The following is a 228,388-nucleotide window of genomic DNA, read 5'->3' on the forward strand; positions in this document are numbered from 1 at the left end:
CAGCTACGCGCTGAACATGATCGACACGCCCGGGCACGTCGACTTCACCTACGAGGTCTCCCGTTCACTTGCGGCCTGTGAAGGCGCAGTGCTGCTCGTGGACGCGGCCCAGGGCATCGAGGCACAGACCCTCGCCAACCTGTACCTGGCGATGGAAAACAACCTCACGATCATCCCGGTCCTGAACAAGATCGACCTGCCTGCCGCCCAGCCGGAGAAGTACGCGGCCGAGCTGGCCAGCCTCATCGGCGGCGACCCGGACGACGTCCTGCGCGTCTCCGGCAAGACCGGCGCGGGCGTCGAGGTCCTGCTGGACAAGATCGTCAACGACCTGCCCGCCCCGGTGGGCGACCCCAACGCCCCCGCACGCGCCATGATCTTCGACTCGGTCTACGACACGTACCGCGGCGTCGTGACGTACGTCCGCGTCGTTGACGGCATGCTGCACCCGCGCGAACGCATCCAGATGATGTCCACCCGCGCCACCCACGAACTCCTCGAAATCGGCGTCAGCGCCCCGGAGCCAACCCCCTCCAAGGGCCTCGGCGTCGGCGAGGTCGGCTACCTCATCACCGGCGTCAAGGACGTCCGCCAGTCCAAGGTGGGCGACACTGTCACCAACCTGGCCAAGCCGGCCACGGAGTCGCTCAGCGGCTACGCGGATGCCAAGCCCATGGTTTTCTCCGGCCTGTACCCCCTGGACGGTACCGACTATCCGGTGCTGCGCGACGCGCTGGAGAAGCTGATGCTCAACGATGCCGCGCTCGTGTACGAGCCGGAAACCTCGGCGGCACTCGGCTTCGGCTTCCGTGTGGGCTTTTTGGGGCTGCTGCACCTGGAAATCACCCGTGAGCGCCTGGAACGCGAATACAACCTGGACCTGATCTCCACCGCGCCCAACGTGGAATACGAGGTAACGCTGGAGGACAAGAAGGTCGTCCACGTCACGAACCCCAGCGAATACCCCACGGGCAAGGTCGCCGAAGTCCGCGAGCCCATGGTGTCGGCCACCATCCTCGCCCCGAGCGAGTTCGTCGGCGCCATCATGGAGCTGTGCCAGACCCGCCGCGGCGTGCTCGGCGGCATGGACTACCTCTCCGAGGACCGGGTGGAAATCCGGTACCGCCTGCCGCTGGCCGAAATCGTCTTCGACTTCTTCGACATCCTCAAGTCCAAGACCCGCGGCTACGGATCACTGGACTGGAAGGCCGACGGCGACCAGGTTTCCGATCTGGTCAAGGTCGACATCATGCTCCAGGGCGAGCAGGTGGACGCCTTCTCCGCCATCACACACCGTGACAAGGCGTACGCCTACGGTGTGATGATGACGGGCAAGCTCCGCGAACTGATCCCGCGGCAGCAGTTCGAGGTGCCCATCCAGGCCGCCATCGGCTCGCGGATCATCGCCCGTGAAAGCATCCGTGCCATCCGCAAGGACGTGCTCGCCAAGTGCTACGGCGGTGACATCACCCGTAAGCGCAAGCTGCTCGAAAAGCAGAAGGAAGGCAAGAAGCGCATGAAGATGGTGGGCCGCGTCGAGGTCCCGCAGGAAGCCTTCATCGCAGCCCTCACCACGGACGAGTCCAAGGACAAGGCCAAGAAGTAGCGGTGCCGGCGATGACTGTCCCAACCCGGCTTGGCGGGCCCCATGCCTAGCGCCCTTCCACTGGGCGACCCTGCGCCGCCGGACGGGCTGCTGCCCGCCCAGGCGGTCGAGGGTGCGGCAGCGCGGGCCTTCGAGCTCTACGTGCACATTCCGTTCTGCGCGGTGCGGTGCGGCTACTGCGATTTCAACACCTATACCGCGACCGAGCTCGGCGGAGGGGCCTCGCAGGACGCCTACGCCAGCACGGCCATCGCCGAGGTTGACTTCGCCGTCCGGGCCCTGGCCGAGAGCGGCCTGCCGCCGCGTCCGCTGGGCACGGTCTTCTTCGGCGGCGGAACGCCCACGCTGCTGCCCGCCGAGGACCTGGCGCGCATTCTGACCGCCGCCATCGCCGCGTGGGGCCTCGCGCCCGGCGCCGAGGTCACCACCGAGGCCAACCCTGACTCTGTCACGCCAGAATCCCTGCAGCTGCTCGCCGACGCCGGGTTCACCCGTGTCTCGTTCGGCATGCAGTCGGCTGTCCCGCACGTGCTGAAGGTTCTGGACCGGACCCACACCCCCAGCCGCGTGCCGCAGGTGGTGCAGTGGGCCCGGGACGCAGGCCTGGCGGTCAGCCTGGACCTGATCTACGGAACGCCCGGGGAATCGCTCGAGGACTGGCGCTACTCGCTGGAGACGGCGTTGTCCTACGGCCCGGACCACATCAGCGCCTACGCACTGATCGTGGAGGAAGGCACGAAGCTCGCCGCCCAGATCCGCCGCGGCCAGGTGCCGGAGATCGACGACGACGACCACGCCGCCAAATACGAACTCGCCGACCAGCTCATCTCGGCCGCCGGGCTCGGCTGGTACGAGGTCAGCAACTGGGCCCGCACCTCGGCGCAGGCCTGCCGCCACAACCTCGCCTACTGGCGCGGTGATGACTGGTGGGGGATCGGCCCCGGGGCACACTCCCATGTGGGCGGCGTCCGCTGGTGGAACGTCAAGCACCCGACGGCCTACGCAAGCCGGCTCGGGGCGGGGCTTTCACCCGCCGCCGGCCGGGAAATCCTCGATTCCGAGACCCGCAACGTCGAGCGCATCATGCTCGAGGCGCGGCTGAACACCGGGCTCGAGATCGGCAGCCTGGGCGGCGCGGGGGATACCGGCAGGCACGCCGTGGCCGGGCTGATCGCCGACGGCCTGGTCGAACCGGCGGCAGCCTTCAAGGGCCGGCTGGTGCTCACCCTCAAGGGCAGGCTGCTCGCCGATGCCGTGGTCCGGCGGATCCTGCCGGACTGAGCTGGCGCCCGGCCGGACTGAGCTGGCTATTTAATCCAGCGCAGGTTGAAGTCGTAGCGGTGCGGCTGGCCGCGGTTGACGTGGATGCCCGCGGCGACCGAGAAGCAGGTGACCGCTATCCAGATCAGCGTCGCGAGGACCGCGAAGATGTTTCCCACCACCGGTACGAAGACCAGCAGGTTCGCGACCACGGCGGCGATCGTCGGCGGCAGCGTGAAGTTGAGGGCTTCCTTGGACTCCTGCGCGGTGAAGGGGCCGCGGTCCTTGAAGATCAGGTAGATGAGCAGCGAAGGCACGCAGCCGAGGATGCCGCCGAAGTGCGCCAGCGTGGCCCACTGCCGGTCCTCGCTGGCCGTCAGGGGCAGCGCATTGGCGGGAACGCCATGGTACGGGGGCTGGCCATGGCCGGCCTGGTTGCCCGTGTGTTCGCGTGCGTCATCTGCCACGGTTCTCGTCCTTCGGATTGCTGTGATGCGTTGTTACCTGGAGGTTCGGGGGCCACGCAGGATGCGCACCGCCGTTCCCAGAATACTTGCTTGGATGCCGAATCGAGGATCGGACCTCAGGGAGCCGTGAGGAAATCGATGACCTCTTCCACGCGTCCCAGCAGGGACGCCTCCAGATCCGCGTAGCTCCGGACGGCCCCGAGGAGCTTCTGCCAGCCCAGGCCGATATCCTCCTTGGTGCTGTGCGGCCAGCCGAAGGCCGTCAGGATGCCGGTCTTCCAATCCGTTCCGCGGGGAATCACCGGCCATTGCTCGATGCCCAGGACAGCGGGGCGGATGGCCTGCCAGACGTCCACGTACGGGTGGCCGACGATCAGGACGTTCCCGGCCGCGCCGGGGGACGCCATCACGGCGTCGGCAATCCTGGATTCCTTGGAATCCGGGACCAGATGGTCCACCAGGACGCCGAGGCGACGTCCTGGTCCGGGGCGGAAGGCCGCGACGGCGGCGGAGAGGTCATCGATCCCGTGCAACGGCTCGACGACGATGCCTTCCACCCTGAGGTCGTCTCCCCAGACCTTTTCCACCAGTTCGGCGTCGTGCTTGCCCTCCACCCAGATGCGGCTGGCCTTGGCCACCTGCGCGCGCTGGCCCGCGACGCGGACCGAGCCGGACGCAGTGCGGCCGGCTCCGGCCGTGCCCTGCGCCGGCCGGGGAGCGGGAGGCATCAGCCGGACCGGCTGGCCCTCCAGCAGGAATCCGAAGCCGAGCCGGAAGGACCGGGACTTGCCCCGGCGGTCCTCCAGAGCCACCACGTGCATGCCGCCCGACTTTTCAACCCGGGTCACGGCACCCACCCAGCCGGACTGCACGTCCTCAAGCACCATGCCGCGTTCCACCGGCACTTCGGGCAGCTGGGCCTTGGCGGGGGCGGACAGGTCCTGCGGTCCCCAGTTCTGGTACGACATCTGTTACACACTGCTTTGCGTTTGGAGGAACACGGCGGGCTGTGCCCGAGAACACCCGCCCCGGGACAACGCCGGGGCGAATCCAATGCTAACAACGCGGTGACTCATATTAGACTGGTTAGCACTTAGGCATGTCGAGTGCTAACCAGCAGTGCTGACCAGCAGTGCTGACCATGGGCGGCACCGCATGCGGGAGAGCCGATAGGAGGTGGAGCGTGAGCGAACCACGCAAACTGGAAGTATTGCGCGCCATCGTGGAGGACTATGTCCATTCCCGTGAACCCGTCGGCTCCAAAGCCCTCGTGGAACGGCACCACCTTGGCGTGTCCAGCGCCACCATCCGCAACGATATGGCGGCCCTGGAAGACGAAGGCCTGATCACTGCCCCGCACACCAGTGCCGGCAGGATTCCCACGGACAAGGGCTACCGGCTCTTCGTGGACCAGATTTCCGCCGTCAAGCCCCTCTCGCCGGCGGAACGCCGGGCCATCCAGGCGCTGCTCGAAGGTTCCGATGACCTCGACGACGTACTGGACCGGACCGTGCGGCTCCTGTCGCAGCTGACCAACCAGGTCGCCGTCGTGCAGTACCCGCATCTGAGCCGCGCCCGGGTGCGGCACATCGAATTCGTCCTGCTCGCACCACGCAAGGTACTGGTGGTCCTGATTGCGGACACCGGCAAGGTGGAGCAGCGGGTCATCGACGTCGGCCAGGACCTTCCGGACGACGCCGTAGCGGAGCTGCGCAGCTGGTTCCTGGCAGGCCTGTCCGGAACCCCGCTGACCGAGCTCCCGCAGTCGCTGCAGTCCGTGATCGCCGGCTGCCCGCCGGCACGCCGCACGGCCGCGCAGGCGCTGGCGAGGGGCCTCGAGGCCCTGGCCACGAGCAGCCGCGAAGAGCGCATGGTCATGGCCGGCACGGCCAACCTCGCACGCTCCAACGTCGACTTCCCGCTGAGCATCGGCCCTGTGCTGGAAGCGCTCGAAGAGCAGGTGGTCATGCTCCGCCTCCTCAGTGACATGGCGGCGGACCCGCGCGGCGTGACCGTCAGCATCGGCCGGGAGAACCCCTACGACGGCCTCGCCGAGGCGTCCGTGGTGGCCACCGGCTACGGCCCGGACGCCACCGCGAAGGTCGGCGTGCTGGGTCCGACCCGGATGGACTATCCGACCACCATGGCCGCCGTCCGCGCGGTGGCCCGCTACCTATCGAGGATCCTCGGGCCCTGACCGTCCACGCAGCAAGCCAACGCACCGCTGTTGACCGGACTTCTTTGCCCCAACAGGCAGTGCCCCACCGGCAGTACAAAAAGGAAGAGATACGAACTTTGAGCAGCCACTACGACGTTCTTGGAGTCTCCCGCGAAGCAACCGGGGAAGAGATCAAGAAGGCTTACCGCAAGCTTGCCCGGACGTTGCACCCGGACGTGAACCCCGGCAGCGACGCTTCGGAGCGCTTCAAGGCCGTCACCCACGCATACGAGGTGCTCTCCGACCCGCAGAAGCGGCGGGTCTACGACACCACGGGTAACGAGAACGGCACCGACAACGGCTTCGGCGGCGGCAGCTACGCGGGCCAGGGCTTCGCGTTCCAGGACATCTTCGACACGTTCTTCGGCGCCGGCGGCCAGGCCGGTCCGGCTTCACGCGTGCGCCGCGGGCAGGACGCGCTGATCAGCGTCCGGATCGACCTCCGCGACGCCGTGTTCGGCGTCAACAAGAAACTCGAAGTGGACACCGCGGTCACGTGCCCCACGTGTGCAGGCTCCTGCTGCCAGCCGGGCTCACACCCGGAGCGCTGCGACATCTGCGGCGGCAGCGGCCAGGTCCAGCGGGCCGTCCGGTCCATCCTGGGCCAGGTCATGACCACGGCGCCCTGCGGCAGCTGCGAAGGCTTCGGCACCGTGATCAAGGATCCCTGCAACGAGTGCTCCGGCCAGGGCCGGATCCGCAGCCGCCGGACCCTGACCGTCAAGGTTCCCGCCGGCGTCGCCACCGGCACCCGCATCCAGCTCTCGGGCCAGGGCGAGGCGGGCCCGGCGGGCGGTCCCGCCGGCGATCTGTACGTGGAGATCAGGGTCAACACCGACGCCACCTACATGCGCGACGGCGACGACCTGCACGCCAGCCTGAACATCCCGATGACCGCCGCGGCGCTCGGCACCGAACTGAGCCTCGAGACCTTCGACGGCCCGCAGGAGATCGACGTCAAGGCCGGCACCCAGTCGGGCGAGGTCATCACCCTGCGCGGGCTCGGTGTCACGCATCTGCGCGGTTACGGCCGCGGGGATCTTAAGGTCCACCTGCAGGTGGAAACTCCGGCCAAGCTCGACGCCGCCCAGGAGGACCTGCTCCGGCAGCTGGCGAAACTGCGCGGCGAGCAGTTCAGCGAAGGCAAGCTGGCTGCCAGCGGCGGGGTCTTCGCCAAGCTCCGGGACCGTCTCGGTAACCTGTAGCGGTGAGTAACCCGGTCTTCTTCACCGCCCCGGGAACCCTGGACCAGCAGGCCCCCGGTTCCATGTTCGTCCTGGACGGCCCCGAGGCCCGCCATGCAGTGACGGTCAAGCGGCTTGCCGCGGGCGAGATGGTTGATATCGCCGACGGGGCGGGCAAGCGGCTGACCGGTTCAGTGACCGCCGTGGCCCCCGGTGAGCTGACCGTGGAGTGCGCACAGCTGAGCGTTGAACCGCGGCCGGACATCCGGCTGGTCCTGGTGCAGGCCCTTGCGAAGGGCGACCGGGACGAACTGGCCGCCGAGACCGTCACGGAGCTGGGTATCGACGCCGTCGTCCCCTGGCAGGCGGAACGCTCGATCGTCCGCTGGAAGGCCGAACGGGCGGCAAAGGCCCATGCCAAGTGGCAGTCCGTGGTTGCGGCGGCGGCCAAGCAGGCCCGCCGCGCTTGGATTCCGGAAGTGCGTCCCGCCGTCGACGGCGCCGGGTTGCAGGCGGCCGTCGCCGCGGCAGATCTCGCCGTCATCCTGCACGAGGACGCCGTGCGCCCGCTCCGGCAGGTGCTCGAATCCTGGCATGCGACGGCCTGGGCCGAGCCGCCTGCGGAACCAACGGGCCGGGAGGTGCTGCTGATCGTCGGCCCGGAGGGCGGCATCAGCCCCCGCGAAGTGACGAGGCTGTGCGACGCTGGGGCAGTGACCGCCCTCCTCGGGCATCATGTGCTGCGCTCATCCACCGCCGGGCCGGCCGCGACCGTGCTGGCCAGCGATATCCTGGGACGCTGGTAATTCAATCCATTGCTCCCCACCGGCCCAAACCCAATCCAGTGCTCCCCACCGGCCTCCTCGCCTCGCAAGCTCGGCCAGGGAACCCTGCCGGCGTGGGCCCAAACGGCCCTTTTGAGCGTTCAAAAGGGCCGTTACGGAGCAATCGATGCTGGTGGCGGGGGCGGGCTACTTGACCGTGAAGCCGCGGGTGTCGACGTTGAGTTCCTCTGAGGGGTCGTCATCCTTGACCTGGGACACCCTGACCTCGTAGTTCCCCGGACCGAGGTTTACCTGGAGGCTGAAGAATCCGGATTGCGGCGCATCGGCTGACGCGGTTGCGGTCCCGTTCTGGTAGCTGGTCTTGACGGTCCCGTCGATCCGCAGGATCTCCCAGCGGAGCTTTCCGCCGGGGACAATGCTCCGGCCGCTGATCTTGACCGCACCGTCATCGAGGGAGGCAGCTTCCTGGGGGTCCACGATCCACACCGGGGCCACCATGCCGGAGCTGCGGGAGGTCGGGGCACCAAGGCGGACATGGTTGAACGCGACGTAGTCGGTGTGGCCGTCAACGAGGACCACCACCTGCACCTGCTGCCCGGCGTCGATCAGCCCCGCGCTGGCACCGGCTGCCGTTGCGGTATAGACAAGCTGCTGGATTGCGCGTTCTGCCATCGCCGCGTCCACGTTGCTGTTGAAGGCGTCATCCGAAAGGTCCACCGTGATGACGTTCTTGCCCGAGATAGACGTTGCGAGCTTTTTGGGATTCTGCCAGGGCGTGAAAAAGTCCGGATCGAGCGGCTTCTCGGACATCATGACGTGGAGGGCGCGGGTGACCGGGTTGTCCTGTTCCGGAACGTCGCGGAACTCGCGGTAGAGGAACATGTTTTCGTTGCTCCGGCCGATCCAGTACACGGGAGCCTTGTTTGAGGCCTGAGTGGTTTCCAGGGGAGCGCTCGTGGTCGGGGCGCCCGGTGTGGCCGTGCCGGCCTGGAGCTGCGAGGCGGTGTTCGAGCTGGTGATGCCGGGCTGCGGCGCCGCAACGCAGCCGGAAAGGACCAGCGCCGCAGGCAGCATCACCAGCAGCGCGCCGGGACGCATGCGCCCGCCTGCCGGCTTCGAACTGGTTCCACGCTGCTTGATGGCTGATTCCTTTCCTGCTCCGTAACTAACGACCAGCCCCCGCCATGGTCAGCCGTCCCGCCGGGAAATCGTCCCGCCGGGTGGCCGATTCCCAGCATGGCATATGGTCCGCATGCTGCACCGGGGTTTGGGCCTGCCCGGCGGAACTGCAACGGGAACGATATGAGGCCGATACGAAGTTGATACCTTGTGACGGAAACTGAAGGCGGCCGCAGACCGGTGGAGACGTCCGTCAGGGGCTTCGGCCGCGTCGTGCGGGCCTGTGCTGGCGTAAGATGGAAGGACCCCCGAAAACCGGGACCGCAAGGCGAGGACCGCCGTCGGTCCCGGACCGGGGGGACACGTTATTTTCCGACTGAAGGGGACCAGAGGCCTGCGGGCCACCACCATGACTGAAGCAGCGAACGGTAAGGCCCGGATCAGCGCCGGAGCGCGCACCGCAGGCGAATTCCCACACTCCCTCCCAGGTTTGCGGACGGAGGTGGTCCTGTTCGACAACTCCGACCAGATGGTCCAGTCCCTCGGCAGTCATGACGAAGCCCTGCGCTATATCGAGTCCCAGTTCCCGGCCGTGGACTTCCACGCCCGCGGCAACGAGCTGTCCATCAGCGGGCCGGCCGCCGATGTTCCCCGGATCATGCGGCTGCTGAACGAAGTGCGCGGGCTCGTTTCGCGCGGCACGGTCATCACGCCCGCCGTGCTGCAGCAGCTCGTGTCCCTGCTCCGCAGCCAGTCCCAGTCGCTGCAGAACCCGGTGGACGTCCTCACGTACAACATCCTCTCCAGCCGCGGGAAGACCATCCGCCCGAAGACGCTGAACCAGAAGAACTACGTTGACGCGATCGACGCCAACACCGTGATCTTCGGAATCGGCCCGGCGGGTACCGGCAAGACGTACCTGGCCATGGCCAAGGCTGTGCAGGCGCTGCAACAGAAAGAGGTCAACCGCATCATCCTGACCCGTCCCGCTGTCGAAGCGGGGGAGCGGCTCGGCTTCCTGCCCGGCACCCTCAGCGACAAGATCGACCCCTACCTGCGCCCGCTCTATGACGCCCTGCACGACATGATGGACCCCGAGTCCATCCCGCGCCTGATGGCTGCCGGCACCATCGAAGTGGCGCCCCTGGCCTACATGCGCGGCCGGACCCTCAACGACGCTTTCATCATCCTGGACGAGGCCCAGAACACCACGCCCGAACAGATGAAGATGTTCCTCACCCGGCTTGGCTTCGGCTCGAAGATGGTCGTCACCGGTGACATCACCCAGGTTGACCTGCCGTTCGGCACACGGTCGGGCCTGCGGATCGTCGAAGAGATCCTGCAGGGGATCGAGGATGTCAACTTCACCGTCCTGGACGCGTCCGACGTCGTCCGCCACCGCCTGGTGGGTGACATCGTCAACGCCTACAGCATCTGGGACGAGGTCCAGCGGCGCCGGGTCAAGCAGCCTGTTGCCCGGGACAAGCAGCCGGCCGCCCGGGACAATCGGGGAGCGAGCGCGTGAGCATCGAAGTCAACAACGAATCCGGCGTGGCCGTCGACGAATCCGAGCTGGTCGCGCTCTCAAGGTTCATCTTCGAACGCCTCTTCATCCACCCGCAGGCCGAGCTGTCCATCCTGCTGGTGGACGAACCCGCCATGGAAAAGCTGCACATCGAGCTGATGGATGAACCCGGTTCCACCGACGTGCTCTCCGTCCCCATGGACGAACTCACTCCCGGCACCCCGGACAAGCCCACACCGCAGGGCATGCTGGGCGATATCGCGATCTGCCCCCAGGTGGCCGAGGTGCAGGCGAGGAACGCGGGGCACTCCACGCAGGACGAGATGCTGCTGCTCACCACGCACGGCATTCTCCACCTGCTCGGATTCGACCACGCTGAACCGGAGGAAAAGGAAGAGATGTTCGGGCTCCAGCGCGAACTGCTCTCCGCCTTCACCGGCAAGGACGCCCCCGCCGAGACGATTCAGTGACCCCACTGATCCTCGCCGGCATGGCGTTGGTGTTCCTCAGTTTCGCGGCGCTGCTCACGGCCGCCGAGTCCGCCTTCAACTACCTGCCCCGGCACGAGGCCGAAACGGCCATACTGCAGAGCCGCGGCACCGCGCTCAAACGCATCATGGGGCAGCCCGTGGCGCACATGCGCGCCCTCAGGTTCTGGCGGATCTGGTTTGAAATGGCATCGGCCGTCGCGGTGACCGTGCTGCTGCACAGCCTGCTGGACAACGTCTGGCTCGCCGGCCTCGCCGCTACCGGCATCATGGCCCTGATCGGCTTCGTGATTGTGGGCGTGTCCCCGCGCCAGCTCGGGCGGGTCCACTCCGCGGCCCTGGTCCGCTACACCGCCCCGCTGATCCGTGGCCTGTGCGGCGTCCTCGGCCCCATACCGGGATGGCTGGTGACGCTGGGCAGCGCCGTGCGCCCCCGGTGCGCCGGCGGATAACGAGGCGTTCTTCAGCGAAGAGGAATTCCGTGAGCTTGTGGACCGCGCCACGGAGTCCGATGTCATCGAGGACAACGAGGCGGAACTGATCCAGTCGGTCTTCGACTTCGGCGACACCCTGGTCCGCTCCGTCATGGTGCCGCGGACGGACATCGTCTTCATCGACTCCGGGTCCAGCCTGCACAGTGCGATGTCCCTGTTCCTGCGCTCCGGGTATTCCCGGATCCCCGTCACGGGCGAGAACACGGACCACATCCTCGGCATCGTCTACCTCAAGGACGTGGCCGCGGTCGTTCACAACCTGGGCAGCGCCGAGGTGCCTCCGGTCGTCGACGACCTGGCCCGTGAGGCCCGCTACGTGCCCGACTCCAAGCCGGTCAGCGAGCTGCTGCGCGAACTGCAGAAGGAATCCACGCACGTCGCGATCGTGATTGACGAGTATGGCGGAACCGCCGGACTGGTCACCCTCGAAGACCTGATCGAGGAGATCGTCGGCGAGATCGTGGACGAGTACGACACCGAAAGCGCCGAAGCAGTGGGCCTCGGAGACGGCACCTACCGGGTGAGCGCGCGCATGAGCATCGATGACCTCGGCGAGCTTTTCGACCTCGAGCTCGACGACGACGAGGTGGACACCGTGGGCGGCCTGCTCGCCAAGGCGCTCGGCCGGGTGCCGATCGTGGGCAGCACCGTCGAGGTCCACGGCCTTGCGCTCCGCGCGGACCGGCTGGAGGGACGGCGGAACCGGGTAAGCCACATCATTGCCTCTGCCGTTCCGAAGGAAGAAACTGACCTTAATGACCTCCTCGACGAGGCCGCACCAATCCAACAGGGAGTACCACGTGAGCAAGCAGAATAAGTCCGACGGCGAAGCAGCCTACGGCGGCTACCGCGCGGGGTTCTCGGTGCTGGTCGGGCGCCCCAACGCCGGCAAATCCACCCTCACGAACGCCCTCGTCGGCAAGAAGGTGGCGATCACCTCGGCGAAGCCGCAGACGACGCGGCACACCATCCGCGGCATCGTGCACCGGGACGACGCGCAGCTGATCCTGGTGGACACCCCGGGCCTGCACCGGCCGCGCACCCTGCTCGGCAAGCGCCTGAACGAACTTGTCGCGGACACCCTGGCCGAGGTGGACGCGATCGGCTTCTGCCTGCCGGCCAACGAGAAGATCGGCCCCGGAGACAAGTTCATCGCCGCGCAGCTGGCCGCCATCGGCAACAAGCCGGTCATCGCCATCGTGACGAAGGCGGACACCGTGGACCGCCAGGCCCTCACCGAGCAGCTCCTGGCCGTCGCGGCCCTGGGACGGGAAGTCCTGGGCGATGAGGGCTGGAAGGACATCGTGCCCGTCTCCGCGACTGACGGTTTCCAGGTCACCACGGTGGCAGATGTCCTGATCAGCCACATGCCTTCGTCCCCGCCGCTGTATCCGGACGGCCACCTCACGGACGAACCGGAAGCCGTGATGATCGCCCGAACTCATCCGCGAAGCCGCCCTCGAAGGCGTCCGCGACGAACTGCCGCACTCCCTGGCCGTCGTCGTCGACGAGATCGTCCCGCGCGAAGGGCGGCCCGAGGACCGGCCGTTCCTCGACGTCCGCGTCAACCTGTATGTCGAACGCCCGTCCCAGAAGGCGATCATCATCGGCAAGGGCGGTGCACGGCTGCGTGAAGTCGGGACCACCGCGCGCAAGGGCATCGAGGCGCTCCTCGGCGCGCGCATCTACCTTGACCTGCACGTCAAGGTGGCCAAGGACTGGCAGCGTGATCCCAAGCAGCTGGTGAAACTCGGGTTCTGAGCCGGACCCGGACGGGGCGGCCCCGGCCCCCCGCCACTCCCATGGCAGCGGCCATCGGGGAATTCCCAGATACGGAAACTAAAATAGGCTGACTCCCGTTCGTGAAGGAAGGCTCCTCCAGTGGCTCCACCCCGCCCAGACCGTGACGACGGCGCCTCACCGCCGGCCCGGTCAGCTGCCGCTGCCCGGCACTCGGATGACCCCGACGTCGGCCCGGCCAGACACCTGGGCGTCCACCATCGGCTGCCGGCCTGGCTGAAAATCGGCACGGCGGTGGTTTCGGTCCTGCTGGTCGGGGTGCTGGCGTTCGGCGCCTACTGGGTGGTCCGGCTGCAGGGCAACATCAGCAAGGCGTCCCTCGGGGCGGGCAGCAGCACCGAGGGCGCCGCCAACGAATCCCACGACAGGATGCAGATCCTGATCCTCGGCTCGGACACGCGTGACGGCAAGAACTCGCAGTACGGGACGTCGGATGACTCCACCGGCTACGGGCATTCGGATGTCCTGATGCTGATGGACATTTCGGCCGACAACAAACGCGTCAACGTCGTCAGTTTCCCCCGGGACCTGCTGGTCAACGTCCCCAAATGCAGGGACCAGAAGACCAAGACCGAGTACCCGGCGCAGAAGGACGTCATGATCAACGAGGCCATGTCCGAGGCCGGCATCGGCTGCGCGGTCGACACGATCAACAAGCTCACCGGCCTGAAGATCGACCACTTCATGATGGCCGACTTCAACGCCGTCAAGGAGCTATCCAACGCCGTGGGCGGCGTTGAGGTGTGCATCAGCGACGCGGTGTTCGACCCCGATTCCCAGCTCCGGCTGCCCAAGGGCACGTCCACCGTGCAGGGCGAGCAGGCGCTGGCGTTCCTGCGGACCCGGCACGCCTTCGCCGACGGCGGCGACCTCGGCCGGATCAAGGCCCAGCAGGGCTTCCTCTCCGCACTGACGCGCAAGATCAAGGACGACGGCACCCTGGGCAACCCCGCGAAGATGCTCCAGATCGCCGACGTCATCACAAAGAACCTCACGGTCGACGACGGCCTGGCCTCGATCCCGACCCTCCTGACCGTGGCCAACCGGCTCAAGAACATCGACGTCGGCAAGGTCGCCTTTGTGGCGGTTCCGACCGGTCCGGCCGACAGCGACGTCAACCGGCTCCAGCTGGCCGAGCCTGCAGCGTCCCAGCTGTTCGCCGCCATGCGCAAGGACCTTGACCTCACCGACCCGACGGCAACCCCCGCAGCCTCCGCCGCTCCTGGTCCCGATGAGGCTGGCGCCGGTGCCGTCCCGACGCCCAGCGAGACGGCCGCGGCCTACGAGAAGGCCGAGCAGCCCGTCGCCGTGGCCAACGGTTCCGGCGTGCCGGCCCGGTCTGCCGAGATCATGCAGTCGCTCCTCGCCGGCGGGTTCAGCCAGCTGTCCAAGTTCACCGCTCCGCCGGTCGCCACCACGGCCGTCTACTACGGTGCCGGGTACGCCGACGCGGCCAGGGACATTGCTGCCCTGCTGTCGGTTCCCGCCACGCAGGTGCTGCCGGCGGCCGGTGTCACGGGCGTCCAGGTCTACCTGGGGAGCGACTTTGCCAGCGGCACCCCCACCGGGAACGCCACGGTTGCCCTGCCGCCGGACATCGTCAACCAGACGGCCGGGGACACGGTGTGCCAGCAGGCCAACCCGGAGCTGATCACGCGCTGACGAAGCCCTGGCCAGGGACTGATCGTTCCTGATCAGTCCCTGGCCCGTTTCCGCCGGCCTGCAGGCATCGCTCGGGGTCCGCTACCAGATGCTGACGCGCTCCGCCGGCGGCATCCACATGCCGTCCTGCTCGGTCACCCCGAACCCCTCGTGGAACGCCTCAAGGTTCTTGGCGATCTGGTTGGTGCGGAACTCGTTGGGCGAGTGCGGGTCCGTGGCCAGGCGCCGGATGGCTTCCTCGGTCCGCATGACCTGCCGCCAGCCGGCCGCCCAGGACGCGAAAAACCGCTGGACGCCGGTGAACCCGTCCAGCACCGGCGGCTCCTGCCCGCCGAGGCTGATCAGGTACGCCTTGTACGCGATGGTCAGGCCGCCCAGGTCACCGATGTTCTCGCCCAGCGTCAGCTTGCCGTTGACATGGTGCCCCGGGGCGGCGCTGGGGGAGAGCGCCTCGAACTGGTCCACCAGCTTCTTGGTCAGTGCCTCGAACGCCGTACGGTCATCCTCGGTCCACCAGTTCCGCAGCAGTCCGCTGCCGTCGTGCTGGGAGCCCTGGTCGTCGAAGCCGTGGCCGATCTCGTGCCCGATCACCGCGCCGATCCCGCCGTAATTGACCGCGTCGTCGGCGTCGGCGGTGAAGAACGGCGGCTGGAGGATGGCTGCCGGGAACACAATCTCGTTGAGCAGCGGGTGGTAGTAGGCGTTGACGGTCTGCGGAGTCATCAGCCATTTCTCGCGGTCCACCGGCTTGCCCACCTCATCGAGGTGCCGGTCGACGTCGGCGCTGTGGGCCCGCTCGACGTTGCCGAGCAGGTCGGCCGGATCGATCTGCACAGCGGAATAGTCGATCCACTTGTCCGGGTAGCCGATCTTGGCGCGGAACGCGTCGAGCTTTTTGAGCGCCTCCTGCTTGGTTTCCTCGCCCATCCAGCCCAGCCCGGAGATGGAGTCCCGGTACGCCTCGATGAGGTTCGAGACCAGCGACTGCATGCGTGCCTTGTGGGATTCGGGGAAGTGCCGGGCCACGTAGATCTGGCCGACGGCCTCGCCCAGGGCAGCCTCGACGACGGCGACGCCGCGCTTCCAGCGGTCCTTGTTGCGGGGCGTGCCGCTGAGCGTGGTGCCGTAGAAGGCGAAGTTGGCGTCCACAAACTCGGCCGACAGGTAGGGCGCGGCTGCACTGAGCACACGCATGGCAAGCCACTCCTGCCAGCTGGCCAGCGGCACCGTTTCCAGCAGGGAAGCCGCTCCGGTGAAGAACTCGGGCGTGCTCACGACGAGTTCGGCACGCTTGTCCGCAGCGATCCCGGCCGCCTCGAACCAGTCACCGAACAGCGGGAAGAGACCGGCGGCCTCCTCGGCCGACTTGAGGTTGTACGTCTTCTGCGGGTCCCGCAGGGTGACGTTGTCCCAGTGGTGGGAAGCGAGGGAGGTTTCCAGGTCCACCACGCGGCCTGCGGCGGCTTCCGGATCCGCGACGGCCGCGAGCTCGAACATGGTCTTCACATGCGCCCGGTAGGCGTCGACCATCGGGGCGAACTTCTCTTCCCGGTAGTAGGACTCGTCCGGCAGGCCCAGTCCGCCCTGCCCGGTGTAGAGCAGGATCCGGTCCGGGTTTCCGGCGTCCGGCGCGGGATAGATGTAGAACAGGCCGCCGACGTCGGCGCGGAACAGCCGACCGGCCAGCGCCACCAGTTCGGCGACGGACGCCGCGGCAAACACGTCCGCAAGCCGGGACCGCACCGGCTCCAGGCCCTTGGCCTCCACCGCGGCCTCGTCCATGAAGCTGCTGTAGAGCCCGCCGATTTTCCGCTCGATGCCGGTGGCTTCCCCGCCCCGGGCTGCCGCGTCCTCGATGATCGCCCGGACTGCGAGTTCCGAACCGTCCCGGAGCGCCGTGAACGTCCCCTCCAGCGGACGGTCGTCCGGGATCTCGGTGCTCTTGAGCCAGGCGCCATTCACGTGCTGGTACAAGTCGTCCTGCGGCCGCGTGCTGGCGTCTATAGTGGACAGGTCTATCCCGGAAAGTGGCACGGATGCTCCTCGAAACAGGCAGGCCCGGCACGGCACTGGCACCGGCATGGGGTCTGCATGATGGACGTTAGGACGTTTGGCTCCTTCATCTTACGCACCCGTGTTACTGTGAAAAGGTGCGCGCAGAACTGCTTCTTCTTAGCTGCCGCGGCGAGGCTTCAGACGCTATCTAGCGCAAAGGCCCACCCTCGCTGCGGAGTTTGTGTTGCCCGGCCACCCTTTCACCAGGAACCACAGAAAAGGCCCCGATAGTAATGCAAAATGCACAGAAGCCCTCAGGAATGCCCGTCCACCGTTACGTCCCCTTCCAGGACCTGATCACGGTTGAACTGCCGGACCGCACCTGGCCTGACAAGGTCATCACGAAGGCCCCGCGCTGGTGCGCGGTCGACCTCCGTGACGGGAACCAGGCGCTGATCGATCCGATGAGCCCGGCCCGCAAGATGAAGATGTTTGACCTGCTGGTGCGCATGGGCTACAAGGAAATCGAGGTCGGGTTCCCGTCCGCCTCGCAGACCGACTTCGACTTCGTCCGCCAGCTGATCGAGGGCAACCACATTCCCGACGACGTCACCATCCAGGTGCTGACGCAGGCCCGCGAGCACCTGATCGAGCGGACCTACGAGTCGCTGGTCGGGGCCAAGCGGGCAATTGTGCACCTCTACAACTCGACATCGGTCCTGCAGCGCAGGGTCGTCTTCAACCAGGACGAGGACGGCATCCTGGACATCGCCCTGCAGGGCGCGCGGCTGTGCAAGAAGTACGAGGAGACCCTCGTGGACACGCACATCACTTACGAGTACTCGCCGGAATCCTTTACCGGAACCGAGCTGGAGTACGCGGTCCGGGTCTGCAACGCCATCGCGGATGTCTTTGAGGCCTCGGCGGACAGCCAGGTCATCATCAACCTGCCCGCCACGGTGGAAATGGCCACCCCCAACGTCTACGCCGACTCCATCGAGTGGATGAGCCGGCACCTGCACCCCCGCGAGGGCATCATCTTGTCCCTGCACCCGCACAACGACCGCGGCACCGGCGTGGCGGCCGCCGAGCTCGGCTACCTGGCCGGCGCGGACCGGATCGAGGGGTGCCTCTTCGGCAACGGCGAGCGGACCGGGAACGTGGACCTGGTGACCCTGGGCCTGAACATGTTCGTCCAGGGCGTCGACCCGATGATCGATTTCTCCAACATCGACGAGATCCGTCGCACCGTGGAGTACTGCAACCAGCTGCCCGTGGCCGAGCGGTCACCCTACGGCGGCGACCTCGTCTTCACGGCATTTTCCGGTTCGCACCAGGACGCCATCAAGAAGGGCCTGGAAGCGATCGAGAAGGACGCCGCGGCCGCCGGCCGGGACGTCGCCGACCACGTTTGGCAGGTTCCGTACCTGCCGGTGGATCCGAAGGACCTGGGCCGCAGCTACGAGGCTGTCATCCGGGTCAACTCCCAGTCCGGCAAGGGCGGCGTCGCCTACCTGCTGAAGAACGAGCACAACCTGGACCTGCCGCGCCGTGCGCAGATCGAGTTCTCCGGCGTCATCCAGAAGCACACCGACACGGCCGGCGGCGAAGTCAGCGGCGCCCAGCTGTGGCAGGTCTTCCAGGACGAGTACCTGCCCTCCACAGCGGCCGACACCCAGTGGGGACGCTATGCGCTCGGCGCCATCAGCACTGAGACGGACGAGGGCGGGGCAATGACCCTGACCGCTTCACTGAAGGTCGACGGCACCCAGTTCCGCCGCACCGGCACGGGCAACGGTCCGATCGCCGCACTGCTGAGCATCCTGCGCGAGGACGGCGTCGACGTGCGGGTGCTGGACTACACCGAGCACGCCCTGTCCGAGGGTGGCAACGCCCTCGCTGCGGCCTACGTCGAGTGCGCTGTGGGCGAGCGGGTGCTGTGGGGCGTCGGGATCGACGCCAACACCAGCACGGCATCCCTCAAGGCGGTCATCTCGGCCGTGAACCGGGCCGTGCGGGACGCCCGCGCCTAGCCGGACTGGGTGCCGTTCCGCTGCCCCTGTTCGCCTGCGCCGCCGGATCTGTCCGGCGGCGCAGTGCGTGTCCGGCCTATGACTGCCGACGCCGGCCCGTGCCGAAGGCCCTGGTCCGGGAAGACCGTGTTTACCGAAAGGCAGTGCGAAGATTAACCGTGGCCCAACTATCTTCCTTTGCAGCTCGCTCCTACCGTGATGACGGCGTCGTGCTGCGCACCCACAAGCTCGGGGAAGCGGACCGCATCATCACCCTGCTGACCAAGCACCACGGCCAGGTGCGTGCCGTGGCCAAGGGGGTCCGCCGCACCAGCAGCCGCTTCGGGGCCCGGCTCGAGCCGTTCATGGTGGCGGACCTGCAGCTGGTCTCGGGGCGGACGCTCGACGTCGTGATCCAGGCCGTCGCCAAGGGCGCCTATGGAAGCAGCATTGCCGCAGACTACGGCGCCTACACGGTTGCCGCGGCGATGACGGAGACCGCGGAAAAGCTTACCGACGTCGACAACGAGGCGGGAACCGCCCAGTACAACCTGCTGGTGGGTGCGCTGGCCTCCCTGAGCCGCCGCGACCATACCCCGGAACTGATCCTCGATTCATACCTGCTCCGCGCCCTTTCCACCGGCGGCTGGGCCCCGAGCTTCACTGTCTGCGCGCGCTGCGGCGCGCCGGGGCCACATAGCGCATTCGCGGCGCCTCTCGGCGGCATGGTCTGTGCCGACTGCCGGCCTCCTGGTTCCCCTGCGCCCGCGGCCGAGACTGTGGTGCTGCTTGGCGCCCTGCTGACCGGGGACTGGGCCACGGCGGACGCCTCCCAGCCCGTTCACCGCCGCGAGTCCGCCGGACTGGTGGCCAGCTACCTGCAATGGCATCTGGAACGTGCGCTTAAATCCCTCAAACATGTGGAGCGAACTTAACGGTGTTGGGCAAGAATGCGGGAAAGAACCCGGCGAAGAAGAATGCACCGGCGCGGCAGCGGACCGCTCCGGTGGTGAAGCCGTATGGGCACCCCTCCGGCGCCGTGCCGCCCGCCATTCCGGCGGAGCTGATCCCGCGTCACGTCGCCATCGTGATGGACGGCAACGGCCGCTGGGCGAACCAGCGGGGGCTCCCGCGGATTGAAGGCCACAAGGCGGGGGAGCCCGCCCTGCTGGATGTGATGGCGGGGGCGATCGAGCTGGGGATCGAACACGTCAGCGTGTACGCCTTCTCCACCGAAAACTGGCGCCGGTCACCGGAGGAAGTCCGCTTCCTGATGGGGTTCAACAAGGACGTGCTGCGCCGGCAGCGCGACCAGCTGGACGAATGGGGCGTCCGGATCCGGTGGTCCGGCCGGCGCCCGCGGCTCTGGGGCTCCGTCATCCGGGAGCTGGAAGAGGCCGAGGACTACACCCGGGGGAACAGCACCTGCACGTTGAACATGTGTGTCAACTACGGCGGCCGGGCCGAGATCGCCGACGCCGTGTCCGCGATCGCGGAAGAGGTGGCCGCCGGACGCCTCCGGCCCGGGGCCATCACGGAGAAGACCATCCAGAAGTACCTTGATGAGCCCGACCTGCCGGACGTGGACCTGTTCCTGCGGAGCTCCGGTGAGCAGCGGTTGTCCAACTTCATGCTCTGGCAGTCGGCGTACGCGGAATTCGTCTTCCTTGACACGCTCTGGCCTGACGTGGACCGGCGCACCCTGTGGGACGCGGTGGAGATCTATGCCAAACGGGACCGCCGCTACGGCGGTGCCATCGACGCTGCCGTCCCGGTCACGGGCGGCGCGTCGAGCACGTAGGCCCGGACCCACCGCGCCAGCCGGGCGTAGGCGTCTTGACGCACCTTCGGCGCAGACAGGAAGACGTCGTGCAGTGCGCCGTCGATCCTTTCCAGCGTGACGCTGCGGCCAAGGCCCAGGGACCGGAGGGCGATCGTGTTTACATCGAGCACGGCATCCGTGCTCCGCATGGATTCCTTCCAGACCATCCCGTTGGCGCTGGCTCCCGAGATCAGCACGAGGACGGGGATGTCGAGGTTCAGGCCCCGCGCCACCCGGGCCTGCCCGGCGAGGACTGCGCTGAGCCATCCCGCGCGGACGGGGAAGGCCTGCGGCGGCCGGAACGCATCGTCCAGGGTCCACTCGCCCTCGGCCGAGCTGCTGATGCTGCGCCAGTAGAACCCCCGCTCGGGAAGCCGGATCACGGACTCCGGCCGCAGCCACGCGAGCGGGCCAAGCAGGGTGCGCGTCGCGCGCCGCACGGCAGGGCTGCCGTGCATTTCCAGCCAGGGGCTGTTCAGGATCAGCTGCGATGCGACGCCGGGGTGCCGGCTCGCCCAAAGCGCGGCAACCAGGCCGCCGGTGGAGTGTCCCATCAGCGTGACAGCCGGCGGCGCCGTGCCGCCGGGCGCAAGCGAGCCAATGATGCCGAACGCCCCGGTGATCTCGGCGTCGTAGTCCGCCAGGTCGGCGACATAGCCGCCAGGGGTTTCCGGCCGGAGGCTCCGTCCGTGATTGTGCAGGTCCAGGGCGAAGAACTGGAATCCACTGCCGGTCCAGAACTCCGCCAGCTCCTTGTTGAAGAAGTAGTCGCTCCAGCCGTGAAGGAACAGGACGGCCCGCGACTGGGCCGGCCCCGCCGGGAGCGGTGCGGCAGCCTCGGGACCGGTCCGCAGCCGGACCTCCGGCCCGGTGCCTCCGGCCCGGGGCGGAACGTGCCGCACCAGGGTGGCGGTGCGTGCGACGCCGTCCGCACCCGCGGCCTGGAAGGTGCAGGCTTCGAAGCCGGCACCGAGCATGTCGCTCTCCCACTGCGCTGGGACCGGGGCAGTGCCCGGGGCCGCGCCGGGAGCCGGAACGGCGCTGTCGCTGGTCATGGCTTCATGCTAGCGCCGGGTTTGGTCTGGGCCACAAGAACCGGAAAACTAGACCCATGCGCGTATATCCCACATTCTTCCGGCTGGCCTTCTCATGGATGGACGCCGAACGCGCCCACAAGATCGGGTTCCAGGCCATCCGCCTGGTGCATACCTGCGGCGCCGGGCGGGTGCTGCAGAAGTTCACCGCGCCGGCAGCCTCCCTCCAGACCCAGGCTTTCGGCCTGACCTTTCCCTCCCCGTTCGGGCTGGCAGCCGGCTTCGACAAGGAAGGGCACGGCATCGAGGCCCTCACGGAGCTCGGCTTCGGCCACGTGGAGGTCGGCACCATCACGGGCCAGGCGCAGCCGGGCAACCCCGCTCCCAGGCTCTTCCGCCTGATTGAGGACCGGGCCGTGATCAACCGGATGGGCTTCAACAACGACGGCGCCGCAGCGGTGGCGCCCCGCCTGAAGTCCGCCCGGGCCGCGCTGCAGCGCCGGCACCCGGGGGTCCGGCCGGTCATCGGGGTCAATATCGGCAAGAGCAAGGTGGTGGAGCTCGAGGACGCGGTGGAAGACTACCTCGTGAGCGCCCGCAGCCTGGCTCCCGCCGCTGATTACCTTGTCGTCAACGTCAGTTCGCCGAACACCCCGGGCCTGCGGCTGCTGCAGGACGTGCAGACGCTCCGCCCGCTGTTGACCGCGGTGGGGGAGGAAGCGGACAAGGCAGCCGGCCGCCACGTGCCGCTCCTCGTGAAGATCGCTCCGGACCTCAGTGACGAGGACATCGACGACGTCGCCCGGCTTGCACTTGACCTGGGCCTGGACGGCATCATCGCGACGAACACGACCATTGGCCGCACGGGTCTGGCGTCCGGTCCGGACAAGGTCGAGGCGTGCGGTGCCGGCGGACTTTCCGGGGCGCCGCTGAAGCAGCGTTCCCTTGAGGTGTTGTCCCGGCTGAAGGCCGCAACCGGGGGTGCGCTGGCGCTCGTATCCGTTGGCGGCGTTGAAACGGCGCAGGATGTCCAGCAGCGGCTCGACGCCGGGGCCACCCTGGTGCAGGGCTACACGGCCTTCCTCTACGAAGGCCCTTTCTGGGCTGCGCACATCAACCGGCTGCTGGCAAAGCACCCCTCCCGGCGGTAGCTGTACTGCCAGACGTCATACCCGCGGGTTCCGGGCACAAAAGAGGCCCGGGCAGTTGAGGAACTGCCGGGGCCTCTTGGAAACGAAAACTTAGGAGGGGAACTCGCCGCGCTTGACCTGCGGCTTCGGCATGCGCAGGCGGCGGAACTGCAGGGACCGCATGGAGCCGTACCAGACAGTGCCGCGCTCGGCCTCGCCGAACTTGGCGGCAAGGCGTGTCTTGAGCTTCCGGGACAGGATGAAGGCGTCCACGAACACCGCCAGGAACATCACCCAGAAGGCGCCGAGGACATAGATCATCAGGTCGCTGGAGGCGGGCACCAGGAGCGACACGACCACGAAGACCAACGCGCCGAACATGAGGTACTCGCCGAGGTTGAACCGGGCGTCCACGTAATTGCGGGCGAAGCGCTTCTGCGGGCCCTTGTCGCGAAGCGGCAGGAACCGCTCATCCCCGGTATCCATGGCCTGGCGCATCTTCAGCCGCTGGTCCTGGATGGCGACGCGCTCGGCGGCCTTGGAGGCCTTGCGGTCCTCGGGCACGAGCGGCCGCTTGCGTGCGGCCACCTGCGCACTGCGCTTGGGCGTGGGCGCTCCCTTGCCCGAGGCGGCGTCCCGGGCCGAAGCCGCGGCCGCCTGCTGGTCAACTATTTCCTGCGCCGTGGGCGCTTCCTTTTTTCGTCCAAACACCCATATAGAATACCCCGCGGCCGCCGGCCCGGGTCCCAGTCCGGGCGCCAGCGCGCGGCCCGCCCTGGGGTCCACCCCGGAGCCCCTCACCGAGCCCGTCACCGACCCCTCACCGAGCCTTTCGGCGGCGACCGGAGCGCTATTTGTGGTGGTCAGCGGCGCGGGTAGTGTTTCCGCCATGACTTCTTTTCCTGCCGCCAACGCCCACAGCGCTTCCGGACACGTTGAAATTCCCGAGGCCGACGCCCTGCGCCAGGCCGTCGCCGAATCCTTCGATGCCACCATCACCCAGTTGAAGGACCTCGTGGCCATTCCGGGTATCGCCTGGCCCAGCTTCGATCCGGCCCCGCTGGACGCCAGCGCCGAGGCGGTGGCCGGTCTCGTCCGGGCAAGCGGTTTCGACGACGTCCGGATCCTGCGCTGCGACAAGGAGGACGGCACGCCCGGCGGCCCCGCCGTCGTCGCCCGCCGGCCGGCCGCCGCGGGAAAGCCGACCGTCCTCCTGTACGCGCATCACGACGTGCAGCCGGCCGGAGATCCGGCGCTGTGGGAAACAGAGCCGTTCACCGCCGTCGAACGCGATGGCCGGCTCTACGGCCGCGGAGCCGCCGACGACAAGGCGGGGATCATGGCCCACATCGCGGCCTACTCCGCGGCGGTCCGGGTGCTGGGGGAGGACCTCGGCCTGGGCGTGACGTTCTTTTTTGAGGGGGAGGAAGAAGCTGGTTCCCCGACGTTCCGGTCTTTCCTCGAAAGGCATAAGGACCTCCTGCGCGCCGACGTGATCGTGGTGGCGGACTCCAGCAACTGGAAGGTCGGCGTCCCGGCGCTCACTACGAGCCTGCGCGGGCTTGTGGACGGCACCATCGAGGTCCAGGTCCTGGAACACGCCGTGCATTCCGGCATGTTCGGCGGCCCGGTGCTGGACGCCCCCACCCTGCTTGCCCGCCTGATCGCAACACTGCACGACGCCGACGGCGCCGTCGCCATCCCCGGTCTGGTCAGCCGCGACAACGTGACGGTGGACCTTACTGAAGCGGAATACCGTGCCGACGCTTCCGTGCTCGACGGCGTGAAGCTCGCCGGAACCGGAAGCATCGCCTCCCGGATGTGGACAAAGCCCGCCCTGTCCATCATCGGCTTCGATGCCCCCGCGGTTGACGTCGCCTCCAACACCCTGCTCCCGCGGGCGCGCGCCAAATTCAGCCTGCGGCTCGCGCCCGGCCAGGATCCCGCCGAAGCCATGGAAGCGGTGCGCAGGCACGTCGAGGCGAACGCGCCCTTCGGCGCCCGCGTCGTGTTCACGCCGGGGGAGAGCGGCAGTTCCTTCCTGACGGACACCTCCTCCAAAGCGGCAAAGGTGGCCCTGTGGGCCCTGGGCGAGGCCTGGGGCGTCCCGGCAGTGGAAACGGGAATCGGCGGCTCCATTCCCTTCATCGCCGACCTGACCGAGCTCTACCCGGACGTCCAGATCCTCGTCACCGGTGTGGAAGACCCCGATTCCCGCGCGCACAGCGCCAACGAATCCCTCCACCTGGAGGACTTCCGGAATGCCATCACGGCCGAAGCCTTCATGCTGGCACGGCTCAACGCGGAAGGACTGGCGTGACCGGACCGCAATATCCGCCGTCGGGGGAACATCCAGCGGGTCCGCAGGGTTACGACAGGAGTTAGAGCTACACGTCCGACCGACGTAGCATGTAGCTATAGCCCATACCGTTCAAGTAGGGGCGGGCACCGCGTACGTGGAGCCGCCACCACCGTCGTCAGAAGGTAGGCCATGAGCACTACAACCAATGAAAACAGCGCCGACACCACCGTTATTGCCGGCGAGGAGCTGCCCACGCACGAGGTCAACCTGACCGACGTCGCCGCCGGCAAGGTCCGCAGCCTGCTGGAGCAGGAAGGCCGCACCGACCTGCGCCTGCGCGTGGCCGTGCAGCCGGGCGGTTGCTCCGGCCTTATCTACCAGCTCTACTTCGACGAGCGGCTCCTCGAGGGAGATGCCGTCCGCGATTACGACGGCGTTGAAGTTGTCGTCGACAAGATGAGCGTCCCGTACCTCAGTGGTGCCAGCATCGACTTTGAGGACACCATCGCAAAGCAGGGCTTCACCATCGACAATCCCAACGCCGGCGGCTCCTGCGCCTGCGGTGATTCCTTCCACTAGGGCCGGCCGTTCGGCCGGCCTTAGTGCCGCCCGAAACGGACACGGGCCGGGCCGGAAAAAACGCTTCCGAGCCACGGTGCGGACATGTGGGCGAAAACTCCTGCGGAGCGGTAAGCTCTACAACGAGTAGTAAAACTTTTCGTGTGCCCGGAACGCCAGTGGTGACCCGGGCGACAGCAACAAGTAGGAAGGGCCGTCTGTGAGTTCGCAGAACCGAACCGGCAGCCGACGCAAAAAGATCTCTACGATCACTGGCTTGGCACTAGCCGGCGCGTTGGCTTTGACTGGATGTTCACCAGAGGTACAGAAGGGGTGGATGCCCACCGAACGTGGGACCACCAGTAACACTGACCGCATCATGGACCTCTGGGTCAACTCATGGATTGCCGCGCTGGTAGTGGGCATCATTACCTGGGGTCTGATGATCTGGTGCATCGTCGCTTACCGGCGGCGCAAGGGCACCGTGGGCTTCCCCCGCCAGAACAGCTTCAACCTGCCGCTGGAGGTCTTCTACCTGACGATCCCGCTGTTCATGGTCCTGGTGTTCTTCTACTTCACCGACCGTGACCAGCAGGCAATCGACAACCGCAGCCAGCCTGCCGATGTCGTTGTCGACGTCCGTGGCAAGCAGTGGGCCTGGGACTTCAACTACAAGAAGGGCGACGTCGTCACCGGAGACGTCCACGAAGCCGGGGTCCAGGCGCACCTGACCGGTCAGGAAGTGGACAAGGAAAAGCTGCCCACGCTGTACCTGCCCGTCAACAAGTCGGTTGACCTCGAGCTCAACGCCCGCGACGTCATCCATTCCTTCTGGGTTCCCGCCTTCCTCCAGAAGCGCGACATGATCCCGGGCAAGGTCAACTACATCAGGTTCACCCCCACCAAGGAGGGGACCTACGACGGCAAGTGCGCCGAACTCTGCGGCGAATACCACTCCGAAATGCTGTTCCGCGTGAAGGTTGTCTCCGAGTCAGAGTTCAAGGCTCACTTGGAGCAGCTGCGTCAGGACGGCAACTCCGGCCTGCTCGGCGAAGAGTACGACCGACTCCCGGCCAAGACCGAAAACAAGTAAGGGAAGCGACGTGGCAACCACCTACAGTCAGCCCTCCGGGATCCTCACGGCTCCCGTAGTACCCAAGTCCAAGGGGCGCATCGTCGTCAACTGGATCACCTCGACCGACCACAAGACCATCGGGTACATGTACCTGATCGCGTCCTTCGTGTTCTTCTGCTTCGGCGGTGTGATGGCGCTGCTGATCCGCGCCGAGCTGTTCGAGCCCGGTATGCAGATCCTGCAGACCAAAGAGCAGTACAACCAGCTGTTCACCATGCACGGCACCGTCATGCTGCTGATGTTCGCCACCCCGCTGTTCGCGGGCTTCGCCAACGTCATCATGCCACTCCAGATCGGCGCGCCCGACGTCGCCTTCCCCCGGCTGAACGCGCTGGCCTTCTGGTTCTTCCTCTTTGGCTCGACGATCGCCGTCTCCGGCTTCATCACCCCGCAGGGTGCAGCGTCGTTCGGCTGGTTCGCCTACGCGCCGCTGTCGAACACCACGTTCAGCCCGGGCGTGGGCGGTGACCTCTGGGTTTTCGGCCTGGCGCTTTCCGGCTTCGGCACCATCCTGGGTGCGGTCAACTTCATTACCACGATCATCTGCATGCGCGCCCCGGGCATGACCATGTGGCGCATGCCGATCTTCACCTGGAACATCCTGGTCACCGCGATCCTGGTCCTGATGGCGTTCCCGCCGCTGGCTGCGGCCCTGTTCGCCCTTGGCGCGGACCGCCGCTTCGGCGCGCACATCTTCGATCCGGAAAACGGCGGTGCCGTGCTCTGGCAGCACCTGTTCTGGTTCTTCGGCCACCCCGAGGTCTACATCATCGCGCTGCCGTTCTTCGGCATTGTCTCGGAGATCTTCCCGGTGTTCAGCCGCAAGCCCATCTTCGGCTACAAGGGTCTGGTCTACGCGACGATTTCGATTGCCGCACTGTCCGTGACCGTGTGGGCGCACCACATGTACGTCACCGGTGCCGCGCTGCTGCCGTTCTTCTCCTTCATGACCATGCTGATTGCTGTTCCGACCGGCGTGAAGTTCTTCAACTGGATCGGCACCATGTGGCGGGGCTCCCTCACCTTTGAGACCCCCATGCTCTGGAGCATCGGCTTCCTGGCTACCTTCCTCTTCGGCGGCCTGACCGGCATCATCCTGGCTTCCCCGCCGCTGGACTTCCACGTCTCCGACACCTACTTCGTGGTGGCACACTTCCACTACGTGGTCTTCGGCACCGTGGTGTTCGCAATGTTCGCCGGCTTCTACTTCTGGTGGCCGAAGTGGACCGGGACCATGCTGAACGAGCGCCTGGGCAAGGTCCATTTCTGGATGCTCTTCCTGGGCTTCCACGGCACGTTCCTTATCCAGCACTGGCTCGGCGTCATCGGTATGCCCCGCCGCTACGCGGACTACATGCCGCAGGACAACTTCACGTGGATGAACCAGTTCTCCACGTACGCGTCCTTCCTGCTGGGTGCCTCGCTGATCCCGTTCTTCTGGAACGTCTACATCACGTGGCGGGCTGGCGAAAAGGTAACGGTTGATGACCCGTGGGGCTTCGGTGGCTCGCTGGAGTGGGCAACTTCCTGCCCGCCGCCGCGGCACAACTTCACCTCGTTGCCGCGGATCCGTTCCGAGCGTCCCGCGCTGGACCTGCACCACCCTGAGCTCTCCCAGTCCTACACCATTGAGTCTCCTGCCCCTGCTGCAGCGACCCTTGGTAACGCCGACCAGAAGGACGCCTCGCTGTGAAGATCGAATCAAGGATTTTTGGACTCGGAGTTTTCTTCTTCGTCCCGGTCGCCCTGGTCTACGGGTTCCTGACCCACTGGAGCGAGTGGGTCGGTGTCCTGGGCATCCTGCTGGTCGGAGGCCTCGCCGGCATGATCGGCGCGTACCTCGGCTTCACCGGCAAGCGCGTCGGGCTTCGGCCCGAGGACCGCAGCGACGCTGAGATCCACGAAGGCGCCGGCGAGCAGGGGCACTTCAGCCCCTGGAGCTGGTGGCCCCTGGTCCTGGGCTTCTCCTGCGCCGCGGGATTCCTCGGCCTGGCCGTGGGGTTCTGGATTGTCTACATCGCAGCCGGCCTGGCGGTCGTTGCCCTGGTTGGCTGGGTGTATGAATACAGCCGCGGTGACCACGCGCACTAGCCGCAGGTAAGCACTAAGCAAAAAATAAAAGACGGCGGGCCCCACCAGAAGGTGGGGCCCGCCGTCGTATGTCTGTCGCTGCTGGCCGTACGTTCGCCTCTCTGCTGGAAAGCGCGAGCAAAGCCGTTGCGGGGGCTTCAGCCGGGCTGTGCGGTCTCCAGGAGGAGGCGCAGGTTCTCCAGTGCCCCCTCGGCCTCCAGGACGCTGTACGGGGCGGGGATCGCGTCCGCTGCGACGGCCAGTTCCACCTCGCAGCCGCAGGCGAAGTCCTCGGTCATCACCTCAAGCAGCGACCGGGCGTCGACTCCGGGTTTGCCGTCCTTGCTGATGGTGACCGGGAGCCCTGTTTCGGTCACTGCGCGCACAAACGCTGCCGCCGGCCGGGCGTGCAGGCCGACGGTGGCGTGGACAATTGCCTTGCGTACTGGCAACGGGAACTCCTTAGCTGATTCCGGCGTGTGCTTCAAGCCTAGCCGGGGTTTGAGCAGCACACGAAACGACAGGGTGCTGGTCTAGACCTCCGCCGCGGTGGCTTAACCTTGAGGTATGAACCAATGCGGCAGGCAGTACCATGGCGTCCTCTGACGCGTCCCGGATGGCCGGAGACATCGACCGGCAGAGCGGCACACCCATCTATGTCCAGCTGCGGGAAATCATCCGGGCACACATCGTCAAGGCGTGTCCTCCGGGGTCGGCGCTGCCATCGGAGCGGGACCTTGCCATCCGCTTCGGACTGGCCCGCATGACGGTCCGCCAGGCCATCGACGCACTGGTCGGTGAGGAGGTCATCGAGCGCGTCGTGGGCCTGGGAACCTTCGTCCGCAAACCGAAGCTTGACCTCCAGGTGAAACTGACGTCCTACAGCGAGGAGATGCAGCGGCGCGGCATGGTTCCGGCGGCGAAAGTCCTCAGCTTCGAGCAGATCGGGGCCAGCGCCTTCCTCGCCCGGGAGCTGCAGCTGGAGGAGGGCACACCGCTGGTGCGGTTCCGTCGCCTGCTGCTGGCCGATAACGAGCCGATGAGCGTGGATGAGAACTTCATCCCGGCACACCGGGTTCCCGGCCTGCTGGACGAGGAGCCGCCGACGTCGCTCTACAACGTCCTGAGTGAGCGCTTCGGGCTCGTGATGGAGTGGGGCGAGGACATGATAGAGGCCACCGCGGCGTCGCCGTCCACCGCCAGGCTGCTCAACGTTGAAGTAGGTTCCCCGCTGTTGAAAATCCAGCGCCATGCTTTTGTGGCCCGGGCCATGGTGGACTACTCCGTGTCTTACTACCGGGCTGACCGCTACAAGCTCTGGGTGCCGCTGCAACGCCCCGGTGTCCGGCCGACGCGCAATTACGCGTCGGGCTACCGCCAGTAAGGACAGAAGCGGTACAAGAAAGGCCCGGTCCAAGCGGACCGGGCCTTTCTGGTGTTGCGATGGTGCTAGTGGCTGAGGGTCTTCTGCGACTCGGTCGCTTCGATTGCCTCATGGACGCCGTGGTGGCCGTGGGCCGCCTCGAGCTCGGCGGGGGAGGCCGGAGCAACCCGGTCCTCGAAGAACCACCGGGAGAGCGCCGCGCGGCGCTTCTCCTTGCCGTCGACCACGCCGTTGGCGTTGGGCTGCGCGGGGAGCGGGGTGGGCGACTCGAACCCGACCAGCTTGTACCGCTTGTATTCGTCCAGCGGGGCGTGAACCTCAATGAACTCACCGTGCGGCAGCCGGACAATACGTCCCGTCTCGCGGCCGTGAAGGGCGATCTCACGGTCCTTCCGCTGCAGTGCCAGGGCGACGCGCTTGGTCACAACGAAGGCGATGACCGGTCCTAGGAAGAACAGCGCACGCAGCCAGTAGGTGACATCGTTCAGCGCCACGTTGAAGTGCGTCGCAATGAGGTCGGAGCTGGCAGCGGCCCAAAGGACGGAGTAGAACACGAAGCCTGCCACGCCGATAGCCGTACGGGTCGGCGCGTTGCGGGGCCGGTCCAGCACGTGGTGCTCGCGGTCGTCCTTGGTGATCCAGCGTTCGATCCACGGGTAGGTGAAAAGAACCGTGAACACGATTCCCGCCGGAACCAGGGCCGGCAGGAGCACGTTGAAGGTGAATACGTGGCCGAACCAGACCTGCTCTACGTGCCAGTTGCCGAGAGTGCCCGGCATCAGGCGCAGCGCACCGTCCACCCAGCCGATGTACCAGTCAGGCTGTGTGCCTGCGGAGACCGGGGAGGGGTCGTAGGGGCCGTAGTTCCAGATCGGGTTGATGGTGAAGAACGCCGCCATGATGGCAATGACACCGAACACGATGAAGAAGAAGCCGCCGGCCTTGGCCGCGTAGACCGGGCCCAGGGGGTAGCCGACGACGTTGCCGTCGTTGCGTCCGGGGCCGGGGTATTGGGTGTGCTTGTGGACGACCACCATGAAGAGGTGGATCACGATCATCAGGAGGATCAGGGCCGGAACCAGCAGGATGTGCAGCGTGTACAAGCGGCCGATGATCATCGAGCCGGGGAACTCCCCGCCGAAGAGGAAGAACGAAATGTACGTGCCCACCACGGGAATCGACTTGATGACGCCGTCGATGATGCGCAGGCCGTTGCCGGAGAGAAGGTCATCGGGAAGCGAGTAACCGGTGAAGCCGGCAGCCAGCGAGAGGATGAGCAGAACGCCGCCGACAACCCAGTTCATTTCACGCGGCTTGCGGAAGGCACCGGTGAAGAATACGCGCAGCATGTGCACCGCCACCGATGCGCAGAACAGCAGCGCGGACCAGTGGTGGACCTGGCGCATGAACAGGCCGCCGCGGATGTCGAAGGAGATGTTCAGCGAGGAGCTGTACGCTACGGACATCTCGACGTTCTTCAGCGGAACGTAGGAACCGGCGTAGTGCGTTTCGGCCATCGACGGGTCGAAGAAGAACGTCAGGAACGTTCCGGAAAGCAGCAGGATCACGAACGTGTACAGCGCCACTTCACCGAACATGAACGACCAGTGGTCGGGGAAGACCTTGCGTCCGAATTCGCGGAGCATGGCGGACCCGCCGACACGCTGGTCGACGAAGTCGGTGATACGGCCGGCCTTGGTCGTGGGGACGAAGGTGGTGGTATTAGCTGTTGTTGTTGCGCTCATGCTCATCACGCTCCCAATAGCTAGGTCCTACAGGTTCATGGAAGTCGCTGGTGGCGACGAGGTAGCCCTCGGAGTCAACTGCGATGGGCAGCTGGGGGAGCGGCCGGCTGGCCGGGCCGAAGATAACCTTGCATTCCTGGGTCAGGTCGAAGGTTGACTGGTGGCACGGGCACAACAGGTGGTGGGTCTGCTGCTCGTAAAGGGCAACAGGGCAACCAACGTGGGTGCAGATCTTGGAGTACGCGACGATGCCGTTGTAACCCCAGTCCTCGCGGCCCGCGGAGGGCTTGAGGGACTCCGGGTTCAGGCGCATGAGCAGGACGACGGCCTTGGCCTTTTCGTTCAGCTTGCCTTCGTGCAGCTCGTTGAGGCCTTCCGGAATGACGTGGAAGGCGGATCCGATCGTGACATCTGCGGCCTTGATCGGGGTGCCCTCGGGGTCGCGGGTAAGCCGCTTGAGCTTGCCGCCCTCCGGTGCCCACATGGTGTGCGCCAGCTTGTCGTCGGGACGGGGACCGAGGTCACCGAACACAGCCAGAGCCGGCAGGGGAGCCAGGGCGACCGCGCCGAGCAGGGTGTTGCGGATCAGCGGGCGCCGCTTGATGCCGGTTTCCTCGACGATGTCGTCGACAATCCGCACAGCAGCCTGGCGGTCGTCCTCGGCACGGATGGCGTGACGCTCCTCCGAAACCTCGTGGTCCGGCATGAGGGCTTTGGCCCAGTGCACGATGCCGGTGCCGATGCCCAGCATGGCAAAGGCGGTGCCGATGCCCAGCAGGGTGTTCTGCAGCCGGATGGTGGCAATTGTGGTGTCATTGCCCAGATCGATGGCGAAATACGCCACCAGGAATATCAGGGTGCCGACAACGGAGGCCCCGAAAAGTAGGGCTACCTGCCGTTCTGCTCGCTTTGCGGCCCTCGGGTCCGTGTCAGCCAGGCGCAAACGATGCGGGGGAATTCCAGGATCCTGGAACTTCTCCACCTCATTCTGACCAGCCGTAGCTACGGTGCCCGAGTGGATCGGACTGCCGTCACTATGGTTGCCCATAATTCGCCTCATCCCTCTCTCGTCCCGGCGTGTGCCGGGTTAGCTTTCAATTCATACTGCTGAAGTGCCAGCAGAAACTTTCTTACAGGTGCAGCGGATGTGGTTAGGACGTCCGCGAGGTCAGCCAGATGGTGAAGGCGATGATGACGCCCAGGCCGGCGATCCAGACGAAAAGTCCTTCGGATACCGGGCCCAGGGCACCAAGGTCGGCGCCGCCCGGGGAGCCGTTGGCTTCAATCTGCTTCAGGAAGGTGATGATGTCGCGCTTACCTTCCGGGGAGATGTTCGCGTCGTTGAAGACGGGCATGTTCTGCGGGCCGGTGACCATGGCCTCGTAGATGTGCTCGCCGGAGACTCCCGCCAGGGCCGGGGCGAACTTACCCCGGGTGAGTGCACCGCCGGCAGCGGCGGCGTTGTGGCACATGGCGCAGTTGGTGCGGAAGAGCTCTCCACCCTTGGCGGAGTCGCCCTGCTCATCGAGGACTCCGGCTTCGGGGATGGCCGGGCCGGGGCCGAGGCTGGCAACGTAGGCGGCCAGCTGGCGGGTCTGCTCTTCGTTGAACTGGACAGGCTTCTTGTAGGCCTGGGGACCGTTCATCTGCATGGGCATGCGGCCGGTGCCAACCTGGAAGTCAACTGCTGCGGCGCCCACGCCGACCAGGGAGGGTCCGGACGGCGATCCGCTCGCACCCATGCCGTGGCAGGTGGCGCAGTTGGCCTCGAAGAGCTTTCCGCCTTCTTCAACGTCATTGGCGGTGAAGGTGGTGGTGGCCTTGGCCTGGTTGACAGTGGTAGCAACGGCGTACAGCCCACCCGTGACCAAGAGGCCCATCAGTAGCAGCGCTATTGCTGCCAGCGGGTGACGTCGCTTCTGCGAGAGTGCCTTCACGTAGTGGTTCCTTTATTCGATCCTGCGTTGGCTCGGGGGAGCCGCTTCTAGAAATTCTGTCTCTTGTAGAAAAAGAGTCAAATTGCGGCTACTTCAGGACGTAGATGACCAGGAAGAGGCCGATCCACACGACGTCCACGAAGTGCCAGTAGTACGAGGTAACGATCGCGGAGGTTGCTTCGAAGTGGCCGAACTTCTTTGCTGCGAAGGAGCGGCCGATGATGAGCAGGAAGGCAACAAGGCCGCCGATGACGTGCAGGCCGTGGAAGCCCGTGGTGATGTAGAACGCTGAACCGTAGGCATTCGACGAGAGGGAGACGTGCTCGGACACGAGCATGGCGTATTCCGTCGACTGGCCGGCCACGAAGAAGGCACCCATGATGAAGGTCAGGGTGAACCATCCGTTCATTCCCCAGCGGGTGAAGCTGAGTCGGCCGCCACTTCGGCGCGGCTGGAGCCGCTCGGCGGCGAAGACGCCCATCTGGCAAGTGAAGGAACTTGCCACGAGGACGATCGTGTTTACGAGCGCAAAGGGGAAGTTGAGCTTGGCTGTCTCTTCCGCCCACATCTGTCCGGACGTCGAACGGAGAGTGAAGTACATGGCGAAGAGACCGGCGAAGAACATCAACTCACTGGACAGCCAGACCACGGTTCCAACGGAAACCATATTCGGGCGATTCAGCGTCGGGTGCGCCGGGGTACTGGGGGCATGGGTCGCAGATGTCACATAGACATTATGTCTATAAAAGTCCGTCCTGCCCAACGCAAACCGCGTTTTCGGAGGACTTTTTCTACAAAGCCGCGAATTCGCGCGGAAAAGTTCCGGTACCCGTTCACATTGGTCATAGCGGCACGCACCTCGGTAGCATCGGGAGGTGACTTCTCAGGCATCTGCCCAGCCCGCCGGCAACACCTGGCCGCGGCTCATCGGCGCGCTCATCGACGGTACGGATCTCACAACCGGAAGCACCCAGTGGGCGATGAATACGATCATGTCCGGAGAGGCATCGCCGGCACAGGTGGCGGGATTCCTCGTTGCCCTGCGGTCCAAGGGTGAGACTGTGGACGAGCTCGCGGGGCTGGTGGAGGCCATGATCTCCAACGCCAGCCCGATAGGCATCTCCGGCGAGAAGCTGGACATCGTCGGCACCGGCGGGGACCAGCAGAACACAGTGAACATCTCCACCATGGCGGCCCTGATCGCCGCCGGCGCTGGCGCCAAGGTGGTCAAGCATGGCAACCGCGCCGCGTCCTCGGCGTCAGGCTCGGCCGATGTCCTGGAGGCCCTTGGCGTCCGGTTGGACCTTCCCATTCCGCGGGTCGCGCTGAATGCCGACGAGGCCGGCATCACCTTCTGCTTCGCCCAGGTGTTCCACCCTTCCATGCGGCACGCCGCCGTCGCCCGCCGGGAACTCGGAGTGCCGACGGCATTCAACTTCCTGGGCCCGATGATCAACCCCGCCCACGTCCAGGCCTCGGCCGTCGGCGTCGCCAACGAACGGATGGCGCCCCTGGTGGCGGGCGTCCTGGCCAAGCGCGGGAGCCGCGGGCTCGTCTTCCGCGGCAGCGACGGGCTGGATGAATTGACTACCACCGGACCCTCCCGTGTCTGGGAGATCCGGAACGGCGCGGTGACGGAGGAAACACTGGACCCGCGCGACCTCGGGATCCGCCGGGCAACCCTCGAAGAGTTGCGCGGCGGGGACGCGGCGGCCAATGCCGCCGTCGTCCGTGCGGTCCTCTCGGGCGCTCCGGGAGCCGCCCGCGACGCCGCCCTGGTCAACGCCGCTGCGGGACTGGTGGCGTTCGACCTCGACGCGGTGGGCACCCTGGCGGACCGGATGGCTTCGGCCCTGAAGCGGGCGGCGGAATCAATTGATTCCGGGGCGGCTGCCGAAGTACTGGAGCGCTGGGTGGCACTCTCACACAGCTAGGCCCGCCGGGCCCGGCAGCAGCGTCCGCCCGCTACCAGTTCTAGCCGGTTGCTGCTTATCGGCTGCTGCGCCCAGCCGGCTACTGTTCGAACCCGAGTGCGAAGGCCGCGTCGAGGTCGTGCTGGGAGTAGGCGCGGAACGCGATCTGGGTGGTGGTGTGCACCACTCCGGGAACCTTGGAGAGCTTGTCCGCGATGGCGTCCGCGAGGTCCTCGTGCTTCGCCACCCTGGCGATGGCGATCAGATCCCATTCCCCGGTCACGGAGTAGACCTCGCTGATGCCCGGGATGGCGGAGATTTCTTCAGCGGTTTCGGGGATGCGGGAAGCGTCTGTCTTGATCAGGACGAAAGCGGTCACCACGTCTGAGCCTTTCCGGAGCTGTTGCGCCGTTGCCGGCCGATTAATGGCCCGCCGGAGCGACGCCATTTTCCTGCAAGCCTAATACATCAGGCCTGCCGGCGGCGTGTGCGGAACCGGTCCACCGCCAAGGCCAGGAGCCGGTATCCAAGCAGGAAAACGGCCAGCGCCAGCAGCGCCACGATGACGAAGGGCAGAACCACGGTCTGCCCGGTGGCCGCCCGCAGCAGCATGCCGACGGCCACCGTTCCCAGCCAGACGCCGACGCCGGCCGGCCACAGGGCGAGAGGAGCGCGCCAGGCGCGCAGAACCAGCCAGCTTGCGGCGGCACCGGCGAGGAAAGGCCAGGCAGTGGCCAGGACCCCGGTGACGTCTTCAGCGCGCTGGTGCGCATCCCGTCCGATGGCGGCAAAAACAAGGATGAAGACGACGTCGGCCGCGGCGGCCAGCGCGGCGGACCGACTGAACCCGGCGTCGCGGACTGGATGACTGGCTGGATTACCGGAAACTCCGGGCGTGGATGACGTCATGGTTCAAGCCTAGCCCCGCAGCCCGGCCGGTTCCGCCGGCCTTTCCGGCGCTGAACCGGGGATGACGTCCGTTGTCCGCCCGCCGCCGCCGGACTAGGCTCTGGCTCAACCCGCATCGCGGCCGGTGTCCGCCCGGCCGCACGGGCAGAACGGGAAGAGTACCCAGTGAACGAAAAAGTCACGACCTGCCTGTGGTTCGACAACCAGGCCGAGGAAGCCGCCGAGCACTACGTTTCCCTCTTCGAGGACGGCAAGGTCCTGGACGTGGCCCGCTACGGCGAAGGCGGTCCCGGGCCCGCAGGCCAGGCGATCACCGTCCGCTTCGAGATCGGAGGCCGGACGTTCACGGCGCTGAACGGAGGACCGGCCTTCACCTTCAACGAAGCGGTCTCCTTCGTTGTGGATTGCGGCTCCCAGGAAGAGGTTGACCGGTATTGGGCGGCGCTGAGCCAGGGCGGCGCCGAGGGGCAGTGCGGCTGGCTCAAGGACAGGTACGGCGTCTCGTGGCAGGTGGTCCCGTCCGTGCTGGGCCGGCTGATCGGCGGGCCGGACCCGTTGGCCAGCCAGCGCGCGATGCAGGCCATGCTCGGGATGCAGAAGCTGGACATCGCGGAGCTGCAAAGGGCCTACGACGGCGGCTGAACCGCGGGGAGGGCCGCCGGAACGGGACTACCGCCACGGAGATTGGCTTGCATCTTGCTGTCGGCTCCCCGCAGGGTGTCAAATCCTTAAGACAGGCCGTTCCGCCGCCCGGAGCGCACCATGAACACGACGCCAGGAGGCACTCATGCCGGCAAAGGATGCAAAGGCGCCGGCAAAGAACGCCGGCCGTGGTGCCGACCTCCGGCGTGCAGACACCACCGAAGGCCCTCCGCCGGACCGGCCGGAACAAATCCGGAACATAGCCCTCGTCGGCCACTCGGGGGCAGGGAAGACGATGCTCAGCGAGGCGCTGCTCGCCGCGACCGGCGCTATCTCACGGATGGGGTCGATCGCAGAGGGCACCACCGTGAGCGATTCGGAACCGGCGGCGATCCACCAGCAGCGATCCGTCGCCCTCTCAGTGGTTCCTCTCGGCGTCGACGGCGTCAAGGTGAACCTGCTCGACACCCCAGGATACGGAGAGTTTGTCGGTGAACTGCGGGCCGGCCTGCGGGCTGCTGACGGGGCGCTGTTTGTTGTGTCAGCGGTTGACGATATCGACGCCGCCACCAGCGCTCTCTGGGCAGAGTGCGAGAGCGCCCGCATGCCCAGGGCGGTTGTGATCAGCCGTCTGGACCACCCCCGGGCGGATTTCGAGGCCGCCCTGGCCAGGTGCCGGCGTGCTTTCGGAGACGCCGTGATGCCCCTGTACGTGCCGCTCGGCTCAGGCACCGCAGCGGCGGGCCTGCTGGGGCTCCTCTCCGGAACCGTGTCTGAGCCTGTGCTGGACAACCCGGTGCCCGTGTTCCGGACGGCCGACGACGCCGAACGCGCCGCCTCGGAGACGGCGCGCAGCGCGCTTATTGAAGGGATCATCGCCGAGAGCGAAGACGAGACGCTGATGGACCGGTACCTTGCGGGGGAGGACATCGCCCTGGACATCCTGATCCAGGACCTGGAGACCGCGGTGGCCCGGGCGTCCTTCCACCCTGTACTGCCGACCTCCGCGGAAACCGGCCTGGGCGTGGCGGAACTGCTCGAGACGGTGACGCGGGCGTTCCCGTCCCCGGCCGAACGCCAACTGCCGCCCGTGACGGATCTTGCCGGTGCCCCGGCCGGCCTGCTCGGCTGCGACCCCGAGGGACCCCTGGCCGGTGAGGTGGTGCGCACCACGATCGACCCCTTCCTTGGCAGAGTGTGCCTGGTGCGAATTTTCTCCGGCACCCTGCGGGAGGATACGGCCGTCCACGTCAGCGGCCACGGCCTTGCCGACCGGGGCCATGAGGACCACGACAGTGACGAGCGGGTTGCGCACCTTTACTCACCGATGGGTTCGAGCCTGCGGCCGGTCCCGTACAGCGTTGCGGGAGATATCTGTGCCCTCACTAAGCTGGGCACCGCCGAAACGGGGGACACCGTCTCGTCCAAGGAACTGCCCCTCCTGGTCCAGCCGTGGGAGATGCCCGAACCGCTGCTGCCCGTTGCCATTGAAGCGGCCTCTCACGGTGACGAGGACGTCCTCGCCAGGAGCCTGGGAAAGGTCGCGGCGGGTGACCCCACGCTCCGGGTTGAACGGAATTCCGAGACGCACCAGCTGATTCTGTGGTGCATGGGCGAGGCCCACGCGGAGGTGGTCCTCGGCCGGCTGAGGGACCAGGGCGTAAACCTCCACACGGTTGATGTGGTGACTCCGTTGCGGGAGACCTTCGCGGCAGCAGCGTCCGGTCACGGCCGGTACGTGAAACAGTCCGGCGGCCACGGCCAGTACGCCGTCTGCGACATCGAAGTTGAGCCGCTGGAGCGGGGCACCGGCTTTCAGTTCATCGACAAAACGGTCGGAGGGGTGATCCCGGGGCCTTTCATCGCTTCGGTGGAAAAGGGGGTACGGACCCAAATGCAGAAAGGTGTTGCCGCCGGCTTCCCCGTCGTCGATATCCGGGTGACGTTGCTCGGAGGCAAGGCGCATAGTGTGGACTCTTCTGACGCGGCCTTCCAGGCGGCTGGCGCACTGGCCCTGCGGGAGGCCGCCGCGACCACCCGGATCCAGTTGCTGGAACCCGTCTCGGAGGTGACTATCAGCGTGCCGGAGGAGCACGTCGGCGCGGTGATGAGCGGCCTGTCGTCCCGGCGCGCGCGACTGACGGGGACGACGTCGACGGGCGGAGATATCACCGAAATCGCTGCAGAGGTTCCGGATCAGGAACTGTTGCGCTACTCGATTGATTTGCGCGCACTGACTTCCGGGAGCGGGCGGTTCAGCAGGACCTACCTGCGGCACGAGCCGGTGCCGGCGAGCGCTGCCCGCCCGGCCGCGAAGGCTTGAACCTGAACTGTTCCGGGTCGCAGGCAGGGTTATTGGCCGTCTCTTCCGGTACGCGGGTACATGGTGGCACGATGCCATTATGAGCGAAAAGAAAGACGCGCCGCCAAAGCACCAGGAGCAGGGGAGTTACGGCGGTTCACCAACTACGGAGCAGATGCGTTCCGTCGGTCAGCGCCGGCGGGACGCTGAAGAAAAGCTCGAGCATCACCTGGAGGAGGTCCGCCATAAGGAGGACTCCCGGACCGCCGACGCCGCAGAAGACGACGCCCCGGAAGGCCCCGCCAAAGAAGCGGTGGACAGCGCCGACGTTGCTGCGATCCAGAACGATGACCGGCTTACTGCAGCCGACCGTGTCGACCTGATCGCCAACCAAGTCGTCGCGGGCGACGAAGACAGCGGGCCGGGGGCCTAAACCGGCCTGTCGGACGTTCGGGGTTCCCGGTCCAGGGGGTCGATTCCGGCGCGAAGACCCGCCCATTGGGGACACACGTCAGCGACCCAACGATTCACGTGGGCGAGCGCGCTGCGCCGGGTGCCCTCGGAGCGGTTCCACACCACCTCGTGACCGCCGGGAGAGTGCCCCCCGCGCGAGGCTGCCATGATGCGCTGGACGACGTAAAAGGTCTGTGCGAAAACGAACTCGTGCGCGCCGCGCTCCACGGCCGCCAGCCATTCCGCGGCGACCTGGATGACTTGCGTCCGCGTCGGGCCGAAGATCTCCTGGACGACGTTCCAGCTGCCTTCCGTACGGGCCCTGTCCGGTAGCCCGCCAAGACTGAGATCAACAGCAGCTTGCTCGCCGCCGGCGTCGCGCCACACGATGGCTACCTCCAGCGAGTCGTCCCCTCCGGCGGGAGTGAAATGCATATAGGCGTTCACCTCGTGGAAGTGCCTGGGAATTGCCAGGCCCTGGGCTGGTTCCAGCCGCAGCCCTGATATCGCTCCCGGCAGTTCGGACCCGAGGCCTAGGACTTCTTTGATGTCTCCTTCCCAGGCTCCGATCCTGCCTGCCGCCCCGGCAATACGGTTCAGTTCCAGGAGAGACTCTGCATACGGGATACCCCTGCTCTTGTCGGCGGCCCTGCGCCCCGCTGCGGCGGTCCAGATGAGGTACAGCGCCTGGATGGATTCATTGACCAGTTCGCGGGTCGTATCGCTGCGAAGTTGGGGAAATTCCACGTATCCCAGGAGCGAGGCTGCGTCGTCGGCCAACAGCGGAGCCTGCGCTCGGTTGACACTGACCCATCGCCGCGGGCCGTTTTCGAGGTCTTCGGGGCTGCCGGGTTCCTCGGAGCGATCGTCTTCGAATCCATACCGGAGTCCTACGGCGAGGTCACCGGCTTCAGCATCGAGGACATGCCCGGACACCGCGAGCGGGATCGGGGCCCACGAATGACCGGCCCGGATCTCGATGCGTTCCAGACCGCCTCCCCTGCAGAGGTGTGCGAAGCGGTCGTCATCCGCAACTCCGGAGAACACTAGGCCCTCCCGGGGGGAGAGCAGGAATCAGTGGCTGGAATAAACGGATGGCTGCCGTGCATGGGAACTACCTCCTGGAAAGGCGCCGAGACGAGGGCGCTGCCAGGGTCCGGGGCAACAATGCCATGTTAGGCGCACACGCCTGTCCTTGAGAAGAACCACGTTGCCTTGCCGGTGGCCACCGGCGGCGGCCGGCCTGCCCCCACCCGTCAAAGGGCTGGGGACTCATCCGCGGCCCCTGAGCCGGATGGTGCGGGCCTGGTGAATGGCGGCCAGGGCAATGGCACTGGCGGTGAGGCGGAGGGCATGGACTCTGTACCACCGCCTCAACAGAGGTTTGCGGCGCATCTCGCTGAGCGGTTGCGGGCTGAAGAACAGGACCGGGTTAATGGAGCGGAGCAGATAGGCGGTAGCGGCAGCACCCGTCGTGGAGGCGGCGGCAGCCACTAGCAGCAAGATGCGGCGCACAATCTACCGCCGGGCTCAATACCGGGCTATGCCTTTCACCAAGGGCAATTGACTGGAATACGGCTGACTCGAATACGGCCGGAAGCCCCTATGCCTTGCTGACGGGAGGTGGCAACATCCTTCCCATCAGCTGGAACCTGGAGGATGGCGCTGGTAGTCCAGCGGACCTCATCGGGGAACAAAGCACCGCAAACGAAGGGAGATTGCCATGACAGCCGTACGCGAGATCATGACGGGCAACGCCGAATGTGTCCGTGCCAATGAGACGCTCGAGCAGGCCGCGCGGAAGATGAAGGAACTCGACGTCGGCTCGTTGCCGATCTGCGGCGAGGACAACCGCCTCAAGGGCATGCTGACGGACCGGGACATCGTCATCAAATGCCTCGCTGAAGGCGGCGACCCCCGGACCGCCACCGCGGGCGACTTCGGTCAGGGAAAGCCCGTGACCATCGGTGCGGATGACACCGTTGAAGAGGCGATCAGGACGATGCAGGACCACAAGGTGCGCAGGCTGCCCGTCATAGACGGCCACGACCTGGTCGGGATGCTCAGCCAGGCGGACATCGCCCGGAACTACCCCGAGGAGCGCGTCGGGGAGCTTGTCGAATTCATCTCATTCTGACTCCACCGCCACGCAAGGAAGGTGCTGCCGGCCAGTGCCTTCCTTCCGTTTAACCAGTGACTTCCTTCCGTGTAACCAGTGCCTTCCTTCCGTGTAACGCGGCAGTAAACGGGGGCACATCAGGCCTGTCGGAGAATTGGGCCAGTGTCTATTCTGACTGTAATGACCGCTGCGACACACGGTCTACAGGCCGCCGGCACATCCCGGGAAGCCTTCCCGCGCCGGGGCCGTCTCAATGAGGAGGCGTCGATGTCGAGTCCTGATGTGCCAACGCGTGGTCCGGCGAGATCCGGACCGTACATCATCACCGGAATCCTGTTGGCCATCGCCGTCGTGGTTCCGTTGTTTGTGCCCGCGTATTCGGTCGACGAGCCCCGCCTGGCCGGTATGCCCTTCTTTTACTGGTACCAGATGGCGTGGATACCCATCACGTCGGCCCTGGTGGGGATCTCGTACTGGCTTGTCAGCAAGGAGGACCGGCGGCGGCGTTCCCTCCGTGCGCGGGGTTTCGAGCACGGAGGAGGACCGGTGAGCGGGGCCACCATGCCCCTGGCCGTTCCGGACCGGCCCATCAGCGGCATTGCACTCGCGATTGTGATCATTCTCTTCGTCCTGGTGGCGGCCCTGGGGTTCTTTGCCGCGCGGTGGCGCCGGGAAGAGGCCACCGGGCTGCACAGCCTGGATGAATGGGGCCTCGGGGGCCGCGGTTTCGGAACCTGGGTAACCTGGTTCCTGCTTGGCGGCGACCTCTATACGGCCTATACCTTTGTGGCGGTACCGGCGGCCATGTGGGCCACCGGAGCGGTGAGCGGTTTCTTCGCTGTGCCGTACACCATCGTTCTGTATCCGATCGTGTTCCTCCTGATGAGCCGGTTATGGTCCGTCTCGCACCGGCACGGGTTCGTTACGCCGGCTGACTTCGTCGGTGGCCGCTATGGCAGCAGGGCCCTGTCCCTCGCCGTCGCGGTCACCGGCATCGTGGCGACCATGCCTTACATCGCACTGCAGCTGGTGGGCATAAAGGCCGTGCTTACGGTGCTGGGCCTGGGCAGCGCAGAGAACGTGCTTCTCACGGACCTGCCGCTGATTATCGCTTTCGTAGTCCTGGCCGCCTACACCTACACGTCCGGACTGCGGGCTCCGGCCCTGATCGCCGTGGTGAAGGACCTGCTGATCTATCTCGCGGTCATCGTCGCCGTGATCTACCTGCCGATCAAGTTCGGGGGCTGGGGCACGATTTTCGACGCCGCAGAGGCAAAACTGGCTGCGGCCAACCCGGCTACCGGGAAGCCTGCCGGAGTCTTCATTCCCGGGGCGGGCAGTTACTCCGCCTACTGGACGCTGGCCCTCGGGTCCGCCTTGGCGCTGTTCATGTACCCGCACTCCATCACCGGTGTCCTGGCGACCAAGAGCAGGAACACGATCCGCAAGAATGCCGCGGTGCTGCCGCTGTACTCATTGATGCTGGGGTTCCTCGCGCTGCTCGGATACGCGGCCATCTACGCCGGTACCAAACCCATCGACCTGAACGGCGCGGTCAACCCGCAGCTGGTGGTGCCGCAGCTGTTCCTGGACCATTTTCCGGCGTGGTTTGCCGGTATCGCCCTCGCTGCCATCGCTATCGGTGCCCTGGTCCCCGCCGCGATCATGTCGATCGCCGCGGCGAACCTGTTCACCCGCAACATCTACCGCGATTTGATCCGGCCCGACGCCGAACCCCGGCAGGAAGCCAAGGTCTCAAAGATCGCATCCCTGGTGGTGAAATTCGGTGCACTTGTTTTCGTCATAGCCATGGACCAGTCAGCAGCGATCAACATGCAGCTCCTCGGCGGCATCTGGATACTGCAGACCTTCCCGGCGATCGTGGCGGGGCTCTACACCCGGTGGTTCCACCGGTGGGCCCTTTTCGGGGGTTGGGCTGTCGGAATCATCTATGGCACTGTCGCGGCCTACAACGTGGTTAATCCCGTCACGAAGGCCAACTTCGGCGGCTCCATCGCCGCCATCCCCGGCACCGATATCCAGGTCTACATCGCCGTTGTGGCGTTTGCGATAAACCTCCTCGTGGCCGCAGTCCTGTCACTGGTCTTCCGCGCCATGAAGCTCCCGCAGGGGAAGGACATCACGCGCAGCTCGGATTACGGCGCGGATGAGAACGATCCGAAGGTAGCCCAGATCCAGCGCGATTACCCACTTGCCGAGCCAAAGCGGTCAGGTGACGCTTAGCATCTCTGCTTCTGTCCGGCCCACACCGCACCCCATCTCAAGAAAGGCTGGCCAACGGCGTCCCTTACATTGCCCGCCCATGGGAAGAACAATGTAGCCATGATGTTCACTCATGATGACCCGATTCTCGTCCTGGACGAAGAGCAGTCCTGGAAGCTTCTGGAAAACACCCAGCATGGCCGCCTGGTCCTTACTGCAGCCGGAGAAACCGACATCTTTCCGATCAATTACCGCGCCCGCAACGGCGTCGTAATCCTGCGCACAGCGCCGGGCACCAAACTCGCGGAGCTCACCGTCAATGCGAACGTCCTCTTCGAAGCCGACGGTATCACCAGCGAGGAAGCTTGGAGTGTGGTGCTTAAGGGCACGGCGCGAGTACTGACAGGGAGCCAGGAAATCGCCGATGCGGAGGCTCTGGACCTGAAGTCGTGGGTACCCACTCCCAAGGACTTCTTTGTCGAAATCCGGCCCTCGCGCCTCCGCGGCCGGCACTTCAACTTTGGCGAGCAGCCGGAACGGTTCTGAGTGGCGCCATCATATTCTGGTCGGCGCCTTTACTGGTAGTCCGCCAGCCACAGGTCCGGTCCGAAGACTTCGTACTGGATGTCCTTGGGCGGAACGCCGCGCGCGATGAGGGCCGTGCGGACGGACTGCATAAACACGACGGGCCCGCAGAGATAGTATTCGGCGTCGTCGGGGAGCTCCAGGTCCCGGACGTCCATGAAGCCCGTGCGTGCGTCAGGGCTGCCGTCTGCTGCGCCCTCCGCGTCCGGCCCGGACAGGAGCCAGGTGACCATGGAGCCGTCCGCCAGTTTCTCCAGGTCCTCTGATACCTGCTGCCGCAGCGCGAACGACTCGGCGGAGTCGTTGGCGTGGAGGAACAGCACTTTACGCCGAGCACCGGCTTTCGCCAGATGGGAGAGCATGCCCGCCATAGGCGTAATGCCGATCCCGGCGCTGGCGAGCACCACCGGACGGTCGCTGTATTCCAGCACCACATCGCCAAACGGCGCGGACAGAACCACCTCGTCGCCGACGTCCACGGAGTCGTGGATGAGGTTGGACATCTCGCCGTCGGGCGCCCCGCCAGTCCGGACGCGTTTGACGGCGAACTGCCGGTGCAGTCCGTCGTCGGCTTTGGTGAGGCTGTACTGGCGGGGCTGGTGGACGCCGTCGGGCATCTGCATTTTCACGGTCACGTACTGGCCAGGCAGTGAGGGCTTGACGTCCCGTTCATCCGTGCGTTCGACGACGAGAGTGATGACGTCCTCCGTCTCCTGGATTTTCCGGGCCACCCGCCAGGTCCGCCAGATGGTTTCGGGGCTCAACCGGACCGCGCTGTACAGGCCGCGCTCCTTGTTGATCAGCATGTTGGCCATGAGCCAGTACACCTCGTCCCAGGCTGCGGCGACTTGAGCCGTGACTGCCCCGCCGAGTACGTCCACAATCGCCCACATCAGGTTGTCGTGGACCACCTGGTACTGGTCCGGGTGCAGGCCCAGGGATGCATGCTTGTGGGCGATCCTGGACAGCAGATGGTCCGGAAGGTGGGTGGGGTCGTTAACCAGGAACCCGGCGAAGGCTGCTATCGACCCGGCAAGGGCCTGCTGCTGCCGCCCGTCGGCCTGGTTTCCGCGGTTGAACAGCCCGTCCAGCAGTTCCGGGTGTCCTTCGAACATGTGGGCGTAAAAGCGCGACGCTATTTCCTGGATATTCTCGCCGACCACCGGGAGGGTGGCCTTGATGACAGGGAGGGACGTATCTGACAGCATCTCCTGGCTCCTCCGGCACGGGCTCGACGGCGGTTGGGTGGCGGTTGCTTCAACGTAGCACCGGGGGCGCCCGGGGGAACAGGGGCTCCCCGTCCCTCGTCCCGGGCTAACCAGTCCCGTGCTCTCAAGCAGGGGCCGGCGTACGATGGCCTAAGGCCCGCAGCCCGGTGCGTTGGCGTCGCCGGTGACGGGTGTCCCTGTTCGGCGGAGGAGCAGTGCCCATGCATTTCGCTTTTGTTTGCCTGCCCGCCTCAGGCCATGTGAATCCGACGTTGCCTGTGGTTTCCGAGCTTGTCCGGCGCGGCCACCGTGTCACGTACGCAACATCGTCGAAGTATGCGAAAGCTGTTGAGTCTGCCGGAGCGGCCTTCTTCGAGAGCGGCGAGGACTTGGCCGCGCAGTTTCCCCGGATGGGCAAGCCAGCAGAAGATGGCCGGGCGGCGCCGCCGGCGGCGGGGATGTTGGCGGGAGTGCCGTCCGGGATGTTGGCGGGCCTGCTGGAGCGGCTTCTGGAGAGGGCGAGGGAGGAATTTCCCGCGCTGTTGGCCCGACTCGCCGATGACCGGCCGGACGCGTTGTGCTACGACGCGATGACTCTCGCCGGAAAGATGGCGGCGATGAAGCTGGCCCTGCCCGATATCGCGTTGCTGCCGACCTATGCCACCAATGACCATTTCTCCATGCGGGAGTTGATGCCGGCCCGTGCCCCGGCGGACACGATGGGCGCCTGGCAACAAGCCCGCCGGCTGATCCATGATTTCGCCGCCGAACAGGGCTTGAGCCAGTTCACCTTCATGGATGGCCCGCCAGCATCCTTGAATATCTGTTTCATTCCAAGGGACTTCCAGCCCGCGGGAGACACCTTTGACGCGCGCTTCCGTTTCGTGGGACCGAGCCTGGGCGAAAGAGCCGACGCGGAGGCGTGGCAGCCGGGCAGCCGGAACACGCCGCTGGTATACGTCTCGCTGGGCACCACGCCCCTGAATGACCGCCCGGATTTCTTCCGGATGTGCCTGGAGGCGTTCGCGGCGACCTCGTGGCAGGTTGCCATGGCCATCGGCGAGCGCGTGGAACCGTCCGGGCTGGGGGACATCCCGGACAATGTGGAAGTCCGCGCCTTCTTTCCACAGCTGGATGTCCTGCGCCATGCCGACGTGTTTCTCTCGCACACGGGCATGAATTCCACAATGGAGGCTCTGTTCTTCGGAGTGCCTTTGGTCGCTTTTCCCCTGCAGCCCGAACAGGAAGCCAATGCACGCCGCTTCGAGGACCTGGGACTGGGACGCCGTCTTCCCGCGGAATCGCTCTCGCCGGCTCTGATCCGCACCATCGTCACTGACGTCAGCGACAACCAGGAGATCCGGCGCAACGTAGGGGTCATGAGCCAGCGCGTCCGCGCATCGGGAGGATCCACGGCAGCCGCCGACGCGATCGAAACCTACGTTGGTGTCATTCCATCCCGGCCCGCGGTGCCTGGTTCAGGGAACTCCACCAGGTAGCTGGGGGAGTGACGGTGAAGCGCCTGCCCGTAATGGAGGTGGGGACGATGCGGACAAAGTGGTCCTTGTGGCCGGACTGCCACGGGAAGAGGAGGAGCCCGACGGTGTCGAGCACGTCCTCTGCGGACCTGATCGTCTCCGCTTGTCCTTTCACGACAACGCTCCATGCGACGCCAGTGTCCGCGTTGACGCCGTCGGCCTCCAAAGCCACGGGCGCTTCGGCAAGGGCCAGGTCAAGCTTGGTCCCCTCGCCCGAGCGGAAGACTATCGTTCCGTGGTCGACCACGTAGTTGAGCGGGAAAATGTCCGGGTGGTCCTCCGCCCAAACGGCCAGCCGCCCCACGGAAACTTTGCGCAATTGCTCCCAGCATTGCTCGGAGCTAAGGACCTCGATGTCAGGGGTGGACGGGTGGTTCATCACGTTTCCGAGGATACGCACAACGGCATTGAATTGACAGGGTTTCGGCGGCCCCCGCCGCCGGCCGGGGCAGCGGTACCCTGAGTCATGAAAGAGCAAAAAGCCACGTGGCATACCCGGCACAAGTCGTCCCTGTCCAGGGGAGACCGGGCGGCCGACTACGTGCGCAACGGTATGGGCAGCTGGCCTTTCGTGGGCGGCTTCATCCTCCTCATGATCGTGTGGGCGGCAGTTAACAGCTTCGTGCTCACTGGCCGCGCGTGGGATCCGTACCCTTACATTCTGCTGAACCTGTTTCTGTCGATGATTGCCGGGCTGCAGGGGGCCATCCTCCTGATTGCCGCAAAGCGCCAAGACGCTATCGCGTCGGCCATGGCCCAGCACGACTACGACACGGACCGGGAAGCGAAAGACGAGATTGAACGGCTCATAAAGATCAATGAACAGCAGCTGGCAATCCTCTGCGAACTCCAGTCGCAGTCCGGCAGCAACAACAAGCCGTAGCAAAGGCCGGGCCACCGTGGGGACGCCGCTATGGCCGGGGATAAGCACCCCCGGGTACTGGCCGCTCACCCGGTGATTTCCCCGGCTCCAGCAGGTATGGTGGCTGTCCATGGACACTGCTGCGCCCTCAACGGGGAATCTGAGCTATGACGCTTGCTGGGAACTGCTGGCGGCCGGGATCGTGGGGCGCCTCGCCGTTATTGTCGACGGCCGCCCTGAAATATTTCCCCTGAACTATGTCCTGGACCGGCGGAGCATTGTTTTCCGGTCGTCCGGTGGCACCAAGCTTTGGGGCGCGCAAGCCGCAAGGGCCGCCGCTTTGGAGATCGACGGCTATGACCCCCAGCTGCAGGAGGCATGGAGCGTTGTAGTCACGGGTGACACGGAGGTCATCAGCAGACAGGAGGAGAAGGATGCGGTGGACGCGCTCGGCCTGGAGCCCTGGCAACCCGGAGAGAAGTCGCACTACATCCGCCTGGCACCCCAGGTCCTGACCGGACGCCAGTTCAAAGTCAGTCGACCGGACCTCTGGAACACGCGCCTGAGCGATGCCCGGCGCTCAACGTTCGAGTAGCAGAGCCCCGCTGTTCAGGGGATGATCTTTTCCCCGCGGTACCGGTCGAACAGCCGGATGAAGCAGTCTTCCGTGCGCCGGTAGCCGTCAAAGCCGGCCAGGCGGCTCTTGCTCATGTCCGCGAGGACCTCGATGTTGCGTCCCAGGTCGGCGTCCGTGTGCCACCATGACGCCACACGCGCCAGGTCGGCCTCGGCAAGACCGCGAGCGGCCGCAATTGTGGACCATTCGTGGCCCATCCCGCCCATCTGTTCCTCGAGCGGCCTTGGCGAGCCCACGAAGCCTTCGGCTTTAACTCCGAAATAGGCTGCCAGCTTTGGCCACATCCAGCGCCATCTGAAGACGTCCCCGTTGACCACGTTGTAGGCCTGGTTGCCGGCTTCTTCGGTGGTTGCGGCCCAGAGCATGTGCTCGGCCAAGAGGTCACTGTCGGTCATGTCCGTGATGCCGTTCCACTGCATTTCGGAGCCGGGAAAGACGAAGGGCCTCCCGAGCTCCTTGCACAGGGTTGCCTGCGCCGCCAACGTCAGGCCCATGTTCATCGCGTTACCGACGGCATGGCCGATCACCGTGTGCGCACGGTGCACGGACCACCGGTACCCCTGCCGTTCTGCGGCGGCCCACAGCTCGTCTTCCTGCGCGTAGTAGAAGTTCGGCGCCGGCAGCCGGGGCTCGTCCTCCCGGAAGGGCGTGTCCGGAACGGGGCCGGCCCCGTACGACTCGAACGGACCCAGGTAGTGCTTCAGTCCGGTCATCAGTGCTACGTGTTCGACGGGCGCATGATCCAGGGCGCCGAGAAGGTTCCGGAGCATTTCGACGTTGACCCGGATGTTCTCTTGTTCGGTGTCCTGCCTGGCCCACGCGGTGAAGAAAACATGGGTTGGTTTTTCGTCTCGGAGGGCAAGGGAGAGGCTGTCCGGCGACAACAGATCGGCAGCGATGTGCCGTGCGGGCGAGCCGGGGGACGGTTTCCGGGACAGCGCCAGTACTGTCCAGGTACCGTCTGCGGCCAGCAGGTCGACGATGGCCGAACCTGCGATGCCACTTGCGCCGACAACCAGCGCCGTTTTGGGTGTGTGGGCGCCCGAGCGGACTGCGGGGGAGGTCATAACTACCTGGCTTTCTTAGAAGCGGTTGCACGCCGCGGCACGAGTTGAGCATGGCCTTGTCCACGGACAGCGAGGTGCTCCGGTGTCGAGTCTAGGCCCAACGGGCCGATCTAGTGACCGCCACCCGCGAGGTATTCGGCGGCATTGTACTGAATCCGGAGCTCCCGGATCCTGTCGCCGTCGAACACAAAGAACTCGGAAAACCGGACGGTCGCGTCGGGCAGCTTCGCGTCGTAGAGCACCGCTGCGGCGTCGGACGTGACGACCGCCTGGAGAACCGTGATGTCGTGGACCGCTTCTATGAAGCCGCGGACCCCGTGGGCGAAGCGGTCGCCGCCGGCGATTCTGCCGGCGATCGGTCCCTCGAACACGAAATCTTCGCTCAACAGCGGCAGGAGAGTACGTCCGTCCTCGTACCGGTCCGCGCCCGCGCTGAGGACCTCGTAGTAGCGGCGGAGCGTCGGAGATTTTTCGAGGGTGGCCCCTGTGAGCATGATGCCTCCTGCAGCACGAACAGCAGTGTGAGAACACTTGCAAGGTTCAATTCGGCATTCCCGAATGTCAAGTGCGGCGGTGAGGAAAGACCCTGCCCGGGCTAGGACAACCGGGCCACATTTCGCCGCAGCGGCCGGCGGGCGGAGCCGTCCGAGAACAGGTCGGGGGAGGACGCCTGGATCCGCTTAACGTCGTCGAACACGCCGCGGAGGTGGAGCCGCAGGGAACTGTCGGCGTCGGCGAGGTTCTTTGATTCGAGTGCGTCCACGACGGCGGTGTGCTGGGCAATCAGGGTGGAAACCGGGCGGGTGTCGATCAGGCTCAGCCGCCGGGCCCGGTCCAGGTGCGCCTTGGCCGAATTCACGGCTGTCCAGGCCGACTCGTGCCCGGCCAGGCGCAGCAGCTCCCGGTGGAATTCCTCATCAAGCCGGAAGAACTCCTCGATGTTGCCCTCGGCCTCGGCGCTGCGCTGGCTGGCCAGGATCTCGCGGAGGCCGGCCATCCCTGCCGCGTCAGCGGTGAAATCGGTGAGCGAGGCGCACTCTATGGCTTCCCGGACGAACTGGGCCTGGGCCACCCGCCCCAGATCCACCAGCGAGACGAACGAACCGATCTGCGGGAAGACCTGCACCAGGCCTTCCTCCCGCAGAAGAATCAGGCTTTCCCGCACCGGGGTGCGGCTGACACCCATCTCCTGGGCAAGTTCATTTTCCGACAATGGCTGACCCGGAGGGAGCTCTAGCGAAATGATCCTGCGCCGCAGCGTTTCTAGAGTCTGATCGCGAACGGACAGCCGCGGAAACTGCCCTTTATCGCCTTTGTTGCCTGCCATGGAACCATTCTAGCGACCGTTGACAAACTAGAATGGTAGTGCTTGTATGGTAGCTAGAGCCGCGGAAACAGCCGGCCTTGCCCCCTCTTCCTGTCCCTTGGGAAGGTAGAGGCCGGGCTGGCTGCAAATTCAACTCCGGCCCACCATCTGAAGGACCTCCAGTGAAGATCACCGACGCACGGGTAGTGGTTTCGTCGCCAGGACGGAATTACGTCACGCTCGTAATCGAAACCGAAGACGGCATCACCGGCATCGGCGACGCCACCCTGAACGGGCGCGAGTTGGCCGTCGCCTCCTATCTGGCCGACCACCTGTGCCCCCTGCTGATCGGCCGCGACGCCCGCCGCATCGAGGACGCGTGGCAGTACTTCTACAAGGGCGCCTACTGGCGCCGCGGACCGGTGACCATGACGGCGATCGCGGCGATCGACGTCGCGCTCTGGGACATCAAGGGCAAGGCCGCCGGCATGCCCGTTTACGAACTCCTGGGCGGAGCGGCCCGCGAGGGCGTCATGGTCTACGGCCACGCCAGCGGTTCTTCCCTGGACGACCTGAGCGCGGACTTCCAGCACCACCTGGACCTCGGCTACAAGGCCATCCGTGCCCAGGCCGCCGTTCCGGGGCTGGACAAGACCTACGGCATCGCGCCCGTGGACGGGAAGCTTTACGAACCGGCCAGCAGCAACGTCCCGCAGGAAGACACCTGGGAAACCACCGCCTACCTGGACTTCGCCCCGAAGATGATGGCGCACGTGCGGGAGCAGTTCGGCTACGGCGTCCATGTGCTGCATGACGTGCACCACCGGCTGACGCCGATCGAGGCAGGCCGCCTGGGCGCGTCGCTGGAGCAGTACCGGCCGTTCTGGATCGAGGACCCGACGCCGGCCGAGGACCAGTCCGCGTTCCGGCTGATCCGCCAGCACACTACGACGCCGGTCGCGGTGGGGGAGGTGTTCAACTCTATCTGGGACTGCCAGCAGCTGATCACCGAGCGCCTGATCGACTACATCCGCACGTCGGTCTCGCATGCCGGCGGCATCACGCACCTGCGCAGGATCTTCTCCCTCGCGGACCTTTACGGCGTGCGCTCCGGCTCCCACGGCGCGGGCGATCTCTCACCCGTCTCCTTCGCGGCCGCGCTGCATGTGGACATGAGCATCCCCAACTTCGGCATCCAGGAGTACATGGGACACCGCGACCCGGCCAACGAGGTCTTCGAAACTTCCTACTCCTTCACCGACGGCTACATGCATCCCGGAGATGCGCCCGGACTCGGTGTGCAGTTCAATGAAGAGGCAGCCGCCGCCTACCCGTTCGACGCCAAATACCTGCCCGTCAACCGGCGGCTCGACGGATCGGTGCACGACTGGTGAACGACGCGACGCACAAGCCAACGGGAGCTCACGCGGCCCTGCCCGCCACCCGCTCTGCGGCGACCGTTGTTCCTGCCCTGCTGGGGTTCCGGCGCATTTTCGGCCAGGACCTGGAGCAGCACGAGGGGTTCAAGAACTTGCTCCTCAACTGGTACGGCATCATTGAAACCGACGGGCTGGACGGCCTGAGAAAAGAGATCAACCATGGCTGACGCATCGGACGTCCTGCGCATTTCACCGGTCATCCCGGTGGTCACCATCGACGACCCCCAGGACGCCGTTCCGCTCGCGAGGGCCCTGGCCGACGGCGGCGTAAAAATCATCGAGCTCACGCTCCGGACCGACTCCGCGCTGACGTCCCTGAAGCTCATTGCGGAGGAGGTGCCGGACATCCTGGTGGGGGCCGGAACCATCCTCACGCCGGGACAGGCCGATGCCGCTGTGTCGGCCGGCGCAAAGTTCCTGGTCAGTCCCGGGGTAACGCCGGGCCTGCTGTCCCACGTGCTCACGCTTGACGTTCCGGTACTCCCGGGTGTGGCAACCGTGGGGGAGGTCATGGCGGTTCTGGAGAGCGGCCTGGACACCATGAAATTCTTCCCCGCGGGGCCCGCCGGCGGGCCAGCCTACCTGGCCGCCATCGGCGCGCCCATCCCGCACGTCCGGTTCTGCCCCACAGGCGGGATCAGCCTGGCAACTGCCCCGGACTACCTGAAGCTTCCGAACGTGTCCTGCGTGGGCGGCAGCTGGCTGACTCCGGCAGCGGCCGTCGCGGCCAAGGATTGGGACACGGTCACCAGCCTGGCCCGCGAGGCCGCCACGCTCAGCAACTAGGGCGCATGGGGCGGGTTCCGGCAAGTTCGCGCTAAAAAGCTATTCAGCGCCAGATGGACGTGAAACGCGTCAGCAGGACGATCATCACGATGACCGCGATCGTGAAGAGGATAGTCCGGGTCCAAAGCGAAATTCCCTTGCGGTCAGGGGTCAAGCCGCTTGCGCAGGAGGCAGAACTCATTGCCCTCTGGGTCGGCCAGAACGTGCCATTGCTCCTCGCCGGACTGTCCGACGTCGGCGGGCCGGGCGCCGAGGTCGAGCAACCGTTCCAGCTCGGCGTCCTGGTCCCGGTCGACGGGGTTGACGTCGATGTGCAGGGGGAGCTTGCCGGTCCGAGGGTCGCTGCTGGGGCTCAGGATGATGGTCGGCTGCAGGCCACCGAACCCGGCGTCGGGCGGCCCGATCTCGATCGCACCATCCTCCCGGCCAAGCTCAACGTAGCCGAGGACCTCGCTCCAGAAGAGCGCGAGCCGTTCGGGGTCGGCGCAGTCGAGGACCAGTTCACTGATGCGGCATGACATGGGACTCAGTGTACGGATACGTGCGGTTCGGATGCAGCCATGCCGGACCGGCGCCTGACGGCATCCTGCGGAGACGACGTGCTGAGTCTTAGGCGCCGGGTGCGGCGTCCGGGCCGGGCTGGAGCAAGTGGCGGTACGTATAGAGGTCGCGGAGCAGGGCGATCTCGGCGAGATGATGGATCATCTCGCGGTTGATGTGCAGGACCAGTGCCGCCATGGGGGCGTCGGCGTACGGTCCTTCGGCTGGCCCGCACGGCGCCGCCAAACCGGCGTCGCCGAGGCTCTTCACACCGTGGATCCACCGTGCATAATGCTCATCCAGCCGGGCCAGTGCCTCGGCTGCCGTCGCCGGATATTCGAAGTTCTGGTAGTCAACTGCAGGGCCGCCGAAGTGCGAGGCGGTGCGCGCACCGAGCACACCGACCAAAATGTGGCCCAAGCGCCAGGCAATGGTAGTCAGCGGAGCCGGAACCGGCTCCGGGTAGCTGAAATCAATGGTGAAATCCCCGGCACCCGGCGCGGTAGGGGAGGTTGAGGCGTCCTTGCGGCGGACATTCCAGCCCGGAACCGGTTCCCAGAAGTACTCGTAGTCAGTCAGCCCGTTCAGGCGCGGGCGGGCCTGGTTGCTGAAATGCCAGTCCAGTTGTTCCGCCAACTCGTGGTTCCAGTGAACATCCGGCATAGCGAACCTCCTTGGGCGTCCAGCCGCGAGTGGCGGGGCGGATTACAGCAAAGTACCGCGAACATTCCGCTGCCGAAAGACCCCGACCACGCCCGGCAGGCTCCGGCCGGCGAAGGTGAAGCGGGGGAATGCGTGGGGTACGTGCGTTCAGTCATGCAGGGTGGGCCGGTAGGTGAGCTCTTGGACGTGGCCGTCGAGCGTCCGGCTCTCGATCAGCTCGAGGTCGAAGTCGGCTGCACCCCGGAAGATTGGGTCCACTCCGGTCTGACCGGTGATGACAGGGAAGAGCGTCACCTGGACGCTGTCGACCAGACCGGCGGCCATCAGCGCCCGGTTCATCGATAGGCTGCCGTGTGAACGCAACGGCACCTCGGACTCCTCCTTGAGACGGGCGACGACGTCGACCGCGTCGCCGCTCACAACTGTCGCTTCCGGCCAGTCGAGCGGTCCTTCCAGCGTGGTCGACACCACCGTTGCCGGCAGGTTCCTCATCAGCGTGACCCATGGGTCACGGACCTCGGATTCCGCGGTGCTCGAGGACAGCATTTCCGCGAATATCCGATACGTGTTGGCCCCGAACACCATCCGCTGTTCCTCGCTGTACAGGGCGAGGCGGCGCTCGAGCAGTTCTGGGCCTTGCTTGCCCCAGTAGCCGCCCCAGTTGCCGCGGTGGGAGCCGAAACCGTCAAGGCTGGAAAAGACGTCGAAGGTGTAAGTGGCGGTCATCGTGTGCTCCTCGAGTGCGGTCCGTCGAACGGGGGATACAGAGCGGGATCACGGGGAAACCTAGAACGCCGAGCTTCGGCTGTCAACGGTCGCATCACTTAAGCGATTCCTTCCCGGTGTCCACTGATACTTGGGTTGACGCGCCAAGGTCCTTGACATCGCAAAGTAGCATGGCGGCAGGTTTGGGCCAACGATTGGATCTGTCGAGCGGTCAGGGAGAGCAGCATGAAGCCGTCAGTGCATGTTTTCGACGTCAACGAGACGTTGTCGGACATGTCCACCATGGGACAACGGTTCGTTGAAGTCGGGGCACCGGAACATCTGGCCAAGCTGTGGTTCGCGACCCTGTTGCGCGATGGATTCGCGCTTGCGGCCGCCGGTGACAACGTTCCTTTCGCTGCCATCGGCGCTGAGGCGTTGCCCGGCCTGTTCACCGGTACCGAACTGAACCGGGACCTCGAGGCGGCAGTGGAACACATCATGAAGGGTTTTTCCGCGCTCGAGTTGCACCCTGATGTCGTCGATGGCGTGAAGGCCCTGCACGCCGCCGGATACCGGCTCGCTACTCTAACAAACGGCTCCACGGAGGTGGCCGAAAAGCTGTTCGACGACGCAGGCATCCGCGACAGCTTCGAGCTACTGCTGTCGGTTGAAGACGCCCGGGCGTGGAAGCCGGGTAAAGCCTCCTATGAGTACGCCGCCGCTGCCCTGGGGACGTCCCCTGAGCAGATGCTGCTGGCCGCTGTCCATCCTTGGGATATTCACGGGGCATCCCGCGCCGGCTTGGCCACGGCGTGGATCAATCGCAGGGGCGCGCCGTACCCGAACTATTTCCAAGCGCCGGATCACATTGTCTCCGTCCTGCCCGAACTGGTCTCGGCATTGGATGGAAGAACCTGACGGTCGGCACGACCGTCAGGTTGGTCTGCGGAAGCGTACCGGAGCCGGCCTTGTCCCTGGCGGAAACCCGGTGCTTGCCACGGATGTTTAGGGCAGACTGGTGGCGTGAGCCAAATCCGGTGGGTGCTGCACGTCGATCTCGACCAGTTCATAGCGGCGGTTGAAGTGCTCCGGCGGCCGGAGCTTGCCGGCAGGCCGATCATTGTCGGCGGTCGCGGCGACCCCACGGAACGAGCTGTGGTGTCGACCGCATCCTATGAAGCAAGGGCCTTCGGCGTGGGTTCGGGAATGCCTTTACGCATTGCGGCCCGAAAGGTGCCAGACGCTGTAATCCTGCCCGTCGACCAGGAGGCTTACCTCGCGGCCTCTGAAACCGTCATGGCTACCCTGCGCGAGCAGCCCGGCGCCACCGTGCAGGTGCTGGGTTGGGACGAGGCCTTTGTCGGCACTGAAACGGAGAACCCTGAAGCCTACGCCCGGCACGTGCAGGCCGCTGTCCTGGAGCGAACGCAACTGCACTGCAGCGTTGGCATCGGTGACACTCTGGTCCGAGCCAAGGTCGCCACCGGTTTCGGCAAGCCGGCCGGCGTCTTCCGTCTCACTTCCGGGAACTGGCTCGACGTCATGGGCAGCCGGCCCACCAAGGACCTGTGGGGGGTCGGGACCAAAGTGTCGGGGCGGTTGGCCAAACTGGGCATCAACACAGTCGCCGAGCTGGCCGCGTCCGACCCCCAAGACCTGGTCCCGGAGTTCGGCCCGAGGATGGGTCCTTGGTATGCGGAGCTCGGACGGGGGGACGGCGCCAGCGTTGTGGATGACACGCCCTGGGTTGCCCGCGGGCATAGCCGGGAGACCACCTTCCAGCGCGACCTGACCGAGCCGGCCCAGGTGGAGGACGCGGTGAGGGACCTGACAGCGCGTGTCCTTGAGGATGTTGTGGCCGAAGGACGGCCGGTGGTCGGCCTGACCCTCAAGGTCCGATACGCGCCATTCTTCACCAAGACCCACGCGCGGAAGATTCCCGAGACATTCGACCGGAATTACATCCTCGCGCGCGCCTTGGACCTCGCCGCCGGAATCGAAGCGGACCGTCCAATCCGGCTCCTGGGCCTGCGGGCCGAAATGGCAATGCCGGACGACGCTCGAAAGGGCCATACCCCCACGCGCGGCGGTTGGTGACCGCGCCGCATCACACCCAGGACGATGACGACGATGGCGAGCGCGCCCGCACACCAGAGGACCACCTGGTTCGCAAGGGCGGTCAGCACCAGGCGGTAACGCATATTGAGGACATGCGGGGGCGGCTCCGCAACCGTGTCGGCGGCCGGTGGGATCATGACCCTATGACGGCTCCAACGGTGGAAGCGGCGACCAATGATCTGATGGATCGGGCCTGGAACGTTGTCTATGACCTGCTCGCGGAGCGCGGGTTGTTCCGTGACGGGCTGGACGTCGAGGAGTACACCGGGATCCATTCCTGGGTGGACGGCCTCATCCGGTACACAGTGGTCCACTCCCGATCCGTAGCGGTGCTTTTCCAGGACACCTGCCCGGTGGACGCGGTGGTGTTCCACCACGACCTGCTCGGCGCGGACGACCCGAAAAGCTACTTTTCCTTCCCTTAGCCCCTTAGTCCCTCCGCCCGACGACCATGGCGGGCGGCTGCGCTGGGTTCTTCGCAGCTGCGACGCCCGGCAACATCGCCGAACCACTTGTGCCACGCTGATGCGACCCAACTGGCAATTCCCGCTCCTGGACATCAAGAACCGGTGAGGCCGTGTTGAAAGTAGTGCCCTAGGGACGATTCCACATGGTCGGGCGAGGGCAACTTGAGGGGATCTTTAGTCTTTCCAGAACAAAAACGATCGTTTTGGTTGACACGGTTGGGGGAGGAGATGCCAAATAGTCACTCCCGGGGAGACGGCACTAGAACAAGTTGGATGGAGAGATGAACGCACCGGCATTTGAGGAAGTTCGTCAACGAACCTATGACGTACTGGCAAAAGTTCAGGAAAAGTTGCGGTCCGACTGGCTCTACGATGACCAAGGGCCGAGCCATGAGCAGGTTGAGGCTCTGGACGAGGCGCGCAAACACGTAGCTGCGGCGAGGGCTGCCCTGCGCAAAGCTGCCCCGGTGCCGGGCTCCGTCGTACCTTAACAGGTGGACCATACCGAGCTTCGCTGGGCGGCGTTGAGGCGGAGGAGGTCGGAGCTGACGTTCCGGGCGGGGCGGGGAACGTAGCTGACCGTCGACCCGGTCAACGGCGTCGTTTCACGGGCAGGCCGCCCCGCGCGGCATCGTTGCGATGAGCGGGCCTCCGGTGGCCCATGAGGCGGAATCCTCCTGAATTCGGACGCCGTGTGAGGAGCCGGGCCACAGGGGATCGAAGCCCACGAAATTCGCCGACAGTTCCAGGACCACGCTGAGACGTCTCGCTGATCTGCCTCTTATACGGGCGAACCGCTTTCCCGTCCCGGTCATAGGTCGTTTGCTCCTCTTGGAGGGCAGCCGTCGTGTACCGGCAGTAAAGGGTGGGGGTAGGTGGCTGCGTCGACGGCGTCCAACACCTCCAATGCCGTCAGGTGTGCCGCCACTGCGACGTCTTTAATCGCCTTGCCGTGGGTGATTGCTGCGGCGACCGCAGAGTGCAGGCGGGTGACGCCTTGACCGTCGGTTCTAGAAGATTCGAGCAGTGCGGCGGCCTCTTCCACGGCGAGGATTTCGTTGTCGTTCACCACAGTCCTCCAGTCGCGTCGGGTCGTTTCCGGCAACCGGTCCGGGAGGGCGCCAGGGCTCAGTGTCTGCCCTCGGAGCGTGAGCTGGTATTGGGCCAGTGCTGTTTCCGGCTGCCCTGGGTGGGCCGCGAGGAGGCGGCGGAGCGCATCTCTGGTCCCGGCGTGGTGCGGGTCAGTCTCTGACAGCATGGCCTCGATGATGTCAGCGGCCTGTCGACCTATTCCCGCGACGTCCTCGTCCGGGGAGATCGCGGGCTCCGCGGTTGCCGGCGGTCCACACCGACTCGCCGGTCGACGAATTAGCCATAACCTCAACTTTGCGTCCAAAATGCCGTGGGCTCAAACATCGATCCTGCTGACTACCGGGATTTTTCGTCCCAAGAACCCTGGCCCGGGATTGTTCGTGTGTGTGCGGAAGTTGCCACCGGCGAACGTTGCCAAAGCAGCTACTTTACATAATGTCGATTATCGGCGCTTTAGAACAAGCCCTGGAAGGGGCTGGAGTCCCGTCCGGCTGGGCCTTCGCCCACGCGACTCGGCCCGGTCCTCCGTCAGGCCAATCATTGTCTTTAGCGTCGGCCTCACTGAGAATGAACCATGACGGTCTACCTGAGGTCCCTGGAAACTGCTGTTCCGCCAACTGTCCTGATCCAAACCGAGGCGCGCGACGTCTTTGCCGCCCAGCCCGGGCTCACGCGTCTCGGCTCGCGCCTGGTCAGCACGTGCTTCGACTCGGCCGCCATTGACACCCGGTACACGGCCGTCGAGGAACTCACCACGGCCAGCCGTTCGGACAACCCGCGGTTCTTCGACCCGGCCACCGGCCTGCTGCTGAGCCCCAGCACCAAAGTCCGGAATGACATCTTCGCCACCGAGGCCACCAAGCTCTTCATCGAGGCTGCCCGGAAAGCCCTCGACGCCTGCTCAGGAATCGATCTACTTGACATAACTCATCTCGTGACCGTCTCCTGTACCGGATTCTACAATCCCGGCCCGGACTACAAGATCGTCCGAGCCTTGGGACTGAACCCTGCCGTCCAGCGCTATCATCTCGGCTTCATGGGCTGCTACGCCGCATTCCCCGCGCTGCGGGCGGCGAAGTCCTTCTGCGAGGCGGACCCGGACGCCGTCGTGCTGGTGGTCTGCGCCGAGCTCTGCTCCCTGCACGTGCGGACCTCGAACGATCCTGACACCATCATGGGCTCGGCCCTGTTCGCGGACGGTGCCGCAGCGGCCGTCATCAGTGCCCGGGACATCCCGAACGAACCGGCGCTCCTGCAGCTGGACCACTTCGAAACGGTCCTGACCCCGGTCGGCGAGGAGTCGATGGCCTGGAACATCGGCGACCAGGGCTTCGAGATGGTCCTTGGCAACTACGTCCCGCACATCATCGATGACCACATCATCGGCGCCCTGGAACCGCTGCTGTCCCGGGAGGCTTCCCTGCTCGGACTCCCCTACCGCGACATCCGGCACTGGGCCATCCATCCCGGCGGCCGCAGCATCCTGGACAAGGTCCAGTCCAGGCTCGAGCTCAGCGACGAGCAGCTGGTGCCGGCCCGCGAAACCCTCCGGAACTTCGGCAACATGAGCAGCGCTACGGTCCTGTTCGTGATCAAGCACATCCTGGATCTTCCGCCGGAGGACGGCGACGGGTGGATCTGTTCCATGGCGTTCGGACCCGGCCTGACGGTGGAAACGGCGCTCTTCACGAAGCTCAGTGACACTCCCGCCGCGGCAACCGCCCCGGCACTCCGGAGCGCCGCCGCCCAGCCGGAAACCGCGTTGGCCTGATGGCTGGAACGTGAAGCTCCTGCCCGAACGCGCGGCCGGCGCCGTCGAGCAGATGGACCTGCCCGGTTGCGACCCTGCCCGGCTGGACCGCACCTACGCGCAGTTTGCGCTGGTCAACAGGGTTGTTGCCGGCTGGCGCGGCATCTACCTCCGTCATCTCAGGCCCCGGCTCCGGGCCGGTCCGGCCACCCTCCTCGACGTCGGTTGCGGCGGCGGGGACGTGTCGGTGTTGCTGGCCCGGTGGGCAGCCCGCGATGGGCTGCGGCTTGAGATCACGGCCATAGATCCGGACCCCCGGGCCAGCCGGTTCGCCGCGGACCACCACGCGTCCGCGGGCGTGATGTTCCGGCAGGCGACCTCATCCGCTCTGGTCAGGGAGGGCCGCAGCTACGACTTCGTTGTGTCCAACCACGTCCTCCACCACCTCGCTGCGGACGAGTTCCCGGCGTTCCTGGCCGACTCGGCAGCGCTCTGCCACGGACGCGTGATCCACAGTGACCTGCGGCGCAGCGCGGTGGCCTATGCACTCTTCTTCGCGGGCTCCTGGCCGATGACCGGTTCCTTTATCCGGCAGGACGGGCTGACCTCCATCCGGCGGAGCTACACTACGGCGGAGTTGCGCGACGCCGCTCCCCCGGGCTGGACGGTGGCACGCAGCGCTCCCTTCCGCAACCTGCTGATCCTCTCCAAGGGTGCCGGAGTTGCCTGAGGTCCTGATCATCGGCGGCGGCCCGGTCGGCCTGTTCATGGCCACGTTGCTGCTGCAGGATGGCGTGCGGGTGCGGGTCCTCGAACAGCGGTCCGCGCCCGATCCGCACTCCAGGGCGATCGGCATCCACCCGCCTGCGCTGGATGTATTGCAGCAGGTCGGCGTTGCCGAGGACCTCGTTGCCGAAGGGGTCCGGATCCGCCGCGGGATCGCCGTCGACGGCGGACGGCAGCTCGCCGAAATGAACTTTGACGGCGTCTCGGCGACCTTTCCCTTCGTCCTGGCCCTTCCCCAGTGCCGGACCGAGGCGGCCCTGGAACGCCGCGTCCGGGAACTCGATCCCGGGGCACTGCTTCGCCGTGTCCGGCTCACCGGACTGCACGACGACGGCGCCCGGGTCACGGTGACCGGCGCTTCACCTGCCGGGCAGGTGCGGTATTCGGCGGCACTCGTGATCGCCGCCGACGGCGTCCGGTCCGCCGTGCGGGCGCTGCAGGGGACGGCCGTGAAGGCGAAGGACTATTCCGACAGCTACCTGATGGGCGACTTCGCCGACGCCACCTGCCTCGGTACGGATGCGGCGCTCTTCCTGGCGCCGGCGGGGATCGTCGAGTCGTTCCCGCTGCCCGGCGGGCTGCGCCGCTGGGTGGTCCGGCTCGACAGGACAGACGCGCAACGGACGGCCGCGCAGCCCAACCGTGACCAGGTCCGGTGGCTGGTGGAGCGCATCCGGGAGCGCACCGGAACCTACGTCGACGGCGGCAGCAACAGCATGCTCAGCAGCTTCGGTGTGCGGTCCCGGCTGGCACGCCGGATGGTCACCGGACGGACGGTCCTGATCGGCGACGCCGCCCATGAAATCAGTCCCATTGGAGGGCAGGGCATGAACCTGGGCTGGCTCGACGGCGTCGCGCTGGCCCCGCTCGTGCTCGCCGCCGTGCGCGGTGCGGACGTCGAAGCCGAGCTGCAACGGTTCGAACGCACCCGTATGGCGGCGGCCGTGAGGGCAACGCGGCAGGCGGAAATCAACATGGCGCTGGGCCGGCCCCTCGGCAGGACGCTGCTCGGCATCAGAAACCACGCCATCGCCCGGGCCGCTGCCGTGCCTGCCGTGAACGCGTTTGTGGCCCGCCGTTTCACCATGCAGTAAGCCGGGCCGCTCCACCGTGCGGGCCGGTCCCGGTACCAAGCCCTGTCCCGGTCTTAGACTGGGGCATGGTCCGCCTCTCCATGAAGCCGCGCCGCTCCCGGATGCCCCGGCGCAACGTGTGGGCGGCTGCGGCCGTGACGGGCCTGCTTGCGCTCGTGCCGGCGTGCAGCGCAGGCGGCGGGCCGGCGCCCGGGACGCCGTCTGGAACTGCATCCGGAACAGCCTTGGAGGAAGCGCAACCGGACGTCCGGGTCACCGCTCAGGTCAACCAGCTCCGCGACAACTACAGCAAGCAGATCGTCTCGATCGAGCTCACCAATACCTCCGATACCGTACTGACCGTGGTAGGTGCGCGCCTCGAAAGTGCTCTGTTTACAGACGGGATCAGCTGGCAGCCCTCCCCGGGCGGGATCGAGCTTCCACCGGGCCAGACCAAGAGCCTCCCGGCGCAATTGCCTGCCCCGGTCTGTGAAGCCGCCGGGCGGGGCGCAGCAGCGCCCACCGTCGCCGTTCGGATTGCGCCGGCCTCAAGCCCGGCATCTTCCCCGGATTCCGCCGCCCCGGAGAGTTCCGTTAAGGCGTCGGACCCCTACGGAGTCCTCGCGCGGAACAACACCGAAATGTGCCTCTCGCAGGCGGCATACGCAGTGGCAAGATTCCGGCTGGATCCCGGTTTGGAGGTCGCACCGGACGGACGCACCGCCGTCGTGCGTCTCCTCATCACACCACGGGAAAGCGGGACGGGCAGTGATGCCGGTTCCCTGACGGTGGTCAGGATCGACGGCACAACGCTCCTGGCAGAGGATGCAGCGGACCCCTGGCCCCACGACGTCCCGGTGCGTGCCGGCGGCGAAAGCCGCGAATTCCGGCTCGGGATCCGGCCCGCGCGTTGTGATCCGCATGCCGTCGCGGAGGACAAGGTGGGGACGCTCCTGCCGCTCCGGGTGACGGTCGCGGGGCGCGATGGAGTCTTGAAAGTCGACGCGGGACCGGTGCTCCGGGGCCGGATTTATGACTTTGTGACCGCGGCCTGCACACACCAGTAGGCTGTTTGCATGTCAGCAGAGGCCAAAGCCACGGACTACAGTGCCGCCCGTATCCAGGAAACCGTCGAGCAGATCCTCACCGCGGGGGTGCTGCCGGCAATCGTGCAGGCGGGCCACCCGGTCCTGCGGCAGGTGGCCGCGCCCTTCGACGGCCAGCTCGACGCGGCCGAACTGGGGCAGCTGATCGACCTCCTGCGCAGCGTCATGCACAAAGCGCCGGGCGTGGGCCTTGCCGCCCCGCAGGTCGGCATCCCGCTGCAGATTGCTGTCCTTGAGGACGAGTTCGAGGTGGACCCGGTCGTCGCCGCCACCCGCGGCAGGGAGCCGCTGCCGTTCTTCGCGGTGCTCAACCCCTCCTACCGTCCGCTCGGGTCCCTGACCGCCGCGTTCTATGAGGGTTGCCTCTCCGTGAACGGGCTGCAGGCTGCCGTGTCCCGGCCTGCGTCCGTCCGGCTCGACTTCACGGCCCCGGACGGAAGCCGTCAAGAGCTGGACTTCAGCGGCTGGCAGGCACGGATTGTCCAGCATGAAACCGACCACCTGCACGGCATCCTGTACCTGGACCGGGCCGAACTCCGCTCCCTCACCACCAACGCCGAATACGCCGCCCGCTGGGCGCAGCCGGACATCAGCCTCGCGCGCCAGGAACTCGGCTTCCTGCCGGACCCGCAGACGCCCTGGGGCGAGTCGTCCTGACGGGCGCCGGGCCGGGGGCCGCGATGGGGCACGCCGTGGCGTCCGCGGCCTAGGATGGACACCATGCTTTCCGCGTCCCTCGCTTCCCTGCTGTGCCCGGTTTGCCGAGCCGGCTTCGTGCCGGGCGGGGACCGGACCCTGGTGTGCCGTGCGGGGCACAGTTTCGATGCGGCCAGGCAGGGGTACTTCAATTTCCTGGTCGGAAAGGGAACGGTCTTCGAAGCAGACGCCGCCGATATGGTGGCGGCCCGGTTTGAATTCCTCTCCGCGGGGCACTACCGGCCGCTGGCCGAGGCCGTGGCTGAGTTCGCCGCCCCGGCACTGGCCGCACGGCAAAACGCCGGCACCCCGGCCGTAGCCACGGTGCTCGACGCCGGCACCGGGACAGGGCACTATCTCAGGTGCCTGCTGGACCGGGCGGCTCAGGAAGGAACACTGCCTGACGGAAAGCCGATCGCGGCGATCGGACTGGATATTTCAAAGTTCGCGCTCCGCCGCGCGGCCAAGCTGAACCCCGAGGCGGTGAACCTGGTCAGTGACGTCTGGCAGCCGCTACCCGTCGCCGACCAAGCGGTCGACGTCGTCACGGTGGTCTTCGCGCCGAGGAATGCGGCGGAGTTTGCCCGGGTGCTCCGGCCCGGCGGCCGCCTCGTGGTTGTCACACCCCGGCCCGGGCACCTCGCCGAGGTGGCCGGCCAAACCGGCATGCTGGGGATTGAACCGGCGAAAGACGAGCGGCTGGCGGCCTCCCTCGAGGCTCATTTCTCCGCGGTCGGCGGCCGCGACCTCGACCTGGGCCTGGCCCTCACCCCCGCCGAGGTAGCTAGGCTTGCGCTGATGGGTCCGGCCGGCCACCATCTTGACCGGGGCGCCCTCGACGCGCTGGCTGCTGCCCTTCCCCCGCTGACTGCCGTCTCCGCCTGCTTCCGGATCAGCCTCTTCGAACCGCGCTCCTGACATTGTTCTGCCTGGAGCCGCCACGTAACGACTTGGCCACGTTGCCGAACTAGTGTCCGCGGCCCGCCGTTGTCCGCCCCCTTCGGCTTAGGATGGAAGCACAGTTACGGAGGGCCTGCGCAGACAGGCCCCCGGGGCGAAGGGGGAACGGATGTTCGACTGGCTGGCCGAAAACTGGTGGGCGTTGTGGCTCACGGGCTTCCTGGCATTCGCCGTGGTGGAGATGATCACACTCGACCTCTTCTTCATCATGCTCGGCGGCGGCGCCCTGGCCGGACTGCTCGCCGACTTCGCCGGAGCGGACCTCTGGCTCCAGATCGTCGCCTTCTGCGTCGTTTCCCTTCTCATGATCGGCTTCGTGCGGCCCGTCGCCCTCAAGCATCTGAACCGCGGCCCGGCAGAGCAGCGCAGCAACATCGAACGCCTGATCGGCGAGACCGCCCTGGTCATGGAACCGGTCACCCGCAGCGGCGGCCTGGTCAAGATCGGCGGTGACGTCTGGAGCGCGCGCTCGGAAGCGGGAGTTCTCGCCCCGGGCCAGCACGCCGTCGTCAGCGCCATCGAGGGTGCCACCGCCGTCGTGGCCCCGCAGCCGGAAACGGCCAGCCCGTAGGCGCCCCCGAAAAGGTGGCCGGACTCCGGAAAAAGACTTCCCGTCGCCAAGACGGCGGCGGGACCCACGCGGCAGAGATCCCGCCGCCGTCATAGCAGGACCACATAATTGGGGAAAAGGTGAGGTATGGATATCGCAGTCGCTATTGTGCTGCTAGTACTCGTTGCGTTCGTAATAATCGTGCTGGTGCGCTCCGTGCGGATTGTCCCGCAGGCGCGGGCCGGCGTCGTCGAACGGCTCGGCAAGTACCAACGCACCCTCAACCCCGGCCTCACCATCCTGGTCCCCTTCGTGGACCGGCTGCTGCCGCTGCTGGACCTGCGCGAACAGGTGGTCTCTTTCCCGCCGCAGCCGGTGATCACGGAAGACAACCTGGTGGTCTCGATCGACACTGTGGTCTACTTCCAGGTCACGGACGCCCGCGCCGCGACGTATGAAATCGCCAACTACATCCAGGCCGTCGAGCAGCTCACGACGACGACGCTCCGCAACGTCGTCGGCGGGCTGAACCTCGAAGAGGCCCTCACCTCCCGTGACCAGATCAACGGCCAGCTGCGCGGAGTGCTTGATGAAGCCACCGGCCGCTGGGGCATCCGCGTCTCCCGGGTGGAGCTCAAGGCGATTGACCCGCCCCACTCGATCCAGGATTCGATGGAAAAGCAGATGCGCGCCGAGCGTGACCGCCGGGCTGCCATCCTGACGGCGGAAGGCACCAAGCAGTCTGCCATCCTGACGGCCGAAGGCCAGCGCCAGTCCTCCATCCTGAAGGCTGAAGGTGACGCGAAGGCGGCGATCCTGCGCGCCGACGGTGAGGCACAGGCGATCCAGAAGGTGTTCGACGCCATCCACAAGGGGAACCCGGACAATAAGCTCCTGGCATACCAGTACCTGCAGACGCTCCCGAAAATCGCCGAGGGGTCGTCCAACAAGCTCTGGATCATCCCAAGCGAGGTGGGCGAGGCCCTGAAGGGAATCGGCAACGCCCTAGGTGGAGCGGTTTCAGGCCAGGCCTCTGACGGACTGTTCGGCCCGGATTCCAACGGCCGTGAGCCCGCCACCGCCGCGCCGGCGGCAGGTGCTGTGGGTACGGAAGCCGTCGCCCCTTCCGCCGGTCCCACTCCCCCGGCCCGTCCGCCGAGCTAGGCGCACCAGCCATCTATCCGGTATAGTTGTGTATTTGTCCGAAGGGTTCGGCCCGTCGGAACAATTACGCTTCGCAAAGCGTTGAATCCAATGACGATTCAACCGGTCTTGGCCAGTGGCGCACCACTGGGAGCAACGCAATGCACACAGTAGTCCGGCACGGCCTGACCGCCACCGGATCACGCAGGGCACGGCCCTGTGAACCGAATAGAGGGAGAAAAGATGAGCGATCGCAGCCTGCGGGGTATGCGCCTTGGCGCACAGAGCATGGAGACCGAATCCGGCGTCGAACCGGCTCCGCGTCAGCGGGTTGAGTACCGCTGCGAGGACGGCGAGCAGGTTTTCGTGACCTTCTCCTCCGAAGCGGAGATCCCCCCGGTCTGGGTATCGAAGACGGGCAAGGAAGCCTTGCTGGTCGATGGCGAACGTCCCGTCAACAGCAACGAGAAGGCCGTCCGCACGCACTGGGACATGCTGCTGGAACGCCGGTCCCTTCCCGAACTTGAGCAGATCCTCGAAGACCGTCTCACGATCCTGCGTGAACGCCGCGGCGAACGCCGCTCGGCTTAGGCGCGCGCCAGCCGCACGGCTGGCGCCCCACGGCGGAGGCCGCAAGGCTCAAGCCGTAATTTAAAAGGGCCGGGCCCGCTCCGTCGTTATTGACGGAGCGGGCCCGGCCCTTTGCTTGTCTTAGAGCGCCTTCTTGCCGGTCAGTTTGTTCCAGCGGGCCTTCAAGCCCCACCGGGTAACGTTCACCATGGCCTCGACCACGATGTTTCCGCTCATCTTTGACGCGCCGAGTTCCCGCTCCACAAAAGTAATGGGACGTTCCACGATGGTGAGCCCGAGTTTGGCCACCCGCCAGGCCAGGTCCACCTGGAAGCCGTAACCCACCGAGTCAACGGTGTCGAGGTTGAGTTTCTCCAGGGTCGCACGGCGGAACGCACGGAAGCCCCCGGTCACATCCTTGATCTTGACGCCCAGCATGATCCGGGCATAGGTGCTGCCGACGCGGGAGATCGCCTGGCGGTAGAGCGGCCAGTTGACGACGCTGCCGCCGGGAACCCAGCGTGAACCCATGGCGAGGTCGGCACCCTGCTCCACCGCCTCCAGAAGCTGGGGAAGCTGCTCGGGCTTGTGCGAACCGTCGGCGTCCATTTCCACGAGGACGTCATAGCCCTTCTCCAGGCCCCATTTGAAGCCCGCGATGTAAGCCGCGCCGAGGCCCGCCTTGCCTGCGCGGTGCAGGACGTGGACCTGGTCGTCCTCGGCGGCGATCCGGTCAGCCAGCCCGCCCGTGCCGTCGGGGCTGTTGTCGTCGACAACCAGGACGTCGGAAGCCGGCACAGCGGTGCGCAGACGCCCGAGAGTCTTGGGCAACGATTCGAGCTCGTTGTAGGTCGGGATGATCGTGAGCACACGCACAGCGAGGCCTTTCCTTGGAGGGAGCGGTCAGAACGCCGGGGCAATCGATAGCGGACACCAGGCGCAACTTCCCATTATAGGGAGTCGCGGGGCGCGCTGTGGCCTCCCCCTTCCCAGGGCAGGTCCACCCGCTTCGGGCCAGTTCCGGAAGCCCGCGAAGTGTGCCACCGGAACCGTTTTCTGCTGCGAGGTGGACCCGCCCCCTGGGATCACCCATGGCCGCAGCCAGCGCACCGCATCACGCTGCGGCGCTGGTCTAAGCCGGGGGACATCCGGAGGCTGCATGCTGCGCCACCCTCCGTTGAGCGTCAATGCTACGGACGCCCCAACATCTGTCAACCGGACCGTGACCTGCCTTTTCATTCATCGTCGCAGGCCAGCGCCGTCCGGCTGAGGTCAATGTTTCGGGCCGTTTCCGCCGTGTGTCGTGCCACCGTCCCAGGGCCGTGGCTGGGCCCTGGCAGCAGCCCAAGGCCCGGGGCCCGGGCCCCGCGTCAGGCCCCCAGGGCGCCGCTCGAGAACAGCTCGCGCCCGTCGCGGACGGTGAGCAGGCACTCCGGGTCTGAGCCGGTGTCCAGGGCCGGCAGCAGCGGCGTGCGGGCCCGGGGATCGGTGCTCCAGGACTGCAAGCGGCCGTCCGCGACCTGGACCATGAGTTCCTCGGTGTCCCACACGGCGAAGCTTGCCGGAGCCCCGGGGACCAACTGTCCCGCCATCGGATTGCGGTAGCGGGCGGCCCGCCACCCGGCCCGGGTGTGGCCCAGGAATGCTGCGCGGGCGGAAATCTGCTCCGCGGGATTGCTGTGCTCCAGGCAGGCACGGACGCTGGACCAGGGCCGCAGCGGGGTCACCGGGCTGTCGCTGCCGAAGCAGATCGGCACTCCGGCTGCGTAGAAGGAGCCGAACGGGTTCATCCCGAGTTGCCGTGACCCCAGGCGCTGCCCGTACAGCTTGCCCTCACCGCCCCAGGCCGAATCAAAAGCCGGTTGGGCACTCACCGTCACGGAGTACTTGGCCAGCCGGGCGATGGCGTCCGCGTCGGCGAGTTCCACATGCTCGAAGCGGTGGCCCGCGGCACGGACCCGCTGCTCCCCCACTTCAGCGGCGGCGCGGTCCAGGGCGTCCAGCGCCGCGTCCAGCCCGGCGTCGCCGATCACGTGGAAGCCGGCCTGGATGCCCAGCAGCGAGCACGCCGCCAGGTGCGCCGCCGCCTGGTCCACCGAGAGGTACAGGCTGCCGCGCTCCCCCGGGGCGTCGCTGTAGTCGGCGCGGAGCGCCGCCGTGCGCGATCCGATGGAGCCGTCGATGTTGAGGTCTCCCGCCAGGCCCAGCACCGACACCCCGAGGCCGTCGAGGATGGTCCGCGCGTGGTCCTCCGATGTGGCAAGCTCGCCCCAGTAGGGCAGGACCTCGGGAACGGCGGGAACGTCGAGGCTCGGGCTGTTCCAAGCGACGGCGAGCTGCAGATCCTCGGTGTTGCCGATATGCGGTGCGGCCATCTCGGCCACGGCCACGTACCCGCTCGCGGCAGCCGCGGACAGTGCCTGCTGCTGGTAGCCGCGGCGGGCGGCGGCAGGCAGGCGCCGCGCCGCCAGCCGGGCGGCCGTGTGCGCGGCGCGCTTGACCTGGCTGCCCTGGCCGTCCTGCGAGAGTCCGTCCAGCCCCTCCAGGCCGGCCGCGGCCACGAGGGCGGGGGAAACGAGTGCGGAGTGCACGTCGACGCGCGAGAGGTAGACCTTGCGCCCTCCTGCAGCCCGTTCCAGTTCCGCTGCCGACGGCAGGGCGGGGTTGGACCACTTGGACTCATCCCAGCCGTGGCCCAGGACGGTACCGTCCGCGGTGGAGCGCGCGACGGCGTCGAGCAGCTCCTGCGCGGAGCTGACGCCGCCGAGCTGCAGCGAGTCCAGCGCGATCCCTGTTTCGGTCAGGTGGATGTGTGAGTCAACGAAGCCGGGGGCGAGAAGGGCGCCGCCCAGGTCCACGACGTCCATGGACGCGTCGGCGATGGACGTGGCGGCCTGTTCGGAGCCCACCCACGCCACGGTGTCGCCGTCGACCAGCATTGCCGTGGCAAAGGGGTCGGCGGCCGTGTAGACGGAACCGTTGCGGTACAGCGTCACCTTGCGTGTTGCCGGGGACGGTGCGGGGGCGGCCGGAGAGTCGGTCATGGTGCGGAAGCTCCTTGGGGCTTGACGTGGGGCTTGACGGCGGCGCGCGCCGGCCGTGTTCGAACAAATGTCGTGGACTTAGGACGTGGCCAGGCGAGCGGGCTGCCGCCAGCCGGGACTAGGCCACCGAGGAATACGCGACGACGCCGCGCTTGACCAGCTTGATCGCATCCCCGCACAACCGGGCGACCCTGGGATCCAGGTCCGGAATTTTGGCCAGCTGGTCCAACAGGTCGATAACCTGCTTGACCCACCGGACGAAGTCCCCCGCGGCGAGGTCCGTGCCGCTGAGGACGTCCTGGAGGTGCCGGCCCTTGGCCCACTTGAAGATCGGCCACACCAGGCCCAGCTCAGGCTCCCCGGTCAGGGGCAGCTTGTTGGCTTCCTCCACGTCTTCAAGGGCCGACCACTCCCGCACTACGGTATCGACGGCGGACTCCAGCGAGACGCTCGGCATCTTGGGGCGCAAGCCGCGGTCCTCCCGCTTGGCCTGGTACACCAGGATGCTCGCCAGCGCCGCCACTTCGGCGGCGTCCAAGTCGCCGAAGGCACCCATCCGCAGGGATTGGGAAATCAGAAGGTCCTTTTCCCCGTAGATCCGGCGCAGCCGCTGCCCGTCCCGGCTGATGGTGAGCGTCCCGGAATCGGAGGTTTCGAGATAGCCGTAGCCGGCCAGCACACCGCACACCCGGTCGAAGGTCTTGGCGATGGTGTTGGTGCGGCCCTGGATCTGGCGGACAAGACCGTCCGTCTCCTGCCGGAGCTTCCACCACCGTTCGGACCAGCGCTGGTGGTCTTCGCGTTCGCTGCAGCCATGGCACGGGTGGGCCCGCAATTCACGGCGCAGCTCGGCGATCCGCTTTTCCTGGTTCGGCAGGGCCGCGGCCCGGCCGAAGTCGTCATTCCGGCTGGGCGGCGCCGGCGGCCGGTTCTCGCGGAGCGCGTTCCGGACCGACGACGCCAGGTCACGGCGGGACTTGGGCACCTTCGCGTTGAACGACTTCGGGATCCGGATCCGGGTTATCGGCGCAACGGGCCCTTCGACGTCCTGGATGCCGATCCGCCGCAGCTGGTTGTCCATCGTCATGATGGCCGGCCGGGGTTCGCGGGAATGGTGGTCGGAACTGAGCACGACCGCCAGCCCGGGCGCCCTGCCGCTGGGCACGTCCACTACGTCGCCGGGCAGCAGCCGGCTCAGGGAATCCTCCGTGAGCGATTTCTTCGCGCGGGATCCGGTTCGGGACGCGTTTTTTTCGGCGTCGGACAGCGCCCGCAGCAGCCGGGAGTATTCCGTGAAGTCGCCCAGGTGGCAGTTCATCGCCTTGCTGAAGCCGGCCAGGGATTCTTCCCTGCTCCTGACCTGCTTGGCCAGGCCGACGACGGACCGGTCAGCCTGGAACTGGGCAAAGGACGATTCCAGGATCTCGCGGGCGCGTACCCGGCCGAACTGGGCCAGCAGGTTGATGGACATGTTGTAGGTCGGCCGGAAGCTGGAATTGAGCGGATAGGTCCGGCGTGAGGCGAGGCCGGCGACGGCGGCCGGATCGGTTCCCGGCTGCCACAGCACGACGGCGTGGCCCTCGACGTCGATCCCGCGCCGGCCGGCCCGGCCGGTCAGCTGGGTATACTCCCCCGCCGTGATGTTGACGTGCGCCTCTCCGTTGAATTTGTCCAGTTTTTCGAGGACGACGCAGCGGGCGGGCATGTTGACGCCGAGCGCCAGCGTTTCGGTAGCGAAGACCGCCTTGACCAGGCCGTCGGCGAAGAGCTTTTCCACGACCTCCTTGAAGGTGGGCAGCATGCCCGCGTGGTGCGCCGCGAGGCCCCGCAACAAACCGTCGCGCCAGCTCCAGAACCCGAGGACGTCGAGGTCATCGGAGGGGATGTCCTGGGCGGCTTCGTCGACGCGGCTGGCGATGACGCGCTGCTCCTGCTCGGTGGTCAGCCACAGCCCTGCGGAGACGCACTGGGCCACCGCTGCGTCGCACCCGGCACGGGAGAAGATGAAGGTGATGGCGGGCAGCAGGTCCTGACGGTCCAGGCTGGCAATCACCTGCGGGCGGGTCGCCTTGCGGACCGGGCTGCGCGGAGCTCCCCGCGGCGCATCGTCGCGCTCGTGCTGCTGGCGCCGCTGATTGCGCCCGCCGTGGCCGAAGCGGCCGCGGAAGTTCATCTGGCTTTCCGCCCGCGCCATGGACAGGAGCGCAGGATTCACCTCGTACCCCAGGCGGGCGCCGGGCGCGAAGGCTCCCGTCGCGGCCGGGGCGTCCGCCTCCCCGGCGGGGGCGATTTCATCGAACCTCGTATCCCCGGCGAAGAGATCCACGATCTTCTTGCCCACCATGACGTGCTGCCAGAGGGGCACCGGGCGGTGCTCGGAGACGATCACGTCGGTCTGTCCGCGCACGGTGTCCAGCCAGGCGCCGAATTCTTCAGCGTTGGAGACAGTGGCGCTCAGCGAGGCCACCTGGACCTCGCTGGGCAGGTGGATGATGACCTCTTCCCAGACGGCGCCGCGGAAACGGTCCGCGAGGTAGTGGACCTCATCCATGACGACAAAGCCGAGGTCGAAGAGGGTGTCGGAGTCGGCGTAAAGCATGTTGCGGAGCACTTCGGTGGTCATCACCACCACGGGGGCGTCACCGTTAATGCTGGTGTCACCGGTCAGCAGGCCTACTTGCGAGGCGCCGTACTTCTCGGCGAGCTCGGAGTATTTCTGGTTGCTGAGGGCTTTGATCGGCGTGGTGTAGAACGCTTTGAGGCCTCGCTGCAGCGCCAGGTAGATGGCGAACTCCCCGACGATCGTCTTACCCGCACCCGTGGGCGCAGCGACGAGGACGCCGCGGCCGGCCTGCAGCGAGAGGCACGCCTCACGCTGGAAGTCATCCAGTTCGAATTCCAGCGACCGAATGAACCCGCCCAGATAGGTTTTGGCTTCTGCGGCCCGTTCGGCGCTGGCTCGGTAGCGGTCGGCCGGCGATTCAGGCCCGGGTAGTGAGGACATGCTTCCAGCCTAGTGCGCGAACGGCTACAGATTCTCCAGCTCCGAGCTCGGAGTTGCCTGGTCCGCTGTGGCTTCTGTCTCCGCATCCCGCTTGACAGCGCGCCGGTCCCGGCGGCGGTCATTGATCAGGCAGAGGCCGATGGCCGTGAAAAAGAGGACCAGCATGGGCCCGGCGAGGTAGAACATGCTCATCGCATCGGCCCCGGGAGCTGCCATCGCGGCGAACAGGCAGACGAGGAATACCGTGATGCGCCAGCTCTTGACCAGCTGCTGGCCCTTGACCAGGCCGGCGAGATTCAGGCCGACAAGGACCACCGGCAGGAGGAAGGCAATGCCGAAGGCGAGCAGCAGGCGGAGCACGAATGACAGGTAGACCTGGGCGCTGATGAAGTTCGATCCCCCCGACGGGGTGAAGTCGGTCAGCACGCGGACCGCGTTCGGCAGCACCAGCCAGGCCAGCAGCACGCCGCCGACAAAAAGCGGCACCGCGGCGGCGACAAAGGACAAGGCCAGCCGGCGTTCCTTTTTGTGCAGCCCGGGCACGATGAAAGCCCACAGCTGGTACAGCCATACAGGGCTGGCAACGATGAGCCCAAGGAAAACGGACACCTGGATCATCAGGTCGAAGGAGCTTGCCACGCCGTCGAAGTTCAGCGTGGCCTGCCTGCCCTGATGCTCGTTCAGGTCGCGGATCGGCTTGATCAGCGCCGCGAGCATCGGCTGGTAGACGAGGAAGCCGACGACTGTTCCCAGCACGACGGCGATCGCTGACTTGAAGAGCCGGTTCCGCAGCTCTTTCAGGTGGTCAAGGAGGGCCATCCGCCCTTCGGGATTAGACCGGCGGCCCATGGATACTGCCATGGGGAATTACGCGCGGTTGGGAGGCGGGACGTCGGTTCCTTCGCCCGGTCGGCCCTGGGTGCCAGGAGTCCGCGGGTGGTTCACGACCCGGCCCTCGACGGGGTCGGTTTCCGGCGTGGCGTCGGTTTTGCCGTCCTTTTTCATTTCACGGACCTCCGACTTGAAGATACGCATCGACTGGCCGAGGCTGCGGGCCATGCCGGGGAGCTTAGGAGCTGCGAAAAGCACCAGTGCCAGAACGATGATGATGATGAGATGCCAGCCTTCAAGCCTCATGACAAGAGGTCCTTTCGTTTAAACACAATCTTAGGTCTAACTGAATTCGATGTCGTGCAGCCGCTGGGGCTGGCCGCGGTCCGCCTTACGCTGGACGCGGCGCAGCCGGCGGGCCTCCCTGCGGGCCGCCTTAGCCGCCTCGTAGTCGTGCCGGACCCGGGCGGGCGGAGCGTAAACGGCGGACCCTGAGGCCAGAGCTGTCGGAGTTGCCGGAGTGCCGGGCTCGGCGGGCGCTGGAACCGGAGTGGCGGACGGCAAGTGGCCGAACCGGTCCCCCGCTTCGCCAAGTTCCTTCACCGTCGTCATGAACTTCCGGTACAAACGGACGCCGAGAACGACGAAGAACAACAGGGACAGCGCGACGAGCGCTATCCAGATTACAATCCAGGACCACCAAGGCATGCTGACCAGTCTAGCCGGGGCGCCCGCTAGTCTTCGTACTGGCCCCGGGCAGCCTCAACCCAGTCCCGCGCCGCGTCGGCGAGGTCCGCCGGCTCCAGGACCCGGACCGCGCCGCCGTGCTGTGCCGCGAACATCGGAAGCCAGCCCGGATTGCCGAAGCGGATTTCCGCGAGCAGCCCGCCCCCTGGCAGGGCCGCGGTGCGTTCCGCGTAGTAGTCATCGGCTAGCCCGATGCCCCGGGGGGCCAGTTCGACGACGACGACAGTGTCGTCGTCGTTCGGGGTGAACAGTTTCACGGGCTGGCTCTCGCCGGGAGCGGCCGTCGCCGACACCGGGTGGCCGGTGGGATGCAGCTCCTCAATCCGGTCCAGGCGGAAGTTGCGCAGGCCCTGCGCCGAGTGGCAGTAGGCCTCGAGGTACCAGGTGCTGTCCAGTGAATAAAGCCGCAGCGGGTCCACGTCGCGCTCCGAGACAGCGTCCCTCTGCGGGGAGAAATAGCGCAGGCGCAGCTGCGCGCCGTCGCGGATGGCTTCGCGGGCCACGTCAAGCGTCCGCGAGTCTTTCGGCCCGACCTCCGGGCCGGACAGGGAGGCTGCCTTCAGCCCCTCCTCCCCCGCGGCTGCCAGCAGCTTGAGCGTGACCGACTCCAGGGCGCCGCCGGCTGCGAGCTCGGGAAGGCCGTTGAGCGTTTCCAGGCCGGTCAGCAGGGCGCAGGCCTCCTCCACGGTGAAGCGCACGGGGCGGTTAAGGTCCAGGTCCTGGGTGATGAAGACGTGGTCATCGTCCCACTGGATGTCCAGCAGGTCATCCGGGTACCCCTCGGGAAGGCCCGAGCAGATCAGGATCCGGAGGTCGTCCTCGAGTTCCTTGCGGGTTATACCGAACCGTGCCGCGACCTCGCTGATGTGCAGGCCCTGGTTGTGGACCAGGAATGGGACCAGCTGGAGCATCCGTTTGAGCTGGTCCTCGGAAGTCCGTTTGTGCCGGCGTTTGGCCGGACCGGCCTCCGGAAAGGCGATCACCGGGGCTGGGGAGGACGCGAAGTCCGCCGCTGCGGCCAGCCGGCGCCGCACGGCCGTCACGAGCTCGGGCGGGGCCACAACCTTGACCCGCGGGCCGTAGGAGGCGAGTTCCTCCCCGAGGGTCTCGGCGTCACGGAACGGGACCGCCAGGCGGTCCCGGCCGGGTGCCGGTTCTCCACCGGGCTGCGCGGCAGGTTCTGCGCCGGGCTGGACCGGCCGGGCCCGCTTACGCAGCCCCAGCAGCCGGTCCGCCTCTACGTCAACCACTGCGGTCCGCAGGGGCAGCTCGGCCAGTTCTGCGAGCTCGGCGCGGACGTTGAAGCGGGCAGGCGGCGTGAATGTTTCCTTTTCGAGCACGGTCACGGCGGAGGTCAGGCGGGAAAGCCGGAAGAACCGGCGTTCCCCGCGCGTCTGGTCACGGCCGACGAGGTACCACTGGCCGAAGCGGCTGCCGAGGCCCCAGGGCTCGACGCGACGCTCCTCCTCCTTGCCGGTGCTGCTGGCGAGGTAGGAAAAGCTGACCGGGGTGCTGGGCGTGCATGGCGGTGACGAGGTCCTCAAACGCCTGTCCTGCCGGGCGGATGCGCGGCTGGACGCCGGCGGGAAGCTCGGCGTCGGACAGCCCGCCGGCAGCCTGGAGCTTGCGTACCGCGTCCAGCGCTGCGGAGCCGAGGGCGGCGTGTTCCCAGAGCTGCGCCGCCAGGATCAGGACCGTGCACTCTTCCGGGGTCAGGCTGACGTCCGGCAGTCGGTTGGAGTCCTTGCCGATCCGGTACCGCGTGGTGGCCGGGTCATCGGAGCCCCAGCCCTTGTCCGTCAGCGTCTCCACCTCGAAGCCGAACTGCCGCAGCTCCGTCTTGTCGCGCTCGAACATCCGGCCGAAGGAGACGTCGCTGCTCACCGAGTCGTGATACACCTTTTCCCGCAGCTCGCTGCGGCGCAGGCCGTACTTCGTGTTCAACAGCGCGATGAGCAGGTTCAGGAGGCGTTCAGTACGTGAGGCGGACACCTCGCTAGGGTACTTGCCCCGGGAAGAATGACAAAAGCGCGGCAACAGCCGGAAATGCTTTCCGGTTGTTGCCGCGCTTTACGTCGTGCGGGTGGGGACTAGCGGACGGCGACCAGGTCGACGACGAAGATCAGCGCCTCGTTCGGTCCGATCGCTCCGCCGGCGCCTCGGGAGCCGTAAGCGAGTTCGGAGGGGATTTCGAGTCGGCGGCGGCCGCCGACCTTCATGCCCAGCAGGCCCTGGTCCCAGCCCTGGATGACCTGGCCGACGCCGACGCGGAAGTCCAGCGGAGCGCCGCGGCCCCAGGAGGCGTCAAATTCTTCACCGGTGGACCAGGCCACACCGACGTAGTGGGTGGAGACGGTGTCGCCGGTCTTTGCTTCGGCGCCGTCACCCTCGATCAGGTCCGTGATGACCAGTTCTGTGGGAACGTCGCCTTCGGGGAAGTCGATTTCCGGCTTCTGGCGGTCGAGGTCGCGCTGTCCAAATGACATGGATGCTCCTTCTTGTGTGGCTTGGGGTGGGGTAAAGGTTACTTGACGCCGAGGATGTCGACGACGAAGACGAGGTCGCCCTTGGCGTCGCCCTGGCCTTCCTCACCGTAGGCGAGGTCCTTGGGGATGACCAGGAGGACGCGTGAGCCGACAGTCTTGCCGGTCAGGCCCTGGGTCCAGCCCTTGATGACGCCGGTGAGGGGGAACGTGGCCTTCTCGCCGCGGTCGAAGCTGGAATCGAAGACCTTGCCTTCGGTCAGCGTGGCACCGACGTAGTTGACGGTGAGGGTGTCGGACTCCTTGACCTCGGGCCCGGTGCCCTTGATCAGGTCCTGGGAGACGAGGGCAGTCGGCGCCGCAACGCCGGCAACGGAGATCTGGGGGATGCCCTTGTCGTTTTCCGTCACGGTCGGCAGGCCAGCCGGCGGCGTGACGGTTTCGCCGTCGGGCTTGTCCAGTACCTTCGGGGCTTCCTTGGCGGAGAGCACCTTGACGATGAGGAGCTGGCTGGGCTTCGCTTCGCTGCCTTCAGCGGCCGCCTGGCCGGGAACGGCCAGAGCCAGGTGGGAGCCGACCTTGGCGCCGACGAACGCGTTGTAGATGACGGCGCTGCTGGTCTTCAGTTCGTCGTTCAGTTCAAGCGGCTCAGGATCACCGGCAAAGGTGTCCTCCAGGGTGGTGCCGTCGGTGCCGTTCAGGGCGAGGATGGAGATTTCAGCGACCTGGTTGGCCTTGACCCGCTCGCCGCTGCCTTCCGTAATCACCTTGACCGTGGGTTCCGCGACGTCCAGGGGCTTGGTGAATTCCACACCCGGCGCCTCTTTTTCGCCCTTCTCGGTCAGCTTGACCGAGTCAAGCTTGGCGGTCTCGCCTGCGGACTGGCTGGTGGGCTCCGGCGCGGGCGCCTGCCCGCCGCCGCAAGCGGTCAGCAGCAGCAGTCCGGGGAGGAGAATTGCTAATATTCGGCGCACATTAAAACTTTCGTAGAGGCAGTGTGGGCACATTGCCGCGTCGTTTCCACGGCAAAAGAAGCGGTGGCCAGCAAACGGCCTCATTCAGAATAACGCGGAAAGCTGGGTGTCAGCCCATAGAGTCCAGGAGGGCGTCCACCCGTTCGTCGACGCTGCGGAACGGGTCCTTGCACAAAATGGTCTGGTGCGCACGGTCGTTGAGCTTCAGGTGTACCCAGTCCACGGTGTAGTCGCGGCCAAGTTCCTGGGCCCGACGGACGAAGTCGCCGCGCAGCTTGGCCCGGGTGGTCTGCGGCGGGGCGTCCACGGCGTCCTTGACGGCGGTGTCGTCCACGAGCCGCCGGACGCCGCCGCGGGCCTGCAGCAGGTAGAACAGCCCGCGGGTCCGCGAAATGTCGTGGTAGGTCAGGTCCAGCTGCGCGATCCGGGGGGCGTCCAGGCCCAGCCCGTGCCGCTCGCGGTAGCCATCCATCAGCTTTTTCTTGATCGCCCAGTCCACTTCGGTATCGATCGTGCTGGTGTTGCCGCTCTCAATGGCGTCAAGGGTCCGTTCCCACAGGTCCAGGATCATCGGAACGTGCGGATTGTGGGCGCCGTGTTCGGCCACGAACGCCGTGACCTTGCCCAGGTATTCCCGCTGGATCTCGAGGGCCGTGAGCTGCCGGCCGTTGGCGAGCCGGACGAGGGCGCGGCCGGACAGGTCGTGGGATATTTCGCGGATGCTGCGGATGGGGTTTTCCATCCGCATATCACGCATGATCACCCCGGCCTCGATCATCCGCAGGATCAGGTCCACGGTCCCGATCTTCAGCAGCGCCGTTGTCTCGGACATGTTCGAGTCACCCACGATGACGTGCAGCCGGCGGTAGAACTCGGCGTCGGCGTGCGGTTCGTCCCGGGTGTTGATGATGGGCCGGGACCGCGTGGTGGCCGAGGAGACACCCTCCCAGATGTGGTCTGCCCGCTGTGAGAATGCGAAGGTGGCGCCATGCGGGGTCTTGAGGATTTTGCCGGCGCCGGCAATGAGCTGGCGTGTGACCAGGAACGGGATCAGGATTTCCGCCAGCCGGGAGAACTCCCCCCGGCGCGGGATGAGATAGTTCTCGTGGCTCCCGTAGGAGTTCCCGGCCGAGTCGGTGTTGTTCTTGAACAGGTACACAGTGCCGTTGAAACCCTCGGCCGCCAGCCGCTCCTGCGCCTCGTCCACCAGGTCGTCGAGGATCAGTTCGCCGGCCCGGTCGTGCGCAATCAGCTGGGCCAGGTCGTCGCACTCGGCCGTGGCGTACTCCGGATGGGAGCCGACGTCGAGGTACAGGCGCGAGCCGTTGGTCAGGAAAACGTTGGAGGACCTCCCCCAGCTGACCACTTTGCGGAACAGGTAGCGGGCCACCTCCTCGGGGGCCAACGGACGGGATTCCGGGCTTGAATACGAAATCCCGAACTCGGTTTCGATGCCGAAAATTCGCTTGTCCATCTCAGTCCTCCTCAGCAAGCAATGCCACGATGTCGGCGTCCTCCAGCCGGCGGAACGCCCGGCGGGTGCCGCGCGAAGCCTCCGAACCGCGGTCCAGGACGGCAACCTCCACGGCCGACGCTGCCAGGGTGGTGGTTTCCTTGTCGGCCACGAGTCCCGCCTGCGCGAGGCGGATGGCGGCAGCAAAATCCAGCTCGCCCCGCCAGCCTGCCTCGACGGCCTCGGTCACCTTGTCCGCCTGGCCGCCCATCACGATGAATCCCTTTTCGTCGGCGATGGACCCGTCAAAGGTCAGCCGGTACAGGTGGTCCTCTTCCTGGCTGGAGCCGACCTCCGCCACGACAAGCTCGACTTCGAACGGCTTCTGTTCTGCCGTGAAGACGGCGCCGAGGCTCTGGGCATACACGCTGGCCAATCCCCGGGCTGTGACGTCCTCACGGTCGTACGAGTAGCCGCGGACATCCGCGTACCGCACCCCCGCCTGGCGGAGGCTCTCGAACTCGTTGTACTTGCCCACCGCCGCGAAGGCGATCTTGTCGTAGATCTCGCCGATCTTGTGCAGCGACGGCGAGGGATTTTCCGCCACAAGCGCGATCCCGTCCCGGCAGCTGACGACAACCACCGACCGGCCCCGGGAGATGCCCTTCCGTGCGAAGTCCGCACGGTCCTTCATCAGCTGCTCAGGCGAAACGTAGAACTGCTGGGTCATCTCAGGCCTCCCGCTGGGCGACGGCCCGGGATTCGATGATCGCGCCGGCGATGGCGGCGAGTTCGCCGTCGGGCACCCGGACGGCACCGGACCGGCTGACCGTATAGACGACAGGCCAGAGGCGCCGGACCGGGTCCGGGCCGCCGGTGGCGGTGTCGTCGTCGGCCGCGTCATAAAGCGCTTCGACGGCGACGGCGACGGCTTCCTCCTCCGGAAGGTTCGGCCGCCACAACTTCTTCAGCGCGCCGCGGGCGAACATCGAGCCGGATCCCACGGCGTGGTGCTCCTGCTCCTCGTAGCGTCCGCCTGTGACGTCGTAGGAAAAGAGCCGTCCGACGCCGGCCGGCCGGTCGAAGCCGGCGAAGAGCGGAACCACGGCGAGCCCCTGCATCGCCATCGGCAGGTTGGCGCGGATCATCGCACCGAGCCGGTTGGCTTTGCCTTCAAGGCTCAGGAGCGTCCCTTCAATTTTTTCGTAGTGCTCAAGCTCCACCTGGAACAGCCGCGTGATGTCGAGGGCTATTCCGGCCGTCCCGGCGATGCCGAGCACCGAGTACTGGTCTGCCGGGAAAACCTTCTCGATGTGGCGGCTGGCGATCACGTTGCCCATCGTGGCACGCCGGTCACCGGCCATCAGCACGCCTCCCGCGTAGCTGAGCGCAACGATCGTGGTCCCGTGCGGAACCTGCAGCGGCGCTGCGGTGTTCGCGGCCGCTGCGGGCAGGTGTTCGACGGAGCGCAGGCCGAAAGGCAGCAACCCGGGACGTTCGCGTTGGAGATGCTCGGTGAAGGAGGACGTCGCGCTGGCTGCTACCTGGTTGGCTGTTGTTTCCTGCACTCGTGCACTCCCTCAACGTGGTGGATCAACGACTTCCCTAGCCCGGTACCGCCCTGTCCGGCGGCCGGACGCGGTCCTATTGGCCGCCCTTTTGGACGAAGGCGCGGACGAACTCCTCGGCGTTGGATTCAAGCACGCCGTCGATCTCATCGAGAAGATCATCCACACCCTGCGTGGCGGCTGATGCCTGGCCCTCCGCGGGCGCCGGCGGGGCCGCGGGAACGTCCTCGTCGACCTCGGTGGTCCGCGACTGCGGCTTCTGCTGCTCCTGGCCTGCCATTGTTTTCTCCTTCTGTCCGTCCCCGATTTTCGTAAGGGACATCCTGTAGCAATACTGCCACGCCGGAGGCGTCGGCGGGGGCCTTTGTTCCTAGGAACCGGGGCTGAGTCCGAGGAGCTCGGCAAGGAACGATCCGGCCTCCCGATGCCGGGCGAACAGGCCTCCGGTGAGCGCCTCCGTTCCCCGCAGCGGCTCCCTCGTGGGCACCCGCTGGAGCCGGCCGCGGCCGGGAACATCGAAGATCACCGAGTCCCAGCTCGCCCCGACGACGTCGGAGCCGAACCGGCTGACGCAGCGTCCCCGGAAGTAGGCCCGGGTGTCCGACGGCGGCTCGGTCACGGCCCGCTGGATGGCGCTGTCCTCGACGATCCGCTTCATCCGGTCGCGGGCCAGCAGCCGGTAATAGAGTCCCTTTTCGGGCCGGATATCCGCCCACTGCAGGTCCACGAGCGCAAGCCGGGGGCTGTCCCAGTCCAGCCCGTCACGGTCCCGGTAGCCCTCCAGCAGGGAGAGCTTGGCGAGCCACTCCACGGAGGAAGCTGCGGCGGTCCGGTCGCTGCCCAGCTCGGTCAGGGTTGCGGCCCAGCGCTCCAGCACGGCGTGGGTATGCCCGTCTCCGTCAACGGCGTCGGCAACACCGGTGTCCTGGGCGTGCTTTGCGGCTGCCTCGTAATAGATCCACTGCAGGTCCAGGGCCGTGATCCGGCGGCCGTCGAGCAGCCGCAGGGTCGCCGTGAGGGACGTGTCGTGGCTGACCGCCTGGAGTGCAGCGACCGGTTCGTGGACTTCCACGCGCGGGGCCAGTCCGGCCTCGATCAGGCTCAGGACCATCGCGGTCGTGCCGAACTTGAGGTAGTTGGACGGCTGGCTCAGGTTGGCGTCGCCGATGATGACGTGGAGCCGGCGGTACTTGTCTGCGGTGGCGTGGGGTTCATCGCGGGTGTTGATGATGGGCCGCCGGATGGTGGTCTCCAGGCCCACCTCGGTTTCGAAGAAGTCGGCCCGCTGGCTGATCTGGAAGCCCTGCCGGGAGCTGTCCTGCCCCCGGCCGACCCTGCCGGAGCCACAGATGATCTGGCGGGTGATGAAGAAGGGCGTCAGGCCCCGAACGATGTCGCCAAAGGGTACGTTGCGGGGCATGAGGTAGTTCTCATGCGAGCCGTAGGACACGGATTTGTTGTCCGTGTTGTTTTTATAGAGGTTGATGGGCGGCAGTTCCGGATCGCCGGCGAGCCGGCGCACGGCGGCGAGAGCCACGAGGTCGCCGGCGGCATCCCAGGCGACCGCGTCGCGCGGATTCGTGACTTCGGGGCTGGAGTACTCGGGGTGGGCGTGGTCCACGTAGAGCCGGGCGCCGTTTCCGAGCACCATGTTCATCAGCAGCGTTCCGGATGCGTCCTCGCCGTCGTGATCCAGCTCGGCCCTCCCGTAGGCCAGGGCAACGGCCTCGGCATCCAGGACCGGCGGCTGGTCGGTCAGCTGCTCGGGGTCCGCTGCTGCGCGTTCCAGGGTCCAGCCCCGGGCGTCGTGCAGCGGCTCCTCATCGGTGTAGTCCCAGCGGGTTTCAGCGCCGCCCGCGGCACGCTGCCGCGTCACCTGGGCGTAGGCCTGGATGACACGCGCGGACATCATCGTGGCGTTGGCGCCGGGAGCGGAGGGCGCGTGGATGCCGTATTCCGTCTCCGAGCCCATCACCCTCATGGCGCCGCCGGCGGGCAGGCCCCCGGAGACCTCGGCCGGACGGCCGCCAGCAGCTGCCGTCATAGGTACTGACCTGTGCTGGGCATCGTCTCGATCGACTTGCCGGGCTCCTGTCCCGCCTTGCCCTGGACGATGGTGCGGATGTACGTGATGCGCTCGCCCTTCTTGCCCGAGATCCGTGCCCAGTCATCCGGGTTGGTGGTGTTCGGCATGTCCTCGTGCTCCCGGAACTCCTCGACGACGGCGCGGAGGAGGTGGTCGATGCGGATGCCCTTCTGGCCGACGGTCAGCAGGTCCTTGATCGCGTACTTCTTGGCCCGGTCCACCACGTTCTGCACCACGGCGCCGGAGTTGAAGTCCTTGAAGTACAGCATCTCGGTGTCGCCGTTGGCGTACGTCACCTCAAGGTATTCGTTGGACTTGTCGGTGGAGTACATGGCCTCGACCGTCCGCTGGACCATGGCGTCCACGGTGGCCTGGACATCGCCGTCGTGTTCGGCGAGGTCGGACTGGTGGAACGGGAGGTCGGCGGTGATGTACTTGTTGAAGATGTCCGCCGCGGCCTCGGCGTCGGGGCGCTGGATCTTCACTTTGACGTCCAGCCGGCCCGGCCGGAGGATGGCCGGATCAATCATGTCCTCCCGGTTGGACGCGCCGATCACGATCACGTTGTCCAGCCGCTCCACGCCGTCGATCTCGCTCAGGAGCTGCGGGACGATCGTGGTTTCGACGTCGGAGGAGATGCCGGTGCCGCGGGTGCGGAACAGCGAGTCCATCTCGTCGAAGAACACCACCACCGGGCTGCCCTCGGACGCCTTTTCCCGGGCGCGGGCGAAGATCAGCCGGATGTGCCGCTCGGTCTCGCCGACGTACTTGTCCAGCAGTTCCGGGCCCTTGATGTTCAGGAAGTAGCTCTTCATATCGGTCTTGCCGGTGCGTTCGGCCGCCCGGGCCGCCAGGGAGTTGGCGACCGCCTTGGCGATCAGCGTCTTTCCGCAGCCCGGAGGCCCGTACAGCAGGATGCCCTTCGGCGCCTTCAGCCCGTGCTCACGGTAGAGGTCCGGATGCAGGAACGGCAGTTCGACTGCGTCGCGGATCTGCTCGATCTGCGGTCCCAGGCCGCCGATGTCCTGATAGGTGATGTCCGGAACCTCTTCCAGGACCAGGTTCTCCACTTCCGAGCGCGGGATCTTCTCCAGCCCGTAACCCGTCCGGGTATCGATGGAGAGTGCGTCGCCGACCCGGAGGTTCTGGGCCATCAGGGCGCCCGACAGCCGGATGACACGTTCCTCGTCCGCGCGGCCCACTACGAGGGCGCGGTCCGAGCCCAGCATCTCCTTGAGCGTGACGAGGTCACCGGCACGCTCATAGCCCAGGCCCGCCACCACAAGCAGCGCCTCGTTGAGCAGCACTTCCTGGCCGACCGCGAGCTGGTTCATGTTGACCAGCGGGCTGATTCCCACCCGCATCTTGCGGCCGGCGTTGAAGATGTCCACGGATTCCTCGGTGGCCGCCTGCCCGCTGTTACCGGCCGTCGGCAGCCGCTTCGGGTTCAGCTGCAGCACGGTTCCGAAGCTGTACGGCGGCTGGCCCTCTTGGTCCAGGGCGTTCTTCAGGCGCATGATCTCGGCCTTGGCGGCCTCCAGTGTCGCCACGAGTTTCGCGTTGTTCTGCGTCGCGGCGGCAAGCTGCCGGTCAATGTGCCGGAGTTTATCCCGGAGGACATTGACCTGCCGTTCGGCAACGGACAGCTCGCTGGCGGCGTAGCGGTCCCCCTCGGCATCCTGTGCCGCTGATTGTGCCGCCGCCTTTGCTGCATCGTCCGCCGGTGTGCGGCCCGGGTCGGTGTTCGGAGTCCCCATCGTGCATCAGCCCCTTCCTGCGCTTCTATTAAGACATTAGCCCCAAGAAGCCGGTGGCGCGGAAGACTTCCGAAATCTGAACTAGTTCGTGACCTCCGGCCCGTCCTTGACGTTGGTTCCGGCGATGGCGTCGCGGGCCGCACGGCGCAGTTTCTTGTCGGAGACCGCCCGCTCCCCCACGGCGCCGGGCGTCCAGGCGTTGACGTCCTCCTCGTTGAAGTCGGTCTTGGAAGGGCGGCGCTTCACCGAGATCCCGGTGACGCCGTCGGCGAGCCGCCGGGTGACGAGCAGGAAACCCGTGTGCGCAACCATCCGGTGGTCCGGGCGGACAGCGAGGCCCTCGAGGTGCCAGCCCCTGACCATCGATTCCCAGGCATCAGGTTCGGTGAACCGGCCATCGGCGCGGATGGCTTCGGCGGTCCGGGACAGCTGCGTCACAGTCGCGACGTAGTTGATCCACACACCGCCCGGGGCGAGGACCGTGGCGACGGCATCAAGGCATTCCCACGGAGCAAGCATGTCCAGGACCACCCGGTCAACGGAGCCCGGTTCCTCGGTGCGGACGACTTCCTCCTGGAAGTCGCCCAGGGAGATCTTCCAGGCCGGGTGGGGACCGCCAAAGATCGTCTCGACGTTGCCCCGGGCGATGTCCGCGAATTCCTCGCGCCGTTCAAAGGAATGGAGGTACCCGTTGTCGCCCACGGCCCGCAACAGCGAGATGGACAGCGCGCCGGAGCCGACGCCGGCTTCCACCACCCGCGCGCCGGGAAAGATGTCAGCCATGGTGACGATCTGGCCGGCGTCCTTGGGGTAGACCACGGCAGCACCGCGGGGCATCGAGAGCACAAAGTCCGACAGCAGCGGCCGCAGGGTCTGGTACTGCTGTCCGACGTTGTTGACCACGACCGAGCCGTCCGGCTGGCCGATGATGTCGTCATGGTTCAGGAACCCGCGGTGCGTGTGGAACGCGCCACCTGCTTCGAGGCTGATGGTGTTCATGCGGCCGCGTTCGTCCGTCAGCTGCACGCGCTCCCCTTCACGGAAGGGGCCGCGACGCCGCGCCGCGCCGACCGGGGCGGTGGCGCCAACGGTGCCGGACAGCGGCTCGAAAGTGCTGGCCCCGGGAGTCCCGGCCGCGCCGGTGTCGGCGGCAGTGTCTGCGGCGGCGGTGTCGGGGGCAGTGCTGGCTGCGCTGGTGTTTGCGGCGGTGTCGCTGCTCATGAAGGTTTCCTTACTCCTGTGAAGCTGTGTGGCCGCTGATGTGCCGGCGGTCCGGCTGCTTGCGCCCAAGGCCTGGCGCGTCGGGCCGGGAATTTCACGGCCGGCAGGTAACTCTACCCGTTCCGGCCGTACATCCGCCTGCTCGGGCGGGGGCTCTTGCCGGTGATGGCCGCCAGGACGGTGGCTTGGCGCAGCAGCCCGATAACCGTCCCGTCCGCGCTGACGACCGCGTATGCCTGGCCTTCGAGCTGGGCCAGGTACTGGAGCAGCTCCTGGCCCTGCGAGGATTCCGGGACATACGCCCCGGGTGCCAAGGCGTAGGAAACGGCCGTTAGCGGTGTTGCGGCCACGGCCTCGGGCGGGACCGTGGCAGCCACTCCGGTGTCGACCACAGCGGCCGGCCGGCCGTCGGGACCGTACAGCACGACGGCGAGCGGAGAACCGGCGGCGGACCGCTGCAGCCGCTCCAGGTCGGCGACCGTGGCGGTTTGCGGGAGCCCGACCGCAGGCTCGGCGAGGGTAGCGGCGCGCACCAGATGCAGCCGCCCCCGCAGGCGCGCCTGCTGGATCGACGCCGTCGCACCCATCCAGAGGAAGCTGCCCACCAGGATGGTGATGAGCATGAGGGAAATGTCGGGGCGTTCCCCGCTGAGCAACGGCAGGGCGACGAACCAGAGCACCAGGGCGATTACGATCAGCCGGCCGCCCCAGCCGGCGGCGACGGTGCCTTTCTCCTGGCTGCCGGTCACCTTCCAGACGGCGGATTCGACGAGCCGGCCACCGTCCAGCGGTAGCCCGGGCAGGACGTTGAAGATGCCGATCAGCAGGTTGGCCCACACGAAGATGTTCGCCAGGATGTCCGCGACGCCGCCGAGGTCGCCGGCGGTCAGCAGCACCCAGCCCGCTGCGGCCAGGATGAAGTTGGCAGCAGGCCCGGCCATCGCCACCAGGACAGAGCGGCCCGGAGAGGCGGTGAAACTTTCGAACTGGGTGTGGCCGCCCCAGAGGTTGAGGACGATTTTCTCCGTGGGCCAGCGGTAGATCTTGGCGGTCAGGGCATGGGCGAGTTCGTGCACGAGCACCGAGATGAGCAACAGGACGGCATAGGCGAACGCCACGATAAAGGCGCCAAGGCCCAGGTCCGGGTTGTTGCGGAGCAGCACAGGACCATAGACGATCACGGTGAAGGCCGCGATGATGAACCAGGAGTACGCGAGGACCACGGGGATGCCCGCGATCCGGCCGAGGGGAATTCCGTCTTTGCGGCTGGCCACCGATCGTCCGGGCTGCCCGTGGGTGTGGGTGTCAGTCACGGGCGGGGCTCCCCGCACCGTCACGGTCCAGGGCGAACGCGGCGTCCGGGAATTCCTCGCGCAGGGCCACGAGTTCGTCGAGGTCGGCTACCGTGCGGCCGGCCAGGGTTTCCCAGATGGCATGGCGGGGATCGGGCGGAAGCGGCACGATGTGCGGGATCGCCACGGTTACCACGCCGGACGCCACGGCCGCCGCGACTCCGGGCGCGGAATCTTCCAGCGCGACGCAGTGCTGCAGGCCGAGCGCCGGATCTGCCTGCTGGAGGAGTTCGACGGCCTTCAGGTAGGCCTCCGGATGCGGCTTGCCGCGCGTCACGGTGTCCCCGGTGACGAGGAACTCGAAGTACGGCTTCGGAAGGCTGGCGACGATTTCGCGGGCCAGGGGCGCCTCGGACATCGTGACGAGCGCGCAGCGGATACCGGCGCCGTGCAGTTCATCGAGCAGTTCGCGGGCCCCTGGCCGCCAGGGCACAGAGGTCCGGACTCGGCTGATGACGTGTTCCGTGAGGATGTCGACGATTTCGCGGCGCCCCAGATTCACTCCGGCCTCCTGCAGGAGCCCGGCGGAGAACATTAAGGACTGGCCCACGAGCTGCATGGCCTTCTCGTGCGACCACTGCCCGCCGTGGGCGGAGACCAGTGCGTGTTCGGCTTCGATCCAGTACGGCTCGGTGTCCACTATGGTGCCGTCCATGTCCCACAGCGCGGCTTTGAGCAGGGGCTGGGAAGCTGAGGGTTGCATGCCCTCCAGTCTACGGTGCAACCCGAATCGGGTGGACGCCGCCCCAGTACCCTGCACGCCGGGCGGGCACGGGGGGGACGCCGACACATACGGGCCGCAGAAGTACGCCGAGGGCGAATATCCCGCCGCGGAGCGCCCGCAGCGGCCTATCGACCGGGCCCGAGCGGCCCGATTGACCGGACGCGCAACATTCCGGCCCTTCATTCCATGCGGGGGCCGGGTGCTTGGACGTAGGGTGAAGAAATGAATAGCTTCGAGGCAGACACCACGGAAGCGGGCGGCGTGCCCGAGCGGGAGCGGCTGCTGCAGCCGGTGCCCGAGGGTCAGCGCATCACGGTGATGCTGGCCGCCTTCGAGGGCTGGAACGACGCCGGCGAGGCGGCAAGTGACGCGTTGCGGTACCTGAACAAGGTTGTGGGGCGGCAAAAAAGTCGCATCCATCGATGCCGACGAATACTACGACTTCCAGTTCACGCGACCGACGATCCGCCGGACCTCCTCCGGGGAACGGAAGATCAAATGGCCCTCCACCCGGATTTTCAAGGCGAGCGTGCCGGGCTCCAACGTGGACGTGATCTTTGTGCAGGGTACTGAGCCGTCCTACAAGTGGCGCGCCTACACCGCTGAATTGCTGGTACACGCCGAGGCGCTCCACGTGGACTACGTGATCCTGGTTGGCGCGCTCCTCGCTGACGTGCCTCACAGCCGGCCGATCCCGGTCAGCGCGTCCACCGAGGACGCTGCGCTGCGCGAGCGGATGGACCTCGAGGCGTCCCAGTACGAGGGTCCGGTCGGGATTGTCGGAGTCCTGGGCGACGTGTCGCTGCTGGCCGGTCTGCCGACGGTGTCCTTGTGGGCGGCCGTGCCGCACTATGTGGCGCAGGCGCCCTCCCCGAAGGCGCAGTTGGCTTTGCTGCACAGGATCGAAGAGCTGCTCCAGGTGCCGCTGGACACCCAGGAGCTGGTCGAAGAGTCGGACGCGTGGGAACGGGGCGTGGACGAGCTCGCCACCGAGGATCCCGAGATCGCCGCCTACGTCCGCCAGCTGGAGGAGGCCAAGGACACCGCGGACCTCCCCGAGGCCAGCGGCGAGTCGATCGCCCGGGAGTTCGAGCGTTACCTCAAGCGCCGCGGCAAGGACAAGCCCTAGATCCAGAGCACGCGGACCCAGCAGGCCGGACAGCCGGTGTGGCCCCGCAGCCGGTCGGTCTTGGCCCGCAGCCGGCCCTGAGGGTCAGAGTTCGACGCCGAGAAGCGCGTCGACGGCGTCGGTCACCAGCGCAGCGTCCGCCGCGGCGCCGGCGCCTCCGCCGTTGAGGGCGGAACGGGCCCAGTCATCGACGGCGGCAAGGGCGCCCGGGGCGTTCAGGTCCTCCGAGAGTGCGGCGCGCATCCGGGCGACGAGCTGGCCGGCGGAGCCTTCCGGAGCCACGGCCACTGCTTCCCGCCAGCTGCGGAGCCGGTCCTTCGCCTCGGCGAAGCCAGCCTCAGTCCAGGACCAGTCGGTGCGGTAATGGTGGGCCAGAATGGCCAGGCGGATGGCCGGCGGCTCCTCGCCATCGGCCCGCAACCGGGACACCAGCACAAGGTTGCCGAGGGACTTGCTCATCTTTTCGCCGTCGAGGCCCACCATTCCGGCGTGGGCGAAGTGGCGTGCAAGCGGCACACCGGCGAGGGAGTAGGCGTGGCCGGCACCCATCTCATGATGCGGGAAAATCAGGTCGGAGCCGCCCCCCTGCACGGTGAACGGCGCCGGAAGGTACTTCTGGGCGATGACGGTACATTCGATGTGCCAGCCGGGGCGCCCCTCCCCCAGGCTGCCGCCGGGCCAGCTCGGTTCGCCGGCCCTGGCGACGCGCCACAGCAGCGGATCCAGGGACTGGCGCTTGCCGGCACGGCCGGGGTCGCCGCCCCGTTCGGCGAAAAGCTCCAGCATCTCGGCGTCCGAAAGGCCGGAGAGGGCGCCCAGCGTCCATGCGTCGTTGGCTTCCGGAGCGTGTTTGCCGGCTGCTTCAACGTCGTAGTAGACGTCACCGGCGGGTTCGCCGTCGCTGCCGGGCACGCGGTAGGCAAGGCCCCGCTCCACCAGCCGCTCGATGGCGGGAACAATAAAGGGAATGGCTTCCACGGCGCCCACGTAGTGGTCCGGTGCCAGCACGTTGAGGGCTTCCATGTCCGTCTGGAAAAGCTCGATCTGACTGGCCGCGAGGTCCCGCCAGTCCACGCCCGTCGCCGTCGCGCGCTCCAGCAGCGGATCGTCGACGTCGGTGACGTTCTGGACGTAGGAGACCTGCTGGCCGCCGTCGCGCCAGGCCCGGTTCAGGAGATCGAAGGCCACGTAGCTGGCTGCGTGCCCCATGTGCGTGGCGTCATACGGGGTGATCCCGCAGACGTACATCGATTGTTCGCCCTTGGCTTCCAGGGTGGCCAGGCCGCCCTTGGCGGTGTCGAAAAGGCGGAGGGCAGGCATGCTGCCCGGCAGCTGGGGAACAGGGCGGGAGATCCAGGACTTCACAGACCAAGCCTAGTGCTAGGCGCTGATGACATTGAAACCGACCAGCAGATACAGCGCCATGCCGAGGAAGATGCGGTACCAGACGAACAGGCGGTAGCTGCGGGTCGAGACGAACTTCAGGAACCACCCGATGATGACGTAGCCGACCACCAGGGCGATGGCGGTGGCGAGGGCCGTCTCGGGCAGGCCAAAGGGGCCCGTGATGCCTTCCTTGGACACTACTTTGTAGAGCTGGTAGAGGCCGCTGCCGAACACGGCGGGAATGGCCAGCAGGAAGGAATAGCGCGCCGCGGCCTCCCGTGTGTAGCCCATCAGGAGGCCCGCGGTGATGGTGCCGCCGGAACGGGAGACGCCCGGGATCAGCGCCATGGCCTGCGCCAGCCCGTACAGGAGACCGTGTTTATAGGTCAGCTGAGTGAGGTCGCGGTCCTGCCGGGCCACCGCATCCGCGACGGCAAGGATCAGGCCGAACACAATCAGCATGGTGGCAACAATCCAGAGGCTGCGGAGCACGGACTCAATCTGGTCCTGGAACAGCAGGCCGAGAACGATGATCGGCAGGCTGCCCAGGATCACCAGCCAGCCCATCCGGGCGTCGGGATCCTGCCGAGAAACCTTGCCACGGAGCGACCCGAACCAGGCCTTCACGATCCGGACGATGTCCCGCCAGAAGTAGATGATCACGGCGGTCTCGGTGCCCAGCTGGGTGATGGCGGTGAAGGCCGCACCGGGGTCGGCCGCATTGGGCAAAAAGGACCCGACAATCCGCAGGTGGGCACTTGAGGAAATCGGCAGGAATTCTGTCAAGCCTTGGACAAGGCCCAGCAGGGCCGCTTCAAACCAGTTCACGTTTATAGACCCTACGTCAGATATATGGCGAATCCCCGTAAGCTTGCTGACATGCAGCAGCGTTATGTCGGCAACAGTGGGTTGCGTGTGTCCGCCCTCGCCCTTGGCACCATGTCCTGGGCCAAGGAGACGGATGAGCAGGAGGCAACAGGCCTGCTCCGCGGGTTCGTGGACGCCGGCGGCACGCTGATCGACACGGCCGCCTCGTACGCCGACGGCCAAGCTGAAGCCACGCTCGGCGGCATGCTGGGCGACGTCGTGGCGCGTTCCGAGGTGGTCCTTTCCACGAAGGCGGGACTCTCGACGTCGGACGGGCGCCGGAGCGTGGACACATCACGGAACGGGATGCTCTCCGCATTGGACGCCAGCCTCGCCAGGCTGGGAACGGACTATGTGGACATCTGGTTCGCGCAGGCCTGGGATCCCAACGTCCCGCTCGAGGAAACCCTCTCCGCACTGGAATTCGCCCTGCGGTCCGGCCGTGCCCGGTATGCGGGTGTTTCCAACTTCAACGGCTGGCAGACGGCCAAGGCCGCAGCAGTGGCCGGCTTTCCCCTCGTCGCCAACCAGTCCGAGTACTCCCTGGTGCACCGCGCCCCGGAGGCCGAGCTCATTCCGGCCATCGAGGACGCAGGCCTCGGCCTGCTCGCATGGGGTCCGGTGGGCCGCGGCGTGCTGACCGGAAAGTACCGCGGCCACATTCCGGCGGACTCAAGGGCCGCAAATTCGCGGCTGGCCGGCTACGTCGAGCCCTACCTTGAGGGTTCCGCCTCCCGAGTGGTGGAAGCCGTGGCGATGGCAGCCAAGGGACTGGGCCGGACGGCGCTGGATGTCTCCCTCAGCTGGCTGTTGTCGCAGGATGGCGTGGCCGCCGCGATCGTGGGTGCGCGCACCACGGTGCAGCTAAAGGAAGCCCTGGATTCGGCACTGGCTCCGTTGCCGCCGGAGATTGCCCAGGCACTGGAAGACGTTTCCAACCCGGCCTGAGCAGTCCAGGCACCGCCGGATTATCCGAACATCAAAGACCCGTGCGGGTCTTGAGGACCTAGTCCTGAAGGATTTCCAGGTCTTCCTCGTCGTCGACGTCTTCTTCCTCGTCCTCGTCGCCGTCGTCGTCGATCACCTCAAGCGGGGTAACTTCGCCATACGCTTCATAGAGGGAATCGTCATAGACTTCAAAGGCGTCAGCGACGGCAAAAAACGCTGCCTCGACCGCGGGGTCCCCATCGCCGCGGCGCGCCGCAGCGGCAGCCAGGTGTTCTTCCAGGGCGGCGGTCAACGACTGCAGCGCGACACGCGGATCGATGCTCATGACTTCACGTTAGCGGGAAAAAGATGAAAATGGAGAGCAATGAAGGAACATTTTCTGAGCAGTTCGGTCCGGCGGGAGCGGGACTACCTGAAGCAGTACGAGTACCTCGTTCTGACGGTCAGCCCTGACGACTCCCTCGCCGAAGCCCGCCGCCGTCTCGTGGAGCATTCCGAGTACGGCAAGTGGGAACTGGAGCGCAGTGTCCTCTATCTGGGCGGCGGACGGCGCTTCTGGCTCCGGCGCAAGGTGATCCAGGTCCAGCGGACTGTCTAATCGGCAGGGTCCAGCGGACCCCTGCGCTAGGGCGTTTCCAGCGGCCCCAGCCACGCGTTTGCCACGGTGTTGTGCGCCGATTCGTCGTCGGAGGGGTGGAACATGCCGGCCAGCACGTCACGGTACAGGCGTTCCAGCTCCGAGCCGCGGAAGTAGCTTGAGCCGCCGGACACCCGGATGGCCAGGTCCACCACCGTCCGGGCTGTCTCCGTCGCCCGGACTTTGAGCCCCACCAGTTGCGGGAACCACTGGCTGCCATGCTCGGCGAGTTCATCGACGTCGGCCGCCACGCGGGAAAGCTGCGGATAGAGGCCGTCCATGGCCATCGCCGCCTCGGCGATCTTCCACCGGATGTCCGGGTCCTGGGCGTACGGGCGTCCGCCGTTCTTGAAGGACGTCCGGCGCTTGACCGCCTCGACCCCCAGCAGCAGCGCGCGTTCGCCGATGCCGGTGTAGACGGCGGCCAGCAGGGTCTCGAAGCAGGCGAAGATCGCGAAGATCAGGGGATCCGCGTTCGGGCCGACTGGCAGCTTCCGGAAGATCCGGTCCGCCGGCACGACGGCGCCGTCCAGCACCGTGGTCCCCGACTGGCTGGCCCGCATGCCCAGGGTGTCCCAGTCATCGAGGATCCTGTACCCGGGGGTGTCCCGGGTGATGAAGCCGTGCACCAGCTCCCCCTCGCCGTCGCGGGCCGCCGCATCCTTGCCGAAGATCCCGAGCCGGGTCCACGCCGGCGAGAGGCTCGTGAAGATCTTGCGGCCCGTGAAGGAGTAGCTCCCGTCCGGCCGCTGCACCGCGTCGGTGCGGGAGTCGAAGAGCACCGAGTCGTTTCCCGCTTCGGAGTTTCCGAAGGCGAAGATCTCCCCCTGCGCGGCTTCCCGGAGGACGAACCCGAGCGAGGAATCGCCGCGGCACGCGAGGACGTGCGCCACACCGGTCCACACCAGGTGCATGTTGATGGCCAGCGCCGTGGCCGGGGCGGCCGTGGCGAGCCGGCGCTGAAGTTGTGCCGCCTCGGCGAGACCGAGCCCCAGGCCGCCGTTGGAGACGGGAACAAAGATCTTCAGGTAGCCCGCCGAGGCAAGCTCGTCCAGGTCCTCCTGGAAGAACGCGTTGTCGCGGTCGTAGCCGGAGGCGCGGCTGCGGATCCGGTCCAGCAAAGGCTCGGGCAGGATGTCAGCGGGGTTCATCGTCGCCTTCCGGCTCTCGGTTCTCAAAGACAACAGTCAGTAGTTCGTTAGCAGCCTGTCCAGCACGCGTGCGCCGAACTTCAGGGAGTCCGCCGGGACGCGTTCGTCGACGCCGTGGAACATTCCGGTGAAGTCGAGCTCGTCCGGCAGCTGGAGCGGGGCGAAGCCGTAACCGGTGATGCCGAGACGGCTCAGGGACTTGTTGTCCGTGCCGCCGGAGAGCGTGTACGGCAGCACCTTGGCGCCGGGATCCTCGGCGTGCAGGGCATCGATCATCGAATCAACGAGATTACCGGCGAACGGGACCTCCAGGGACACGTCGTTGTGGACGTGGCTCACATCGACGCCGGTCCCGGCGAGTTCGCGGACGATCTCGAGGACGTGCTGCTCCTGGCCGGGCAGCGTCCGGCAATCCACGAGGGCCTCGGCCGATTCGGGGATCACGTTGTGCTTGTAGCCTCCCTTGAGCAGGGTGGGATTGGTGGTGTTCTGCAGTGTCGCCCCGACGAAGCGGGCCACCGTACCGAGCTCTTTGAGGATCTTGTCCGGGTCATCCGGATCGAACTCGACGCCCGTGAGTTCGGTCACCCCGTCCAGGAACTGTCGGGTTGTGGGGGTGAGTTCCACGGGCCACTTGTATTCGCCGATCCGCGATACGGCGCTGGCCAGTCGCGTGACGGCGTTGTCCGTGTTGATCTGCGAGCCGTGGCCGGCCCGGCCGTGGGCCACGAGGCGCAGCCAGGACAAGCCCTTCTCGGCGGTCTGCAGCAGGTACGTGCGCTGGCCGCCGATGGTGGCGGAGAAACCCCCGACTTCGGAGATCGCCTCCGTGGCGCCCTCAAACAGTTCCGGACGGTTGTCGACGGCGTAGCGGGCACCGTACTTGCCGCCGGCTTCCTCGTCGGCGAAGAATGCGAAGATCAGGTCTCGCTTGGGTTTGCGGCCGGTACGGGCGAAGTTGCGCAACACCGCCAGGATCATGGCGTCCATGTCCTTCATGTCGACGGCGCCCCGGCCCCAGATCAGCCCGTCCTTCAGTTCGGCTCCGAAGGGGTCCACGGACCACTGGTCGCGGAGCGCGGGGACCACGTCCAGGTGCCCGTGGACCACGAGGGCGCTGGCGGAAGGGTCCTCCCCCGCCAGCCGGGCCACCACGTTGGCCCGGCCCGGAGCCGACTCGAAGATTTCAGCGTCCAACCCCACCTCGGCCATCAGCCCTGCCGTGTACTCGGCCGCCGCGCGCTCCCCCGGACCGGTTCCGTCACCGTAGTTGGAGGTGTCGATCCGGATCAGTTCCTGGCAGATCCGGACAACTTCGTCCTCGGGCCGGATTTCAGTCATGGGGTACTCCTTGCGACGGCGGCTGGTTGCTGGCTTCAGCCTACCCATAAGCCCCGATTATTTGTTTCCGGAAACTTCGTGCTAGAGTCTTTCTCGCTGCTTCGGAGAAAAGCGAAACGCTGAAAGGCGGAAATCGCCTCCGGATTACCACCTGCGCGGGTGGCGGAATGGCAGACGCGCTAGCTTGAGGTGCTAGTCCTCGAAAGGGGGTGGGGGTTCAAGTCCCCCTCCGCGCACAAGGGAAAACCCCTGGAATCCACGGATTCCAGGGGTTTTTTTCTGTCCCCGCACACGCCAACTGTCAGCCTGCAGGCTTGATGTTCTGGTTGATGTGGAAGAGATTGCCGGGATCGTACTTGGCCTTGACTTCGGCGAGGCGGGCGTAGTTCCCCGCGTACGTGTCCTGGATGTGCGGCTGGTCGTCGGCGTCGAGGAAGTTGACGTAGCCTGCACCGGATCCGAGGGGGTGAAGCTCGTCATAGTACTCGCGCACCCACTTCGTATTGGCCTCGTTGTGGGCCGGATCCTCCCAATGGCAGGCGATGTCCACCGCGAAGTCGACGTCGCGGTAAGGGAACGCTGTCTCGTCCCGACCGACCCGCTGGACGGCACCGTTGACCGGGTAGAAGTGGTTGGCCGTCTGCACGCTCGGAATGCCTTCGCCGAACTTCTCGGCGACACGGACGACGTCGTCGGTCAGGCGGGGCAGGAACACGGACTTCCAATAGGCCTGCAGGCCCTTCGGATACATGGGGTCGAAGAGTGTGTTGAGGACCGTGTAGGGAAGAGGGCCCAGGAAGGAGCCGGCGACCGGCGCAACGTCAAGGAACGGCTGCCATTGACGCTCCCCCTCGTCGTGGGGGCCCGCCCAGCCGCCCACCAGCACCACCACTGGCTTCCCGTGATACTCCTCAGGCAGGAAGGGGACCGGCGGTCCCTGGTGGAAGCCCAGGAACACTCCCATTTCTTCCGGTGCCGTGGCGATGTAATCCCGGTAGAGCCGTGCCACCGCGTCGGCGTGCTCCAGAAGGTAAATGATCACTCCGCCGTAAAGGACATCCACGGGGTGAACGTTGAACTCAAAGGAAGTCACGACGCCGAAGTTGCCGGTCCCGCCGCGAAGCGCCCAGAAGAGGTCCTCATTTTCCGTGTTGCTGGCCACCAGGAACTTCCCTTCGGCGGTCACCACGTCCGCGGACTTCAGGTTGTCGCACGACAACCCGTACTTGCGGGCGAGGTAGCCGATTCCTCCGCCGAGGGTCAGCCCGGCAACGCCCGTTGATCCGATGATGCCTCCGGTGGTGGCGAGGCCGAATGCGCCCGTGGCGTGGTTGAAGTCTGCCCATGTCGCTCCGGCTTCAGCCCGTGCTGTCCTATTGGCAGGATCCACGCGCACACCCCGGCAGCCTGTGAAATCGATGACGAGGCCGCCGTCGCAGGTCCCGAACCCGGGAGCGCTGTGGCCTCCGCCGCGCAGCGCGAGGTCCAAGCCGGTGTCACGCGCGTAGTTCACGCCTGCAATGGCGTCCGCGACCTGCGACACGCGCAGAATGGCCGCGGGACGTTTGTCGATCATTCCGTTGAAGACGGCCCGCGCGGTGTCGTAGTCCGCCCGATCCCTCGTGATGACTTGGCCCCGCACCTTTTCCTGGAGGGCCTGGAAAGAGCTGTTGTCCACCGTGTACTCCGATTCACCCGAGCGGCGTGCCCGGGCAACTGGGCGCGGCCCCGGGGGTCGTGCCGGTTGATTGGTTAGCAGCCGATGGGCCCTGCATCTTGGAGGGCACGAGCCTATGCCGCAGGCTTCCACAGCGGCGGAGACCGGATGCACCTTGGCAATGCAGCAACGTCGCGCGGTTTGCCTTGGCGTGATTCAGAACCGGGCTTCGCCCCGTCTCGACGAGTTACAGCACGGCTAGTCGTAAATTACTCCGGCCCCAAACAGCGGTCAATATGCGAAGGCGCGGCTCCCAGGTCAGATCTGCGGCTGGATGCTGGGAACGGACCGGTGGAGAAGCTTGAACGCCCTCCAGTTTTCCTCGACCTCCGTCAGGCTGCGCCGCGTCCTCTCGGGGTCGATCGTGGCGAGTGTTGCCACAATGCCCTGCTGGACAGCCATGGCGGCAGTCAGTGACGGGAAAAAGGACGTTCCTTCGGCGGGTGTAATCACAATCTCGTCTGCGGACTGCTCGAGCACGGGCGACATGTTGTCGGCAAGGACCACGACCGTTGCCCCGCGCGAGTGGGCCTGGGCGGCGGCGATGACGGCGAGATCATAGAGCCGCCAGTAAGAACAGACGATCAAAACGTCCCGCGGGGTTATCCGCGCGATGTGGTTGGCCACCGACGCCGGCCGGTCGAGGAGCTCCCGCACCGGGTAGCCGGCGATCTGAATGTTATGGACAAGGGCATGGCCTACGGCCGAGAAACTTCCCTGCGCTGTGACATAGATACTGTCCGCCTCAGCAATCAGCTGAGCGATCCGCGCCACGCGGCCGTCGTCCGTCTTTCTGAGGGAGACGGACAGTGAATCCGCATCCTGGCGCAGCGAGGCCTGGAAGGGTGAACCGCCGTCCGCGTGAACGTCGGAGACCTCCAGCACGGACAGGTGAGCGAGATGCCTGGCCCGCAGGTCGCGCTGGAAGTCCGGCCAGCCCCCGTACCCAACCCGTTGCGCGGCCCTCGTCACGCTCGAAACGCTGGTCTGTGCCAGGTTGGCCAGCTCCGCGGCCGGCAGAAAGCTCGCTTTGGCCGGCTCCCTGACGATCAGGTTGAAGACCTGCTGGGCACTGGCCCCCAGGCCCTTCGCGGGCAGCAACGACCGCAGCCAGTCCTCCACCGAATCCGGATCCTTCGCATCCTCATCACGAGTCATACCTGTGGACACCGCCCCAACTCCCCTGCAAAGAATCTTGCACTTTCCTCTTGCTTGCATTCAGTTTTGCACATTAGTGTGATGTCCACCACCAGCCGTAGGTGGACCACCCTTTCCGCGAGCTCCAGAGGAGACCTGAGTGTCACTAAGCGCAAGGCTCGACCGGCTGCCACTGAGCAAGCCGCACTACGCATTACTTCTCATCGGCGGCCTCGGTTACACCTTTGACGGGATGGACGCCGCGGTTGTTGCTTTCCTCATGCCGGCAGTCAAAGGATTCTTTGCTTTGAGCAACAGCCAGCTTGGCCTGGTGGCTTCGGCAGCACCCTTCGGCTTCCTCTTTGGGGCCGCCTTTGCTGGTGTCCTGGGCGACAGGATAGGACGGAAAAAGGTCATGATGCTGGCTCTGGCGGTCTACGCCATCGCATCGCTGGTCGCTGCCGTCTCCTGGAACTTTGAAATATTCCTCATCGCCCGCGTCATTGCGGGAGCCGGGGCCGGGGCAGAGAGCGCCATCATCGCACCGTTCCTTTCAGAATTCGTCCCGAGCAGCCGCCGGGGCTGGTTTGTCGGCGCCCTGGCCGGTTTCTTCTCCTTCGGGTTCGTCTGTGCTGCCCTCATAGGCCTGATAGTCGTGCCCCTTCCGGAAGGCTGGCGATGGGCCCAGGTCATCACGTTCCTGCCCATCCTGCTTCTCTTGTGGTGGCGACGGTCGCTGCCGGAGTCACCGCGCTTCCTTATGAATGAGGGCAAGGTCGCCGAGGCCGAGCGCGTGGTGGTTAATTTCGAGCAGCGGGTTTTGCGGGCCACCGGGACCGATCTGCCGCCGGTCGACCCCAGCCACGCAGAAGAGCCGGAGCCGGTGAAATTCTCCCTGGGCAAGGCCCTTAAGTTCCTGTGGGGCCCCAAAATGTGGCGCATCACGGCCGTGACCTGGCTGATCTGGTTTGTCATCACCTTCTCGTACTACGGGTTTTTCTCCTGGATCCCCACGCTGCTGGTCAGCAAGGGGCTGACTGTCACCACCAGCTTCACGTTCTCGCTTTACATCTACCTGGCGCAGATCCCCGGGTATTTCAGTGCCGCCTGGCTGAACGAGAAGCTTGACCGCAAGAACACTATTGCCATCTACCTCGTCGGATCGGCCGTCAGCGCCTACTGGCTGAGCACCATGACTGACCCGGCGTGGATAACCGTCTCGGGCATGTTCCTGTCCTTCTTCCTCAACGGCACCTACGCCGGCCTCTACGCCTACACGCCGGAGGTCTTCCCGACGTGGCTGCGCGCCACCGGCGTCGGACTCAGTTCCTCCTTCGGCCGCATCGGCTCCATCACCGCACCTCTCATCATCGGCTTCTTCGCCACCCAGTGGGGCTTCGCGGGAGTCTTTGGCATGACGACGGCCGTCCTGGCGGTCGGCGTCGCCTGCACCCTGCTGTTCGCCGTCCGGACCGCGGGACGCTCGCTGGAGGACATCACCCTCGAGGAAACCGCCGTGCAACCCCTGGGAGCCCGCAATGAAGGAGCATGACATCGAATCCCTCGAATCGCTGTATCACGTGGTGCAGGAGCAACTGGGCGTGAAGCTCTTCACCGTCCTGGCCTTCCGGGATGAAGGTGCGGTGATGGAGCGGATCTTCTCCTCCCATCCCGCCGAATACCCCGTGGGCGGACGCAAGGTGGTCGCGCAGGACGTGGCCGCCGACTGGCTGGCCGCCTGCCTGACGGAACAGGTGCCGTTTTTCGGGCGAACACCCGAGGATGTGGAACGGATCTTCAAGGATGCGGAGTTGATCCGCAGCCTCGGCTGCGGCTCCATCATCAACGCCCCCATAGTCGACGGGGGCACCACCGTGGCGGCGCTGAACATACTCGATGCGGCAGGCACCTACACGGATGACGACGTCGCGACGGCGGTCGACATAGCACGCCGCAGCAAGAACATGATCCTGGAAGCGATGAAGGAAAAATGACCGAAACGAACCTGCTCATCAAGAACGCCACCTACCTCGACGTCGTCGAGGGCGCCTACCGGAAAGGCGACATAAAGGTCAATGACGGCATCATTTCCGAAATAGGCGAGAACCTCGCCAACGACGGTGCGGTCGAGGAGCTGGACGCCAAAGGAAGGTTTGTCCTGCCCGGGCTCATCGACTGCCACGTCCACGTGACGGCGGCCACCGCCGATCTGGGCCAGCTCGGGGAGTGGTCCCCCAACTACGTCGCACTCAACACCGCCAAAATCATGGGCGCCATGTTGGAACGGGGCTTCACCACGGTACGGGACGCAGCAGGCGCGGACTTCGGCCTTCACGATGCACAGGCCGAGGGGCTGCTGCGCGGGCCGAGGCTGTTCTTCGGCGGCAAGGCGTTGTCGCAGACCGGCGGGCACGGTGATCCCCGTGCCCGCGGCCGCCATTCACACGACGGGGACTACTGCGTGCCGCACATCGGCACCATTGCGGACGGAGTGGACGCCGTCCGCCTCGCGGTAAGGGACGAGCTGCGAAAGGGTGCGCACCACATCAAGATCATGGCCGGCGGCGGCGTAGCCTCACCCACCGACCGGATCGATTCCACCCAGTATTCGATCTCAGAAATCGAGGCGGCGGTGGAAGAAGCCGAAGCGGCGAACCGGTACGTCACGGCCCACGCGTACACCGGCCGTGCCATCAACCGCGCCCTGCGGGCAGGCGTCCGCGGAATTGAACACGGGAACCTCCTGGATGACGAGTCCCTTGAATTGTTCAAGGAACGCAACGCGTTCCTGACGATGACACTGGTGACCTACTGGGCCCTGGAGCGGGAAGGCCGGGATTTCGGGCTGTCCCAGGAGAACTGGGAGAAGGTCGCGGCTGTCCTCGACGGCGGCTACGAGGCTCTTGGCAGAGCCCACGAAGCCGGCATCAACCTGACGTACGGAACGGACCTCCTGGGCGGCATGCACCGCTACCAGGCGAAGGAGTTCGCAATCCGGGGCAAGGTCATTCCCGCCATAGAGGTCATCCGCAGTGCCACTGTCACCGCCGCCGCGCTGCTCCAGCGCGAGGGTGAACTCGGCGTCATCGCCCCGGGCGCGGCCGGGGACTTCATCATCACCAAGGAGGATCCGCTGAATGACCTCGAAATCCTGGCCGAGAGCCGGCTCGACTTTGTCATCCAGCAAGGGGACATCGTCAGCTCAACGAGCACCGGGCGCTAGCTGAACCCGGCTGCGGAAAGAGAGCGGTCCCGGACGTGTGTCCGGGACCGCTCTCTTTTCTGCGTGCCCACGGCAGGAATTGCGCCGGTCACATGAGGCGGCTGCGGACAATCTCGCTGACGGTCTTGCCGTCGAAACGGCCTGCGACCTTGGCCGTGACAGGCTTCATCACGAGGCCGATCGAGCGCGCCGACAGCTCCTGGCCATCGGCCTGCAACACCCCTATCGCCTCGTCAACGATGGCTTCAACCTCGCCCCGGGACAACGCCTTCGGCAGGTAGGCCTCGATGATCTCCGCTTCAGCAACTTCAGCCGAAGCACGCCCGGGCTCCCCCGCTTCGGTGTAGATGCGGGCCGTATCGCGGCGCTTCGCCGCCTCCTTCTGCAACAGCGACGTCACCTGGGCGTCGTCCAGCTCGACAGGGGTCTTGCCGGATTTTTCCCGCGTGCTGATCTCCCCCAGGACGTTGCGGACAGTGGTCAGCGCGGTCTTGTTGCCCGCCTTCATATGCGCGACGACGTCTTCCTTCAGGCGTTCTTTCAGTGACATGGTGTTCCTCGTTTCACTACTGGGCAGACATGACCTGCTCCGTCGACGCCCCGGAATGCAGGGCGGTACCGACGGTGCGGACAAGCGAACGGTAACCCGGATGCTCCGGCAGCCCATCGAGCAGCACCGGGCCGTCGGGACCGGCCAGGGGGATGCGCCAGTTCGGGTACTGCGCACTGCTGGTTCCGGGCTGGTTTTGGGTCCGGGTTTCGCCGACCGCATCCACCAGTGCCACGCCGAGCAGTGACGACGGCGCCAGGGCCGTGAACGCGTACAGGGCTTCAACGGTCGCCTGGACATCGGGGGCTGCACCCGGGGAGGCGGCAGCCGGCAGGAGCCCGCGCTCCCGGACGAGCGCCAGCACCGCCTCCTGTTCGGCCGTTGCTGCGGCGCGTTCCTCCTCCACAGGACGCTGCAGCAGCCCCAGGGACTCGCGGAGGGTGACGTGTTCGCCGGCCAGGTAACCGGCTGTGGGCGGCAGGTCGTGGGTGTTCACACTGGTCAGGCACTGCTGGCGGTACCGTTCGGGCGGAATCGGCCCGTCGGCGTCGTGCTCGAACCAGAGGATCGACGTTCCGAAAATCCCGCGTTCGGCGAGGTAGTCCCGCACCCACGGTTCGAACACGCCCAGGTCCTCGCCGATCACGATCGCTCCGGCCCGCTGCGCCTCGAGGGCGAGGATGCCGATCAGTGCCTCATGGTCGTAATAGACGTAGGTGCCCTCGCCGGGACCGGACCCGGCCGGGATCCACCAGAGCCGGAAGAGGCCCAGGATGTGGTCCACCCGGATACCGCCGGCGTGGCGCAGGACCGTGCGCAGCATGTCGCGGTAGGCGGCATAGCCGGACTCCGCGAGCCGGCCCGGATGCCAGGGCGGCTGGGACCAGTCCTGGCCCTGCTGGTTGAACGCGTCCGGCGGCGCGCCGACTGAAACGTCCCCGGCCAGCACTCCCGCAAGGGACCAGGCGTCGGCCCCGTCCTGCTTCACGCCGACGGCAAGATCATGGATGATCCCGACGTCCATGCCGGCATCCCGGGCGGAGCGCTGCGCCGCCTCCAGCTGCTGGTCGCAGCACCACTGCAACCACCGGTGGAAGTCGATCCGGTCCGCGAGCAGTCCCCGCTGCTCGCTGCAGTACGGGGTGTCGGGCGCAGAAGCCACCGTCGTCCACTCCCGCGCATCCGGGGACAGCTTCTCCGCCAGCGCGCACCAGAGCGCGAAGTCGTCGAGTCCCTGCCCCTGTTCCTTGCAGAAGTCCGTGAACGACCGCGCCCGGGCGGGACCCCGCGGGACGGCGTACACGAGCTCAAGGGCGGCCAGTTTGGCGGCGTAGGTCGAGTTCCGGTCCAGCAGGCCGGTTGAAGTGTTGGCGGAGCCCAGCTCCGCGGCCAGCCGCTGGACTTCCGCCCGCCCGGCCGGGTCCAGGTAACCGAACTCGTCAATCTCCTCCACGCGAAGGTACAGGGGATGAAAGAAGCGGCGGGTGGCGGGCAGGTACGGCGAGTCCTCGACCGGTGGCCGTGGCTCGGCGGCGTGCAGCGGATTGACCAGCAGAAAGCCCGCGCCGTCCTGCCCGGAGACGGTGGCGAGGTCCGCGAGATCGGCAAAGTCGCCGATTCCCCAGGACCGGGAGGAGCGGACCGAGTAGAGCTGGGCCGTCAGCCCCCAGTCCCGCCGGTCCGCGAGCGCCGCTGTGGTCTGGAGCTGTTGCGGGGTGACCACGAGGGTGCACCGGGCCGGGGCGCCTCCGGCGTCCGCGAGCAGGGTGTGCCAGCCAAGGGGAAGGTCTTCCGGGATCGCGAAAACCCTGCGGGCGGTCAGGACGCCGTCGACGTCGACGGGCTGGTCCCCGGTGTCCCGCGGCGCGGGCTCGTGCCGGCTGCCGTCCTCGGCTTCGATCCAGACGCGAACCTGTTGTCCCTGCGGGGCGTGGACGAACACCTGGGTTTCCTGACCCTGCCGGGCCACCACGACCGGCGGCAGCAGGCGCCGCCAGGGCGCCAGAATCGTCTCACGCAGGGATTGCTGCAGCTGGTCCGGGTCCGCGGCAGGGACGCCCAGTGCCGCCAGGACACTGTGCAGGGTGCCGTCCGGGACCGAGCGTTCGACGCCGTCCCAGCCCCGGAACATGGTCCCGACGCCGTGGGCGGCCGCGAGTTCCCGCAGCAGCCCGCTTGCGGTGGTTGTGTTGTCGTTGAGTGCAATGTCCGCCATGGGGACACTCTAGACGCTGCCACCGGTCCCCGCCGCGCTCTTGCCCCACTTTGGGCGCTGCCGCACGTTCCGCGCTAGCCTTGCTGCCTATGGTCGACGTCGAACGCTTCCGGATTCTCCTCGAGGAGGAGCGCCTCCGGAAACTAGCCCTCCTTCCCTCCCTCCGCCGGGACATCACCTCGGTGAATGCCGCCCGGCAGGATTCGAACGTGGATGATGAACACGATCCGGAGGGGGCCACCATCGCGTTCGAACTCTCCCAGGCCTCGGCGCTGCTGCAGCAGAGCACCGCAGGGCTGGCCCAGATCGAGTCAGCCCTGGAGCGCATTGCCGCCGGCCGTTACGGCCTCTGCGCGGTCTGTGGACAGGAAATTCCGGAGGGGCGCCTCGAGGCGAGGCCCTGGACGCCGTACTGCATCCGTCACAGCTCAGGCAGGGCATGACGGCTCCCCTCGCGGACAACCTGGCCGGGACCTGGTGGGACCGGACCGTCGCCGGCTTCACCCAGTCCCCGCTCCCCCACGTCACCGGCACCGAACTCGTCCTTGTGGTGCTCCTGGCCGTCGCCCTGTCGCTCCCGCGCGCTACCTGGCGTTACTTCGGCCTGCTTGCCACCGTCATCCACGAACTCGGCCACGCCTTCGCGGCTCTTCTGACCGGCCAGCGCCTTGGCGGAATCCGCCTGAGCCTGGATCACTCGGGCACCACCACGACATATGGCCGGGGCGGACTCCCCGCGGCCTGGTCCACGTTCTGGGGCTACCCCGCGCCGGCCGTCGTCGGGGCGGCCATGGTCTGGTGCGGGTTCAACGGGTGGGGGCCGGCCGCGATGTCCGTGGGAACCCTGGTGCTGCTGGCTTCGTTCGTGTTCATCCGGAACGGGATGGGGCTGCTGATCACCGCGGCAGCCGTACTGGCCGCCGCGCTCCTCGTCCTGTTCGTACCGCCCGGCTTCAACGGCCACGTGATGATCGTGCTCGGGCTGGCACTGCTGGTGGCCGCCGTCCGCGACCTGACAAAGCTGGTTAACGTCCACCTGCGGCGCCGGGACCGCCTGCCGACGTCGGACGCGTACCTGCTCTTCCGTGCCACGTCCGTTCCCGCCATCGTGTGGATTGTGCTCTTCGCCGCTGTTGTCGGGGGCGCCTGGTGGTTTGCGTGGCAGCCGATGGTGCAGGTCCTCGCCACCCTGCTGGGTCCGGGCGATCCGGGGACATAGGCTGGGACCATGAGCCAGACATCCACGAGCAAGAGCCCCTCCCGTGCGGACCAGTGCGGCGCCAGCCACACCGAGGGCAGCGGGTTCAGCACCCGTGGCGCCTACGTCACGGGCGGGGCCGAGTTCACGCGGGACACCAACTACATCGAGGACCGGATTACCAGGGACGGGGTCCCGGGCAGCAACGGCGAACCCGGCTGGCCGGTGGAACCGGGACGGTACCGACTGATCGCGGCGCGCGCCTGCCCCTGGGCCAACCGGACCGTTATTGTGCGCCGGTTGCTGGGTTTGGAGGATGTCATCTCGCTCGGACAGCCGGGCCCCACCCACGACGCCCGCTCCTGGACCTTTGACCTGGACCCCGGCGGCAAGGACCCCGTCCTGGGCATCGAGCGGATCCAGGACGCCTACTTCGCCCGGTTCCCCAACTATCCGCGCGGGATCACGGTACCGGCCATCGTCGACGTGCCGACGGGGCAGGTGGTGACCAACAACTTCCCTCAGATCACGCTGGATTTTTCCACCGAGTGGACCGCCTACCACCGGCCCGGCGCCCCGGAGTTGTACCCTGAGCACCTGCGGGACGAGATCGACGCGGTCAACAAGCGGGTCTTTACCGAGGTCAACAACGGAGTGTACCGTTGCGGCTTCGCGGGATCGCAGGAAGCCTACGACGCAGCCTACGACCGCCTGTGGACCGCCCTGGACTGGCTGGAGGAGCGGCTGGCCGGGCAGCGGTACCTCGTAGGCGACACGATCACCGAGGCGGACGTCCGGCTTTTCACCACCCTCGCCCGCTTCGATGCGGTCTACCACGGCCACTTCAAGTGCAACCGGCAAAAGCTCAGCGAGATGCCGGTGCTCTGGGCATATGCCCGGGACCTCTTCCAGACGCCGGGGTTCGGCGACACCACGGACTTCGTGCAGATCAAGCAGCACTACTACATCGTGCACGAGGACATCAACCCCACCGGAATTGTCCCGAAGGGCCCCGACCTGGCCAACTGGCTCAGCGCCCACGGCCGTGAATCACTCGGCGGCCGGCCCTTCGGCAACGGCACACCGCCGGGGCCGGTCCGGAAAGGCGAAGAGGTCGCCCCCGGGCACGGGGCGGCCTGAGGAATGCCGCCGCTGACCTCGCGCTCCATCGGCCTGGCCGCGACGGACTTTGCGGGCGTCCGGGAGCTGTTCGACTCGTTCCCCGCGGAGGACCCGGACTACAGTGCCCAGCTGGCGGTCTACTGCGGCGGGGCCAAGGTAGTCGATCTCAGCGGCGGGCCCCACCTGGCCCCCGGCGACATCACCGGGATGTACTCCTGCTCTAAGGGCGTGGGGGCCATGGTGGTCGCCCTGCTCGTCCAGGACGGGAGCCTCGACCTTGACCGGGCCGTGTCTTCCTACTGGCCCGAGTTCGGCGCCCACGGCAAGGACCGGCTCAGCGTCCGGCAGGCCCTCTCCCACCAGGCGGGTGTTCCCGGCGTCGCCGGCGGGTTCGCCCTGGCGGAGTTCACGACGGCGGAAGCGGCCGCCAGGCTGGCGCAGGCAGTGCCGTTGTGGAGGCCGGGCTCGGCGTTCGGGTACCACGCCGTCACTATGGGGATCCTGATGGAGGAGCTGTGCCGCAGGGTGGCCGGCGCCACCCTGCAGGAGATGTACGACACCCGCATCCGCCGGCCCTACGGGATCGACTTTTTCCTGGGCCTGCCCGAGGACCAGGAACCGCGCTTCCGGGAGGTTCTCTACGAGGACGACCCGGACCAGCCGTGGCTTGATCCGCTCAGCCTCGAAGGACTGAGCAGCAACGCACCGGTGAGTACCATCCTGGAACTCCCTAACCACCGCGTCGTCCGCGGCCTGGGGATGAGCAGCGCCGGCGGTGTGGGATCCGCGGACGGCCTTGCCCGGCTCTATGCCGCCGCGACGACGGGGGTTGAGGGGACCGCGCCGTTCCTGACGCCCGGCACCGTCCAAGCCATGTCCGAGGAACAGGTCTGGGGGCGCGACCGGGCGTCCGGCCAGGACGACGCGTTCGCCGTCGTGTTCATGAAACCGCAGCCGGGACGCGACTTTGGCAGCTATCAGGCCTTCGGGCACGAGGGGGCGAACGCGGCGCTCGGCTTCGCCGACCCCTGCTACGGCCTCGCTTTCGGATATGTTCCCCGCCGGGCTGAAGAGGGCCGCAGCCTCGGACGAGCCCACCGCCTCTCTGCTGCCGTCCGGGAAGCCGCGGCCACGGCCCCCTGAGGGTTCGTCCATTTGTAGCAACAATGCCGCCAACCTAGGGTGAACCGGAATGACTACTCCACAGAAGGCACCTGAAACCGGACACCCGCCGCTGCTTCGTCGACTCTGGCGGCGCCTGGGAGCCAGCGTAAACTCGGCACTGCTGTGGCCCCGGTTGCAGCTGGCGTTGAAGGCGGCACTGGCTGCAGGCCTTGCGTTCTATATCGCCCCTTACATGCCGGGCTCGGCAGCCGACTACCCCTACTACGCCCCGCTCGGGGCCCTGGTGGCCATGTACGAGAACGTTTCCGGCTCCATGCGCCAGGGCGTGCAGACGCTGGTGGGCCTCGCGATAGGAATCGGGCTGGCCTTCATGCTGTTCAGCCTGGGCGATCCGAGTCCGGTCACGGTGGCCGTTGTGATGGGACTGGGCGTCATCCTCGCCGGCCTGCCCAGGATCGGCTCGGGCAGCGACTGGATTCCGACGGCGGCGCTCCTGGTCCTGCTGGTCGGCGGCCATGACCCGGACCGGTTCTCCTTCGGTTACCTCGTCCAGATGGGTGCCGGCGTGAGCGTAGGCATCATCGTGAACCTCCTCGTGTTCCCGCCGCTGCATTTCAAAGCCGCAGCCCTCAGCATCGCGGAACACCGCCTGGCACTGTCCCGGCAGCTGGCGGACATGGCCACGGCCCTGAAGGAGAACTGGCCGCCGGAGCACGAGGAATGGTCACGACGCTCGGATGCGCTCGCCGCGTCGGCGAGCTCGGTGCGGCTGGCCGTGGAAAAAGCGGACGCCAGCCGCCGGGCCAACCCGCGCCGGCGCCTCCACCCCCGGGACCTGGACGAGGATTACCGCGAACTCCGGAACCTGGAGCGGGTCACGTTCCATGTCCAGGATGTGACACAGGTGCTCTCCGATGTCATCTGGGCCGACGACACGCCCTTCGTCGTCCCGGACGAGTACGCCGCCCCGCTGTCCGAGGCCATGGCCGCGGTAGGCGATGTGCTGATCCCCGCCGAGGAAGAGGGGCCGGAGCGGCAGGACGAGATGACACGGACGGCCGAGGATGCCGTGCAGCAACTCAGCCGGCGCCTGGCCGTGGAGGGGGCCGCAACGGAGGAGCCGAGCGCGGTGCAGTCGATCCTGTTGAGCCTGCACCGGATGCTCCGCGTGGTACGGACGTCGGAGGCGTAGGGGCGGGTGCGCACTGCCTACAGTGCGCTCACCGTACCGCTGAAGTGCTTGCGTCCGGACCGCGGGTTCCACGCGACGTAGTCGGAGCGCTGCCAGCCGCCGTCGCCGTCCTGGACAGTGCTGATGTCCAGGGTCACCCGGGCGGGCAGGAAGACCGGAGCGTCAAACGACACGTCCCAGCGGAACGATTCCCCTTTGGCCGCACCCACATCGGCCAGCGCCCGCGAGGCGAGGTACATGCCGTGCGCGATGGAACGCCGCATCCCCAGCGCCTTGGCCGACAGGACGCTCAGGTGGATGGGGTTGAAGTCCCCCGATACCGCGGCGTAGGCGCGTCCCGTGTCGACCCCCAGCTGCCAGAGCGCGGTCGGGTCCGGTGCCTGGAAGTCCAGCCGCTCCGGCGGGGCGGACGGCTTGTCGATGCCGGGCAGGAACACACCCTTGGCGAGGTAAGGTGGATACGCCGCGCCAGCGGAGGGCGTCGTCGCCCGCCCCGCGCAACTCGGCCACCAGATCCAGCTGTGTGCCGGAGCGGTGGCCCCGCAGGTTTTCCGCCACCGCCCGGATGTCCACGGCTTCCGTGAAGCGCACCGGCGCCGACTGCACCACCTTGTTCCCCAGGTGGATCATGCCGAGCAGGGGCAGCGGGAAGTCGTCCCGGTTCATCACGCTCATGGCCACCGGGAACGCCAGCGCATGGATGAACCCGGCCGGCAGGATGTCACTGGCGGTCTCGCCGACCAGGTGCTGGTAGGCGGTGAGGTTCCCGACGTCGGGCCGCACTCCGCGGACCTCATGGCTTCCGTCCGGCAGTGTTGTGGCCGTGTGCGTGCCCAGCACCCGGCGCCGGGCAGCTGTGGCGGCAGCGTTCAGGTACAGCTTCGAGAGTGACGGCATCTCGCCCAGGACCACGGGCTGGGGGCCGGTCATGCTCCGACCAGGTTCTGGCCGCAGACCCTCAGCACCTCCCCGGAGATTCCGCCGGCCGCGTCGCTCGCCAGGAAGGCGATGGCTTCCGCAACGTCGGTGGGCTGGCCGCCCTGCTGCAGGGAGTTCAGCCGGCGGGCCACCTCCCGGGTGGCGAACGGCATCCTGGCTGTCATCTCGGTTTCGATGAAGCCAGGCGCCACAGCGTTGATTGAGCCGCCGTGCGCGCCGAGCAGCGGCGCGGTGGCCCGGACCATGCCCATCACGCCGCCCTTGGAGGCCGCGTAGTTCGTCTGGCCCCGGTTTCCCGCGATACCGCTCGTGGAGGCCACGGACACGATCCGCGGAGTGGTCCGGAAATGCTCGGATCCGAGCAGCGTTTCGTTAATGCGCAGCTGCGCGGCGATGTTGACGCCGATGACGGACTCCCAGCGGGCCGGGTCCATGTTGACGAGCAGCTTGTCCCGGGTGATCCCGGCATTGTGGACCATGATGTCCAGCCGGCCGTGGCGTTGCACCGCGTGGTCGATGATCCGTTGCCCGGCGTCCTCGCGGCTGATGTCCAGCTGCAGGGCGGTGCCGCGCACGCCGTTTGCCACCTCGGCGAGGTGGTCCCCCGCGGAGGGAAGGTCGACGACGACCACGACGGCTCCGTCGCGGTGCAGGGTGCGGGCGATCGCCGCGCCGATGCCGCGGGCGGCTCCGGTCACCACGGCAACCTTGCCCGCCAGCGGCTTCTCGACGTCGTCCGGCAACTCCCCGCCGTCGGAAGTCACGGTCAGGAACTGTCCGTCTACGAACGCCGACCGTCCGGAGAGGAAGAACCGCACGGCCCCCAGCGTGCTCGGGCTGGTGGTGCCGGTTCCGTCGGCCAGCAGGATGCCGTTGGCGGTGGCACCTGCGCGCAGTTCCTTGGCGAGCGACCGCAGCAGGCCGTCGACACCCTGCCGGGCCGCCGCCACAGCCGGGCCGGTGGCGTTCTTCGCCGCCCGGGAGACGGTGATGACCCGGGCGTTCGGTGCCAGATCCCGCAGGGAAGGTGCTGCCGTGAGCACCGGCTGGGCCAGATCCTCCGGGCGGCACAGCTCATCCAGAACCAGGATGACGGCACTCAGTTTTTCCTTCGGCACGGCATGCCGCCGGACGTCGAGGTTCCAGGAAAGGAGCTGGGATGCCAGTTTATCGGCACCGGTGCCGGTCCCCTGGACCAGCACCGGCCCCTCCGCGAGCGGTTCTCCCGGCTGGTGCCGGCGCAGCCGAACCGGTTGCGGCAGGCCCAGTCTCTTGGCGATGTCCCTGCCGAAGCCCCGGCTGACCAGTTCGGTGTACTTGTCCGTCATCGGATCCCCCTCAGAGTGCTTCCAGAATTGCGACGACGCCCTGGCCGCCGGCGGCGCAGATCGAGATCAGGCCACGTGCGGGGCGCCCGTCCTCCCGGCCTTTGGCGTGCAGCATCTTGGCCAGTGAGGCGACGATCCGCCCGCCGGTGGCGGCGAAGGGATGGCCGGCGGCAAGCGAGGAACCGTTGACGTTGAGCCTGGACCGGTCGATGCTGCCGAAGGCGCCGTCGAGGCCGAGCCGGGTGCGGCCGAATTCCTCGTCCTCCCAGGCCGCGAGGGTGCTCAGCACTGTTCCGGCGAAGGCCTCGTGGATCTCGAAGAAGTCGATGTCGTCAAGGGTGAGGCCGTTGCGGGCAAGCAGCCGCGGCACCGCGAAGGCGGGGGCCATCAGGAGTCCGTCCTTGCCGTGCACAAAGTCCACGGCCGCGGCTTCACCATCGACGACGGCGGCCAGCTTGGGCAGGTCATGGTCGTCGGCCCACTGCTCGGAGGCGAGCAGGACGGTGGAGGCGCCGTCCGTGAGCGGCGTGGAGTTGCCGGCGGTCATGGTCGCCGCAGCACCCAGGTTCTTGCCAAAGACCGGCTTGAGCGTGGCCAGCTTCTCGATGCTGGTGTCCGCGCGCAGGTTGGAGTCCCTGCTGAGCCCGCGGTAGGGAGTGATCAGGTCATCGAAAAAGCCGGCGTCGTAGGCGGCCGCGAGGTTCCGGTGGCTGTTGTAGGCCAGTTCGTCCTGCGCTTCCCGGGTGATTTTCCACTGGGCGGTGGTCAGCGCCTGGTGTTCGCCCATCGACAAGCCGGTGCGCGGCTCACCCGTGTTCGGGGCATCGGGGGCGAGATCCTTGGGCCGGAGGCGGCTGAGGATCCGGAGCCGCTGGGGCATGGTTTTGGCCCGGTTCAGGTCGAGCAGGACCTCGCGGAGTCCTTCACTGACGGCGATGGGCGCGTCCGAGGCCGAATCGACGCCGCCGGCAATGGCGGAATCGATCTGGCCGAGCTTGATCTTGTTCGCGAGGCCGAGGACCGTCTCCAGCCCTGTGGCGCAGGCTTGCTGCAGATCGTAGGCGGGGGTTTCAGCGGACAGCGGCGACCCCAGAACGGCTTCGCGGGTCAGGTTGAAGTCACGGGAGTGCTTGAGGACCGCGCCGGCGGCGACTTCGCCGATCCGTTCGTCCTGCAGGCCGAACCGGGCGATCAGGCCGTCGAGGGCTGCGGTGAGCATGTCCTGGTTCGAGGACTTGGTGTAGGCGCCGCCGGTCCGGGCGAAGGGAATACGGTTACCGCCGACCACCACTGCTTTGCGCAGCTGCGGCGCTGCCGCGGATGGGACGGAGGCGGTTGAATCCGTAAGTCCGGTTGCGGATTGTCCTGACACGGACATGGCTGTCTCCTTAGCTGGAAGCGGGTTACCGATACCAAGCGTACCTGATACGCTGGGTATCGTGAACAACCCCGCCGACCTCCCCGATACCGGTGCTGCCCGGGACGAGTCTTCGTCCGTTGATGGCCGCGCCTCACGCTGGCAGCAGCACCGTGAGGACCGGCGTCGTGAGCTGATCAAATCCGCCCGCAAGGCGGTCCATGCCCTGGGCAGCGATGCCTCCATGGAGGAGATCGCCGCGGCTGCGGGAACCTCCAAATCGGTGTTCTACCGCTACTTCGGGGACAAGGCGGGGCTCCAGCAGGCGGTGGGCGAAGTGGTGCTCAGCCAGATGCAGCGGCGCATCCAGGAAGCCGCGCAAAGTGCCCAGACCCCCCGCCAGGGCCTCTTCGCCATGGTCTCCGCCTACCTGCAGATGGCCGAAACGAGCCCCCACGTCTACACCTTCGTCACCCGCCCCGCCGCGGGGGACGGGGAAGCGGCCAGCGGCCCGCTTGCCACAGCCGGCGCCCTCGGCCACTTTTTTGCAGCCATCAGCGACATGATCGCCCGGCCCATGCGCAGCCACCTCGCCCCCTCCGCGGGACGGGAAGCCGTCATCGGGTACTGGCCCAACGCTGCGATCGGGCTTGTCCGGAACGCCGGCGAACAATGGCTTGCCAGTCCGGCCTCCCCCGGCAAACCGGATCAGGAAACCATGGCCCGGCAGATCACCGACTGGCTCTGCATCGGCATAGCCCCGGAGCTCCGGAACCTCGAACCGCAGGGATCGGAACCGACCCTGACAGAACAAACGAAGGAAGCGACATGACCGAACTAGCGGACCGCACCACCGGTCCCGTCGACGCCACCGAGCGCCCGTCAAAGGCGGGCACGGCGGACCCCGCCAAGGCATCCGGCGCGTCGGCGCCGGCCGTTCCCTACGCCGTCGACGTGGCCGCGCTCGGCGAACTGCTGCTCGGAGAATGGGCCGATGCCCGGCGGGCGTCCCGGGACTTGGCTGCCCGGCCCGAGCTGCACAAGACGGAGGGCCTGACCCACACGGAACACCGCCGGCGCGTGTCCGCGCAGCTGCAGATCCTGGTCGAGAACGGCGCCGTCCACCGCGCATTCCCGCGGTCCGTGGGCGGCATGGACGAACACGGCTCCAACGTGGCCGGTTTCCAGGAGCTGGTCATCGCCGACCCCTCGCTGCAGATCAAGGCCGGCGTGCAGTGGGGCCTCTTCGGCTCGGCCGTGAACCACCTGGGCACCGAGGCGCACCACAAAAAGTGGCTGCCCGGCATCATGAGCCTGGAGATTCCGGGCTGCTTCGCCATGACGGAAACCGGCCACGGCTCCGATGTGGCCAGCATCGCCACTACCGCCACCTATGACCCCGACACCGAAGAATTCGTGGTCCACACGCCGTTCCGGGCAGCGTGGAAAGACTACATCGGCAACGCCGCCCTCGACGGGCTCGGCGCAGTCGTCTTCGCCCAGCTCATCACGCGCGGAGTCAACCACGGCGTCCACGCGTTCTACATGGACCTCCGGGACCCCGTGACCAAGGAATTCCTGCCCGGCATCGGCGGCGAGGACGACGGCATCAAGGGCGGACTCAACGGCATCGACAACGGCCGGCTCCACTTCACGCACGTGCGGATACCGCGCACCAACCTGCTCAACCGCTACGGAAACGTCGACGCCGACGGCAGCTACAGCTCCCCCATCGCCAGCCCGGGCCGCCGGTTCTTCACGATGCTCGGAACCCTGGTCCAGGGCCGCGTGTCGCTCGACGGCGCCGCCGTGACGGCGTCGAAGCTGGCCCTGAAGACGGCCATCCAGTATGCCACCGAACGCCGCCAGTTCAACGCCTCCTCCAGCACGGATGAGGAGGTCCTGATGGACTACCAGCGGCACCAGCGCAGGCTGCTCACCCGGCTTGCCACCACCTACGCCGCAGGCTTCGCCAGCGAACAGCTGCTGCAGAAGTTCGACGACGTCTTCTCCGGCCGGACCGACAGCGACGAAGACCGCCAGGACCTTGAGACCCTCGCCGCCGCACTGAAGCCGCTCAGCACCTGGCATGCGTTGGACACCCTGCAGGAATGCCGTGAGGCCTGCGGCGGTGCCGGCTTCCTGATCGAGAACCGCTTCGCCTCCCTGCGTGCCGACCTGGACGTCTATGCCACCTTCGAGGGCGACAATACGGTCCTGCTGCAGCTTGTGGCCAAGCGCCTGCTGGCGGACTACGCCAAGGAGTTCCGCAACGTGAAGTTCGGCGTGCTGGCCCGTTACGTGGTCGGCCAGGCCACCGGCGTCGCCCTGCACCGCAGCGGCCTGCGCGGCGTGGCCCAGTTCGTGGCGGACTCCGGCTCGGTGCAGAAGGCGGCTCTGGCGATCAAGGACGAGACCGGCCAGCGGACCCTGCTGACCGACCGCGTCCAGACCATGGTGGCCGAGGTCGCGGCCGCCCTCAAGGGCGCAAGCAAGCTTCCGCAGCAGCAGGGTGCGGCGCTGTTCAACCGGCACCAGCACGAACTCATCGAAGCCGCCCAGGCCCACGCCGAACTGCTCCAGTGGGAAGCCTTCACCGAAGCCCTCGGCAAAATCGAGGATCCCGGCACCAAGGCGGTCCTGACCTGGCTCCGCGACCTCTTCGGGCTGTCCCTGATCGAGAAGAACCTCGCCTGGTACCTGATGAACGGCCGGCTCTCGATGCAGCGCGGCCGGACCGTGGGCGAGTACATCAACCGGCTACTGGTGAAACTCCGCCCGCACGCCCTCGATCTGGTGGACGCCTTCGGCTTCGGCCCGGAGCATCTCCGCGCCGCGATCTCCACGGGCGCCGAAAAGGCCCGCCAGGACGAGGCGCGGGACCACTTCCGCAAGCAACGCGCCAGCGGCCAGGCGCCCGTGGACGAGAAGCTCCTCCTCGCCCGCACAGCCGCCGGGCTGAAGCGGCGCTGACCCTCCGCCGGCACCGGAGCCGGATTGTCGAGCCCGGTCTTCCGGCCGGGTTTTCCAGCCGGAGACAGCGACGGCGCCGCCCCCTCAACCGGGGCGGCGCCGTCGTCGTTCGTCTTCGACGTCGTTTCTCTTCGCTGTCGTTGGTCTTCCGTTGTCAGGAACCCTTCGGAAGCACCGAGCGGTACACCTCAAGGGTGGTTTCCGTAATGGACTCCCAGGAGAAGTGCTCCTCTGCCCGGCGCCGGCCGGCCTCGCCCATAGCGCGGGCACGCTCGGGGTCAGTGACCACCTCGGTCAGGGCCGCGGCGAATTCCGTCACGAACTTTTCCGGATCCAGCGGGGTGCCGGTGCCGTCCGAAACCTGCTCGATCGGCACAAGCAGGCCGGTCTCGCCATGCGCCACCACTTCGGGGATGCCACCGGTGGCGCTGGCCACAACGGCCGCACCGCACGCCATGGCTTCAAGGTTCACGATGCCGAGCGGTTCGTAGATCGACGGGCACGCGAAAGCGGTGGCGTGGCTGAGGACCTGGACCAGTTCGTGGCGCGGCAGCATCCGCTCCACCACGACGACGCCGTCGCGCTGGCTCTGCAGGTCCTCGATCAGCCGCGCCGTCTCGGCCGCGAGCTCAGGGGTGTCCGCGGCGCCGAGGCAAAGGACCACCTGGACGTCGGCCGGGAGTTTGGCGGCGGCGCGCAGCAGGTACGGCACACCCTTCTGCCGGGTGTTGCGGCCTACAAAGACCACACTGGGCCGGGTGGGATCGATCCCGAGGGCGCGGATGGCGTCGTCGCCTTCGTCCCGGGTCCAGAGGCTGACGTCGATGCCGTTGTGCACGACGCGCACTTTAGCCGGATCCACGTCCGGGTAGCTGCGCAGGATGTCCTGGCGCATCCCCTCGGAGACGGCGATGATGGCGGCGGCGGACTCATAGGCGGTCTTTTCCACCCACGAGGACACGGCGTAGCCGCCGCCGAGCTGCTCGGCTTTCCACGGGCGCAGCGGTTCGAGGCTGTGTGCGCTGAGGACATGCGGGATCCCATGCAGCAGCGCCGCGATGTGTCCGGCCATGTTGGCATACCAGGTGTGCGAGTGCACGAGGTCCGCTCCGGCAATATCCGGAACGATGCGCAAGTCCACCCCCAGGGTCTGCACGGCGGCATTCACCCCGGCCAGGTCCTCGGGCACCGGGTAGGACGTGACGGCCGCTCCGTGGTACTCCGGGTCCCGGGGCGCGCCGAAGGCACGCACCTGCAGATCCACGTGCTGGGCAAGCACCCTGCTGAGCTCAGCCACGTGCACTCCGGCGCCGCCATAGATTTCGGGCGGGAATTCTTTGGTCACAATGTCTATTCGCACAAAGCCCAAGGTAGTCGTTACGGTCGAACTGATCTAGTGTAAAGACGTCCGGGCGTGCCGGATATTTATTGGGGAGCAACAAAGGCGTTCAGGAGCGATCATTATGCCGCATACAAAAAGGGTCCTGGCGATTGTCCTCGCCGGTGGCGAAGGAAACCGGCTCATGCCGCTGACGGCGGACAGGGCCAAGCCTGCCGTCCCGTTTGCGGGCAGCTACCGGCTCATCGACTTTGCCTTATCGAATCTGGTCAATTCCCACTACCTGCAGATCGTCGTCCTGACGCAATATAAATCCCACAGCCTCGACCGCCACATTTCCGAGACGTGGCGGATGTCCACCCAGCTGGGCAACTACGTCGCCTCGGTCCCCGCCCAGCAGCGGGTGGGCAAGAGCTGGTTCCTCGGCAGCGCCAACGCCATCTACCAGTCCCTCAACCTGATCCACGACGCCAACCCGGACATCGTCGTCGTCGTGGGCGCCGACCACGTCTACCGGATGGACTTTGCGCAGATGGTCGCCCAGCACGTGCACAGCGGTGCCCGGGCCAGCGTCGCCGCCGTCCGGCAGCCCCTGCACATGGCCGACCAGTTCGGCGTCATCGAGGTGGACCAGAACGATCCGCAGAAGATTGCTGCATTCGTCGAAAAGCCGTCCTCCACGCCCGGACTGGCTGCCGACCCCACGCAGTTCCTCGCCTCCATGGGAAACTACGTGTTCGACGCCGACGCCCTCGTCGAGGCCCTGCACGTCGATGCCGAACGTCTCGACACGAAGCACGACATGGGCGGGGACATCATTCCCTACTTCGTCAACAAGGGAGAGGCCGGGGTCTACGACTTCACCCTCAACGACATCCCCGGCTCCACCGAACGCGACCGCACCTACTGGCGCGACGTCGGCACCATCGACTCGTTCTACGACGCGCACATGGACCTCATCTCCCCCGTGCCGGTGTTCAACCTGTACAACTCGGAATGGCCGATCTACACGCGGCAGACCATTTCCCCGCCCGCGAAGTTCGTCCGCGGCAGGGGCAACACCGTCGGCACGGCGCTGGACTCAATCGTTGCGAACGGCGTAGTGATCTCCGGCGGCATAGTTGAGGGCTCCGTGCTGTCCAACGACGTCTACGTCGATACATCCAGCCGGGTGATCGACTCCGTCCTCATGGACAAGGTCAGCATCGGCGAGGGCGCGGTCGTCCGGCGCGCCATCATCGACAAGAACGTCCGGGTTCCGGCCGGTGCCGCCATCGGCCTGGATCCTGAACTGGACCGCGCCCGCGGCTTCAAGGTCACGGACTCCGGCATCACCGTGCTGTCCAAGGGCCAGGAGGTTCCGGAGCCCGGAGACGCGGAGCGCTCCCTCTCGGCCGCCAACCTGCACCTCGTTCCTGACGCGGTGAAGGCGGCCTCGGAGAACCTTCCGGAATGGCAGGAATCAACCGCGAAGGCCGGACAGGCCCACGCGGCCGCCGTCGGCGTGGAAGTTCCGGCACAGCAGTCGAGCACGTCCTGACACCTGTGGGGAGCCCGGCCGCCCGGGCTCCCCGCAGGCTGTAAAATTGGGGCAATGAGCTCCCCCGATTTGTCCTCCGAACCGAACACTGCCGATCCGGCCCCCGCTGCGCTCCCTGTTGAGCTCACGGCGGAGGAAATCCAGGCGTGCCTGAAGGTCCTGGACAGCATCCACGTCTACGACGAGGAACACCCGGATTACGTCTCGGTCCGCCGCGCCACCGGCAAGATGTTCAAGGCCGTGAAGCGGCACCGGCGGGTCACCAAGCGCGACCTCATTGCCGAGGCGGACCGGGCGGTTCTGGCCCAGACCGCGACGGCGGCTCCAGACCGGATCGATGATGAGACCCGGGGCAACAAACTGGCCCCCTCCGCCACAGGCGAGATCGCCGGCCACCTGATCCGGTCCAGGCCGTGCTACATCTGCAAGCGTCACTTCACGCAGGTTGACGCTTTTTACCATCAGCTCTGCCCCGAATGCGCGGCCTTCAGCCACAGCAAGCGGGACGCACGCACTGATCTGACCGGACGCCAGGCGCTCCTCACCGGCGGCCGGGCGAAGATCGGCATGTACATCGCCCTCCGGCTTCTCCGCGACGGCGCCCACACCACCATCACCACCCGCTTCCCCAAGGACGCCGCCCGCCGCTTTGCCGCGATGGAGGACAGCGCCGAGTGGCTGCACCGGCTCCGGATCGTCGGCATCGACCTCCGCGACCCCTCCCAGGTGATCGCCCTGGCGGATTCCTTGGACGCTGCCGGGCCGCTGGACATCATCATCAACAACGCGGCGCAGACTGTCCGCCGCTCCGGCAATGCCTACAAGCCGCTGGTGGACGCGGAGGACGAGCCGCTGCCCGCTGCCCTTCAGGCCGCCAACGGCGGTCCCGAACTCGTCACCTTCGGCCACGCCCACGACAAGCACCCGCTTGCGCTGGCGAGCACCGTCCTCGAACACCCTGTGCTCGCCGGCGATGCCGTCACCTCGCTGGCATTGTCCACCGGGTCCGCCTCGCTGGAGCGCATCCAGTCCGGCACCGCGATCGACGCCGGCGGGCTGGTGCCGGACCTCGCCACGATCAACAGCTGGACGCAAGTGGTGGACGAAGTGGATCCGCTCGAGATGCTCGAAGTGCAGCTGTGCAACGTGACCGCTCCGTTCCTGCTGGTCAGCCGGCTGCGCGGGGCCATGAAGCGGTCCACCGCGAGGCGGAAGTACATCGTCAATGTCAGTGCGATGGAAGGCCAGTTCTCCCGCGCCTACAAGGGCCCCGGCCACCCGCACACCAACATGGCCAAAGCCGCGCTGAACATGATGACGCGCACCAGCGCCCAGGAAATGCTCGACGCCGACGGCATCCTGATGACCGCCGTCGACACCGGCTGGATCACCGATGAACGCCCGCACTACACCAAGGTCCGGCTTATGGAGGAGGGCTTCCACGCTCCCCTGGACCTCGTGGACGGCGCTGCGCGGGTCTATGACCCCATCGTCATGGGTGAAGCGGGCGAGGACCAGTACGGCGTCTTCCTGAAGGATTACAAGCCCAGCCCCTGGTGACCGGCCTGTCCCGGGCTAGGTTTTCCCGGGAGGGGTTTTCTCGGGAGAGTGGACCACGAGCACCGGGCAGTGCGCATGGGCCACCAGGGCCGAGCTGACCGAACCGAGCAACAGCCCGCCGAAACCGCCATGCCCGCGGCGACCCAGGACCAGCATGTCGGCGGACCGGCTGGCCTCGATCAGAATGTGCCGCGGGTGACCTTGAGTCAGCCGGGTTTCCACGACGCCGGCCGGCTCCGGTCCGAGGGCCCTTTCGACAGCTTCCTGGAGGATCTCCCCGGCCCGGACATCGAAACGGTCGATGCCCATGGCCACATAGCCGTCATAAATCGGCGGGGCATCCCAGCATGCCAGGGCGACCACCTTGGCGGCGAGCGGGACGGCAAGAGCATGCGCATACCGGAGCGCTTCGATGGAGGCCTCCGAGCCGTCGACACCAACGACGATCACTTCCACGGCCCTCGCGGCGCTCATGGGCTGTCCCTTCCCGGAGCTGTTGGCCCGTTTTCTCCAGTATCACGCCGCCTCCGCCGGTGGCCTAGGGCCGAAGGTCACCGCACCCGGCCCCGCTGCGGCCCTGTGGGTCCAAGGGCCCTTGTTCCTGGGCCGGTCGTAGAGAAGAATTGCAGAGCACTCTGACGGAACATCGCTGACGCAACGCACTGCCGGCACCGGCAGTAGGCGGACGGGAGAATCATGATTGCCTGGGCAGACGCGGGCCCCACTGCGCACGACGGCCACTCCGGCCTCATCCGCGTCTTCATTTTGGATGACCACGAACTCGTCCGGCGGGGGCTGCAGGAGCTCCTCGAGGGCGAGGGCTTCCTCGTCGTCGGCAGTTCCGGCTCCGCCGTGGAGGCAACACGGCGCATCCCCGCGCTGCATCCGGACGTTTGCGTACTCGATGCCCGGCTGCCCGACGGGACCGGAATCGAGGTCTGCCGCGACGTCAGGTCCGTGGACCCGGCGCTCAACTGCATCATCCTGACGAGTTTCGACGACGAACAGGCGCTCCGCGGCGCGGTGCTGGCCGGTGCCAGCGGCTACGTGCTGAAGGAAATCGGCGGCATGGACCTGATCGGCGCGCTGCGGAGGGCCGCGCGGGGGGAATCGCTTTTCGAGGACGGCGTCGCGGCGGGGATTGTCGACAGCATGGTCGGGGCCGAAGAAGTGGACCCGCGGACGTCCTCCCTCACCCCGCAGGAACGCCGTGTGCTTGAACTCGTCGGCGGCGGCCTCACCAACCGGCAGATAGCGGCCGAGATGTTCCTCGCCGAGAAGACGGTCAAGAACTACGTCTCCTCGTTGCTGGCCAAGCTTGGCTTTGAGCGCCGCACCCAGGCGGCCGTGTTCATCGCCAGCCCGGCGGCGTCCGTGCCTGCCGGCAGCCACTCCGCAGGTGAGGGCAGCCGGCCGCACAGCGTCCGCTGAACCCGCACAGCGTCCGGCAGGACCACAGCGTCCGTAGGACCGCGTTCCCGCCCGTTAGGCCGGCCTTTCCGCCCGGCTATAGCGGGACAGACCACTCGAGGCTGGTGCCGGCGTCGGGCGCGCTGGTGATGGTGCACTCCCCGTCCAGCATCCGCGCCCGGTCTTCCAGGTTGGCGAGGCCGTTGCGCTTCTCGGGCTGGGTGAAGCCCTGTCCGTTGTCCGTGATCACCACGGTGACGCGCCCCTTGATGACGGCCACGGATACGGAAATGGCGTCAGCGCCGGAATGCCGGATGGCGTTGCTGAGCCCCTCTGAGACCACAGCCACGACGTTGTCGGCCTTCTCCGGGGTCACAGCGTCAACCGGGCCGGTGATCGTAAGCCGTGGCGTGAAGGGCATGGACTTGGCGGAACTCCTTGCCACCCGTCGGATGCGTCCGCTCAGCAATTCGATGTCGCCGCTGTTGCTGCGGAGGGAGTAGATGGTGTCACGGAGGCTGCGGATGGCTTCATCAAGTTCCCCGGTGATGGTCCGGATCCGCTCCAGGGCCAGCTCGTCCTTGGTGAAGCGGGTCAGGCTCTGCACACTCAGTCCGGCCGCGAACAGCCGCTGGATGACGAGGTCGTGCAGGTCGCGGGCAATCCGGTCACGGTCCGTGAACACCAGCAGTTCCTCGCGGAGCCGATGGACGCGGGCCAGTTCCAGTGCGAGGGCGACATGGGATCCGAAGACCGCGCCCATTTCAATGTCTGTCCGGGCGAAGTGGACCTCCCCGGGACCGCGGAACAGCAGCAGCAGGCCGTGGTGTGCTCCCTGGGTGCTTAACGCGACCGCCAGGAGCGGACCCGAGATCCCCGCGTCGGACTCCCCAAGGAGGGTTCCGCCGTCGTCGAGCAATATAGGCTCCCCGCCATCCAGGACATCCAGGAGTTCGGGAGCATCCAGGATCAGCGAGCGGCCGGCAAACAAGGAGCTGAGGTCGCCGGGCTGCTCCGGCCACCGTGTAGCCCGGCCCGGCGGCGGCCGGCGCCACAATCAGGGCCAGTTGCGAGCCGGACTCCTGCAGCGCCCGGCTGGCAATCGGGTCCAGGCCACCTGTGGTGTAGTCGCGGTCAATGCTGAGCATGAGCCCGGAGACGTCCATGCAGGCCTCGAGCCAACGTGCCCGGCGGCGGGCATCGTCGTAGAGGCGGGCGTTTTCAATGGCCACGCCCGCGGCTGCGGCAAGCGCGACGGCCAGCCCCTCGTCTTCGGCGGTGAAGTCGCTGCCGTCCTCCTTCTCGGTGAGGTAGAGGTTGCCGAACACCACGTCGCGGACCCGGATCGGAACGCCCAGGAAGGACTCCATGGCCGGGTCGTCATCGGGGAACCCGAAATCTTCGGGATGTGTCCGCAGATCTTGCAGGCGCATCGGCCGCGGATCGGATGTCAACACGCCGTGGCCGATGGGCAACGAGCCGATGCGGTGCGCGAGCTGGTCATCGACGCCGACGGTGACAAAGTGGTCCATCACCCGGTCGTCCGCGACCACGCGCAAGGCGCCGTAGCGCGCGTGCAGCAGCTGGCAGGCCGATTCGACGACACGCTCCAGGACGGCGTCAAGGCTGAGGTCCTCCGCCACGGCAACGACGGCTTCGAGCAGGCCGGCCATACGCTCCTGCGACTGCAGCAACTCCTCGGCCCGCGAAACAAAGCCCTTCAGCACACCGTCGATTCTGGGTTGAGGCTCGGCTGTAACCTGCTCCGGAGTTTCACCTAATGAATGCATGTTCCTCGCCCCAATTCACTACCGCGCCATCGACGCTGACGACGTGCTGCCAGAATACGCCTGATATCTTTCGAAATCCTTGGAAGCGGCTGGTTGTAGGCGTTCTGTGACTTAAATCCGCGATGCGCTATCGGATTGGGCTGCTAACCGGGCCGGATAGGAGTTGGATCTGATAGCGCATCGGGTGCTGGGCGCATCGGAGTGCGGGGCGCATCGGTGCGGGCGCCGAGGAAGCGCCTGCCGCCTCCCTAGGCGACGCGGGTGATTTCCACGGTCACGTTGAGGGCCGAGCCGCCGCCGCCGGAGAGGATGCCCTTCAGCGGCGGCACGTCACGGTAGTCGCGGCCGCGTGCCACGGTGACGTGGAAGTCGCCGGCCGGCTTGTGGTTCGTGGGGTCCCAGCTCCGCCACTCGCCGTCCCACCACTCCAGCCAGGCGTGCGACTGCCCGGCCACCGTCTCGCCGAGGTCCGCCGTCGACCTCGGGTGGAGGTAGCCGGAAACGTAACGGGCGGGGATCCCGCAGCTGCGCAGGGCTCCGATCGCGAGGTGCGCAAGGTCCTGGCAGACGCCCTGCCGCTGGCTCCAGGCTTCCTCAGCGTTAGTGGTAACGCCGGTGGAGCCCTTCATGTAGGTCATTTCGCCGCGCATCCACTCGAACACGGCGAGGGTGGCCTCGTGCGGGTTGCGGCCCTCGACGACGCCGGGAATGATGCCGAGCACCTCCGTGCCGGGGCCGGTCAGCTGGGACTGCGGGATCCAGTCGCTGAACTGGTTCAGCGTGTCGGGCGCCGCCAGAACGTCCCAGCCCACGATGTCCGCCTCGGACGGGATCTTCTCCACCCGGTGCACCTCAACGGTGGTCGTGGCGAGGACTTCCAGGTGCTCGTGCGGCATCTGCATGTCGAAGGCCGTCACCCGGGTGCCCCAGTAATCGCGGTAGCTGCTCAGCGCGGCCTGCGACGGCGACACCTTCATCGAGGACTCCAGCACCACCTGCTGGGGGTCGGTCAACGGCGTCATCCGCGCCTCGTTGTAGGACAGCGTGACGCGCTTGTTGTACTTGTAGGCGGTCCGGTGGATGATCTTCAGCCGGGTCATGAAACTTCTCCCACCCAGGCCAGTTCGTCTGCCTGATTGAAGTACTTACGGGAAATGGCGTCGGAGGCCTGCGAGACGGCTTTCTGCACACGTTCCATGTGCTCCGGCAGTTCCGACATGAGGTCGTCCGTGCGGTGGAACTCCAGGAAGGTGCGGGCCTGGCCCACGATCCGCCGTGCGTCGTTGATGAATCCGACGCGCTGGGCCGAGGGGTCGAGCTTGGCGAGGCACTCATCGGCGTCGCTGAGGGCGTAGACGATGGAGCGCGGGAAGAGCCGGTCCAGGAGCAGGAATTCCGCGGCGTGCTGGTCGCCGAAGGCCGCGCGCCGGGTCCGCAGGAAGGACTCATAGGCGCCGGCACAGCGGAGCATATTGACCCAGGACATGCCGGCGGAGAGCACATCGCGGGTGGAGAGCATCCGCGCGGTCATGTCTGCCCGTTCCAGCGAACGGCCCAGGACCAGGAACAGCCAGCTTTCATCATGGCTGACCGTGGTGTCTGCGAGACCGCTGACCATGGCGGTGCGCTCCAGCACCCAGTTGCAGAAGCGGTACGTTCCGACGACGTCCTTGCGGTGCTGGTTCAGCCCGTAGTACGTCGTGTTCAGGCTTTCCCAGAGCCCGGAGGAGACAGTTTCCCGGGCGCGGCGCGCGTTCTCGCGCGCGGCCCCCAGTGAACCGGCGATCGAGGTGGCGCTGGTCTTGTCGTACGCCAGCGCGTGCAGGAGTTCGTTGAGGCCGAACTCGTCATTTTGCGGGCGGGCGCCCATCACCGCGAGAAGCTCCCGCGCGACGCTGCGCTGTTCTTCCATGGGCAGATGGTTCAGCCGCTCCAGGTGCACGTCCAGGATGCGGGCCGTGCCGTCGGCCCGTTCCACATAGCGGCCGATCCAAAAGAGCGACTCGGCGATACGGCTAAGCATTCGCGGCTACCTCCTGCATATCCGAAACCTGTTGTTGTTGTTGCTCGGTCTGGCGGTCGCGCCAGTTGCTTTCCACCGGCCAGACGGAGACACGCTCGCGGACCGCGACCGCCGGGCCCGGAACGGTTTCCACCGGGACCTGCGGGGAATCGGCCAGAACCCAGGTGTCCTTGGAGCCGCCGCCCTGGCTAGAATTCACAATCAGGGACCCTTCCTTGAGCGCCACGCGTGTGAGCCCGCCGGGCAGGACCCAGACGTCGTCGCCGTCGTTCACTGCGAAGGGCCGCAGGTCCACGTGGCGGGGGCCGAACTTGTCCCCGCTGAGGGTGGGCACGGTGGAAAGCTGCAGCACAGGCTGGGCGATCCAGCCGCGGGGGTCGGCGACCACGCGCTTGCGCAGCGCCTCGAGTTCGTCCTTGGACGCGTCCGGGCCGATCACGAGGCCCTTGCCGCCGGAACCGTCGACGGGTTTGACCACGAGCTCGTCGAGCCGGTCCAGCACTTCTTCGCGGGCTTCCTTTTCTTCCAGCCGGAAGGTGTCCACGTTGGCGATGACCGGTTCTTCGTTCAGGTAGTACCGGATCAGGTCCGGCACGTAGCTGTAGACGAGCTTGTCGTCTGCGACCCCGTTGCCGACGGCGTTGGCGATGGTCACGCCGCCGGCGCGGGCGGCATTGACCAGCCCGGGGCAGCCGAGCATGGAGTCCGCCCGGAACTGCAGCGGGTCCAGGAATTCGTCGTCGATCCGCTTGTAGATGACATCCACGCGTTGCTCGCCGGCCGTGGTGCGCATGTAGACGCGGTTGCCGCGGCAGATGAGGTCCCGGCCCTCGACGAGCTCAACGCCCATCAGTCCGGCGAGCAGCGTGTGCTCGAAGTAGGCGCTGTTGAAGACGCCGGGGGTCAGGACCACCACGGTGGGATCGTCGACGCCGGCCGGAGCCGTTTTCCGCAGGGCGGACAGCAGCCGGCGGGGATACTCCTCGACGGGGCGGATCAGCTGCTGGCCGAACGCTTCGGGCAGGCCCTTGGCCATCGCACGGCGGTTCTCCAGGACGTAGCTGACACCCGAGGGGACACGCACGTTGTCCTCCAGGACGCGGAAGGTCCCCGCGGCGTCACGGACGACGTCGATGCCGGAGATGTGCACCCGGACTCCGCCGGCAGGTTCGAAGCCGTGCACCTGGCGGTGGAAGTGTGCGCTGGTGGTGACGAGCTGCCGCGGGATGACACCGTCGGCCACTACCGTCATCTTGTCGTAGACGTCATTGAGGAAGGCCTCGAGGGCCCGGACGCGCTGCGCGACGCCCTGCTCCAGGACCGTCCATTCGTCCACGGGGATCACCCGGGGAACGATGTCCAGCGGGAAGGGCCGCTCCTCCCCCGCGAAGTCGAACGTGACACCGCGGTCCAGGAAGGTCCGGGCCATGGAATCGGCGCGCGCCGTGACGTCGGCCAGCGAGAGTTCGCGCAGCGCACCGGCGACCTGCCCGTAGGACTTCCGGGCCAGCTGGCCGGGGGTAAACATCTCGTCGTAGGCGCCCGTGCGCAGGGCGGCCTCGGAGTAATCCTCGAAAAGGTCAGACATGGGTCCTAGCCAATCACCTTTTCGTTTCGAAATCATTTCTGGCGGCGTGTTCGCGCGCGGGTCGGAACGGACACGGGACGCGGAACGGAACCGCCACAGGACGCGGAACGGAACCGCGGCCGGGGCAGGCGGGGAAGTTGCGGGTTTCCGCGGGGAGTACGGCAAGGTAGGGACGTGCCCTCGTTCAGCCCCAAACCCGCGCCGGCGACAGCCCGGCGGAACCGCTTCGCCGCCGCCCTCCCCCGCAGCATGCCGGGCCTGCTGTCCGCCGCGGCCGCCGTCGTGCTGTCCCTCGCCATCCACGCCCTCGTCCCGGTGCTCCCGGCAATGACCCTGGCGGTGGTGCTGGGGCTCCTGGCAGCAAACGTGCCGGGCCTGGCGGCCTGGAGTGCCGGACGGGCCCGCCCCGGGCTGGACTTCGCGGGCAAGCACCTGATGCGCAGCGGAATCGTGGTGCTGGGCCTGAAGGTCAGCCTTGTCGACGTGATGGGCCTCGGCGGACCCGCCCTTCTCCTGATCACCGGTGTTGTCCTGGCCGCGTTTGCCGGGACATACGGCATCAGCAGGCTGTTCCGGCTGACGCCGCCTGTGTCGCTGCTCATCGCGACCGGCTTCTCCATCTGCGGCGCATCGGCGATCGGGGCCATGGCCGCGGTGCGCCGGATCCGGCAGCAGGACACTGTGCTGCCCATTGCCCTCGTGACGCTGTGCGGCACACTGGCCATCGGGGTGCTCCCGCTGCTGGTGCAGCCGCTGGGACTGGGACCGGAACGCTTCGGGGCGTGGGCCGGGGCGTCGGTGCACGACGTCGGCCAGGTGGTCGCGACGGCGCAGACGGCCGGGGCCGCGGCGCTCGCCGTCGCCGTCGTCGTCAAACTCACCCGCGTGGTGCTCCTGGCGCCCCTGGTGGCCGTCGCCGGACTTCAGCACCGCCACGCTCTACATCGCCGCAACAGGGCGGGCACCGTTGCCGGCGGCTCTGCCGGGGACTCTGCCGGAGCCGGGACCACCGGCGGCCGCCCGCCGGTGGTCCCGTTGTTCGTGGTCGGCTTCCTGGCGCTCGCCGCGCTGCGCTCCACCGGCTGGCTGTCCCCGGCAGTACTGGACGCCGCCGCCATGCTGCAGGACCTGCTGCTGGGCATGGCCCTGTTCGGGCTCGGCTCGGCCGTGCGGATCGGGCAGCTGCTCCACACCGGAATCCGGCCCCTGCTGGCTGCGCTGGCTTCGTGGTTGCTGATCGCCGTGCTGGGACTGGGCGCCGCCGTCATCATGATTAGATAGCTGGGTGTCGAACCAGAACCTGCGCCGCGATGAGGCTGCCACCCGTTCAGCCCTGATCAGCACGCACCGCTACGACGTCACCCTCGACGTCAGGCATGCTGCCGATCCGGATGTAGCAGGCTACCCGAGCCGCAGCGTGCTCACCTTCTCCGCCACGGAACCGGGTGCCTCGACCTTCCTGGATTTCATCAGCGGCGACGTGCAGAGCGTTGTCCTGAACGGCGAGGAACTTCCGGTTCCCGAGATCGCGGACGGCGCCCGGATCCGGCTGGACAACCTGCAGGCCGAAAACGAGGTCACCGTCATCGGCACGGCGCTGTACAGCACCTCGGGCGAGGGCATGCACCGCTTCTTCGACCCCGCCGACGGGCAGTGCTACCTGTACACCCAGTACGAGCCGGCCGACGCCCGCCGCGTCTTCGCGAACTTCGAACAGCCCGACCTCAAGGCCGAATTCACGTTCCATGTGGTGGCGCCCTCGGATTGGCAGGTGGCCTCGAACGGCAGCGAAACCGCGCGGACCCGGCTGGCCGGCGAGCCGGCCGGGAGCCGCTGGGACTTCGCCTCGACCAAACCGATGTCCACGTATATCACCACCGTGCTGGCCGGCCCTTACTTCAAGGCGGATGACGTCTGGTACGGGACTGTAGGCGGGGCTGTCGGCGACGGGGCCGCGGGCGGGGCTGCCGGCGACGGGACTGTGCTGGAGGTGCCGCTGACGCTGTACTGCCGCGCGTCGATGGCCGCCTCCTTCGACGCCCCCGCGCTCTTCGCCCTGACAAAAAACGGCCTCGATTTCTTCAATGGCCTCTTCGACTTCCCGTACCCCTGGGGCAAGTACGACCAGGCCTTTGTGCCGGAGTACAACCTCGGCGCGATGGAAAACCCCGGGCTCGTGACCTTCACGGAAAGCTACGTCTTCACCTCGCGGGCCGCCGATTCGCAGTACCAGGGCCGCGCCAACACCCTGCTGCACGAGATGGCGCACATGTGGTTCGGCGACCTGGTGACCATGCAGTGGTGGGACGACCTGTGGCTCAAGGAGTCCTTCGCGGACTACATGGGCACCCTCGGCGTGGACCGGACGACGGACTGGACCACGGCATGGGTGAACTTCGCCAACAACCGCAAGGCATGGGCCTACGTGCAGGACCAGCTGCCCACAACCCACCCGATCGTCGCCGACATCCCGGACCTTGAGGCCGCCAAGCAGAACTTCGACGGGATCACCTACGCCAAGGGCGCATCCGTGCTCAAGCAGCTCGTCGCCTACGTGGGGTTCGAGGCCTTCGTCGCCGGTTCCCGCCGGTACTTCAAAGACCACGCCTACGGCAACACCACCCTCTCCGACCTGCTGGCCGCGCTGGGAGCCGCCTCCGGCCGGAACCTCGGGGAATGGGCCCGGCAATGGCTGCAGACCTCGGGGATCTCGACCCTCAGCAGCGAGATCGACGAACACGACGGCGTCCTGTCCGCCGTGACCCTCGCCCAGGACGCCCGCGATCCCATCACCGGCAAACAGGAGCCGCGGCCGCACCGCCTGCGGGTCGGCTTCTACGACTTCGACGACGCCGGCGCCCTGGTCCGCCACGACAGCGTGGAGACCGACATCAGTGGCCCGCGCACCGCCGTGGCCGGGCTGGCGGGCAAACCGCGGCCGGCCCTGCTGCTGGTGAACGACGAGGATCTCAGCTACGCCAAGGTACGCCTGGACGCACGCTCCGAAGGCACCGTCCGGAGCTCCCTGGACCGGCTCAGCGACCCGATGGCCCGGGCGCTGTGCTGGACGGCCCTGTGGGATTCCGCCCGCGACGCGGTCACGCCGGCTTCCCTGTACATCGACGCCGTGACGGCCTTCGGGCCCTCGGAAACAGGCATCGGCGTGCTGCTGAACGTGCTGGGCAACGCCTCCACCGCGATCGAACGCTACGTGCCGAGGGCGCAGCGGGATGCCCTGCGCTCGGGGTTCCTCACCGTGGCCGCCTCCCAGCTGCTAGGCGCCGAACCCGGCTCCGACCAGCAGCTGGCCTGGGCCCGCACCGTCGCGTCGACAAGCCGTTACGACGCCGGCCGGCTGGACCTGGTCCGCGGCGTGCTGGACGGCAGCACCGTCATCGAAGGGCTGGCCGTCGACGCCGAACTCCGCTGGAACTTCTGGCATGCCCTGGCCGCGCACGGCCAGGCAACCCCCGAGGAGCTCGACGCCGAGCTTGTCCGGGACAACACCGCCGCCGGCAAGTCCGGCCACGCCACCGCCATGGCGGCGCGCCCCGACCCGGCCGTCAAGGAAGCGGCCTGGAACGCCGCGGTGCACGGGACCTCGCTGTCCAACCAGCTGCTGAGCGCAACCATTGCCGGCTTCAACACCGGCCCGGCAGCCCTGCTCGGCGGCTTCATCGACCGGTACTTTGAGTGCCTCGCGCCGGTGTGGTCCGGGCGGAGCATCGAGATCGCCAGCAGGATCGTCCGCGGCCTCTACCCGTCAGCCCAGGACCTGGACGGCTCCGGCGGGACCCCGGAAACCCACGCGGTGATTGTCCGGACGGACAACTGGCTGGCCGCGAACGGGGACGCGCCCCACGCGCTCCGGCGCATCATCATAGAACAGCGCAGCCACCTGCTGCGTGCCCTCACGGCCCAGGCCCTGGCCATCGATTGCTCCGTAACGGCCCTTTAGGCGGCCCATAACGGCCGTTACGGAGCAGTCGTTGAGTCGTTGGAGGGTCAGGGCACCCGGTGCAGCCACTCCGCGGTGCCGAACTTCTCGTCCACCCTGCGGCGGGCGGCGTCGAGCTCTGCGTCGGTGAGTTTCGACGGCGTCGCGGCGTAGCGTTCGGTGAAGACCTCCATCATCGCCGCAACGATCTCGCCGCGAGCCAGGCCGGTCTGCCGGCGCAGCGGGTCCACCCGTTTCTTGGCGCTCGTGGTGCCCTTGTCCGAGAGCTTCTCCTTGCCGACCCGCAGCACCTGGACCATCTTGTCGGCGTCGATGTCGTAGCTCATCGTGACGTGGTGGAGCATGCCGCCGTTGGACAGCCGCTTCTGCGCCGCGCCGCCGATCTTGCCCTGGTCCGTGGCGATGTCGTTCAGGGGGACGTAGAAGGCACTGATGCCCAGTTTCTTGAGGGCCGCCATCACCCAGGCGTCCAGGAAAGCGTACGAGTCGGCGAAGCTGATGCCGTCCACGAGCGTCTGCGGGAGGTACAGCGAATAGGTGATGCAGTTGCCGGCCTCCATGAACATCGCTCCGCCGCCGCTGATCCGGCGGACCACGCTGATGCCGTGCCGGGCGACGCCGGCGGGATCGAGTTCGTTGCGGACCGACTGGAAGCTGCCGATCACCACGGACGGTTCCTCCCAGTCCCAGAAACGCAGCGTGGGGTTCCGGCGGCCCGCGCCGACCTCTTCGGTGAGGACCTCGTCCAGGGCGACGTTCAGGTGGGTAGGCAGCACCGACGGGGCGATGATGTTCCAGTGGTGGTCCGCCCAGCCGGTGGCCCGGGCGAGGGCGCGGCGGACAGTAACGGCCACCGCTCCTGCTGAAAAGCCGAACAGCACGGCGTCCGGCGGCAGGGCGGCCTCCACGGCGTCGGAGATGTCCGCGGCGGTGGCGTCCACGGAAAGGCCGGTCAGGGCCCGGTTGATCTCGAGCAGCGCCTCATCGGGTTCCAGGAAGAAGTCACCGCTGAGCGAGACGTTGGCAAGGGCCCCGTCGACGACGTCGAAGTCCGCCACCACGAGCTTGCCGCCCGGCACCTTGTACTCCCCGTGGTGACGGGCGCCGCCGTCGTCAGCGTTGCCGGGACCGGGAGCCAAAGGAAGGGTTGTCATGTCCCCAATCCTGCCATGCCGTGCGCCGCCACCGCGGAGACGCAAAAAGCCCGCACCGTAAACGGTGCGGGCTTTTCCGGAAGACCTTGGGGGCGAAGTTGTTACTTCTTGCCGCCGAAGCCCTTGAAGCGAGCGTTGAAGCGCTCGACGCGGCCGGCAGAGTCCATGATGCGCTGCTTGCCCGTGTAGAACGGGTGGGACTCAGAAGAGATTTCGACGTCGATGACCGGGTAGGTGTTTCCGTCTTCCCACTCGATGGTCTTCTTGGAAGACACGGTGGAGCGGGTCAGGAACTTGGTGCCGGAAGCCAGGTCGTTGAAAACAACAGCTTCGTACTTCGGGTGGGTTTCAGACTTCATAATTGGACCTTTGTTCGCACAACTGGATTTTGCCAGTTGCCAGGTATGAGTGGGATGGCTGGTTGGCACCTGCGGGCGCAGCACAGCCAGCTACCAATTGTAGCGGAAAACCATCCGGTGGACGAACAGCGCACCCCTCAGTCGCGGGGCCGGAGCTCCCAGAAGGCGACGGCGGACGCCGCGGCGACGTTGAGCGAGTCGACGCCGGCGCGCATCGGGATCTTCACGGCGAGGTCGACGGCGGCAAGGGTCCCCGCGCTCATGCCGGCACCCTCGGTGCCGAGCACAAGCGCCAGCCGTTCGGGGTTCCGGGCGGCGAGTTCGTCCAGTGAGACGGCGTCGTCGGTCAACTCCATCGCCGCCACCGTGAAGCCCAGGTCCTGCAGCATCGCCAGATCCCCCGGCCAGTCCTCCAGCCGGGCCCAGGGCACCTGGAACACCGTCCCCATGCTGACCCGGACACTTCGCCGGTACAACGGGTCACCGCAGCGCGGCGAGACGAGCACCGCGTCCACCCCCAGCGCGGCGGCGGAGCGGAAGATCGCGCCGACGTTGGTGTGGTCCACGATGTCCTCCAGCACCGCCACCCTGCGGGCACCGGCCAGCAGCTCGGGCAGCGGGACCGGGGCCGGCCGGTGCATGGCCGCCATGGCGCCGCGGTGCAGGTGGAAGCCGGTGATCTCCTCGAGGAGCCCGGCTGAACCGATGTAGGCGGGCACGTCCGGGTACTGCGCGAAGACGTCGGCCAGATCCTGGACCCATTTCTCGGCGAGGAAGAAGGAACGCGGCCGGTGGCCCGCGGCGAGTGCCCGGCGCAGCACGCGGGACGACTCGGCGATATACATGCCTTCGGCGGGTTCGCGGAGCTTCCGCAGGTGGACGTCGGTCAGCTGGGTGTAGTCGGAGACGCGCGGGTCGTCAGCTGAATCGAGGTGGTGGAAGGTCATCGGGTCATTTCAGAAGGTTGGCGATCATGAAGCCGAGGGCAACCAGCCCCAGGGTGAAGATGACGCCGCGCAGCACCGTCGGGGACAGCCTGCGGCCGACCTTGGAGCCGATCACGCCTCCGATCAGCGAGCTGGCGGCGATCAGCCCGACCACGGGCCAGTCGATCCGGCCGAAGGCGAAGAGCACGTAGGAGGTAGCGGCGACGAGGTTCACGGCCAGGGACAGGATGTTCTTCATGGCGTTGGCGTTCTGGATGGTCCCGGACATGAAGACGCCGAGGATGCCGACCAGGAGAATGCCCTGGGCCGCGACAAAGTAGCCGCCGTAGACGCCGGCCAGATACACCAGGAGGATCAGGAGGAAGCTGTGGCCGCGGTCCCGGAGCGCGTGTTCGGGGTTCTCTTCACGGTTCCGGACCCACTGCTGGAGCTTGGGCTGGAAGACCACCATCAGCAGGGCCAGCACGATCAGCACGGGGGCGGCGTAGTGGAAGACCATTTCCGGCAGGTGCAGCAGCAGGAACGCGCCGGTGATTCCGCCCAGCAGCGAGGCGGGCAGGAGCCGGAGCAGCTGCCTGCCGCGGCCTTCCAGTTCCTTGCGGTAACCCCATGCTCCGGCGGCGCCTCCTGCCACGAGGCCCATCGCGTTGCTGATGGATGCCGTCACGGGCACGTAGCCGAGGGCGATCAGCACCGGGAAGGTGACGAGGGTGCCCGAACCGACGACGCTGTTGATGGTGCCCGCCCAGAGCCCGGCGATAAAGATGAAAACGCTATTGAGGAACTCCACGCGCTGTCAGCGCCTGTCAGCGGCGGGCGGTGGCGGTGTAACGGCCCGCGGCGACGCTGACGTCCAGCGGCAGCCCGAAGGTCTCACTCAGGTTCTCCGAGGTGAGGATCTCAGCCACCGGGCCCTGGGCGACCACGCCGCCGTCGCGCATCAGCATGGCGTGCGTGAATCCCGGCGGGACCTCTTCAAGGTGATGGGTGACCAGGACGATGGCCGGGGCGGCCTCGTCGCGGGCGAGCTGGCTCAGCCGGTATACGAGGTCCTCGCGGCCGCCCAGATCAAGTCCGGCGCCGGGCTCGTCCAGGAGAAGCAGCTCGGGGTCCGTCATGAGGGCCCGGGCGATCTGCACCCGCTTCCGCTCCCCCTCGGACAGCGACGCGAAGGAACGGTTGAGCAGCGGGCCCATGCCCCAGTCATTCAGCAGGCCGAAGGCGCGGCGCTCGTCGTCCTTCTCGTAGCCCTCCCGCCACCGGCCGGTGACGCCGTAGGCGGCGGTCACGACGACGTTGAGGACCTTTTCGTGCTCCGGGATCTGGTTGGCCAGGGCGGCCGAGGACAGGCCGATCCGGGGCCGCAGCTCAAAGACGTCGACGGCGCCGAGGATTTCCTCGAGGATGCCGGCCATGCCGCTGGTGGGATGCATCCGTGCCGCGGCGATCTGCAGCAGTGTGGTCTTGCCGGCGCCGTTGGGGCCCAGGATCACCCAACGCTCACCTTCCTTGACCTGCCAGTCCACCTTGTCCAGGAGCGTCTTCGCCCCGCGTACAACGCTGACGGCGGCCATTTCAAGAACATCACTCATAGGAGTAGACACTAGGACAAAACGCCGGCCTACTGATAACCGGGCCGGGGCGCCAGGGCCGGGTCAGTGCGGGACGTCACAACGGCAGTGTCGCCCGGATGGGGCCAGGATGTCGCCGGGATGCCGCCGGGGCAACGCCGCCGGGATGTCGGCGGGATGCCGCCCCGGCGTTCCGGTGTCGCCGGGGCGAAACGAATTCGGGCGCGGCACGGGCGCTGGCTAGGATTGCAGCCATGAGTTCGAACGTGACCGCGGTCAGCTACGGCCCCACATTGACCCTTCCCGACATGCAGCGGCTCCGGGGAGTCCTCACTGCAGCGGGTGCGAACGTGCTGGCGGAAAACCGCACAGGTGACTCCCGTTTCGAGGTGTACACGGCCGATTGCGGGCTGGAGTCCGGGGCCGCCGCGGAGGTGACGGAGCTTCGGCAGGCGTCCGCCGGCGCCGTCGAGGGCGTGGACACGGCGATCGTGCCGGCGTCGCTCCGCGAAGCCCGGCGGAAGTTCCTGATCATGGACGTGGATTCCACCCTGATCCAGCAGGAGGTCATTGAGCTCCTGGCCGCCTACGCCGGCAAACGCGAGGAAGTCACGGCCGTGACGGAAGCGGCCATGCGCGGCGAACTGGACTTTGCCCAGAGCCTGCACGCCCGGGTGGCGGTGCTCGCCGGACTCAAAGCGGATGTGGTCGATGCCGTCCGCGGAGAGGTGAAGCTCAGCGACGGCGCCGCCGAACTGGTGGCGGCGTTCAAGGCGGCAGGCCATGTGGTCGCCGTCGTCTCCGGTGGGTTCAACCAGATCCTCCAGCCGATTGCGGAGGGCCTGGGGCTGGACTACTGGATCGCCAACGAACTGGAAATTGTGGACGGCGCGCTGACCGGAAAGGTCCTTGGCGACGTCATCGACCGTGCCGCAAAGGAGAAGTACCTGCGCGAGTGGGCGGCCGCGGAAGGCATCCCGATGGAGCACACCATCGCAGTGGGAGACGGCGCCAACGACCTGGACATGCTCGGGGCCGCGGGAATCGGCGTGGCCTTCAACGCGAAGCCCGCCGTCAGGGCCGCGGCGGACGCCGTCGTAAGCATGCCCTATCTCGACGCGGTGCGGCACATCGCCGGGGTCTGACAGGGCCTGCCGCCTGCCGGCCGGCGCCCGATGGCACCGCAAACAAGTGGGCACTTGACGGCAGTGTTGTTCAAACACACTGCCGTCAAGTGCCCACTCGGCGGTCGCTAGTTGCTGCCGCCCTTGCCGAAGTAGTCGGCGCCGCCGACGTACTCGGTGTGGCCCGTCTCGACGTCGGCCGTTGCCATCTTGGCGACCTCGGCGGCGAACTCGGAGACCGAGTACAGCCTGCCGGCCTCGGCGCGGCGGGCCTCGATGGCACCTGGGCTGGAGCGGTTCAGCATGGTGGCCGTGACGGTGCCTTCGATCATGTCACCGGATACGACGACGAGGCTGATGCCCTTGTCGGCGAGGCTGGGGATGAGTTCGCGGAGGGCTTCCTCGCCGGCGCGCTTGCTGCGGGCCACCGGCTCGTACTCCGGCATGGTGGGCACCGTGTCGATGAAGTGCGCCTGGTGGCTGGTCACAAAGACCACCCGTGAGCCCTCCGGCATGAGCGGCACGGCGGCGTTGAGCATGTTCACTTGCGCGTCGCGGTTGAGCTTGAGGGCGTAGTCCTCTTCCATGCCCGTCTCCATGCCGCCGGACGCGTTGAGGACCAGGACATCGAGCGAGCCGAAGTTCTCCATTGCCGCGCTGGCCAGGCTCTGCACGCCTTCCTGCGTCGTCAGGTCAGCGCCTACGGCCGCTGCCCGGCCGCCTGCCGCCTCGATCTCCGCGACCACTTTATTGGCGCGGGGCGCCTTCTGCCGGTAGTTGACCACCACGCTGGCGCCCTCGGCAGCAAGGTACTTGGCGACGTCTGCGCCAATTCCCCGCGATGAACCGGTCACAATTGCGGTCTTGTTGTCCAGCAGTCCCATTCGAGCTCCTTTGTTCCAAACGTCCAAAAACGGTGGGTCTGCACTCCATCATGCCAGCGCCGCGGGGCATTTCCGTTGTCCGGGCTCCACAAAGAAGCCGCAGCGGGCTAGTCCTGAGGAACTGTTCGAGTGACACTTTCCGCCGTCGCCGCCGGTGGCCTGCCTGGTGCGGTGACCGACGACGACGGCGGCCCGAACCGCCGTCGTACGTCTCCGCCGTCGTCCACCGGAAAGCAGGCCCTAGTGACCCATGCCGAGGCCGCCGTCAACCGGGATGACGGCGCCGGAAATGTACGCCGCCTCCGCGCTGGCCACCCAGCGGACGACGTCCGCGACCTCGGACGCCTCGGCGAACCGGCCGGCGGGGACCTTGGACAGGTAGTCCTTCTGGGTCGCCTCGGGCAGCTCGGCCGTCATGTCCGTGTTGATGAAACCGGGCGCCACAACGTTGGCGGTGATGCCGCGGCCGCCGAGTTCGCGGGTCAGCGACCTGGCGATGCCCACGAGGCCCGCCTTGGAGGCGGAGTAGTTGATCTGGCCGGGCGCGCCGTAAAGGCCGGAAACGGAGGAGATCAGGACCACACGTCCCTTGCGCGCGCGGATCATGCCCTTGGACGCCCGCTTGATGACCCGGAAGGCGCCCGTGAGGTTGGTGTCGATCACCGAGGTGAAGTCGTCCTCGCTCATGCGCATCAGCAGGGTGTCCTTGGTGATGCCGGCGTTGGCCACCAGCACCTCGACAGGCCCGTGCGCGGCTTCAACCTCAGCGAAGGCGGCGTCCACCGAAGCCTCATCCGTCACGTCGGCCTTCACGCCGAGGATGCCCTCGGGCAGCTGGGACTCGCTACGGTAGGTGACCGCCACCTTGTCGCCGTTGGCAAGGAAGGATTCCGCGATCGCAAGGCCGATTCCGCGGTTCCCGCCGGTGATCAGGACGCTGCGGCCGGGAGTTGCTGCTTCAGACATAGTGGGCTCCGGAATTCTGCGGCTGGCGGCGCCGCGCTGGGGGCTGGATTTTCCTGCCTCCGATCTTAGCGCCCGGCCGGTCCACGTTTGGGCGGCTCCTCCGATGGTGCGAGAATTGAAGTAAGCCTTGGAGCGTGATCTGACAGCCTTGACACTCAAAAACCGACCCGGTGAAGCGATGCCGGGGGACCCTGATGCGCTTTCCGGCGACAACGAGGTCCACAGCATCACAGACGCCGCGACGCCACACTCGGAAGAGATGCGCCAGCGGATGATCAAGTATGCCGTCGCCATGGGCATCCGTATGGTGTGCCTCATCCTGATCTTTGCGGTGGACGGCTGGTTCAAGCTTGTCCCCGCGCTCGGCGCCGTGTTCCTGCCGTGGGTTGCCGTGATCATCGCCAACGGCGGCGACAAGGCGGAGATCCACAGCGACGCCCTGCTGGACTACGTTCCGGTGGGCGAACTGGAGGCGCCGGAGGCTGCCGCCGGAGCAGCCGGGGACGCCGGACCGGCAGCCGAGGGCACTGAAGACGCAGGCATGACATTGTTGCAGGGCGAACTGATCGACGAAGAGGATGGACTTGCAGACGATGATGGCGACCACGGGCGGGCTGCTTCATGAGCCTGTTTGACCTTGCCGGGAGCGGGGGCCCGGAGGCGGGGCCGGCCGAAGCGGTGTGTTCGCGGAAGGCGTGCCGGGCGGGAGCCGAATGGCAGCTGCTCTGGAACAACCCGAAAATCCATACGCCGGAGCGGCGGAAGATCTGGCTTGCCTGTGGCGAGCACCGCTCCTGGCTCGAGGACTACCTGCAGACCCGCGGCTTGTGGAAAGAAACCCTGGCCCTGCCCTTCGCGCATGCGCCTGTCGCGCCTGCGCCTGTCACACCTGAGGCCAGCTGAATGTACCGCTTCCTTTTTTCCAGCAAATGGCTGGGATATCTGTTGCTGGCCGCCATTTTCGCCACAGGCTGCGTCTTCCTCGGCCGCTGGCAGATGGACCGCCGCGCCGAGACCCTGGCCGAGATCAACCGCATCACCAGCAACTACTCCGCCGCGCCGGTTCCCTTTGCCCAGGTGAAGGACCAGTTCAGCAGGCTGGACCCGCAGCGCGAGTGGACCCAGGTGGAGCTGAAGGGCAGCTACGACACCGCGGGCCAGCGCGTGGTGCGCAACCGCCCGCTCAACGGACAGCCCGGATACGAGGTCGTGGTCCCCTTCCGGCTGGACACAGGTGAGACCGTTGTCATTGACCGCGGCTGGCTGCCGATCGGTAACGACAACCCCGGCCGGCCGGACTCGGTTCCGGCGCCGCCGGCGGGCAACGTGACCGTCGTCGCGAGGCTCAAGCACGCAGAGCCCGAACTGCAGCGTGGAGCGCCGGACGGGCAGCTCGCCTCCATCGACCTTGCCGCCTACTCGTCGCAGCTCGGCTACCCGTTGCTCACCGGCGCCTACGGCCAGCTGGCGTCGGAAAGCCCTGCGGTGCCGGAGATGCCATTGCCCTTCCCCAAGCCGTCCACGGATGAAGGCACCCACCTGTCCTACTCGCTGCAGTGGTTCGCCTTCGGGGTGCTGATGTTCATCGGCTTCGGGTATGCGGCGCGGCAGCAGGCCCGCAATGCGGCCATCGATGCGGAGGATGCGGAAGAGTTCGGCGACGCCGGGTTCCAGCACTCGAGCGCACCGGCGGCCCGCCGTCGGGCGTCTCCGCGGAAGCGGAAGAATGCCACCGCGGAGGAAGAGGAAGACGCCATCCTGGACGCGCAGGGCTACTGAGGGAGGCGGCATGTATCCGGAACCGGTAGCGCACGTGAAGCAGGCATTGACCGCGGCGGGCGCCCAGGACACCGTCACCGTGTTCGAGACCAAGGTCCCGACGGCAGCCGCGGCGGCAACCGCCCTCGGCTGCGAGCTCGCTGCGATCGCCAACTCCCTGGTCTTCGACCTGGAAGGCACTCCCCTGCTGATCCTGGCCAGCGGCGCCGCCAGGGTGGACGTCCGGAAGGTTGCAGCGCAGCTTGGCGCCAGCAAGATCCGGCGCGCCACGCCGGACTTCGTCCTGGCCCACACCGGCCAGGAAGTCGGAGGCGTGGCCCCGCTGGGGCATCCGGAAAAGATCCGCACCGTCCTGGACGAGTCGCTGGCGGCCCACCCCCTGCTCTGGGCCGGGGCCGGCGACCACAACTCGATGTTCTCCATCAGCTACGAGGACCTGCGGCGGATCACCGAAGCGGAAGAAATGCCCGTCCGCTAACCCAACTGAGTCGCAGCTGGTGTCGGTTTGGGCGCTGAAAACGACACCAGCTGCGAGGTAGTTGGGTGGCCTACGCCAGGGTGATGAGGTCCAGGTAGTCGTCGTTCCAGAGGTCCTCGACGCCGTCGGGCAGGAGGACGACGCGCTCCGGGTTCAGCGCCTCGACGGCACCTTCGTCGTGGCTGACCAGTACGACGGCGCCGGTGTAGTTGCTCAGGGCCCCCAGGATCTCGGCGCGGCTGGCGGGGTCGAGGTTGTTGGTGGGCTCGTCGAGGAGCAGCACGTTGGCGCTCGAGGCAACGATGGTGGCCAGGGCCAGACGGGTCTTCTCGCCGCCGGACAGCACGCCGGCCGGCTTGTCGACGTCGTCACCGGAGAAAAGGAACGACCCGAGGATGCCGCGTACTTCGGCGTCGTTCATGTCCGGGGCGGAGGAACGCATGTTCTGCAGGACGGTGCGGTCGACGTCGAGCGTCTCGTGCTCCTGGGCGTAGTAGCCCACCTTCAGTCCGTGGCCCGGGATGACCTCGCCGGTGTCCGGCTTGTCGACGCCGGCGAGCATCCGCAGCAGGGTGGTCTTGCCGGCGCCGTTGAGGCCCAGGATGACCACCTTGGAGCCGCGGTCGATCGCGAGGTCGACGTCGGTGAAGATCTCGAGCGAGCCGTAGGACTTGCTCAGGCCGTCAGCGGTGAGCGGGGTCTTGCCGCAGGGCGAGGGATCCGGGAAGCGCAGGGCTGCCACGCGGTCGGTCTCGCGGACCGCCTCGAGGCCGCCGAGGAGGCGTTCGGCACGCTTGGCCATGTTCTGCGCCGCGACGGCCTTGGTGGCCTTGGCGCGCATCTTGTTGGCCTGGTCCATGAGGACCTGGGCCTTCTTTTCCGCGTTGGCACGCTCACGTTTGCGGGCCCGCTCGTCGGTTTCGCGCTGGGTCAGGTAGCGCTTCCAGTCCATGTTGTACACATCGATCTGCGCCCGGTTGGCATCCAGCAGGAAGACCTTGTTCACCGTCGCCTCAAGCAGTTCGGTGTCGTGGCTGATCACGATGAGGCCGCCCTGGTGGTTCTTGAGGAACTCACGGAGCCAGGCGATGGAGTCGGCGTCGAGGTGGTTGGTGGGCTCATCGAGGAGCATGGTCTCGGCGTCGGAATACAGGATCCTGGCGAGCTCCACGCGGCGCCGCTGGCCACCGGAAAGGGTCTTGAGCGGCTGGTTCAGCAGCCGGTCCGGCAGGGCCAGGTTGGAGCAGATGGCCGCGGCCTCGGCCTCGGCCGCGTAGCCGCCGGCGGCCAGGAACTCCGACTCCAGCCGGTCATAGCGGTTCATCGCCTTGCGCTGGACGTTGGCGTCCTCGCTGGCCATCTCTTCGTGCGCGACGCGGAGCTTGCCGACGGCGATGTCCAGGCCGCGGGCGGAGAGGATGCGGTCACGGGCCAGCTGCTCCATGTCCGGGGTGCGGGGGTCCTGCGGCAGGTAGCCGATCTCCCCGCTGCGCGTGACTTTGCCGCCGGCGGGCAGTCCCTCGCCGGCCAGCACGCGGGTGAGTGTGGTCTTGCCTGCACCGTTACGGCCAACCAGGCCGATCTTGTCTCCCTTGTCGATACGGAAGCTCACCTGGTCCATGAGGAGGCGGGCACCGGCGCGCAGTTCGAGATCCTGGACGGTAATCAATGCAGCTAAGGCCTTTCACAACAGGGAACGCCGCGGCGCAACGGAGGAATCTGGAGGGCGCCGGGGCAGTGCGGCCGAGAGCACGGCCTTTCCTATCCTACCGGCCCGGGCCCGGCCGGATGACACGGCCCCCGCTCCGGGAGGCCGGGCCTTTGGCGGCGGTCTCCAGCATCTTGCGCCCCGCTTAGTGGGGCACCTACAAAAAACCGGGCGCGGGGGCCGCCGTATCGTCGGATGCAAGAACTGACGCCCTTCAACCTGACAGGACAGCAATGACGCAGACCGGCGGCCCCGCACGCATCCCCGTCCGTACCCCCGCTTCGGGCGGCCCCTCTACGGGCGGCCTGAAGCCAGCGCGCCGCGGGCCGGCCGCGCGCCGCGGCCGGAACCGGTGGGACGCCACCGACCTCGGGCTGATCGCCGTCTTCGCGGCGCTCGTGGCCGGTTCGGCTCTCATCGCAGCAATCCCCGTGGGCGGACTCGGGGTTCCCATCACACTGCAGACCCTGGCTGTCATGCTCACAGGGCTGGCCCTCGGCCCCGGTCGGGCTTTCGCCGCCGTCGGGCTGTACGTCCTCCTGGGACTGGCCGGGCTGCCGATCTTCAGCGGGGGCCGCGGCGGCCTCGGGGTCCTGGCCGGGCCGTCCGCCGGCTACATCGTGGCCTTCCCCCTGGCCGCCGCGGCAGCGGGCTGGCTGACTGCCGTGGTGCTCCGGCGGACCGCAGGCCGGGCCGGCCGGCTCCGCGCTGTGCTGTTGTTTCTTGGCGCCATGGTGAGCAGCATCATCTTCGTGCATGGTCTCGGCGTGCTTGGCATGATGGTGAACGCCAAGCTGGACTTCTCAAAAGCCTTCCTCACCGATCTCGCCTTCTACCCCGGAGATGTGATCAAGAACGCCCTGGCCGTGACCATCGCGCTGTCCCTGCACAAGGCCTTCCCGGACCTGTTGCTCCGCCGTGTCCGGCCGGTTGGCAGCTTTCCCGGGGACGCTGCTCCAGGGGACGATGTTCGTGGCGACGATGTTCGTGGCGACGATCTTGCTGGGAACGACCACGCGTGAAGATTCTCCTGGACCGGGTGGCGGTGCGGGTCGGGGCTGACGGCCGCGCGGCACCCAAGACCCTGCTCGAAGGGTTGTCACTGGAGCTGGTGGAGCGGCGGATCGGCATCATCGGCGCCAACGGTTCCGGGAAGTCCACCCTCCTGCGGCTCCTGAACGGTCTGGTGGCACCCAGCAGCGGCAGGGTGCTCGTGGGTGGTTCGGATACTGTCCGTGCGGTGCGGGAAGTCCGTCGCCGGGTCGGCTTCGTCTTCACCGATCCGCTGTCCCAGCTGGTGATGCCCACCGGCCGCGAGGACGTGGATCTTTCCCTCCGGCGCTCGGTCCGGAATGCTGCGGAGCGGCGGCGGCAGGCTGAGGCCACCCTGGACCGCTTCGGGTTGCTGCCGCTGGCGGACCAGAGCATTTATGAGCTTTCCGGCGGGGAGCGCCAGCTGATGGCCCTCGCCGCCGTCCTCGCGGTGGACCCGGAGCTGCTGGTCCTGGACGAGCCCTCCACGCTGCTGGACCTGCGCAACCGGGAACTGCTCCGCCGGACCCTGGCAGGCCTCAGCCAGCAGGTCATTCTGTCCACGCACGATCTCGAGCTCGCCCAGGACATGGACCGCGTCCTCGTAGTCGACGCCGGCCGGGTCGTGTTCGACGGCGATCCCGCGCCCGCCGTCGAGCATTACCGCGCGCTGAGCGCGTCAGGGTCTAAGCCGCCAGTCGGGCACGCGCTGCAAAGGGAGCAGCGGTGAGCGGTTCGGGGTTCCTGTTCGCAAACTATGTGCCAGGCGGGTCCGTGGTGCACCGGGCGCCGCTGTGGCTGAAGTTCCTGCTGGTTCTGGGCTGCGGCATGGCGTCCTTCCTGATCGCGGACTGGACCGTGGCAGCCGGGATGCTGGCGCTGATGTGCGGACTGTTTCTGCTCAGTGGGGCGGGGCCGGCACGCCTGCTGCGCGCCGTCCGGCCGGTGCTGCCGGTGCTCGCGGTGCTCGGCCTCTTCCAGTGGTGGCAGCTGGGCGGCCCCACCGCAGCCCGCATCGTGCTGAACGTGCTGGTCTGCATCGTGGCGGCATCCATCCTGACGGCGACGACGCCCGTCCAGGCGCTGCTGGACGGGGTAGCGTCCTTGGCCATGCCGTTCCGGGGCTTGGGTGCGGATCCCGAACGCTTCACCCTGACAATCGCCGTCATGCTGCGGAGTATCCCGTTCGTCGCAGGTGCCTATTCCAACGTCCGGGATTCCGCGCGCGCCCGCGGCCTGGAACGAAACCCCCGGGCCCTGGTGCTCCCGGTCTTCATCACCACCGTGGCCTTCGCCCGGCAGACCGGCGAAGCCCTGGCGGCGCGAGGTTTGGGCGAGGCCGAGGACCGGGAAGGCTGAGACCGGTCTGCGGTGTTCTTCCACGGGAAGGGACATGCCCTCCCCTGCCCGCGGACAATGAGCATAGTGCCGCTATGCCCACTGCTCGGGCCCAGGAATGAGCATGTTCCCCGGGGCGAAGCGCCAGGAATGAGCATGTCCCGTGGGTCGTCGGCGCAGGACATACTCTCCCCCTTGGTGCCCCACGGGACATGCCCTCCCTTGCCCGCGGACATTGGACATAGTGGCATCGTGTCCGTGGCTCAGGCCTAAGAATGAGCATGTCCTCCCGGCCAAGGGCCCAAGAATGAGCATGCCCGTTGCTCAGACTGAAGAATGAGCATGTCCCCTGGGCGCGGACTGAAAAATGAGCAAGTCCCGTGGGCGCGAACTCCGCAAATGGGCATGTCCCGCGCTCCCCGCACCGGAAAAACGGGCATGTCCCTTCGCCGCGCCCCACGAATGAGCATGTCCCTAAGGGAAGGTCAGGGGAACCTGCGGTATTCCAGCAGCGCGGCCGTGCCCATGCCCCCGGCGCTGCTGATCAGGGCCAGGGCCAGCTGGCCTTGCACCCCGGCGCGGCGGGCCTGGGCCAGCACCCGGGTGACGAGGACCGCTCCCGAGGCGCCGTAGGCGTGGCCGAGGGCCAGCGCTCCGCCGTCAACGTTGGCCCGTGCCGGGTCGATGCCGAGCCGTTCGAGGCAGGCGATCGTCTGGGACGCGAACGCCTCGTTGAACTCGACCAGGCCGAGGTCCGCTCCGGTCATGCCGTGCGCGGCGAGCAGGCGTTCCCCCGCGGCGGCCGCGCCGATGCCGAGCAGCCGGGGGTCCACGCCGGCTGTGTCCGTCCCCAGCACCAGCAGGCCGTCGCGGGGCCCCAGCTCGCGGGCACGCCCCATCGAAGTGACCACGACGGCGGAGGCAGCGTCCGCGTCGAAGCAGGAGTTCCCGGCCGTGACGGAACCCCCGGAAACGAACGCCGGCGGGAACCGTGCCAGAACGTGCGCGGTCAGTCCGCGGCGGGGTCCGTCGTCGGCCGTCACGGTGTGGGAACCGCCCGGCCCGGAGGACATGTCCAGCGGAACGATTTCCGCGTCGAACGTGCCGGAGGCGGCTGCGGCGAGGGCCCGTTGGTGGCTGCGCAACGCCAATTCATCCTGCCGCTCCCTGCCCACTCGGAAATGTTCGGCCACGTTTTCGGCAGCGGCACCCATGTCCGGATCACCGAAGGCGGCCGGCACGAACTGTGCGCGCGAAAAGAATTCCGGCTCACCTGCACTGTTCCGGTGCGCGCGGAGCGGCGCGGTGCTGACGCTTTCCACCCCGCCGGCCAGGTACACCGCGCCGCCCCCGGCAGCCACCAGCCGCGAGGCGAGTGCGATCGCGTCCAGCCCGGAGCCGCACTGCCGGTCCACAGTCAGGCCGGGAACGCCGACCGGCAGGCCCGCCTCGAGCGCGGCGAGGCGGGCCACGTTCCCGCCGCCGCCCACGGCATTGCCAATCACGACGTCGGCCACCGCATCCGCGGGCACGCCCGTCTCGACCAGGAGGCTGCGCAGGACCGGGGCCAGCAGTTCATGGGCGCGCAGCGAGGCCAGAGCGCCGTTGGCGCGGCAGACCGGGGTCCGGCGGGCCGCGATGATGACGGGCTGCCGGTCCTCCGGAAGGTCCTCCGCAAGGACCGCCGTGCGGGGCTCAGCCAAGCCGGCGGACCCTAGGATCGGCGCGGGTGATCCAGTCCGCCAGAAGCTGGCGGCTGAGCTTGCCCCGGTCGGTCAGCGGGAGCTCGGTCAGGGCGAAATACTCCATCGGGCGCTTGGTCCTGACCAGCACCTCTTCCACGCCGGCCCTCAGCTGGGTGGCGGTGACTCCCCCGTGGGACGGCACCACGCCGGCCACCACGCGCTGTCCGCGAAGGTCATCGGCCAACCCGGCGGCCACCGCGGAGGCGACGCCCGGAACGGAGGCCAGTGCCAGTTCCACTTCATGGGGGTACACGTTCGTGCCGGCCGTGATGATCATGTCCGAGCGGCGCCCCAGCAGGTGCAGGGTTCCTGCCGAGAGGTACCCCTGGTCTCCCACTGTGTACCAGCCGCCCAGGGACTGGAGTGCCTGGCCGTCGTCGCCCCAGAGGTAGCCGTCGCTGACCATCCCGCTCCGGACGCAGATGTTGCCGACACCGCCCTCCGGCAGTTCCGCGCCCGCGGCGTCCAGGATCCGGATCTGCACTCCCGGGAATGGCCGTCCGATCCCGGTGCCGCCCAGCTGGGGTTGCTGGCCGGGAGGAAGGCCGGCGCCCGCGACAAAGCTGAGTTCGGACGCACCGTAGTACTCGAAGATGGTGGCGTTGGGGGCCCAGCGGCGGGCCGCTTCCAAGGTCCGCGCGTCCAGCTTGGAACCGGCGCAGACAATGCTGCGGATACCGGCGGCGTCGACGCCGCCAGCGAGGCCCCGCTCGCTCAGCAGCCTCAGCATGCTGGGCACCAGGACCAGTCGGGTGATCCCGTCATGGCTGACGGCGGCGTGCGCGTCGCCGACGTCGAACTGCTTCAAGGTGTGGAACTCCGAGCCCGCGTACAGGCATTCGGCGAGGGCATAGAGGTTCAGGCTCGCGGCCAAAGGCCCGGGCGCCAGCGTCACGTCCTCCGCGGTCAGGCCGAAGAATTCGATGGACGCGTCGAAAGACGTCCGCCAGGACTCCCGGCTGCGGGTAAAGGCCTTCGGAATGGAAGTGGTGCCGGCGGTCAGCCCGATCAGGAACGGCGACCCCGGCGGCCCGTCAGTGAGCCCGTCAGTAACCCCGTCGATGCGCCGCCCGCCGGGACGCGGCACGGCGCTCGGATCCGGTGGGAACTTTGCCGTGATCCGTGCGGCGATCGTGTCCAGCAGCTGCTGCGGCCACGACGGATCCAGGACCGCGCACAGCCGCTCCCCTGCCACCGCGGCAGCGAAACCGACGGCGGAGGCCAGAGAATTGTCCGCCGGGAGCACCGTGACGGCGGGAACCACCGGCACCAGGCCCGCAGCGTCCCGAAACTCCGCCCAGCTGAGCCGCTTTTCGGCGACGACGACGGCGGTACCGTCGGGGCGCTCGTCGGCCCAACGCTGGAGTCTGTCGAGAAAAGGCATCGGATCAACTTTACCGGCAGCCGCCGCCCGGACCAGCGGGAAGGGATATTGTGACAGCATGAGTTTCAATGACAACGTCCAGCTGGACCCGTCCGAAGTTCAGAGCCGTGGCGGCATGGGCCGCGGCACGAAAATCGGCGGCGGCATTGGCGGCGGCATTGTGCTGCTCCTGGCCGCATTGTTCGGCATCAATCCACAAATGCTCGAGGGCCTGGGCGGCACCACCCAGGACCAAACGCAGAGCCAGAGCACCGCGCCGGCGTGCAGGACCGGCGCCGATGCCGATGCCCGGCTCGAGTGCCGGATCGTGGGCACCGTCAACAGCCTGAACGCGTTCTGGCCGCAGTATCTTGCGCAATACAACCAGAAGTACCCGCGGCCGGAGACGGTGTTGTTCAACGGCGGTACCAGCACGGGCTGCGGCAGCGCGACCTCCGAGGTAGGACCGTTCTACTGCCCCGCCGACCAGACCGCATACTTCGACCCCGGCTTCTTCCAGGAACTCGTGGACCGCTTCGGCTCCTCCGGCGGCCCGCTGGCGCAGGAGTACGTGGTGGCGCACGAATTCGGACACCACATCCAGAACCTGCTCGGCACGATCGACCGCGCGCAGCAGGATCCGCAGGGGCCTCAATCCGGAGCGGTGCGCGTTGAGCTGCAGGCAGACTGCTACGCAGGGCTGTGGGCCCGCTACGCCACCACCACCAAGGACCCCAACACCGGCCAGCCCTTCCTGGAACCGCTCAAGACGCAGGACCTGCAGGACGCCCTGTCCGCGGCGTCGTCGGTGGGCGATGACCGGATCCAGAAGGCCGCCACCGGCCGCGTCTCACCGGAGTCATGGACCCACGGCTCCAGCGCTCAGCGGCAGAAGTGGTTCTATCAGGGCTACCAGACCGGCGACATCAACCAGTGCGACACGTTCGCCGTCGCAACCCCCTGACTCCTCTATCGATTGCTCCGTAACGGCCCTTATGACGCGCCTAAAGGGCCGTTACGGAGCAATCGATGACACGACGACGGCGGCCGGTCACCTTCGAGGGAAGGTGACCGGCCGCCGTCGTACTTCGAGCTTTTAGATGTTGAAGCCGAGCGCCCGCATCTGGTCGCGGCCGTCTTCGGTGATCCGTTCCGGACCCCACGGCGGCATCCAGACCCAGTTCAGGCGCCATTCATCGACGATCCCGTCTAGGGCCTGGCCGACCTGCTCCTCGATGACATCGGTGAGCGGGCAGGCGGCGGTGGTGAGCGTCATGTCGATCAGCAGGGCGCCGTCGTCGTCTGAGTACTTCAGACCGTAGAGCAGGCCCAGATCAACGATGTTGACCCCGAGTTCCGGGTCAATGACATCCTTGAGTGCCTCTTCGACATCCTCGAGGCCCGTGCGGGCCACATTGAGTTCGGTCATTGCGGAGTCCTAACTACGCCTGGGTTGCTGCCGGAGCGGCAGCGATGGCGGCCGCCCCTGCGCCGTTGGCGTAGCGGTCGTAGCCTTCTTCTTCGAGACGGTCCGCGAGCTCCGGGCCGCCCTCTTCCACAACCTGGCCATCAACGAACACGTGCACGAAGTCCGGCTTGATGTAGCGCAGGATCCGCGTGTAGTGGGTGATGAGCAGGGTCCCCATGTTGCCTTCGGCGTGGGCGCGGTTGACGCCCTCGGAGACGACCTTCAGGGCGTCAACGTCCAGGCCGGAGTCGGTCTCGTCCAGGATGGCGAACTTCGGCTTGAACAGCTCGAGCTGGAGGATCTCGACGCGCTTCTTCTCGCCGCCGGAGAAGCCTTCGTTGACGTTGCGCTGGGTGAAGTCGGCGTCGATCCGCAGCTGCTCCATGGCGGCCTTGACTTCCTTGGTCCACGTGCGGAGCTTCGGGGCTTCGCCGTCGATGGCCGTCTTGGCGGTGCGCAGGAAGTTCGTCATGCTCACGCCGGGGACCTCCACCGGGTACTGCATGGCCAGGAACACGCCGGCGCGGGCGCGCTCGTCAACGCTCATCGCCAGGACGTCTTCGCCGTCGAGGGTGATCGTGCCGGAGGTGACGTTATAGCGCGGGTGTCCGGCGATGGTGGACGCCAGGGTGGACTTGCCGGAGCCGTTCGGGCCCATGATGGCGTGGGTCTCGCCGGTCCGGATGGTCAGGCTGACGCCCTTCAGGATTTCCTTGGTGCCCTGCTCGGTGTCAATGCTGACGTGCAGGTCCTTGATCTCAAGAGTCGACATATGTCTTGTTCTCCTCTGCACCGTGCCCTCCGGCCTGGTGCGGTTTCTCGTCGAAAAGGTAGCTTGTGCGGGTGCCGGCTGCGGGCAGCTAGCTGAAGTTCGGAGCTTCGGCGCCGTTCAGGACGTTGCTGACGTCCACGTACACCTCATCGCCCTGGATGGTCACGGCGAAAACAGGAACAGGATCGTAGGCCGGCAGCTGGAGCGGCTCGCCGCTGCGCAGGTCGAACTGGGAGCCGTGCCCCCAGCATTCGATCAGGCAGCCTTCCACCTCGCCTTCGGAGAGCGAGATGTCCGCGTGCGAGCAGGTGTCGCCGATGGCGTGGATTTCTCCCATCGAGTCCTTCACGATCGCTACCGGGTAGTCGTCGATCAGGATCCGCAGCGCCTGCTTGGGTTGGATCTCGCTGGCGTTGCAGACGAGCTCGCCCTTTGGCTGGTCAGTCATCTGATTCTTTTCCTGTGTCCTTTAGTGCTGTGCTTGTCCTCTAGTGCCGGGCACTAGTTGTCCGTTGCCGCGAGTTCGCGCTCGACGGCGGCCGTGAGGCGTTCCTCGATGGCCGGAACCTTGATCTTCTGGATGATCTCGTTCAGGAAGCCGCGGACCACCAGGCGGCGGGCCACCTCTTCCGGAATGCCGCGGGCCATCAGGTAGAACAGGTGCTGGTCGTCGAACCGTCCGGTGGCGCTGGCGTGGCCGGCGCCGGCGATCAGGCCGGTCTCGATTTCCAGGTTCGGCACGGAGTCCGCGCGGGCGCCGTCGGTGAGGACCAGGTTGCGGTTGGCCTCGTAGGTGTCGGTGCCTTCTGCCTCCTTGCGGATCAGGACGTCACCTACCCAGACGGTGTGCGCGCCGCGGCCCTGCAGGGCGCCCTTGTAGAGGACGTTGGACTTGCAGTTGGCGACCGCGTGGTCAACGAACAGGCGCTGCTCAAGGTGCTGGCCGGCGTCGGCGAAGTACAGGCCGAACAGTTCCGCTTCGGCGCCGGGGGCGGTGAAGCGGGCCGAGGGCGTGATGCGCACCAGGTCGCCGCCGAGGCTGACGACGATGTGCTTGAACTTCGCGTCGCGGCCGAGCTTCGCCTGCTGGGAGGAGACGTGCACGGCGTCGTCGTTCCATTCCTGGAGCGAGATGACGGTCAGCTGCGCGCCGTCCTCAACGAGGATCTCGATGTTTTCCGACACGACGGCGCTGCCCTGGTGGTCCACCACGACGACGGCCTTGGAGAACTTTTCCGCCACGATGACGATGTGCTGCGCCGAGGCCTCGGCGCCGTTGCCGGTCAGCACAACGCTGATCTCGCCGTCGGCCTGGACCTCGGCGGGCACGGTGATGACGGTGGCCTCGGTGAAGTTCTCCCAGGCATTGGCGGAGACGCGGTCCTCGGGGATGGCTGCGGAGCCGATCCGGGAGTCGTCGCGGCCGACGCTCTCGACGTGCACGCCGTGCGGGGCGGTGACGCTGACGGTGGGAGCAGTGCCGCCCAGGACCTCGCTGTGCAGCCCGCGGAGGCGCTTGAGCGGGGTGAACCGCCAGTCTTCCTCCAGGCCGGTCAGCGGCTTGAAGTCCGCCAGCTTGTAGGACGTCAGGCGGCCGGCGCGGGAGCTGTCCGGGATGCCGACGCCGCCGCCGTGGGAGTGGCGCTTGACGGCGTCCCCGGCGAGCGGTGCCTTGGAGTCCGCAGCATTGAGCGGGGACAGGCTTTCGCCTTCCTCGGTGAATCCGTTGATGAACGGCTGGGCTGACGGCGCGCCGATGCGGGCCTTTTCCGTAGTGATGTCAGTCATTAACCGACCGATCCTTCCATCTGCAGTTCAATCAGGCGGTTCAACTCAAGGGCGTACTCCATCGGAAGCTCCCGGGCAATGGGCTCGATGAAGCCGCGGACGATCATCGCCATGGCCTCGTCTTCGCGCATGCCGCGGGACATCAGGTAGAACAGCTGCTCTTCGCTCACGCGGGACACCGTGGCCTCGTGGCCCATGGTGACGTCGTCTTCGCGGATGTCGATGTACGGGTAGGTGTCCGAACGGCTGATGGTGTCCACCAGCAGCGCGTCGCAGCGCACCGTGTTGGCCGAGTGCTTCGCGCCTTCACGGACCTGGACCAGGCCGCGGTAGGCGGCACGGCCGCCGCCACGGGCCACCGACTTGGACACGATCGAGCTCTTGGTGTTCGGCGCGATGTGGACCATCTTCGAGCCGGTGTCCTGGTGCTGGCCTTCGCCGGCAAATGCGATGGACAGGGTCTCGCCCTTGGCGCCCTCGCCCACCAGGTAGACGGCCGGGTACTTCATGGTGACCTTGGAGCCGATGTTGCCGTCGACCCACTCCATCGTGGCGCCCTCTTCGCAGATGGCGCGCTTGGTGACCAGGTTGTACACGTTGGTGGACCAGTTCTGGATGGTCGTGTAGCGGACGCGGGCGCCCTTCTTCACGACGATCTCGACGACGGCAGAGTGCAGCGAGTCCGAGGTGTAGATCGGCGCGGTGCAGCCTTCGATGTAGTGGACGTAGGAGTCCTCGTCGGCGATGATCAGCGTGCGCTCGAACTGGCCCATGTTTTCCGTGTTGATGCGGAAGTAGGCCTGCAGCGGGATGTCCACGTGGACGCCCTTGGGAACGTACACGAAGGAACCGCCGGACCAGACGGCCGTGTTCAGCGAGGCGAACTTGTTGTCGCCCACCGGGATGATGGTGCCGAAGTACTCCTGGAAGATCTCCGGGTGTTCGCGCAGCGCGGTGTCGGTGTCCAGGAAGATGACGCCCTGTGCTTCGAGGTCCTCGCGGATCTGGTGGTAGACCACCTCGGACTCGTACTGTGCCGCGACTCCGGAGACGAGGCGGCTGCGCTCGGCTTCCGGGATGCCCAGCTTCTCGTACGTGTTCCGGATGTCCTCGGGGAGGTCTTCCCAGGTGGCGGCCTGCTTCTCGGTGGAGCGCACGAAGTACTTGATGTTGTCGAAGTCGATGCCGGAGAGGTCCGCGCCCCAGGTGGGCATGGGCTTGCGGTCGAAGTACTTCAGGCCCTTGAGGCGGAGATCGAGCATCCATTCCGGCTCATTCTTCTTGGCCGAGATGTCACGGACAACGTCCTCGTCGATGCCACGGCGCGCGTTGGCGCCGGCGTCGTTCTTGTCGGCCCAGCCGTACTCGTAGGTGCCGATGCCGTGGAGCTCGGGATTCTTTTCCAGAATCTCCGATATCACAGTAGTTTCGGCAACCTTCTTCTCTGATAGTTGGTCCGTCATCACGGCCTTTCTTGCAGATGGTTGGATACTTCGTCCGGACCGGCCGGAGAGCTGCCGGGGCTGGAAAGCCTCGTGGCAGCCGGACGGCCCGTGGGTATGTGGGTGGTGCAGACGTGGCCGCCGCGGGCCAGGGTGGACAGCCGGCGGACGTCAACGCCGACCAGCCGGGAGAACACTTCGGTTTCCGCCTCGCAGAACACCGGGAACTGCGCGGCGAGCTGCTGGATGGGGCAGTGACCCTGGCAGAGCTGGACGCTGGAGAGCGCCGCCGGCAGGGGTGCCTTGGCTTCGATCGAGGCTGCCGAGGCGACGAAGCCGTCGCGGCTCAGCAGTTCGGACAGTACCCGGGCGCGGGCCGGAATGTCCGCACCGGCCTGTTCGATCTCAGGAGCGTAGCGGCGTTCCATGTCGGCAAAGCGCTCGACGGCGAACTGCCGCACCGCTTCGGGTCCGGCCATCTCGCCAAGGCGCTGCAGCGCAACGGTGGCGATGTCGAGGTAGTCGTTGCCGAGGAAAGACTGCCCCTGCGAGCTGAGGACGTAACGGCGCGCGGGGCGGCCCGCCCTGGCACCTGCGCGGGCAACGCGCTTTACCTCGATAACGCCGTCGCGGGAAAGGCGGTCAAGGTGGCGGCGGACGGCGGCAGGTGTGAAGCCGAGCAGGTCGCCGAGCTCCGCGGCACTGATGGGCCCGTGCTCCAGGACGGCGTTACGCACGCGGTCCCGCGTGCGATCATCGGCGTCGGCCGCATGCACCGCTGCGAGAGGCGCGGCAGGCGCCTGCGGCACGCGCGTCGCGCCATGCCCGGAAAGGGCAGCAGAAGAGAATGGGCTCACGGAATACACAACACAATCATGTCGTAATTTAGTCCCGCCTTCCAGTAAGGCATGGCTTGCATGTCGCTCCCGCGGCAGGACCGGGCCGTGCCCTACTACATCGCGTAGAATGTTTTGGTGCGATCTCCCGAATCCCCCGTCCTGTCCATCAGCGGGCTCGTCAAGGATGTAGGTCCACTGCCCACCCTGGACGGCAAGATGCTGCGGGTGGTCAGCGGCCTTTCCCTCATCGCCGAACGCGGGCAGGTCACGGCACTGCTGGGAGCCAACGGAGCCGGCAAGACAACCACCATCGAATGCGCGCAGGGCCTGCAAAAGCGCACCGCCGGCTCGATCAGTCTGCTCGGCCAGGACCCGGATACGGCCGGGGCGGCGCTGCGCGCGAGGGTCGGCGTGATGCTGCAGGACGGCGGACTGCCGCCGTCGGCCCGGCCCATTCCGCTGCTGAAGCACGTCGCCGGCATGTACCAGGACCCCTGGCCCGTCGAGGACCTGATCGGCCGCCTCGGGATCGACAGCTTCAGCCGCAGCTCAGTGCGCAGGCTTTCGGGCGGCCAGAAGCAGCGCCTCGCCCTCGCCGCAGCCCTCGCCGGAAATCCGGAGGTGCTGTTCCTGGATGAGCCGAGCGCCGGCCTGGACCCACAGTCCCGGCAACTGGTCTTCGAGCTCATCTCCGAACTCCGCGACCGCGGAATGGGGATCATTCTCACCACGCACCTGATGGACGACGCCCAGCGCCTGGCCGACTACGTGTACATCATGGACGCCGGCCGCAACGTCGCCGAGGGCACCGTAACCCAGCTGCTGCAGCACCGGCTCCCGTCCGCCGACGAACGCCACATCCGGACCCTCCTGTTCGAGGCCGAACCGGGACTGGACTTCACCGGAGTGCTGCCCGATACGGTCACCGTCACGGAGTCGCGCGCGGGCAGCTACGCCGCCACCGGCGCCCTCACGCCCGCCGACCTGGCCGCCATCACCGCCTGGTGGGCCGCGCACGGGATCATGCCCGGCTCCCTGAGCCTTGAGGCACGCAGCCTCGAGGACGTTTTCCTGGACATCTCCGGAAGGGAGATCCGATGACCCGCGTATCCAGCCGCAGGCCCCTCGCCGGCGCACCCCGGGCCGGGGCGCCCCTCGGCAGCCCGGCCGGCAGCCCGGCCGGCAACAGCCCGCTGGGCAGCGACCCGGCTCCGCTGTTGCGGCGGATCGCCCAGCAGGGCAGGTACGAAACTGTCACCATGCTTCGGAACGGCGAGCAACTGATCCTCGCGGTGGTACTCCCCCTGCTGGCAATGGTCGGGCTCACCGTCACCCCACTGCTGGACGGGCTGGGTTCAAGCCGGATCAACGTCGCCGTCCCGGGCATCCTGGCGCTGTGCGCCATGTCCACGGCCTTCACCGGCCAGGGGATCTCCACCGGCTTCGACCGCCGCTACGGCGTCCTGCGGTTCCTCTCCACGACGCCCCTGGGCCGTACCGGCCTGATCGCCGGCAAGGTCCTCGCCGTGCTGGCCGTCCTGTGCCTGCAGGTGCTCGTGGTGACGGCAGTGGCCCTGCCCCTGGGCTGGCAGCCCGAACCGGCGGGCTGGCTGCCGGGCCTGGCCGTACTGGTACTGGGCGCCGCGTCCTTCACGGCGCTGGGCCTGCTGGTCGCCGGGACGGTCCGGCCGGAGGCAACCCTGGCCATCACGAACCTGCTGTGGATCCTGCTCGGCGCCCTGGGCGGGATCGTGATCCCGTCGGAACGGCTCCCGGCATTGTCACAGGCCGTGGTGCATTTCCTTCCCTCCGGCGCGCTCGGCCAGGCCCTGAGGGACGCCTTCCTGCACGGCAGCGTCAACTCCGCCGCCGTGCTTGTCCTGCTGTTCTGGACGGCCCTCGCCGGCGGAGCAGCAACCCGTTGGTTCAAATGGAATTGAGAAAACTGTGAGTACGGTGTCCCGCCCGCCCCGGATCGTTTCCGGCATCATCTCCCGGCTGCCCGTCGCCGTCGACAGGACGGTCAGGCGGCTGGCAGTTCTGTCGCTCGTCGGGCAGACGGTCCTGGTGGTGACGGGCGGTGCCGTCCGGCTCACCGCCTCGGGCCTCGGCTGCCCCACCTGGCCGCGGTGCTCGGAGGCCTCCCTCGTGAACACCCCGGAAGCGGGAATCCACGGCGTCATTGAGTTCGGCAACCGGCTCCTGACCTTCGCCCTGGCCGCCGTCGCCGTTCTGATGCTCGTGTACTTGTGGAACCTCCGCAAGGAACGCCGTGACCTCTTCCTGCTGGCCGTGGGCCTGCTCGCCAGCATCCCGGCGCAGGCCGTCATCGGCGGCATCAGCGTCCTGACCCAGCTGAACCCGTGGGTGGTGGGGCTGCACTTCCTCGTCTCGATGGGGCTAGTGGTCCTCGCGACCCTGTTGGTCAACCGCGCCTACGGCCGTTCCGGGAGGTTCCGGACAGCGGAACTGCCGGCACTGCCGGGCGCCGCGCGTCCGGTGATGACCGCGGTGGCGCTGTTCTCCGCCATCGCCGTCTGCCTCGGCGTCGTGGTCACCGGCGCCGGGCCCCACGCCGGGGACGCCGATGCCCCGCGGAACGACCTCGACTGGGACCTGTTTTCGCACATCCACGCCGTCCCGGCGTACCTGGTCACCGCGGGAGCGCTTTTCGCGTTGTTCCTGGTGGTCGGCGGGCGGATCCGCGGGCCGTTCCGCAGCGCCGTCTTCCTGCTCCTGGGCGTCACGGTGCTCCAGGCGGTCATCGGCTTCACGCAGTACTACAACGGCATCCCGGCACTGCTGGTCGGGTTCCACATGCTGGGCGCGGCCCTGCTGATGAGCGCGGCGACCAACAGCGCGGATCTGGCCCGTCACAGCCCGGTGAAGTAGCCTCGAGACCTGGCTGCTGGCTGGCAGCAGCCTAAAGCACGAATGCCAGGTCTCAACTACTGTAAGGACTGCTTCCATGCTGGACTTCACCACGCGCCGACTCGTTACCGCTGCCGCCGTCGCCGGGGCACTCTCCTTGTCGGCCTGCTCGGCTCCTGCCCCCGCGCCGGACGGCTCAAGCAGCGCGGCCCCCTCGTCCCCGGCATCATCGGATGCCCCGGCCCCGGCGCCGGATTCGGCAGCACCGGAATCCGCAGCACCGGGTTCCGCGTCACCCGACTCGGCACCGGACGCCTCGGCAGCAACCTCCGAAACGGAGCCGGCTTCTGCGCCGGCGGCCGGGCCCGCGGCGGTGCCCTACATCCCGCCGCAGGGCGGCTTCGACGTCAGCGACCCCTCTGCCGCCCAGGCCGTCCTGGCGCAGAGCTTCATCTACGAACTGGTGACCAACAGGTACAGCCTTTCCGGCCAGTGGAAGGCGGACGGCGCGGTGCACGCCAACACCGCCAAACTCTGGGACAAACGGCTCAGTGAAAGCCTCAAAGCCAAGCTGACGGCCGCGGGCAAGGACGGCGACGTTTCCGGATTCGGCACCTGGGCTGTCCTGGCGCTGCCGGGTCCGGACAGCACGGAAGCGGTGAAGGCCTCGCCCACCTGCGCCGAGGCGCCGGAGCCGCACTGCCTTATCCTGCAGGAAACGGGCGGCGACCAGGGCGCCATGAAGCAGGCAGGAGGGCCTCAGCTCGCCACGATGGACCAGTCCGTACCGAACCGCGTGGCCTTCGACTACGACGTCGTCGTCCCGGTTTCCCTGACGGAGAAGGGGAACGCGGAGGGAGTGCGGAAGGGGGTCCTGAAAGTCGATCTGAGCTTCGTCCCCAACCCGAATCCCGGCGCAGGCGGACCGGAATTCCTCATCGACTCGATCAAGAACCAACTGACCGGCACCAGCACAGCAGAGCTGGCGGCCAGCCCCGGCCTGTCATTCGATTCGTACTAGGCCGGCATCGTTCCGCCTGCCGGTACAACGAAAAGACGCTCCCCGCACATCTGGGCTCAAACGTGCGGGGAAGCGTCTTCCGAAGCGGTGGGGCTAGCCGCCCACGATGGCGGCACCCACGAACGGGTCCACGGCCACGGCAATAAACAGCAGGGTCAGGTAGCTGATGGAGCCGTGGAAGACTTTCATGGCGCCCTTGTTGGACACGTCCCCGCGCTGCGCGCGCTGATACAGAGCATGTGACTCATACAGGAACCAGGCACCCGCAACGACGGCGGTGACGGTGTAGACCCAGCCGGCGCCGCCGACCGGAACCATCAGCAGCGAGCACGCCACCATGGCCCAGGCGTACAGGACAACCTGCACCGAGACGACCTTCGCCCCGGCGATGGCCCCGAGCATCGGCACGTTGGCGTTCCGGTAATCCTCGCCGTAGCGCATGGAGAGCGGCCAGTAGTGCGGCGGAGTCCAGAGGAAGATCACCATGAAAAGCACGACGGCGGGCCACTCCACCGTGTTGGTCACGGCAGCCCAGGCGATCAGGACCGGGAAACAGCCCGCGGCTCCGCCCCAGACAATGTTCTGCGCGGTGCGGCGCTTGAGGATCATGGTGTAGATGACGACGTAGAAGACAATCGCGCCGAGGCCCAGCCAGGCCGAGAGCGGGTTGGCCCCGAACCACAGGATCGCGATCGCCGCGGCACCCAGCAGCCAGGAGAAGACGAGCGCCTCGCGGGGCGTTACTTCCCCTGTCACCAGCGGCCGGTTCTCGGTGCGGTGCATGAGCTTGTCGATGTCGCGGTCGATGTAGCAGTTGAAGGCCCCGGCGCTGCCGGCGGCGAAGGCGCCGCCCACGAGGGTTGCCAGGATCAGGCCGACCGACGGAAACCCGCGCTCGGCGTAGATCATGGTCGGCAGCGTGCTCACGAGCAGCAGCTCAATCACCCGGGGCTTCGTGAGCGCCAGGTAGGCCTTGGCTTTGCGGGAGAAGCCGATCTTCCCAGAGATCGGAGAGGCGTTCAGCGGCGTATCGGTTGTGCTCACGGTGGCAGTCACTCTGTTCTGTCTGGCTGTTCAGTCCGGCTGTTGTCGCAACGTAGGATGCACGTCGCAGGGGACCACACGCGCTGCGCACGGGCGTGCCTTCGCCCCCGTAGGTAGCCACCAACCATCATACCGTGGCCCTGCCGCCTCCAAGTCCGGACGGGTCCAGACGGAGGGCCGCATGTTTCCGGCAGGTTTTGGGGCTCTCACCGGCGCAGCGGCCGGCGGTGATTCATATAAGCGTAAAACCGGTCCAATCCGTGAGATTTACGCCGCCCGACAGGTGGAATGGGGCTAAGCTAGCTGCAGATCAGCGTGCACGGACGGCGGTCGAAGGACCTCCTGCGACTATGGAAGTGTGCCTTTCGCGCACTTGCAGCGGCCGATGCGACTGAATGATAGATCAACGTTTCGATGGTGAACGGCTGGAACGTACCGCAGCGGGCACCGATCTGTGCCCGGACGGAGCTGACCAGTCCACCCGCCATCAGCACAGAGAGGGGCCCGGTTTTCGTGCCACATTTGGAAGAGCAAGAACTGTCATGGACCAGCTTGGACCAGCGCGCGGTGGACACCGTCCGCGTGTTGGCTGCGGATGCCGTGGAGAAGGTCGGTAACGGCCACCCCGGCACGGCGATGAGCCTGGCGCCGGCCGCGTACCTTCTCTTCCAGAAGATGATGCGGCACGACCCGAAGAACCCGGACTGGCTGGGCCGCGACCGTTTCATCCTCTCCCCCGGCCACACCTCCCTGACGCTGTACATCCAGCTGTTCCTCTCCGGCTACGGCCTGGAGCTGAAGGACCTCGAGGCCCTGCGCACGTGGGGCTCGCTGACCCCGGGCCACCCGGAATACAAGCACACGGCGGGCGTGGAGATCACCACCGGACCCCTGGGCCAGGGCCTCGCTTCCGCGGTCGGGTTCGCGTATTCCCAGCGCCGCCAGCGCGGCCTGTTCGACGCCGACGCCGCTCCCGGTACGTCCCCGTTCGACCACACCATCTGGGTGATTGCTTCCGACGGCGACCTGCAGGAGGGCGTCACCTCCGAGGCGTCCTCGCTCGCCGGGCACCAGGAGCTCGGGAACCTCGTGGTGATTTACGACGAGAACCACATCTCGATCGAGGACGACACCGACGTCGCGTTCACCGAGGACGTCCTGAAGCGCTACGAGGCCTACGGCTGGCACGTCCAGCGCGTGGACTGGACCCGCACCGGTGAATACAAGGAGGACGTGGCCGAACTCCACGCTGCCCTCCTGGCCGCGAAAGCCGAGACGGACAAGCCCTCCATCGTGTCGCTGCGGACCATCATCGGCTACCCGGCCCCCAAGAAGCAGAACACCGGCAAGATCCACGGCTCGGCCCTGGGCGCCGAGGAAGTCGCGGCACTGAAGAAGGTCCTGGGCTTCGACCCGGAGCGCACATTCCAGGTGGACGACGACGTCCTGGCCCACACCCGGGAGGTCCTGGAGCGCGGCTCGGCCGCACGCAGCGAATGGCAGGAAGCGTTCGAGGCATGGCAGGCCGGCAACCCCGAGGGTGCCGCCCTGCTCGAACGCGTCGAGGCACGCAAGCTCCCGGCCGAACTCGACTCCGCGCTCCCGGTCTTCGAAGCCGGCAAGGACGTCTCGACCCGTGCCGCGTCGGGTAAGGTCCTGAACGCCATCGGCCCGGTCATGCCCGAGCTGTGGGGCGGCTCGGCCGACCTCGCCGAGTCCAACAACACCACCATCGAAGGGTCGCCGTCGTTCATTCCGGCGTCCCGGCAGACCGCCGCCTGGAAGGGCAACCCCTACGGCCGCGTGCTCCACTTCGGCATCCGCGAACACGCAGCCGCGTCCATCGTGAACGGCATCTCCCTGCACGGAAACACCCGGGCGTTCTCCGGCACGTTCCTGATCTTCAGCGACTACCAGCGCCCGGCCATCCGGCTCGGCGCGCTGATGGGCGTGCCGTCCCTGTACGTCTGGACGCACGACTCCATCGGGCTCGGCGAAGACGGACCCACCCACCAGCCGGTCGAGCAGCTCGCCTCGCTCCGCGCCATCCCCGGCCTGGACGTCGTCCGCCCGGGCGACGCCAACGAGGTCGCAGCGGCCTGGAAGGTGATGCTCGAAAACCACGAGAACCCTGCCGGAATCGTGCTCACCCGCCAGAACATCCCGACCTACGCCCGCGGCACCGGCGAAGCCGAGGGCGACACCTTCGGGTCCACCGCCGGGGTCGCCAAGGGCGGTTACGTCCTGGCCGAAGCCTCCGCCGATGGTGCCACCGCCGAGCCGCAGGTCATCCTGATCGGGACGGGCTCCGAGGTCCAGCTCGCCGTCAACGCCCGCCAGGCCCTGCAGGCCGAAGGCATTCCCACCCGCGTCGTGTCCATGCCCTGCGTTGAATGGTTCAACAAGCAGGACGCCGCCTACCGTGAGGCTGTCCTGCCCGCGGCAGTCAGGGCACGCGTGTCCGTTGAAGCCGGCCTCGCGCTGGGCTGGAAGGAATTCGTCGGCGACGCCGGCCGTTCCGTGTCGCTGGAGCACTTCGGTGCCTCCGCGGACTACAAGCGCCTCTTCCAGGAGTTCGGCATCACCGCCGAAGCCGTCACCGCCGCCGCCAAGGAATCCCTCGCCGGCCTCTCCGCCTGATTCACCCCGTTTTCCGGGCCGCCGCCCTACTGACGGCGGCGGCCCCAGACTGTCAGGAGTTCCACATGAGCACCACCCCCAGCTCCACCCCCACCCAGCAGCTGTCCGACGCCGGCGTCTCGATCTGGCTCGACGACCTTTCCCGCGGGCGGCTCGCCACCGGCACCCTGCGCAAGCTGATCGAAGAGAAGAACGTCGTCGGTGTCACCACGAACCCGTCCATCTTCCACGCCGCGATCACCGCCGGCACCGATTACGACGCCATCATCGCCGACAAGGCCGCGGCCGGGGCCACAGTCGAAGAGACCATCTTCGAAATCACCACCACCGACGTGGCCGACGCGTGCGACCTGTTCGCCCCCGTCGCCGCAGCCACCCGGGGTATCGACGGCCGCGTCTCCATCGAGGTCGACCCGCGCCTGGCCTGGGACACCGCCGCCACCATCACCGAAGCCAAGCACCTGTATAAGAAGGTCAACAAGGACAACGTCCACATCAAGATCCCGGCAACCCAGGAAGGCCTCGAGGCCATCACGGCCACCTTGGCCGAGGGCATCAGCGTCAACGTGACCCTGATCTTCTCCCTGGAGCGCTACCGCGCCGTCATCAACGCCTTCCAGTCCGGCCTCGAGCAGGCCAAGGACAACGGCCACGACCTCTCCCGGATCCACTCCGTCGCCTCCTTCTTCGTCTCCCGCGTGGACTCCGAGATCGACAAGCGCCTCGACGCGATCGGCACCGACGAGGCCCGCGCCCTCAAGGGCAAGGCCGGCCTGGCCAACGCCCGCCTCGCCTACCAGGTCTACGAGGAACAGTTCGCCACCGAGCGGTGGGCGCTTCTGGCCGAAGCCGGAGCCCTTCCCCAGCGCCCGCTGTGGGCCTCCACCGGTGTCAAGGATCCGGCCTACCCGGACACCCTCTACGTCACGGAACTCGTCGCTCCCGGCGTCGTGAACACCATGCCGGAGAAGACCCTGGACGCCACCTTCGACCACGGCGTGATCACCGGCAACACCGTCACCCGCGGCTACGACGACGCCAACGCCACCCTTAACGCCCTCGACGCGCTGGGCATCTCCTACAACGACGTCGTCAAGTTGCTCGAAACGGAAGGCCTCGACAAGTTCGTCGCCAGCTGGAAAGAACTGCTGGCCGACGTCGAGGGCGCCCTCGCTGCCGCACGGAAGGACGCCTAGCCCAAATGACGACGCTCAGCTACGACGCCACGGGCGCTGCCCGGCAGGCCCACGAACAGCACCTCCCGGCACTGCTGGAAGATAAGGTCGCCACCCGGATCTTCGCCAAGGACCCCCACCCTCTGGGGTCCCGACGCCGAAGCCGAGGCCTCCGTCCGGCTCGGCTGGGTCGAGGCTGCCACAGTCTCGCAGCCGCTCGTCGGCGAAATCCTCGCACTCCGCGACGCCCTGCGCGCCGAGGGAGTCAGCCGGATCGTGCTGTGCGGCATGGGCGGATCCTCGCTGGCCCCCGAGGTCATCGCCGGAACCGCCGGCGTCGAGCTGACGGTACTGGACAGCACCGATCCCGAACAGGTCTCCACCGCCCTCGCGGACCGGCTGGCTGAAACGGCGATCGTGGTGTCCTCGAAGTCCGGCTCCACCCTGGAAACGGATTCCCAGCGCCGGATCTTCGAGCACGCCTTCACCGAGGCGGGCATCGACGCCAAGAGCCGCATCGTCATCGTCACCGATCCCGGCTCACCGCTGGACAAGTCCGCCCGCGAGGCCGGCTACCGCGCCGTCTTCAACGCCGACCCGAACGTCGGCGGCCGCTACTCCGCCCTCACCGCCTTCGGGCTGGTGCCCTCCGGGCTTGCCGGGGTGGACATCCAGGCCTTCCTGGACGAGGCCGAGGAGGCCGCCGAGGTCCTTAACGATGACTCCGAGGAGAACATCGGGCTGGCTCTCGGTACCGCACTGGGCGGCACCAACCCGCTGCGCAACAAGATCGTCATCGCCGAGGACGGCTCCGGAATCGCCGGTTTCGCCGACTGGGCCGAACAGCTCATCGCCGAATCCACCGGCAAGCTCGGCACCGGCGTGCTGCCGGTCGTCGCCGGCCCGAAGTCACCGGAGGCCACCCTCGGCGCCCCCGACGTCCTCGTGGTCCGCCTCGTTGCCGCGGATGCCGACGTCGAGCTGGGCGAAAACGAGGTGGCCATCGCGGGCGGGCTCCCCACCCAGATGATGGCCTGGGAATTCGCCACCGCGGTTGCCGGCCGCCTGCTCGGCATCAACCCTTTCGACCAGCCCGACGTCGAGGCCGCGAAGGTTGCCGCACGGGGCCTGCTCGACGCCCAGCCGGAACCCACCCCGGCCAACTTCACGGACGGCGCCATTGAGGTCCGCGGCGGGGAATGGCTCGGCAGTGCCGGCACCGCAGCCGAAGCCGTCAGCGCCCTCCTCGGAGAACTCGGCACGGACAGCTACCTGAGTGTCCAGGCCTACTTCGACCGGCTCGCCTACGCGTCCCTTGAGGGCGTCCGGGACCAGCTCGCCGAGCTGAGCCGCCGCCCTGTCACCTTCGGCTGGGGTCCGCGGTTCCTGCACTCCACGGGCCAGTTCCACAAGGGCGGACCCGCGATCGGGGTGTTCCTGCAGGTAACGGCCGCAGCTGACACCGACCTTCCCATCCCGGGCCTGCCCTTCACGTTCGGTGAGCTGATCTCCGCACAGGCCGCAGGTGACGCGCAGGTCCTCACCGAACACGGCCGCCCGGTTCTCCGCCTGCACCTGACGGACCGCGCCGCTGGCGTGCGCCAGTTGCAGGAGCTCGTCACGGCCCTCGCCGGCCGGGCAGCATCCTCCACCGAAAGCTAAGGCACCGACGAACCATGCCAGAAACGAACAACGGCGGCAGGAAGTCCTGGGGCCAGGGCCACAACCCGCTTCGTGATCCACGGGACCGCCGCCTGAACCGAATCGCCGGGCCGTCGTCGCTGGTCCTCTTCGGCGTCACCGGGGACCTCGCGCGCAAGAAACTCATGCCGGCCGTCTACGATCTCGCCAACCGCGGACTGCTCCCGCCGAGCTTTGCCCTGGTGGGCTTCGCCCGGCGGGAGTGGGACGACGACGACTTTGCCGCCCGGGTGAAGGAATCCGTCATGGCATATTGCCGTACGCCGTTCGATGAGACGGTCTGGGAACAGCTGTCCGAGGGCATCCGGTTTGTCCAGGGCGAGTTCGACGACGATGACGCCTTTGAGCGGCTCGGCAAGACGCTGTACGAGCTGGATGAGCACCGTGGAACGCGGGGCAACCACGCGTTCTACCTGTCCATCCCGCCGAAGGCCTTCGAGCTGGTCTGCCGCCAGCTTTCCAAGCACGGGCTGGCCGAGGCCGAGGGCGACAAGTGGCGCCGGGTGGTCATCGAAAAGCCGTTCGGCCATGACCTTGAGTCGGCCCGGCAGCTCAACGACATCGTCGAGTCGGTGTTCCCGCAGGACGCGGTCTTCCGGATCGACCACTACCTGGGCAAGGAGACAGTGCAGAACATCCTGGCACTGCGCTTCGCCAACCAGCTCTTCGAGCCGTTGTGGAACGCCAACTACGTGGACCACGTCCAGATCACCATGGCGGAGGACATCGGCACCGGCGGCCGTGCCGGCTACTACGACGGCGTGGGCGCTGCCCGCGACGTCATCCAGAACCACCTGCTGCAGCTTCTGGCGTTGACGGCGATGGAGGAACCCATCTCCTTCAACGCGGACGACCTCCGCGCGGAGAAGGAAAAGGTCCTCGCCGCTGTCCGGCTCCCCCGGGATCTGTCCAGCCACTCCGCCCGCGGGCAGTTCACCGGAGGCTGGCAGGGCGGAGAGAAAGTTGTCGGGTACCTGGAGGAAGAGGGCATTCCCGCCGACTCCAAAACCGAGACGTTCGCAGCGATCCGCGTGGACATCAACACCCGCCGCTGGAGCGGCGCGCCGTTCTACCTCCGCGCGGGCAAGCGGCTGGGCCGCCGCGTGACGGAGATTGCCGTTGTGTTCAAGCGCGCCCCGAACCTGCTTTTCACGGACCACGCCGAGGACGACTTCGGCCAGAACGCCGTGGTGATCCGGGTGCAGCCCGACGAGGGAGCCACCATCCGGTTCGGCTCCAAGGTCCCCGGCACGCAGATGGAGGTCCGCGATGTCACGATGGACTTCGGCTACGGCCATTCCTTTACCGAATCCAGCCCGGAGGCCTATGAGCGCCTCATCCTCGATGTGCTCCTGGGCGAGCCCCCGCTCTTCCCGCGGCACCAGGAAGTCGAACTGTCCTGGAAGATCCTGGATCCGTTCGAGGAATACTGGGCCGACCTGGACGAACAGCCGGAGCCCTATGCCCCGGGAAGCTGGGGACCCGCCTCCGCTGACGAGCTCCTTGCCCGCGACGGACGAACCTGGAGAAGGCCATGATCGTAGATCTTCCCGATACAACAACGTCCAACATCTCCAAAAAGATGACGGCCCTGCGGGAACAGGGCGGCGTCATCGCCCTGGGCCGGGTCCTGACCCTCGTGGTGGTGACCAAGTCCGGGCTGGAGGAAGAGGCGATTGAGGCCGCCAATGAGGCGAGCCGTGAGCACCCGTGCCGGATCATTGTGCTGGCAGACGCCGGGGCCTCCGCCCCGACCCGGCTGGACGCCCAGATCCGGGTCGGCGGTGACGCCGGCGCGTCAGAGGTGATCCTGCTCCGCGGTTACGGCGAGCTGGCGGAGGAAAGCGAGTCCCTCGTCGCCGCTCTCCTGCTGCCGGACGCGCCGATCGTGGCGTGGTGGCCGCACGGCGCCCCGAAAAACGCCTGCGAGACATCGATCGGCCGGATCGCGCACCGCCGGATCACCGATTCAGCCAACGAACCGGAACCGCAGGAGGCCCTGGACAACGTCCGGCGGACGTACAAGGCCGGCGACACCGACCTTGCCTGGACCCGGCTGACGAACTGGCGCATCCAGCTCGCCGCGGCCCTGGACCAGGCGGACGATTCGCCGGTCACGGCCGTCGCCGTCGAAGGCGCTTCCGACTCCCCCAGCACCATCCTGCTTGCGGCGTGGCTCACGCTGGCCCTGGACGTGCCGGTGACCATCGTGGCGGATCCTGCCGGCACGGGCATCCGGCGGGTGCGGCTGAGCCGCCCCGGCGGGGACATCCAGCTGTTCCGCCCGGCCCTCACGGTGGCGGAGCTGACGCAGCCCGGACAGCCCGCGCAGCGGATCTCGCTGCCGCGCCGGAGCCTGCAGGATTGCCTTGCCGAGGAACTGCGCCGCCTGGACCCGGACGAAGTGTTCGGCGAAGTGATTACTATGGGACTTCCACGCACCAATCTAAGGAGTGTCCGTCCCAGTGAGCGTTGATCCCAGAGTAAGCATCCATCCCGACTCGACCGTTCTGATGGCTGCGATCGCCGCCCGCCTGATCACCAAGCTTGTCGACATCCAGGACAAGCACGGCGAGGCGACGGTGGTCCTGACGGGCGGCACGATGGGAATCGGCTCACTTAAGGCTGTGGCAGCGTCACCGGCGGCATCCGCCGTCGACTGGTCCAAGGTCAACTTCTGGTGGGGCGACGAACGCTTTGTCGCCGCCGACGACGCCGAGCGCAACGCACGCCAGGCGCAGGAGGCGTTGCTGGCGCACATACCGGTAGACCCGGCGCGGGTGCACGTGCCCGGAGCGGCGGGGGAATTCGACTCCCCGGAGGAGGCGGCGGAAGACTACGCCCGCAGGCTGGCCGATGCCGCGGCGGAAGAACACGCCGCCGACATGTCGGATGACCGGCCGGACAACCCGGGCCTGCTTCCCCGCTTCGACATCGTCCTGCTGGGCGTGGGACCGGACGCCCATGTGGCGTCGCTGTTCCCCGAACAGGCGGGCATCCGCGAAAAGCAGCTCACCGTCGTCGGCGTCCGCAACTCCCCCAAGCCGCCGCCGGCCCGGGTCTCCCTGACCCTGCCGGCAATCAACACCGCCGCGGAAGTGTGGATGGTCGTCGCGGGTGAGGACAAGGCGGGCGCCGTCGGACTGGCACTCGCGGGCGCCAATCCCGTACAGGTTCCGGCCGCCGGCCCCCGGGGCCGCCAGGAAACGCTGTGGCTGATCGACGAGAACGCAGCTGCCCGGGTACCGGCGCAGCTAGTCCGGAAGAGCGCGGCCGGCTCGTAATCTCTCCAGCGCTCCGGCCAGCACGTCCTCGGCGTCCTGGCTGGAGCGCCGTTCTTTAACGTAGTCGAGATGGCTCTTAAAGCCATCCAGAGGCGGTTCCTCGAGGTCCAGCGTGGCCACGTCCCGTGTGGCTGTCCCGCCGCAACGGCGGCAGTCCCAGAGTCCGGGGATCTGGTCCTCCGGGAGCTGGGCAAAAACCAGAGCCGTCTCATGGCCCTTGGCGCACCAGTAGGAAACCCGGATCCGCGGCTGCCGGGCAGCGGTATCGTCGAGGGGTTCGTGCCGCGGGGCCGCCCCTTCAATCGCACCCACGCGGATGCCCCTGAAACCGGAAGCAGAATGCAGCATCGGGAACTCCTGGCTACTGGACTGGCTGTTTGTGCCTGCTTGGTATGTGCCTGCAGTCAGCGACAGTGTATTTCGGAGTTCCCGATGCCGGGAGGGCCCTAGGACCCGCTTATGAAGTTTTAAGGAACAGTACCCCGGAGCCGGCCTCTAGGAGTCGGCGCCGGTGCTGAACCGCATCAGCAGGCCGAGGGCGATGATCACAACACCCCAGGTGACCCCAAGGATGATCGTGAACCTGTTGAGGTTCCGTTCCGCAACGCCGGACGAGCTGAGCCCGGAGCTCATCCCGCCGCCGAACATGTCGGACAGGCCGCCTCCACGCCCCTTGTGGAGCAGGATGAGCAAGGTCAGCAGGAGGCTGGTGATGCCCAGCAGGACCTGCAGAATGACATGAAGAACGTCCACGACGGCCTTTCAGAAGGATTGGATTGCGGGGGCCAAAGCTGTGTCCGGACTAATCCGTCACCAAATGACTCTCGAACCTGACAATATTAGCAAACTCGGCAGGATCAAGGCTGGCGCCGCCCACCAGCAGTCCGTCCACGTCGCGTTCCTTGAGGATCGACGCCGCGTTGTTGGCCTTGACCGAACCGCCGTAGAGCAGCCGGGTCTTCCCGGCGACGTCCGAGCCGAAGAGCGTGGCCAGCTCGGCCCGGATGGCTGCGCACATTTCCTGCGCATCCTCGGGTCCGGCAACCTCGCCGGTGCCGATCGCCCAGACCGGTTCGTAGGCAACGACCAGTTCGGCGGCCTGCTCCGGGGTGAGGCCATCGACGCCGGCACGGAGCTGGGCGAGGGTGTGATCGACGTGGGTGCCGGCTTGGCGGACCTCCAGGCCTTCGCCGACGCACAGCACCGGTGTCAGGCCGTGGCGGAAGGCTGCTTTGGTCTTCGCGTTGAGCAGCTCATCGGTTTCGCCGTGGATGGTGCGTCGTTCGCTGTGGCCCACGAGGACGTAGCGGCACCCCAGCTTGGCGAGGAACTGGCCGGAAACGTCACCGGTGTAGGCACCCGAATCGAACTGCGAGAGGTCCTGTCCGCCGTAGGCAATCTCCAGTTCATCGCCCTGGACGAGCGTCTGGACGCCGCGGAGGTCCGTGAACGGGGGAAAGACGGCCACCTCCGCACGGCTGTAGTCATGTTTGGCGTCGGACAAGGTCCAGGCCAGCTTCTGCAGGAGGGTGATGCCCTGGACGTGGTCCATGTTCATCTTCCAGTTGCCTGCGATGAAAGGCTTGCGGTCGAACGTGCCGTTGGTTGACGTTGTCACATGGTCTCCAAAAAGAGGTGGGAGTCAGAAATAGTTCGGGGACAGCCGGCGGCGCGCCCGCGGCACCGCTCCGCGAGGTGCGGGACGGGCGCGCTGCCGGCTGGAAGTGCTTAGCGGTCCAGGACGCTCAGGCCCGGGAGGTCCTTGCCTTCGAGGTACTCGAGGCTGGCACCGCCGCCGGTGGAAATGTGGCCGAACTGGTCGTCCGCGAAGCCGAGGGTCCGCACTGCCGCGGCGGAGTCGCCGCCGCCGACAACGGTAAACCCATCGGTTTCCGTGAGCGACTGGGCGATTGCCTTCGTGCCGGCGGCGAACGCCGGGAACTCGAAGACGCCCATCGGACCGTTCCAGAACACCGTCTTGGCACCCTTGATCCGTTCCGCGAACTCGGCTGCCGATTCCGGTCCGATGTCCAGGCCGATGCCCCGGCTGCCGAAGCTGCTGTCCTCGATCGACTCGGCACGGACCGTCTCAGCCTCCGCATCGGCGGCGAACTTGCTGGCCACCACGACGTCCGTGGGGACCACGAACTCGGTTCCGGAGTCCGCGGCGCGCTTCAGGTACTCCTGCACCACGGGGATCTGGTCCTCTTCCAGCAGGCTGGCGGCGACCTTGTAACCCGCGGCTGCGAGGAAGGTGAACAGCATGCCGCCGCCCACCAGGATCGTGTCCGCCTTGCCGATCAGGTTGTCGATCACGGCGAGCTTGTCGGAGACCTTGGAGCCGCCAAGGACGACGACGTACGGACGCTGGGTTTCGGTGGTGAGCTTGCGCAGCACCTCCACCTCCGTGCGGACCAGGTCGCCCTGGTAGGAGGGCAGCCGGGTGGCGACGTCGAACACGCTGGCGTGCTTGCGGTGCACGGCGCCGAAGGCGTCATCCACGAACGCGCCGTTCGCTCCCGTCAGGCCTACCAGCTCATCGGCGAAGGCACCGCGCTCGGCGTCGTCCTTGGACGTTTCACGGGCGTCGAAGCGCACGTTCTCCAGCACGAGCGCCTGGCCGTCCTGCAGCCCCGCCGCGAGTTCCTGCGCGGAGGTGCCGACAGTGTCGTCGGCAAGCGAAACCTTGAAGGACGCCAGTTCGGCGAGCCGGGACACGGCGGGCTTGAGCGAATACTTCTCCTCCGGCGCGCCCTTGGGGCGGCCGAGGTGCGCTGTGACCAGCACGCGGGCACCGGCGTCCGTGAGCTTCGCCAGGACTGGCAGGGAGGCCTTGATGCGGCCGTCGTCAGTCACTGTAGAGCCGTCGAGCGGCACGTTCAGGTCACTTCTGACCAGAACGTACCGCCCGCGGACACCATCAGCGATCAGTTCGTTGAGGGTGTGGAATGTCATGAGTCTTACCCTAGCCCAGCTTGGCTGCGACGAGCTCCGTGAGGTCCACGAGGCGGTTCGAGTAGCCCCATTCGTTGTCATACCAGGAAACAACCTTGACCTGGTTGCCAATCACCTTGGTCAGGCCGGAGTCGAAGATCGACGACGCCGGGTCGCCAACGATGTCCGAGGAGACGATCGGCTCGTCGGTGTAGGTCAGCAGGCCGCGGAGTCCGTCGGACTCGGCAGCTGCCTTGAGGGCGGCGTTGACTTCCTCGACCGTGGTCTCGCGGGACACGGTGACGGTGAGGTCGGTTGCGGAACCGGTCGGGACCGGGACGCGGATGGCGTAGCCGTCGAGCTTGCCCTTGAGTTCCGGCAGGACCAGGCCGATCGCCTTGGCTGCACCGGTGGAGGTGGGGACCATGTTGATGGCGGCGGCGCGGGCGCGGCGGAGGTCCTTGTGCGGGCCGTCCTGCAGGTTCTGGTCGGCGGTGTAGGCGTGGATGGTGGTCATGAGGCCGCGCTCGATGCCGAACGAGTCGTTGATGACCTTGGCCAGCGGGCCGAGGCAGTTGGTGGTGCAGGACGCGTTGGAAATGATGTGGTGTGCGTCGTTGTCGTAGAGGCCGTCGTTGACGCCCATCACGATGGTGATGTCCTCGTCCGAGGCGGGTGCGGAGATCAGGACCTTCTTGGCGCCGGCCTCGATGTGCTTGCGGGCGTCGGCTGCCTTGGTGAAGAAGCCCGTGGACTCGATGACGATGTCGACGCCGAGCTCGCCCCAAGGCAGCTTGGCCGGATCGCGCTCGGCGAGGACCTTGATGATGTTGCCGTCGACGACGATGTTGCCGTCCTTGACCTCGATGGTCTCCTGCAGGCGCCCGCCGACAGAGTCGTACTTGAACAGGTGGGCGAGGGCCTCAGGGCTGGTGAGGTCGTTGACTGCAACGATCTCAAGGTCTGCGCCCTGGGCCAGGGCGGCGCGGAAGTAGTTGCGGCCGATGCGGCCAAATCCGTTGATACCAATACGGGTCGTCACTTTTTCAGTCTCCTTGGTGCTTTTGTGGAAGCACGACTAGTTGAGCGGGCGTTCAAGCCAACTAACAGATCCCGCACGCCATTGGGCAGAGATGATTACCAGATCGGAGGGCGACCAGCTACATTGCTGAAGGCTAACCGCCTTCCGTGACCTATCTTACGTTTAACGAAGCCTGCCCCCGCAAGTGCGGGGGCAGACAGCCCGCGATTCGGCCCTGCAGGACCGAAACGTGAGCTTTGTTACAAACAGACGCGCGTCACTTCACCGTTAGAGGGTGATGAGGCCGGTGGCGTTCGTGCGGGCAGCCTCGAAGCGACGGGCGACATCGGCCCAGTTCACGATGTTCCAGAACGCCTTAACGTAGTCAGCCTTGACGTTGACGTAGTCCAGGTAGAAGGCGTGCTCCCACATGTCCAGCATCAGCAGCGGGGTGGTGCCCAGCGCGACGTTGCCCTGCTGGTCGTAGAGCTGCTCGATGACGAGGTTGCCGCCGATCGGCTCGTAGGCCAGGAAGCCCCAGCCGGAGCCCTGCAGGCCCAGGGCCGCGGCGCTGAACTGGGCGCGGAAGGCGTCGAAGGAACCGAACGCGTCGTCAATGGCCGCCGCGAGCTCGCCCTCGGGCTTGTCGCCGCCGTCCGGGGAGAGGTTCTTCCAGAACACGGAGTGGTTGACGTGCCCGCCGGTGTGGAACGCGAGGTCCTTGGAGAGGCGGTTGATGTTGGCGAAGTCGCCCTTTTCGCGGGCCTCGGCCAGCTGTGCAAGTGCGTTGTTGGCGCCGGCAACGTAGGTTGCGTGGTGCTTGCTGTGGTGCAGCTCCATGATCCTCGCGGAGATGTGGGGCTCCAGCGCGGCGTAATCGTAGTCGAGTTCAGGCAGTACGTACTCGGTCACAAAATCCTCCAATGTCGTGGACGGGTTGTCCGGTTCGGTAACTCTCGGATTGTGCATCCGGATGGTGTTGCACCCGGAAATCTGTGGCGGATCCGGAATCCGGTGGGCGCGGCCTCCGCTGCTGCCGAGGTATGTCCACCGTCTGGATCCGATTCTAGGGGTGTGCGCCTACTCGTCCAGCATGTCAGCAGTCACATTGGCCTCCGTGCCGGGGATCCCCAGGTCCTGGGCGCGCTTGTCCGCCATGGCCAGCAGCCGCCGGATCCGGCCGGCGATGGCGTCCTTCGTCATGACCGGATCGGCCAGCCGGCCTAGTTCGTCCAGGCTGGCCTGCTTGTGCGCCACCCGCAGTTCGCCGGCGTACTTGAGGTGGTCCGGAACGTCGTCCCCGAGGATCTCCAGGGCGCGGTCCACCCGGGCACCGGCCGCGACAGCGGCCTGGGCCGAGCGCCGCAGGTTCGCGTCGTCGAAGTTGGCCAGCCGGTTGGCGGTCGCCCGGACTTCCTTGCGCATCCGGCGTTCCTCCCAGACCATCAGCGCGTCGTGCGCTCCCATCCGGGTCAGCAGCGCCGCGATCGTATCGCCGTCGCGGATCACCACGCGGTCCACTCCCCTGACTTCCCGGGCCTTGGCCTGGATGCCCAGCCGGCGCGCCGCGCCGACGAGGGCCAGGGCCGACTCCGGTCCCGGGCAGGTGACCTCCATGGCGGAGGAACGTCCGGGTTCGGTCAGCGAACCGTGGGCGAGGAACGCCCCGCGCCAGACCGCCTCGGCGTCGGACGCGGAACCGTTCACCACCGCCGACGGCAGACCGCGGACGGGGCGCCCGCGGGCGTCCAGGAGGCCCGTCTGGCGGGCAAGCGCCTCGCCATCGCGCACCACCCGGACCACATAGCGGCTGCCGCGGCGCAGACCCCCGCCGGAGACTACGATGATCTCGCTCTGATGCCCGTAGACCTCGGCAATGGCCGCGCGAAGCCGGCGTGCGGTGGAGGCGAGGTCGACTTCGGCCTCGATCACGATCCGGCCGGAGATGATGTGCAGTCCGCCGGCGAAGCGGAGGATGGCCGACACTTCAGCCTTGCGGACGGAGGACTTCTTGATGTCCAGCCGGGAAAGTTCTTCCTTGACTGATGCTGTCAGTGCCATGGCACCTTTCCTAACTGTTCCCGAAAATGTCTTGGTACGCCGTCGCCAGACGCAATGGGTCGTGGATCGGGCGGCGGCTCGACGCCCCCACTTTACCCAACACAACCTCGGCGCCGAGCATCCCGGCGGCCTGCTCGAACTCCGGGAGGTCCGGGACCGACGCCGGATCGGCCAGTACGACGTCGACCGTGAACTCCGGTGCGTACTCGCGCAGCACCCGGAGGTGGTCCGCGGCAGTCATGCCACTGGTTTCCTTGGTGTCCGTGGCCAGGTTCATCGTGAGGCAGCGCCGCGCCTGGGTGTTGCAGAGCGCGTCCCGCATTTCCGGCAGCAGCAGGTGCGGCAGCACGGACGTGTACCAGGAGCCCGGGCCCAGGATGACCCAGTCGGCCAGTTCGATGGCCGTGAGGGCCTCGATGCAGGCAGGTGCGTCCTCGGGCAGCAGGCGGACGCGTTCCAGCGATCCGGCAACGGCGCATTTGGCCTGGCCGCGGAGTGTCTGCAGCACCGACGTGCCGTCCGGAGCGGTGACGCGGACTTGACCCTCGATGGTGAGCGGCACACTGGACATCGGCAGCACCTCGCCGCGGGCGCCCAGGAGGGCGCCGGCCCACTTGAGGCCGGCGACGGTGTCGCCGAGCAGTTCCCAGAGGGTCACGATCAGCAGGTTGCCCATGGCATGCTCGTCAAGGGAGCCGCCGCGGCCCTTGCCGGGCATGAACCGGTGCTGCATCACATCACGCCAGGTGCGGCCCCAGTCGGTGTCGTCACACAGCGCGGACAGAGCCATCCGCAGGTCTCCCGGCGGGAGGACGCCGTACTCCTCGCGCAGGCGCCCGGAGGATCCGCCGTCGTCTGCAACTGTGACGATCGCGGTCAGTTCCGAGGTGAGCAGGCGCAGCGCGGACAGCGAGGCCGAGAGCCCGTGGCCGCCGCCCAGGGCAACCACGGACGGGCCTTTGTCCTGCTGGCTGAAGGCAGGACTGGCGGGCGGGACAAGGGGCAGGGGTCCGGTGAGCAACGCCATTATTCGCGGCCCAGATCCCGGTGGGTCGTGGTCACCGTGACGCGCGGATACTGCGCGAGCCGTCGGGAAAGTTCCACCGCCACGGCCACGGAACGGTGCTTGCCTCCGGTGCAGCCGATGGCGATCGTCGCGTAATGCTTGTTTTCGCGCCGGTAGCCGTCCAGCACCGGTTCGAGGGCCAGGACATAGCGCTCCACGAAGTTGCTGACGCCCTCGGCGTCAAGGACGTAGTCGCTGACATCCTTGTCGAGGCCGGTGTGCGGGCGGAGGGCGGGGACCCAGTGTGGGTTCGGGATGAAGCGGGCATCCGCCACGAAGTTCGAATCCACGGGAAGGCCATACTTGAAACCGAAGCTCATGACGTTCAGGCGCAGCGCCACCGGTCCGGTCTCACTGAACAGCTCGGTGATCGCCGTGGCCAGCCCGTGCACGTTCAGGGCCGACGTGTCCAGGACAATGTCGGCGGAAGTCCGCAGTTCGTGCAGCAGTTCACGTTCGGCGGCAATGCCGTCGAGGATCCTGCCGCCGCCCTGGAGCGGATGCGGGCGCCGGCCCTGTTCGAAGCGGCGGACCAGCACGCCGTCGTTCGCGTCGAGGAACAGCACCCGGAAGGTGAGCCCGCTCGCCTCAAGCGCACGGAGCGCGGCGCGGATGTCAGCGAACAGCTCCTTGCTGCGCACATCCATGACCACCGCGAGCTTGGAGATGGAGCGGGGCGCATGGGAGACCAGTTCGGCGAGCGTTCCAAGCATCTGCGGCGGAAGGTTCTCCACGACGTACCAGCCGTGGTCTTCCAACGCGTCCGAGGCGGTGCTGCGGCCGGCTCCCGACATGCCGGTCACCACGAGCAGTTCCGCCTCATCGGGTTTGACCGGCGTCATGCCGTCGGTCTCCGCGCCGGATCCTGCCGTCGACTCTGCCATCTGTGAAGCCCCATTCTGCCGTGCAGTCCTATGCCGCAGCCGCCCAGGGCGCGCCTTACGCACGCCGGACCTGCCATTGCCCAAGTCCTTACCCTAGCTAAATTTGCTGGTCCTAGCTAAGTTTCGAGGATTTCACCCGTGGTCATGTTGATGGCAGGCAGGGCGGGGGCCCCGGCGGAGTCCTCCTCGCTGAAGTGCCGCACGATCGCCTCGGCGAGGGAGGGGCCGATGCCCTTGGCCACGGTGAGCTCGGCAGCCGTCGCGGCCCTGATGCTCTTGACCGAGCCGAACTCCGCCAGAAGTGCCTTCCGCTTGGAGGCGCCCAGGCCCGGAACGCTGTCCAGGGCGGATACGGTCATCGCCTTGCCGCGTTTCTGCCGGTGGAAGGAGATCGCGAAGCGGTGTGCTTCGTCACGGATGCGCTGCAGGAGGTACAGCCCCGCCGAGGCACGCGGCAGGATGACCGGGAAGTCGCTGTCCGGCAGCCAGACCTCTTCGAGCCGCTTGGCCAGCCCGACGACGTACACGTCGTCGACGCCCAGTTCCGCCAGGGCGCGGGCCGCCGCGTTGACCTGGGGCTTGCCGCCGTCAACCACGACGAGGTTGGGCGGGTAGGCAAACTTTGCCCGGGGCGTGGCCGTCGTGGTGTCCGTGAGGGCCCCTGCCGTTCCGGGAAGTGCGCCTGCGACGGCGGCGTCACCTGCGGCGTTGAGCGCGGCCAGGTGGCCGGGCAGTGCGGCGGCCGCAGCATGGTCCGACTTTTCCTGCAGGTAATGCCGGAAGCGGCGGGTGAGCACGTCGTGCATCGCGGCGGTGTCGTCGTTTGCGGCGGCGCCCGTGATGGAGAACTTCCGGTAGTCCGACTTCTTCGGCAGCCCGTCCTCGACCACCACCATGGAACCGACCACGTTGGTGCCCTGCACGTGCGAGATGTCGAAGCATTCGATCCGCATCAGCGCGACCGGAATGTCCAGGGCCTCCTGCAGTTCCTGCAGTGCCTGCGACCTCATGGTCAGGTCACCGGCGCGCCGGGACTTGTGGAGCTTCAGCGCATGTTCGGCGTTGTCCCGCACGGTGGACAGCAGGGCAGCCTTGTCACCGCGTTGCGGCACACGGATGTCCACCCGGGCCCCGCGCAGCCCGCTCAGCCATTCCGCGAGCTCGGGGGCATTGCTGGGTTCGGCCGGGACCAGCACCTCACGCGGCAGCCGGCCCTGGCTTTCGGCTTCGGCGCCGTAGACCTGCTGCAGCAGGTGTTCCACCAGGTCCGGCGTGGTGAAGTCCTCGACCTTTTCAACGACCCAGCCGCGCTGGCCGCGGATCCGGCCGCCACGGACGTGGAACACCTGGACGGCGGCTTCCAGCTCGTCCTCGTGCAGCGCGAACACGTCCGCGTCGGTGCCCTCGGCGAGAACGACGGCGTTGCGCTCGAAAACCTTCTTCAGGGCCACGATGTCGTCCCGGAGGCGGGCCGCCCGCTCATAGTCGAGTTCCGCGACGGCGGCAGCCATCTCCTTTTCCAGCCTCGTGACGAACGGTTTGGCTTCGCCGCCCATGAAGGCGCAGAAATCCTCGGCCAGGGCGCGGTGGTCCTCCGTTGAGATCCGCTTGACGCACGGGGCGGAGCATTTGTCGATGTAGCCGAGCAGGCAGGGCCGGCCGCTCGCTTCGGCCCGTTTCAGGACGCCGGCGCTGCAGCTGCGGACCGGGAACACGCGCAACAGCGTGTCCATGGTGTCCCGGATGGCGCCGGCAGTGTAGGGGCCGAAATAGCGGGTCCCCTTGCGGCGTTCACCGCGCAGGACCTGGACGCGCGGGTACTTCTCCCCCATCGTCACCGCGAGGTACGGGTAGCTCTTGTCGTCCCGGAACATCACGTTGAAACGCGGCTTGAATTCCTTGATCCAGGTGTATTCCAGCTGCAGGGATTCGAGTTCGCTGCCGACCACTGTCCATTCGACGCTGCTCGCCGCATGGACCATCGCATGGGTCTTGGGCAGCAGCCCGGCGGGATTGGCGAAGTACGAGTTGAGCCGGGAGCGGAGGTTCTTGGCCTTGCCGACGTAAATGACCCGGCCGTGCGGATCGCGGAAACGGTACACGCCCGGATTGGTCGGAATCTCACCCGTCTGGGGTCGGTAACTCGCTGGATCTGCCACAGTTCAATTCTACTGAGGCTGCGGGGGTCTCCGGGACAGGGCCTGCTACTCGATGGCCTTGCTCTGGTTGTAGCCCGTGGCACGTTGTTGCCCGCTCAGTTCCGCTACCGCATCCATGATCCGGTCAGTGACCTGGCGGCGTGCCGGCAGCGAATGGTCCGGCCCCGTCTTTTCGAAGTAGAGCGGCTCGCCGACCTTCATGGTGAAGTGCTGCGGCTTGATCGACTTGCTGTCCGCCGGCTGCAGGTGTTCGGTCCCGATCAGCCCGACAGGAACAACGGGGGCGCCCGTCGTCAGGGCGAGCCAGCCGACCCCGGTCCGGCCGCGGTACAGCAGGCCGTCGCGTGAACGCGTGCCTTCGGGGTAGATACCGATGCCCCTGCCCGAGTCCAGGATCTCCAGCAGCGTCTTCAACGCCTGCACGCTGGCGGCCTGCTCGCCGCGCTCGACGGGAATGGAACCGACGGCCTCGAAAAAGGACTTCATGACCTTCCCCTTGACGCCGCCGGTGTTGAAGTACTCGGCCTTCGCGAAGAACGCAACGGGGCGCGGCATGAGGGCCTGGACGATCACGCTGTCGAGGAAGGAAAGGTGGTTCGGGGCGACGATGAACGGCCCGTCCTTGGGCACGTTGTCAAGGCCGATGACGGTGGGCCGGCAGGTGGACGTCAGGAGTCCCCGCGTGGTCCAGCGGATGGCATCAAACATGGGCATTGGCCGGCACCTCGCTCCGGGCTGCGTCGTCGACGTCGGCTGCGTCCCGCCGGAGGACCGACTCGTGCAGGGCCTCGGTGGAATGCACGATTTCAGCAGCGCCTGCCTCGCGGAGCTCGCCGTCGAGGGCAAAGCCCCAGCCGACGCCGATGCACTCAAGGCCGTTTGCCGCGGCGCCGGCCACGTCCTGGGCGCGGTCCCCCACCATCACGGCCTGCCCGGGGTGCGCGGCGGCCTGCTGTTCCAGATCTGCCAGCGCGGCCGCGACGATTTCGGCTTTTCCGGCCGGAGCGGAGGCGTCCGCCGCTGCCATCTCATCGGGGGCGGAGCCCCGGATGGTGTCGAAGAGGTGGGCGATGCCGTGGTGTTCGAGCACCACGCGCGCCAGGTTCTCGGGCTTTTGCGTGGCGACCCCCACGGGACGGCCGGCGGCGGCGAAGGTTTCCAGCAGCTCCCGGATCCCCGGGTACAGCTGGCTCTGGGCTATGCCGCTGGAGACGTAATGCGCGCGGTAGATCGTAATGGCACGTTCCAGCTGGTGCGCGGGAACGCCAGCGATTGCGGTGAGCGCATGACTGAGCTTTGGTCCGATCATTGCGTCCAGTTGGGCCGGGCCGGGCACGGGAAGCCCGAGTTCCGCGAGAGCCGCTGCGATTCCGCCCGTAATTCCGCCGGCGGGATCGACAAGAGTGCCGTCCAGGTCGAAGATCAGGGGCACTGTTGTATGGGTCACCGGCCTAGTTTCTCACGACTGCCGTGATGCCAGAAACTCGCATGCCGCGCACGGAATACTTCCGCTGCCCCGGCGGGGCCGCCGTGCCCGGCGATGGCCGGGCACGGCGGCTCAGGCCAGGATCTCGGCGAGGAAGGCCGCGGTGTGGCTCTCCGAGGACTTTGCCACCTGCTCGGGCGTGCCCGAGGCAACGATCCTGCCGCCGCCGGACCCTCCGTCGGGACCCAGGTCCACGATCCAGTCGGCGCTCTTGATGACATCAAGGTTGTGCTCGATCGTGATCACGGTGTTGCCCTTGTCCACGAGGCCCTGCAGGACCATCAGCAGCTTGCGGATGTCCTCAAAATGCAGGCCCGTGGTGGGTTCGTCCAGCACGTAGATGCTGCGGCCGTTGGAGCGCTTCTGCAGCTCCGCCGCAAGCTTCACGCGCTGGGCCTCGCCGCCGGACAGCGTGGTGGCGGGCTGGCCGAGGCGCACGTAGCCGAGGCCGACGTCGACGAGCGTGGACAGGTGCCGGGCAATCGGCGAGAACGCCGCGAAGAACTCGGCGCCTTCCTCGATCGGCATGTTCAGCACGTCGGCAATGGTCTTGCCCTTGTAGTGCACCTCGAGGGTTTCCCGGTTGTACCGGGCACCGTGGCATACCTCGCAGGGGACGTAGACGTCCGGCAGGAAGTTCATCTCGATCTTCAGCGTGCCGTCACCGGAGCAGGCCTCGCACCTTCCGCCCTTGACGTTGAAGGAGAACCTGCCCGGCTGGTACCCGCGGACCTTCGCCTCGGTGGTCTCGGCGAAAAGCTTGCGGATGTTGTCGAACACGCCCGTGTAGGTGGCCGGGTTGGAGCGCGGCGTGCGCCCGATGGGGCTCTGGTCCACGTGCACGACCTTGTCGAGGTGCTCGAGGCCCTGGACCAGCTTGTGCCGTCCGGCGACCTGCTTGGCGCCGTTGAGCTTGTTCGCGAGGACCTTGTAGAGGATCTCGTTGACGAGGGTGGACTTGCCGGAGCCGCTGACCCCGGTCACCGCCGTGAACAGGCCCAGGGGGAAGGTGGCGTCGACGTTCAGGAGGTTGTTCTCCTTGGCGCCGACAACCTTCAGCTCCCGCTTTTTGTCGTACTTGCGGCGCTTCTGGGGAACCTCGATCTTCTTCCTGCCGGACAGGTAGTCGCCGGTCAGCGAGGCGGTGTTCTCCAGCAGTTCCTTGTAGGACCCGGAGTGGACCACCATGCCCCCGTGCTCGCCGGCGCCGGGTCCGATGTCAACGACCCAGTCGGCCTCCTGGATGGTGTCCTCGTCGTGCTCGACCACGATCAGGGTGTTGCCGAGGTCCCGCAGCCGGGTGAGGGTCTCGATCAGGCGGCGGTTGTCGCGCTGGTGCAGGCCGATGGAGGGCTCGTCCAGGACGTAGAGAACGCCGACAAGGCCGGACCCGATCTGGGTGGCGAGCCGGATCCGCTGCGCCTCGCCGCCGGAGAGCGTACCGGAGGGCCGTTCCAGGTTCAGGTACTCCAGGCCGACATCGAGGAGGAAGGTCAGCCGGGCCTGGATCTCCTTCAGGACCTGGTGGGCGATCTGGGCTTCCCGGTCCGTCAGGACCAGGTTGTTCAGGAAGTCGGCGCACTCGCGCATGGGCAGGGCGGCGACCTGGGCGATGCTGTGGCCGTTGATCAGCACCGAGAGCGACGCCGGATTCAGGCGCGCGCCGTTGCAGGCCGGGCAGGGTATCTGCCGCATGTATTCCTCGTAGCGGTCCCGGGCCTTGTCCGAGTCGGTTTCGAGGTGCTTGCGGTGGACGTACTGGATGACGCCCTCGAAGCCGGTGCTGTATTTGCGTTCCCGGCCGAAGCGGTTGCGGTACTGGACCACAACCTTGTGGTCCTTGCCGTGCAGCACCGTCTGGCGAGCGTCCTCGGTGAGTTTGTCCCAGGGCGTCTTCATCGAGAAGCCGACTTCCTTGGCCAGACCGCCGAGCAGCCTGCCCCAGTATTCCGACGTCGCGGTTCCCAGCGACCAGGGCGCGATGGCACCCTCCGCGAGGGACAGCTCCCCGTTGGGGATGATCAGCTCCTCATCCACTTCCAGCTTGGTGCCGATGCCGCTGCAGGCAGAGCAGGCGCCGAAGGGGTTGTTGAACGAGAAGGACCGCGGTTCGATCTCGTCGATCGCCAGCGGGTGCTCATTGGGGCAGGCGAGGTGCTCGGAGAAGGCCCGGACACGGTCGGGGTCGTCCGCATCGAGGTCGACGAATTCGGCCAGGACGCGGCCTTCCGCCAGCCCCAGGGCGGTTTCCACCGAGTCGGTGAGGCGCTGGCTGATGCCTTCCTTGACCACCAGGCGGTCCACCACCACTTCGATGGTGTGCTTGAACTGCTTGCCCAGCTTGGGCGGATCGCTCAGCTGGATGAGCTTCTCGTCCACCCGGGCACGGGAGTAGCCCTTGGCCGTGAGTTCCTTGAAAAGTTCGACGAATTCGCCCTTGCGGCCGCGGACCACAGGAGCGAGGACCTGGAAGCGGGTGCCCTCCGGCAGCTCCAGCAACTGGTCCACGATCTGCTGCGGTGTCTGCTTGGTCACCGGCTCCTTGCAGATGGGGCAGTGCGGGCGGCCCACGCGGGCCCACAGCAGGCGCATGTAGTCGTAGATCTCGGTGATGGTGCCGACCGTGGAGCGGGGGTTCTTGCTCGTGGACTTCTGGTCGATCGAGACTGCGGGCGATAGGCCTTCGATGAAGTCGACGTCGGGCTTGTCCACCTGGCCCAGGAACTGCCGGGCGTAGGCGGAGAGCGACTCGACGTAGCGGCGCTGGCCTTCCGCGAAGATCGTGTCGAAGGCGAGGGAGGACTTGCCCGAGCCGGAGAGTCCGGTGAAGACGATCATGGCGTCGCGGGGCAGGTCGAGGTCCACGTTCCGCAGGTTGTGTTCGCGGGCGCCCTTGACCACCAGCCGGGACATGTCCGGACGCTTCACTTGGGAACGGGAGTCGACGGCGCGGCCCGGTTGTGCGGTGCGTACGGGCGCGGAGCCCATCGGAACGGGGGTCTGGATATCAACGGCTGGATCTTCAGCTACGGCTTTAGGCACGCTACCAATGCTAATCGAAAACTTCTTCGAACATCTATCCGGGCTGTGTCCCAGCGACGATAACGGGGACGGGTGTGCTACCGGTGCGTCATTCGCGATCGTAGGCCGCGGCAAGCAGCTGCACGGCCTCGGCGAAGCTGGCGCCGCGGGCCTTGGCGGCGGCGGCAAAGTCCGCGGCGGCGGCCGAGAGCGAGCTCCACGCTTCATCGCGGGCGCAGACCACGGTGCCGTTCCGGCCGCGGGTCGCGACGATGCCGGCGGCCTCCAGTTCCTTGTAAGCGCGGGCCACCGTGTGCGGCGCGACCCCCAGCTCGGCGGCAAGGTTGCGGACGGCCGGCAGCCGGGTGCCCGGTGCCAGGGTGCCGTTGTCGGCCCTTTCAATGATGTTCAGCCGGAGCTGCTCGAACAGCGGGACGGAGCTGGCCGGGTTCGGTTTCCAGACGCCCGGGAAAGGTTCTGCGACGCTCTCCGGATTCACTGTTCCGGCCCCTGGCGGCCGGTTCGCTGTTCGCGAAGGGCGAACTGTGCCTCAGGGAGACCCGGGCAGGGCCAGCCCGCCGCCCTCAGCTGGCGATGAGTCCCGTGGTCAACAATCCGTCCGTGGTCCATGACGAGAATTAGATCAGCGTCCCGGACGGTGGACAAGCGGCGCCCTCCCGGGCGGGACGCATTCAAGGGGCCGCGGTGTTCAAGGAGGCCACGGTGTTAATGCGTCAGCCCCGCTTGCGTGCCACGGCGAAGGTCCGGCGGAACGGATACACGGTCCCGTGCTCCGATGGCGGGTAGGCCTCGGCGAGGCGGGCGGAATACTCGGCCTCGAACCGGAGGGCCTCCTCGGCGGTGAGCGCGGCCAGAACGGGGCGGAGCCCGGCACCGCGGACCCATTCCAGGACCGGGTTTTCGCCCGGCAGGAGCTGCAGGTACGTCGACTCCCACGCGTCGGCGTCGCAGCCGGCGTCGAGCATGATCCGGAGGTAGTCGCCGGGGTCACCCGCGGCGTCGTCGTGGCGGAGCACGCCTGCGAGCCGGTGGGACCATGCGTCGGACGCGGCCAGTTCCCGCATCAGGGTGTGGGAGGGCGAGTTGAAGTTTCCGGGGACCTGCAGGGCGAACCACGCGCCGGGTTTAAGGGCCCGGAGCCAGCCCGGCAGCAGGTCGCGGTGGCCGGGGACCCACTGCAGGGCGGCGTTGGTCAGGACGACGTCCGCCTCTTCCGGGGGCGTCCAGGCAGCAATGTCCGCGCGGTTGAAGGAGAGGTGGGGCTTCTTGGCGGACCATTCCTCGGCGCGTGCCAGCATCTCTGCGGACGAATCGAGGCCCACCACTTCCGCGGAGGGCCAGCGGTCGGTGAGGGTGGCGGTCAGGTTGCCGGGGCCGCAGCCGAGGTCCAGTACGAGCCGCGGATTGTCCGCGTGGATCCGGCCTGTCAGGTCAAAGAAGGGCCTGTCCCTGTAGTCGCCGAACTGCACATACTTGGCGGGATCCCATTTCACCGTGTTCCTCCAATGCGTGTTCCTCTAATGCGCGTTCGTCCAGACAAAAAATGCTCTCCGAGCCTAGCCCGGGCCGCAGGCGGGTCCAAAGCGGCGCGCACCGGGCGGCGCGGAACGCTTCCGGGCGGGACATCCAGGCGGGTTCCGCCCACTAAACTGGAACATGATGAAACTTGTTGATCAGCTCCCCGCCCCGGCCGCCCGAGTCCCAGGCAGGACGGGAATGGATGCGGACGAGCTGTACACGCGCTTTGTCGAGTGGACGGAGAGCCGCGGACTTGCCCTCTACACCGCGCAGGATGAGGCCATCATGGAACTGGCTTCCGGCTCCAACGTCATCCTGGCCACGCCCACAGGTTCCGGGAAATCCCTGGTAGCGATCGCTGCCCACTTCCAGGCCATGGCCCGCGGAGAGCGCAGCTACTACACGGCCCCCATCAAGGCCCTTGTGTCGGAGAAGTTCTTTGCCCTGTGCGAGATCTTCGGCGCGGAAAACGTCGGGATGATCACCGGTGATTCGGGCGTGAACCAGGACGCCCCGATCATCTGCTGCACGGCGGAGATCCTCGCGAACACGGCCCTGCGGGAAGGCTCCGCCGCGGACCTGGGCGCAGTCATCATGGATGAGTTCCACTTCTACTCCGACCCGCAGCGCGGCTGGGCGTGGCAGGTTCCGCTGCTGGAACTCGTCCAGGCCCAGTTCCTGCTGATGTCCGCGACGCTGGGTGACGTCAGCCGCTTCGAGAAGGGCATCAGCGAACTGACCGGGCGTCCGACGACGACCGTCAGCTCGGTCGAACGGCCCATCCCGCTGCACTACTACTACGAGCAGACACCCGTCCACGAGACCCTCGAAGAGCTGCTGGCCACGAAACAAGTGCCCGTCTATGTGGTGCACTTCAGCCAGGTGGAGGCCATTGACCGCGCGCAGAACCTGATGAGCGTCAATGTCTGCACCCGCGAGGAAAAGGACAAGATCGCCGAGCTCATCGCCGGCTTCCGGTTCGCCGCCGGCTTCGGCAAGACCCTGAACCGGCTGGTCCGCCACGGCATCGGCGTCCACCACGCCGGCATGCTCCCGAAGTACCGCCGGCTTGTGGAGCAGCTGGCCCAGGCGGGCCTGCTCAAGGTCATCTGCGGCACGGACACGCTGGGCGTCGGCATCAACGTGCCGATCCGTACGGTCCTGCTGACGGCGCTCAGCAAATACGACGGCGTCCGCACGCGGCTGCTCAACTCCCGCGAGTTCCACCAGATCGCGGGCCGCGCCGGCCGCGCCGGTTATGACACGGCGGGAACGGTGGTGGTGCAGGCGCCCGAGCACGTCACCGAGAACGTGAAGGCGATGGCCAAGGCAACGGCGAAGTTCGGCGATGACCAGAAGAAGCTGCGCCAGGTGGTCAAGAAGAAACCGCCCGAGGGCTTCGTGTCCTGGGGCGAGCCGACGTACAAGCGCCTGGTGGAATCCGTTCCGGACCCGCTGACGTCCAGCTTCACCGTGACGCACGCGATGCTGATGAACCTGATGGAACGGCCCGGCGACCCCTTCCAGGCCGCGCGCCGGCTGCTGACCGAAAACCACGAGTCCCGCTCCTCCCAGCTGCAGCTCATGAAGAAGGCCCTGGGGATCTACCGGGAACTGCTGGCCGCCGGCGTCGTGGAACGCATCCCTGCCGAGGAGCAGGGTCCGGACGGGCGCACCGTCCGGCTCACCGTCCACCTGCAGCCCAACTTTGCCCTGAACCAGCCGCTGTCCCCCTTCGCCCTGGCGGCACTGGAACTGCTGGATCCGGAGTCGCCGTCGTACGCCCTCGACGTCGTTTCCGTGATCGAATCCACGCTCGAGAAACCGCGGCAGATCCTTTCCGCGCAGCTCAAGAAGGCCCGCGGCGAGGCCGTCGCCGCGATGAAGGCAGACGGCATCGACTACGACCAGCGCATGTCCATGCTCGAGGAAGTCAGCTGTCCGCAGCCCCTGGCGGAAATCCTCGGCGAGGCGTTCGATGTTTACCGCAAGGCCGCGCCCTGGGTCGGCGACTTCGAACTCGCTCCCAAATCCGTCATCCGTGACATGTACGAACGCGCCATGAACTTCGGCGAGTTCGTGCAGTTCTACGGCCTGGCCCGCTCCGAAGGCATTGTGCTGCGCTACCTCGCGGACGGCTTCAAGGCGCTCCGCCAGACCGTCCCGCAGGACTTCCTGCGCGAAGACCTTGAGGACCTGGTCGCGTGGCTGGGTGAACTGGTCCGCCAGGTCGACTCGAGCCTGCTGGATGAATGGGAGGAGCTCACCTCCGGCGCCGTGCCGACGCCGCACGACGCTCCGCCGCCCCCGCCGCCGTCGCTGACCTCCAATATCCGGGCTTTCCGGGTGATGGTCCGCAACGAGATGTTCCGCCGGGTGGAGCTGTTCGCGGATGAGGACGCCACAGCACTGGGCGAGCTCGACGGCGGATCCGGCTGGGACGCCGAACGCTGGGAAGACGCGCTGGATGACTACTTCGATGAACACGACGACATCGGCACCGGACCGGACGCGCGCGGACCGGGCCTGCTGATCATCACCGAGGAACCCGGGACGTGGAAGGTCCGGCAGATCTTCGACGACCCGGCGGGCAACCACGACTGGGGCATTTCCGCGGAAGTGGATCTGGGCGCCTCGGACGAGACCGGCACCGCCGTCCTGCGGGTAACCGACGTCAGCCGGCTGTAGGCGCCAGTAAGCTCGGACGAGCCAGTAAACTCGGACAATGAGTGTAATCCGGCCTGCAACCGCCAACGACGTCCCCGCAATCCTGCAGATGATCCACGACCTCGCGATCTACGAGAAGGAGCCGGACGCCGTCCGGAACACCCCGGAGATGCTGCACGCGGCGCTGTTCGGCGAGAACCCCCGGATCTTCGCGACAATGGCCGAGAACGACGCCGGGGACGTCCAGGGCTTCGCGCTGTGGTTCCTGAACTACTCCACGTGGGAAGGCGTCCACGGCATCTACCTCGAGGACCTCTACGTGAAACCCGAGGCGCGCGGCGCCGGCCACGGCAAGGCCCTTCTCCGGCATCTCGCCGCGACCGCCGTCGACCGCGGCTACGCCCGGGTGGAATGGAGCGTGCTGGACTGGAACGAGCCGTCGATCAACTTCTACAAGAACCTGGGCGCAGCGCCGATGGATGACTGGTCCGCCTTCCGGCTGACCGGTGCCGCGTTGGAATCCTTCGGCACCTCGCACCGGGTGCAGACCCTTGGCTGACCGTCCCGTGGCCGCGCTGGCCAGCCCCTCCCAGGGCCTGCTGGAGGCCGGAGTATCCGCTGGCACCCGGGCCAGCACCGTTCCGCATACGGTCAAGGCGCGGCACGAGTACCGCGGCATGCGCACCGTGGAGCACTACTTCGAAGTGCCCCTGGACCACTCCGGCGGCCTGGGCCCCGGCAGCGGCGAGACGATCACGGTGTTCGCCCGCGAATACGTCTCCGCGGACCACAGCGAGGAGGCCGCGGCGGAGCTGCCCTGGCTGCTCTACCTGCAGGGCGGTCCCGGCGGGCGCGGCAACCGGCTTCCTGCCCTGGGCGGCTGGAGCAAGGCAGCCGCCCGCGACTTCCGCATCCTCATGCTGGACCAGCGGGGCACCGGCCTGTCCTCCCCCATCGACCGCAACACGCTGCCCCTGCGGGGTAACGAGGCGGACCAGGCCGGGTATCTGTCGCATTTCCGCGCGGACTCCATCGTCGCCGACGCCGAAGCCATCCGGCACGCCCTGGGCTCGGCGCCCTGGACTGTCTACGGCCAGAGCTATGGCGGGTTCTGTGCCCTCAGCTACCTCTCCTTTGCCCCCGAGGGTCTGCGTGAGGTTTTCATCACCGGCGGGCTGGCCCCGCTGTCCGGACCGGCGGACCGTGTGTACCGGTCAACCTTCCGCCGCGTCGCCGCGCGCAACGCGGAATACTTCGGGTGGTATCCGGAGGACCGGCAGGCCGTCACCCGGATCGCCCAGCACCTACGGGAGTCCGAGGAGATCCTGCCGGACGGTTCGCCGCTGACGGTGGAACGCTTCCAGATGGTGGGTTCCTTCCTGGGCGGCAACACCCGGGTGGACGCCCTGCACCACCTCCTGGAGGACGCTTTCGTGAGCACCCCGGACGGCGAGAGGCTGTCGGACGCCTTCCTCGAACAGGTCCGCGGCATCGTTTCCCGGTCCGCCAACCCGCTGTATGCCCTCATGCACGAATCCATCTACGCCCAGGGCGAGGGCACCGACTGGGCCGCGTGGCGGGTCCTCCAGGACTTTCCCGAGTTCCAGCCGGACGCGCCGGAGCCGCTGCTGACCGGCGAGATGGTGTACCCCTGGTACTTCGAACAGGACCCGGCACTCCGACCATTGCGCAACGTCGCGAACCTGCTGGCGGAAAAGGCGGACTGGCCGCCGCTCTACGATCCGGACCGGCTTGCCCGGAACAATGTTCCCGTGGCGGCTGCCGTCTACACGGACGACATCTACGTGGACCGGGACCTGTCGTTGGAGACCGCGGCGGCGGTCCGCGGCCTGCAGGTGTGGGAGTCCGCCGACTTCCACCACGACGGGATCGCCGACGACGGCGAGGAGATTTTCGGCCGGCTGCTCGGCATGACCCGGTCGGTCCGGGTCTGACCCTCCCGCACGCCGAACGACGACGGCGCCGCACCCCTTCAGGGGTCCGGCGCCGTCGTCTTTTGCTACGGGATTACTGCAGGGCTACTCGACGTCGCTGAGGCTCTTGCGGGAGTCCTCTTCGAGGCGGGCGTCGAGCTTGGCCTTGGAGGCCTTGGAGCTGGCAAGGCTGGCGATGACGGCCACGACGATGGTGCCGATGATTACTCCCAGCGAGACAAAGGTCGGGATCTCGGGAGCCCACTCGATGTGGTGGCCGCCGTTGATGAACGGCAGTTCATTGACGTGCATGGCGTGCAGGACCAGCTTGACGCCGATGAACGCCAGGATGACGGACAGCGCGTGCTTCAGGTAGATGAGGCGGTTCATCAGGCCGCCGAGCAGGAAGTACAGCTGGCGCAGGCCCATGAGGGCGAAGATGTTTGCGGTGAAGACGATGAAGGCGCTCTGGGTAAGACCGAAGATCGCCGGGATGGAGTCGACAGCGAAGAGCAGGTCGGTCATGCCGATGGTCACGAAGACGATCAGCATCGGGGTGAAGACCTTCTTGCCATCCACCACGGTGCGCAGGTTGCCGCCGTCGAACTTCTCCGACATCGGCAGGACCTTGCGGATGCGCGCGATGAGCGGGTTTTCCTTGTCTTCCTCGTCCTCGCCCTCATCCTGGGCCTGCTTCCAAGCGGTCCAGAGCAGGAAGGCGCCGAAGATGTAGAAGACCCAGCTGAACTGCTCGATCACGATTGCGCCGAGCATGATGAAGATGCCCCGGAGGACCAGCGCGATGATGATGCCCACCATGAGCACCTCCTGCTGGTACTTACGCGGTACCGAGAAGCGCGCCATGATGATGATGAACACGAACAGGTTGTCGATGCTCAGGCTGTATTCGGTCACCCAGCCGGCGATGAACTGGCCTCCGTACTCCGGGCCGGTGAACGCGAACATGGCGCCCGCAAAGACCAGGGCCAGTGCAATGTAGAAGCTGACCCACAGCCCGGCCTCCTTCATGGAGGGCTCGTGCGGGCGCTTCAGGACCAACAGCAGGTCGATGGCAAGGATGATGCCGAGGACGACAAATGAGCCGACCTCGAACCAGATGGGAAGTTCGGGCACGAAGATACCTTTCGTAGGGTGCGACTAAGCGGTGTAAGTCTCTCCGACTGCCCGGCGTCGAACTGCCTGGCTGCCCGCTACGCCCGGCAAGGCATCTGTGCCGTGCGTGTTGACGATCGTAGCGCTTGGGATACTCCCCTACGTTCGAACCACTTTACCTTAGGCGTGCCCGGCGGACTGCATCTGCCGGAGTTCCTTCTTCAGCTCCCCTACCTCGTCACGGAGACGGGCGGCCAGCTCGAACTGCAGCTCCCCCGCCGCGGCGTGCATCTGTTCCGTCAGCTGTTCGATCAGCCCCACGAGGTCCTCGGCCGGGGCGGCAGCGAGCCCGTCGGACCGGACCTTCGACGCGCCCTTGCCCTTGCCGCGCGTCTTGCCCGCTGCAGCGAGCAGCTCCCGGGTGTCCGCGTCCTCCTTGTTAATCTGGTCCGTGATGTCCGCGATTTTCTTCCGCAGCGGCTGCGGGTCGATGCCGTGCTCGGTGTTGTACTTCACCTGGATTTCCCGGCGGCGGTTGGTCTCGTCGATGGCCTTGGCCATGGAGTCGGTGATGCGGTCCGCGTACATGTGGACCTCGCCGGAGACGTTGCGGGCGGCACGGCCGATGGTCTGGATCAGTGAGGTGGACGAGCGCAGGAAGCCTTCCTTGTCCGCGTCCAGGATGCTCACGAGGGAAACCTCCGGCAGGTCCAGGCCTTCACGGAGCAGGTTGATGCCCACCAGGACGTCAAAAACGCCCATCCGGAGTTCACGCAGCAGTTCCACCCGGCGGAGGGTGTCGACGTCGGAGTGCAGGTATTCGACCTTGACGCCGTGGCCCAGCAGGTAATCGGTGAGGTCCTCGGCCATCCGCTTGGTCAGGGTGGTGACCAGGACGCGTTCGTTCTTGGCGGTCCGGGTGCGGATCTCACCCAGCAGGTCATCGATCTGGCCCTTGGTGGGCTTGACGATGACTTCCGGGTCGATCAGCCCGGTGGGCCGGATGATCTGCTGGACGAAGCCGTCGGACTTGTCGAGTTCGTACTTTCCAGGGGTAGCTGAAAGGTAGACGGTCTGTCCCACGCGGTCCTGGAATTCATCCCACTTGAGCGGGCGGTTGTCCATGGCCGACGGCAGGCGGAAACCAAAGTCCACGAGGTTCCGCTTGCGGGACATGTCACCCTCGTACATGGCGCCGATCTGCGGCACGGTGACATGGGATTCGTCGATCACCAGGAGGAAATCGTCAGGGAAGTAGTCGATGAGGCAGTGCGGCGCGGTCCCGCGGGCGCGTCCGTCGATGTGCGAGGAGTAGTTCTCGATGCCGTTGCAGAAGCCCATCTGCTGCATCATTTCCAGATCGTACGTGGTGCGCATCCGGAGCCGTTGGGCCTCCACCAGCTTGTTCTGGCTCTCGAGCACCTTGAGGCGCTCGGCGAGTTCGTCCTCGATCCGCTTGATAGCCCGGCTCATGCGTTCCGGACCGGCCACGTAGTGGGAGGCCGGAAAGACGTACATCTCCGTCTCGTCCCGGATGACCTCCCCGGTGAGCGGGTGCAGGGTGTAGATGTTTTCGATCTCGTCCCCGAAGAACTCGATCCGGATGGCGAGTTCCTCGTACATCGGGATGATTTCCACGGTGTCGCCGCGCACCCGGAACGTGCCGCGGTGGAAGTCCATGTCGTTGCGGGCGTACTGCATGGAGACGAACTTGCGCAGCAGGGCGTCGCGGTTCATCTCCGCGCCCTTGCGGAGGGTCACCATGCCCGCGATGTACTCTTCCGGGGTGCCCAGGCCGTAAATGCAGGAGACGGTGGCCACCACGATCACGTCCCGGCGGGTGAGCAACGCGTTGGTGGCGGAGTGGCGGAGGCGTTCCACTTCCTCATTGACGGAGGAGTCCTTTTCGATGAAGGTGTCCGTCTGCGCCACGTAGGCTTCGGGCTGGTAGTAGTCGTAGTAGGAGACGAAGTACTCGACCGCGTTGTTCGGGAGCAGTTCGCGGAATTCATTGGCGAGCTGCGCGGCAAGGGTCTTGTTCTGCACCATCACCAGGGTGGGCCGCTGGACCTGTTCGACCAGCCACGCCGTCGTCGCGCTCTTACCGGTACCGGTGGCGCCGAGCAGCACCACGTCCTTTTCGCCGTTCTTGATCCGCTCGGTCAGTTCGGCGATGGCCGTCGGCTGGTCACCCGCCGGCTGGAACTCGCTGATGACCTCGAACGGCGCCACGACTCGGTTGATTTGCTGGGCAAGACTCATGCAACTAATCTACCGCCGGGCACCGACAAGAATTCCGGATTCAGCTTTGGGCGGTACGGGGCACGGCATTGGCTCCCGACGGCGGCTGCCAGCCCGTGCGCTTCGCCCAGGCCTCCATCCGCGGGAACGCCTGGCCAGTGAACCAGCTCTCCTTATCCGCTGCGTAGCCTGCCGTGGACTTGTCCGAGACATGGCGCCTCGCCACCCGGCGTTTTTCGGCGAGGTAGTCCGCCCGGGCCGCTTCGTCATCGCGCAGCCAGTCACGGAAGCAGAGCGCAAAACGCCAGCCCGCAGACCCTGCGATGCGGACATGGACGTTGACGGCGCGGCCGGGGTCGGCGCTGCCGTGGAGCCGCTTGACCCAGTCGGCCGGGTCCGGATGGGAGGGCTTGGGATTGTCCGAGACGATCCCCGGCCAGCGCGGGAACCCGGATTCAGCCAGCAGCGGGGCGATCCGGTCCGCGGCGGCCATGTCGTGCACGCCGAGCTGCAAATCGACGACGTCCTTGGCGTCCAGGCCGGGAACGGCGGTGGATCCGACGTGGTCCAGCGTCATGATCTCGTCAGGAGCCACCGCCTGCAGGCGGGCGATCAGCCGTCCGGCCTGCGCCGGCCAGTCCCGCTGGGCCGTCATGATGACGGGACCTCCCGTCCGGGGAGCCACCCGGCCCTCCTTGAGGTTGGCCGCGAAGGGCACCAGGCGGAACTTCCAGAGCCGGTCCACGGCGTCGCGGAGTTCATCTTTCGTGCCTGAATTGTCCAGTACGACGTCAGCGGCCGCCAAGCGGTCCTCCCGCGTGGCCTGGGCAGACATCCTGGAGCGGGCGTCCGCTTCGGTCATGTGCCGGTGTTGCACCATCCGCTCGACCCGGACGGTGTCCGGTGCGTCCACGACCAGGACCAGATGGAAATGGGTCCCTTGCCCGGTCTCCACCAGCAGAGGGATATCCTGCACCACGACGGCCCCGGCCGGCGCGGCGGCCACCAGCGCGGCGGCGCGCTCCCGGACGAGCGGGTGGATGATGCCGTTCAGCACGGCGAGGCGGTCCGGGTAGCCAAAGACCAGGGCCCCCAGCCGGGGGCGGTCAAGGTGGCCGTCCGGGGTCAGGACCGCGGAGCTGAACGCGTTGACGACCTGCGCCAGGCCGGGGCTTCCGGGCTCCACCGCTTCCCGCGCCAGCGCGTCCGCGTCCACCAGCACCGCCCCGAGTTCGCGCAGGCGCGAGCCAACCACCGACTTCCCCGAGGCTATGCCACCCGTCAATCCGATCTTCAGCACCCCACCAGACTAAACTGATCCGGTGGCAGAAGATGCAGTGGTGGCGGAGAGCCGGGCCACGACCTACACCACGCTGGCCGAACCGGAGTTCCGCCACGAGCTGGAGGTCAAGCGCTCCCGGTTCATCACGGTACTGCACCGGACCGGCGACGAGGACCAGGCGAGGTCGTCGCTGGCCGGGCTCCGCAAGGAGTTTTACGATGCGCGGCACCACTGCTCCGCGTTCGTCCTGGGACCGGACCGGAGCGTGCAACGCTCCAATGACGACGGCGAGCCGTCGGGCACGGCCGGCGCGCCGATGCTCGAGGCGCTGCTCAAACGCGAGACCGCCCCCGGCGTGGCCGACCTCAGCGACGTGACGGCCGTCGTCGTCCGTTACTTCGGTGGAATCCTGCTCGGCGCCGGCGGGCTGGTGCGGGCCTACTCCGAATCGGTGTCGGCTGCCCTGGACCGGGCGGGGATGGTGCACCGGCGGCGGCTGCGGGTCTGCGCTGTTGCCGTGCCGCACGCGGTGGCGGGCCGGCTGGAAAATGACCTGCGCGCCGCGGGCTATGTCATGGCGGACACGAGCTACGAGGCACAGAACACGGTGCTCAGGCTTGCGCTGCCGGACGATCCGGCGGCCCTGGACGCGGCCGTTGAACGGCTCGCGGCCCTTTCGGCCGGACGTGCGGCGCTGGTGCCCGGCGGATCGGAGTGGGTGGATGTCCCCATCGGCTGAGCTGCCCTTGGTGGTGTTCCTCGTGGACGTCGGGGAGGATGTGCTGGAGCACCTCCTCGCCGTGGCCGTCCGGGACGCCGACGCTGACGAGGTGACGCCGCCCATCGGTGGCACCGCAGGCTGGAACTCCGAGCGGATCAGCTGGTTCCGCGAATACCACCGGACGGCCACCGGGCTGGACGGCCCCGCACGGCAGAAGAGCTGGGCCATCGGGTACGCGGGCGGGCTGGCAGGATCCATCCGGCTGAAGCGGACAGGACCCGGGACCCTCGAAACCGGGATCTGGCTGGCGCGGAGTAGCCGCGGTCTGGGCATCGGGCAGGAGGCCCTACGGCAGGTGACGGCCCACGCTGCTGCCTCCGGCGCCGCCAGGCTCGAGGCCTGCACGACGGCCGGCAACCGCGCGGCGCTGGCCCTGTTGCGCGGGTCGGGGGCGGAGCTCGTCTTCGAGACTGCGTCCGAGGCCCCGCAGGCGTCAGTGCGGGCCTACATCCCGCTGCGCTGAGCCCGGTTCGCCGCACCGGCTTCCCCACTCCCCGCTGGGGCCCGTCCCCGGTCCCAGGCTCAGGCATCAGGCCCAAGGGTTCAGGCTCACAGGGCCCAGTTCTCACCGGACATGCTCAACGTCGTATGCCCCGTTCGGACATGACCCACGTTCGGCACAGCCATTGGGCATGTCCTCCCGGACGCACCACAAGAGCCGGACATGTCCCACGTTCCGCACAGCCATTGGGCATGTCCTCCCGGACGCACCACAAGAGCCGGACATGTCCCACGTTCCACGCGCGCACCGGACATAATGCCAAGATGCCCATTCGTTGAACCCAGGACTGGACAAGTCCCCCGCAATACGAAGCCAACATCGACCTAACCCGCGTTCCACGTGGCTACAGGGCGGCCGGCGCGGTCCGGCTAACGGGCGATTTCCCAGATATGGCCGCCGGGGTCCCGGAAGCTGGCAGTGCGGATTCCCCAGGGCCGGTCCAGCGGGCCGTTCAGCAGCTCGACTCCGCGCGCGGCCAGTTCCGCGCACATGGCGTCGACGTCGTCCACCTCGATGGTGAACTGCATTCGCGCACCGGCCTCGGGTTGGGCCACGACAGCAGGGCGGATCAGCTCCGGCGCTTCGCTGGCTTTGAGCAGATTGATCATGGTGTTCTCGAACCGGAACACCGTGGAAGCGTCGTCTTCGTACACCACCGGCAAGCCGAACACGTCCTCATAGAACAGTCTTGTGACAGCCAGATCCTCCACGAACAGCGTGATGGCTCCGATACCCCTCGGCCACGGGCCGCCGCTATGAGCAACCGCCGCTTTGGCCCCTTCTGATGCTTCAACCATGACTTGCTCCCTCCGAAAGCTTGGTCTGCAACCTCCACACTGTGCGCTCGCGCTCGGCCCGCGTCAAGAATCTTCCTGCCGCAGGACTGAGCATGCTCCCCCTGCGACGCCTCAGGACTGGACATGCTCCCCCTCGGGCCTAGCCACTGGGCATAGACCCGCATATGCCCATCCGCCCGGCCCAGGGCTGGGCATGTCCCCGGGGAAAAGCCGCCCCAACCCCGCCCAGTTCCTGGCCTAACGCAAAAGCGGGCCCCTGCGCATGGCAGGGACCCGCTTGAGCTAGCCCTCGATCACTCGGAGGCCGGTGGCAATTAGTTGCCGGTCAGCTTCTCGCGCAGAGCAGCAAGAGCCTCGTCCGAAGCAAGCGTGCCTGCACCGGTCTCGGTTGCAGCGGGCTCGGAGGAGTAGCTGGTGGTGCCGGAGTCGCTCTCGCCGGACGTTGCAGCTGCAGCGTCGTCGGCAGCGTGCTGGGCAACCTGCTTCTTGTGTGCTTCCCAGCGGGTCTGGGCGTCAGCGTACTGCTGCTCCCAGGCGGCGCGCTGGTTCTCGTAGCCTTCAAGCCACTCGTTGGACTCCGGGTCGAAGCCCTCCGGGTACTTGTAGTTACCCTCTTCGTCGTACTCAGCGGCCATGCCGTAGAGAGCCGGATCGAATTCGGTGCTCTCGGCGTCAACGCCCTCGTTAGCCTGCTTGAGGGAGAGGGAGATGCGGCGGCGCTCGAGGTCGATGTCGATGACCTTGACGAACAGCTCGTCGCCAACGGAGACAACCTGCTCGGCCAGCTCAACGTGGCGCACGGCGAGCTCGGAGATGTGGACCAGGCCTTCGATGCCGTCTTCAACGCGAACGAACGCGCCGAACGGAACCAGCTTGGTGACCTTACCCGGAACAACCTGCCCGAGGGCGTGGGTGCGGGCGAAGGTCTGCCACGGATCTTCCTGCGTAGCCTTGAGCGACAGGGAAACACGCTCGCGGTCCAGGTCGACCTCGAGAACCTCGACGGTGACTTCCTGGCCAACTTCGACAACCTCGGACGGGTGGTCGATGTGCTTCCAGGACAGCTCGGAAACGTGAACCAGGCCGTCTACGCCGCCCAGGTCCACGAAGGCACCGAAGTTGACGATGGAGGAAACGACGCCCGGACGGACCTGGCCCTTTTCCAGCTTGTTGAGGAACGTGGAGCGGACCTCGGACTGGGTCTGCTCGAGCCATGCACGGCGGGACAGCACAACGTTGTTGCGGTTCTTGTCCAGCTCGATGATCTTGGCTTCGATCTGCTGACCGATGTACGGAGCAAGGTCGCGCACACGGCGCATCTCGACGAGGGATGCGGGCAGGAAGCCGCGCAGGCCGATGTCGAGGATAAGACCACCCTTGACAACCTCGATGACGGTACCGGTGACGACGCCGTCTTCTTCCTTGACCTTCTCGATGTCGCCCCAGGCGCGCTCGTACTGAGCACGCTTCTTGGAGAGGATCAGGCGGCCTTCTTTGTCTTCCTTGGTGAGCACCAGGGCTTCGACCTGATCGCCAACGGAGACGACGTCTCCGGGATCAACGTCGTGCTTGATGGAAAGCTCGCGGGAGGGAATGACACCTTCGGTCTTGTAACCGATGTCGAGCAGAACTTCATCGCGGTCGACCTTGACGACGGTACCTTCGACGAGGTCTCCGTCGTTGAAGTACTTGATGGTCGCGTCGACTGCTGCGAGGAAGTCCTCAGCGGTACCGATGTCGTTAATCGCGACTACGGGGGTACCGGGCTTCTCGGTGGAGGTGATGGTCATGTAGTAGGGGCTCCGTTGTGGATAGTAAGTCGGTCAGGGAAACCGCTTCCCCCGCATTATGGAATGCAGGCCAAGCGCACGGCGTCTCAACTGGGATCGGCCGGGTCACCCTGATTTGTGGATTGTAAATGCGCGCACGTAGTACACGCCCGTTTAGTCTAGTCGTTTACTCCAACGCCGGTCAAAGCGCGGGGGGTCGCGCGGCGGGTGCCGCGCGGTCCTCCGGGGCCGGGCGCTAGAAGTGCGTGAGGCAGTGCGCCGGGCGTTCGACGGCGAACATGCGGGCGGCGCGGAACGCGGCGTCCGGCGTGTGCTCGCGGATGCGGCCGGAAGCCGCCAGCGTAACGGGATGGATCCCGCCCAGGTAGATCGAGGACAGCGCCGCTACGTCGAGTTCGAGATCAGCGGGGTGGCCGCCCGCGTCGGTGACGACGGCGGCGCCGCATGTCACGTCCAGGGCGAATCTTCCGTCCGCCAGGCCAAGGGAATCTGACACGTGCAGCACCAGCCGCCCGTCGGCGGGATAGTGGCGGGCTTCAAGGGCGTCCTTAACGTCCAGGATCCTTAGCCAGAGCATGTCCCTCGCGTCCGATGCCTCCACGCAGCGGGCGTCCTCGAGCGCCCACGGCAGGGGGTCATCCACCGGCGACTCCCGCCAGGTGACCCGTTCGACCAGGTCGATGGCGCCGAGGTACTGCCACAGCTCCAAGTACGCGGCACGGGTTGCCGCGACGAGGTCAACGACCTCCATGGTGTACGGCGTGCTGGACCAGCCCCCGAACTTGTACGAGACGTAGCCGTCCACCTCCCCGTCCGGCCCGTAATGCAGCGCCACCTTGAGCTTCGGGTCCTCGCCGCCCTCCCGGCTGATGGAGCCCGAGACGAAGCGCCGGTAGAACTCGTGACGGTCGATGGATCCGGGCGTCGTGCGGTGCAGCCGGTCGAAGACCAGCGGGGCCAGGTCCAGGAGGACCCGGGGATCGGCTACCTCGACGCTGCCGACCGGAGCGTGGTTCAACTTGAAACGCGACGTCGTATCCACTTTGATCGACTGCTCCGACGTCGCCACGCCGAATCCGAAGCGCCCGTAGATCGAAGCTTCCGAGGCGGTGAGTGCCGCCATCGCCAGGCCCTCCTCCCGTGCCCGTGCCAGGTCCTCCCCCATCATGCGGCGCAGCAGCCCGCGGCGCCGGTGCGAGGTCCGGACGGTCACGGACGTCACCAGCCAGGTGGGCAACAGCCGGCCAAAGCCGATGTTCAGGCTCTTGGTGAAAGTCGCGAAGGTGGCGACCGGCACGTCCGCTCCCAGCGAATGGCCAGCGACGGCGCCCGTCTGGTAAACGCCCGTCATGACGCGGCGGTCAGCGCGCTGCATCTCGATCCCCAGGTCCACCCGGGCATCGTCACGGCGCTCATCGTGGAAGCCGAAGGCCACTGCCCGCATCCACGCCACCGACTCCGGGTACGCCGGATCGTCTTTGGCCGCAGGCTCGAACCGCCGGATTTCGTAGTCCCCGCTCAGATTAGACACAGCCCCGAGCCTAGCCAACGGTGCAGCGGCCCGCCACCGCTGGCCCGCCGGCCACCCCGGGCGGACCGCCCTCCCCCGGAAGCCTAGTGCCCGGCGTCGTACCAGGTGGGGCCGACGCCGATCTGGACTTCCAGCGGAACGCTGAGCTCGGCCGCGGCCCCCATCTGTTCGGTGACCAGCTTCTCCACGGCAGCCCGCTCGCCGTTAGCGACCTCGAGGACCAGTTCGTCATGCACCTGCAGCAGCATGCGGGACTTGAGCCCCTGCTCGGCCAGCGCCCCGGCGACGCCCAGCATGGCCCGCTTGATGATGTCTGCAGCGGACCCCTGGATGGGCGAGTTCAGCGCGATGCGTTCGGCGTTCTCGCGGAGCTGGCGGTCCGAGCTGGTGAGGTCCGGGAGGTAGCGGCGGCGGCCTTCGATGGTTGCCGTGTAGCCGTCGATCCGGGCCTGGTCCACCACGCCCCGCAGGTAGTCGCGGACAGCGCCGAACCTGTCAAAGTACTCCTTCATCAGGGTGCGGGCCTCGTCCACGGAAATTTCCAGCTGCTTGGACAGCCCGAAGGACGTCAGACCGTAGGCCAGGCCATAGGACATCGCCTTGACCTTGGAGCGCATGGCGCTGGTGACCTCATTGGCGGGCACCCGGAAGATGTTGGAGCCCACGAAGCGGTGCAGGTCCTCGCCTTCCTTGTAGGCCGCGATCAGCCCGGCGTCGCCGGAGAGGTGCGCCATGATCCGCATCTCGATCTGGGAGTAGTCCGCCGACAGCAGGCACTCGTAGCCCTCGCTGACGACGAAGATGCCGCGGACCCGGCGCCCTTCCTCGCTGCGGATGGGGATGTTCTGCAGGTTCGGGTTGTTGGACGAGATCCGTCCCGTAGCCGCCACGTTCTGCGCGTACGTGGTGTGGATCCGGCCGTCCTCGGCGACGGACTTCTTCAGGGTTTCGAGCATCTGCCGCAGCTTCGCGGATTCGCGGTGTGCCATCAGCTGGACCAGGAACTCATGCCCGGTCTTTTCCAGGAGGTTCTTCAGCGATGCGGCGTCGGTGGTGTACCCGGACTTGATCTTCTTGGTCTTGGGCAGCTGGAGTTCGTCGAACAGCACCGTCTGCAGCTGCTTGGGCGACCCCAGGTTCACCTCGTGGCCGATCGCGGCAAACGCCAGTTCCTGCGCGTTGTCGATCACCTTTGCGAGATCGGCCAGCTGCTCATCCATCCGCTGCATGTCGATGGAGATCCCGGCGAGTTCCATCTCGGCGAGGACCCGGCTGACCGGAAGCTCAAGGGTGGAGAGCAGCTCCTGCGCCTGGCGGTCCGTCAGCTCCGCTTCGAAGTAGCGGCTCAGCGCATGGACGACGGCGGCGACCTGGACCAGGGCGCCGGCGGCCGCTTCATCGCCGTCGAAGTCCAGTTCCAGCTGTCCCGCCTTCGCCGCGGCGGTGGAAATTGCAATGTTGAGGTGGTGCTGCGCCAGCTCCGCCAGTTCGTAGCTGCGGCGGTCGGGCTCGATCAGATAGCCGGAGATCGAGGTGTCATCCACCACGCCTGCCAGTTCCAGGCCACGGGCGGTCAGCGCCTTCAGAGCGGCTTTGTAGCCGTGCAGCACCTTGGGCGCCCCGGGGTCCCGCAGCCAGGCCGCAAGGACGTTTTCGGACTCGGCGTCCTGCCCGGCCAGGTCGATGTAGGCGGCTGCACCGTCGCGGACGATGGCCACCGCGGCGGCGTCCTCGCCGATCCGGCCCGGGACAAGGTCCACAGCCAGCGCAGTCCGCTGGCCGGCGCCAGCGGCCAGGAATGCATCCAGGTCAACCGCCCCTGCCGGAGTCACGAATTCCGGAACATCCAGGCTCTCCCGCTCGGGATTTTCCGGAGCCTCGTCACCGTACAGGGCAAAGAGCCGGGAACGGATGGTCTTGAATTCGAGGGTGTCAAAGAGCTCCTCGAGCGCGGCCTGGTCCGGCCGCGGTTCGGCGAGCTCGTCCAGTGTCACGGGGAGCTCCAGGTCGGTGTGCAGCCTGTTCAGCCGCCTGTTGCGCTTGACGGACTCCACATGTTCCCGGAGGGCGTCCCCCACCTTCCCGCCGATCGAGTCCAGGTTTTCGAGGACCCCCTCGAGGCCGCCGTAGAGGTTGATCCACTTGGCTGCCGTTTTGGGTCCGACGCCGGGAACCCCCGGGAGGTTGTCCGCCGACTCCCCCACCAGGGCGGCAAGGTCCGAGTACTGGGCGGGGCTGACGAAGTACTTTTCCTGGATGGCAGCCGCGTCCATCCGCGGGATGTCGCTCACGCCCTTCTTGGGATAGAGCACGACCACGTTGTCGGTAATGAGCTGGAAGGCGTCGCGGTCGCCCGAGACGAGCAGCACCTCGAAGCCGGCCTTTTCCCCCATGCTGGCCAGGGTGGCCAGGATGTCATCGGCTTCATAGCCGGGCAGCTTGATGGTCTTGATCCCCCACGCGCCCATGACCTGGTCGATGAGGTCGATCTGTCCGCTCATCTCCCGGGGGGTTTCGTTGCGGCCGCCCTTGTACTCGCTGTACTCGGCCTTCCGGTGCGTGGTCTCGTCCGATACGTCAAAGGCCACCGCGATGTGGGTGGGCTGCTGTTCCTTGATGAGGTTGATGAGCATCGAGGTGAACCCATGGATGGCGTTGGTGTGCTGCCCGTTGGACGTGGAGAATTTGTCCGCCGGCAGGGCAAAGAAGGCCCGGAAGGCCATGGAGTGGCCATCGAGCACCATCAGCCGGGGCTGGTCAGTGATGGGGACCACCGGCGCCTCCGTCGCTGAAACCTCCGCGCCGGAGCTGCGGGGCTTCTGGACTGGCTCAGCGACCAGGACCGAGGCGCTCTGCGCCGGTGCTGCGTCTGCTGGAAGGGTGGAAGGGGCCGGTTTGGTAGTTTCACTCACAGGTGCCAGCCTAGTTGTCATGATGGACAATTTCACGCCCGGCCCGTTTGCGGCCGAGCTGGCGGAGGCCGGGGTCCCCGAGGAAATGCACGGTTGGCTCGGCCAGTACGGCGTCGGCGCCCTCGTGATCAAAATGGGGATCCGTTTCCTGGAGATGAGCCCCGAGCGGACGGTGGCCACCATGCCGGTGGAAGGCAACACGCAGGTGGCAGGCATCCTGCACGGCGGGGCGCACGTGGTGCTTGCCGAAACCCTGGGTTCGTTTGCGGCCGGAATGCACGCCGGGCCCAACCGGCAGGCACTGGGAATAGAGGTCGGCGCGACGCACCACCGGGCTGTCTCGGCGGGCATCGTCACCGGGACGTGTACCGCCATCCATCTCGGCCGCACCCTCACCACCCACGAGATCGTCATGACCGATGAGCAGGGCCGCCGGCTGTCCACGGCGCGCATCACCAACCTGATCCGGGACACCGCCGCATAGCGGGTCGGCTTCCCGGCGCCCCAGCGCCTCAGGCGGGCTGACCGCCGAAGTTGTACCGCAGCTCCACGATCCCCCGGCCCAAGGTGCGGGACGAGGTCAACTCCAGCGGCGGCGTCGGGCCCGTCATAGGAAGAACCGCCTTGCCGCCGCCAAGCACCACCGGAATGATCGAGACAATCATTTCGTCCAGGGATCCGGCGTCGGCGAACTGCGCCGCGAGCACGCCTCCTCCCACGATCCAGACGTTTCGCCCGCGCGCCTGTTCCTTCAGGTCCTCGACGAACTCGCCCACCGCCCCGCGGACAAAGGTGATGTCCGCTCCTTCGGGGGAGGCCAACTCGTGGTGGGTGAAGACCCAGCACGGGGTATCCGGATAGGGCCAGTTGCCGGGTTCGTGCTCCATCAGCCAGGCATACGTCCCGCTGCCCATGACGAGGCACCCGACCTCGGCCATGAACGCGTCGTAGCTTTCCTTGCCGCCGTCGAAGCCGTCAAACTGCAACAGCCAGTCCAGCTGGTCATCGGCCGTCGCTATGTATCCGTCCAGGGACGAGGCAACGAAGTACTGGAAGCTCGGCATGGCCCCAGCCTAGCGATTCGGGCCGGGGGTTCCCAGAGCCGCCTACTTGGAGAAGTAGGGAATGATCAGGTAGAGCCCGAACAGGACCGCGACGCCGCACAGGCCGAAGCAGACAAAGGAAAGCGGCCGGACCCAGCCGGGCTGGCTGGTCCGGACGTCGCCGGCGATGGCGGTGAGCCGGACTCCGAGGGAGTAGAGGACGACGACGGTTACGGCGGCGACAAAGGTGGCCCCGGCGACCTGCAGCAGTTCAAGCCACTTCATTACTGGCGGTCCTTCGGCTTGTTGTTGGCGCGGCTGACAGCGGCCGCCTTCTTCTTGCGGAAGCGCACTGCCTGGCCGGCTTCCTCGACCTCGACGGCGTTGTGGTGGCCCACATCCGACTTCTTGGAGTGCAGGAACATGTAGATGACAGCGGCGGTGCCCGCGACAGCCGCGATGACCACGCCGGCCACGCCGGTCTTCACCAGCAGTGCGGTGAGGGCGCCAACGATTCCGGCCGCCGGAAGGGTGAACAGCCAGCCGAGCGCAATCTTTCCTGCGGTTCCCCACCTGACAGAGGTGCCGCGGCGGCCCAGGCCCGAACCGATGACGGAGCCGGAGGCCACCTGGGTGGTGGACAAGGCGAATCCGAGGTGGGAGGAGGCAAGGATCGCGGAGGCGGTGCTGCTTTCCGCGGCGAAGCCTTGGGCGGGCTTGACGTCGGTGAGGCCGGATCCCATGGTCCGGATGATCCGCCACCCGCCGGCATAGGTGCCGATCGCGATGGCCAGGGCGCAGGCGGCGATGACCCAGAGCTGGGGACCGGTGCCGGCCCGCTGGGTGCCCGCCGCGATCAGGACGAGAGTGATGATGCCCATGGTCTTCTGGGCATCGTTGGTTCCGTGGGCGAGGGCGACGAGGCTGGAGGTGAAGATCTGGCCCGTGCGGAAGCCGCCGCGCTTCTGGGTCAGCTTGCTGCCGGTCTCCGGGTCATGGCGGGCGGTCAGCGCGTAGGCCAGCCGGGTGCAGATGTACGCCACGCCGGCGGCGATGATCGGCGCGAAGACGGCGGGCAGGATCACCTTTTGCAGAATGCTCTCGAAGTTCACCGAGTGGAGGCCGATGCCGACGATGGCGGCGCCGATCAGGCCGCCGAAGAGGGCGTGCGAGGAACTCGACGGCAGGCCCTTGAGCCAGGTGATCATGTTCCAGAGGATGGCGCCCATCAATCCGGCGAAGATGATGTCCGGCGTGATCTGGATCCCGTCAGAGCCCTCCCGGATGATGCCCCCGGATACGGTCTTTGCCACTTCCGTGGAGAGAAACGCGCCCACCAGGTTCAGCACCGCCGCGAGGGCGACTGCCGTTTTGGGTTTGATGGCACCGGTCGCGATGGGCGTGGCCATTGCGTTGGCGGTGTCATGAAATCCGTTGGTGAAGTCGAAGAAAAGCGCCAGCGCAATAACCAGCGCCACCATTACGGTGATTTCCACCTGTTGCCCAATCTGCAGAGTCGACGGTCGCAGTTCCATTTTCCGTTGCTGCGCAGAGTTCAGCCAGTCTTTGACCGGGAGGACTTGCGGCGTTCAGCAGAGTAGCTTGAAACCCTATAGATCGTACGTGGGAATGACAGCAAGGCAAAACACCAGGTCCTAGAGAAAGGCCTGTACAGACGCCAGGTCGGCCCTGGACAGGCCCCTTCGGGGGTCCGGTGAGATCAGCAGGAGACGCGCGCCCAGGAAAGCTGCCCAGTGCTGAGCCGCCTGTTCGAAATCGAGCTGGTCATCGATCCACACCGCACGGTCGGACGTGCTGGTTTCAAGGTCCTGCTGGATTGCCTGCAGTTTCCACCAGCCGTCGCCGCTGCCCAGGCCCTCGCCGGCCCAGGACGGGCCACTCCTGCCCGGCCAGCCCGATGGCCGGGCAGAGGAATTCGGGCGCCAGGCTTTCCCAACTGGTCAGCCATACAAACCTCAGGTCCGGTCTCCCCGCCAGCTCGTTCAGGGCCTTCACGAGGTCGACGGCGTAGCTGACCTCAAGGAGACCGGCACCGGCAATGCTCCACGCCGTTCCCCAGTCGGTGCGCCCTGTGGCGCCGAAAGGGCACAGGACCCCGTCCACATCGATGTACAGAGAGACTTTCGTCACAGGCGATTCCTTCCCGCCGAGCTCGATGACCGACTATGCGGTGCCGGCGCCGCCGTCAGCCCTTCGGCCCGGCGTCGAGCACCCCGGCGATTTTTTGCTCCAGCGCCGCGAGCGTGACGTCCGGCAGCACGATCAGGCCATCCAGTTCCCGCCTTGCCCGCTTGTACGCCGTCTGCCGCTCCGCAGGCGTGGCGGCGTCGTCGGAAGCGATCCGGAGCAGCTTCCTGGCAGTCTCAAGCCGCTGGCGCTCCGGGCCGGTGAAGTTGCTGTCCTTGATGCGCCGGGCCTCCCGCTCCGCCACGTCGAAAGCGACCTCGAAGCTGCGCACTGCAGCGCGGTAGTCCACCAACGCCGCCGGAGCCATCATGTCCCCTGGCAGGGCGGGGCGCAGGCCGTCAGCCTCCCGTTTCGCCCGCAGGAACGCGACCGTGAGCGGCTCACGGACATCCGTCATGACAGGAAAATCAATGAGTTTTCCGACATCCAGCTCGTAGGACAGCCAGCGCCGGTTTACAACGTCGTGGGCCGCCATCAGCGACTGGACCTCGGCCTGGCTCGCCTGCTCGGCCTCGGCCGCCCGGTTGCGGACTTGGTAGAGCTCCACACGCCGCCGGTGCCGGCGCTCGCTGGCTTTTGACCAGGAGCGGGCCCAGCCCCCCATGAGGCCGCTGAGCGGAAACACCAGCCACCAAAAATCACTGACGAAATCGAAAAAGGGCCTCACGGGATCATCCTCCCATCCGCCGGTGACGGCGCAAAGACCCTTCCCGGCAGGCTGACCGGCCCGCCCTCCACCCTTGCCGCGGTATGGAACGGTCCTGCCCGCTCAGTCCTCGTGCCTGGCCCTGTGGAGCCTGGTGACCACCGTGGCACACGGCACGTGCAGCAGAACAGCGTGGGCGGTGGAGCCGAGCACCAACCGGGAAAAGGCAGCACGGCCGCGGCTGCCGATGACGAGTAAACGGGCCCCGGCCGCGACCTGAACCAGCGCTTTCGCTGGTTCAGCCTCCGTTTCAAGGCGCTGGTGCACGGTCAGGTCCGGCTACTTGTCGCCGAGGCCTGCCACGGATTCGGACAGGACCACCCGCTGCTCCTCAATGACGGTTTCGGTAAGCCCCCGCGAGGGCAGCTGGGTTTCCAACCGTCGTACCGGGCTGCGGAATGCGAGCACCACGGTCAGGTCATCGCCGTCGCGGTCTGCTTCGGCGGCAGCGAACCGGACGGCCTGCAACGCATCTTCGGAGCCGTCCACGCCCACAACAACTCCCCTGTCCCCCGCTCCTTGCCGTGCTGGTATGACGGCGACCGGGCTGTCCGAAGCGGAAACGATCTGCAGGGCCCGGTCCGTGAGCGGGCCCCCGTCCATCCAATGCCTGTCATGCGCACCGACAACCACCATCGCGGCATCCCTGGAGGCCTCCCGCAGCGCGGCACCGGCGCTGCCGTGACGAAGTTCCACGTCCACCTGCACGTCCGCCGCCTGTGCCCGGACCGTGTCCAGCGCCCGCTGGAGCAGGTCCACCGCCGAGTCCCGCACGAGCTCCTGGTACTGGAATTCGGGAGTCATCCACCGGTCGTCCACTGCGTGGACAACGAGAAGGGGCAGATGGTGCCGCGACGCCCGCTGCACGGCCCACGTCAAGGCGCCCTGGCTTCCGGCAGAGCCGCTGATACCGACGACAATCGGTTTGTCCATCCTGACCTGCGCTCTTCTCCGTTGGCGGTGGGGCCTGCAGCGCAAGGGCCCGCCAGCGGTGCCAACAGTCGGCCGGCACTTCAGTCTGCGCCGCCGCGTCATCGGACCTTAGGGCCTTAAGCCCCGCGCGTCGGCCACGCGAAGGCAGTCGGCCCCGGCCCGAAGAACGCAAGGGGGCCAAGATATGGCAAAAGGCCCTCGATCACGGGGCTGATGAGCCCTACACTATAAGCCACGCTGGGGACCGGATCCTTCTGGGGAAGCAGGGACGGTATGGCAGCCACACAGGCGGGGGAATTGACGGGGCCGGAAGCCGCCGGTCTTGTGCGGCCCCGCCTGATCCCAGCAGTGGACGCCGGCTCCAACCCGACTCTTGGACTTGTGATCGCACCGCCTGGTGCCGGGAAGACGACCCTCCTGGCGCAGTGGGCGGCGCAGCGGTCATCCACCGCTGCGTGGTATCGGTCGAATCCGCGGGACGCAAGGCCGGGCCGGCTGCTGGGAGGATTTGCTGCGGCCCTCGCCTCTGCTGTCGGGGCGGAGCCACCCCGTACCTTTCCCGAACTGAAGCTCCTGGCCCGCAGACTGGACGAGCCGTTCGTGTTCGTCGTGGACGACCTGCACGCGCTGGCGGACGGCACCGCAGAGGCAGAGCTCGAGCGGCTTCTCACACTCAACCTGCCGTTGGTGCACTTCCTCGTGGGCGGCCGTCGCCCTCCGCTTTTCAACCTCGCCCGGTCGGAACTGCCCGCCGTCGTGACGGTCAGCGGCGAGGACCTGCGTTTCCGTCGCGGTGAAGTGGACCAGCTTTTCCGGACCTTCTACAAACAACCTTTGGCGCCGGCAGGCATCACGAGCCTGACAATGCGGACGGACGGATGGGCCGCGGCGCTCCACCTCTTCCACCTCGCGACGAGGAACCGTTCCTCCGTGGAACGTCGGCGGGCAGCCGAATCCTTCGGCCCGGGATGCCGCCATGTCCAGGAGTACCTGACCCAGCACCTCCTTGCCGGAACCTCCGCGGAGATGGACCGGCTGCTCCGCAGAACGTGCCTCTTCGAGGTGCTGACGCCGTCCCGTTGTGACGCGCTCCTTGGGGGCAGCGACAGCAAGGAACTGCTGCACCGCCTTGAGCAGCTCGGACTTCTTTTCAGGGAGGACGACGGCGCCACGGTCCGGGTCCCGGAACTGCTGCGGCAGTACCTCGTTGCCTCGCTCGACGCCGGAAACGAGGCCGAGGACATCCGCGACCGAACGGCTGCGGTCCTGGAACGGGAAGGCGCCTTCGGCCATGCGCTGTCCGTTCTGGCCTCCGGACAGGACTGGGACAAGGCAGGCGGCCTCCTGCACCGGGCAGGGACGGCTGCGGTGCAGCCGGGCATGTGCCACTGGGCGGCCGGGATTCCTGGCCGGATGTTGCGCGATGACGCCGGGCTTGCGGTCGCTGCCGCACGGCAGATGCTCGACGACGGGGCCCTGGCAGGGGCCCAACGGATGGTCGTGGAGGTCCAGGGGTTGACGAGCGAACCCGGATGGCTTGAGTTGGCCCGCGCCATAGAAGTCGCAGCGGCCCGATGGACAGGGAGTGCATCCCTCGTGGGGTGCGACCCAGCCGACGCCCTCCGCGAAGCAGTCCGCGGGCAGCCCGGAAGGGCGGTCAGGTCTCTCGGCGTCCCCCGCCGGCCCCCGGAGCTGCTCGCATACGGCTTGGCCAGCCTGCTGGCGGGTGACCAGCGGTCGGCCCTCGATCCCCTCGGGCGGTGCGCCGGGCGGTTGGCTGAGCAACCATGGCCGGCGCTCGCGGCCCAGCTCGTGCTTGCCGTTTTCGGGCCTGACAAGCCGGACTGGGACTTCGACGGTCCGGCCGCGGAGGTGGACGCCGTTCAACGCCAGGCTGAACGGCGAGGATTGACGTGGCTTGCGCGGCTGGCGAGCGGTGTCCAGGCTGCTGTCCCGGGAACGCCCGGCGGCCAGGAGTCCGTCAGCTCCATCATTGAAAGCTGCGAGCAACGCGGCGACGAGTGGGGTGCGGCGCTCGTCACCGCGGCTGCCTCGATCATGCGGTTGCGGGCGGGCCGTCCGGAGCCGCGGGAATTCGACGAGCTGGCAGGGCGCTTTCGCAGGCTCGACGCCGGCGCGCTCGAGGCCTGGGCCCAGACGGCGCAGGCCCTTGTCTCAGCGACGCTGGACCTGCCCGGAGCCGCTGAGCAGGCACGCACCGCTGAAGCATTTGCCCGGGCAGCCGGTGTTCCTGGAGCCCTGGCCGTCAGCCACGCAGCCATGGCCCTGCAGCGGCCGGAGCAGTACGACGAACTCATGTGTACGGCCCGTGAGACCGCCGCATCTGCGGGCCTGGTCTGCCGGCCGTGGACGTGGATGGCACCGGAACCGTCAGGTCCAGCCGGTCAGCGCGGCCGGAAACAAGGGTCTGGGACGGACAGGGCCGATTCCCCTGTGGCCGCAGACTTTGCCGGCCGGCCTCCGGCAGACGACGTCATCAACGTGGCCGATGCTCCGCTGCCGTCATTGCAGGTGGGGTGTTTCGGCGGGTTTTCGATCCGCAGCGAAGGTGCCGGCGTGGATCTGTCCAGGGTGCGGCCCCAAGCCAGGACAGTGCTCCGGATCCTCTCCCTCAACGCCGGCCGGCCGGTGCACCGGGAACGGCTTGCGGGCATACTGTGGGCGGATCTGGACACTCCGGCAGCTTTGCATGCTCTGCAGGTGAGCGTTTCCAGTCTGCGCGGCGCTCTTCAAACCGAATGCCGGGCGGACGGCCAGCAGCTCCTCGTTCGGCAAGGTGAGGCCTATGCCCTGGTGCTTGCGCACGGGTCGGCCTTCGACCTTGCGGATTTCGACCGGACCCTGCAGGCAGCCTCGCAGGCACGGTCCGCGGGAGACCACCCGGGCGCCGCGGAGGAGCTGCGACGCGCCCTCGAGCTGTATACCGGCGAGGTGCTGCCGGAGGATGGTCCCGCGGAGTGGGTGGCCGACACCCGGGAGAGGTACCGCCTACGGGCCGCAGAGGCGGCGGCGTCGCTGGCCGGTATCGAACTCGTCCTGGGCAACCCTGCCGATGCGGCCGCCGCCGCCACCAGGAGTGTCGAAATCGACCCCTGGCGGGACGAGTCCTGGCGGACCTTGGTCGAGACCTTCCGCCGTCTCGGGGATCCGGCAGCGGCGGAACGTGCCCAAAGGCGTTACGGGCTCATCCTGAGCTCCCTGGGGGTGCCTGCTTCGGAACGCGCTGGCATGGACTGGCCGCCAAGCACCGAGGCGGACATCACCACCGCCAGCCAGCGAACTGCACGTCCGCGACAGAAACGGATGCCCCCGCCGGACCCGTCGTTTCTAAGATATTGAGCCTTACTCTGCTTATCTCGTCCGCCCCAAAGTAAAAGCTCTTGGAGCCATCAACGTCGGGGATGACAACGGTCAAGGACGAGCTGTGCCCGTCGCCCCGGGTCGCGACAATCTCCACCTTCGTGGGCCGCTGTTCCGTCAGCGCGGTTCTGTCTGCGCCGGGCGCAACACAGGTGATGACCACATACGTCAAACGAAACGGTCGCTCGAAGCCCGCCTCGAGGTAGTCCGCGCCCGGCTCGAAAGAGCCGTCCGACGCCCACGAACGGACGGTGCCATCGAAGGCCTTGTCTGCTTCGCGTCCCCCTGCGGGCGTCGATGAAGTTTTTGTCTGGGCAGGGATGGCCTCCTCCCGGATTTCGTCCACGCCCCGCATGACGGACCGAGCAATCACGTCACGGCCGGCATAGGCGACGCCGGCGAAAAGCCCGGTCACGGTGAGGAGTGAGACCGCTCCCGCCGGAACTCGTCTTGGTTTGCGCCACTGGGGCCGGGTTCCTGCCGGCAGTGCGGCAGGAACGGAGCGGCCCAGGAGCTGTCGCCACCACGGTGGAACCGGTACAACGGCGGCTTCCCTGAGGCCCGCCCCGCACTGCCGGCAGAAGCTCGCTTCCGGTTTGTTGTCCGCGCCGCACCGACGGCAGGTAAGCCCACCCGGCAATGGCGGTGTTTCGCCGTGCCGCCGCCGCGGCTCGGGCTCGCGGGGTGGGCGCCCATCCGACTGACGGGGCTGGCGCTCTTCCAGGACGTCCCCGCGCGTTGGGTCCACAGTTGCCGTCGCCCCGAAGCTGTCGGGAGAAGCTACTTGGGGGTTGCGCGCGGAAGCCACCCCCGACGTCGGTCCGTTAGGCACGGCAGCGTTCCGCTGGTCGCCATGAGCGCGCCCCGACGGTCCCTGCGGTGAAGCCGCCGACGGTCCGGGGATTATCGGAAGTTGTGCCGTTGTTACAGCCTCCCTTTTGCCCGTGCCCGTGTCTCTCCGCGGTGGCCGCGGCGGCCGCGGTTCCTCAGCCTTTGCGGCATCCTGCTGCCAGACCAGGTAGGCGCCGCAATTGCTGCAGAATCGCTCGCCGTCGTTGTTGCGGGCATTGCAGTCTCCACAGATCAACACCGCTGCCTCCTCAGGAATCGTCAGCGTCAGGGGCTGCGCCGGGCACGATCTCCAGGGTGTGGGGAACATGCGCGGGTTTTACGGCGTTGATAATGCCCTCCAAGCGACGGACGTTGATGTCCTCCCGGACCGCGGCGTACACGCGCACGTGCAGCATCGCTTCGGCCTGGCCCGGCAGCTCTGCGCCGGGCGTGGAAGACCACACGGCGCCTCCGGTGTCTTCAACCTCGACGTCCACTACCCCTCCGACGGCGAGCCTGACGGCGTCGGCGACGCCCGGAACAGTGCCCCGGCGCCGATGGATCGCGGCTGCATTCGCCACCACGTTCCGGCGCTGCGACGTGGACCAGGACTCATCCAGTCGCACGCCTACCCACTCGGCCAACCAGTCCAGGAAATCTTCAGGGGCCAGGCGGGGATTCAGGTAGGCGTCGAGGCCGTCGAGGGTCGTGAAAACCGGAGCGAGGGCGTCGTCGAAGGCCAGCAGAAACCTCTGGAGGAAGGCGTCTTCCTGCAGGACGGCCGGCAATCCAGCGGCCAGAGGGACCGCGCTCGGCAGACCCCGTACCATTCCACGCATCTCAGGCCCCTTCCGATACGCGCACGCGGTGGTCGAAGGAGAAGACCAGGGCATTTCGTTCCAGTTCAACCCGCTGCAACGGCTCACCACGGCGGCCGGTCACCGGGTCGGCGGCGAACACCAGCACCTCATCGACTATTTCGGTTCCGGCGAGCCTTTGCAGCACGGCGTGGACTTCGCCGGCCTGCACCGGCCGGCCGAACGGCCACCCTCCTCCGTCCGGGCCGCCGGTGATCGGGTCGAAATACTCGTAGAGGGCCCGCAGTGCGTCACGCTTGAGCGTCTCCCGCGACATCCGCGGACGCGCCGTGAGCTGCGCGACGACCGTCACGCCCCGGTAATAGGGCGGTTCCACCACCACCCGGGCGCCGACCGGGCGGCGCGCGTCAAGATACGCGGCCACCTCCGAAAGGGTGTCCTCGTCCGGTACCAGGTCCTCAAACACCAGCCGCCGGTCCCGGTCCGGGACGGCCGCGGGCACCACCAGCACCCTGACACCGCCGGCTTCGTTCGGTCCGCTCGCCGGGATGCACCGGACCCGGGCGATATCCGGAGCGGCGCGCTTCGCGAGTTGCTCGTAGTCCTCGGCGGTTATAGCCCGGTCACGGGTGCGCAGTGCAAGCGGCCCCCGGAGCTTGGCTTGTTCGATGGTTTCGGGTGCCACGCCGCCATGGGCAGCCCTGCGGTTCTCCACGCTGTTGACGAAGGGGATGCTGGACCGCAGTACCGACAATGCCCGGGCCGCGACGTTGCCCGTCGGACCTCCGCCGGTGCGGTACCGCGGGACCCGGACGGGGCTGCCGGCCGGAGGAACGGCACCGTAATGGCGCAGTGAGCCGTCGGGCTCCCGCACCGCCGGCGGGAAGTGGATGATGCCGGCCGTGCGGTCGATGGCAATAACCCGGTCCTTGGGTCCGCACCCGGCGAAGGAGTCCACCTCGGTCCAGGCATCCCAGCCGGAGCCGGCGGCGATTTCAACCACGAACGGCTCCCCACCGGGCACCACGGGGTGCCGGCCCAATTCGAACGACTGGCCCGGAACGCCTTCGGACATCCCGATGACCTCGTCGGCAATGGTCTCGGCATGGATGGCCGGAACGGACCCGCCGATGGTGAAACCACGGGCCGAACGCACCGTCGGGGAAGCGCTGTAGGACGGATAGCCGTCCGTCGGGTCGACGACGCGGCACCGCAGCCAGCCTGCACGGACTCCCCCGAGCACGGAGGAGGAGTGGATGTGCGGTACGTGGATGACGACGTCGCCGGGCCGGTTGAGCCCGCCGGTCCCGTCGCTGTCGAGTTCGCACGTTGCCCACCCGGCTCCGTCCCACGCTTCCCAGACCAAGGGCGGGTTTCGGGGGTTGACGCCGACACCGCGGACCTCGCACTCGAAGCGCAGGGCCACCACACAGGAAGGAGCCTGGTCGTTCAAACCAAGGAGCAGCACTTCCCCCGGCACGGGCGGCGTACCGAAGCAGGCGAAGTTTCCGTCGCCGTGCAATGCTTCGGAATGCGGCACCGGGACGCCACCGCGTCCCTGCGTCATGACGTATTCCAGGCTCCGGGGTGGCACGGCCAGTTCCCTCGTGGTCGCAAAGACCACCGCCTCGTCCTCCTCGGTGCGGCGGGTGGACACCTCTGTGCCTTGGGGAATGACCACGGTGTCCGGCTGCGGCGCCGACAACCACATCAACAGGTCCACAGAGGCGGCAGTCGGCGGGTGCAGGGTGACTCCCAGCAGCTCGAGGAATGCCACATAGAGCCGGTCCGGCACCCGGTTCAGACGGTAAAACAGCTGGTCGACCATGAAGGCGAACGACTCGATCAGCGTAATGCCCGGATCGGAGACATTGTGGTCCGTCCACTCGGGGCAGTAATGGGCCACCATGCGTTTGGCGTCGTCCACCAGGTCTTGGAAGCGGCGGTCGTCAAGGTTCGGTGACGGGAGCATTAGGAAACGGCCTCCTCTGCGCTGCGCGGAATGACGTAGAAGGGGAAGACGAGGTTCCTTGGGTCGTTGGTGCCTCTGATGGTGTACTGCACGTCGATCAGCAGGACGCCCTCCTGCGCGGCGTCGAAGTGCACCAGCACGTTTACCACGTCGATCCGCGGCTCCCAGCGATCGAGCGCCACCCGCACCGCGTAGGCGATGTCGCCGGCTGTTGCCGCGTCCGCCGGAGCAAAGACGTAGTCGTGGACGGCGCAACCGAACTCGGGGCGCATCGGCCGCTCCCCGGGGGAAGTCGCCAGAATCAGATGGATGCTCTCCTCGATTTCGCGCTGCTCGTGCACCAGGGCGATGCTGCCGGTCCGGTCTGTGCGTAGCGGGAACGCCCACCCGGCGCCAATGAACTCCTGTCCCACGTCAACTCCTCCTCTCTTCGGCTTCGCTGTCTCCGGTACGGACCCGGTCCTGAATTAGTTGATCCGGACCAGGCCGCCCTTGACTGTGGTCGTCGCACCGCCGGAAAGCTCAGCCGTCGCGTCGCCCGCCACTTTGACGCTCGGCGCCTTGAGTTCGGCCGAGGCGTTGCCAGTGATCTTCACGGCGGCGCCCTTCAGCTCCAGGTCGGTGGACGCTTCGACGGTTATCTTCTTGCCTTTGATCGCTACTTCCCCCGTGGCCGTCGTCACCGAGACGTCCTTCTTGGCCGTGACCTTGACCGGGCCTTCTGAAATGATCTCGATGCCCGCGTCGGGTTTCTGGACCAGGGAGATTTTTTGCTTGCCGCCGTTGCTGCTCACCGTGAGCTGCTCGCCCTCGGGCGATTCCAGGAATTCGACCAGCATTCCGGTGCGGGATACGAAGGCGCGCCGCTGGACGGCGCCGTCGGTGCCGCCGACGTGGTCCGCCCAGGGTTTGTCCGGCTTGTCCTTGCCGTTGTAGAGGCCGCCAAGGACGAACGGCTGCTGGAAGCTGCCGTGCCCGAAGGCGACGAGGACTTCATCGCCGACCTCCGGGAGCACGACGGCGCCCCGGGAGGCGCCCGCGCCCGCCTGGACGGTACGGGCCCACCAGCTCTCGTAGTTGTCCGAGAGGACCGGAAACTTGACCTTGACCCTGCCCTGGTTTTCCGGATCCTTCGCCGCGGTCACCACGGCGTTCACGATGCCGGGCATCGCAGATTTTCCGTTCGCGCCGGCCGCGACCCCGTACAGTGACCGCTCAGACTCGTGGCTCACGACGAACGTGGTGAGGTAGCCGCTGTCCGGCCTGAAATCGTGCCGGGATGAGCTCAAGGTGTACCTGCCGTCGAACGGTTTCCCGGCGCCCTTCAGCGACACAGCGGCGCCGGCCCGCAGCTTCGGATTTCCGCGGGCCACACCTTCCAGTTCCGCGAAGGCGCCGCTCAGGTGTGAGGCCAGCGCGGCAGCTGCTGCGTCGCACTGCGCGGCCTGCTCGAAGGCCGTTGCGGGAGCAACATAGCGCGGGCTGCCGAATTTCTTGGCCAGGGTGGCGGGCTCCACGTCCGGCAGCTTGGCACTGGGGGTTTTTGCCGGCGCGACGGCGACAATCGCCCGCTTCGCCGCGACGTCCCATCCCCGAACCTCAACGTCAGGAACCTGACCGGCCGATGTGACCGTTCCGCGGAGGGACACGAGGTTGACCCCGCGCTGGAGGACGAGGGGCTCGTTCCTGGCGCCGCCCGTGTCCGCAGGGGCCGTCGCGGCCTCCGTGGACGCCGTGAAGTGCAGCGCGCCCTCGGAGACGGTCAGGAACACGCCGGCTTCCACGGCCAGCCGGTGCAGGAAGTCCCAGTCGCTGATGCCGTCCTGGGCGACGTGCTGCAGCACGGGCCCTTTGGCGTCGATGGTCCCTGCCTTGATGCCGGCCCGCTGGGCAACCTTGCGAGCAATGTCCGCCGCGGTGCTTTGCAGGTAGGCCTCCACCCGGCGTCCCCGGAACAGCCGGTGGGAATGGTCGAGGCCGCGGACAATCGTGTATAGGCCGTCGTGGTCCATTTCCGTTTCGAGGGCCGTGACTTCCCCGGACAGCAGAGGAGCCGGGCCGCCGGGTCCGCTCTGCTGCACCAGCAGCTTGACCGGGACACCGATGCTGATTGCAGCTTTTTCGAGGACTGTTGAGTACTCGTCGCTGAAGCGGAGCACAAAGAGGTCGGGAACGTTGCTGCTGTCGTCCACGTAGCCGGACACGAGGCGCGCGGCGATGTCAGGGGGAAGCGGCTTCCCGGCAACTTCCACCAGCAGCATGTTGCTGAATTCCTCACCGTGCGCCACGCAGCACCTCCCGCCCGGCTGCTGCATCATCCTGGGGCGCGGTGGACGGAAGCTCGCTGACGGCCGGCAGCAGCACAGAGCTGCCGGGCCGCAGCCGCATGGGATCGTCGATCCGGTTCGCGGCGGCGACTGCCCGCCACAGCGAGGCGTTCCCATACTCGTTGTAGGCGATGCCGGCGAGAGTGTCTCCTTGGATGAGTACGTGCACGCGGCGCGGCACCAAGCCACCCGAGGTCGGGTTCTGTTTGGGCGGGCTCCCCGCTATTTCTTCCAGCGAGACCGTGCAGGTGGCGCGGACAGGAAGTCCGGCGGCCGTGAACAGGGTGTACTTGACCTGCACACTGGCAACGTAGGCCAGGAACCCCGTCAGTTCACCCCAGCGGAAAAGGACCCAGGGCGGAGAGCCCTTGTTCTGCTTCAGCGAGGCGTCGGTGGGGACGCAGCAGGCGAACAGCTTGTCCACCCGCTGGACCACGGCATCATCCTGCTTTCCCGACGCATCAAAGAACATCTCCAGGGACAGTTTGGAGGGCATTGGGCCGTTATATTGCGGAGGTCCTGCCTTCTGGTTGGCCTTGGCGGTCTGGCGCGTCCAGGAGGCCGTTTTTCCCATGCTCAGCTCTTTGGGGTTGAACTGGAAATCGATGCGACCGATCTGCGGGCCTGCCTTGTCCAGCGAGCCGTCCTTGGACGGCTCATGCAACTCCAGGTACGCGTGGGAGAGCTTCAGCGCCCCCTCGCCACCGTTGCCCGGTGAGCCTCCTGCGCTCGGCGCTGCAGGACCGGCGGCCGGCGCAGCCGCCGCGGCAGTGGCCGACCTCGGCGCGGCTGTTGTTGTGGTCATGTCCGACTCCTCCCGCTACCGCAGCTTTGAAACAAAGCCGTGATGGGCGATTTCTAAGGTCTCCATGATGACTTTGGGCTGGTCCGGGTTGAGCGAGGGTCCCTTCCATCGCACCGGAACGACGTCGTAGAGCTCCCAGCCCGCGATCTTCCTGCCGTTGCCCGTCATCGCCTCGATGATGCCGGTGCAGCGGGTGTACCCGCTGGCCATGTCCGCGAACCACTTCGCTATCTTTTCCGTGTCCCGCCCCAGCGGCCTGGTCAGCGTGATGTTGGGATATTTGAGCCGTGTGGGGAGTTGCCAGATGAAGGAGTTGTTGCCGCCCTCCTCCCGGGATTCGATCACCACCTCGCAGCCGAGGCCTTCACAGGTGCTGAACGTACCCAGTTCCATGCTGTCCAGCGCTACGTGGAACCGGACACTTACGGCAGTATCCACATCCTCGAGCATGATCTTCCTCAGTTCGCGTCGGTCCGCAGACCGCGGCGCTCGCGGTCAAGCAGCATTTCGGTCTTGATACGACGAATCAGCGGCCCGGCGAGCCGCTTGGCAAGTTCTTCAAGTTGTTCCGGGCTCGCTTGGGCAGCGTTTCCGGAAGCAGCTGCCCCAGCGGGGCCGCTCGGCGCCGGTCCCGCTAACCCCGGCGGACCGGACAAGCTGCGCTCAGCGCCCTGCCCGGCAGACGCGGCCTCCGCGGACTCAAGCGTGGGAGTTGCCGCAGGCGGAGGGGCGCCCGGAACAGAGTCGGGTGTGGGGACCTCGGCTTCTTCACGTTGCAGGACCGCCTGGTTTTGACTGCGTGCTCCGGATGGGACGGCGGCCGGGCTCAAGGTCAGCGGAGCCGCCGTCCCGGGGAGCGGCCCGGCGACCGTGGGGGCCGCGGGCTCCGTGGGGAATCCCGCCAGGGTTTGCGTCGCGAGGCTGCGTTCAAGGCCCCAGCGCTGGGGCGTCGTTGCCGTCGTTCCGGTCGTTCCGGTCGTTCCGGTCGTTCCGGTCGTTCTGGTCGTTCCCAACGTTCCCAACGTTCCCAACGTTCCAGGAACTGTGGCCAAGGAGGCACCAGAGCGCTGCAGGCTGACGGGCTGCTGCCGCTGTTGAGGGGTTTGCGGCGCCAGCGAGTGGGCGCCCATGAGCGTGTGCGTCCGGGACGCCGATAAGGTCCGGGACGCACTATCCGCGGTGGCCGCGTCCGGTAACGCAATAGTGCGCTGGATGATTCGTCCGACGGCGGCGCTCGCCTCCGGTAGTTCATCGGTCCCCGTGTCGATCGGGGTGGTTTCCTCCGGATTAAAGGCCTCCGCAGGACGCAGGGTGTTGATGCCGGAGCTGGCGTCGGTGGCAGTGCCGGCGTCGTTGCTGGGGCCGGCGTCGTTGCTGGTGCCGGTCGCCATGCCGGCGTCGGTGCCAGACCCGGGAAAGGTACCGGTGCCCATTCCGGTAAAAGTCGCCAGGGGCATGGCAGGCATCGTCAAAGTTGGATCGGTTGAGCCCGTCCCGGCCGCAATGATCTTGTCGCTACTCTCGGACCCAGCAGCTCGGGCGGCATAAAGTTCCGGGCCCACCGCCGCGGCCGGTTGCTGGACCGGCGATCGTGGCACCGGCGGCGCCACCACAGGCATCGTTGTCAGCCGTTGCCAGGTCTCTGGCCTTGAACCGCCCCCATCGCTCTGCACGACGCGCAGTACAACCGGGCCTGCTGACGAGTGGATGGGCCACGCCCGCCTTGCGTTCTCAGGCCCGGGCCCGGGAGCCCGCTGGACTCCTGGGACGGACAACGGGATGGGCGGTGCTGGGTGCTCCAGCTTGCCGGTGTCTGCCTGGCCGCTTCCGCGCGGGCCGTGTGACGATCCGTCTGACGATCCGACGCCGGCGGGTCCGTGCTGCGGCAACGGGAGCGCAGCAGCGGACGCTGAGTCCCCGGCGCGTGGGAGAGCCGCAGTCGGAGCTTCGCCGCCGGGATTGCGTTGCAGCGAAGGGGCAGGCACGACCCTGGGCGTTCCCGCGGCGACCGACGTCCTCGGGACGGCCGGCGCGGAGTCGGGCGAGGCGGAAGGCTCGTCGTCCGCGGGCGCCGCACCGGAGCCCGTGGCCGGCTCCGGTGCGGGGAGCACTACCTGGGGCGATTCTGTGCGTGCGGCTAGCAGCGCCGAACTAGAGCCCAGTTCTGCACGGGCGGTCCGAGAGTCGTCGGCGCTGATGCGCGAGACAACCGGCAAAACCATGCCGGTACCGACGTCCCGCGGTGCGGCACTGTCTCCACGGGAGGGTCGATCCCCTGCAAGGTCCAAGGTGCCGGCCGGCGCCGCATCCGAGAGTAGCGGCACTGACTCAGCCTCCGACGCGGGCGAGACTGCTGATGTGCTGGCGGGTTCGGGCCTTGGCTCGGGGAGCGGCTCTGGAGTCAAGGTATCCGCTGCTTCCACGGAATCCAGGGTTGGCGCATCGGACATGCGGGCAACCACCCCAGCCTGCCGCTCCGTTGCCGGCCTGCTCGTTGATTGCCCGTCCGCCACCATCGGTGCCGATGCCGGTGCCGATGTCTCCTGGGCAGTGCCACGGCCACCGTCCGGGAGGGCTCGTTCAACTTCCCTGTCGTCCCCGCCGGCGACCGTCTCGTGCGGCGTGGGCAGGGCGTAAGTACCCGGCGTCGATTCCCGCTGCACCGGCAAGCGGAATGGCTCAGCAGCCTTGCCTGGGGGCGGTTCCGCCGCCGCGGCGGCCTCCGTGGCCGGGTCGGAGAAGGACAGGGGCATGCCCAATCCGAGCCTGGGCATGCCGGACCCCAGCTTGGCTGCGCGCTGGACGGTCCCGAACGACGCGGCGCTTACTGCCGTCCCGCCGGGAGTCCGCTGCGCGGCGGGTACCGGCGGTATCTGGACATAGGTGGCACGCCCGTCCGAGCTGCTGCCGTCCGAGCTGCTGCTGCCGTCACGCCCGGGACTGACGGCGCCTAGGTGATGGCTTGGCAAGGTCTCCTCTGCGGCGGGGACCGCGGCGGGCATCTCAGGTGGAGCAGGGAACGCCGCGGGCCCAGTTGCCTCCGTGTCGGGAAGCGGCCGGGCCGGCGTCGTCGCCTCGGAATGTGGAAGCGGAGCATGGCGCTGAAGCGGACTCGGGTCGACGTGCAGGGCAGGAAATGGCATTCGTTCTGCGGCCAGCAGGGATTCCCGGCCTGCCGGTCCTTCCTCCGCATCAATTTCCGGCGAATCCGTGGCCGCGGGACCGCCCACCAGCGACCCACCGTCCGCGGCGCCGCCGTCGGGCGTCAGACGTTGCGCTGTCGGGGTAGCACCGCCGTCACGTACCGGCGTCGGGCGGACCGCCGGGGCGGGCGGCGGAAGCAGCGTCATCTCAGTTGAAGCAGCCGGGTATCCGCCGTCGGCCGGAACCGGACCGCCGCCGTCGACGTCGATGACTCCCGGCGGCGCCTGGGCGCTGACCAGGTGGGCCATGCGGCCGGTGAAGGACGGATCACTCCAGGAGGAGAGCGCGCCGGCGAACCGTCCGGGGTCCGAGGTCAGCTGCACATCACCGATGGTGCGCTGCAACGGCGGCAGGAAGGCCCAGCCGGCCGGTGGAACCCGGTCCCCCACCGCCGATCCGAGCGGCTCGCGCGGGGCCTGAGCCGGCGGGTGCTCGGGCCGTTCCCGTTGCCACGGCCACCGCATGGTTCAGCGCTCCTGGCTGAGGCGGGTGTTGATCGCCGCGATTTCGCTGACATAGCGAAGGCGTTGCGCGTGCTCCAGATCGAGGATGTCATCGAGGGGCCAATGGAAGTGATACGCCACGTACGACACCTCCTCATAGATCCGGTCCGGCGCATACGTCATGATTCCCCCAGGCGGCCACCGGCGAGGTCGGCGGTGAATCGGTGCGAGCATTCCGGACACGTGACCGCGATCCGGGTGTGGCCTTCCGCGTTGATCCGCCGGTAGAAGTCCTGGAGGAAGGCGACGTCGGAGGCGAACATGTTCTCCACGACGGCTGAGGTGACAGCTCCAAGGGTGCCGAGGGAAGTGATCACCCTGCCGAGCAGGACAACTGTCGTGTAGGCGGCGTTTTCCTGGACCCGGGCGTCGTAGAGCGGCAGCAGCTCGTCCCGGGCGGTCGCCAGCCGCATGACGCCCGACCTGTGCACGGTCCCGTCCTGATCCACGTAGCCGCGGGGCAACTCGAAGCTGAACTCCGTGCGCAGCGGCTGGCGCCCGTTCTCCTGCCGCCGGTCAGGGGAGGCCCCGGGCGGATCCGCCGCAAGCTCGGGCAGCACCGCGGCGCCATGGACCCGCTGCATCATGAGATGGTGGATTCGTCGTAGCAGATGACGAATTTCTCCGTGGCCTGCTCCGTGGCGCCGGCCTTCAGGGAGTTAACTTCTACGCTCTTCACCCAGCAGTTGACGAAGTTGTAGGTCTTCAGCGTCTCACCCTTGTAGTCAAGCAGCGAGACGGCTGCGGTCTTACGTGCCCCAGCGACGTCGCCCTCCATGACCGTCTTGAGCCAGTCGTTTATGGTTTTGCTTTGTGTCAGGCCCCTCGTGACAGTCAGCTCCCCTGCCTTTGGCCGGCCAATGAGCTGCCGGACGACGTACTTGCCGTCCTGGGTCTGCTGCTTCAGTTCGATCTTGTCGACCTCGGTCTTGAGGCCGCTCACCTCGATCACCCGCGGCACTTCGATGCCGTCAATGGTGACGGTGAAGCCATTCGCCGCTGAGTTGTCGAAATCGCCGAGCGCCATGGTCTTGCTCCTTTTGAACTGGAATTACTCACTCACGAGGCTGGTGCCGCCGGAGAACTGGGACAACTGGAAGATGACGAACTCGGCCGGCTTCACGGGAGCGACTCCGATCTGGCAGACCACCTGGCCGGCGTCGATACCTTCGGCCGGGTTGGTCTCCGCATCACATTTGACGAAGAAGGCCTGTTCAGGGGTGACGCCGAAAAGTGCTCCCTTACGCCATTCATTGGTCAGGAAGGCGCTGATGGTGCGGCGGATGCGCGCCCAGAGCGCGGGGTCATTCGGTTCGAAGACCGCCCACTGGGTGCCCTGCAGAATCGACTCCTCCAGATAGTTGAAGAGGCGGCGGACGTTCAGGTAGCGCCATTCGGCGTCGCTGGACAGGGTGCGTGCTCCCCAGACGCGAATGCCGCGGCCCGGGAAGGTGCGGAGGCAGTTGACGCCGATGGGGTTCAGCAGTTCCTGCTCCGTTTTGGTGATCTGCGTCTGGAGGCTGGTGACACCCCGGATCACCTCGTTGGCCGGTGCCTTATGGACGCCGCGGGTGTCATCATTGCGGGCCCACACTCCGGCCATGTGGCCCGACGGCGGGATGAACCGGTTTGTGCCTGTGCTGGGGTCGAAGGCCTTTACCCACGGCCAGTAAAGCGCGGCGAATTTCGAGTCGTAGCCTCCGCCGTCCATCCGCCAGTTCTTGATCTGCTGGGCGTTGAGATTGGGCGGCGGGTCGATGATGGCAATGCGGTCACCCATCAGCTCGCAGTGGGCGATGGCGGCAAGCTGCACGGCCTTGACCGTTTCCAGGTCAATCGATCCCTGCTCCAGGGCGGCCATCAGGTCCGGCACCGCCACCATCGTCACGTCGTCGACGGCTTCCAGGCCGCTGAACCCCGTCCGGTCCGCGGCATCCCCGACGTAGTCGTTGGCGTTCAGCTCGTCGGTGGTCGGCGGCTCGGGCTCAGGCTCGGGGGCTATCAGCTGGACGGTCCCCTTGTCCGGCTTCACGATGGCGCCGCCGGTGCCCACTTCCTCGATGGTGACGACCTTCGACTCGGCGCTGACCTTGGTGGCGACATTGTTGGTGCCACGTTTGGTGCTGACGTTGTCCCAGACTTCGGGCGGCTTGCCCTCAGCGGTGATGACGATCTTGAACTGGTCCTCGGGTGCGTTTTCGCCGCCGGGATCTGCGATTTCCACGGTGACGGGTTTGGGGTTCGCTGCCGTCGACTTCGCGGTGACCCGGTAGCCGCCGAGCTCCGCCGTCGGAGCAGCTGTCACGGCTTTCGGGGCCTGCTTGGGTTTGTCCTCCCGGGCGCCGTCGGCGCCGATGCGGACCACGTAGCAGTTCCCGCCCCCGTTGAGGAAATAGCCGTAGACGGCGTGAGCCAGATACGAACCCGGCACGAAGTCACCGAAAGTTTCGGAGAACTGGGTCCAGTTGGACACAAGAGTCGGCTGGTTGTCCGGGCCCTTCGACGCCAGCCCGACGAAGGCAGCCACTGCCGTGCCTACCCCCTCGATTGGACGAGTGCCTGCTTCGACCTCGTTTACGTACACACCTGGGGAAAGATAGCTTGGCATTTTGTCTCCTCGTTGAACCCAAAACGTGGTTCAAGGGTGCTGTGAGACGGCGCCCGGCGGTACGGCTATCAGGATGCGCTGACGGGAAGGATGGGGTGCACGAAGGGGCAGGCTTCGGCCTAATCGCTTGGGAGTTGACCCTTGAAATGCAGCCCCCGGTTCCGGAGGATATCGGTGATGACCTTCATTTCTTCCTCTGCGGCATATAAGATTCTGGAGCGGTCGGGCCAAAGCTTAAGCGGGTTGCCAGATTTATCGAGGACGCCCCTCGCTTCTCGACCCTCGGCGTTGGCGGCGAATTCGCGTTCTACTGCCCGATGTGTGCGGGAGATCACGCCAGTCGTCATTCTGTGAAAGACCTTAGACGTATCCTCATAGAAATCGAGTTTCATTCGTGCAAGCGAAGTTTGCTTTTTTGCCAGTTGCTCGGTTCTATCGAGCAGGCGCTCTTGCACCTTCGCCTCCATCCCTCGAGGGAGCTTTTTGGCGACTGGGGGCTGGCTGGGCGTACTAGCGAGACGTTTCATCGCTTCTACTTCCACAACTGCCCGCCAGATCAGCCTTCTGGCCAGTCTCAGGTCTCCTCCCAGTTGATTGTGTCTATTGAAGTCCTTGAACTCGTGGGCCTGCCTCCATGTCAGCACCGTATGCAGCCGCTTTTTCCACTCAAAGTAGTCTGCAGACCGGCCCAGCCCACCCGCGACGAGCAGGCTTTCAACGTAGGCTGCCGGGATAACATGTTCCGCCCATAAGTACTTCCCGCTGTCCTTTTGGTCCTTGTCTGGCAACACGTTTCCAACACGATCGGCGGCCTCCTGTTCCGCCCCATCGGCCTTCGTATGCACGAGCGGAAGGTCCGGAGTGTCTCCGCTGGCCTTCTGCACGTGAATGTGATGTAGGGAGCCGACGGATACTAGGTCAGCCTCCCGCAGGCCGAAGTGTTGCTTGAGTGCGGGCAACCCAGCTCGGACGCTCGCCACCGTTGCACGCTTCGCGAGCAGAAGTCGCTTACCGGCCTCGATCGAGGGCCCGATGTCACCACCGGACTTTCCCCGAACCCATGCCTTTCCGGCTTCCACCTTCCCCTTCACGTAGGCCTTCCCCTCAGCGACCTTGCCCTTCACCTTCCCGGCGAACCCCTTGATCCCGCGGATGATCGGGCCGGCCAGCTTAAGCCCGGTCTTGATCACGAAGTCGAGGGCCTTGTTGACGGGCTTTTGCAGCGTCTCGATGATCTGGCGGATCTTCTGGCCGATGCCTCCGAGGCCGATGACGCTGGCGAGGAAGCCGATGAGGATCGGGACCATCTGGCCAAGGACCTCTTCGATCTTGTTCACCACGCTGCTGACGTTGCCGCGCACGATGTCCGCCACCGAGTCGATGATGGTGTTGACGAACTTCATGATCCGCTCGGCGTTGTTCACGAAGAACATCACGACGTCGTAGATGAGCTTGCAGGCCTTGATGAACGCCGCCGCGGGGTTCAGCAGGCCGATCAGCCAAGTGATGCCGGCGGTAATGACCTTGCTGATCACGAAGTCTTTGACCTGGTCCAGGATCATGTCCTTGATGTTGCCCAGCTTCTCCAGCAGCATCTGCCACAGGCCCGCGACTCCCTGGCTGGCGAAGACCTGGAAGATCTCCACACCCTTCTCCACCGCCGCCATGGCCTTCTCGCCGATCTTCTTGACGATCCTGTTGCGGATGTTCGCCCACGTCAGCCCGAAGATCGAGGCCAGTAGCTTGATGATGCCCTTGATGTCGAAGGTGTCCGGCAGCTCGACGCCGCCCTCAGACAGGGCACCGAACAGCCAGCCCATCAGGCCCTTCTTGAGGTGGCCCAGGATGTTGTCCTTGAACTTGAGGATGCCGCCCTTCACGCCGTCGATCAGGTTCCCGAGGAACGCGACCGGACTCTTGATGATGTCCCCCACGACGCCCGCCGCCCGCGAGAGCACGTTCCTGAGCATCGCCGCGAGTTCTCGGATGGTGTTGATGATCGCCTTGATCGCACCGATCGCTTTGTCCACCAGGCCCTTGTTCTCCGCCTGGAGGGCTTCGATCCGCTCGTCGAGCCCCTTGCGGGACTCCACGTACTTGGTGGCCAGTGCATCAACCACTGACTCCTGCTTGGCGTTGACGTCGCTCTCAAGTGCCTCGAACTTGTCGCCGATCTCCTTGGTCGCCTCGGCACCGACCTTCTTGAGCGAGGCCGGAAGACCCGCGACGTAGGTAGAAATCTCGGAGCGGCCTTTCGCGATCCGCTGCTTGGCTGCGGTCAGATCTGTGCCGACGATGTCCGCCACGTTGGAGATGACGCCATTCATCTCCTTGAGGTAGAGCTCGCGCCCGGCCTCGTAGAACTCGTTAACCTTCGGAGGCATCCCGCGGATCTTGTCCCGGAGCCACCGGTAGCCGCCGAGCCAACCGCCGTACCGGTCCTTCTTGAACGCGGACATTTTAGCTTCAACGAAGGCCTCAAAAGCGGAACGGGCCCTGGCCTCGCCCTTCTCGAAGGCGGCGTCGACCTTCGGGTCGATTCCGTCGAGGATCTTCTTAACGTCGGCCTCGGTGGCGGCGAAGATGGCCTGGACTTTGGCTGTGACCTCCGCGCGCCGGGTCTCGTCCTTGGACTTGGTCTTACCTTTGTCCGCCACCAGGTTCGCCAGGGCCGCCGCCTTGGCCCCCTGCATCCCCGCGACACCGACGGCGGTCTCGGTCCCGGCCTCCGCCTTGCCCTGCTGAAGAACCTGCTGTTCCTGCTGGCGGTACTCCGCGGGAGCGGTCTGGGCATGCTCGGCGGCTGCCTTTTTGTCAGCGAGGCCTTGCTGGAACTCGGGTTCGTTGGACTGGGCCAACTGCTGGTCACTGACTTCGGCGTCGGCCATTTCCTGGTTGGCCTGTTGCGGGCCCGCGGCCAGGTTGAGCTGTTCGGCGGGTGCCGGCTTTGGCGCGGCTCCGGCAGCGGGAACGGCCGGGACCGTTCCTGCCTGTTCCTGGGCCATCGGGGTGACAGGCTTCGGGACCGCTTTGGCCTGGTCCGGCGGGGCCGCGGCGGCCGCCTCGATGTCCTTGGCCTGCCCGGCCTTCCCCTGGCTGACCAGCCCCTTGACCTCGCCCTTCGCCTCCCCGGCTTTGCCTGACTTCTTGTATTCGTCCGCTTCCTCAAGGGACTTCGGCGACTTCGCCTCAATGGCCGCTTTCACAGCGGCGATGAACGCCTGCTTGTCGAAGGAGCCGGGCTGCTGGGCGTCCATCGCGTCAACCTTGGCGGCCTTTGCCTGACCCGCGACGTCATCCGTGGGCGGAAGCGCAGCGCCTTGGGCCTCCTGGGCCTTGGCGGCGGCCGGAGGGTGGGCCTTCCGTGACTGTGCGACGCTCTTGATGTTGCCGGCCACCTGCGCGAAGCCTGCATCGTCCTCGGGGCGCACGGGAACGGGCGCCACCGGGGGCTGCAAGAGCTTGTCGGGAGGCAGCGCGAAGGGGACCAGGAGTGCCGTTGCTGCCGCTCCCCCGGCCGGGGCCGCCGGAAGCTTGCCACCTGCCCGACCCTTGGCCGGTCCAGCCACCTTCGCCGCACCGGCTTTTCCAAGGGGACTGACCGCAGGCACGGGCTTCGGAGGCTGCACTGGTTTCTTTGCAGGCACCGAGCCGGGCCCGAATCCCGTCTTGGTCACCGCGAGCGCCGAAGCCGACGGTTTGGGCCCCTCGAGTTCGACCGGTACACCTGCCGCCTGGGCGGCCTTGAGCCCCTTTTCGACAGTACCGATAGCGGGCTCGTTCTTGCGGATCTCCTTGAGGGCCGCATCGATGTCGGCGCCGGCCTGTTCCCCCGGAGATTTCAGCTTCGCCGCCATGAGGGCGCCGACGGCAGCGTTACCGGCCTGACGCTGCAACGCCAGCATGGCACGAGGATTTGCCCCGGCCGACGGATTGCCGCGCCGCCTTCCCTCGAGCAGGGCGTCGGTGACCTCACTCCTGGCAGGACCAGCGTGGCGCGCCACGGCAGGACCGGCGCTTTGCGCCGGAACCTTTCCCGGGCCGCCCTGGAAAGTCGTCGCCATGGACCGCTCCGCCCGGGATCAGCCCGGCTCTTCTTCTTCCGCCTCGTCGCGCTGCACGGCCTGCGCGTCCACGAAGGTCCCCTGGGCGGTGTCTTCCTCTTCCTCCTCGGCGCGCTGGATGGAAGCGCCCGCGATGAAACTTCCCTGGGCGGTGTCCTCGTCAGCATCGCGCTGGACGACGCCGATCCCCGCCGCGAACCGCTGCGCCGTCGCGGGCACGGCGGGGGCGGACATCGCGCGCTCGGCAGTCGCAGCCGCCTCGCGTTCGAAGCGGTCCGACGGATCGCTCACGCGCACACCGGTTCCCGTGGCGGTCCCGTCCACCGGGCCGCTCCGCTGCTGGACCACGTGCGTGAGTTCGTGCGCGAGCATCGTCCGCCCGCCGTCGGATCCGGGATCATATTTGTCGCGCTGGAACACGATGTTGGAGCCGACCGTGTAGGCGTGGGCGTTCACCGATGCCGCGGAATTGTGCGCCGCTTCCCCGGTATGCACACGCACGTCGGAGAAGCTGTGGCCCAGGCGGCCCTCCATGTCGGCACGGACCGGCTCTTCCAGCGGCTGCCCGCTTCCGGATGAGACGACGTCGAGCACCGGTGACCGCTCCTCGTCCGCCAAACCCCGGACGCCGGTGTTACCGACGGCGCGTTGCAGGGCCAGCAGCCCCCGGGAGCCGACGACGTCGGTCCGGCCGGCGGCCGCGGCCCGGTACAGCACCGCCGAGTCCGCGGCGTCAGTCCGCGCCGTTCTGGTCGGGAGACCGTCGACGTCGGACTGGTCGTGGTCGTGCCTGTGCATGGCGCACCCCTTTCATCAGACCTACACAGACGATGCGCCCGGC

203 protein-coding genes, 1 tRNA gene and 8 pseudogenes (1 of these 212 cut by a window edge) are annotated in these 228,388 nt (G+C 67.0%); 91 read left to right on the forward strand and 121 right to left on the reverse strand.

The window, feature by feature from the left end; all coding sequences use genetic code 11:
- Together lepA and hemW are read left to right on the forward strand one after the other, a co-directional pair.
- Positions 1 to 1,606 carry the 3' portion of a translation elongation factor 4 gene (lepA, locus tag QFZ65_RS10430; RefSeq protein ID WP_306910144.1) on the forward strand. 248 nt of this gene lie to the left of the window's left edge, so only the last 1,606 of its 1,854 coding nucleotides appear in the window; its start codon lies beyond the left edge, outside the window; its stop codon occupies positions 1,604 to 1,606.
- A 42-nt stretch (positions 1,607 to 1,648) separates the two neighbouring features.
- Entirely contained in the window at positions 1,649 to 2,887 is a 1,239-nt protein-coding gene (hemW, locus tag QFZ65_RS10435; RefSeq protein ID WP_306910146.1) for a radical SAM family heme chaperone HemW, read from the forward strand.
- A gap of 26 nt (positions 2,888 to 2,913) precedes the next feature.
- Here the strand turns inward: hemW and QFZ65_RS10440 are convergent, their stop codons facing one another.
- The gene (locus QFZ65_RS10440) at positions 2,914 to 3,333 is read right to left on the reverse strand and encodes a DUF4870 domain-containing protein (protein ID WP_306910148.1); all 420 of its coding nucleotides are present in this window, start codon (positions 3,331 to 3,333) and stop codon (positions 2,914 to 2,916) included.
- A 116-nt stretch (positions 3,334 to 3,449) separates the two neighbouring features.
- Entirely contained in the window at positions 3,450 to 4,301 is an 852-nt protein-coding gene (locus QFZ65_RS10445) for a DUF3097 domain-containing protein (RefSeq protein WP_306910150.1), read from the reverse strand.
- A gap of 215 nt (positions 4,302 to 4,516) precedes the next feature.
- On the opposite strand from QFZ65_RS10445, the gene hrcA reads away from it, so the two are divergent.
- The 3 genes from hrcA to QFZ65_RS10460 all read left to right on the forward strand — a co-directional run bounded on the left by hrcA (position 4,517) and on the right by QFZ65_RS10460 (position 7,541).
- Positions 4,517 to 5,530, forward strand: coding sequence for a heat-inducible transcriptional repressor HrcA (hrcA, locus tag QFZ65_RS10450; RefSeq protein WP_306910152.1), 1,014 nt, complete (start codon positions 4,517 to 4,519; stop codon positions 5,528 to 5,530).
- Between the two features lie 98 nt (positions 5,531 to 5,628).
- The gene (dnaJ, locus tag QFZ65_RS10455; protein WP_306910153.1) at positions 5,629 to 6,756 is read left to right on the forward strand and encodes a molecular chaperone DnaJ; all 1,128 of its coding nucleotides are present in this window, start codon (positions 5,629 to 5,631) and stop codon (positions 6,754 to 6,756) included.
- Positions 6,757 to 6,758: 2 nt separating this feature from the next.
- Positions 6,759 to 7,541, forward strand: coding sequence for a 16S rRNA (uracil(1498)-N(3))-methyltransferase (locus QFZ65_RS10460; protein ID WP_306910155.1), 783 nt, complete (start codon positions 6,759 to 6,761; stop codon positions 7,539 to 7,541).
- A 165-nt stretch (positions 7,542 to 7,706) separates the two neighbouring features.
- On the opposite strand, the gene QFZ65_RS10465 is transcribed toward QFZ65_RS10460, so the two are convergent.
- On the reverse strand, positions 7,707 to 8,618 hold the full coding sequence (locus QFZ65_RS10465; RefSeq protein ID WP_306910157.1) for a GerMN domain-containing protein: 912 nt from the start codon (positions 8,616 to 8,618) through the stop codon (positions 7,707 to 7,709).
- Between the two features lie 430 nt (positions 8,619 to 9,048).
- Between QFZ65_RS10465 and QFZ65_RS10470 the strand changes: the two genes are divergently transcribed.
- From QFZ65_RS10470 to QFZ65_RS10490, 5 genes and pseudogenes are all read left to right on the forward strand, one after another.
- Entirely contained in the window at positions 9,049 to 10,164 is a 1,116-nt protein-coding gene (locus tag QFZ65_RS10470; RefSeq protein ID WP_306910158.1) for a PhoH family protein, read from the forward strand.
- Positions 10,161 to 10,634, forward strand: coding sequence for an rRNA maturation RNase YbeY (gene ybeY, locus QFZ65_RS10475; protein ID WP_306910160.1), 474 nt, complete (start codon positions 10,161 to 10,163; stop codon positions 10,632 to 10,634). The genes QFZ65_RS10470 and ybeY overlap by 4 nt, the downstream gene beginning before the upstream one ends.
- Positions 10,631 to 11,963, forward strand: a pseudogene (locus QFZ65_RS10480) (hemolysin family protein). The gene ybeY and the pseudogene QFZ65_RS10480 overlap by 4 nt, the downstream one beginning before the upstream one ends.
- A pseudogene (era, locus tag QFZ65_RS10485) lies at positions 11,947 to 12,907 on the forward strand (GTPase Era). The pseudogenes QFZ65_RS10480 and era overlap by 17 nt, the downstream one beginning before the upstream one ends.
- A 120-nt stretch (positions 12,908 to 13,027) precedes the next feature.
- Positions 13,028 to 14,608, forward strand: coding sequence for an LCP family protein (locus QFZ65_RS10490; protein ID WP_306910162.1), 1,581 nt, complete (start codon positions 13,028 to 13,030; stop codon positions 14,606 to 14,608).
- 81 nt (positions 14,609 to 14,689) lie between these two features.
- Here the strand turns inward: QFZ65_RS10490 and QFZ65_RS10495 are convergent, their stop codons facing one another.
- Entirely contained in the window at positions 14,690 to 16,642 is a 1,953-nt protein-coding gene (locus QFZ65_RS10495; protein WP_306910164.1) for a M13 family metallopeptidase, read from the reverse strand.
- A 254-nt stretch (positions 16,643 to 16,896) separates the two neighbouring features.
- On the opposite strand from QFZ65_RS10495, the gene leuA reads away from it, so the two are divergent.
- The 3 genes from leuA to QFZ65_RS10510 all read left to right on the forward strand — a co-directional run bounded on the left by leuA (position 16,897) and on the right by QFZ65_RS10510 (position 20,416).
- Positions 16,897 to 18,636, forward strand: a complete 1,740-nt coding sequence (gene leuA / locus QFZ65_RS10500) for a 2-isopropylmalate synthase (RefSeq protein ID WP_306910166.1) — start codon at positions 16,897 to 16,899, stop codon at positions 18,634 to 18,636.
- A gap of 158 nt (positions 18,637 to 18,794) precedes the next feature.
- The gene (gene recO, locus QFZ65_RS10505; RefSeq protein WP_306910167.1) at positions 18,795 to 19,550 is read left to right on the forward strand and encodes a DNA repair protein RecO; all 756 of its coding nucleotides are present in this window, start codon (positions 18,795 to 18,797) and stop codon (positions 19,548 to 19,550) included.
- Between the two features lie 5 nt (positions 19,551 to 19,555).
- Positions 19,556 to 20,416, forward strand: coding sequence for an isoprenyl transferase (locus QFZ65_RS10510; protein ID WP_306910168.1), 861 nt, complete (start codon positions 19,556 to 19,558; stop codon positions 20,414 to 20,416).
- Here the strand turns inward: QFZ65_RS10510 and QFZ65_RS10515 are convergent.
- Positions 20,359 to 21,414, reverse strand: a complete 1,056-nt coding sequence (locus QFZ65_RS10515) for an alpha/beta hydrolase (RefSeq protein WP_306912550.1) — start codon at positions 21,412 to 21,414, stop codon at positions 20,359 to 20,361. The two genes, QFZ65_RS10510 and QFZ65_RS10515, sit on opposite strands and share 58 nt — an antisense overlap.
- Positions 21,415 to 21,548: 134 nt before the next feature.
- Here QFZ65_RS10515 and QFZ65_RS10520 point away from each other — a divergent pair, with 134 nt between their 5' ends.
- On the forward strand, positions 21,549 to 22,622 hold the full coding sequence (locus QFZ65_RS10520; protein ID WP_306910169.1) for a quinone-dependent dihydroorotate dehydrogenase: 1,074 nt from the start codon (positions 21,549 to 21,551) through the stop codon (positions 22,620 to 22,622).
- Positions 22,623 to 22,712: 90 nt separating this feature from the next.
- Here the strand turns inward: QFZ65_RS10520 and QFZ65_RS10525 are convergent, their stop codons facing one another.
- Positions 22,713 to 23,312, reverse strand: a complete 600-nt coding sequence (locus QFZ65_RS10525; RefSeq protein WP_306912551.1) for a DUF3043 domain-containing protein — start codon at positions 23,310 to 23,312, stop codon at positions 22,713 to 22,715.
- A gap of 178 nt (positions 23,313 to 23,490) precedes the next feature.
- On the opposite strand from QFZ65_RS10525, the gene QFZ65_RS10530 reads away from it, so the two are divergent.
- From QFZ65_RS10530 to QFZ65_RS10550, 5 genes are all read left to right on the forward strand, one after another.
- Positions 23,491 to 24,921 (forward strand): dipeptidase, encoded by a 1,431-nt coding sequence (locus tag QFZ65_RS10530; RefSeq protein ID WP_306910170.1) that lies wholly within the window; start codon positions 23,491 to 23,493, stop codon positions 24,919 to 24,921.
- A gap of 171 nt (positions 24,922 to 25,092) precedes the next feature.
- On the forward strand, positions 25,093 to 25,482 hold the full coding sequence (locus QFZ65_RS10535) for an iron-sulfur cluster assembly accessory protein (RefSeq protein ID WP_306910171.1): 390 nt from the start codon (positions 25,093 to 25,095) through the stop codon (positions 25,480 to 25,482).
- A gap of 199 nt (positions 25,483 to 25,681) precedes the next feature.
- Complete coding sequence (gene coxB, locus QFZ65_RS10540; protein WP_306910173.1) at positions 25,682 to 26,554, forward strand: cytochrome c oxidase subunit II; 873 nt, start codon at positions 25,682 to 25,684, stop codon at positions 26,552 to 26,554.
- A gap of 10 nt (positions 26,555 to 26,564) precedes the next feature.
- Complete coding sequence (gene ctaD / locus QFZ65_RS10545; protein WP_306910175.1) at positions 26,565 to 28,289, forward strand: cytochrome c oxidase subunit I; 1,725 nt, start codon at positions 26,565 to 26,567, stop codon at positions 28,287 to 28,289.
- The gene (locus tag QFZ65_RS10550; RefSeq protein WP_306910177.1) at positions 28,286 to 28,687 is read left to right on the forward strand and encodes a cytochrome c oxidase subunit 4; all 402 of its coding nucleotides are present in this window, start codon (positions 28,286 to 28,288) and stop codon (positions 28,685 to 28,687) included. Before ctaD ends, QFZ65_RS10550 begins: the two co-directional genes overlap by 4 nt.
- Before the next feature lie 137 nt (positions 28,688 to 28,824).
- Here QFZ65_RS10550 and QFZ65_RS10555 read toward each other — a convergent pair whose 3' ends face one another.
- Positions 28,825 to 29,118: an HPr family phosphocarrier protein gene (locus QFZ65_RS10555; protein WP_306910179.1), complete on the reverse strand. Its 294-nt coding sequence runs from the start codon at positions 29,116 to 29,118 to the stop codon at positions 28,825 to 28,827.
- 140 nt (positions 29,119 to 29,258) lie between these two features.
- Here QFZ65_RS10555 and QFZ65_RS10560 point away from each other — a divergent pair, with 140 nt between their 5' ends.
- Positions 29,259 to 30,050 (forward strand): GntR family transcriptional regulator, encoded by a 792-nt coding sequence (locus QFZ65_RS10560; protein ID WP_306910182.1) that lies wholly within the window; start codon positions 29,259 to 29,261, stop codon positions 30,048 to 30,050.
- A 65-nt stretch (positions 30,051 to 30,115) separates the two neighbouring features.
- On the opposite strand, the gene QFZ65_RS10565 is transcribed toward QFZ65_RS10560, so the two are convergent.
- The 4 genes from QFZ65_RS10565 to QFZ65_RS10580 form a co-directional block, all read right to left on the reverse strand.
- Positions 30,116 to 31,795, reverse strand: a complete 1,680-nt coding sequence (locus tag QFZ65_RS10565) for a ubiquinol-cytochrome c reductase cytochrome b subunit (RefSeq protein ID WP_306910183.1) — start codon at positions 31,793 to 31,795, stop codon at positions 30,116 to 30,118.
- The gene (locus QFZ65_RS10570) at positions 31,773 to 32,843 is read right to left on the reverse strand and encodes a ubiquinol-cytochrome c reductase iron-sulfur subunit (protein WP_306910186.1); all 1,071 of its coding nucleotides are present in this window, start codon (positions 32,841 to 32,843) and stop codon (positions 31,773 to 31,775) included. Before QFZ65_RS10570 ends, QFZ65_RS10565 begins: the two co-directional genes overlap by 23 nt.
- A gap of 103 nt (positions 32,844 to 32,946) precedes the next feature.
- Positions 32,947 to 33,732, reverse strand: coding sequence for a cytochrome c (locus tag QFZ65_RS10575; RefSeq protein WP_306910187.1), 786 nt, complete (start codon positions 33,730 to 33,732; stop codon positions 32,947 to 32,949).
- An 88-nt stretch (positions 33,733 to 33,820) separates the two neighbouring features.
- Complete coding sequence (locus tag QFZ65_RS10580; protein ID WP_306910189.1) at positions 33,821 to 34,399, reverse strand: heme-copper oxidase subunit III; 579 nt, start codon at positions 34,397 to 34,399, stop codon at positions 33,821 to 33,823.
- A gap of 208 nt (positions 34,400 to 34,607) precedes the next feature.
- Between QFZ65_RS10580 and trpD the strand changes: the two genes are divergently transcribed.
- Positions 34,608 to 35,666 (forward strand): anthranilate phosphoribosyltransferase, encoded by a 1,059-nt coding sequence (gene trpD / locus QFZ65_RS10585; protein WP_306910191.1) that lies wholly within the window; start codon positions 34,608 to 34,610, stop codon positions 35,664 to 35,666.
- A 79-nt stretch (positions 35,667 to 35,745) separates the two neighbouring features.
- Here trpD and QFZ65_RS10590 read toward each other — a convergent pair whose 3' ends face one another.
- A complete protein-coding gene (locus QFZ65_RS10590) occupies positions 35,746 to 36,027 on the reverse strand; it encodes an Lrp/AsnC family transcriptional regulator (RefSeq protein WP_306910192.1) in 282 nt (93 codons plus the stop codon).
- An 86-nt stretch (positions 36,028 to 36,113) separates the two neighbouring features.
- A complete protein-coding gene (locus QFZ65_RS10595) occupies positions 36,114 to 36,554 on the reverse strand; it encodes a DUF3054 domain-containing protein (protein ID WP_306910193.1) in 441 nt (146 codons plus the stop codon).
- A 165-nt stretch (positions 36,555 to 36,719) separates the two neighbouring features.
- Here QFZ65_RS10595 and QFZ65_RS10600 point away from each other — a divergent pair, with 165 nt between their 5' ends.
- The 3 genes from QFZ65_RS10600 to QFZ65_RS10610 all read left to right on the forward strand — a co-directional run bounded on the left by QFZ65_RS10600 (position 36,720) and on the right by QFZ65_RS10610 (position 39,931).
- Positions 36,720 to 37,196: a VOC family protein gene (locus QFZ65_RS10600; RefSeq protein ID WP_306910195.1), complete on the forward strand. Its 477-nt coding sequence runs from the start codon at positions 36,720 to 36,722 to the stop codon at positions 37,194 to 37,196.
- A gap of 145 nt (positions 37,197 to 37,341) precedes the next feature.
- Positions 37,342 to 39,519, forward strand: coding sequence for an elongation factor G-like protein EF-G2 (locus QFZ65_RS10605; RefSeq protein ID WP_306910197.1), 2,178 nt, complete (start codon positions 37,342 to 37,344; stop codon positions 39,517 to 39,519).
- A 79-nt stretch (positions 39,520 to 39,598) separates the two neighbouring features.
- Entirely contained in the window at positions 39,599 to 39,931 is a 333-nt protein-coding gene (locus QFZ65_RS10610) for a hypothetical protein (protein WP_306910199.1), read from the forward strand.
- Here QFZ65_RS10610 and QFZ65_RS10615 read toward each other — a convergent pair.
- Positions 39,928 to 40,998: a hypothetical protein gene (locus QFZ65_RS10615; RefSeq protein WP_306910201.1), complete on the reverse strand. Its 1,071-nt coding sequence runs from the start codon at positions 40,996 to 40,998 to the stop codon at positions 39,928 to 39,930. The genes QFZ65_RS10610 and QFZ65_RS10615 overlap by 4 nt on opposite strands.
- A gap of 225 nt (positions 40,999 to 41,223) precedes the next feature.
- On the reverse strand, positions 41,224 to 41,445 hold the full coding sequence (locus tag QFZ65_RS10620; protein ID WP_306910202.1) for a hypothetical protein: 222 nt from the start codon (positions 41,443 to 41,445) through the stop codon (positions 41,224 to 41,226).
- Between the two features lie 229 nt (positions 41,446 to 41,674).
- On the opposite strand from QFZ65_RS10620, the gene QFZ65_RS10625 reads away from it, so the two are divergent.
- The 3 genes from QFZ65_RS10625 (at position 41,675) to QFZ65_RS10635 (ending at position 44,839) form a co-directional block, all read left to right on the forward strand.
- The gene (locus QFZ65_RS10625) at positions 41,675 to 42,088 is read left to right on the forward strand and encodes a CBS domain-containing protein (RefSeq protein ID WP_306910203.1); all 414 of its coding nucleotides are present in this window, start codon (positions 41,675 to 41,677) and stop codon (positions 42,086 to 42,088) included.
- A gap of 249 nt (positions 42,089 to 42,337) precedes the next feature.
- The gene (gene mctP, locus QFZ65_RS10630; RefSeq protein WP_306910204.1) at positions 42,338 to 44,314 is read left to right on the forward strand and encodes a monocarboxylate uptake permease MctP; all 1,977 of its coding nucleotides are present in this window, start codon (positions 42,338 to 42,340) and stop codon (positions 44,312 to 44,314) included.
- A 99-nt stretch (positions 44,315 to 44,413) separates the two neighbouring features.
- Entirely contained in the window at positions 44,414 to 44,839 is a 426-nt protein-coding gene (locus QFZ65_RS10635) for a pyridoxamine 5'-phosphate oxidase family protein (RefSeq protein WP_306910206.1), read from the forward strand.
- A 29-nt stretch (positions 44,840 to 44,868) separates the two neighbouring features.
- Here the strand turns inward: QFZ65_RS10635 and QFZ65_RS10640 are convergent, their stop codons facing one another.
- Complete coding sequence (locus tag QFZ65_RS10640; protein ID WP_306910208.1) at positions 44,869 to 46,086, reverse strand: globin domain-containing protein; 1,218 nt, start codon at positions 46,084 to 46,086, stop codon at positions 44,869 to 44,871.
- Between the two features lie 221 nt (positions 46,087 to 46,307).
- On the opposite strand from QFZ65_RS10640, the gene QFZ65_RS10645 reads away from it, so the two are divergent.
- Positions 46,308 to 47,585 (forward strand): macrolide family glycosyltransferase, encoded by a 1,278-nt coding sequence (locus QFZ65_RS10645; RefSeq protein WP_306910210.1) that lies wholly within the window; start codon positions 46,308 to 46,310, stop codon positions 47,583 to 47,585.
- Here QFZ65_RS10645 and QFZ65_RS10650 read toward each other — a convergent pair.
- A complete protein-coding gene (locus QFZ65_RS10650) occupies positions 47,536 to 48,003 on the reverse strand; it encodes a pyridoxamine 5'-phosphate oxidase family protein (RefSeq protein WP_306912552.1) in 468 nt (155 codons plus the stop codon). The two genes, QFZ65_RS10645 and QFZ65_RS10650, sit on opposite strands and share 50 nt — an antisense overlap.
- An 87-nt stretch (positions 48,004 to 48,090) precedes the next feature.
- On the opposite strand from QFZ65_RS10650, the gene QFZ65_RS10655 reads away from it, so the two are divergent.
- Together QFZ65_RS10655 and QFZ65_RS10660 are read left to right on the forward strand one after the other, a co-directional pair.
- Entirely contained in the window at positions 48,091 to 48,507 is a 417-nt protein-coding gene (locus QFZ65_RS10655) for a DUF1003 domain-containing protein (RefSeq protein WP_306910212.1), read from the forward strand.
- 109 nt (positions 48,508 to 48,616) lie between these two features.
- Complete coding sequence (locus QFZ65_RS10660; protein ID WP_306910213.1) at positions 48,617 to 49,081, forward strand: pyridoxamine 5'-phosphate oxidase family protein; 465 nt, start codon at positions 48,617 to 48,619, stop codon at positions 49,079 to 49,081.
- Between the two features lie 14 nt (positions 49,082 to 49,095).
- On the opposite strand, the gene QFZ65_RS10665 is transcribed toward QFZ65_RS10660, so the two are convergent.
- From QFZ65_RS10665 to QFZ65_RS10675, 3 genes are all read right to left on the reverse strand, one after another.
- Entirely contained in the window at positions 49,096 to 50,190 is a 1,095-nt protein-coding gene (locus QFZ65_RS10665) for an SDR family oxidoreductase (protein ID WP_306910215.1), read from the reverse strand.
- 110 nt (positions 50,191 to 50,300) lie between these two features.
- The gene (locus QFZ65_RS10670; RefSeq protein ID WP_306910216.1) at positions 50,301 to 50,684 is read right to left on the reverse strand and encodes a nuclear transport factor 2 family protein; all 384 of its coding nucleotides are present in this window, start codon (positions 50,682 to 50,684) and stop codon (positions 50,301 to 50,303) included.
- Between the two features lie 101 nt (positions 50,685 to 50,785).
- Entirely contained in the window at positions 50,786 to 51,517 is a 732-nt protein-coding gene (locus QFZ65_RS10675) for a GntR family transcriptional regulator (RefSeq protein WP_306910217.1), read from the reverse strand.
- A 161-nt stretch (positions 51,518 to 51,678) separates the two neighbouring features.
- Between QFZ65_RS10675 and manD the strand changes: the two genes are divergently transcribed.
- The 3 genes from manD to eda are packed head-to-tail and all read left to right on the forward strand — an operon-like array spanning position 51,679 to position 53,721.
- Positions 51,679 to 52,890: a D-mannonate dehydratase ManD gene (gene manD / locus QFZ65_RS10680; RefSeq protein WP_306910219.1), complete on the forward strand. Its 1,212-nt coding sequence runs from the start codon at positions 51,679 to 51,681 to the stop codon at positions 52,888 to 52,890.
- The gene (locus QFZ65_RS10685; protein ID WP_306910221.1) at positions 52,887 to 53,102 is read left to right on the forward strand and encodes a hypothetical protein; all 216 of its coding nucleotides are present in this window, start codon (positions 52,887 to 52,889) and stop codon (positions 53,100 to 53,102) included. Before manD ends, QFZ65_RS10685 begins: the two co-directional genes overlap by 4 nt.
- A complete protein-coding gene (eda, locus tag QFZ65_RS10690) occupies positions 53,095 to 53,721 on the forward strand; it encodes a bifunctional 4-hydroxy-2-oxoglutarate aldolase/2-dehydro-3-deoxy-phosphogluconate aldolase (RefSeq protein ID WP_306910223.1) in 627 nt (208 codons plus the stop codon). Before QFZ65_RS10685 ends, eda begins: the two co-directional genes overlap by 8 nt.
- 143 nt (positions 53,722 to 53,864) lie before the next feature.
- On the opposite strand, the gene QFZ65_RS10695 is transcribed toward eda, so the two are convergent.
- From QFZ65_RS10695 to QFZ65_RS10705, 3 genes are all read right to left on the reverse strand, one after another.
- Complete coding sequence (locus tag QFZ65_RS10695; RefSeq protein ID WP_306910225.1) at positions 53,865 to 54,242, reverse strand: VOC family protein; 378 nt, start codon at positions 54,240 to 54,242, stop codon at positions 53,865 to 53,867.
- 88 nt (positions 54,243 to 54,330) lie between these two features.
- Positions 54,331 to 54,924 carry a DinB family protein gene (locus tag QFZ65_RS10700; RefSeq protein WP_306910226.1) on the reverse strand — a complete coding sequence of 198 codons (594 nt, stop codon included), beginning with the start codon at positions 54,922 to 54,924 and terminating at the stop codon, positions 54,331 to 54,333.
- A gap of 147 nt (positions 54,925 to 55,071) precedes the next feature.
- Positions 55,072 to 55,650, reverse strand: coding sequence for a dihydrofolate reductase family protein (locus QFZ65_RS10705; RefSeq protein WP_306910227.1), 579 nt, complete (start codon positions 55,648 to 55,650; stop codon positions 55,072 to 55,074).
- A gap of 225 nt (positions 55,651 to 55,875) precedes the next feature.
- Between QFZ65_RS10705 and QFZ65_RS10710 the strand changes: the two genes are divergently transcribed.
- The 4 genes from QFZ65_RS10710 to QFZ65_RS10725 all read left to right on the forward strand — a co-directional run bounded on the left by QFZ65_RS10710 (position 55,876) and on the right by QFZ65_RS10725 (position 58,708).
- Complete coding sequence (locus QFZ65_RS10710; protein ID WP_306910228.1) at positions 55,876 to 56,550, forward strand: haloacid dehalogenase type II; 675 nt, start codon at positions 55,876 to 55,878, stop codon at positions 56,548 to 56,550.
- A 123-nt stretch (positions 56,551 to 56,673) separates the two neighbouring features.
- Positions 56,674 to 57,729 (forward strand): DNA polymerase IV, encoded by a 1,056-nt coding sequence (locus QFZ65_RS10715; protein ID WP_306912553.1) that lies wholly within the window; start codon positions 56,674 to 56,676, stop codon positions 57,727 to 57,729.
- A 164-nt stretch (positions 57,730 to 57,893) separates the two neighbouring features.
- Complete coding sequence (locus QFZ65_RS10720; RefSeq protein ID WP_306910229.1) at positions 57,894 to 58,175, forward strand: hypothetical protein; 282 nt, start codon at positions 57,894 to 57,896, stop codon at positions 58,173 to 58,175.
- A 323-nt stretch (positions 58,176 to 58,498) separates the two neighbouring features.
- Positions 58,499 to 58,708, forward strand: a complete 210-nt coding sequence (locus tag QFZ65_RS10725) for a hypothetical protein (protein ID WP_306910230.1) — start codon at positions 58,499 to 58,501, stop codon at positions 58,706 to 58,708.
- Between the two features lie 320 nt (positions 58,709 to 59,028).
- On the opposite strand, the gene QFZ65_RS10730 is transcribed toward QFZ65_RS10725, so the two are convergent.
- Positions 59,029 to 59,475 (reverse strand): hypothetical protein, encoded by a 447-nt coding sequence (locus tag QFZ65_RS10730; protein ID WP_306910231.1) that lies wholly within the window; start codon positions 59,473 to 59,475, stop codon positions 59,029 to 59,031.
- Positions 59,476 to 59,883: 408 nt separating this feature from the next.
- Here QFZ65_RS10730 and QFZ65_RS10735 point away from each other — a divergent pair, with 408 nt between their 5' ends.
- From QFZ65_RS10735 to QFZ65_RS10775, 9 genes are all read left to right on the forward strand, one after another.
- Complete coding sequence (locus QFZ65_RS10735) at positions 59,884 to 61,080, forward strand: type III polyketide synthase (protein ID WP_306910232.1); 1,197 nt, start codon at positions 59,884 to 59,886, stop codon at positions 61,078 to 61,080.
- Positions 61,081 to 61,090: 10 nt separating this feature from the next.
- Complete coding sequence (locus QFZ65_RS10740; protein WP_306910233.1) at positions 61,091 to 61,789, forward strand: class I SAM-dependent methyltransferase; 699 nt, start codon at positions 61,091 to 61,093, stop codon at positions 61,787 to 61,789.
- A complete protein-coding gene (locus QFZ65_RS10745; protein ID WP_306910235.1) occupies positions 61,773 to 62,939 on the forward strand; it encodes an NAD(P)/FAD-dependent oxidoreductase in 1,167 nt (388 codons plus the stop codon). The genes QFZ65_RS10740 and QFZ65_RS10745 overlap by 17 nt, the downstream gene beginning before the upstream one ends.
- A 65-nt stretch (positions 62,940 to 63,004) precedes the next feature.
- Positions 63,005 to 63,985: a hypothetical protein gene (locus QFZ65_RS10750; protein WP_306910237.1), complete on the forward strand. Its 981-nt coding sequence runs from the start codon at positions 63,005 to 63,007 to the stop codon at positions 63,983 to 63,985.
- Between the two features lie 9 nt (positions 63,986 to 63,994).
- Positions 63,995 to 64,681, forward strand: coding sequence for a peptide deformylase (locus QFZ65_RS10755; RefSeq protein ID WP_306910239.1), 687 nt, complete (start codon positions 63,995 to 63,997; stop codon positions 64,679 to 64,681).
- A gap of 63 nt (positions 64,682 to 64,744) precedes the next feature.
- A complete protein-coding gene (locus QFZ65_RS10760) occupies positions 64,745 to 65,638 on the forward strand; it encodes a methyltransferase domain-containing protein (RefSeq protein WP_306910240.1) in 894 nt (297 codons plus the stop codon).
- A gap of 151 nt (positions 65,639 to 65,789) precedes the next feature.
- Positions 65,790 to 66,251 (forward strand): NfeD family protein, encoded by a 462-nt coding sequence (locus QFZ65_RS10765; protein WP_306910244.1) that lies wholly within the window; start codon positions 65,790 to 65,792, stop codon positions 66,249 to 66,251.
- A 126-nt stretch (positions 66,252 to 66,377) separates the two neighbouring features.
- The gene (locus tag QFZ65_RS10770; protein WP_306910245.1) at positions 66,378 to 67,394 is read left to right on the forward strand and encodes an SPFH domain-containing protein; all 1,017 of its coding nucleotides are present in this window, start codon (positions 66,378 to 66,380) and stop codon (positions 67,392 to 67,394) included.
- A 222-nt stretch (positions 67,395 to 67,616) separates the two neighbouring features.
- The gene (locus QFZ65_RS10775) at positions 67,617 to 67,964 is read left to right on the forward strand and encodes an RNA polymerase-binding protein RbpA (protein ID WP_026266329.1); all 348 of its coding nucleotides are present in this window, start codon (positions 67,617 to 67,619) and stop codon (positions 67,962 to 67,964) included.
- A gap of 120 nt (positions 67,965 to 68,084) precedes the next feature.
- On the opposite strand, the gene QFZ65_RS10780 is transcribed toward QFZ65_RS10775, so the two are convergent.
- The 18 genes and pseudogenes from QFZ65_RS10780 to QFZ65_RS10865 form a co-directional block, all read right to left on the reverse strand.
- Positions 68,085 to 68,819 carry a polyprenol monophosphomannose synthase gene (locus QFZ65_RS10780; RefSeq protein WP_306910255.1) on the reverse strand — a complete coding sequence of 245 codons (735 nt, stop codon included), beginning with the start codon at positions 68,817 to 68,819 and terminating at the stop codon, positions 68,085 to 68,087.
- Between the two features lie 494 nt (positions 68,820 to 69,313).
- Positions 69,314 to 70,987 carry an amidohydrolase gene (locus QFZ65_RS10785; protein WP_306910256.1) on the reverse strand — a complete coding sequence of 558 codons (1,674 nt, stop codon included), beginning with the start codon at positions 70,985 to 70,987 and terminating at the stop codon, positions 69,314 to 69,316.
- 118 nt (positions 70,988 to 71,105) lie between these two features.
- Entirely contained in the window at positions 71,106 to 73,991 is a 2,886-nt protein-coding gene (locus QFZ65_RS10790; RefSeq protein WP_306910257.1) for an RNA helicase, read from the reverse strand.
- 24 nt (positions 73,992 to 74,015) lie between these two features.
- Complete coding sequence (gene tatC / locus QFZ65_RS10795) at positions 74,016 to 74,810, reverse strand: twin-arginine translocase subunit TatC (RefSeq protein WP_373427578.1); 795 nt, start codon at positions 74,808 to 74,810, stop codon at positions 74,016 to 74,018.
- 48 nt (positions 74,811 to 74,858) lie between these two features.
- The gene (tatA, locus tag QFZ65_RS10800) at positions 74,859 to 75,128 is read right to left on the reverse strand and encodes a Sec-independent protein translocase subunit TatA (RefSeq protein WP_306910260.1); all 270 of its coding nucleotides are present in this window, start codon (positions 75,126 to 75,128) and stop codon (positions 74,859 to 74,861) included.
- A 36-nt stretch (positions 75,129 to 75,164) separates the two neighbouring features.
- On the reverse strand, positions 75,165 to 75,530 hold the full coding sequence (locus tag QFZ65_RS10805; RefSeq protein WP_306910262.1) for a hypothetical protein: 366 nt from the start codon (positions 75,528 to 75,530) through the stop codon (positions 75,165 to 75,167).
- Positions 75,531 to 75,556: 26 nt separating this feature from the next.
- A pseudogene (locus QFZ65_RS10810) lies at positions 75,557 to 77,561 on the reverse strand (helix-turn-helix transcriptional regulator).
- Between the two features lie 98 nt (positions 77,562 to 77,659).
- Positions 77,660 to 78,055, reverse strand: a complete 396-nt coding sequence (locus QFZ65_RS10815) for an FKBP-type peptidyl-prolyl cis-trans isomerase (RefSeq protein ID WP_306910264.1) — start codon at positions 78,053 to 78,055, stop codon at positions 77,660 to 77,662.
- A gap of 38 nt (positions 78,056 to 78,093) precedes the next feature.
- Entirely contained in the window at positions 78,094 to 79,026 is a 933-nt protein-coding gene (locus QFZ65_RS10820; RefSeq protein WP_306910266.1) for an FKBP-type peptidyl-prolyl cis-trans isomerase, read from the reverse strand.
- A 109-nt stretch (positions 79,027 to 79,135) separates the two neighbouring features.
- The gene (gene pafA, locus QFZ65_RS10825) at positions 79,136 to 80,500 is read right to left on the reverse strand and encodes a Pup--protein ligase (RefSeq protein ID WP_306910268.1); all 1,365 of its coding nucleotides are present in this window, start codon (positions 80,498 to 80,500) and stop codon (positions 79,136 to 79,138) included.
- Between the two features lies 1 nt (position 80,501).
- Positions 80,502 to 81,209, reverse strand: a complete 708-nt coding sequence (gene prcA / locus QFZ65_RS10830; RefSeq protein ID WP_306910271.1) for a proteasome subunit alpha — start codon at positions 81,207 to 81,209, stop codon at positions 80,502 to 80,504.
- A gap of 1 nt (position 81,210) precedes the next feature.
- Positions 81,211 to 82,047 (reverse strand): proteasome subunit beta, encoded by an 837-nt coding sequence (gene prcB / locus QFZ65_RS10835; protein ID WP_306910274.1) that lies wholly within the window; start codon positions 82,045 to 82,047, stop codon positions 81,211 to 81,213.
- Between the two features lie 76 nt (positions 82,048 to 82,123).
- Positions 82,124 to 82,327, reverse strand: a complete 204-nt coding sequence (locus tag QFZ65_RS10840) for a ubiquitin-like protein Pup (protein WP_306910276.1) — start codon at positions 82,325 to 82,327, stop codon at positions 82,124 to 82,126.
- 90 nt (positions 82,328 to 82,417) lie between these two features.
- Positions 82,418 to 84,091, reverse strand: coding sequence for a depupylase/deamidase Dop (gene dop, locus QFZ65_RS10845; protein ID WP_306910278.1), 1,674 nt, complete (start codon positions 84,089 to 84,091; stop codon positions 82,418 to 82,420).
- Positions 84,088 to 85,890, reverse strand: a complete 1,803-nt coding sequence (gene arc / locus QFZ65_RS10850; protein ID WP_306910279.1) for a proteasome ATPase — start codon at positions 85,888 to 85,890, stop codon at positions 84,088 to 84,090. Before arc ends, dop begins: the two co-directional genes overlap by 4 nt.
- Positions 85,891 to 85,971: 81 nt before the next feature.
- Positions 85,972 to 87,111 carry a tRNA (adenine-N1)-methyltransferase gene (locus QFZ65_RS10855; protein ID WP_306910281.1) on the reverse strand — a complete coding sequence of 380 codons (1,140 nt, stop codon included), beginning with the start codon at positions 87,109 to 87,111 and terminating at the stop codon, positions 85,972 to 85,974.
- A 113-nt stretch (positions 87,112 to 87,224) separates the two neighbouring features.
- The gene (locus tag QFZ65_RS10860) at positions 87,225 to 88,424 is read right to left on the reverse strand and encodes a site-2 protease family protein (RefSeq protein WP_306910283.1); all 1,200 of its coding nucleotides are present in this window, start codon (positions 88,422 to 88,424) and stop codon (positions 87,225 to 87,227) included.
- Entirely contained in the window at positions 88,417 to 89,166 is a 750-nt protein-coding gene (locus tag QFZ65_RS10865) for an HAD family phosphatase (RefSeq protein WP_306910285.1), read from the reverse strand. The genes QFZ65_RS10860 and QFZ65_RS10865 overlap by 8 nt, the downstream gene beginning before the upstream one ends.
- 243 nt (positions 89,167 to 89,409) lie before the next feature.
- On the opposite strand from QFZ65_RS10865, the pseudogene QFZ65_RS10870 reads away from it, so the two are divergent.
- Positions 89,410 to 90,316, forward strand: a pseudogene (locus QFZ65_RS10870) (PAC2 family protein).
- A gap of 84 nt (positions 90,317 to 90,400) precedes the next feature.
- Here QFZ65_RS10870 and mshC read toward each other — a convergent pair.
- Positions 90,401 to 91,681 carry a cysteine--1-D-myo-inosityl 2-amino-2-deoxy-alpha-D-glucopyranoside ligase gene (mshC, locus tag QFZ65_RS10875; protein ID WP_306910287.1) on the reverse strand — a complete coding sequence of 427 codons (1,281 nt, stop codon included), beginning with the start codon at positions 91,679 to 91,681 and terminating at the stop codon, positions 90,401 to 90,403.
- 15 nt (positions 91,682 to 91,696) lie between these two features.
- The gene (locus tag QFZ65_RS10880; protein WP_306910288.1) at positions 91,697 to 92,530 is read right to left on the reverse strand and encodes an undecaprenyl-diphosphate phosphatase; all 834 of its coding nucleotides are present in this window, start codon (positions 92,528 to 92,530) and stop codon (positions 91,697 to 91,699) included.
- Between the two features lie 51 nt (positions 92,531 to 92,581).
- Here QFZ65_RS10880 and QFZ65_RS10885 point away from each other — a divergent pair, with 51 nt between their 5' ends.
- On the forward strand, positions 92,582 to 93,517 hold the full coding sequence (locus tag QFZ65_RS10885; RefSeq protein WP_306910290.1) for an aldo/keto reductase: 936 nt from the start codon (positions 92,582 to 92,584) through the stop codon (positions 93,515 to 93,517).
- 58 nt (positions 93,518 to 93,575) lie between these two features.
- On the opposite strand, the gene QFZ65_RS10890 is transcribed toward QFZ65_RS10885, so the two are convergent.
- Positions 93,576 to 93,842, reverse strand: a complete 267-nt coding sequence (locus tag QFZ65_RS10890; protein ID WP_306910292.1) for a hypothetical protein — start codon at positions 93,840 to 93,842, stop codon at positions 93,576 to 93,578.
- 39 nt (positions 93,843 to 93,881) lie between these two features.
- Here QFZ65_RS10890 and QFZ65_RS10895 point away from each other — a divergent pair, with 39 nt between their 5' ends.
- The gene (locus tag QFZ65_RS10895; protein ID WP_306910294.1) at positions 93,882 to 94,115 is read left to right on the forward strand and encodes a DUF5703 family protein; all 234 of its coding nucleotides are present in this window, start codon (positions 93,882 to 93,884) and stop codon (positions 94,113 to 94,115) included.
- Positions 94,116 to 94,141: 26 nt separating this feature from the next.
- Here QFZ65_RS10895 and QFZ65_RS10900 read toward each other — a convergent pair whose 3' ends face one another.
- On the reverse strand, positions 94,142 to 95,305 hold the full coding sequence (locus tag QFZ65_RS10900; protein WP_306910296.1) for an acyl-CoA dehydrogenase family protein: 1,164 nt from the start codon (positions 95,303 to 95,305) through the stop codon (positions 94,142 to 94,144).
- Between the two features lie 36 nt (positions 95,306 to 95,341).
- A complete protein-coding gene (locus tag QFZ65_RS10905) occupies positions 95,342 to 96,646 on the reverse strand; it encodes a M20/M25/M40 family metallo-hydrolase (RefSeq protein ID WP_306910298.1) in 1,305 nt (434 codons plus the stop codon).
- A 153-nt stretch (positions 96,647 to 96,799) separates the two neighbouring features.
- On the opposite strand from QFZ65_RS10905, the gene QFZ65_RS10910 reads away from it, so the two are divergent.
- A tRNA-Leu gene (locus QFZ65_RS10910) sits at positions 96,800 to 96,882 on the forward strand.
- 65 nt (positions 96,883 to 96,947) lie between these two features.
- Here the strand turns inward: QFZ65_RS10910 and QFZ65_RS10915 are convergent.
- Together QFZ65_RS10915 and QFZ65_RS10920 are read right to left on the reverse strand one after the other, a co-directional pair.
- Entirely contained in the window at positions 96,948 to 98,324 is a 1,377-nt protein-coding gene (locus tag QFZ65_RS10915) for an FAD-binding oxidoreductase (RefSeq protein WP_306910300.1), read from the reverse strand.
- A gap of 297 nt (positions 98,325 to 98,621) precedes the next feature.
- Positions 98,622 to 99,521, reverse strand: coding sequence for a MurR/RpiR family transcriptional regulator (locus tag QFZ65_RS10920; protein WP_306910302.1), 900 nt, complete (start codon positions 99,519 to 99,521; stop codon positions 98,622 to 98,624).
- 139 nt (positions 99,522 to 99,660) lie between these two features.
- On the opposite strand from QFZ65_RS10920, the gene QFZ65_RS10925 reads away from it, so the two are divergent.
- The 3 genes from QFZ65_RS10925 to QFZ65_RS10935 are packed head-to-tail and all read left to right on the forward strand — an operon-like array spanning position 99,661 to position 102,723.
- Positions 99,661 to 101,052, forward strand: a complete 1,392-nt coding sequence (locus tag QFZ65_RS10925; protein WP_306910304.1) for an MFS transporter — start codon at positions 99,661 to 99,663, stop codon at positions 101,050 to 101,052.
- On the forward strand, positions 101,039 to 101,494 hold the full coding sequence (locus QFZ65_RS10930; RefSeq protein ID WP_306910306.1) for a GAF domain-containing protein: 456 nt from the start codon (positions 101,039 to 101,041) through the stop codon (positions 101,492 to 101,494). The genes QFZ65_RS10925 and QFZ65_RS10930 overlap by 14 nt, the downstream gene beginning before the upstream one ends.
- A complete protein-coding gene (locus QFZ65_RS10935) occupies positions 101,491 to 102,723 on the forward strand; it encodes an amidohydrolase family protein (RefSeq protein ID WP_306910308.1) in 1,233 nt (410 codons plus the stop codon). Before QFZ65_RS10930 ends, QFZ65_RS10935 begins: the two co-directional genes overlap by 4 nt.
- An 88-nt stretch (positions 102,724 to 102,811) precedes the next feature.
- Here QFZ65_RS10935 and QFZ65_RS10940 read toward each other — a convergent pair whose 3' ends face one another.
- Both QFZ65_RS10940 and malQ read right to left on the reverse strand, forming a co-directional pair.
- A complete protein-coding gene (locus QFZ65_RS10940; protein ID WP_306910310.1) occupies positions 102,812 to 103,273 on the reverse strand; it encodes a GatB/YqeY domain-containing protein in 462 nt (153 codons plus the stop codon).
- Between the two features lie 16 nt (positions 103,274 to 103,289).
- Positions 103,290 to 105,488 carry a 4-alpha-glucanotransferase gene (gene malQ / locus QFZ65_RS10945; RefSeq protein WP_306910312.1) on the reverse strand — a complete coding sequence of 733 codons (2,199 nt, stop codon included), beginning with the start codon at positions 105,486 to 105,488 and terminating at the stop codon, positions 103,290 to 103,292.
- Between the two features lie 89 nt (positions 105,489 to 105,577).
- On the opposite strand from malQ, the gene QFZ65_RS10950 reads away from it, so the two are divergent.
- The 5 genes from QFZ65_RS10950 to QFZ65_RS10970 are packed head-to-tail and all read left to right on the forward strand — an operon-like array spanning position 105,578 to position 110,125.
- Entirely contained in the window at positions 105,578 to 105,931 is a 354-nt protein-coding gene (locus QFZ65_RS10950) for a TraR/DksA C4-type zinc finger protein (RefSeq protein WP_306910313.1), read from the forward strand.
- A complete protein-coding gene (locus QFZ65_RS10955) occupies positions 105,928 to 106,707 on the forward strand; it encodes a M50 family metallopeptidase (RefSeq protein ID WP_306910315.1) in 780 nt (259 codons plus the stop codon). The genes QFZ65_RS10950 and QFZ65_RS10955 overlap by 4 nt, the downstream gene beginning before the upstream one ends.
- A gap of 9 nt (positions 106,708 to 106,716) precedes the next feature.
- Positions 106,717 to 107,826, forward strand: coding sequence for a glutathione S-transferase family protein (locus QFZ65_RS10960; RefSeq protein WP_306910317.1), 1,110 nt, complete (start codon positions 106,717 to 106,719; stop codon positions 107,824 to 107,826).
- A gap of 3 nt (positions 107,827 to 107,829) precedes the next feature.
- Positions 107,830 to 108,951, forward strand: a complete 1,122-nt coding sequence (locus QFZ65_RS10965) for a serine hydrolase domain-containing protein (RefSeq protein WP_306910319.1) — start codon at positions 107,830 to 107,832, stop codon at positions 108,949 to 108,951.
- Between the two features lie 49 nt (positions 108,952 to 109,000).
- Entirely contained in the window at positions 109,001 to 110,125 is a 1,125-nt protein-coding gene (locus QFZ65_RS10970) for an aromatic acid exporter family protein (RefSeq protein WP_306910321.1), read from the forward strand.
- 17 nt (positions 110,126 to 110,142) lie between these two features.
- Here the strand turns inward: QFZ65_RS10970 and QFZ65_RS10975 are convergent.
- From QFZ65_RS10975 to QFZ65_RS10985, 3 genes and pseudogenes are all read right to left on the reverse strand, one after another.
- Positions 110,143 to 111,055: pseudogene (locus QFZ65_RS10975) on the reverse strand (MaoC family dehydratase).
- Positions 111,052 to 112,392, reverse strand: a complete 1,341-nt coding sequence (locus QFZ65_RS10980) for a 3-oxoacyl-ACP reductase (RefSeq protein ID WP_306910323.1) — start codon at positions 112,390 to 112,392, stop codon at positions 111,052 to 111,054. Before QFZ65_RS10980 ends, QFZ65_RS10975 begins: the two are co-directional and overlap by 4 nt.
- Positions 112,393 to 112,402: 10 nt before the next feature.
- The gene (locus QFZ65_RS10985; protein ID WP_306910325.1) at positions 112,403 to 113,770 is read right to left on the reverse strand and encodes an acetyl-CoA C-acetyltransferase; all 1,368 of its coding nucleotides are present in this window, start codon (positions 113,768 to 113,770) and stop codon (positions 112,403 to 112,405) included.
- A 61-nt stretch (positions 113,771 to 113,831) separates the two neighbouring features.
- On the opposite strand from QFZ65_RS10985, the gene QFZ65_RS10990 reads away from it, so the two are divergent.
- Entirely contained in the window at positions 113,832 to 114,581 is a 750-nt protein-coding gene (locus tag QFZ65_RS10990; protein ID WP_373427579.1) for a TetR/AcrR family transcriptional regulator, read from the forward strand.
- Positions 114,578 to 116,722 carry an acyl-CoA dehydrogenase gene (locus tag QFZ65_RS10995; RefSeq protein WP_306910329.1) on the forward strand — a complete coding sequence of 715 codons (2,145 nt, stop codon included), beginning with the start codon at positions 114,578 to 114,580 and terminating at the stop codon, positions 116,720 to 116,722. The genes QFZ65_RS10990 and QFZ65_RS10995 overlap by 4 nt, the downstream gene beginning before the upstream one ends.
- 154 nt (positions 116,723 to 116,876) lie before the next feature.
- On the opposite strand, the gene glgA is transcribed toward QFZ65_RS10995, so the two are convergent.
- The gene (gene glgA / locus QFZ65_RS11000) at positions 116,877 to 118,082 is read right to left on the reverse strand and encodes a glycogen synthase (RefSeq protein WP_306910330.1); all 1,206 of its coding nucleotides are present in this window, start codon (positions 118,080 to 118,082) and stop codon (positions 116,877 to 116,879) included.
- 103 nt (positions 118,083 to 118,185) lie between these two features.
- Between glgA and glgC the strand changes: the two genes are divergently transcribed.
- Together glgC and QFZ65_RS11010 are read left to right on the forward strand one after the other, a co-directional pair.
- Entirely contained in the window at positions 118,186 to 119,601 is a 1,416-nt protein-coding gene (gene glgC, locus QFZ65_RS11005) for a glucose-1-phosphate adenylyltransferase (RefSeq protein WP_306910332.1), read from the forward strand.
- A 54-nt stretch (positions 119,602 to 119,655) separates the two neighbouring features.
- Positions 119,656 to 121,161: an SDR family NAD(P)-dependent oxidoreductase gene (locus QFZ65_RS11010; RefSeq protein ID WP_306910334.1), complete on the forward strand. Its 1,506-nt coding sequence runs from the start codon at positions 119,656 to 119,658 to the stop codon at positions 121,159 to 121,161.
- 15 nt (positions 121,162 to 121,176) lie between these two features.
- On the opposite strand, the gene QFZ65_RS11015 is transcribed toward QFZ65_RS11010, so the two are convergent.
- Positions 121,177 to 121,635 (reverse strand): universal stress protein, encoded by a 459-nt coding sequence (locus QFZ65_RS11015; RefSeq protein ID WP_306910338.1) that lies wholly within the window; start codon positions 121,633 to 121,635, stop codon positions 121,177 to 121,179.
- A 222-nt stretch (positions 121,636 to 121,857) separates the two neighbouring features.
- Between QFZ65_RS11015 and QFZ65_RS11020 the strand changes: the two genes are divergently transcribed.
- Complete coding sequence (locus QFZ65_RS11020) at positions 121,858 to 122,592, forward strand: response regulator transcription factor (RefSeq protein WP_306910340.1); 735 nt, start codon at positions 121,858 to 121,860, stop codon at positions 122,590 to 122,592.
- 76 nt (positions 122,593 to 122,668) lie between these two features.
- Here the strand turns inward: QFZ65_RS11020 and QFZ65_RS11025 are convergent, their stop codons facing one another.
- The 5 genes from QFZ65_RS11025 to QFZ65_RS11045 form a co-directional block, all read right to left on the reverse strand.
- Positions 122,669 to 123,334, reverse strand: a complete 666-nt coding sequence (locus QFZ65_RS11025; RefSeq protein WP_306910342.1) for a sensor histidine kinase — start codon at positions 123,332 to 123,334, stop codon at positions 122,669 to 122,671.
- Between the two features lies 1 nt (position 123,335).
- Positions 123,336 to 124,298: a GAF domain-containing protein gene (locus QFZ65_RS11030; RefSeq protein WP_306910343.1), complete on the reverse strand. Its 963-nt coding sequence runs from the start codon at positions 124,296 to 124,298 to the stop codon at positions 123,336 to 123,338.
- A gap of 311 nt (positions 124,299 to 124,609) precedes the next feature.
- The gene (locus tag QFZ65_RS11035) at positions 124,610 to 125,461 is read right to left on the reverse strand and encodes a transglutaminase family protein (protein ID WP_306910344.1); all 852 of its coding nucleotides are present in this window, start codon (positions 125,459 to 125,461) and stop codon (positions 124,610 to 124,612) included.
- A complete protein-coding gene (locus QFZ65_RS11040; RefSeq protein WP_306910345.1) occupies positions 125,458 to 126,384 on the reverse strand; it encodes an alpha-E domain-containing protein in 927 nt (308 codons plus the stop codon). Before QFZ65_RS11040 ends, QFZ65_RS11035 begins: the two co-directional genes overlap by 4 nt.
- Positions 126,377 to 127,972 (reverse strand): circularly permuted type 2 ATP-grasp protein, encoded by a 1,596-nt coding sequence (locus QFZ65_RS11045; RefSeq protein WP_306910346.1) that lies wholly within the window; start codon positions 127,970 to 127,972, stop codon positions 126,377 to 126,379. The genes QFZ65_RS11040 and QFZ65_RS11045 overlap by 8 nt, the downstream gene beginning before the upstream one ends.
- 249 nt (positions 127,973 to 128,221) lie before the next feature.
- Here QFZ65_RS11045 and QFZ65_RS11050 point away from each other — a divergent pair, with 249 nt between their 5' ends.
- Together QFZ65_RS11050 and pepN are read left to right on the forward strand one after the other, a co-directional pair.
- On the forward strand, positions 128,222 to 129,253 hold the full coding sequence (locus QFZ65_RS11050) for a YeiH family protein (RefSeq protein WP_306912554.1): 1,032 nt from the start codon (positions 128,222 to 128,224) through the stop codon (positions 129,251 to 129,253).
- Between the two features lie 4 nt (positions 129,254 to 129,257).
- Positions 129,258 to 131,930: an aminopeptidase N gene (gene pepN, locus QFZ65_RS11055; RefSeq protein ID WP_306910348.1), complete on the forward strand. Its 2,673-nt coding sequence runs from the start codon at positions 129,258 to 129,260 to the stop codon at positions 131,928 to 131,930.
- Between the two features lie 47 nt (positions 131,931 to 131,977).
- Here the strand turns inward: pepN and QFZ65_RS11060 are convergent, their stop codons facing one another.
- The 5 genes from QFZ65_RS11060 to QFZ65_RS11080 form a co-directional block, all read right to left on the reverse strand.
- Positions 131,978 to 133,084: a biotin/lipoate A/B protein ligase family protein gene (locus QFZ65_RS11060; protein ID WP_306910350.1), complete on the reverse strand. Its 1,107-nt coding sequence runs from the start codon at positions 133,082 to 133,084 to the stop codon at positions 131,978 to 131,980.
- A gap of 101 nt (positions 133,085 to 133,185) precedes the next feature.
- Positions 133,186 to 133,443 (reverse strand): type B 50S ribosomal protein L31, encoded by a 258-nt coding sequence (locus tag QFZ65_RS11065; protein ID WP_306910351.1) that lies wholly within the window; start codon positions 133,441 to 133,443, stop codon positions 133,186 to 133,188.
- 137 nt (positions 133,444 to 133,580) lie between these two features.
- On the reverse strand, positions 133,581 to 134,390 hold the full coding sequence (locus tag QFZ65_RS11070; RefSeq protein ID WP_306910353.1) for an RNA methyltransferase: 810 nt from the start codon (positions 134,388 to 134,390) through the stop codon (positions 133,581 to 133,583).
- Between the two features lie 4 nt (positions 134,391 to 134,394).
- Positions 134,395 to 135,180 carry a sulfite exporter TauE/SafE family protein gene (locus QFZ65_RS11075; RefSeq protein ID WP_306910355.1) on the reverse strand — a complete coding sequence of 262 codons (786 nt, stop codon included), beginning with the start codon at positions 135,178 to 135,180 and terminating at the stop codon, positions 134,395 to 134,397.
- 16 nt (positions 135,181 to 135,196) lie between these two features.
- Complete coding sequence (locus tag QFZ65_RS11080) at positions 135,197 to 135,982, reverse strand: ABC transporter ATP-binding protein (protein ID WP_306910356.1); 786 nt, start codon at positions 135,980 to 135,982, stop codon at positions 135,197 to 135,199.
- A 233-nt stretch (positions 135,983 to 136,215) separates the two neighbouring features.
- Here QFZ65_RS11080 and serB point away from each other — a divergent pair, with 233 nt between their 5' ends.
- The gene (gene serB / locus QFZ65_RS11085) at positions 136,216 to 137,106 is read left to right on the forward strand and encodes a phosphoserine phosphatase SerB (RefSeq protein WP_306910358.1); all 891 of its coding nucleotides are present in this window, start codon (positions 136,216 to 136,218) and stop codon (positions 137,104 to 137,106) included.
- A 107-nt stretch (positions 137,107 to 137,213) separates the two neighbouring features.
- Here the strand turns inward: serB and QFZ65_RS11090 are convergent, their stop codons facing one another.
- Together QFZ65_RS11090 and fabG are read right to left on the reverse strand one after the other, a co-directional pair.
- A complete protein-coding gene (locus QFZ65_RS11090) occupies positions 137,214 to 137,969 on the reverse strand; it encodes an SDR family oxidoreductase (protein ID WP_306910360.1) in 756 nt (251 codons plus the stop codon).
- 240 nt (positions 137,970 to 138,209) lie between these two features.
- Positions 138,210 to 138,935, reverse strand: coding sequence for a 3-oxoacyl-ACP reductase FabG (gene fabG, locus QFZ65_RS11095; protein ID WP_306910363.1), 726 nt, complete (start codon positions 138,933 to 138,935; stop codon positions 138,210 to 138,212).
- A gap of 148 nt (positions 138,936 to 139,083) precedes the next feature.
- Here fabG and QFZ65_RS11100 point away from each other — a divergent pair, with 148 nt between their 5' ends.
- Genes QFZ65_RS11100 through QFZ65_RS11115 form a run of 4 tightly spaced genes read left to right on the forward strand, consistent with a single transcriptional unit; the run spans position 139,084 to position 141,192 of the window.
- Positions 139,084 to 139,560 (forward strand): DUF3099 domain-containing protein, encoded by a 477-nt coding sequence (locus tag QFZ65_RS11100; RefSeq protein WP_306910365.1) that lies wholly within the window; start codon positions 139,084 to 139,086, stop codon positions 139,558 to 139,560.
- On the forward strand, positions 139,557 to 139,838 hold the full coding sequence (locus tag QFZ65_RS11105; protein ID WP_306910366.1) for a hypothetical protein: 282 nt from the start codon (positions 139,557 to 139,559) through the stop codon (positions 139,836 to 139,838). Before QFZ65_RS11100 ends, QFZ65_RS11105 begins: the two co-directional genes overlap by 4 nt.
- Positions 139,839 to 140,714 carry an SURF1 family protein gene (locus QFZ65_RS11110; protein ID WP_306910368.1) on the forward strand — a complete coding sequence of 292 codons (876 nt, stop codon included), beginning with the start codon at positions 139,839 to 139,841 and terminating at the stop codon, positions 140,712 to 140,714. It abuts the gene before it with no gap.
- Between the two features lie 10 nt (positions 140,715 to 140,724).
- The gene (locus QFZ65_RS11115; protein ID WP_306910371.1) at positions 140,725 to 141,192 is read left to right on the forward strand and encodes a YbaK/EbsC family protein; all 468 of its coding nucleotides are present in this window, start codon (positions 140,725 to 140,727) and stop codon (positions 141,190 to 141,192) included.
- A 70-nt stretch (positions 141,193 to 141,262) separates the two neighbouring features.
- Here QFZ65_RS11115 and QFZ65_RS11120 read toward each other — a convergent pair whose 3' ends face one another.
- Positions 141,263 to 142,861, reverse strand: a complete 1,599-nt coding sequence (locus QFZ65_RS11120; RefSeq protein WP_306910373.1) for an ABC-F family ATP-binding cassette domain-containing protein — start codon at positions 142,859 to 142,861, stop codon at positions 141,263 to 141,265.
- A gap of 272 nt (positions 142,862 to 143,133) precedes the next feature.
- Between QFZ65_RS11120 and QFZ65_RS11125 the strand changes: the two genes are divergently transcribed.
- The 3 genes from QFZ65_RS11125 to QFZ65_RS11135 are packed head-to-tail and all read left to right on the forward strand — an operon-like array spanning position 143,134 to position 145,291.
- The gene (locus QFZ65_RS11125) at positions 143,134 to 143,922 is read left to right on the forward strand and encodes a biotin transporter BioY (RefSeq protein WP_306910375.1); all 789 of its coding nucleotides are present in this window, start codon (positions 143,134 to 143,136) and stop codon (positions 143,920 to 143,922) included.
- Positions 143,919 to 144,662, forward strand: a complete 744-nt coding sequence (locus QFZ65_RS11130; RefSeq protein ID WP_306910379.1) for an energy-coupling factor ABC transporter ATP-binding protein — start codon at positions 143,919 to 143,921, stop codon at positions 144,660 to 144,662. The genes QFZ65_RS11125 and QFZ65_RS11130 overlap by 4 nt, the downstream gene beginning before the upstream one ends.
- Complete coding sequence (locus QFZ65_RS11135; protein WP_306910380.1) at positions 144,659 to 145,291, forward strand: energy-coupling factor transporter transmembrane protein EcfT; 633 nt, start codon at positions 144,659 to 144,661, stop codon at positions 145,289 to 145,291. Before QFZ65_RS11130 ends, QFZ65_RS11135 begins: the two co-directional genes overlap by 4 nt.
- Before the next feature lie 464 nt (positions 145,292 to 145,755).
- On the opposite strand, the gene QFZ65_RS11140 is transcribed toward QFZ65_RS11135, so the two are convergent.
- Together QFZ65_RS11140 and QFZ65_RS11145 are read right to left on the reverse strand one after the other, a co-directional pair.
- Positions 145,756 to 146,973: a thiolase family protein gene (locus tag QFZ65_RS11140; RefSeq protein WP_306910382.1), complete on the reverse strand. Its 1,218-nt coding sequence runs from the start codon at positions 146,971 to 146,973 to the stop codon at positions 145,756 to 145,758.
- Positions 146,966 to 148,399, reverse strand: a complete 1,434-nt coding sequence (locus QFZ65_RS11145) for an AMP-binding protein (RefSeq protein WP_306910384.1) — start codon at positions 148,397 to 148,399, stop codon at positions 146,966 to 146,968. The genes QFZ65_RS11140 and QFZ65_RS11145 overlap by 8 nt, the downstream gene beginning before the upstream one ends.
- A gap of 58 nt (positions 148,400 to 148,457) precedes the next feature.
- On the opposite strand from QFZ65_RS11145, the gene QFZ65_RS11150 reads away from it, so the two are divergent.
- On the forward strand, positions 148,458 to 149,342 hold the full coding sequence (locus QFZ65_RS11150; RefSeq protein WP_306910386.1) for a neutral zinc metallopeptidase: 885 nt from the start codon (positions 148,458 to 148,460) through the stop codon (positions 149,340 to 149,342).
- A 132-nt stretch (positions 149,343 to 149,474) separates the two neighbouring features.
- Here QFZ65_RS11150 and QFZ65_RS11155 read toward each other — a convergent pair whose 3' ends face one another.
- From QFZ65_RS11155 to QFZ65_RS11180, 6 genes are all read right to left on the reverse strand, one after another.
- Entirely contained in the window at positions 149,475 to 149,807 is a 333-nt protein-coding gene (locus tag QFZ65_RS11155) for a metal-sulfur cluster assembly factor (protein ID WP_232084282.1), read from the reverse strand.
- 13 nt (positions 149,808 to 149,820) lie between these two features.
- The gene (sufC, locus tag QFZ65_RS11160; RefSeq protein WP_306910388.1) at positions 149,821 to 150,618 is read right to left on the reverse strand and encodes a Fe-S cluster assembly ATPase SufC; all 798 of its coding nucleotides are present in this window, start codon (positions 150,616 to 150,618) and stop codon (positions 149,821 to 149,823) included.
- A gap of 88 nt (positions 150,619 to 150,706) precedes the next feature.
- Positions 150,707 to 151,066 carry a non-heme iron oxygenase ferredoxin subunit gene (locus tag QFZ65_RS11165; RefSeq protein WP_306910390.1) on the reverse strand — a complete coding sequence of 120 codons (360 nt, stop codon included), beginning with the start codon at positions 151,064 to 151,066 and terminating at the stop codon, positions 150,707 to 150,709.
- Positions 151,067 to 151,119: 53 nt separating this feature from the next.
- Positions 151,120 to 152,406, reverse strand: coding sequence for a Fe-S cluster assembly protein SufD (gene sufD, locus QFZ65_RS11170; protein ID WP_306910392.1), 1,287 nt, complete (start codon positions 152,404 to 152,406; stop codon positions 151,120 to 151,122).
- Positions 152,406 to 153,869 carry a Fe-S cluster assembly protein SufB gene (sufB, locus tag QFZ65_RS11175; protein WP_306910394.1) on the reverse strand — a complete coding sequence of 488 codons (1,464 nt, stop codon included), beginning with the start codon at positions 153,867 to 153,869 and terminating at the stop codon, positions 152,406 to 152,408. The genes sufD and sufB overlap by 1 nt, the downstream gene beginning before the upstream one ends.
- The gene (locus tag QFZ65_RS11180) at positions 153,869 to 154,657 is read right to left on the reverse strand and encodes a metalloregulator ArsR/SmtB family transcription factor (protein ID WP_306910396.1); all 789 of its coding nucleotides are present in this window, start codon (positions 154,655 to 154,657) and stop codon (positions 153,869 to 153,871) included. Before QFZ65_RS11180 ends, sufB begins: the two co-directional genes overlap by 1 nt.
- Positions 154,658 to 154,822: 165 nt before the next feature.
- Here QFZ65_RS11180 and QFZ65_RS11185 point away from each other — a divergent pair, with 165 nt between their 5' ends.
- The 4 genes from QFZ65_RS11185 (at position 154,823) to QFZ65_RS11200 (ending at position 158,579) form a co-directional block, all read left to right on the forward strand.
- Positions 154,823 to 155,788 carry an ABC transporter ATP-binding protein gene (locus QFZ65_RS11185; RefSeq protein ID WP_306910398.1) on the forward strand — a complete coding sequence of 322 codons (966 nt, stop codon included), beginning with the start codon at positions 154,823 to 154,825 and terminating at the stop codon, positions 155,786 to 155,788.
- Entirely contained in the window at positions 155,785 to 156,627 is an 843-nt protein-coding gene (locus QFZ65_RS11190) for an ABC transporter permease (protein WP_306910400.1), read from the forward strand. Before QFZ65_RS11185 ends, QFZ65_RS11190 begins: the two co-directional genes overlap by 4 nt.
- Before the next feature lie 7 nt (positions 156,628 to 156,634).
- Positions 156,635 to 157,579 carry a heme A synthase gene (locus tag QFZ65_RS11195; RefSeq protein ID WP_306910402.1) on the forward strand — a complete coding sequence of 315 codons (945 nt, stop codon included), beginning with the start codon at positions 156,635 to 156,637 and terminating at the stop codon, positions 157,577 to 157,579.
- Positions 157,580 to 157,655: 76 nt separating this feature from the next.
- Complete coding sequence (locus QFZ65_RS11200) at positions 157,656 to 158,579, forward strand: hypothetical protein (protein WP_306910405.1); 924 nt, start codon at positions 157,656 to 157,658, stop codon at positions 158,577 to 158,579.
- Positions 158,580 to 158,672: 93 nt separating this feature from the next.
- On the opposite strand, the gene QFZ65_RS11205 is transcribed toward QFZ65_RS11200, so the two are convergent.
- Positions 158,673 to 159,635: a heme o synthase gene (locus QFZ65_RS11205; RefSeq protein WP_306910407.1), complete on the reverse strand. Its 963-nt coding sequence runs from the start codon at positions 159,633 to 159,635 to the stop codon at positions 158,673 to 158,675.
- A gap of 510 nt (positions 159,636 to 160,145) precedes the next feature.
- Here QFZ65_RS11205 and tkt point away from each other — a divergent pair.
- The 6 genes and pseudogenes from tkt (at position 160,146) to pgl (ending at position 168,423) form a co-directional block, all read left to right on the forward strand.
- Positions 160,146 to 162,263 carry a transketolase gene (gene tkt / locus QFZ65_RS11210; RefSeq protein WP_306912555.1) on the forward strand — a complete coding sequence of 706 codons (2,118 nt, stop codon included), beginning with the start codon at positions 160,146 to 160,148 and terminating at the stop codon, positions 162,261 to 162,263.
- Between the two features lie 65 nt (positions 162,264 to 162,328).
- On the forward strand, positions 162,329 to 163,459 hold the full coding sequence (gene tal, locus QFZ65_RS11215) for a transaldolase (protein ID WP_306910409.1): 1,131 nt from the start codon (positions 162,329 to 162,331) through the stop codon (positions 163,457 to 163,459).
- Between the two features lie 5 nt (positions 163,460 to 163,464).
- A pseudogene (locus tag QFZ65_RS11220) lies at positions 163,465 to 165,100 on the forward strand (glucose-6-phosphate isomerase).
- A gap of 14 nt (positions 165,101 to 165,114) precedes the next feature.
- Positions 165,115 to 166,677 carry a glucose-6-phosphate dehydrogenase gene (zwf, locus tag QFZ65_RS11225; RefSeq protein WP_306910412.1) on the forward strand — a complete coding sequence of 521 codons (1,563 nt, stop codon included), beginning with the start codon at positions 165,115 to 165,117 and terminating at the stop codon, positions 166,675 to 166,677.
- Complete coding sequence (locus QFZ65_RS11230) at positions 166,674 to 167,615, forward strand: glucose-6-phosphate dehydrogenase assembly protein OpcA (protein ID WP_306910413.1); 942 nt, start codon at positions 166,674 to 166,676, stop codon at positions 167,613 to 167,615. The genes zwf and QFZ65_RS11230 overlap by 4 nt, the downstream gene beginning before the upstream one ends.
- Positions 167,605 to 168,423 carry a 6-phosphogluconolactonase gene (gene pgl / locus QFZ65_RS11235; protein WP_306910416.1) on the forward strand — a complete coding sequence of 273 codons (819 nt, stop codon included), beginning with the start codon at positions 167,605 to 167,607 and terminating at the stop codon, positions 168,421 to 168,423. The genes QFZ65_RS11230 and pgl overlap by 11 nt, the downstream gene beginning before the upstream one ends.
- Here pgl and QFZ65_RS11240 read toward each other — a convergent pair.
- The 15 genes from QFZ65_RS11240 to QFZ65_RS11310 form a co-directional block, all read right to left on the reverse strand.
- Positions 168,394 to 168,771 carry an RNA polymerase-binding protein RbpA gene (locus QFZ65_RS11240; RefSeq protein ID WP_306910418.1) on the reverse strand — a complete coding sequence of 126 codons (378 nt, stop codon included), beginning with the start codon at positions 168,769 to 168,771 and terminating at the stop codon, positions 168,394 to 168,396. The two genes, pgl and QFZ65_RS11240, sit on opposite strands and share 30 nt — an antisense overlap.
- A gap of 147 nt (positions 168,772 to 168,918) precedes the next feature.
- Entirely contained in the window at positions 168,919 to 169,176 is a 258-nt protein-coding gene (secG, locus tag QFZ65_RS11245; RefSeq protein WP_120950437.1) for a preprotein translocase subunit SecG, read from the reverse strand.
- Positions 169,177 to 169,225: 49 nt separating this feature from the next.
- Positions 169,226 to 170,041 carry a triose-phosphate isomerase gene (tpiA, locus tag QFZ65_RS11250; protein ID WP_306910422.1) on the reverse strand — a complete coding sequence of 272 codons (816 nt, stop codon included), beginning with the start codon at positions 170,039 to 170,041 and terminating at the stop codon, positions 169,226 to 169,228.
- A gap of 110 nt (positions 170,042 to 170,151) precedes the next feature.
- A complete protein-coding gene (gene pgk, locus QFZ65_RS11255; protein WP_306910423.1) occupies positions 170,152 to 171,378 on the reverse strand; it encodes a phosphoglycerate kinase in 1,227 nt (408 codons plus the stop codon).
- 10 nt (positions 171,379 to 171,388) lie between these two features.
- Positions 171,389 to 172,399 (reverse strand): type I glyceraldehyde-3-phosphate dehydrogenase, encoded by a 1,011-nt coding sequence (gap, locus tag QFZ65_RS11260; protein ID WP_306910425.1) that lies wholly within the window; start codon positions 172,397 to 172,399, stop codon positions 171,389 to 171,391.
- 267 nt (positions 172,400 to 172,666) lie between these two features.
- Positions 172,667 to 173,290, reverse strand: coding sequence for a superoxide dismutase (locus QFZ65_RS11265; RefSeq protein ID WP_306910427.1), 624 nt, complete (start codon positions 173,288 to 173,290; stop codon positions 172,667 to 172,669).
- Between the two features lie 168 nt (positions 173,291 to 173,458).
- Complete coding sequence (gene whiA / locus QFZ65_RS11270) at positions 173,459 to 174,439, reverse strand: DNA-binding protein WhiA (RefSeq protein ID WP_306910429.1); 981 nt, start codon at positions 174,437 to 174,439, stop codon at positions 173,459 to 173,461.
- 10 nt (positions 174,440 to 174,449) lie between these two features.
- Entirely contained in the window at positions 174,450 to 175,466 is a 1,017-nt protein-coding gene (yvcK, locus tag QFZ65_RS11275; protein ID WP_306910432.1) for a uridine diphosphate-N-acetylglucosamine-binding protein YvcK, read from the reverse strand.
- A complete protein-coding gene (rapZ, locus tag QFZ65_RS11280) occupies positions 175,466 to 176,389 on the reverse strand; it encodes an RNase adapter RapZ (RefSeq protein ID WP_306910433.1) in 924 nt (307 codons plus the stop codon). Before rapZ ends, yvcK begins: the two co-directional genes overlap by 1 nt.
- Before the next feature lie 116 nt (positions 176,390 to 176,505).
- Positions 176,506 to 178,548 (reverse strand): excinuclease ABC subunit UvrC, encoded by a 2,043-nt coding sequence (gene uvrC / locus QFZ65_RS11285; protein WP_306910435.1) that lies wholly within the window; start codon positions 178,546 to 178,548, stop codon positions 176,506 to 176,508.
- Positions 178,549 to 178,593: 45 nt separating this feature from the next.
- Positions 178,594 to 179,262: a 1-acyl-sn-glycerol-3-phosphate acyltransferase gene (locus tag QFZ65_RS11290; protein WP_306910437.1), complete on the reverse strand. Its 669-nt coding sequence runs from the start codon at positions 179,260 to 179,262 to the stop codon at positions 178,594 to 178,596.
- Positions 179,249 to 179,995, reverse strand: coding sequence for an HAD hydrolase-like protein (locus QFZ65_RS11295; RefSeq protein ID WP_306910438.1), 747 nt, complete (start codon positions 179,993 to 179,995; stop codon positions 179,249 to 179,251). The genes QFZ65_RS11290 and QFZ65_RS11295 overlap by 14 nt, the downstream gene beginning before the upstream one ends.
- Before the next feature lie 111 nt (positions 179,996 to 180,106).
- A complete protein-coding gene (gene uvrA / locus QFZ65_RS11300) occupies positions 180,107 to 182,947 on the reverse strand; it encodes an excinuclease ABC subunit UvrA (protein WP_306912556.1) in 2,841 nt (946 codons plus the stop codon).
- Between the two features lie 217 nt (positions 182,948 to 183,164).
- Entirely contained in the window at positions 183,165 to 183,554 is a 390-nt protein-coding gene (locus QFZ65_RS11305; protein WP_306910440.1) for a GntR family transcriptional regulator, read from the reverse strand.
- 235 nt (positions 183,555 to 183,789) lie between these two features.
- Positions 183,790 to 184,569, reverse strand: a complete 780-nt coding sequence (locus QFZ65_RS11310; RefSeq protein ID WP_306910442.1) for a trans-aconitate 2-methyltransferase — start codon at positions 184,567 to 184,569, stop codon at positions 183,790 to 183,792.
- Between the two features lie 166 nt (positions 184,570 to 184,735).
- On the opposite strand from QFZ65_RS11310, the gene QFZ65_RS11315 reads away from it, so the two are divergent.
- The 3 genes from QFZ65_RS11315 to QFZ65_RS11325 all read left to right on the forward strand — a co-directional run bounded on the left by QFZ65_RS11315 (position 184,736) and on the right by QFZ65_RS11325 (position 189,216).
- Entirely contained in the window at positions 184,736 to 187,282 is a 2,547-nt protein-coding gene (locus QFZ65_RS11315) for an RNA helicase (protein WP_306912557.1), read from the forward strand.
- A gap of 37 nt (positions 187,283 to 187,319) precedes the next feature.
- Positions 187,320 to 187,820: a GNAT family N-acetyltransferase gene (locus tag QFZ65_RS11320; RefSeq protein ID WP_306910444.1), complete on the forward strand. Its 501-nt coding sequence runs from the start codon at positions 187,320 to 187,322 to the stop codon at positions 187,818 to 187,820.
- Between the two features lie 118 nt (positions 187,821 to 187,938).
- Entirely contained in the window at positions 187,939 to 189,216 is a 1,278-nt protein-coding gene (locus tag QFZ65_RS11325) for an alpha/beta fold hydrolase (RefSeq protein WP_306912558.1), read from the forward strand.
- A gap of 84 nt (positions 189,217 to 189,300) precedes the next feature.
- Here QFZ65_RS11325 and QFZ65_RS11330 read toward each other — a convergent pair whose 3' ends face one another.
- The 3 genes from QFZ65_RS11330 to coaE form a co-directional block, all read right to left on the reverse strand.
- Positions 189,301 to 190,329, reverse strand: a complete 1,029-nt coding sequence (locus QFZ65_RS11330; protein WP_306910446.1) for a TerC family protein — start codon at positions 190,327 to 190,329, stop codon at positions 189,301 to 189,303.
- 159 nt (positions 190,330 to 190,488) lie between these two features.
- Positions 190,489 to 192,570: an excinuclease ABC subunit UvrB gene (uvrB, locus tag QFZ65_RS11335; protein ID WP_306910448.1), complete on the reverse strand. Its 2,082-nt coding sequence runs from the start codon at positions 192,568 to 192,570 to the stop codon at positions 190,489 to 190,491.
- A gap of 40 nt (positions 192,571 to 192,610) precedes the next feature.
- On the reverse strand, positions 192,611 to 193,849 hold the full coding sequence (coaE, locus tag QFZ65_RS11340; RefSeq protein WP_306910449.1) for a dephospho-CoA kinase: 1,239 nt from the start codon (positions 193,847 to 193,849) through the stop codon (positions 192,611 to 192,613).
- A 22-nt stretch (positions 193,850 to 193,871) separates the two neighbouring features.
- Here coaE and QFZ65_RS11345 point away from each other — a divergent pair, with 22 nt between their 5' ends.
- Both QFZ65_RS11345 and QFZ65_RS11350 read left to right on the forward strand, forming a co-directional pair.
- The gene (locus QFZ65_RS11345; RefSeq protein ID WP_306910451.1) at positions 193,872 to 194,570 is read left to right on the forward strand and encodes a YigZ family protein; all 699 of its coding nucleotides are present in this window, start codon (positions 193,872 to 193,874) and stop codon (positions 194,568 to 194,570) included.
- A complete protein-coding gene (locus QFZ65_RS11350; protein WP_306910453.1) occupies positions 194,554 to 195,075 on the forward strand; it encodes a GNAT family N-acetyltransferase in 522 nt (173 codons plus the stop codon). The genes QFZ65_RS11345 and QFZ65_RS11350 overlap by 17 nt, the downstream gene beginning before the upstream one ends.
- A gap of 407 nt (positions 195,076 to 195,482) precedes the next feature.
- Here QFZ65_RS11350 and QFZ65_RS11355 read toward each other — a convergent pair whose 3' ends face one another.
- From QFZ65_RS11355 to polA, 4 genes are all read right to left on the reverse strand, one after another.
- Positions 195,483 to 195,911, reverse strand: coding sequence for a VOC family protein (locus tag QFZ65_RS11355; RefSeq protein WP_306910455.1), 429 nt, complete (start codon positions 195,909 to 195,911; stop codon positions 195,483 to 195,485).
- A 314-nt stretch (positions 195,912 to 196,225) separates the two neighbouring features.
- Positions 196,226 to 197,701 carry a 30S ribosomal protein S1 gene (gene rpsA, locus QFZ65_RS11360; RefSeq protein ID WP_306910457.1) on the reverse strand — a complete coding sequence of 492 codons (1,476 nt, stop codon included), beginning with the start codon at positions 197,699 to 197,701 and terminating at the stop codon, positions 196,226 to 196,228.
- A gap of 235 nt (positions 197,702 to 197,936) precedes the next feature.
- Positions 197,937 to 199,223, reverse strand: coding sequence for a GNAT family N-acetyltransferase (locus QFZ65_RS11365; RefSeq protein WP_306912559.1), 1,287 nt, complete (start codon positions 199,221 to 199,223; stop codon positions 197,937 to 197,939).
- 92 nt (positions 199,224 to 199,315) lie between these two features.
- Positions 199,316 to 201,955, reverse strand: coding sequence for a DNA polymerase I (gene polA, locus QFZ65_RS11370; protein WP_306912560.1), 2,640 nt, complete (start codon positions 201,953 to 201,955; stop codon positions 199,316 to 199,318).
- A 208-nt stretch (positions 201,956 to 202,163) separates the two neighbouring features.
- On the opposite strand from polA, the gene QFZ65_RS11375 reads away from it, so the two are divergent.
- A complete protein-coding gene (locus QFZ65_RS11375; RefSeq protein ID WP_306910459.1) occupies positions 202,164 to 202,628 on the forward strand; it encodes a hotdog fold thioesterase in 465 nt (154 codons plus the stop codon).
- A 28-nt stretch (positions 202,629 to 202,656) separates the two neighbouring features.
- On the opposite strand, the gene QFZ65_RS11380 is transcribed toward QFZ65_RS11375, so the two are convergent.
- The 6 genes and pseudogenes from QFZ65_RS11380 to QFZ65_RS11405 form a co-directional block, all read right to left on the reverse strand.
- The gene (locus QFZ65_RS11380; protein WP_306910460.1) at positions 202,657 to 203,208 is read right to left on the reverse strand and encodes a dihydrofolate reductase family protein; all 552 of its coding nucleotides are present in this window, start codon (positions 203,206 to 203,208) and stop codon (positions 202,657 to 202,659) included.
- Positions 203,209 to 203,250: 42 nt separating this feature from the next.
- The gene (locus QFZ65_RS11385) at positions 203,251 to 203,472 is read right to left on the reverse strand and encodes a hypothetical protein (protein WP_306910461.1); all 222 of its coding nucleotides are present in this window, start codon (positions 203,470 to 203,472) and stop codon (positions 203,251 to 203,253) included.
- Entirely contained in the window at positions 203,472 to 204,683 is a 1,212-nt protein-coding gene (locus tag QFZ65_RS11390) for an inorganic phosphate transporter (protein WP_306910462.1), read from the reverse strand. Before QFZ65_RS11390 ends, QFZ65_RS11385 begins: the two co-directional genes overlap by 1 nt.
- Before the next feature lie 325 nt (positions 204,684 to 205,008).
- Positions 205,009 to 205,338, reverse strand: coding sequence for an HAD domain-containing protein (locus QFZ65_RS11395; RefSeq protein ID WP_306910464.1), 330 nt, complete (start codon positions 205,336 to 205,338; stop codon positions 205,009 to 205,011).
- A 55-nt stretch (positions 205,339 to 205,393) separates the two neighbouring features.
- The gene (locus QFZ65_RS11400; protein WP_306910465.1) at positions 205,394 to 206,062 is read right to left on the reverse strand and encodes a hypothetical protein; all 669 of its coding nucleotides are present in this window, start codon (positions 206,060 to 206,062) and stop codon (positions 205,394 to 205,396) included.
- Between the two features lie 102 nt (positions 206,063 to 206,164).
- Positions 206,165 to 207,136: pseudogene (locus QFZ65_RS11405) on the reverse strand (universal stress protein).
- Between the two features lie 171 nt (positions 207,137 to 207,307).
- Between QFZ65_RS11405 and QFZ65_RS11410 the strand changes: the two are divergent.
- On the forward strand, positions 207,308 to 210,394 hold the full coding sequence (locus QFZ65_RS11410) for a BTAD domain-containing putative transcriptional regulator (protein WP_306910467.1): 3,087 nt from the start codon (positions 207,308 to 207,310) through the stop codon (positions 210,392 to 210,394).
- On the opposite strand, the gene QFZ65_RS11415 is transcribed toward QFZ65_RS11410, so the two are convergent.
- From QFZ65_RS11415 to QFZ65_RS11480, 15 genes and pseudogenes are all read right to left on the reverse strand, one after another.
- Positions 210,315 to 210,830, reverse strand: coding sequence for a hypothetical protein (locus QFZ65_RS11415; RefSeq protein WP_306910470.1), 516 nt, complete (start codon positions 210,828 to 210,830; stop codon positions 210,315 to 210,317). The two genes, QFZ65_RS11410 and QFZ65_RS11415, sit on opposite strands and share 80 nt — an antisense overlap.
- Before the next feature lie 147 nt (positions 210,831 to 210,977).
- A pseudogene (locus tag QFZ65_RS19100) lies at positions 210,978 to 211,574 on the reverse strand (zinc-ribbon domain-containing protein); the annotation flags it as partial.
- Entirely contained in the window at positions 211,516 to 212,085 is a 570-nt protein-coding gene (locus QFZ65_RS11420; RefSeq protein WP_306910471.1) for a phage tail protein I, read from the reverse strand. The pseudogene QFZ65_RS19100 and the gene QFZ65_RS11420, both read right to left, overlap by 59 nt.
- A gap of 1 nt (position 212,086) precedes the next feature.
- Entirely contained in the window at positions 212,087 to 214,036 is a 1,950-nt protein-coding gene (locus QFZ65_RS11425) for a putative baseplate assembly protein (protein WP_306910473.1), read from the reverse strand.
- On the reverse strand, positions 214,036 to 214,449 hold the full coding sequence (locus tag QFZ65_RS11430; RefSeq protein ID WP_306910474.1) for a GPW/gp25 family protein: 414 nt from the start codon (positions 214,447 to 214,449) through the stop codon (positions 214,036 to 214,038). The genes QFZ65_RS11425 and QFZ65_RS11430 overlap by 1 nt, the downstream gene beginning before the upstream one ends.
- Before the next feature lie 54 nt (positions 214,450 to 214,503).
- A complete protein-coding gene (locus QFZ65_RS11435; protein WP_306910476.1) occupies positions 214,504 to 216,324 on the reverse strand; it encodes a VgrG-related protein in 1,821 nt (606 codons plus the stop codon).
- Entirely contained in the window at positions 216,311 to 217,168 is an 858-nt protein-coding gene (locus QFZ65_RS11440; RefSeq protein WP_306910478.1) for a peptidase M23, read from the reverse strand. Before QFZ65_RS11440 ends, QFZ65_RS11435 begins: the two co-directional genes overlap by 14 nt.
- A gap of 15 nt (positions 217,169 to 217,183) precedes the next feature.
- Positions 217,184 to 217,618, reverse strand: coding sequence for a phage tail protein (locus QFZ65_RS11445; protein WP_306910480.1), 435 nt, complete (start codon positions 217,616 to 217,618; stop codon positions 217,184 to 217,186).
- A gap of 8 nt (positions 217,619 to 217,626) precedes the next feature.
- Positions 217,627 to 220,836: a hypothetical protein gene (locus tag QFZ65_RS11450; protein ID WP_306910482.1), complete on the reverse strand. Its 3,210-nt coding sequence runs from the start codon at positions 220,834 to 220,836 to the stop codon at positions 217,627 to 217,629.
- Positions 220,837 to 220,839: 3 nt separating this feature from the next.
- Positions 220,840 to 221,049 (reverse strand): DUF6760 family protein, encoded by a 210-nt coding sequence (locus tag QFZ65_RS11455; protein WP_306910483.1) that lies wholly within the window; start codon positions 221,047 to 221,049, stop codon positions 220,840 to 220,842.
- Positions 220,995 to 221,462 (reverse strand): hypothetical protein, encoded by a 468-nt coding sequence (locus QFZ65_RS11460; RefSeq protein WP_306910485.1) that lies wholly within the window; start codon positions 221,460 to 221,462, stop codon positions 220,995 to 220,997. Before QFZ65_RS11460 ends, QFZ65_RS11455 begins: the two co-directional genes overlap by 55 nt.
- Positions 221,459 to 221,902 (reverse strand): phage tail protein, encoded by a 444-nt coding sequence (locus QFZ65_RS11465; protein WP_306910487.1) that lies wholly within the window; start codon positions 221,900 to 221,902, stop codon positions 221,459 to 221,461. Before QFZ65_RS11465 ends, QFZ65_RS11460 begins: the two co-directional genes overlap by 4 nt.
- A 24-nt stretch (positions 221,903 to 221,926) precedes the next feature.
- A complete protein-coding gene (locus QFZ65_RS11470) occupies positions 221,927 to 223,402 on the reverse strand; it encodes a phage tail sheath subtilisin-like domain-containing protein (RefSeq protein ID WP_306910489.1) in 1,476 nt (491 codons plus the stop codon).
- A 200-nt stretch (positions 223,403 to 223,602) separates the two neighbouring features.
- Positions 223,603 to 227,547 (reverse strand): hypothetical protein, encoded by a 3,945-nt coding sequence (locus QFZ65_RS11475; protein WP_306910492.1) that lies wholly within the window; start codon positions 227,545 to 227,547, stop codon positions 223,603 to 223,605.
- An 18-nt stretch (positions 227,548 to 227,565) separates the two neighbouring features.
- Positions 227,566 to 228,345, reverse strand: coding sequence for a DUF4157 domain-containing protein (locus tag QFZ65_RS11480; protein ID WP_306910494.1), 780 nt, complete (start codon positions 228,343 to 228,345; stop codon positions 227,566 to 227,568).
- Positions 228,346 to 228,388: the final 43 nt, after the last annotated feature.

The organism is Arthrobacter sp. B3I9 (assembly GCF_030816935.1).
GTDB lineage: Bacteria > Actinomycetota > Actinomycetes > Actinomycetales > Micrococcaceae > Arthrobacter.

Excerpts from the sequence above, each read along its gene's own strand:
- hemW (WP_306910146.1), top strand. The coding sequence starts at position 1,649 with ATGCCTAGCGCCCTTCCACTGGGCGACCCTGCGCCGCCGGACGGGCTG.
- QFZ65_RS10445 (WP_306910150.1), bottom strand. The coding sequence starts at position 4,301 with ATGTCGTACCAGAACTGGGGACCGCAGGACCTGTCCGCCCCCGCCAAG.
- QFZ65_RS10465 (WP_306910157.1), bottom strand. The coding sequence starts at position 8,618 with ATGCGTCCCGGCGCGCTGCTGGTGATGCTGCCTGCGGCGCTGGTCCTT.
- QFZ65_RS10470 (WP_306910158.1), top strand. The coding sequence starts at position 9,049 with ATGACTGAAGCAGCGAACGGTAAGGCCCGGATCAGCGCCGGAGCGCGC.
- leuA (WP_306910166.1), top strand. The coding sequence starts at position 16,897 with ATGCAAAATGCACAGAAGCCCTCAGGAATGCCCGTCCACCGTTACGTC.
- QFZ65_RS10515 (WP_306912550.1), bottom strand. The coding sequence starts at position 21,414 with ATGCTCGGTGCCGGCTTCGAAGCCTGCACCTTCCAGGCCGCGGGTGCG.
- QFZ65_RS10520 (WP_306910169.1), top strand. The coding sequence starts at position 21,549 with ATGCGCGTATATCCCACATTCTTCCGGCTGGCCTTCTCATGGATGGAC.
- QFZ65_RS10530 (WP_306910170.1), top strand. The coding sequence starts at position 23,491 with ATGACTTCTTTTCCTGCCGCCAACGCCCACAGCGCTTCCGGACACGTT.
- QFZ65_RS10535 (WP_306910171.1), top strand. The coding sequence starts at position 25,093 with ATGAGCACTACAACCAATGAAAACAGCGCCGACACCACCGTTATTGCC.
- QFZ65_RS10560 (WP_306910182.1), top strand. The coding sequence starts at position 29,259 with ATGGCGTCCTCTGACGCGTCCCGGATGGCCGGAGACATCGACCGGCAG.
- QFZ65_RS10565 (WP_306910183.1), bottom strand. The coding sequence starts at position 31,795 with ATGAGCGCAACAACAACAGCTAATACCACCACCTTCGTCCCCACGACC.
- QFZ65_RS10570 (WP_306910186.1), bottom strand. The coding sequence starts at position 32,843 with ATGGGCAACCATAGTGACGGCAGTCCGATCCACTCGGGCACCGTAGCT.
- QFZ65_RS10580 (WP_306910189.1), bottom strand. The coding sequence starts at position 34,399 with ATGGTTTCCGTTGGAACCGTGGTCTGGCTGTCCAGTGAGTTGATGTTC.
- QFZ65_RS10595 (WP_306910193.1), bottom strand. The coding sequence starts at position 36,554 with ATGACGTCATCCACGCCCGGAGTTTCCGGTAATCCAGCCAGTCATCCA.
- QFZ65_RS10605 (WP_306910197.1), top strand. The coding sequence starts at position 37,342 with ATGCCGGCAAAGGATGCAAAGGCGCCGGCAAAGAACGCCGGCCGTGGT.
- QFZ65_RS10610 (WP_306910199.1), top strand. The coding sequence starts at position 39,599 with ATGAGCGAAAAGAAAGACGCGCCGCCAAAGCACCAGGAGCAGGGGAGT.
- QFZ65_RS10625 (WP_306910203.1), top strand. The coding sequence starts at position 41,675 with ATGACAGCCGTACGCGAGATCATGACGGGCAACGCCGAATGTGTCCGT.
- mctP (WP_306910204.1), top strand. The coding sequence starts at position 42,338 with ATGTCGAGTCCTGATGTGCCAACGCGTGGTCCGGCGAGATCCGGACCG.
- QFZ65_RS10635 (WP_306910206.1), top strand. The coding sequence starts at position 44,414 with ATGATGTTCACTCATGATGACCCGATTCTCGTCCTGGACGAAGAGCAG.
- QFZ65_RS10640 (WP_306910208.1), bottom strand. The coding sequence starts at position 46,086 with ATGCTGTCAGATACGTCCCTCCCTGTCATCAAGGCCACCCTCCCGGTG.
- QFZ65_RS10645 (WP_306910210.1), top strand. The coding sequence starts at position 46,308 with ATGCATTTCGCTTTTGTTTGCCTGCCCGCCTCAGGCCATGTGAATCCG.
- QFZ65_RS10650 (WP_306912552.1), bottom strand. The coding sequence starts at position 48,003 with ATGAACCACCCGTCCACCCCTGACATCGAGGTCCTTAGCTCCGAGCAA.
- QFZ65_RS10655 (WP_306910212.1), top strand. The coding sequence starts at position 48,091 with ATGAAAGAGCAAAAAGCCACGTGGCATACCCGGCACAAGTCGTCCCTG.
- QFZ65_RS10660 (WP_306910213.1), top strand. The coding sequence starts at position 48,617 with ATGGACACTGCTGCGCCCTCAACGGGGAATCTGAGCTATGACGCTTGC.
- QFZ65_RS10665 (WP_306910215.1), bottom strand. The coding sequence starts at position 50,190 with ATGACCTCCCCCGCAGTCCGCTCGGGCGCCCACACACCCAAAACGGCG.
- QFZ65_RS10670 (WP_306910216.1), bottom strand. The coding sequence starts at position 50,684 with ATGCTCACAGGGGCCACCCTCGAAAAATCTCCGACGCTCCGCCGCTAC.
- QFZ65_RS10675 (WP_306910217.1), bottom strand. The coding sequence starts at position 51,517 with ATGGCAGGCAACAAAGGCGATAAAGGGCAGTTTCCGCGGCTGTCCGTT.
- eda (WP_306910223.1), top strand. The coding sequence starts at position 53,095 with ATGGCTGACGCATCGGACGTCCTGCGCATTTCACCGGTCATCCCGGTG.
- QFZ65_RS10695 (WP_306910225.1), bottom strand. The coding sequence starts at position 54,242 with ATGTCATGCCGCATCAGTGAACTGGTCCTCGACTGCGCCGACCCCGAA.
- QFZ65_RS10700 (WP_306910226.1), bottom strand. The coding sequence starts at position 54,924 with ATGCCGGATGTTCACTGGAACCACGAGTTGGCGGAACAACTGGACTGG.
- QFZ65_RS10705 (WP_306910227.1), bottom strand. The coding sequence starts at position 55,650 with ATGACCGCCACTTACACCTTCGACGTCTTTTCCAGCCTTGACGGTTTC.
- QFZ65_RS10710 (WP_306910228.1), top strand. The coding sequence starts at position 55,876 with ATGAAGCCGTCAGTGCATGTTTTCGACGTCAACGAGACGTTGTCGGAC.
- QFZ65_RS10720 (WP_306910229.1), top strand. The coding sequence starts at position 57,894 with ATGACGGCTCCAACGGTGGAAGCGGCGACCAATGATCTGATGGATCGG.
- QFZ65_RS10725 (WP_306910230.1), top strand. The coding sequence starts at position 58,499 with ATGAACGCACCGGCATTTGAGGAAGTTCGTCAACGAACCTATGACGTA.
- QFZ65_RS10730 (WP_306910231.1), bottom strand. The coding sequence starts at position 59,475 with ATGCTGTCAGAGACTGACCCGCACCACGCCGGGACCAGAGATGCGCTC.
- QFZ65_RS10735 (WP_306910232.1), top strand. The coding sequence starts at position 59,884 with ATGACGGTCTACCTGAGGTCCCTGGAAACTGCTGTTCCGCCAACTGTC.
- QFZ65_RS10750 (WP_306910237.1), top strand. The coding sequence starts at position 63,005 with ATGGTCCGCCTCTCCATGAAGCCGCGCCGCTCCCGGATGCCCCGGCGC.
- QFZ65_RS10755 (WP_306910239.1), top strand. The coding sequence starts at position 63,995 with ATGTCAGCAGAGGCCAAAGCCACGGACTACAGTGCCGCCCGTATCCAG.
- QFZ65_RS10760 (WP_306910240.1), top strand. The coding sequence starts at position 64,745 with ATGCTTTCCGCGTCCCTCGCTTCCCTGCTGTGCCCGGTTTGCCGAGCC.
- QFZ65_RS10765 (WP_306910244.1), top strand. The coding sequence starts at position 65,790 with ATGTTCGACTGGCTGGCCGAAAACTGGTGGGCGTTGTGGCTCACGGGC.
- QFZ65_RS10770 (WP_306910245.1), top strand. The coding sequence starts at position 66,378 with ATGGATATCGCAGTCGCTATTGTGCTGCTAGTACTCGTTGCGTTCGTA.
- QFZ65_RS10775 (WP_026266329.1), top strand. The coding sequence starts at position 67,617 with ATGAGCGATCGCAGCCTGCGGGGTATGCGCCTTGGCGCACAGAGCATG.
- QFZ65_RS10785 (WP_306910256.1), bottom strand. The coding sequence starts at position 70,987 with ATGACCGACTCTCCGGCCGCCCCCGCACCGTCCCCGGCAACACGCAAG.
- QFZ65_RS10790 (WP_306910257.1), bottom strand. The coding sequence starts at position 73,991 with ATGTCCTCACTACCCGGGCCTGAATCGCCGGCCGACCGCTACCGAGCC.
- tatC (WP_373427578.1), bottom strand. The coding sequence starts at position 74,810 with ATGGCCCTCCTTGACCACCTGAAAGAGCTGCGGAACCGGCTCTTCAAG.
- tatA (WP_306910260.1), bottom strand. The coding sequence starts at position 75,128 with ATGAGGCTTGAAGGCTGGCATCTCATCATCATCATCGTTCTGGCACTG.
- QFZ65_RS10805 (WP_306910262.1), bottom strand. The coding sequence starts at position 75,530 with ATGCCTTGGTGGTCCTGGATTGTAATCTGGATAGCGCTCGTCGCGCTG.
- QFZ65_RS10815 (WP_306910264.1), bottom strand. The coding sequence starts at position 78,055 with ATGTCATTTGGACAGCGCGACCTCGACCGCCAGAAGCCGGAAATCGAC.
- pafA (WP_306910268.1), bottom strand. The coding sequence starts at position 80,500 with ATGGACAAGCGAATTTTCGGCATCGAAACCGAGTTCGGGATTTCGTAT.
- prcA (WP_306910271.1), bottom strand. The coding sequence starts at position 81,209 with ATGACCCAGCAGTTCTACGTTTCGCCTGAGCAGCTGATGAAGGACCGT.
- QFZ65_RS10840 (WP_306910276.1), bottom strand. The coding sequence starts at position 82,327 with ATGGCAGGCCAGGAGCAGCAGAAGCCGCAGTCGCGGACCACCGAGGTC.
- dop (WP_306910278.1), bottom strand. The coding sequence starts at position 84,091 with ATGACGGCAGCTGCTGGCGGCCGTCCGGCCGAGGTCTCCGGGGGCCTG.
- arc (WP_306910279.1), bottom strand. The coding sequence starts at position 85,890 with ATGGGGACTCCGAACACCGACCCGGGCCGCACACCGGCGGACGATGCA.
- QFZ65_RS10855 (WP_306910281.1), bottom strand. The coding sequence starts at position 87,111 with ATGAGCAGCGACACCGCCGCAAACACCAGCGCAGCCAGCACTGCCCCC.
- QFZ65_RS10865 (WP_306910285.1), bottom strand. The coding sequence starts at position 89,166 with ATGCAACCCTCAGCTTCCCAGCCCCTGCTCAAAGCCGCGCTGTGGGAC.
- QFZ65_RS10885 (WP_306910290.1), top strand. The coding sequence starts at position 92,582 with ATGCAGCAGCGTTATGTCGGCAACAGTGGGTTGCGTGTGTCCGCCCTC.
- QFZ65_RS10890 (WP_306910292.1), bottom strand. The coding sequence starts at position 93,842 with ATGAGCATCGATCCGCGTGTCGCGCTGCAGTCGTTGACCGCCGCCCTG.
- QFZ65_RS10895 (WP_306910294.1), top strand. The coding sequence starts at position 93,882 with ATGAAGGAACATTTTCTGAGCAGTTCGGTCCGGCGGGAGCGGGACTAC.
- QFZ65_RS10900 (WP_306910296.1), bottom strand. The coding sequence starts at position 95,305 with ATGAACCCCGCTGACATCCTGCCCGAGCCTTTGCTGGACCGGATCCGC.
- QFZ65_RS10905 (WP_306910298.1), bottom strand. The coding sequence starts at position 96,646 with ATGACTGAAATCCGGCCCGAGGACGAAGTTGTCCGGATCTGCCAGGAA.
- QFZ65_RS10920 (WP_306910302.1), bottom strand. The coding sequence starts at position 99,521 with ATGACTCGTGATGAGGATGCGAAGGATCCGGATTCGGTGGAGGACTGG.
- QFZ65_RS10930 (WP_306910306.1), top strand. The coding sequence starts at position 101,039 with ATGAAGGAGCATGACATCGAATCCCTCGAATCGCTGTATCACGTGGTG.
- QFZ65_RS10935 (WP_306910308.1), top strand. The coding sequence starts at position 101,491 with ATGACCGAAACGAACCTGCTCATCAAGAACGCCACCTACCTCGACGTC.
- QFZ65_RS10940 (WP_306910310.1), bottom strand. The coding sequence starts at position 103,273 with ATGTCACTGAAAGAACGCCTGAAGGAAGACGTCGTCGCGCATATGAAG.
- malQ (WP_306910312.1), bottom strand. The coding sequence starts at position 105,488 with ATGGCGGACATTGCACTCAACGACAACACAACCACCGCAAGCGGGCTG.
- QFZ65_RS10950 (WP_306910313.1), top strand. The coding sequence starts at position 105,578 with ATGGTCGACGTCGAACGCTTCCGGATTCTCCTCGAGGAGGAGCGCCTC.
- QFZ65_RS10955 (WP_306910315.1), top strand. The coding sequence starts at position 105,928 with ATGACGGCTCCCCTCGCGGACAACCTGGCCGGGACCTGGTGGGACCGG.
- QFZ65_RS10960 (WP_306910317.1), top strand. The coding sequence starts at position 106,717 with ATGAGCCAGACATCCACGAGCAAGAGCCCCTCCCGTGCGGACCAGTGC.
- QFZ65_RS10965 (WP_306910319.1), top strand. The coding sequence starts at position 107,830 with ATGCCGCCGCTGACCTCGCGCTCCATCGGCCTGGCCGCGACGGACTTT.
- QFZ65_RS10970 (WP_306910321.1), top strand. The coding sequence starts at position 109,001 with ATGACTACTCCACAGAAGGCACCTGAAACCGGACACCCGCCGCTGCTT.
- QFZ65_RS10980 (WP_306910323.1), bottom strand. The coding sequence starts at position 112,392 with ATGACGGACAAGTACACCGAACTGGTCAGCCGGGGCTTCGGCAGGGAC.
- QFZ65_RS10985 (WP_306910325.1), bottom strand. The coding sequence starts at position 113,770 with ATGTCCGTGTCAGGACAATCCGCAACCGGACTTACGGATTCAACCGCC.
- QFZ65_RS10995 (WP_306910329.1), top strand. The coding sequence starts at position 114,578 with ATGACCGAACTAGCGGACCGCACCACCGGTCCCGTCGACGCCACCGAG.
- glgC (WP_306910332.1), top strand. The coding sequence starts at position 118,186 with ATGCCGCATACAAAAAGGGTCCTGGCGATTGTCCTCGCCGGTGGCGAA.
- QFZ65_RS11010 (WP_306910334.1), top strand. The coding sequence starts at position 119,656 with ATGAGCTCCCCCGATTTGTCCTCCGAACCGAACACTGCCGATCCGGCC.
- QFZ65_RS11015 (WP_306910338.1), bottom strand. The coding sequence starts at position 121,635 with ATGAGCGCCGCGAGGGCCGTGGAAGTGATCGTCGTTGGTGTCGACGGC.
- QFZ65_RS11020 (WP_306910340.1), top strand. The coding sequence starts at position 121,858 with ATGATTGCCTGGGCAGACGCGGGCCCCACTGCGCACGACGGCCACTCC.
- QFZ65_RS11025 (WP_306910342.1), bottom strand. The coding sequence starts at position 123,334 with ATGGGCGCGGTCTTCGGATCCCATGTCGCCCTCGCACTGGAACTGGCC.
- QFZ65_RS11035 (WP_306910344.1), bottom strand. The coding sequence starts at position 125,461 with ATGACCCGGCTGAAGATCATCCACCGGACCGCCTACAAGTACAACAAG.
- QFZ65_RS11040 (WP_306910345.1), bottom strand. The coding sequence starts at position 126,384 with ATGCTTAGCCGTATCGCCGAGTCGCTCTTTTGGATCGGCCGCTATGTG.
- QFZ65_RS11045 (WP_306910346.1), bottom strand. The coding sequence starts at position 127,972 with ATGTCTGACCTTTTCGAGGATTACTCCGAGGCCGCCCTGCGCACGGGC.
- QFZ65_RS11050 (WP_306912554.1), top strand. The coding sequence starts at position 128,222 with ATGCCGGGCCTGCTGTCCGCCGCGGCCGCCGTCGTGCTGTCCCTCGCC.
- QFZ65_RS11060 (WP_306910350.1), bottom strand. The coding sequence starts at position 133,084 with ATGACAACCCTTCCTTTGGCTCCCGGTCCCGGCAACGCTGACGACGGC.
- QFZ65_RS11065 (WP_306910351.1), bottom strand. The coding sequence starts at position 133,443 with ATGAAGTCTGAAACCCACCCGAAGTACGAAGCTGTTGTTTTCAACGAC.
- QFZ65_RS11070 (WP_306910353.1), bottom strand. The coding sequence starts at position 134,390 with ATGACCTTCCACCACCTCGATTCAGCTGACGACCCGCGCGTCTCCGAC.
- QFZ65_RS11080 (WP_306910356.1), bottom strand. The coding sequence starts at position 135,982 with ATGAGTGATGTTCTTGAAATGGCCGCCGTCAGCGTTGTACGCGGGGCG.
- serB (WP_306910358.1), top strand. The coding sequence starts at position 136,216 with ATGAGTTCGAACGTGACCGCGGTCAGCTACGGCCCCACATTGACCCTT.
- QFZ65_RS11090 (WP_306910360.1), bottom strand. The coding sequence starts at position 137,969 with ATGGGACTGCTGGACAACAAGACCGCAATTGTGACCGGTTCATCGCGG.
- fabG (WP_306910363.1), bottom strand. The coding sequence starts at position 138,935 with ATGTCTGAAGCAGCAACTCCCGGCCGCAGCGTCCTGATCACCGGCGGG.
- QFZ65_RS11105 (WP_306910366.1), top strand. The coding sequence starts at position 139,557 with ATGAGCCTGTTTGACCTTGCCGGGAGCGGGGGCCCGGAGGCGGGGCCG.
- QFZ65_RS11110 (WP_306910368.1), top strand. The coding sequence starts at position 139,839 with ATGTACCGCTTCCTTTTTTCCAGCAAATGGCTGGGATATCTGTTGCTG.
- QFZ65_RS11115 (WP_306910371.1), top strand. The coding sequence starts at position 140,725 with ATGTATCCGGAACCGGTAGCGCACGTGAAGCAGGCATTGACCGCGGCG.
- QFZ65_RS11125 (WP_306910375.1), top strand. The coding sequence starts at position 143,134 with ATGACGCAGACCGGCGGCCCCGCACGCATCCCCGTCCGTACCCCCGCT.
- QFZ65_RS11145 (WP_306910384.1), bottom strand. The coding sequence starts at position 148,399 with ATGCCTTTTCTCGACAGACTCCAGCGTTGGGCCGACGAGCGCCCCGAC.
- QFZ65_RS11150 (WP_306910386.1), top strand. The coding sequence starts at position 148,458 with ATGAGTTTCAATGACAACGTCCAGCTGGACCCGTCCGAAGTTCAGAGC.
- QFZ65_RS11155 (WP_232084282.1), bottom strand. The coding sequence starts at position 149,807 with ATGACCGAACTCAATGTGGCCCGCACGGGCCTCGAGGATGTCGAAGAG.
- sufC (WP_306910388.1), bottom strand. The coding sequence starts at position 150,618 with ATGTCGACTCTTGAGATCAAGGACCTGCACGTCAGCATTGACACCGAG.
- QFZ65_RS11165 (WP_306910390.1), bottom strand. The coding sequence starts at position 151,066 with ATGACTGACCAGCCAAAGGGCGAGCTCGTCTGCAACGCCAGCGAGATC.
- sufD (WP_306910392.1), bottom strand. The coding sequence starts at position 152,406 with ATGACTGACATCACTACGGAAAAGGCCCGCATCGGCGCGCCGTCAGCC.
- sufB (WP_306910394.1), bottom strand. The coding sequence starts at position 153,869 with ATGACGGACCAACTATCAGAGAAGAAGGTTGCCGAAACTACTGTGATA.
- QFZ65_RS11190 (WP_306910400.1), top strand. The coding sequence starts at position 155,785 with ATGACCCGCGTATCCAGCCGCAGGCCCCTCGCCGGCGCACCCCGGGCC.
- QFZ65_RS11200 (WP_306910405.1), top strand. The coding sequence starts at position 157,656 with ATGCTGGACTTCACCACGCGCCGACTCGTTACCGCTGCCGCCGTCGCC.
- tal (WP_306910409.1), top strand. The coding sequence starts at position 162,329 with ATGAGCACCACCCCCAGCTCCACCCCCACCCAGCAGCTGTCCGACGCC.
- zwf (WP_306910412.1), top strand. The coding sequence starts at position 165,115 with ATGCCAGAAACGAACAACGGCGGCAGGAAGTCCTGGGGCCAGGGCCAC.
- QFZ65_RS11230 (WP_306910413.1), top strand. The coding sequence starts at position 166,674 with ATGATCGTAGATCTTCCCGATACAACAACGTCCAACATCTCCAAAAAG.
- QFZ65_RS11240 (WP_306910418.1), bottom strand. The coding sequence starts at position 168,771 with ATGCTGCATTCTGCTTCCGGTTTCAGGGGCATCCGCGTGGGTGCGATT.
- pgk (WP_306910423.1), bottom strand. The coding sequence starts at position 171,378 with ATGACATTCCACACCCTCAACGAACTGATCGCTGATGGTGTCCGCGGG.
- whiA (WP_306910429.1), bottom strand. The coding sequence starts at position 174,439 with ATGGCACTGACAGCATCAGTCAAGGAAGAACTTTCCCGGCTGGACATC.
- yvcK (WP_306910432.1), bottom strand. The coding sequence starts at position 175,466 with ATGGCGTTGCTCACCGGACCCCTGCCCCTTGTCCCGCCCGCCAGTCCT.
- rapZ (WP_306910433.1), bottom strand. The coding sequence starts at position 176,389 with ATGGCAGAGTCGACGGCAGGATCCGGCGCGGAGACCGACGGCATGACG.
- QFZ65_RS11290 (WP_306910437.1), bottom strand. The coding sequence starts at position 179,262 with ATGCCCATGTTTGATGCCATCCGCTGGACCACGCGGGGACTCCTGACG.
- uvrA (WP_306912556.1), bottom strand. The coding sequence starts at position 182,947 with ATGTCCCGGCTGGTGGTCAAGGGCGCCCGCGAACACAACCTGCGGAAC.
- QFZ65_RS11315 (WP_306912557.1), top strand. The coding sequence starts at position 184,736 with ATGAAACTTGTTGATCAGCTCCCCGCCCCGGCCGCCCGAGTCCCAGGC.
- QFZ65_RS11320 (WP_306910444.1), top strand. The coding sequence starts at position 187,320 with ATGAGTGTAATCCGGCCTGCAACCGCCAACGACGTCCCCGCAATCCTG.
- QFZ65_RS11325 (WP_306912558.1), top strand. The coding sequence starts at position 187,939 with ATGCGCACCGTGGAGCACTACTTCGAAGTGCCCCTGGACCACTCCGGC.
- uvrB (WP_306910448.1), bottom strand. The coding sequence starts at position 192,570 with ATGAGTCTTGCCCAGCAAATCAACCGAGTCGTGGCGCCGTTCGAGGTC.
- QFZ65_RS11350 (WP_306910453.1), top strand. The coding sequence starts at position 194,554 with ATGTCCCCATCGGCTGAGCTGCCCTTGGTGGTGTTCCTCGTGGACGTC.
- QFZ65_RS11355 (WP_306910455.1), bottom strand. The coding sequence starts at position 195,911 with ATGGTTGAAGCATCAGAAGGGGCCAAAGCGGCGGTTGCTCATAGCGGC.
- rpsA (WP_306910457.1), bottom strand. The coding sequence starts at position 197,701 with ATGACCATCACCTCCACCGAGAAGCCCGGTACCCCCGTAGTCGCGATT.
- polA (WP_306912560.1), bottom strand. The coding sequence starts at position 201,955 with ATGGCCTTCCGGGCCTTCTTTGCCCTGCCGGCGGACAAATTCTCCACG.
- QFZ65_RS11375 (WP_306910459.1), top strand. The coding sequence starts at position 202,164 with ATGATGGACAATTTCACGCCCGGCCCGTTTGCGGCCGAGCTGGCGGAG.
- QFZ65_RS11380 (WP_306910460.1), bottom strand. The coding sequence starts at position 203,208 with ATGCCGAGCTTCCAGTACTTCGTTGCCTCGTCCCTGGACGGATACATA.
- QFZ65_RS11385 (WP_306910461.1), bottom strand. The coding sequence starts at position 203,472 with ATGAAGTGGCTTGAACTGCTGCAGGTCGCCGGGGCCACCTTTGTCGCC.
- QFZ65_RS11410 (WP_306910467.1), top strand. The coding sequence starts at position 207,308 with ATGGCAGCCACACAGGCGGGGGAATTGACGGGGCCGGAAGCCGCCGGT.
- QFZ65_RS11420 (WP_306910471.1), bottom strand. The coding sequence starts at position 212,085 with ATGCGTGGAATGGTACGGGGTCTGCCGAGCGCGGTCCCTCTGGCCGCT.
- QFZ65_RS11425 (WP_306910473.1), bottom strand. The coding sequence starts at position 214,036 with ATGCTCCCGTCACCGAACCTTGACGACCGCCGCTTCCAAGACCTGGTG.
- QFZ65_RS11440 (WP_306910478.1), bottom strand. The coding sequence starts at position 217,168 with ATGACCACAACAACAGCCGCGCCGAGGTCGGCCACTGCCGCGGCGGCT.
- QFZ65_RS11445 (WP_306910480.1), bottom strand. The coding sequence starts at position 217,618 with ATGCTCGAGGATGTGGATACTGCCGTAAGTGTCCGGTTCCACGTAGCG.
- QFZ65_RS11450 (WP_306910482.1), bottom strand. The coding sequence starts at position 220,836 with ATGCGGTGGCCGTGGCAACGGGAACGGCCCGAGCACCCGCCGGCTCAG.
- QFZ65_RS11455 (WP_306910483.1), bottom strand. The coding sequence starts at position 221,049 with ATGCTCGCACCGATTCACCGCCGACCTCGCCGGTGGCCGCCTGGGGGA.
- QFZ65_RS11460 (WP_306910485.1), bottom strand. The coding sequence starts at position 221,462 with ATGATGCAGCGGGTCCATGGCGCCGCGGTGCTGCCCGAGCTTGCGGCG.
- QFZ65_RS11465 (WP_306910487.1), bottom strand. The coding sequence starts at position 221,902 with ATGGCGCTCGGCGATTTCGACAACTCAGCGGCGAATGGCTTCACCGTC.
- QFZ65_RS11475 (WP_306910492.1), bottom strand. The coding sequence starts at position 227,547 with ATGGCGACGACTTTCCAGGGCGGCCCGGGAAAGGTTCCGGCGCAAAGC.
- QFZ65_RS11480 (WP_306910494.1), bottom strand. The coding sequence starts at position 228,345 with ATGCACAGGCACGACCACGACCAGTCCGACGTCGACGGTCTCCCGACC.